This window comes from Streptomyces gossypii (assembly GCF_025165795.1).
Taxonomy (GTDB): Bacteria; Actinomycetota; Actinomycetes; order Streptomycetales; family Streptomycetaceae; genus Streptomyces; species Streptomyces gossypii.
On record NZ_JAJAGO010000002.1, the window covers coordinates 1 to 224,340 of the forward strand.

General features: G+C 70.5%; 212 protein-coding genes, 2 tRNA genes and 5 pseudogenes (1 of these 219 only partly in view). 78 read left to right on the forward strand and 141 right to left on the reverse strand.

Going from position 1 to position 224,340, the window contains the following annotated elements; all coding sequences use genetic code 11:
- On the forward strand, positions 1-1,235 hold a 1,235-nt coding region (yicI, locus tag LHJ74_RS03425), incomplete at its 5' end, for an alpha-xylosidase (protein WP_260215975.1).
- Between the two features lie 80 nt (positions 1,236-1,315).
- On the opposite strand, the gene LHJ74_RS03430 is transcribed toward yicI, so the two are convergent.
- Entirely contained in the window at positions 1,316-2,221 is a 906-nt protein-coding gene (locus LHJ74_RS03430; protein ID WP_260215976.1) for a S1 family peptidase, read from the reverse strand.
- 238 nt (positions 2,222-2,459) lie between these two features.
- On the opposite strand from LHJ74_RS03430, the gene LHJ74_RS03435 reads away from it, so the two are divergent.
- Positions 2,460-3,911 (forward strand): helix-turn-helix domain-containing protein, encoded by a 1,452-nt coding sequence (locus LHJ74_RS03435; RefSeq protein ID WP_260215977.1) that lies wholly within the window; start codon positions 2,460-2,462, stop codon positions 3,909-3,911.
- A 75-nt stretch (positions 3,912-3,986) separates the two neighbouring features.
- Here LHJ74_RS03435 and LHJ74_RS03440 read toward each other — a convergent pair whose 3' ends face one another.
- The 8 genes from LHJ74_RS03440 to LHJ74_RS03475 form a co-directional block, all read right to left on the reverse strand.
- The gene (locus LHJ74_RS03440; protein WP_260215978.1) at positions 3,987-5,204 is read right to left on the reverse strand and encodes a cytochrome P450 family protein; all 1,218 of its coding nucleotides are present in this window, start codon (positions 5,202-5,204) and stop codon (positions 3,987-3,989) included.
- 2 nt (positions 5,205-5,206) lie between these two features.
- Positions 5,207-6,454, reverse strand: a complete 1,248-nt coding sequence (locus tag LHJ74_RS03445) for a cytochrome P450 family protein (protein WP_260215979.1) — start codon at positions 6,452-6,454, stop codon at positions 5,207-5,209.
- Entirely contained in the window at positions 6,451-7,050 is a 600-nt protein-coding gene (locus LHJ74_RS03450; protein WP_260215981.1) for a GTP-binding protein, read from the reverse strand. Before LHJ74_RS03450 ends, LHJ74_RS03445 begins: the two co-directional genes overlap by 4 nt.
- Positions 7,031-7,357 (reverse strand): DUF742 domain-containing protein, encoded by a 327-nt coding sequence (locus tag LHJ74_RS03455; RefSeq protein WP_260215982.1) that lies wholly within the window; start codon positions 7,355-7,357, stop codon positions 7,031-7,033. The genes LHJ74_RS03450 and LHJ74_RS03455 overlap by 20 nt, the downstream gene beginning before the upstream one ends.
- Before the next feature lie 26 nt (positions 7,358-7,383).
- A complete protein-coding gene (locus LHJ74_RS03460; protein WP_260215983.1) occupies positions 7,384-7,815 on the reverse strand; it encodes a roadblock/LC7 domain-containing protein in 432 nt (143 codons plus the stop codon).
- The gene (locus LHJ74_RS03465) at positions 7,808-9,166 is read right to left on the reverse strand and encodes a histidine kinase (protein WP_260215984.1); all 1,359 of its coding nucleotides are present in this window, start codon (positions 9,164-9,166) and stop codon (positions 7,808-7,810) included. Before LHJ74_RS03465 ends, LHJ74_RS03460 begins: the two co-directional genes overlap by 8 nt.
- A gap of 660 nt (positions 9,167-9,826) precedes the next feature.
- Entirely contained in the window at positions 9,827-10,951 is a 1,125-nt protein-coding gene (locus LHJ74_RS03470; protein WP_260215985.1) for a hypothetical protein, read from the reverse strand.
- Positions 10,948-11,529: a PadR family transcriptional regulator gene (locus LHJ74_RS03475; protein WP_260215986.1), complete on the reverse strand. Its 582-nt coding sequence runs from the start codon at positions 11,527-11,529 to the stop codon at positions 10,948-10,950. The genes LHJ74_RS03470 and LHJ74_RS03475 overlap by 4 nt, the downstream gene beginning before the upstream one ends.
- A 79-nt stretch (positions 11,530-11,608) precedes the next feature.
- Here LHJ74_RS03475 and LHJ74_RS03480 point away from each other — a divergent pair, with 79 nt between their 5' ends.
- Positions 11,609-13,033 carry an MATE family efflux transporter gene (locus LHJ74_RS03480; protein ID WP_260215987.1) on the forward strand — a complete coding sequence of 475 codons (1,425 nt, stop codon included), beginning with the start codon at positions 11,609-11,611 and terminating at the stop codon, positions 13,031-13,033.
- 311 nt (positions 13,034-13,344) lie between these two features.
- Here LHJ74_RS03480 and LHJ74_RS03485 read toward each other — a convergent pair whose 3' ends face one another.
- On the reverse strand, positions 13,345-14,523 hold the full coding sequence (locus LHJ74_RS03485; protein ID WP_260215988.1) for a tryptophan dimethylallyltransferase family protein: 1,179 nt from the start codon (positions 14,521-14,523) through the stop codon (positions 13,345-13,347).
- 465 nt (positions 14,524-14,988) lie between these two features.
- Between LHJ74_RS03485 and LHJ74_RS03490 the strand changes: the two genes are divergently transcribed.
- The 3 genes from LHJ74_RS03490 to LHJ74_RS03500 are packed head-to-tail and all read left to right on the forward strand — an operon-like array spanning position 14,989 to position 23,998.
- A complete protein-coding gene (locus LHJ74_RS03490; protein WP_260215989.1) occupies positions 14,989-22,563 on the forward strand; it encodes a non-ribosomal peptide synthetase in 7,575 nt (2,524 codons plus the stop codon).
- Between the two features lie 11 nt (positions 22,564-22,574).
- Positions 22,575-22,805: an MbtH family protein gene (locus LHJ74_RS03495; RefSeq protein ID WP_260215991.1), complete on the forward strand. Its 231-nt coding sequence runs from the start codon at positions 22,575-22,577 to the stop codon at positions 22,803-22,805.
- Positions 22,802-23,998: a cytochrome P450 gene (locus LHJ74_RS03500; protein ID WP_260215993.1), complete on the forward strand. Its 1,197-nt coding sequence runs from the start codon at positions 22,802-22,804 to the stop codon at positions 23,996-23,998. The genes LHJ74_RS03495 and LHJ74_RS03500 overlap by 4 nt, the downstream gene beginning before the upstream one ends.
- A gap of 74 nt (positions 23,999-24,072) precedes the next feature.
- On the opposite strand, the gene LHJ74_RS03505 is transcribed toward LHJ74_RS03500, so the two are convergent.
- The 3 genes from LHJ74_RS03505 to LHJ74_RS03515 form a co-directional block, all read right to left on the reverse strand.
- Positions 24,073-25,089 (reverse strand): aldo/keto reductase family protein, encoded by a 1,017-nt coding sequence (locus LHJ74_RS03505; RefSeq protein WP_260215994.1) that lies wholly within the window; start codon positions 25,087-25,089, stop codon positions 24,073-24,075.
- 192 nt (positions 25,090-25,281) lie between these two features.
- Complete coding sequence (locus LHJ74_RS03510) at positions 25,282-27,867, reverse strand: FtsX-like permease family protein (protein WP_260215995.1); 2,586 nt, start codon at positions 27,865-27,867, stop codon at positions 25,282-25,284.
- Entirely contained in the window at positions 27,867-28,658 is a 792-nt protein-coding gene (locus LHJ74_RS03515) for an ABC transporter ATP-binding protein (RefSeq protein WP_375546668.1), read from the reverse strand. Before LHJ74_RS03515 ends, LHJ74_RS03510 begins: the two co-directional genes overlap by 1 nt.
- Positions 28,659-29,001: 343 nt before the next feature.
- On the opposite strand from LHJ74_RS03515, the gene LHJ74_RS03520 reads away from it, so the two are divergent.
- Positions 29,002-29,574 (forward strand): dihydrofolate reductase family protein, encoded by a 573-nt coding sequence (locus LHJ74_RS03520; protein WP_260215996.1) that lies wholly within the window; start codon positions 29,002-29,004, stop codon positions 29,572-29,574.
- 103 nt (positions 29,575-29,677) lie between these two features.
- Here the strand turns inward: LHJ74_RS03520 and LHJ74_RS03525 are convergent, their stop codons facing one another.
- Positions 29,678-31,279 (reverse strand): N-acetylmuramoyl-L-alanine amidase, encoded by a 1,602-nt coding sequence (locus LHJ74_RS03525; protein ID WP_260215997.1) that lies wholly within the window; start codon positions 31,277-31,279, stop codon positions 29,678-29,680.
- 238 nt (positions 31,280-31,517) lie between these two features.
- Here LHJ74_RS03525 and metG point away from each other — a divergent pair, with 238 nt between their 5' ends.
- Complete coding sequence (metG, locus tag LHJ74_RS03530; RefSeq protein WP_260215998.1) at positions 31,518-33,185, forward strand: methionine--tRNA ligase; 1,668 nt, start codon at positions 31,518-31,520, stop codon at positions 33,183-33,185.
- 105 nt (positions 33,186-33,290) lie between these two features.
- Here metG and LHJ74_RS03535 read toward each other — a convergent pair whose 3' ends face one another.
- The 4 genes from LHJ74_RS03535 to LHJ74_RS03550 form a co-directional block, all read right to left on the reverse strand.
- Positions 33,291-33,629, reverse strand: coding sequence for a MerR family transcriptional regulator (locus LHJ74_RS03535; protein WP_260215999.1), 339 nt, complete (start codon positions 33,627-33,629; stop codon positions 33,291-33,293).
- 793 nt (positions 33,630-34,422) lie between these two features.
- Positions 34,423-36,117, reverse strand: a complete 1,695-nt coding sequence (locus LHJ74_RS03540) for an ATP-binding cassette domain-containing protein (protein ID WP_260216000.1) — start codon at positions 36,115-36,117, stop codon at positions 34,423-34,425.
- 331 nt (positions 36,118-36,448) lie between these two features.
- Entirely contained in the window at positions 36,449-36,892 is a 444-nt protein-coding gene (locus LHJ74_RS03545; RefSeq protein ID WP_260216002.1) for a nucleoside deaminase, read from the reverse strand.
- Positions 36,889-37,773 carry a TIGR03619 family F420-dependent LLM class oxidoreductase gene (locus tag LHJ74_RS03550; RefSeq protein ID WP_260216003.1) on the reverse strand — a complete coding sequence of 295 codons (885 nt, stop codon included), beginning with the start codon at positions 37,771-37,773 and terminating at the stop codon, positions 36,889-36,891. Before LHJ74_RS03550 ends, LHJ74_RS03545 begins: the two co-directional genes overlap by 4 nt.
- Positions 37,774-37,867: 94 nt before the next feature.
- On the opposite strand from LHJ74_RS03550, the gene LHJ74_RS03555 reads away from it, so the two are divergent.
- Positions 37,868-38,341, forward strand: coding sequence for an Lrp/AsnC family transcriptional regulator (locus tag LHJ74_RS03555; protein WP_260216005.1), 474 nt, complete (start codon positions 37,868-37,870; stop codon positions 38,339-38,341).
- Positions 38,342-38,347: 6 nt separating this feature from the next.
- Here LHJ74_RS03555 and LHJ74_RS03560 read toward each other — a convergent pair whose 3' ends face one another.
- Entirely contained in the window at positions 38,348-38,479 is a 132-nt protein-coding gene (locus LHJ74_RS03560; protein ID WP_260216007.1) for a DUF397 domain-containing protein, read from the reverse strand.
- A complete protein-coding gene (locus LHJ74_RS03565) occupies positions 38,442-39,392 on the reverse strand; it encodes a helix-turn-helix domain-containing protein (RefSeq protein WP_260216008.1) in 951 nt (316 codons plus the stop codon). Before LHJ74_RS03565 ends, LHJ74_RS03560 begins: the two co-directional genes overlap by 38 nt.
- Before the next feature lie 163 nt (positions 39,393-39,555).
- Here LHJ74_RS03565 and LHJ74_RS03570 point away from each other — a divergent pair, with 163 nt between their 5' ends.
- From LHJ74_RS03570 to LHJ74_RS03580, 3 genes are read left to right on the forward strand one after another with little or no spacing between them, the layout of a single operon-like run.
- Positions 39,556-39,870: a hypothetical protein gene (locus LHJ74_RS03570; protein ID WP_260216009.1), complete on the forward strand. Its 315-nt coding sequence runs from the start codon at positions 39,556-39,558 to the stop codon at positions 39,868-39,870.
- Positions 39,867-40,247, forward strand: coding sequence for a hypothetical protein (locus LHJ74_RS03575; RefSeq protein WP_260216010.1), 381 nt, complete (start codon positions 39,867-39,869; stop codon positions 40,245-40,247). The genes LHJ74_RS03570 and LHJ74_RS03575 overlap by 4 nt, the downstream gene beginning before the upstream one ends.
- Before the next feature lie 7 nt (positions 40,248-40,254).
- Positions 40,255-40,383 carry a hypothetical protein gene (locus LHJ74_RS03580; RefSeq protein ID WP_260216011.1) on the forward strand — a complete coding sequence of 43 codons (129 nt, stop codon included), beginning with the start codon at positions 40,255-40,257 and terminating at the stop codon, positions 40,381-40,383.
- Positions 40,384-40,410: 27 nt separating this feature from the next.
- Here the strand turns inward: LHJ74_RS03580 and LHJ74_RS03585 are convergent, their stop codons facing one another.
- On the reverse strand, positions 40,411-40,794 hold the full coding sequence (locus LHJ74_RS03585) for an MmcQ/YjbR family DNA-binding protein (RefSeq protein WP_260216012.1): 384 nt from the start codon (positions 40,792-40,794) through the stop codon (positions 40,411-40,413).
- A gap of 238 nt (positions 40,795-41,032) precedes the next feature.
- Complete coding sequence (locus LHJ74_RS03590; protein ID WP_260216013.1) at positions 41,033-41,614, reverse strand: TetR/AcrR family transcriptional regulator; 582 nt, start codon at positions 41,612-41,614, stop codon at positions 41,033-41,035.
- Positions 41,615-41,796: 182 nt separating this feature from the next.
- Between LHJ74_RS03590 and LHJ74_RS03595 the strand changes: the two genes are divergently transcribed.
- Positions 41,797-42,405, forward strand: coding sequence for a dihydrofolate reductase family protein (locus tag LHJ74_RS03595; protein ID WP_260216015.1), 609 nt, complete (start codon positions 41,797-41,799; stop codon positions 42,403-42,405).
- A gap of 131 nt (positions 42,406-42,536) precedes the next feature.
- Here the strand turns inward: LHJ74_RS03595 and LHJ74_RS03600 are convergent, their stop codons facing one another.
- Entirely contained in the window at positions 42,537-43,868 is a 1,332-nt protein-coding gene (locus LHJ74_RS03600; protein WP_260216016.1) for a cytochrome P450, read from the reverse strand.
- A gap of 254 nt (positions 43,869-44,122) precedes the next feature.
- Here LHJ74_RS03600 and LHJ74_RS03605 point away from each other — a divergent pair, with 254 nt between their 5' ends.
- The 4 genes from LHJ74_RS03605 (at position 44,123) to LHJ74_RS03620 (ending at position 46,170) form a co-directional block, all read left to right on the forward strand.
- The gene (locus tag LHJ74_RS03605; RefSeq protein WP_260216017.1) at positions 44,123-44,491 is read left to right on the forward strand and encodes a Tat pathway signal sequence domain protein; all 369 of its coding nucleotides are present in this window, start codon (positions 44,123-44,125) and stop codon (positions 44,489-44,491) included.
- Complete coding sequence (locus LHJ74_RS03610) at positions 44,488-45,114, forward strand: class F sortase (RefSeq protein ID WP_260216018.1); 627 nt, start codon at positions 44,488-44,490, stop codon at positions 45,112-45,114. The genes LHJ74_RS03605 and LHJ74_RS03610 overlap by 4 nt, the downstream gene beginning before the upstream one ends.
- Before the next feature lie 86 nt (positions 45,115-45,200).
- The gene (locus tag LHJ74_RS03615; protein ID WP_260216019.1) at positions 45,201-45,692 is read left to right on the forward strand and encodes an RNA polymerase sigma factor; all 492 of its coding nucleotides are present in this window, start codon (positions 45,201-45,203) and stop codon (positions 45,690-45,692) included.
- Positions 45,676-46,170, forward strand: coding sequence for a hypothetical protein (locus tag LHJ74_RS03620; protein WP_260216020.1), 495 nt, complete (start codon positions 45,676-45,678; stop codon positions 46,168-46,170). Before LHJ74_RS03615 ends, LHJ74_RS03620 begins: the two co-directional genes overlap by 17 nt.
- Positions 46,171-46,237: 67 nt before the next feature.
- Here the strand turns inward: LHJ74_RS03620 and LHJ74_RS03625 are convergent, their stop codons facing one another.
- The 6 genes from LHJ74_RS03625 to LHJ74_RS03650 form a co-directional block, all read right to left on the reverse strand.
- Positions 46,238-46,561, reverse strand: coding sequence for a TfoX/Sxy family protein (locus LHJ74_RS03625; protein WP_260216021.1), 324 nt, complete (start codon positions 46,559-46,561; stop codon positions 46,238-46,240).
- 22 nt (positions 46,562-46,583) lie between these two features.
- Positions 46,584-46,721, reverse strand: coding sequence for a hypothetical protein (locus LHJ74_RS03630; protein ID WP_260216022.1), 138 nt, complete (start codon positions 46,719-46,721; stop codon positions 46,584-46,586).
- 42 nt (positions 46,722-46,763) lie between these two features.
- Positions 46,764-47,522 (reverse strand): SDR family NAD(P)-dependent oxidoreductase, encoded by a 759-nt coding sequence (locus LHJ74_RS03635; RefSeq protein WP_260216023.1) that lies wholly within the window; start codon positions 47,520-47,522, stop codon positions 46,764-46,766.
- Positions 47,523-47,594: 72 nt separating this feature from the next.
- The gene (locus LHJ74_RS03640) at positions 47,595-48,455 is read right to left on the reverse strand and encodes a helix-turn-helix transcriptional regulator (RefSeq protein WP_260216024.1); all 861 of its coding nucleotides are present in this window, start codon (positions 48,453-48,455) and stop codon (positions 47,595-47,597) included.
- 98 nt (positions 48,456-48,553) lie between these two features.
- Positions 48,554-49,021, reverse strand: coding sequence for an organic hydroperoxide resistance protein (locus LHJ74_RS03645; RefSeq protein ID WP_260216025.1), 468 nt, complete (start codon positions 49,019-49,021; stop codon positions 48,554-48,556).
- A 65-nt stretch (positions 49,022-49,086) separates the two neighbouring features.
- Positions 49,087-50,046 carry an NAD-dependent epimerase/dehydratase family protein gene (locus tag LHJ74_RS03650; protein ID WP_260216026.1) on the reverse strand — a complete coding sequence of 320 codons (960 nt, stop codon included), beginning with the start codon at positions 50,044-50,046 and terminating at the stop codon, positions 49,087-49,089.
- 193 nt (positions 50,047-50,239) lie between these two features.
- On the opposite strand from LHJ74_RS03650, the gene LHJ74_RS03655 reads away from it, so the two are divergent.
- Positions 50,240-51,004, forward strand: coding sequence for a TetR/AcrR family transcriptional regulator (locus tag LHJ74_RS03655; RefSeq protein WP_260216027.1), 765 nt, complete (start codon positions 50,240-50,242; stop codon positions 51,002-51,004).
- An 86-nt stretch (positions 51,005-51,090) separates the two neighbouring features.
- Here LHJ74_RS03655 and aspS read toward each other — a convergent pair whose 3' ends face one another.
- Positions 51,091-52,965, reverse strand: coding sequence for an aspartate--tRNA ligase (gene aspS, locus LHJ74_RS03660; RefSeq protein ID WP_260216530.1), 1,875 nt, complete (start codon positions 52,963-52,965; stop codon positions 51,091-51,093).
- Positions 52,966-53,186: 221 nt separating this feature from the next.
- On the opposite strand from aspS, the gene LHJ74_RS03665 reads away from it, so the two are divergent.
- Positions 53,187-55,685: an ATP-binding SpoIIE family protein phosphatase gene (locus tag LHJ74_RS03665; protein WP_260216028.1), complete on the forward strand. Its 2,499-nt coding sequence runs from the start codon at positions 53,187-53,189 to the stop codon at positions 55,683-55,685.
- Between the two features lie 157 nt (positions 55,686-55,842).
- Here LHJ74_RS03665 and LHJ74_RS03670 read toward each other — a convergent pair whose 3' ends face one another.
- Positions 55,843-56,802, reverse strand: coding sequence for a pirin family protein (locus tag LHJ74_RS03670; protein WP_260216029.1), 960 nt, complete (start codon positions 56,800-56,802; stop codon positions 55,843-55,845).
- Between the two features lie 281 nt (positions 56,803-57,083).
- Positions 57,084-57,614, reverse strand: coding sequence for an SseB family protein (locus tag LHJ74_RS03675; protein WP_260216030.1), 531 nt, complete (start codon positions 57,612-57,614; stop codon positions 57,084-57,086).
- Positions 57,615-57,729: 115 nt separating this feature from the next.
- Between LHJ74_RS03675 and LHJ74_RS03680 the strand changes: the two genes are divergently transcribed.
- The 3 genes from LHJ74_RS03680 to LHJ74_RS03690 all read left to right on the forward strand — a co-directional run bounded on the left by LHJ74_RS03680 (position 57,730) and on the right by LHJ74_RS03690 (position 61,523).
- Entirely contained in the window at positions 57,730-59,562 is a 1,833-nt protein-coding gene (locus LHJ74_RS03680) for an acyl-CoA dehydrogenase (RefSeq protein ID WP_260216531.1), read from the forward strand.
- A 252-nt stretch (positions 59,563-59,814) separates the two neighbouring features.
- Complete coding sequence (locus LHJ74_RS03685; protein WP_260216031.1) at positions 59,815-61,140, forward strand: M18 family aminopeptidase; 1,326 nt, start codon at positions 59,815-59,817, stop codon at positions 61,138-61,140.
- A 155-nt stretch (positions 61,141-61,295) separates the two neighbouring features.
- Complete coding sequence (locus LHJ74_RS03690) at positions 61,296-61,523, forward strand: hypothetical protein (RefSeq protein ID WP_260216032.1); 228 nt, start codon at positions 61,296-61,298, stop codon at positions 61,521-61,523.
- A 95-nt stretch (positions 61,524-61,618) separates the two neighbouring features.
- Here LHJ74_RS03690 and LHJ74_RS03695 read toward each other — a convergent pair whose 3' ends face one another.
- On the reverse strand, positions 61,619-63,484 hold the full coding sequence (locus LHJ74_RS03695; RefSeq protein ID WP_260216033.1) for an NHL domain-containing thioredoxin family protein: 1,866 nt from the start codon (positions 63,482-63,484) through the stop codon (positions 61,619-61,621).
- Positions 63,485-63,772: 288 nt separating this feature from the next.
- Positions 63,773-64,264, reverse strand: a complete 492-nt coding sequence (locus LHJ74_RS03700) for an RrF2 family transcriptional regulator (RefSeq protein WP_260216034.1) — start codon at positions 64,262-64,264, stop codon at positions 63,773-63,775.
- A gap of 130 nt (positions 64,265-64,394) precedes the next feature.
- Between LHJ74_RS03700 and LHJ74_RS03705 the strand changes: the two genes are divergently transcribed.
- The gene (locus LHJ74_RS03705) at positions 64,395-65,147 is read left to right on the forward strand and encodes an SDR family oxidoreductase (protein WP_260216035.1); all 753 of its coding nucleotides are present in this window, start codon (positions 64,395-64,397) and stop codon (positions 65,145-65,147) included.
- Between the two features lie 74 nt (positions 65,148-65,221).
- Positions 65,222-65,734 (forward strand): LURP-one-related/scramblase family protein, encoded by a 513-nt coding sequence (locus LHJ74_RS03710; RefSeq protein ID WP_260216036.1) that lies wholly within the window; start codon positions 65,222-65,224, stop codon positions 65,732-65,734.
- Positions 65,735-65,788: 54 nt separating this feature from the next.
- Here the strand turns inward: LHJ74_RS03710 and LHJ74_RS03715 are convergent, their stop codons facing one another.
- Positions 65,789-66,571: a carbon-nitrogen family hydrolase gene (locus LHJ74_RS03715; protein ID WP_260216532.1), complete on the reverse strand. Its 783-nt coding sequence runs from the start codon at positions 66,569-66,571 to the stop codon at positions 65,789-65,791.
- A 158-nt stretch (positions 66,572-66,729) separates the two neighbouring features.
- Here LHJ74_RS03715 and LHJ74_RS03720 point away from each other — a divergent pair, with 158 nt between their 5' ends.
- Positions 66,730-67,560 carry a maleylpyruvate isomerase family mycothiol-dependent enzyme gene (locus LHJ74_RS03720; RefSeq protein ID WP_260216038.1) on the forward strand — a complete coding sequence of 277 codons (831 nt, stop codon included), beginning with the start codon at positions 66,730-66,732 and terminating at the stop codon, positions 67,558-67,560.
- Positions 67,561-68,111: 551 nt separating this feature from the next.
- Here the strand turns inward: LHJ74_RS03720 and LHJ74_RS03725 are convergent.
- The 5 genes from LHJ74_RS03725 to pdhA (LHJ74_RS03745) all read right to left on the reverse strand — a co-directional run bounded on the left by LHJ74_RS03725 (position 68,112) and on the right by pdhA (LHJ74_RS03745) (position 74,244).
- The gene (locus tag LHJ74_RS03725) at positions 68,112-69,350 is read right to left on the reverse strand and encodes an MFS transporter (RefSeq protein ID WP_260216533.1); all 1,239 of its coding nucleotides are present in this window, start codon (positions 69,348-69,350) and stop codon (positions 68,112-68,114) included.
- A gap of 155 nt (positions 69,351-69,505) precedes the next feature.
- A complete protein-coding gene (locus LHJ74_RS03730) occupies positions 69,506-70,234 on the reverse strand; it encodes a GntR family transcriptional regulator (protein ID WP_260216039.1) in 729 nt (242 codons plus the stop codon).
- Positions 70,235-70,427: 193 nt separating this feature from the next.
- Positions 70,428-71,960: a dihydrolipoamide acetyltransferase family protein gene (locus LHJ74_RS03735; protein ID WP_260216040.1), complete on the reverse strand. Its 1,533-nt coding sequence runs from the start codon at positions 71,958-71,960 to the stop codon at positions 70,428-70,430.
- Between the two features lie 20 nt (positions 71,961-71,980).
- Positions 71,981-72,946: an alpha-ketoacid dehydrogenase subunit beta gene (locus tag LHJ74_RS03740; protein ID WP_260216534.1), complete on the reverse strand. Its 966-nt coding sequence runs from the start codon at positions 72,944-72,946 to the stop codon at positions 71,981-71,983.
- A 77-nt stretch (positions 72,947-73,023) separates the two neighbouring features.
- Positions 73,024-74,244 (reverse strand): pyruvate dehydrogenase (acetyl-transferring) E1 component subunit alpha, encoded by a 1,221-nt coding sequence (gene pdhA / locus LHJ74_RS03745; RefSeq protein WP_260216042.1) that lies wholly within the window; start codon positions 74,242-74,244, stop codon positions 73,024-73,026.
- Positions 74,245-74,634: 390 nt separating this feature from the next.
- On the opposite strand from pdhA (LHJ74_RS03745), the gene LHJ74_RS03750 reads away from it, so the two are divergent.
- Positions 74,635-75,345 carry a response regulator gene (locus tag LHJ74_RS03750; RefSeq protein ID WP_260216043.1) on the forward strand — a complete coding sequence of 237 codons (711 nt, stop codon included), beginning with the start codon at positions 74,635-74,637 and terminating at the stop codon, positions 75,343-75,345.
- A gap of 22 nt (positions 75,346-75,367) precedes the next feature.
- Here the strand turns inward: LHJ74_RS03750 and LHJ74_RS03755 are convergent, their stop codons facing one another.
- The 3 genes from LHJ74_RS03755 to LHJ74_RS03765 form a co-directional block, all read right to left on the reverse strand.
- The gene (locus LHJ74_RS03755; protein ID WP_260216044.1) at positions 75,368-75,877 is read right to left on the reverse strand and encodes a pyridoxamine 5'-phosphate oxidase family protein; all 510 of its coding nucleotides are present in this window, start codon (positions 75,875-75,877) and stop codon (positions 75,368-75,370) included.
- Positions 75,878-76,017: 140 nt separating this feature from the next.
- A complete protein-coding gene (locus tag LHJ74_RS03760) occupies positions 76,018-77,124 on the reverse strand; it encodes a phosphotransferase (RefSeq protein ID WP_260216045.1) in 1,107 nt (368 codons plus the stop codon).
- 130 nt (positions 77,125-77,254) lie between these two features.
- Positions 77,255-78,976 carry a protein kinase domain-containing protein gene (locus LHJ74_RS03765; RefSeq protein ID WP_260216046.1) on the reverse strand — a complete coding sequence of 574 codons (1,722 nt, stop codon included), beginning with the start codon at positions 78,974-78,976 and terminating at the stop codon, positions 77,255-77,257.
- 523 nt (positions 78,977-79,499) lie between these two features.
- Here LHJ74_RS03765 and LHJ74_RS03770 point away from each other — a divergent pair.
- The gene (locus LHJ74_RS03770) at positions 79,500-81,221 is read left to right on the forward strand and encodes a protein kinase domain-containing protein (RefSeq protein ID WP_260216047.1); all 1,722 of its coding nucleotides are present in this window, start codon (positions 79,500-79,502) and stop codon (positions 81,219-81,221) included.
- A gap of 137 nt (positions 81,222-81,358) precedes the next feature.
- Here LHJ74_RS03770 and LHJ74_RS03775 read toward each other — a convergent pair whose 3' ends face one another.
- From LHJ74_RS03775 to pdhA (LHJ74_RS03830), 12 genes are all read right to left on the reverse strand, one after another.
- Positions 81,359-81,925 (reverse strand): bacterial proteasome activator family protein, encoded by a 567-nt coding sequence (locus LHJ74_RS03775; protein ID WP_260216048.1) that lies wholly within the window; start codon positions 81,923-81,925, stop codon positions 81,359-81,361.
- Positions 81,926-82,023: 98 nt separating this feature from the next.
- On the reverse strand, positions 82,024-82,239 hold the full coding sequence (locus LHJ74_RS03780) for a hypothetical protein (protein ID WP_260216049.1): 216 nt from the start codon (positions 82,237-82,239) through the stop codon (positions 82,024-82,026).
- A 600-nt stretch (positions 82,240-82,839) separates the two neighbouring features.
- A complete protein-coding gene (locus LHJ74_RS03785; protein WP_260216050.1) occupies positions 82,840-83,817 on the reverse strand; it encodes an NAD(P)H-quinone oxidoreductase in 978 nt (325 codons plus the stop codon).
- A 107-nt stretch (positions 83,818-83,924) separates the two neighbouring features.
- Positions 83,925-84,959, reverse strand: coding sequence for a type I glyceraldehyde-3-phosphate dehydrogenase (gene gap / locus LHJ74_RS03790; protein ID WP_260216051.1), 1,035 nt, complete (start codon positions 84,957-84,959; stop codon positions 83,925-83,927).
- Between the two features lie 145 nt (positions 84,960-85,104).
- Entirely contained in the window at positions 85,105-86,061 is a 957-nt protein-coding gene (locus tag LHJ74_RS03795; RefSeq protein WP_260216052.1) for a GlxA family transcriptional regulator, read from the reverse strand.
- A 64-nt stretch (positions 86,062-86,125) separates the two neighbouring features.
- Positions 86,126-86,674 (reverse strand): hypothetical protein, encoded by a 549-nt coding sequence (locus tag LHJ74_RS03800; protein ID WP_260216053.1) that lies wholly within the window; start codon positions 86,672-86,674, stop codon positions 86,126-86,128.
- Between the two features lie 126 nt (positions 86,675-86,800).
- Positions 86,801-87,868 carry a potassium channel family protein gene (locus tag LHJ74_RS03805; RefSeq protein WP_260216054.1) on the reverse strand — a complete coding sequence of 356 codons (1,068 nt, stop codon included), beginning with the start codon at positions 87,866-87,868 and terminating at the stop codon, positions 86,801-86,803.
- 2 nt (positions 87,869-87,870) lie between these two features.
- A complete protein-coding gene (locus LHJ74_RS03810) occupies positions 87,871-89,451 on the reverse strand; it encodes a molybdopterin molybdotransferase MoeA (protein ID WP_260216535.1) in 1,581 nt (526 codons plus the stop codon).
- A gap of 344 nt (positions 89,452-89,795) precedes the next feature.
- Positions 89,796-90,749 carry a DUF6457 domain-containing protein gene (locus LHJ74_RS03815; RefSeq protein ID WP_260216055.1) on the reverse strand — a complete coding sequence of 318 codons (954 nt, stop codon included), beginning with the start codon at positions 90,747-90,749 and terminating at the stop codon, positions 89,796-89,798.
- A gap of 2 nt (positions 90,750-90,751) precedes the next feature.
- Positions 90,752-92,257: a dihydrolipoamide acetyltransferase family protein gene (locus LHJ74_RS03820; protein WP_260216056.1), complete on the reverse strand. Its 1,506-nt coding sequence runs from the start codon at positions 92,255-92,257 to the stop codon at positions 90,752-90,754.
- Positions 92,257-93,324, reverse strand: a complete 1,068-nt coding sequence (locus LHJ74_RS03825) for an alpha-ketoacid dehydrogenase subunit beta (protein WP_260216057.1) — start codon at positions 93,322-93,324, stop codon at positions 92,257-92,259. Before LHJ74_RS03825 ends, LHJ74_RS03820 begins: the two co-directional genes overlap by 1 nt.
- On the reverse strand, positions 93,321-94,544 hold the full coding sequence (pdhA, locus tag LHJ74_RS03830) for a pyruvate dehydrogenase (acetyl-transferring) E1 component subunit alpha (protein ID WP_260216059.1): 1,224 nt from the start codon (positions 94,542-94,544) through the stop codon (positions 93,321-93,323). The genes LHJ74_RS03825 and pdhA (LHJ74_RS03830) overlap by 4 nt, the downstream gene beginning before the upstream one ends.
- Before the next feature lie 206 nt (positions 94,545-94,750).
- Between pdhA (LHJ74_RS03830) and LHJ74_RS03835 the strand changes: the two genes are divergently transcribed.
- Positions 94,751-95,263, forward strand: a complete 513-nt coding sequence (locus LHJ74_RS03835; RefSeq protein WP_260216060.1) for an Lrp/AsnC family transcriptional regulator — start codon at positions 94,751-94,753, stop codon at positions 95,261-95,263.
- A gap of 51 nt (positions 95,264-95,314) precedes the next feature.
- On the opposite strand, the gene LHJ74_RS03840 is transcribed toward LHJ74_RS03835, so the two are convergent.
- Both LHJ74_RS03840 and dhaM read right to left on the reverse strand, forming a co-directional pair.
- A complete protein-coding gene (locus tag LHJ74_RS03840) occupies positions 95,315-95,632 on the reverse strand; it encodes an HPr family phosphocarrier protein (RefSeq protein ID WP_260216061.1) in 318 nt (105 codons plus the stop codon).
- The gene (gene dhaM / locus LHJ74_RS03845; protein ID WP_260216062.1) at positions 95,616-96,008 is read right to left on the reverse strand and encodes a dihydroxyacetone kinase phosphoryl donor subunit DhaM; all 393 of its coding nucleotides are present in this window, start codon (positions 96,006-96,008) and stop codon (positions 95,616-95,618) included. The genes LHJ74_RS03840 and dhaM overlap by 17 nt, the downstream gene beginning before the upstream one ends.
- 85 nt (positions 96,009-96,093) lie before the next feature.
- Between dhaM and LHJ74_RS03850 the strand changes: the two genes are divergently transcribed.
- The 4 genes from LHJ74_RS03850 (at position 96,094) to LHJ74_RS03865 (ending at position 99,294) form a co-directional block, all read left to right on the forward strand.
- A complete protein-coding gene (locus tag LHJ74_RS03850; RefSeq protein WP_260216063.1) occupies positions 96,094-96,939 on the forward strand; it encodes an IclR family transcriptional regulator in 846 nt (281 codons plus the stop codon).
- 178 nt (positions 96,940-97,117) lie between these two features.
- Positions 97,118-98,116, forward strand: a complete 999-nt coding sequence (dhaK, locus tag LHJ74_RS03855) for a dihydroxyacetone kinase subunit DhaK (RefSeq protein ID WP_260216064.1) — start codon at positions 97,118-97,120, stop codon at positions 98,114-98,116.
- Between the two features lie 60 nt (positions 98,117-98,176).
- Positions 98,177-98,842 (forward strand): dihydroxyacetone kinase subunit DhaL, encoded by a 666-nt coding sequence (dhaL, locus tag LHJ74_RS03860; RefSeq protein WP_260216065.1) that lies wholly within the window; start codon positions 98,177-98,179, stop codon positions 98,840-98,842.
- Positions 98,843-98,910: 68 nt separating this feature from the next.
- Positions 98,911-99,294 (forward strand): tautomerase family protein, encoded by a 384-nt coding sequence (locus LHJ74_RS03865; RefSeq protein ID WP_260216066.1) that lies wholly within the window; start codon positions 98,911-98,913, stop codon positions 99,292-99,294.
- Between the two features lie 28 nt (positions 99,295-99,322).
- Here LHJ74_RS03865 and LHJ74_RS03870 read toward each other — a convergent pair whose 3' ends face one another.
- On the reverse strand, positions 99,323-100,381 hold the full coding sequence (locus LHJ74_RS03870; protein ID WP_311203246.1) for a methyltransferase: 1,059 nt from the start codon (positions 100,379-100,381) through the stop codon (positions 99,323-99,325).
- A gap of 168 nt (positions 100,382-100,549) precedes the next feature.
- Here LHJ74_RS03870 and LHJ74_RS03875 point away from each other — a divergent pair, with 168 nt between their 5' ends.
- Complete coding sequence (locus LHJ74_RS03875; protein WP_260216067.1) at positions 100,550-101,344, forward strand: DUF4097 family beta strand repeat-containing protein; 795 nt, start codon at positions 100,550-100,552, stop codon at positions 101,342-101,344.
- A 30-nt stretch (positions 101,345-101,374) separates the two neighbouring features.
- On the opposite strand, the gene LHJ74_RS03880 is transcribed toward LHJ74_RS03875, so the two are convergent.
- Positions 101,375-101,728 (reverse strand): winged helix-turn-helix transcriptional regulator, encoded by a 354-nt coding sequence (locus LHJ74_RS03880; RefSeq protein WP_311203247.1) that lies wholly within the window; start codon positions 101,726-101,728, stop codon positions 101,375-101,377.
- Positions 101,729-101,884: 156 nt separating this feature from the next.
- On the opposite strand from LHJ74_RS03880, the gene LHJ74_RS03885 reads away from it, so the two are divergent.
- Positions 101,885-102,802 (forward strand): NAD(P)-dependent oxidoreductase, encoded by a 918-nt coding sequence (locus tag LHJ74_RS03885; RefSeq protein WP_260216068.1) that lies wholly within the window; start codon positions 101,885-101,887, stop codon positions 102,800-102,802.
- On the opposite strand, the gene LHJ74_RS03890 is transcribed toward LHJ74_RS03885, so the two are convergent.
- Both LHJ74_RS03890 and LHJ74_RS03895 read right to left on the reverse strand, forming a co-directional pair.
- The gene (locus LHJ74_RS03890) at positions 102,778-103,269 is read right to left on the reverse strand and encodes a GNAT family N-acetyltransferase (RefSeq protein WP_260216069.1); all 492 of its coding nucleotides are present in this window, start codon (positions 103,267-103,269) and stop codon (positions 102,778-102,780) included. The genes LHJ74_RS03885 and LHJ74_RS03890 overlap by 25 nt on opposite strands.
- 31 nt (positions 103,270-103,300) lie before the next feature.
- Positions 103,301-103,969 carry an HD domain-containing protein gene (locus LHJ74_RS03895; RefSeq protein WP_260216070.1) on the reverse strand — a complete coding sequence of 223 codons (669 nt, stop codon included), beginning with the start codon at positions 103,967-103,969 and terminating at the stop codon, positions 103,301-103,303.
- Between the two features lie 187 nt (positions 103,970-104,156).
- Here LHJ74_RS03895 and LHJ74_RS03900 point away from each other — a divergent pair, with 187 nt between their 5' ends.
- Together LHJ74_RS03900 and LHJ74_RS03905 are read left to right on the forward strand one after the other, a co-directional pair.
- Positions 104,157-104,954, forward strand: coding sequence for a hypothetical protein (locus tag LHJ74_RS03900; RefSeq protein ID WP_260216071.1), 798 nt, complete (start codon positions 104,157-104,159; stop codon positions 104,952-104,954).
- Positions 104,955-105,071: 117 nt separating this feature from the next.
- Entirely contained in the window at positions 105,072-105,968 is an 897-nt protein-coding gene (locus LHJ74_RS03905) for a hypothetical protein (RefSeq protein ID WP_260216072.1), read from the forward strand.
- A gap of 232 nt (positions 105,969-106,200) precedes the next feature.
- Here the strand turns inward: LHJ74_RS03905 and LHJ74_RS03915 are convergent, their stop codons facing one another.
- Complete coding sequence (locus LHJ74_RS03915) at positions 106,201-106,527, reverse strand: branched-chain amino acid transport AzlD family protein (protein WP_260216073.1); 327 nt, start codon at positions 106,525-106,527, stop codon at positions 106,201-106,203.
- Positions 106,524-107,306, reverse strand: coding sequence for an AzlC family ABC transporter permease (locus tag LHJ74_RS03920; RefSeq protein ID WP_260216074.1), 783 nt, complete (start codon positions 107,304-107,306; stop codon positions 106,524-106,526). The genes LHJ74_RS03915 and LHJ74_RS03920 overlap by 4 nt, the downstream gene beginning before the upstream one ends.
- A gap of 75 nt (positions 107,307-107,381) precedes the next feature.
- Here LHJ74_RS03920 and LHJ74_RS03925 point away from each other — a divergent pair, with 75 nt between their 5' ends.
- Positions 107,382-107,966: a helix-turn-helix domain-containing protein gene (locus LHJ74_RS03925; protein ID WP_260216075.1), complete on the forward strand. Its 585-nt coding sequence runs from the start codon at positions 107,382-107,384 to the stop codon at positions 107,964-107,966.
- Positions 107,967-108,049: 83 nt separating this feature from the next.
- Here the strand turns inward: LHJ74_RS03925 and LHJ74_RS03930 are convergent, their stop codons facing one another.
- On the reverse strand, positions 108,050-108,340 hold the full coding sequence (locus LHJ74_RS03930; RefSeq protein ID WP_260216076.1) for a putative quinol monooxygenase: 291 nt from the start codon (positions 108,338-108,340) through the stop codon (positions 108,050-108,052).
- Between the two features lie 159 nt (positions 108,341-108,499).
- On the opposite strand from LHJ74_RS03930, the gene LHJ74_RS03935 reads away from it, so the two are divergent.
- Positions 108,500-109,483 carry a helix-turn-helix transcriptional regulator gene (locus LHJ74_RS03935; protein WP_260216077.1) on the forward strand — a complete coding sequence of 328 codons (984 nt, stop codon included), beginning with the start codon at positions 108,500-108,502 and terminating at the stop codon, positions 109,481-109,483.
- Here LHJ74_RS03935 and LHJ74_RS03940 read toward each other — a convergent pair.
- Entirely contained in the window at positions 109,451-110,191 is a 741-nt protein-coding gene (locus LHJ74_RS03940) for a DUF6881 domain-containing protein (protein ID WP_260216078.1), read from the reverse strand. The two genes, LHJ74_RS03935 and LHJ74_RS03940, sit on opposite strands and share 33 nt — an antisense overlap.
- A 187-nt stretch (positions 110,192-110,378) precedes the next feature.
- On the opposite strand from LHJ74_RS03940, the gene LHJ74_RS03945 reads away from it, so the two are divergent.
- Positions 110,379-111,182 (forward strand): alpha/beta fold hydrolase, encoded by an 804-nt coding sequence (locus LHJ74_RS03945; RefSeq protein WP_260216079.1) that lies wholly within the window; start codon positions 110,379-110,381, stop codon positions 111,180-111,182.
- Between the two features lie 38 nt (positions 111,183-111,220).
- On the opposite strand, the gene LHJ74_RS03950 is transcribed toward LHJ74_RS03945, so the two are convergent.
- Together LHJ74_RS03950 and LHJ74_RS03955 are read right to left on the reverse strand one after the other, a co-directional pair.
- Positions 111,221-111,670: a winged helix DNA-binding protein gene (locus LHJ74_RS03950; protein WP_260216080.1), complete on the reverse strand. Its 450-nt coding sequence runs from the start codon at positions 111,668-111,670 to the stop codon at positions 111,221-111,223.
- Positions 111,671-111,912: 242 nt separating this feature from the next.
- Positions 111,913-112,620 carry a TetR/AcrR family transcriptional regulator C-terminal domain-containing protein gene (locus LHJ74_RS03955; RefSeq protein WP_260216081.1) on the reverse strand — a complete coding sequence of 236 codons (708 nt, stop codon included), beginning with the start codon at positions 112,618-112,620 and terminating at the stop codon, positions 111,913-111,915.
- A gap of 148 nt (positions 112,621-112,768) precedes the next feature.
- On the opposite strand from LHJ74_RS03955, the gene LHJ74_RS03960 reads away from it, so the two are divergent.
- Positions 112,769-114,301 carry an MFS transporter gene (locus LHJ74_RS03960; RefSeq protein WP_260216082.1) on the forward strand — a complete coding sequence of 511 codons (1,533 nt, stop codon included), beginning with the start codon at positions 112,769-112,771 and terminating at the stop codon, positions 114,299-114,301.
- A gap of 35 nt (positions 114,302-114,336) precedes the next feature.
- Here the strand turns inward: LHJ74_RS03960 and LHJ74_RS03965 are convergent, their stop codons facing one another.
- The gene (locus LHJ74_RS03965; protein WP_311203248.1) at positions 114,337-114,849 is read right to left on the reverse strand and encodes an ATP-binding protein; all 513 of its coding nucleotides are present in this window, start codon (positions 114,847-114,849) and stop codon (positions 114,337-114,339) included.
- Between the two features lie 268 nt (positions 114,850-115,117).
- Between LHJ74_RS03965 and LHJ74_RS03970 the strand changes: the two genes are divergently transcribed.
- Both LHJ74_RS03970 and LHJ74_RS03975 read left to right on the forward strand, forming a co-directional pair.
- Positions 115,118-115,969, forward strand: coding sequence for a helix-turn-helix domain-containing protein (locus tag LHJ74_RS03970; protein ID WP_260216083.1), 852 nt, complete (start codon positions 115,118-115,120; stop codon positions 115,967-115,969).
- Positions 115,970-115,978: 9 nt separating this feature from the next.
- The gene (locus LHJ74_RS03975) at positions 115,979-116,161 is read left to right on the forward strand and encodes a DUF397 domain-containing protein (RefSeq protein ID WP_260216084.1); all 183 of its coding nucleotides are present in this window, start codon (positions 115,979-115,981) and stop codon (positions 116,159-116,161) included.
- Positions 116,162-116,165: 4 nt separating this feature from the next.
- Here the strand turns inward: LHJ74_RS03975 and LHJ74_RS03980 are convergent, their stop codons facing one another.
- The 6 genes and pseudogenes from LHJ74_RS03980 to LHJ74_RS04005 all read right to left on the reverse strand — a co-directional run bounded on the left by LHJ74_RS03980 (position 116,166) and on the right by LHJ74_RS04005 (position 119,942).
- Positions 116,166-116,342, reverse strand: a complete 177-nt coding sequence (locus LHJ74_RS03980) for a hypothetical protein (protein WP_260216085.1) — start codon at positions 116,340-116,342, stop codon at positions 116,166-116,168.
- 200 nt (positions 116,343-116,542) lie between these two features.
- Positions 116,543-117,361 carry a class I SAM-dependent methyltransferase gene (locus LHJ74_RS03985; protein WP_260216087.1) on the reverse strand — a complete coding sequence of 273 codons (819 nt, stop codon included), beginning with the start codon at positions 117,359-117,361 and terminating at the stop codon, positions 116,543-116,545.
- A gap of 70 nt (positions 117,362-117,431) precedes the next feature.
- Positions 117,432-117,977 (reverse strand): YciI family protein, encoded by a 546-nt coding sequence (locus LHJ74_RS03990; RefSeq protein ID WP_260216088.1) that lies wholly within the window; start codon positions 117,975-117,977, stop codon positions 117,432-117,434.
- A gap of 101 nt (positions 117,978-118,078) precedes the next feature.
- Positions 118,079-118,492: pseudogene (locus tag LHJ74_RS03995) on the reverse strand (SMI1/KNR4 family protein); the annotation flags it as partial.
- Between the two features lie 316 nt (positions 118,493-118,808).
- Positions 118,809-119,240 (reverse strand): hypothetical protein, encoded by a 432-nt coding sequence (locus tag LHJ74_RS04000; protein WP_260216089.1) that lies wholly within the window; start codon positions 119,238-119,240, stop codon positions 118,809-118,811.
- Positions 119,241-119,300: 60 nt separating this feature from the next.
- Complete coding sequence (locus LHJ74_RS04005) at positions 119,301-119,942, reverse strand: TetR/AcrR family transcriptional regulator (RefSeq protein ID WP_260216090.1); 642 nt, start codon at positions 119,940-119,942, stop codon at positions 119,301-119,303.
- 138 nt (positions 119,943-120,080) lie between these two features.
- Here LHJ74_RS04005 and LHJ74_RS04010 point away from each other — a divergent pair, with 138 nt between their 5' ends.
- The 3 genes from LHJ74_RS04010 to LHJ74_RS04020 all read left to right on the forward strand — a co-directional run bounded on the left by LHJ74_RS04010 (position 120,081) and on the right by LHJ74_RS04020 (position 122,130).
- On the forward strand, positions 120,081-120,815 hold the full coding sequence (locus tag LHJ74_RS04010) for an SDR family NAD(P)-dependent oxidoreductase (protein WP_260216091.1): 735 nt from the start codon (positions 120,081-120,083) through the stop codon (positions 120,813-120,815).
- A gap of 119 nt (positions 120,816-120,934) precedes the next feature.
- The gene (locus tag LHJ74_RS04015) at positions 120,935-121,558 is read left to right on the forward strand and encodes an NADPH-dependent F420 reductase (protein WP_260216092.1); all 624 of its coding nucleotides are present in this window, start codon (positions 120,935-120,937) and stop codon (positions 121,556-121,558) included.
- Positions 121,559-121,668: 110 nt separating this feature from the next.
- The gene (locus tag LHJ74_RS04020; protein WP_260216093.1) at positions 121,669-122,130 is read left to right on the forward strand and encodes an LLM class oxidoreductase; all 462 of its coding nucleotides are present in this window, start codon (positions 121,669-121,671) and stop codon (positions 122,128-122,130) included.
- A 560-nt stretch (positions 122,131-122,690) separates the two neighbouring features.
- Here the strand turns inward: LHJ74_RS04020 and LHJ74_RS04025 are convergent.
- The gene (locus LHJ74_RS04025) at positions 122,691-123,182 is read right to left on the reverse strand and encodes a hypothetical protein (protein ID WP_260216094.1); all 492 of its coding nucleotides are present in this window, start codon (positions 123,180-123,182) and stop codon (positions 122,691-122,693) included.
- Between the two features lie 151 nt (positions 123,183-123,333).
- On the reverse strand, positions 123,334-123,936 hold the full coding sequence (locus LHJ74_RS04030) for a TetR/AcrR family transcriptional regulator (RefSeq protein ID WP_260216095.1): 603 nt from the start codon (positions 123,934-123,936) through the stop codon (positions 123,334-123,336).
- A 275-nt stretch (positions 123,937-124,211) separates the two neighbouring features.
- On the opposite strand from LHJ74_RS04030, the gene paaN reads away from it, so the two are divergent.
- Positions 124,212-125,933, forward strand: coding sequence for a phenylacetic acid degradation protein PaaN (gene paaN / locus LHJ74_RS04035; RefSeq protein ID WP_260216096.1), 1,722 nt, complete (start codon positions 124,212-124,214; stop codon positions 125,931-125,933).
- A gap of 55 nt (positions 125,934-125,988) precedes the next feature.
- Here paaN and LHJ74_RS04040 read toward each other — a convergent pair whose 3' ends face one another.
- From LHJ74_RS04040 to LHJ74_RS04055, 4 genes are all read right to left on the reverse strand, one after another.
- A complete protein-coding gene (locus tag LHJ74_RS04040) occupies positions 125,989-126,819 on the reverse strand; it encodes a TrmH family RNA methyltransferase (RefSeq protein ID WP_375546655.1) in 831 nt (276 codons plus the stop codon).
- Between the two features lie 70 nt (positions 126,820-126,889).
- Positions 126,890-127,150, reverse strand: a complete 261-nt coding sequence (locus tag LHJ74_RS04045) for a hypothetical protein (RefSeq protein WP_260216097.1) — start codon at positions 127,148-127,150, stop codon at positions 126,890-126,892.
- Positions 127,151-127,186: 36 nt separating this feature from the next.
- Entirely contained in the window at positions 127,187-128,629 is a 1,443-nt protein-coding gene (locus tag LHJ74_RS04050) for an HTTM domain-containing protein (protein WP_375546669.1), read from the reverse strand.
- 233 nt (positions 128,630-128,862) lie between these two features.
- On the reverse strand, positions 128,863-129,519 hold the full coding sequence (locus tag LHJ74_RS04055) for a DUF5819 family protein (protein WP_260216099.1): 657 nt from the start codon (positions 129,517-129,519) through the stop codon (positions 128,863-128,865).
- Positions 129,520-129,836: 317 nt separating this feature from the next.
- Between LHJ74_RS04055 and paaA the strand changes: the two genes are divergently transcribed.
- From paaA to LHJ74_RS04080, 5 genes are read left to right on the forward strand one after another with little or no spacing between them, the layout of a single operon-like run.
- A complete protein-coding gene (paaA, locus tag LHJ74_RS04060) occupies positions 129,837-130,802 on the forward strand; it encodes a 1,2-phenylacetyl-CoA epoxidase subunit PaaA (protein WP_260216540.1) in 966 nt (321 codons plus the stop codon).
- Entirely contained in the window at positions 130,799-131,083 is a 285-nt protein-coding gene (gene paaB / locus LHJ74_RS04065; protein WP_260216100.1) for a 1,2-phenylacetyl-CoA epoxidase subunit PaaB, read from the forward strand. The genes paaA and paaB overlap by 4 nt, the downstream gene beginning before the upstream one ends.
- On the forward strand, positions 131,080-131,784 hold the full coding sequence (paaC, locus tag LHJ74_RS04070; protein WP_260216101.1) for a 1,2-phenylacetyl-CoA epoxidase subunit PaaC: 705 nt from the start codon (positions 131,080-131,082) through the stop codon (positions 131,782-131,784). The genes paaB and paaC overlap by 4 nt, the downstream gene beginning before the upstream one ends.
- 2 nt (positions 131,785-131,786) lie before the next feature.
- Positions 131,787-132,413, forward strand: coding sequence for a 1,2-phenylacetyl-CoA epoxidase subunit PaaD (paaD, locus tag LHJ74_RS04075; RefSeq protein ID WP_260216103.1), 627 nt, complete (start codon positions 131,787-131,789; stop codon positions 132,411-132,413).
- Between the two features lie 2 nt (positions 132,414-132,415).
- On the forward strand, positions 132,416-133,474 hold the full coding sequence (locus LHJ74_RS04080; protein ID WP_260216104.1) for a 2Fe-2S iron-sulfur cluster-binding protein: 1,059 nt from the start codon (positions 132,416-132,418) through the stop codon (positions 133,472-133,474).
- A gap of 21 nt (positions 133,475-133,495) precedes the next feature.
- Here the strand turns inward: LHJ74_RS04080 and LHJ74_RS04085 are convergent, their stop codons facing one another.
- From LHJ74_RS04085 to LHJ74_RS04100, 4 genes are all read right to left on the reverse strand, one after another.
- Complete coding sequence (locus tag LHJ74_RS04085) at positions 133,496-133,855, reverse strand: rhodanese-like domain-containing protein (RefSeq protein ID WP_260216541.1); 360 nt, start codon at positions 133,853-133,855, stop codon at positions 133,496-133,498.
- 84 nt (positions 133,856-133,939) lie between these two features.
- Positions 133,940-134,842, reverse strand: a complete 903-nt coding sequence (locus LHJ74_RS04090; protein WP_260216105.1) for a J domain-containing protein — start codon at positions 134,840-134,842, stop codon at positions 133,940-133,942.
- 24 nt (positions 134,843-134,866) lie between these two features.
- Complete coding sequence (locus tag LHJ74_RS04095) at positions 134,867-136,297, reverse strand: DUF2252 domain-containing protein (protein WP_375546656.1); 1,431 nt, start codon at positions 136,295-136,297, stop codon at positions 134,867-134,869.
- A 128-nt stretch (positions 136,298-136,425) separates the two neighbouring features.
- Complete coding sequence (locus LHJ74_RS04100; RefSeq protein ID WP_260216106.1) at positions 136,426-136,824, reverse strand: winged helix-turn-helix transcriptional regulator; 399 nt, start codon at positions 136,822-136,824, stop codon at positions 136,426-136,428.
- A gap of 115 nt (positions 136,825-136,939) precedes the next feature.
- Between LHJ74_RS04100 and LHJ74_RS04105 the strand changes: the two genes are divergently transcribed.
- Positions 136,940-137,590, forward strand: coding sequence for an FMN-dependent NADH-azoreductase (locus LHJ74_RS04105; RefSeq protein WP_260216108.1), 651 nt, complete (start codon positions 136,940-136,942; stop codon positions 137,588-137,590).
- 140 nt (positions 137,591-137,730) lie between these two features.
- Here the strand turns inward: LHJ74_RS04105 and LHJ74_RS04110 are convergent, their stop codons facing one another.
- The 8 genes from LHJ74_RS04110 to LHJ74_RS04145 form a co-directional block, all read right to left on the reverse strand.
- Positions 137,731-139,179 (reverse strand): alanine/glycine:cation symporter family protein, encoded by a 1,449-nt coding sequence (locus tag LHJ74_RS04110; protein WP_260216109.1) that lies wholly within the window; start codon positions 139,177-139,179, stop codon positions 137,731-137,733.
- 192 nt (positions 139,180-139,371) lie between these two features.
- On the reverse strand, positions 139,372-140,223 hold the full coding sequence (locus LHJ74_RS04115) for a TVP38/TMEM64 family protein (protein ID WP_260216110.1): 852 nt from the start codon (positions 140,221-140,223) through the stop codon (positions 139,372-139,374).
- 16 nt (positions 140,224-140,239) lie between these two features.
- Positions 140,240-141,106, reverse strand: a complete 867-nt coding sequence (locus LHJ74_RS04120) for a class I SAM-dependent methyltransferase (protein WP_260216111.1) — start codon at positions 141,104-141,106, stop codon at positions 140,240-140,242.
- 124 nt (positions 141,107-141,230) lie between these two features.
- The gene (locus tag LHJ74_RS04125; RefSeq protein WP_260216112.1) at positions 141,231-142,445 is read right to left on the reverse strand and encodes a Rossmann-fold NAD(P)-binding domain-containing protein; all 1,215 of its coding nucleotides are present in this window, start codon (positions 142,443-142,445) and stop codon (positions 141,231-141,233) included.
- 57 nt (positions 142,446-142,502) lie between these two features.
- Entirely contained in the window at positions 142,503-144,212 is a 1,710-nt protein-coding gene (locus LHJ74_RS04130; protein ID WP_260216113.1) for a radical SAM protein, read from the reverse strand.
- 42 nt (positions 144,213-144,254) lie between these two features.
- Positions 144,255-145,037 carry a TIGR04283 family arsenosugar biosynthesis glycosyltransferase gene (locus LHJ74_RS04135; RefSeq protein WP_260216114.1) on the reverse strand — a complete coding sequence of 261 codons (783 nt, stop codon included), beginning with the start codon at positions 145,035-145,037 and terminating at the stop codon, positions 144,255-144,257.
- Positions 145,038-145,055: 18 nt separating this feature from the next.
- On the reverse strand, positions 145,056-145,844 hold the full coding sequence (locus LHJ74_RS04140) for an MTAP family purine nucleoside phosphorylase (RefSeq protein WP_260216115.1): 789 nt from the start codon (positions 145,842-145,844) through the stop codon (positions 145,056-145,058).
- A gap of 148 nt (positions 145,845-145,992) precedes the next feature.
- Entirely contained in the window at positions 145,993-147,468 is a 1,476-nt protein-coding gene (locus tag LHJ74_RS04145) for a dihydrolipoyl dehydrogenase family protein (RefSeq protein WP_260216116.1), read from the reverse strand.
- A gap of 137 nt (positions 147,469-147,605) precedes the next feature.
- Between LHJ74_RS04145 and LHJ74_RS04150 the strand changes: the two genes are divergently transcribed.
- Entirely contained in the window at positions 147,606-148,679 is a 1,074-nt protein-coding gene (locus LHJ74_RS04150) for a methyltransferase domain-containing protein (RefSeq protein WP_260216117.1), read from the forward strand.
- Between the two features lie 260 nt (positions 148,680-148,939).
- On the opposite strand, the gene LHJ74_RS04155 is transcribed toward LHJ74_RS04150, so the two are convergent.
- Positions 148,940-149,023, reverse strand: a tRNA-Leu gene (locus LHJ74_RS04155).
- A 375-nt stretch (positions 149,024-149,398) separates the two neighbouring features.
- On the opposite strand from LHJ74_RS04155, the gene LHJ74_RS04160 reads away from it, so the two are divergent.
- The 6 genes from LHJ74_RS04160 (at position 149,399) to pknB (ending at position 157,710) form a co-directional block, all read left to right on the forward strand.
- Positions 149,399-150,265 (forward strand): FHA domain-containing protein, encoded by an 867-nt coding sequence (locus LHJ74_RS04160; protein WP_260216118.1) that lies wholly within the window; start codon positions 149,399-149,401, stop codon positions 150,263-150,265.
- A gap of 10 nt (positions 150,266-150,275) precedes the next feature.
- Positions 150,276-150,785, forward strand: coding sequence for an FHA domain-containing protein FhaB/FipA (locus LHJ74_RS04165; protein ID WP_260216119.1), 510 nt, complete (start codon positions 150,276-150,278; stop codon positions 150,783-150,785).
- A 42-nt stretch (positions 150,786-150,827) separates the two neighbouring features.
- On the forward strand, positions 150,828-152,420 hold the full coding sequence (locus LHJ74_RS04170; RefSeq protein WP_375546670.1) for a Stp1/IreP family PP2C-type Ser/Thr phosphatase: 1,593 nt from the start codon (positions 150,828-150,830) through the stop codon (positions 152,418-152,420).
- A gap of 16 nt (positions 152,421-152,436) precedes the next feature.
- On the forward strand, positions 152,437-153,852 hold the full coding sequence (locus tag LHJ74_RS04175; protein WP_260216120.1) for an FtsW/RodA/SpoVE family cell cycle protein: 1,416 nt from the start codon (positions 152,437-152,439) through the stop codon (positions 153,850-153,852).
- The gene (locus tag LHJ74_RS04180; RefSeq protein WP_260216121.1) at positions 153,849-155,324 is read left to right on the forward strand and encodes a peptidoglycan D,D-transpeptidase FtsI family protein; all 1,476 of its coding nucleotides are present in this window, start codon (positions 153,849-153,851) and stop codon (positions 155,322-155,324) included. The genes LHJ74_RS04175 and LHJ74_RS04180 overlap by 4 nt, the downstream gene beginning before the upstream one ends.
- Before the next feature lie 355 nt (positions 155,325-155,679).
- A complete protein-coding gene (gene pknB, locus LHJ74_RS04185; protein WP_260216123.1) occupies positions 155,680-157,710 on the forward strand; it encodes a Stk1 family PASTA domain-containing Ser/Thr kinase in 2,031 nt (676 codons plus the stop codon).
- A gap of 152 nt (positions 157,711-157,862) precedes the next feature.
- Here pknB and LHJ74_RS04190 read toward each other — a convergent pair whose 3' ends face one another.
- The 5 genes from LHJ74_RS04190 to LHJ74_RS04210 all read right to left on the reverse strand — a co-directional run bounded on the left by LHJ74_RS04190 (position 157,863) and on the right by LHJ74_RS04210 (position 162,121).
- On the reverse strand, positions 157,863-158,528 hold the full coding sequence (locus LHJ74_RS04190; protein WP_375546671.1) for a class E sortase: 666 nt from the start codon (positions 158,526-158,528) through the stop codon (positions 157,863-157,865).
- Between the two features lie 284 nt (positions 158,529-158,812).
- Positions 158,813-160,414: a class E sortase gene (locus LHJ74_RS04195; RefSeq protein ID WP_260216127.1), complete on the reverse strand. Its 1,602-nt coding sequence runs from the start codon at positions 160,412-160,414 to the stop codon at positions 158,813-158,815.
- The gene (locus LHJ74_RS04200) at positions 160,411-161,043 is read right to left on the reverse strand and encodes an aminodeoxychorismate/anthranilate synthase component II (protein WP_260216128.1); all 633 of its coding nucleotides are present in this window, start codon (positions 161,041-161,043) and stop codon (positions 160,411-160,413) included. The genes LHJ74_RS04195 and LHJ74_RS04200 overlap by 4 nt, the downstream gene beginning before the upstream one ends.
- The gene (locus LHJ74_RS04205) at positions 161,043-161,222 is read right to left on the reverse strand and encodes a hypothetical protein (RefSeq protein WP_260216129.1); all 180 of its coding nucleotides are present in this window, start codon (positions 161,220-161,222) and stop codon (positions 161,043-161,045) included. The genes LHJ74_RS04200 and LHJ74_RS04205 overlap by 1 nt, the downstream gene beginning before the upstream one ends.
- 161 nt (positions 161,223-161,383) lie before the next feature.
- A complete protein-coding gene (locus tag LHJ74_RS04210) occupies positions 161,384-162,121 on the reverse strand; it encodes a DUF881 domain-containing protein (RefSeq protein WP_260216130.1) in 738 nt (245 codons plus the stop codon).
- Positions 162,122-162,226: 105 nt separating this feature from the next.
- On the opposite strand from LHJ74_RS04210, the gene crgA reads away from it, so the two are divergent.
- Complete coding sequence (gene crgA, locus LHJ74_RS04215) at positions 162,227-162,484, forward strand: cell division protein CrgA (protein ID WP_260216131.1); 258 nt, start codon at positions 162,227-162,229, stop codon at positions 162,482-162,484.
- 355 nt (positions 162,485-162,839) lie between these two features.
- Here crgA and LHJ74_RS04220 read toward each other — a convergent pair whose 3' ends face one another.
- The gene (locus LHJ74_RS04220) at positions 162,840-163,712 is read right to left on the reverse strand and encodes a rhomboid family intramembrane serine protease (RefSeq protein ID WP_260216132.1); all 873 of its coding nucleotides are present in this window, start codon (positions 163,710-163,712) and stop codon (positions 162,840-162,842) included.
- Between the two features lie 112 nt (positions 163,713-163,824).
- A complete protein-coding gene (locus tag LHJ74_RS04225) occupies positions 163,825-164,352 on the reverse strand; it encodes a peptidylprolyl isomerase (RefSeq protein ID WP_260216134.1) in 528 nt (175 codons plus the stop codon).
- 224 nt (positions 164,353-164,576) lie between these two features.
- Between LHJ74_RS04225 and LHJ74_RS04230 the strand changes: the two genes are divergently transcribed.
- Positions 164,577-165,377: a DUF5324 family protein gene (locus tag LHJ74_RS04230; protein ID WP_260216135.1), complete on the forward strand. Its 801-nt coding sequence runs from the start codon at positions 164,577-164,579 to the stop codon at positions 165,375-165,377.
- A gap of 45 nt (positions 165,378-165,422) precedes the next feature.
- On the opposite strand, the gene LHJ74_RS04235 is transcribed toward LHJ74_RS04230, so the two are convergent.
- The 16 genes from LHJ74_RS04235 to LHJ74_RS04310 all read right to left on the reverse strand — a co-directional run bounded on the left by LHJ74_RS04235 (position 165,423) and on the right by LHJ74_RS04310 (position 185,880).
- Positions 165,423-167,759 (reverse strand): serine/threonine-protein kinase, encoded by a 2,337-nt coding sequence (locus tag LHJ74_RS04235; RefSeq protein ID WP_260216136.1) that lies wholly within the window; start codon positions 167,757-167,759, stop codon positions 165,423-165,425.
- A 115-nt stretch (positions 167,760-167,874) separates the two neighbouring features.
- Positions 167,875-169,011 carry an aminotransferase class I/II-fold pyridoxal phosphate-dependent enzyme gene (locus LHJ74_RS04240; RefSeq protein ID WP_260216137.1) on the reverse strand — a complete coding sequence of 379 codons (1,137 nt, stop codon included), beginning with the start codon at positions 169,009-169,011 and terminating at the stop codon, positions 167,875-167,877.
- 98 nt (positions 169,012-169,109) lie between these two features.
- The gene (locus LHJ74_RS04245) at positions 169,110-169,700 is read right to left on the reverse strand and encodes a flavin reductase family protein (RefSeq protein WP_260216138.1); all 591 of its coding nucleotides are present in this window, start codon (positions 169,698-169,700) and stop codon (positions 169,110-169,112) included.
- Positions 169,697-171,289 (reverse strand): tryptophan halogenase family protein, encoded by a 1,593-nt coding sequence (locus LHJ74_RS04250; protein ID WP_311203250.1) that lies wholly within the window; start codon positions 171,287-171,289, stop codon positions 169,697-169,699. Before LHJ74_RS04250 ends, LHJ74_RS04245 begins: the two co-directional genes overlap by 4 nt.
- Positions 171,290-171,495: 206 nt before the next feature.
- Positions 171,496-172,902: an FAD-binding oxidoreductase gene (locus LHJ74_RS04255; RefSeq protein ID WP_260216139.1), complete on the reverse strand. Its 1,407-nt coding sequence runs from the start codon at positions 172,900-172,902 to the stop codon at positions 171,496-171,498.
- A gap of 79 nt (positions 172,903-172,981) precedes the next feature.
- Positions 172,982-173,671 carry an MPN domain-containing protein gene (locus LHJ74_RS04260; RefSeq protein ID WP_260216140.1) on the reverse strand — a complete coding sequence of 230 codons (690 nt, stop codon included), beginning with the start codon at positions 173,669-173,671 and terminating at the stop codon, positions 172,982-172,984.
- Between the two features lie 58 nt (positions 173,672-173,729).
- Entirely contained in the window at positions 173,730-174,482 is a 753-nt protein-coding gene (locus LHJ74_RS04265) for an SDR family oxidoreductase (RefSeq protein WP_260216141.1), read from the reverse strand.
- Complete coding sequence (locus tag LHJ74_RS04270; RefSeq protein WP_260216142.1) at positions 174,479-175,177, reverse strand: DUF6875 domain-containing protein; 699 nt, start codon at positions 175,175-175,177, stop codon at positions 174,479-174,481. Before LHJ74_RS04270 ends, LHJ74_RS04265 begins: the two co-directional genes overlap by 4 nt.
- 90 nt (positions 175,178-175,267) lie before the next feature.
- Positions 175,268-176,458, reverse strand: coding sequence for a cytochrome P450 (locus LHJ74_RS04275; RefSeq protein ID WP_260216144.1), 1,191 nt, complete (start codon positions 176,456-176,458; stop codon positions 175,268-175,270).
- A gap of 5 nt (positions 176,459-176,463) precedes the next feature.
- On the reverse strand, positions 176,464-176,919 hold the full coding sequence (locus LHJ74_RS04280; protein WP_260216145.1) for a PPC domain-containing DNA-binding protein: 456 nt from the start codon (positions 176,917-176,919) through the stop codon (positions 176,464-176,466).
- A gap of 58 nt (positions 176,920-176,977) precedes the next feature.
- Positions 176,978-178,795, reverse strand: a complete 1,818-nt coding sequence (gene asnB / locus LHJ74_RS04285; protein WP_260216146.1) for an asparagine synthase (glutamine-hydrolyzing) — start codon at positions 178,793-178,795, stop codon at positions 176,978-176,980.
- A 932-nt stretch (positions 178,796-179,727) separates the two neighbouring features.
- Positions 179,728-181,338, reverse strand: coding sequence for a glycoside hydrolase family 13 protein (locus LHJ74_RS04290; protein WP_260216147.1), 1,611 nt, complete (start codon positions 181,336-181,338; stop codon positions 179,728-179,730).
- 119 nt (positions 181,339-181,457) lie between these two features.
- Positions 181,458-182,342 (reverse strand): carbohydrate ABC transporter permease, encoded by an 885-nt coding sequence (locus tag LHJ74_RS04295; protein WP_260216148.1) that lies wholly within the window; start codon positions 182,340-182,342, stop codon positions 181,458-181,460.
- Positions 182,339-183,328, reverse strand: a complete 990-nt coding sequence (locus tag LHJ74_RS04300) for a carbohydrate ABC transporter permease (protein ID WP_260216149.1) — start codon at positions 183,326-183,328, stop codon at positions 182,339-182,341. Before LHJ74_RS04300 ends, LHJ74_RS04295 begins: the two co-directional genes overlap by 4 nt.
- A gap of 7 nt (positions 183,329-183,335) precedes the next feature.
- Positions 183,336-184,700, reverse strand: a complete 1,365-nt coding sequence (locus tag LHJ74_RS04305) for an ABC transporter substrate-binding protein (RefSeq protein WP_260216150.1) — start codon at positions 184,698-184,700, stop codon at positions 183,336-183,338.
- A gap of 160 nt (positions 184,701-184,860) precedes the next feature.
- Positions 184,861-185,880, reverse strand: a complete 1,020-nt coding sequence (locus LHJ74_RS04310) for a LacI family DNA-binding transcriptional regulator (RefSeq protein ID WP_260216152.1) — start codon at positions 185,878-185,880, stop codon at positions 184,861-184,863.
- A gap of 325 nt (positions 185,881-186,205) precedes the next feature.
- On the opposite strand from LHJ74_RS04310, the pseudogene LHJ74_RS04315 reads away from it, so the two are divergent.
- Positions 186,206-186,483: pseudogene (locus LHJ74_RS04315) on the forward strand (hypothetical protein); the annotation flags it as partial.
- Between the two features lie 76 nt (positions 186,484-186,559).
- Here the strand turns inward: LHJ74_RS04315 and LHJ74_RS04320 are convergent.
- The 4 genes from LHJ74_RS04320 to LHJ74_RS04330 form a co-directional block, all read right to left on the reverse strand.
- Positions 186,560-189,529 (reverse strand): CARDB domain-containing protein, encoded by a 2,970-nt coding sequence (locus tag LHJ74_RS04320; protein WP_260216153.1) that lies wholly within the window; start codon positions 189,527-189,529, stop codon positions 186,560-186,562.
- A gap of 298 nt (positions 189,530-189,827) precedes the next feature.
- Positions 189,828-190,112, reverse strand: a complete 285-nt coding sequence (locus LHJ74_RS04325) for a GHMP family kinase ATP-binding protein (protein ID WP_311203251.1) — start codon at positions 190,110-190,112, stop codon at positions 189,828-189,830.
- Between the two features lie 68 nt (positions 190,113-190,180).
- Positions 190,181-190,258, reverse strand: coding sequence for a 50S ribosomal protein bL37 (locus tag LHJ74_RS34600; RefSeq protein WP_511262216.1), 78 nt, complete (start codon positions 190,256-190,258; stop codon positions 190,181-190,183).
- 181 nt (positions 190,259-190,439) lie between these two features.
- Positions 190,440-190,844, reverse strand: coding sequence for a PGPGW domain-containing protein (locus LHJ74_RS04330; protein ID WP_260216155.1), 405 nt, complete (start codon positions 190,842-190,844; stop codon positions 190,440-190,442).
- Positions 190,845-191,081: 237 nt separating this feature from the next.
- Between LHJ74_RS04330 and LHJ74_RS04335 the strand changes: the two genes are divergently transcribed.
- Together LHJ74_RS04335 and LHJ74_RS04340 are read left to right on the forward strand one after the other, a co-directional pair.
- Positions 191,082-191,228, forward strand: a complete 147-nt coding sequence (locus LHJ74_RS04335) for a hypothetical protein (RefSeq protein ID WP_260216156.1) — start codon at positions 191,082-191,084, stop codon at positions 191,226-191,228.
- A gap of 145 nt (positions 191,229-191,373) precedes the next feature.
- Complete coding sequence (locus LHJ74_RS04340; protein WP_260216157.1) at positions 191,374-192,306, forward strand: class I SAM-dependent methyltransferase; 933 nt, start codon at positions 191,374-191,376, stop codon at positions 192,304-192,306.
- Between the two features lie 371 nt (positions 192,307-192,677).
- Here LHJ74_RS04340 and LHJ74_RS04345 read toward each other — a convergent pair.
- Positions 192,678-192,821: pseudogene (locus tag LHJ74_RS04345) on the reverse strand (twin-arginine translocase TatA/TatE family subunit); the annotation flags it as partial.
- Between the two features lie 154 nt (positions 192,822-192,975).
- Between LHJ74_RS04345 and LHJ74_RS34335 the strand changes: the two are divergent.
- A pseudogene (locus LHJ74_RS34335) lies at positions 192,976-193,275 on the forward strand (hypothetical protein); the annotation flags it as partial.
- Positions 193,276-193,295: 20 nt separating this feature from the next.
- On the opposite strand, the gene LHJ74_RS04350 reads toward LHJ74_RS34335, so the two are convergent.
- Positions 193,296-193,877 (reverse strand): TerD family protein, encoded by a 582-nt coding sequence (locus LHJ74_RS04350; RefSeq protein WP_260216159.1) that lies wholly within the window; start codon positions 193,875-193,877, stop codon positions 193,296-193,298.
- A 295-nt stretch (positions 193,878-194,172) separates the two neighbouring features.
- Between LHJ74_RS04350 and LHJ74_RS04355 the strand changes: the two genes are divergently transcribed.
- Both LHJ74_RS04355 and LHJ74_RS04360 read left to right on the forward strand, forming a co-directional pair.
- Entirely contained in the window at positions 194,173-194,580 is a 408-nt protein-coding gene (locus LHJ74_RS04355) for a BlaI/MecI/CopY family transcriptional regulator (RefSeq protein WP_260216160.1), read from the forward strand.
- A gap of 2 nt (positions 194,581-194,582) precedes the next feature.
- Positions 194,583-195,515: a M56 family metallopeptidase gene (locus LHJ74_RS04360; RefSeq protein ID WP_260216161.1), complete on the forward strand. Its 933-nt coding sequence runs from the start codon at positions 194,583-194,585 to the stop codon at positions 195,513-195,515.
- Positions 195,516-195,583: 68 nt separating this feature from the next.
- On the opposite strand, the gene LHJ74_RS04365 is transcribed toward LHJ74_RS04360, so the two are convergent.
- Together LHJ74_RS04365 and LHJ74_RS04370 are read right to left on the reverse strand one after the other, a co-directional pair.
- Complete coding sequence (locus LHJ74_RS04365; protein WP_260216164.1) at positions 195,584-196,633, reverse strand: sporulation protein; 1,050 nt, start codon at positions 196,631-196,633, stop codon at positions 195,584-195,586.
- A gap of 96 nt (positions 196,634-196,729) precedes the next feature.
- Positions 196,730-196,951 carry a hypothetical protein gene (locus tag LHJ74_RS04370; RefSeq protein ID WP_260216165.1) on the reverse strand — a complete coding sequence of 74 codons (222 nt, stop codon included), beginning with the start codon at positions 196,949-196,951 and terminating at the stop codon, positions 196,730-196,732.
- A 432-nt stretch (positions 196,952-197,383) separates the two neighbouring features.
- On the opposite strand from LHJ74_RS04370, the gene LHJ74_RS04375 reads away from it, so the two are divergent.
- Positions 197,384-198,718 carry a hemolysin family protein gene (locus tag LHJ74_RS04375; protein ID WP_260216166.1) on the forward strand — a complete coding sequence of 445 codons (1,335 nt, stop codon included), beginning with the start codon at positions 197,384-197,386 and terminating at the stop codon, positions 198,716-198,718.
- On the forward strand, positions 198,715-199,731 hold the full coding sequence (locus LHJ74_RS04380) for a hemolysin family protein (RefSeq protein ID WP_260216167.1): 1,017 nt from the start codon (positions 198,715-198,717) through the stop codon (positions 199,729-199,731). The genes LHJ74_RS04375 and LHJ74_RS04380 overlap by 4 nt, the downstream gene beginning before the upstream one ends.
- A 100-nt stretch (positions 199,732-199,831) precedes the next feature.
- On the opposite strand, the gene vanX is transcribed toward LHJ74_RS04380, so the two are convergent.
- From vanX to vanH, 3 genes are read right to left on the reverse strand one after another with little or no spacing between them, the layout of a single operon-like run.
- On the reverse strand, positions 199,832-200,476 hold the full coding sequence (vanX, locus tag LHJ74_RS04385; RefSeq protein WP_260216168.1) for a D-Ala-D-Ala dipeptidase VanX: 645 nt from the start codon (positions 200,474-200,476) through the stop codon (positions 199,832-199,834).
- Between the two features lie 14 nt (positions 200,477-200,490).
- Positions 200,491-201,537 (reverse strand): D-alanine--(R)-lactate ligase, encoded by a 1,047-nt coding sequence (gene vanA / locus LHJ74_RS04390; RefSeq protein ID WP_260216169.1) that lies wholly within the window; start codon positions 201,535-201,537, stop codon positions 200,491-200,493.
- Positions 201,530-202,507 (reverse strand): D-lactate dehydrogenase VanH, encoded by a 978-nt coding sequence (vanH, locus tag LHJ74_RS04395; protein ID WP_311203252.1) that lies wholly within the window; start codon positions 202,505-202,507, stop codon positions 201,530-201,532. Before vanH ends, vanA begins: the two co-directional genes overlap by 8 nt.
- A 106-nt stretch (positions 202,508-202,613) precedes the next feature.
- On the opposite strand from vanH, the gene LHJ74_RS04400 reads away from it, so the two are divergent.
- Entirely contained in the window at positions 202,614-203,957 is a 1,344-nt protein-coding gene (locus tag LHJ74_RS04400) for a UDP-N-acetylmuramoyl-tripeptide--D-alanyl-D-alanine ligase (RefSeq protein WP_260216171.1), read from the forward strand.
- A gap of 28 nt (positions 203,958-203,985) precedes the next feature.
- On the opposite strand, the gene LHJ74_RS04405 is transcribed toward LHJ74_RS04400, so the two are convergent.
- Both LHJ74_RS04405 and LHJ74_RS04410 read right to left on the reverse strand, forming a co-directional pair.
- Positions 203,986-205,143, reverse strand: a complete 1,158-nt coding sequence (locus tag LHJ74_RS04405) for a lipid II:glycine glycyltransferase FemX (protein ID WP_260216172.1) — start codon at positions 205,141-205,143, stop codon at positions 203,986-203,988.
- Between the two features lie 90 nt (positions 205,144-205,233).
- A pseudogene (locus LHJ74_RS04410) lies at positions 205,234-205,415 on the reverse strand (hypothetical protein); the annotation flags it as partial.
- Between the two features lie 460 nt (positions 205,416-205,875).
- Here LHJ74_RS04410 and LHJ74_RS04420 point away from each other — a divergent pair.
- Together LHJ74_RS04420 and LHJ74_RS04425 are read left to right on the forward strand one after the other, a co-directional pair.
- The gene (locus tag LHJ74_RS04420) at positions 205,876-206,571 is read left to right on the forward strand and encodes a response regulator transcription factor (protein WP_260216173.1); all 696 of its coding nucleotides are present in this window, start codon (positions 205,876-205,878) and stop codon (positions 206,569-206,571) included.
- Complete coding sequence (locus LHJ74_RS04425; RefSeq protein WP_375546657.1) at positions 206,549-207,634, forward strand: sensor histidine kinase; 1,086 nt, start codon at positions 206,549-206,551, stop codon at positions 207,632-207,634. The genes LHJ74_RS04420 and LHJ74_RS04425 overlap by 23 nt, the downstream gene beginning before the upstream one ends.
- A 606-nt stretch (positions 207,635-208,240) precedes the next feature.
- Here the strand turns inward: LHJ74_RS04425 and LHJ74_RS04435 are convergent.
- Positions 208,241-208,313 (reverse strand) — tRNA-Ala (locus LHJ74_RS04435).
- Positions 208,314-208,445: 132 nt separating this feature from the next.
- Between LHJ74_RS04435 and LHJ74_RS04440 the strand changes: the two genes are divergently transcribed.
- A complete protein-coding gene (locus LHJ74_RS04440) occupies positions 208,446-208,997 on the forward strand; it encodes a ParB/RepB/Spo0J family partition protein (protein ID WP_260216175.1) in 552 nt (183 codons plus the stop codon).
- Positions 208,998-210,548, forward strand: coding sequence for a serine/threonine-protein kinase (locus LHJ74_RS04445; RefSeq protein ID WP_260216176.1), 1,551 nt, complete (start codon positions 208,998-209,000; stop codon positions 210,546-210,548).
- A 42-nt stretch (positions 210,549-210,590) separates the two neighbouring features.
- Here LHJ74_RS04445 and LHJ74_RS04450 read toward each other — a convergent pair whose 3' ends face one another.
- From LHJ74_RS04450 to LHJ74_RS04480, 7 genes are all read right to left on the reverse strand, one after another.
- A complete protein-coding gene (locus tag LHJ74_RS04450) occupies positions 210,591-211,991 on the reverse strand; it encodes a hypothetical protein (RefSeq protein WP_260216178.1) in 1,401 nt (466 codons plus the stop codon).
- Positions 211,988-214,027 carry a vWA domain-containing protein gene (locus tag LHJ74_RS04455; protein ID WP_260216179.1) on the reverse strand — a complete coding sequence of 680 codons (2,040 nt, stop codon included), beginning with the start codon at positions 214,025-214,027 and terminating at the stop codon, positions 211,988-211,990. Before LHJ74_RS04455 ends, LHJ74_RS04450 begins: the two co-directional genes overlap by 4 nt.
- A gap of 194 nt (positions 214,028-214,221) precedes the next feature.
- A complete protein-coding gene (locus tag LHJ74_RS04460) occupies positions 214,222-214,356 on the reverse strand; it encodes a DLW-39 family protein (RefSeq protein WP_003958712.1) in 135 nt (44 codons plus the stop codon).
- A gap of 957 nt (positions 214,357-215,313) precedes the next feature.
- Positions 215,314-215,553: a hypothetical protein gene (locus tag LHJ74_RS04465; RefSeq protein WP_311203253.1), complete on the reverse strand. Its 240-nt coding sequence runs from the start codon at positions 215,551-215,553 to the stop codon at positions 215,314-215,316.
- 173 nt (positions 215,554-215,726) lie between these two features.
- Entirely contained in the window at positions 215,727-216,164 is a 438-nt protein-coding gene (locus tag LHJ74_RS04470; RefSeq protein WP_260216181.1) for a hypothetical protein, read from the reverse strand.
- On the reverse strand, positions 216,161-216,382 hold the full coding sequence (locus tag LHJ74_RS04475; RefSeq protein WP_260216182.1) for a hypothetical protein: 222 nt from the start codon (positions 216,380-216,382) through the stop codon (positions 216,161-216,163). Before LHJ74_RS04475 ends, LHJ74_RS04470 begins: the two co-directional genes overlap by 4 nt.
- A gap of 464 nt (positions 216,383-216,846) precedes the next feature.
- The gene (locus tag LHJ74_RS04480; protein WP_260216183.1) at positions 216,847-217,134 is read right to left on the reverse strand and encodes a hypothetical protein; all 288 of its coding nucleotides are present in this window, start codon (positions 217,132-217,134) and stop codon (positions 216,847-216,849) included.
- Between the two features lie 78 nt (positions 217,135-217,212).
- Here LHJ74_RS04480 and LHJ74_RS04485 point away from each other — a divergent pair, with 78 nt between their 5' ends.
- Both LHJ74_RS04485 and LHJ74_RS04490 read left to right on the forward strand, forming a co-directional pair.
- Entirely contained in the window at positions 217,213-217,980 is a 768-nt protein-coding gene (locus tag LHJ74_RS04485; RefSeq protein ID WP_260216184.1) for a GntR family transcriptional regulator, read from the forward strand.
- Positions 217,981-218,161: 181 nt separating this feature from the next.
- Complete coding sequence (locus LHJ74_RS04490; RefSeq protein ID WP_260216185.1) at positions 218,162-218,998, forward strand: TIGR02391 family protein; 837 nt, start codon at positions 218,162-218,164, stop codon at positions 218,996-218,998.
- A 36-nt stretch (positions 218,999-219,034) separates the two neighbouring features.
- Here LHJ74_RS04490 and LHJ74_RS34115 read toward each other — a convergent pair whose 3' ends face one another.
- From LHJ74_RS34115 to LHJ74_RS04505, 4 genes are all read right to left on the reverse strand, one after another.
- Positions 219,035-219,505 carry a deaminase gene (locus LHJ74_RS34115; RefSeq protein WP_311203254.1) on the reverse strand — a complete coding sequence of 157 codons (471 nt, stop codon included), beginning with the start codon at positions 219,503-219,505 and terminating at the stop codon, positions 219,035-219,037.
- The gene (locus LHJ74_RS34120) at positions 219,502-220,185 is read right to left on the reverse strand and encodes a RibD family protein (RefSeq protein ID WP_311203255.1); all 684 of its coding nucleotides are present in this window, start codon (positions 220,183-220,185) and stop codon (positions 219,502-219,504) included. The genes LHJ74_RS34115 and LHJ74_RS34120 overlap by 4 nt, the downstream gene beginning before the upstream one ends.
- Positions 220,186-220,221: 36 nt before the next feature.
- Entirely contained in the window at positions 220,222-221,634 is a 1,413-nt protein-coding gene (locus LHJ74_RS04500; RefSeq protein ID WP_260216186.1) for a helix-turn-helix domain-containing protein, read from the reverse strand.
- Positions 221,635-221,832: 198 nt separating this feature from the next.
- Positions 221,833-222,192, reverse strand: a complete 360-nt coding sequence (locus tag LHJ74_RS04505; protein ID WP_260216187.1) for a GntR family transcriptional regulator — start codon at positions 222,190-222,192, stop codon at positions 221,833-221,835.
- Positions 222,193-222,596: 404 nt separating this feature from the next.
- Here LHJ74_RS04505 and LHJ74_RS04510 point away from each other — a divergent pair, with 404 nt between their 5' ends.
- A complete protein-coding gene (locus LHJ74_RS04510; RefSeq protein ID WP_260216188.1) occupies positions 222,597-222,911 on the forward strand; it encodes a hypothetical protein in 315 nt (104 codons plus the stop codon).
- Between the two features lie 199 nt (positions 222,912-223,110).
- Positions 223,111-224,340, forward strand: the 5' portion of a protein-coding gene (locus tag LHJ74_RS04515) for a hypothetical protein (protein ID WP_260216189.1). It continues 27 nt past the right edge of the window; the window shows 1,230 of its 1,257 coding nt (coding positions 1-1,230); the start codon lies at positions 223,111-223,113; its stop codon lies off the right edge, out of view.

The following is a 224,340-nucleotide window of genomic DNA, read 5'->3' on the forward strand; positions in this document are numbered from 1 at the left end:
TCAACCCCTACATCGCCCAGAAGTCACCCCTGTTCGCCGAAGCAGCACAGGCCGGATACCTGCTCCGCACACCGGAGGGCGACATCTGGCAGTGGGATCTGTGGCAGGCGGGCATGGGCCTGGTCGATTTCACCAACCCGGACGCGTGCGCCTGGTACCAGGGCAAGCTGAAAGTCCTGCTGGACCAGGGCGTCGACGCGTTCAAAACCGACTTCGGGGAGCGGGTGCCCACCGAGGTGGTGTGGCATGACGGCTCGGACCCGCAGCGGATGCACAACTACTACACCCACCTCTACAACCAGGCCGTCTTCGAGGTCCTGGAGACCGAGCGGGGTGCGGGTGAGGCGGTCCTCTTCGCCCGCTCGGCGACCGCAGGGGGGCAGCAGTACCCGGTCCACTGGGGCGGGGACTGCTTCTCCTCCTTCGAGGCGATGGCCGAGTCCCTGCGCGGCGGCCTGTCCCTGTCCCTGTCAGGGTTCGGGTTCTGGAGTCATGACATCGGCGGGTTCGAGGGCACCCCTGATCCGGAGGTCTTCACCCGCTGGCTGGCCTTCGGGCTCCTCTCCTCCCACAGCCGCCTGCACGGCTCCTCCTCCTACCGGGTCCCGTGGAACTTCGGCGACCAGGCCGTGGAGGTAGCGGCCCGGTACACGCGGCTCAAGCACCGCCTGATGCCCTACCTCTACACAGCCGCCGCCCAGGCCCAGACCTCTGGTGTGCCGCTGATGCGGCCGATGCTGCTGGAATTCCCCGACGATCCGGGCTGCCGGACCCTGGACCGCCAGTACATGCTGGGCCCCGACCTGCTGGTCGCTCCGGTCTTCACCCACTCCGGGCAGGTCGACTACTACCTGCCGGAGGGTACCTGGACGCATCTGCTGACCGGCCAGCGCGCCACCGGCCCGGCCTGGCGCAGTGAGACCCACGCCCTGGAGAGCCTGCCCCTGTTCGTCCGCGCCGGAGCCGTCCTCACCCTCGGTGCTGATGACCAGCGTCCCGACGGTGACTGGCTCCGGGAACCCACCCTGCTGGTCTATCCCACCGACTCCCCCGACTACAGCGCGCGGGTGACCATCCCCGACCACACCGGCGCCCCGGCCGCGACCTACCGTGTTCACCGCGAAGGCGACACCCTGCATGTCTCCACGCAGGACACGGACCTGCCCTTCCACGTCCGGCTACCCGACGGCACCACCACCACCGGCACCCACCACACCACCCTCCCCCTCACCTGACGCCGGACAAGCCGCTGGTCCGTGAGGAGTGCCCTCCTCACGGACCAGCGGTGTGCGGGGTGGAACGGGTGGAGCGTGGATCAGTAGACGCTCACGCCGTACGCGTTGAGCGCCTCCGTGATCGGCTGGAAGAACGTCGTGCCGCCGAAGGTGCAGTTGCCGCTGCCGCCGGAGGTCAGGCCGACGGCCCGGTTGCCGGAGCGGAGCGAGCCGCCGCTGTCGCCGGGCTCGGCGCAGACGTTGGTGCGGATCATGCCGTAGACGACGTCGCCGCCGCCGTAGTTGACGGTGGCGTTCAGGGCGGTCACAGAACCGCTGTGAGTGCCGGTGGTGCTGCCGTGACGGGTGACGGACATGCCCACGCTGGCGTTGACCGCGCTGGTGATGTCCGTGCCGCCTGCCGTACCGGGGTGGCTGACGTTGCCGTCATAGCGCACGATGCCGTAGTCGTTGGTGGGGAAGCTCGACCCGACGGTCGGGCCGATGAGGGTGGTGCGGCTGGAGTTCGCGTACCAGTTGCCGCCGCCGTCGGTGCAGTGCCCGGCGGTGATCATGTAGTACGTGCTGCCGCTGCGGACGTTGAAGCCCGCCGAACAGCGGGAGCCACCCTTGTAGATGGCGTCGCCGCCCTGCAGGTACTTCTGGAAGGTGCCGGAGGTCCGCTCGATCTTAAGGGCGCCTGCCGTGCCGCCGGCCTCCTTCTTTATCTGGGCTATCTCGGCCTTGGAGACGCGGCTGTCGACGGTGACGACGACCTTGCCGGTCTTGGCGTCGGTGTGCCATGCGGTGCCGGCGACGTCGGCGTCGAGCACTGCGCTGCTCGCCTGGGAGAGCTGCGCCTTGCTGGGCTTGCCGGAGTCGGCAGGTGCGCTGCTGGCGTTGGCTGCCGAGACGGTGACTGCTGCCGTGACCACGAGTCCGGCGGCTATGGCGGTCAGCCGGGCACGCCTTGTCGGTCCACCATGGGGGGTGCTGCGCTTGGCCACTTCTTCCTCCTGTGGGAGATGCGGGGCCTTCGGGGGTGTGGGCCCCTGCGCCGCGAGCGAACGATCATGTTCATGACTTTCACTCGGGGCGACCGAACAATTACACTCAAGGTCATGGCGCGTCAACGCGCTGAGCTGCCAGGACGGCGAGTTGTCAAATCCAGGCAAGCGAGCAACTGATGGCACACGGCAGCCTCGGGCAAAGATTCGGTCCACCGGACACACCTGCGAGGGAGCATTGTCGTTCCACAGAGACCCGACCCCGTACGCGCGTTCCTGGGCCGTCTTCGGCCAGCGACTACGCGCCTCCCGTCGAAAACGCGGGCTGACCCAACGCCAGTTGGGCACCCTGCTGGGATACGACCACAGCCTGATCAGCCGTTGGGAGCGAGGGAAACGTGAGCCGCTCGGGGACGCGGTGCAGCGTCTGGACGAAGTGCTGGAGACCGGCGGCGTCCTGGCCTCCGTCCTGGACGAGGCGCTGACCGACCGCCCGAACGGCCACACCGGCGGCCACACCGGCGGCCACACCGGCGGCCACACCGCCTCCTTCGTCTCCTCCCCCTCCTACCTCTCCTCCGGCTCCTACCCCTCCGCCGGCTCCGGCCCCTCCTTCTCCCCCTCCGTACCGCAGCAGATCCTGTTCTCGCCCATGCCCGCCGACACCAGCGCCGTGGCAGGCGAGCTGGCCGAGTCGCACAACTGGCCCAGCCGCCTGCCCAACGCGGAGCTGACCTGCCCCCTGCACGGAGGCGCCCGCTGCCCCGTCCCCGACTTCACGTACGTCTTCGCCGCCCTGGCCCGCTGCCCGGAGACCTTCCCCCACCGGCAGGACGCGGACCTGATCCACGGCCTCACCGCCCTGCTCGAATGCCTGGTGGTGCGGAACCGCACGGAGTTGGCCCAAAGTGACAACGCATGGGTCGAACGCGTCCTGCGCATGGTGGTGGGCTGGGCGGAGCAGGTGAACGCCTCGGGCCACCCGCCCACCAGCCAACTGAGCCTGAGCGCTCACTACGCCATGCTGGCAGGACGCCTGCGACGCCAGTGCGGACAGAACGCCGCCGCCATGGCCTGGTTCACCCATGGCATGCGCTGGGCGGAAGCCTGCGGCAACGTCGTCGTCCGGGCCAGTCTGCTCGGCGAACTCTCCATGCTCGCCCGCGCGGAGCACGACGTGCCCTCCACGCTCTCCTACGCCCGGGTGCTGAGCGCGCTGACGCCGGACCGGGGCTGGACCCGCACCCTCTCCCACCTCTACCAGGCGCGCGGGCACGCCCTGACCGGCGACCACGGCGAGTGCACGGAACAACTGTCCCTGGCCCGCCGCCAGTTCGAGATCCTCGGCCCACGGGACCGGGAGGAGTCACCCTGTCTGGACGGAAGCGCGGGCCTGATGCTCCTGGAGGCCACCGCCGCCGGGGCGCTGCGGGACCTCGCGGTCTCCACCGGCGACCGGTCGGTCGCCCGCCAGGCGGTGGCGGCCACCCACACCGCGCTGGAGCATCTTCCGGAGGGCATGCTCCCCTCCCGCCTCCTGCTCACCCTGCGGCTGGCCGACAGCTACGCCTGCGCGGGAGACCGCGACGCCGCCCGGGAGGCCGCCTCCCCGTCACTCCGCTCGGCTTCCCTGACCACCAGGGCCCTGATCACCCAGGAACTGGACGGCCTGCGCCTCCGCCTGGGCTGACCGGTCCGTGGCCGCGGCTGTGGCCGTGCCGGTCGGCTGCGGCCCCCGGCACGGCCACGGAGAGGACCGCCGGCGTCAGCGGTCGGCGGGAGCGGTCACCCGCACGGGCAGGGTTTCGTAGCCGTGTGCGATGAAGGACGGCTGGGGCTGATGCTGTCCGGCGAGGTGGATGTCGGGAAAGGTCTCGAAGAGCGCGGGCAGGGCGATGCGGGCTTCCAGCTTGGCCAGGGCGGCGCCGAGGCAGTAGTGCATGCCGTAGCCGAAGGCGAGATGGCTCTTGTCCGCGCGGTCGAGATCAAAGGTCTCCGGCCGCTCATGGACCGCCGGGTCACGGCCGTGGGCGCCGAACCCCATGAGGAGGGGGGACCCGCCGGGTATGGTGACGCCTTCGCCGAGGTCTATGTCGGCCGTGGTGAACCGCATGGGGATGTGCATGATCGGCGGGTGGAGGCGCAGGGTCTCCTCGATCACGTCGTCCCAGCGCTCCGGGTGGGCCAGCACTCGGCGCAGCTGTCCTTCGTTGCTGAGCAGTTCGTAGGTCGCGTGGCCGATGAGGGAGACGGCGGTCTCGGAGCCCGCGCCGATCATCAGGATGAGGGTGGAGACCAGTTCCTCCTCGCTGAGCCGGTCGCCGTCCTCCTCCTGGGCGGCCAGCAGCAGACTGGTCATGTCCTCGCCCGGGTGCCAGCGCTTGGTGGCGATCAGCTTGCCCATCGCGGCATACAGCCGGTCCCGCGTGTCGGCGGCCTGCTCGCGGTCGGCGGTGGTGTCGAGCACGGCGTCGATCACGCTGAGCATGGCGGGGCGCTGCTCGTCGGGGACGCCGAAGAGGCCGGCGATCAGCTGGGTGGGCACCGGATAGGCATAGGCGTTCCGCAGGTCGAATATCTCGCCGGGCTCGTACCGGCCTATCGCCGTGAGAAGGTCGGCGACTATCTGTTCTATGGCGGGCCGCATCGCCTCGATGCGGCGGGGGCTGAACGCACGGCCGATGAGCTTCTTCAGCCGGGCGTGGTCGCCCCCGTCCGCGGTCAGCATCGACCGTACGTCCACCCAGCTGGTCAGCCAGGGGTAGTAGCCGGGCTCGTAGCCGGGCCAGGCGGTGCGGGCGTCCTTGGCCACGTCCGGATGGGTGAGCAGTTTCTTGATGACGTCACCGCGGGTGACGGACCAGACGGTGAGGCCGTCGGGGACGCCGACGGGCACGGCGGGGGCGGCGGCGCGTAATTCGGCGGCCTGGGTGTGGATCCGGTGGCCGGTGGAGTCCAGAGTGATCGGGGCGTAGGTGGTCACATTCATCTCCATGCGGGTGTGTTCGCGGAAGGGGATGTGCCGTTCTCCGGCTTGGGTCGGAATTTCACGGGCAGGGTGACGGGGCACTGGTGGAAGGGCCCGTGCCGATGGGTGATCTGGTCGTCGGGAATGGTCAGCTCCATGTCCCACAGCCGGTCGAGGATCGTCTCGATTCCGGTCTGGGCGATGGTGGTGGCCTGGCTGACGGCAGGACAGCGGTGCGGACCGGCGCTCCACGCCAGGTGGGCGCGGCTCTCGTAGCCGAGGTCCGGGGGGAGTTCGGGGTCCGTGTTCGCGGCGGCGTGGGAGATCATCACGGGGACACCCGCGGGGATCGGGCAGCCGTGCAGCGTGGTGTCCTCACGGGCGAAGTGCACGGAGAAGTTGGCCATCGGGCTCTTCGTCCACAGCGCCTTCTCCAGGGCGCGGCGCACGGTGAGCGTGCCGGAGGCCAGGTTGCCGGCGTAGGCGTCGTCCCTCAGCAGCAGGCGCAAAGCCCAGCCCATCCAGGCGGCGGTGGGGATGGTGCCCGCGCCGACGGTGGTGAAGAGCTGGTAGACGACCTCCTCCTCGTCGAGGCGGGCGGGGTGGCCGAGCATCCAGGAGGTGAAGTCCTGCCCGGGCTGCTGCCGCTTGAGGCCCGCGAGCTCGCCGAGCAGGGCGGCCAGGTCGGCGGCGGCCTGACCGGCCTCGGGGCCGGCGTTGATCACGCCCTGGCAGGCCAGCACCAGGCGGGCGGAGAACTCGTCGGGGCAGCCGAGCAGTTCGGCGAACACGTACAACGGCAGGGTGTCGGCGAAGTCGCTCATCACGTCGGCCCGGCCGCGGGCGGCGACACGGGAGATGAGGGTCTGGGCGCTGCGGCGGGTGATCTCACGCAGCTGGTGGCCGCTGACGCGGGCGAGGCAGTCGTCCATGGACCAGCGCAGCCGGGCGTGCCGCTCGCCCTCGGCGTAGAGGGCGTTCGGCCGGAACTCCATCAGGCCGCGGACGGGACTGTCCTCGGGCACCTTCCCCTCGTTCAACGCCCGCCAGCGCCGGGCGTCCTTGGAGTAGGTGCCGGTGTCGTTGAGCAGGTCGCGGGCGGCCCGGTAGCGGGTGACGACGAGGGCGTGGACGTCGGGGGCGATCTCCGCCCAGCCGACCGGGCCCGCGGCACGCAACTGGCGGTAGGCGTCCTCGGGGCGGGCGGCGAAGCCTGGTCCGTGCAGTATCGGGCAGCCCGTCGCGGAAAGGGGCGGCTCGGTCATGTGGCGGGCTCCAGACGGGGGCGGGAGAGAAGGTGGGAGACGAGCGCGATCAGCGGCGCCTTGGCCGATTCGCGTCTGCGCACGTCGCAGATCACCAGCGGTGTGTCCGGATGCAGGTCCAGGGCGGTGCGCAGCTCGGACTCGCTGTAACGCGGCGAGCCCGCGAAGTGGTTGACCGCGATCACGTAGGCCAGACCGGCCTCCTCCATGCGCGCCATCGCGTCCCAGGACTCCGTGATGCGCTTGGTGTCCACGAGGATCACCCCGCCGAGCGCACCCTCCATGAGCCCTTCGATGAGCGAGGCGAAGCGGGGCTGGCCGGGGGCTCCGAACAGGTACAGCACGATGTCGTCGGTAAGGGTGATGCGGCCGAAGTCCATCGCCACCGTGGTGGTGTCCTTGCCGTCCAGCCCGTTCAGATCGTCGACCAGCTCGCCGGCGCGTGTCATCTGCTCTTCCGTGGAGGCCGGCCGGATCTCGGAGACCGAGTGGACGAACGTGGTCTTACCCACGGCGAAAGGGCCGAGCACGACGAGCTTCACCGAGGTGGTGACGCCGGGCGCGAGGTACTGGCCGTCAGAGTTTGTGGAGTCCATCCAAGACCCTCTCCAGGAATTCCCTGTCGTATTGCTGAAAGGCGGGAACGGGGTTGCGGCTTATGAGGTGGCCGCTGTCGACGAGTGAGGCGACCAGCACCTTCGTGACGGCACCGGGCAGTTGCAGGTCCGCGCTGACGTCGGCGATGGAGAGCGCGCCGGGCAGGCAGTGCTCCATCACCCGGCGCGCGTGTGCGCTGAGTCCGTGCAACGGCCGGTCGCGGTCGGCGATCAGGAGAGTCGCCAAGTCCAGGCTGTGGCGGGAGGGTGCGGCCTGGCCCCCGGTCGGGGTGTAGGGCCGCACCATCCCGATGCGCCTGCGGCCTCGGGGGGTCACGAGGCCGGGGGCGCGGTCCGCTCCCGGGCGGACAGCGCGGAGCGGAGGCCGTTGATCGCCTTGATGGTGGCGGCCGAGGCGACGGCGACCTCGGGGCTGGTCATCTCCGCGTTGAGGGAGACGGCGAGCGCGGAGCGTTCACCGGAGGAGAAGACGAGGATGCAGCCGTCGGGCAGGTCGAAGATCGCCTTGCGCGGCCTCGTCCCCTCAGCGTCCGCGAACTCGCTGATGCCCATCCCGATGGAGAACACGCCGGAGGCGTTCGCCGCGGTCCGCTCGGCCACCGCCCGCTCCAGCCCGGTGGAGGCGGCCAGCACCAGGCCCTCGGAGCTGAGCAGGAGGGCGTGCAGCACCCCCTTCTCCTCCTTGAGGCGGTTCAGGACCCAGGTCATGTCGACGGTGTCGGCGGTGGGCTGCTGCTCAGTCACGGAGCTGGTCTCCTTCGATGGTCGTGCGTTCGTTCTCGCTGTCGCTGATGTGCGCCGCCAGGCGGGCGAAACCCTGCTGGAACGCCTCCGCGTCCTCCTGGGGCGGCGGCGCGTCCTTCGAGACGGGCGCGGGCGAGGCGGGCTTGGGTTCGCGACGCCGACGCTGCGGCAGGGCGGGGCTGTCTCCGGCCGAAGTGGGGGGCTGCTGCTGCGGGAAGAGGTCAGCGCTGAGGGCGGCGCTGTCGCCGACGCTGAGGCCGCTGCCGTCCATGCTCTGGCGCTCGGCCTTCTTCTCCTCGTCTGTCGGGCCCTGCCCCAGGAGTTCTCTCGGGATCCGCAGCACGGCGCGCACGCCTCCGTAGGGCGAGGTGGAGCTGACGTCCGCGTGGAAGCCGTATTCGGCGCCGAGGGAGCCGATGACGGGAAAGCCGAGGTGGAGGGTGTCCGGGAGGTTCGTGACATCCAGCAGGTCGTTCCGCGACAGCAGCCGGGCTGCCTCTTCGCGCTGGTAGACGTTCATGCTCAGGCCGCTGTCGTCGACGAGGACGCAGTAGCCGGTCTGCGTCTGCTGCACTTCCACCGAGACCTTGCCGTCCGAGTACGCGGTGGCGTTCGACAGCAGCTCGGTGAGCGCCATGGTGACCGGTTCGACGCAGCGGCCCTCCACGTACACCTCACCGGAGGCGGGTTCGTAGATGTACTCGACGCGCAGATAGGCGTCGATGCGGCCCCGTGCGGACTCGACGATCTCGCGGAAGGTGCAGTCGGCGCGCTGCAGGCCGGGCCACGAGCCGGTCAGCACACGGGTGCGCTGCAGGGTGTGCAGGGAGCGGGTGACCAGATGGTCGACGTTCATCAGGCTCTGGTGGTAGGTCGTGCCCTCGGGAAACTGGTCCATCTCCTCCAGGACCTTCATCTGGCACCGGACGAGGAAGGTCTGTGCCTCGTCGATGACGTCCCGGACAGCCGCGCGGGAGGCCAGGCCGATTCCGTCGCGGGATACGGAAACCGCCTCTTCGCACAGCCTGAGCAGTGTCTCGTGGCATTCGGCTGCCGAGGTCCCCCGCAACTCCTGGGCGGCGGCCGGGCCGGGCACCTCCACACCCCGGTGCCCGCGGGCCACGGCATCGACCAGGGCAGGGAAGCGGACCTTGGCCAGGTGGCGTGTCTCCGCCTCCAGTGCACGGAACCGCTCGCGGGCGACGGCGAGTTCCTCGGTGAGTGCCTTCTCACGCGGCAGGTGGTGGCGGCGCAGCCGCCGCTTGGCGCGGGTCTGCACCACCAGGGCCGCGGTGGAGCCGGCGAATCCGCTGGCCAGCAGCGTGGCCGTGGTCACCAGGGGGTCGATCATCACATTCCTCGGGCTCGTGCTGGGCAGGGAGGGCAACCCGACGTCGGGGGCGTGCGCTCATCGGGGCGAGGCAAGGAAGAGGCGGCCGGGGGCCGCCGGGACTGCGGGGACCGCCGGGGCTGCGGGGACCGCCGGGGCTGCGGGGCCGCCGGGGCTGCCGGCTCAGGCGGAGACGGGCAGACCGTGGGACCGCCGGTAGGGCAGGCGTTGGCGCATCGACAGCCGTGGGAGTCAACTTCTCAGCCCCGTGGACCGGGCTTGGCGGCGCGGTCGGAGGGCGTAGGGCGTGTTGCGGAAGCCCCCTGTGTCCGGGAGGGCAGAGGGGACCGCTGGTCTCTCTGAGGCGTAACCCTCAGCCGGATACCGCCCCGGACTGGCAGGGCGGTGCCGCGCGAGGTGCGTTCACACGAGGCGGGTTCAGCGGCCTCGAGGAGCTGTTGCGTGATGACGTGGTGGGTGTGAGGGGCGTACCGGGCCTCACTGCGCCGGATGCTGTCGAGCAGCCGTGTGGCGCTTCCGGTGCACTTCTTCCGGAGCAGGGCCTGTAATTCACGATGCTGCTGGAGGCCCCCGGCTAACCCCACCTGTGCCATCGTCTTCACCCGCCACACGCTAATACGATCCGTGACGGAGGGTCAACTGCGTGTTCGGGCAGGGTAGTCAGGCTCCGTCTCCCCGGAAGGCCGGATACAGCGGGAGCGGGCCCGCCTGCCAGTCCGTATGGGCCAGCGCGAGGAGGCGGCGCATCGCATCCGTGAAGGCCGGGAGGCCGGGCAGGGTGCTCGCCGCCTCCCAGCGGTGCCGCAGGAGTTCACGGCCGGTGGGGACGGGGCGGCGGGTCGGGTGCATCAGCTTCTCCTCCCGTACCGCGTGGGGGAGGAGGTGGACCGTGGCGCTGAGGGTCCAGGCGGCGACCGCATCGCGCATCCCGGCCTCCCACACCGCGTCCTGTCGCAACTCCGGGTACACCGCGACGACTTCGGCACGGTAGGTCTGCTCGATCTCCTCCGCCAGGCCGTCCGGCAGCCGGAAGACGCACCAGCAGCTGGAGAACGGCATCCGGCAGTACGCGGCGGTCAGGAAGACCGACTGGAAGCAGGCACCCTCGAAGTCGATCAGGCGGAGCCCGTCCGCGGTGAGCAGGTTGTTGTCGGGGCAGGTGTCGCCCGGCGTGAAGACCGGGCGGTGGTGCCCCGACGTCAGACCAGCGGTCACCCAGCCGAGTTCGACGCGGAGCGGGTCGGCCGGCTGGGCGTCCAGCTTGGCGTCCAGCGGCGGCAGGGTGATACCGGCTTCGGTGAGCCGTGCGGGGAACGCGTCGGCGTCCTCCGCGATCCAGGGGCCGCCGCCCTCGCCTCCGCTTGCGCCGTAGCGGGCGAAGAGCCGGGCGAGGTCGCCGCGTCGGCCGACCGAGGCCGCGGCCAACCGGCCGAGGCCGCGGGCCAAGGCGAGCAGGCCCGCCGTTGCCGTCCTGGGGTCGTCACCGAGCAGCACATCGGCGAGTGTCGGCGCGTCACCCAGATCCGCCATCACCACCATCGCCAAGTCCTCGTCCACTGCCAGCAGTTCCGGCCCGGCAAGTCGGAGAGAGAGCCCGGCCGCCTCCGCCGCGAACGACCGCCGCCCCTCGTCATCCTCACCGAAAGCCTTGACGACGACGGTGCGCCCCGCGTCCGTACGACAGCGCAGCACGGTCGTACGCCGGCCGCCGACCAGCTCGACCGGGTCGCAGAGGGTGGCGGTGTCCAGCAGCCGGGCGGCGGCGCGCAGCAGGGGGCCGCTCATGCGGGGTGCTCCGCCGTGCCGCCGGTGGGCCCGCGCAGTTCCGCGAGGGTCTGTGCGATCCAGTCGCGCTCCGCCCGGTGGGCCTCCCGGGCCATGATCAGCATGCCGCGCCGGTAGCGGTCGGACTCGTCCTTGATCCGCACCAGCTCGCCGCTGGTACCGGCGCCCGTACCTGCTCCGGCACGGCGGAAGAAGCTCGCGGGCTCGTCCAGGAAGTCCAGCCGCCGCTGGAGCAGCGCCGCCTGCTCGGCCCGGTCCGGCAGCTGGCTCAGGAAGGCGAGCAGCGTGAAGAAGGAGGCGCTGTTGCTGATCTCGCCTTGCTTCGGCTCCCGCAGGCGCCGCAGCAGTTCGGCCCGTCCGTGCCCGGTGAGCCGCAGGACCTGCCGGGTGGGTGCCCCGGCGCCGGGCTCCGGGTGGCGCTCCAGGTGCCCCGCCTCGCGCAGCCGGTTGAGGGCCGGGTAGAGGGCACCGTCGCTGACGGGGCGGGTGTGCCCCATCAGGTCGGAGATGCGGCGGCGCAGCTCGTAGGCGTGCAGGGGGCGTTCGGCGAGGAAGCCGAGGACGGCGAGGGCGAGCACCACGGCAGGATACCTCTATTCGAGTAACTCTAATCGAGGTAGTCTCGCGACGAGCAGACATGGAGGGGGGAAAGCTGTCATGGGCAGCGCATCAGAGCAGAGTGGAGCCGGACCAGGGCCGGTGCGGCGGCGGCTGCTCGGTCTGGCGGCGCCGGTCTATCTGGAACTCCTCTCCGGCGTGGTGGCCGGAATCGTCGACACCCTGTGGGTGTCCCGGCTGGGCGTGGCGGCGGTCGGCGCGGTCGCCGTCGCCACGACGCTGGAGAACGTCCTGCTGGGCGTGATCCTGCTGGCGAACATCGGCACCACCGTCGTGCTCGCCGAACGGCTCGGCCGCGACCCGTCCGCGCACGTGCTCCCCGTCGTACGGGCCGCAGGTGTGCTGTGGCTGGTCATCACACCCGTCGTCGCGGTCGGCGGCCTCCTCGGCCGGGAGCGGATCGCCGCACTGTTCACAGGCGGGAACGGTGAAGTCTTCCGGCTCACCGTGGAGTTCCTCGCGGTCTCCTTTCCCGGGATCGCCGTCTTCTTCGCCCAGAACGTCGTGGACGGCGTCTTCAAGGGCGCGGGCGACACCCGCACCCCCATGCGGACGGCGATGCTGGCCAACTCGCTGATCCTGCTGCTCGATCCGCTGCTGATCTACGGGTTCGCGGGTCTGCCCCCGCTGGGCGTCCAGGGCGCGGCACTGGGCACGGTGCTGGGCCGCGCCGTCGCGTTCACCGTCAGCGTGCTGCTGCTGAGACGCCTGCTGCGGGGCCTGCGGCAGGCACCGCGCACACCGCACGTGCCGTCCCCCAGCACAACGAGCCGCCCCGGCCCGCTGAACGGCACGCGTGCCGCACTGCGTCGCGTACTGGCCGTCGGGCTCCCCGCCTCCGGCGACTTCATCCTGCGCATGGGAATCGCCGTCGCGCTGGTCGGTGTCGTCGCCCGGTTCGGCGAGGCGCCGCTCGCCGCGTACGGGATCGGGACGAAGGTCATCCTCTTCGCCACCATGGCCTTCTACGCCGTACGCCAGGCCGCGAGCATCCTGCTGGCCCGCACCGGGAGTGCGGTGCCGGGCGCCGGCGCGGTCATCGGACGGCAGGCACTGCTGATCGCCTCCGTCCTCGCGGTCGGAGCGGGCACGGCACTCCTGCTCGGCGGCGGACCACTGCTGCGCGCCTTCTCCAGCGACCCGGAGGTGATCGGCGAGGGCCGGGTCCTGCTGAGGTTCCTCGCCCTCTACCTGGTCGCACTGGCGGGTGTGGTGAGCCTCGGCGGCGTGTTCATGGGCGGCGGCCTCGCGGGCGCGATGTTCCGGATCACGCTCTCCGGCGCGGCCGTGCAGATACCCCTCGCCTACGGCCTCAGCGCGCTCCCCGTCCTGGGCGTCCGGGGCGTCTGGCTCTCCATGGTGCTCGGCACGGCATCCCAGTACGCCCTCTCCTTCTCCCTCTTCCGCCGCCACTTCCCCGGAGCCCCGGAACCAGCCCGGCGCACCCGCGCCCGCGCCCGGTAGCGCTTCATGAGTGCGGTGAGCGTGGGGGGGGGGGGGGGCCGGGGGGGGGGGGGCAGCCCCCGCCCCGAACACAACCCCCCCCCCCCCCCCGCTTTTTTTGGGGGGGGTGGGGGGGGTTTTTTCGGGCTCGGGTGGGCCTTAAACCCGCCACGCTCGAAAACCACCACCCCGACACCCCGCACAGCGGACGCCGGGCAGCAGGCCACGGACGCGCTGGCGGCGGACCGTACGGACTCAACGCCGGAACGCCGGAACGCCGGAACGCCGGAACGCCGGAACGCCGGAACGGGAGAACGGGGAACTCGGGGCGCTCAGTCGGCCGGGAGGTAGGTGCCCGGTGCGAGGTAGACGGAGAACCTCGGGGAGTCGCCGCCGCGGTAGGACATGAAGTTCTGGGTCTGTGACTGTGCCAGCGGCCGGTCGGCGAGGGCATCGAGGACGCGGGCGTACGGCGCGGGGTCGATCCCCTCGCCGCTCAGAAAGGCCGCCACACGGTCGCGGGCGGCCGCATCATGGCTGTGGACCGGGATCATCGGGATGTACGCGGCCGCGCTGGGAAGGTCTCGTCCGGCGCGGAAGGTGAAGGTGGTGACGGGTGGTTTCCGCTTCCACTCGGCGGAATCATGACGGCCGTTGATCTGCCGCAGCGCCCGCGCGAACGAGCCCGGGACATGGCCGCTTGCCACGGCCGCTTTGGCGTCGATTTCCTCGGCGGACACGCCGGAGTGTGCGAGGTAGACCTGCACCCGCAGCGCTTCGCCGTCGACCAGGTCCAGAGCGATGAACACGGGTTCGTGCTCAGGGCCGTAGGCGCCACCCAGGTGCTCGGTCAGCGCGCGCCAGGGGCGTGTCAGCCCCAGACGGGTCAGGGCTTCCTCCGTCCGGGCGGCGGCCTCTGCCCGGCCCGAGATCGCGGGGTTGAGGAAGACCTTGTACTGGGGGTGTGCCCCCTGGCGCCAGGCCACAGCGTGGCCCCCGGCGGAGAACCCTTGCGGTTCGTCGGCCGTGAAGAGGTCCTCGATCCGCAGGTAGTCGCCGATCGAGACCCCGGGCCTCTCAGCAAGGCGCCGAGTGAGGGTCATGCCGTCCTCCATGCGTGCCCGGACGTCACCGCGCGGGGACTCCAGGGACATCCGGACCTGCGGCTCGCCGGCCTCCCAGGCGATGGACAGCTCGCACGGCATACCGTCGATGGAAACCCAGCAGGCACGTTCGGGGGGCGTACCGACCGGGAGTTCACCCCAGGGTGCGGTCAACTCCCGCAGCAGCTCCAGGATCGAGGAGCGGGTCTCGCCGGTGAGACCGAGGCTCTGGCAGGCACGCCACACCCGGTCGCAGGCGACTTCCGCATAGCTGTCGGCAGGCGAATACCGCGGGGAGTCGAACCGCATGGGGCGTCCGACCATCTCGGCGACGACCCCGGAGTCGGACGTGAACAGTTCCGCCTGAGACGGCTGTCGAGGGTCGGAATCGAGGTCTACGGCATCCATGGTGGCTCCCTGTGTCCTACTTCGCCGCAAGCGGGCAAGCATGCGCGCGAGGTCTTCCCCTCGCAGCGCGGAGTATGACGAGGCTCTGCCTGACAGTTCCCACGAAGCACCTTTCAGGAGTTTGTTCAGGCCAATCTCCTGGTCGCACACCTGAGGGATGACCGTACGACCGTGCCCGGCGATCCGGTGCCGCAGTCGGCGCACACCCTGACGGCCCCTCCAAAGGCGACCGCACCTGCAAATCAGGGCCCGGACCCGAAGCCCGGCACACCGCCCGGCCGGATGCGAGAACGGCTGAATTGCTCCGCCACGCCGGCATGCACGGCCACGTACTGCGACATGATCGATACACACCGTATGAATAACGTGCTCACCAAACGACATGAGTGTGCCCTTCCCTGTGCGGCCGACCGACGTGTCTCGGCACCGCCCTTCTCCGGGAAGCCCGCACAGAGGAGTTGACGCGTGTCCGCACAGCATCACCCCGCGCTCCCCGTGACGCTCCCGGAAGCCTTCGCGCGACAGGCTGAGCTGACTCCCGAGGCGACCGCACTGATGTGCGCGGCCAAGGAAGAACCGGCCCTCACGTACCGGGAACTCGACGCCCGTGCCGACCGCCTGGCCCGGCGGCTGGCCACGGAGGGGGTCGGGCCGGGCTCCACCGTGGCGGTCCTGATGGAACGCTCTGCCCAGCTTGTGGTGTCTCTGCTCGCCATCGTCAAGTCCGGTGGCTGCTATGTGCCGTTGGACTCACGGCAACCCGCCTCCCGGCTGCAGTGGGTACTCCAGCAGACCGGAGCCCGGCTGATCCTGACGGACGGATCCGGTCCCCAGGCCGAGTTCGGCGCTGGGCTAGGCCCCGGGCCAGGACCTCTCGGGGTCCTGCCGGTGCCCCTCGGCCCTTCGGACGGGCGCGCAGGGCCGGCAGCTCCCGGCGTCCCTGCCGAACCGCGGCAGCTCGCCTACGTGATGTTCACCTCCGGCTCCACCGGTACGCCCAAGGGCGTGGCAGTGACCCATGAGAACGTCGTGGGGCTGGCACAGGACCAGGCATGGCGCACCGGTGCCCACGAGCGGGTCCTGCTGCACTCGCCACATGCCTTCGACGCGTTCACCTACGAACTGTGGGTGCCGCTGCTGTGCGGCGGCACGGTCGTGGTCGCGCCCCCGGGCGAACTGGACGCCCCCGGCGTCGCCTCGGCGGTCTCGGACGCGGGAGTCACCGGGTTGTGGGTGACCGCCGGGCTGTTCTCCGTGCTGGCGGAGGAGGACCCGCGGTGCTTTCGCGGCGCGCGCGAGGTGTGGACCGGCGGTGACGCGGTCTCCCCCACGGCTGTCCGGCGAGTCCTGCGGGCCTGCCCGGGGACGGTGGTCGTCAACGGCTACGGGCCGACGGAGTCGACGACGTTCGCCACCTGCCACCGGATCGCCGAACCCGGTGGCCCGCGCACCGTGGTTCCCATCGGCACCGCCATGTCAGGCATGCGCACCGAGGTTCTCGACCGTCAGTTGCGCCCGGTGCCGCCAGGTGAGGTCGGGGAGCTGTATGTCGGCGGCTCGGGACTGGCCCGTGGTTACTGGAACAGCCCGTCGCTGACCGCGGACCGGTTCGTCGCCGACCCGCTGGGAAAGCCCGGAGCTCGGCTCTTCAGGACCGGTGACCTGGTGCGCGGCGGTTCGGATGGGCTGCTGGAGTTCGTGGGCCGCAGCGACGACCAGGTGAAGATCCGCGGCTTCCGTGCCGAGCCGGGCGAGGTGGAGGCCGTCCTCACGGAGCACCCGGGTGTCGCCCAGGCCGCGGTCGTGGCCAGGGCGGACCAAGCGGGTCACAAGCGGCTCGTCGGGTATGTCGTCCCCGCCGAGGAGACCGGGCCACAGGAGCAGCGCACCGCGGCGCAGGCGGATGCGGTGAGCGAGTGGCAGGGCATCTACGACTCGCTCTACAGCGAAGTCGCGCGGGCGCACTTCGGCGAGGACTTCTCCGGCTGGGACAGCAGCTACGACGGGCGGCCCATCCCGCCGGAGCAGATGCGGGAGTGGTGCGACGCGACCGTGGAGCGGATCCGCGAGCTCCACCCACGTCGGGTCCTGGAGATCGGTGTGGGGACCGGGTTGCTGATGTCCCGGCTGGCTCCGCAGTGTGACGCCTACTGGGGGACGGACCTGTCAGGCCAGGCCATTGAGGCGCTGACCCGACTGGTACGCCAGGACGCCTCCCTCGCGGGCCGGGTCGAGCTGAGCGCCCGTGCGGCCGACGACATCAGCGGCCTGCCCGTCGGCTTCTTCGACACCGTCGTCATCAACTCCGTCACCCAGTACTTCCCCGACGCCCACTACCTCGTGGACGTCCTGGCCAAGGCCGTCGAACTGCTCCTCCCCGGCGGGTCGGTCTTCGTCGGGGACGTACGCAACCTGCGCCTGCTGCGCCCCTTCCACACCGATGTCCAGCTGCGCCGCCCGGACCTGCCGTCGAGCCCCGGCGCGCTGCGCGCGGCCGTCGAGCACGCCATGATCCGGGAGAAGGAACTCCTGGTCGATCCGGCGTTCTTCACCGAACTGGCGGCTGCCGTCCCCGGCATCGGCGGCAGCGAGGTGCGGGTGAAACGAGGACGGTACGTCAACGAGCTGACCCGCTACCGCTACGACGCCGTCCTGCGGAAGGCCGTACGGGGAGCCGGGCCCGGCCTTCCTGCGGATGAGCTGCTGACCGTCGACGAGGTTCTGCCCGTGGAGGAGCTGCGGTGGGGCCGGGACGTGTCGGACCTGGAAGCGCTGGCAGACCGCCTCGACGCCGGACGGCCCGTCGACATCCGGGTGACCGGCATGCCCGACAGCCGGCTCGCGCCCGTCACCGCGGCGCTGCGGGCTTCTGAGGGTGGCACGGGCCGACTCCGCTCGCTGGGCGGTCAGGACGACGCCGAGAGCCTTGCGCTTGAGCAGCTGCACGATCTTGCCGCCGGGCTGGGCCTCCGGGCCTCCGCCATCTGGTCCGCCACCGCTGACGACGCCCTGGACGTCGTGGTGACCTGCCGCCCGCCCGGCACGCCCGGCGGCGGCGCTCCGGGGCCGACCGGTAGGGCACTGAGCTCGCTGGTCAACGCCCCCGCGACCGTGCGCAACACCGGCGCCCTGGTTTCCTCGGTCCGCGCCTTCCTGCGTGAGCGGCTGCCCGAGTACCTGGTACCGGACGCCACGGTGGTGCTGGAGGCACTGCCACTGACACCGCACGGCAAGGTGGACCGGCACCGGCTGCCGGAGCCCGGCATCGGCTCCGCCGAGGACGGACGGCCGCCGCGCAACCCTCTCGAAGAACTGCTGTGCCAGCTGTTCGCCGACATCCTGGGCGTGTCCGGGGTCACCATCGACGACAGCTTCTTCGCCCTCGGCGGGCACTCCCTTTCGGCCACGCGTCTCAGCTCCCGGCTGCGCTCGGTGCTCGGCCTGGAGGTGCCGGTGCGCAGCGTCTTCGAAGCACCGACCGTCGCCGGTCTGGCCGAGGTCGTGCACCAGGCGTCGGCAGGCGACCGGCCGCCGCTCCTGCCGGTGGAGCGCCCCGAGGAGGTACCGCTGTCCTTCGCGCAGCACCGCCTGTGGTTTCTCGACCGGCTCCAGGGGCCGGGCGCGGCGTACAACGTCCCGCTTGTGCTGGAGCTGGAGGGCGAGTTGGACCGGGCGGCTCTCGAAGCCGGGCTGGGCGACGTGCTGGAGCGCCACGAGAGCCTGCGGACGGTCTTTCCCGAGACAGGCGGTGTGCCGAGGCAGCTCGTCCTGGACGGCGCCGCCGCACGGCCGCCGCTGGACACCAGCACGGTGGCGCCCGCAGAACTGGACGCCGCGGTGGCCGCGGCGGTGCGCCGCCCCTTCGACCTGGCGAGCGAGATCCCGGTCCGGGCCCATCTGTTCACCACGGCCCCGACCCGCCATGTCCTGGCGCTGACGGTACATCACATCGCCTGCGACGGATGGTCGCTGGCGCCGCTGTGGCAGGACCTCGCCACCGCCTACACCGCGCGCCGTGCCGGTGGGACAACAGCTTCCGAAGTCCCCAGCCCAGCGCCCCTGCCGGTCCAGTACACGGACTACACCCTGTGGCAGCGGCGTTTCCTGGGCGACGAAAACGACTCCCGCAGCCCGGCCGCCCGTCAGATCGCCTACTGGACCGGTGCCCTGACCGGCCTGCCCGAGTGTGCTGAACTCCCCCTGGACCGCCCCCGTCCGCAGTCCTCCTCCCACCGCGGCGACACGCTGCACTTCACGGTGGACGCGGATCTGCACCGGCGGATCGCGGACCTGGCAGGGCAGTGCGGGGCGAGCCCCTTCATGGTGGTGCACGCCACGCTCGCCGCCTTGCTGACCAAGCTGGGCGCGGGCCACGACATCGCGATCGGTACCCCGGTCGCGGGGCGCACGGACCATGCCCTGGACGGTCTTGTGGGGTTCTTCGTCAACACTCTGGTGCTGCGCACCGACACCTCGGGAAACCCCGCCTTCCGTAGCCTGCTGGCCCGGGTACGGGAGACCGACCTGGCCGCGTACGCCCATCAGGACATACCGTTCGAGCGACTGGTGGACGCCCTCGCCCCGGCGCGTGGGACGGCATACCATCCCCTGTTCCAGGTGATGCTCGCCCTCCAGAACGCTCCGCAGGGTACGCCGGAGCTTCCAGGGCTGACCGTCGGTGAGCGCGCGGTGAGCACCGGCGCCTGCCGGTTCGACCTTTCGCTGAGCCTGCGGGAGCGCCAGGGCGCCGACCAGCGCCCGCAGGGTATGGACGGAGTGGCGGAGTACAGCACCGACCTGTTCGACCGGGAGAGTGTCGAGCGGCTCGTCCAGCGGTTCCTGCGTTTCCTCGACGCGGTCACCGCCGAGCCCGGGCAGCGGATCGGCGTGCTCGACGCGGTCCTTCCCGACGAGCGGGGGAGGCTGCTGCGGCAGAGTAGCGGCAGCCTGCGGGACGTACCGCGGCTGCCCCTGCCCGATCTGTTCGAGGCGCAGGTCAAGCGGACGCCCGAGGCGACGGCGCTGCTCTTCGACGACGGTGCGGGGCCCGTGCGGAAGGTGACCTATCGGCAGCTGAACACCCGGGCGAACCAGCTCGCCCGGTACCTCCTCGGCTGCGGGATCGGCCCCGAGCAGTACGTGGCCATCGCGCTGCCCCGTACGGTCGACTCGGTCGTCGCCACCCTCGCCGTGCTGAAAGCGGGAGGCGCCTATCTGCCGCTGGACGCGAACCACCCCGCGCCACGGCTCCGGTTCATGCTCGAGGACGTCCGCCCCGCACTGCTGCTGACCGGCTCCGGCACCTCGCTGAGGGATGTACCCGGCACCCCCGGCATGCGCCACGTCGTCCTGGACCGGGCCGAGACCCGGCACGCAGTCGGCCAGTGCCAGGAGACGGACGTGGCCGACGGCGAGCGGGTGCGCCCGCTCATGGTCGCGAGCCCCGCGTACGCCATCTACACCTCCGGGTCCACCGGCCACCCCAAGGGCGTCGTGGTGACCCACTCGGGATTCTCCGGTGTCGTCGAGGCGCAGCTGCGGCGGTTCGGGGTGACGCCGTCGAGCCGGATCCTCCAGTTCGCCTCCCACAGCTTCGACGGGGCCGTGTGGGAACTGTGCGGCGGGCTGCTGACCGGGGCCACGCTGGTGATGGCACCGGCGGAACTCACCGCGCCCGGCCCCGGCCTGGCCGCCCTCGTCGAGCGGCTCGCCGTGACCCACGCGACGCTGCCCCCGGCCGCGCTGACCGTGATGGAGCCCGCTGAGCTGACCTCTCTGTCCTCGCTGATCGTCTCGGGTGAGGCGTCGTCAGGGGAGACCGTCCGCCGCTGGTCGGCCGGACGCCGTTTCATCAACGGTTACGGGCCGACCGAGACCACCGTGTGCGCCACTCTCAGCTCCCCGCTCTCCGGCGGCGGTACGCCCCCGATCGGTACGCCCACGGTGGGCGCCGGGACGTACGTCCTCGACCGCGATCTGCGCCTCGTGCCGCCGGGGATCCCGGGAGAGCTGCACGTCTCCGGGGCCGGTCTCGCCCGCGGCTATCTGCACCGGCCGGGGCTGACGGCCGACCGGTTCGTGGCCGACCCGTACGGCGCTCCCGGCTCCCGGATGTACCGCACGGGCGACATCGTCCGCTGGAACAGCGGGGGAGAACTGGAGTACATAGGCCGCGCCGACGGGCAGGTCAAGGTGCGTGGTTTCCGGATCGAGCCAGGCGAGGTCGAGGCGGTCCTGAACGCCCGACCGGACGTGGCACAGGCTGTGGTCGTACCCCGCAAGGACGGCCGCGGTGCCACCTGCCTCACCGGATACGCCGTGCCCGCCGGTCACTCGGCGGACCTGAACGGTCTGGAGCTGCGGTCCCATCTGGCCGGTCTGCTGCCCGACTACATGGTTCCAGCCTCGGTTACGGTGCTGGACACGCTGCCGGTCACCGCATCGGGCAAGGTGGACCGGGCCGCGCTCCCGGCACCGGACTTCGGGACGCTGTCGAGCGGCCGGGCACCGCGCAATCCGCGCGAGCGCATTCTCTGCGAGCTGTACGCCGAGGTTCTGAACCTCCCGCAGGTCACCGTCGACGACAGCTTTTTCGACCTGGGCGGGCATTCCCTGCTCGTGACGCGGCTGATCAGCGGGATCCGCCGCCGCCTCGGGGTGGAGCTGCCCGTCCGCACGCTCTTCGAACGGCAGTCCGTGGCCTCGCTGCTGGAGGCGGTCGACGGGGTGAACACGTCGGCGGACACGTCGGCGAACACGTCGGTGGACCTGGGTGCGGCGGACGGATCCGCATGCCGTCCGGCACCGGTCGACCTCGCGGCGGAGGCCGTGCTCGACCCGCGGATCACGGTCGGGCCCTCCTGCCGGGAGCGGCGCCCGGGCGAGGCGGCGGACCAGGAGAACATCCTGCTGACAGGCGCGACGGGCTTCCTCGGTTCCTTCCTCCTGCGCGAACTCCTCGACCGTACGCACGCCGACATCCACTGTCTGGTCCGGGCCGGCGACGCCGAGCAGGCAGCCAGGCGCATCCGTCGAAGCCTGGTGGAGTACGGGCTGTGGAACGCGAGCACCCGCAGCCGGATCGTGCCCGTACCCGGCGATCTGGAAAAGCCACTGCTCGGCCTCTCCCCAGAGCGGTTCAACGCCCTGGCGGACCTTACTGACGTCGTCTACCACAACGGCGCGCGGGTCAACGCGGTCGAACCGTACGCCCGCCTGAGGGCGGCCAACGTGTCCGGCACCCAGGAGGTGCTGCGGCTGGCGGCCCGCTCAGTCCCGGTACCGGTCCACTACATCTCCACGGCCGCCGTGTCGGTGGGCAGCGACGAGGGCTTCGAGAACCTCGGCGCCGTGCCCGAATCCCGCCTGGTACGACCGGAGTCGGTCATGCCGGGCGGCTACACGGCCAGCAAGTGGGCCGCGGAGCAACTCGTCTGGGCCGCGGCCGAGCGCGGGCTCCCGATCAGCGTGTACCGCTTCGGCCGGGTGAGCGGGCACACCGTCAGCGGGGCCGGTTCCTCCAGGGACGTGCTCTGGCAGCTCGTGCGCGCCATGCTCGTCATCGGGGCCGCGCCGCACTCCCCCGGTCGACACGACCCGCCCCCCGTTGTCGACCTGATCCCTGTGGACCACGCCGTGGCCGCCCTCGTTCATCTCTCCCGCCGCCGCGGCAGCCTCGGCCTGGCGCACCATCTCACGTGCCCCGACCCCCTCCCCTTCGACACGGTCCTCGGGCATCTGCGCGCGTACGGCTACCGCTTGGAACCCATGGGCGTCGAGGAATGGACCCGGACCCTGCGTCGGCTGGCGGACGTCGAAGCGGCCCGTGCGAGGGGCGCGGGGCTGCTGGACGCCGCCGTGCTCCTCACCGACACCCTGCCCGCACTCTCCCGCCTCGGGCAGATCCGCCTCGACCGGACCAACACCCTGACCGGGCTGGCGGACTCGGGCCACGCGTTCCCCTCCTTGGACGGTGCGCTGATCCGTACGTACGCCGACTACTTCGTCGCCTCCGGCTTCTTCCCACCGCCCACCCGCTGAAAGGTCACGTCATGAGCAACCCCTGGGACGACACCGAGAGCACCTTCTCGGTGCTGGTCAACGACGAGGGACAGCACTCCTTGTGGCCGTCCTTCACCACGGTTCCGGCGGGGTGGGCCGCAGTCCACGGCCCTGCCTCTCACGAGGAGTGCCTCTCCTACGTCGAGGAGAACTGGACCGACATGCGGCCCAAGAGCCTCGTCGAGCACTACAACCGGTTCTCGGAGGTGCGGTCCGCATGAGCGATCAGCAAGCCCCCCGCAGCTACCCCTTCAGCGAAGCGGCCGCCCTGGACGTTGATCCGCTGTACGCAGAGCTGCGGCGAGAAGATCCCGTCCTCCGGGTCGGCTGCCCCTTCGGTGAAGACGCCTGGCTGGTCACCCGGCACGCAGACATGAAGACTGCCCTGGGGGACCCCCGGTTCAGCCGTGCGAAGGCAGCGGAGCACGACGAGTCCCGCCTCACTCCCCTGCCCATCCACACCAGCATCCTGGGCATGGACTCGCCCGACCACACCCGGTTACGCCGGCTCCTGGCCAAGGTCTTCACCGTTCGCCGTGTCGAGCTGCTGCGTCCCCGGATCGAGGGGGAGGCACACCGGCTGATCGACGGACTGGTGGCCCAGGGGCCACCGGCTGATCTCATGGAAGGACTCGCCGTTCCCTTCGCCGGCACGGTCGTCTGCGATCTGCTCGGCGTCCCATTCGAGGACCGCGAGCAGTTCCGCGGCTGGCTGGACGCCTTCTCCGCCACGACCGTGATGACGGAGGAGGAGATCGAGGCGGACACCGAGCGGCTGCACGGATACATCGCGCAGCTGATGGTCAGCCGCCGTGAGCAGCCGCAGGACGACCTGATCAGTGCCATGGTCAAGGCCAGCGATGAGGAGGACAAACTCTCCGAGAAGGAACTGGTGGAGCTGGCGAGCGTCCTGTTGATCGCGGGGCACGAGACGGTCTCGGCACAGCTCATCGACTCCCTCTACGCCCTGTTCACCCACCCCGAGCAGCTCGAACTGCTCAAGCGCCGACCCGAGTTGATGCCGAGAGCGATCGAGGAACTGCTGCGCTACGTGCCCCTCATCTCCCATGTCACCTTCGCGCGCTACGCCACCGAGGACATCGAACTGAGCGGAACGCTGATCCGAGCGGGCGAGTCCGTACTTCCCGCCATTCCCTCGGCCAACCGCGACGAATCGGTGTTCGAGAACGCGGACCTGTTCGACCTCACCCGAAAGCACAATCCCCACCTGGGGTTCGGGTACGGAATCCACCGCTGTCTTGGTGCGCCGTTGGCCCGGCTGGAGATACAGGCAGCGCTGGAGGCGCTTTTCGCCCGGCTGCCCGACATGCGGTGCGCCGTTCCCCTGAATTCGCTGGAATGGAAGGACGGCATGCAGGTACGAAGCCTGCTGCGGCTGCCGATCATCTGGTGAATCCGACCGGAGAATGCGGCTGGTGAGCTCCCCGCGGACGTGTCATACGTCTGCGGGGAGGCCCGCTCGCAGCGTCAGGCGAGCCGCCAGCCGGGGGACGGGGGACTGCTCTCGACCGTGACCGCCGGGTCACGGTTGACCACCGGGCCGAGGACGCTGTCGATCCGGTCCATGACCTCGCCCTCCAGTCTGATGCCGACTGCCTTGACGTTGTCGGTGATCTGCTCGGGCCGGGAGGCGCCGAGCACGGCAGCACAGACATTGGGGTTCTGGAGTACCCAGGCAAGCGAGAGTTGAGCGGCCGTCAGGCCGCCTTCGGCGGCGATCGGCCCGAGCTGCCGCACACGGCTGAGGACATCGTCCGTCAACCATGCGGCCAGTTCCGCCGAGCCGTCGTTCGCGTCCGTCGCCCGGGAACCCTCCGGCCACGTCCCACCCGGCAGGTACTTGCCGGTCAGCACGCCTTGGGCCAGTGGCGACCAGACGATCTGTCCGACACCCAACTCCTCGCAGGCCGGAATCACCTCGGCCTCGGGCACCCGCCACAGGGCCGAGTACTGCGGCTGGTTGGACACCAGAGGGATCTTGAGCTCCCGGGCGAGAGAGTGCCCCTGCCTGATCTGGTCCGCCGTCCACTCGGAGACGCCGATGTAGTGCGCCTTACCGGAGTGCACCACGTCTGCCAGCGCCTCCATGGTCTCCTCCAGCGGGGTGGAGAGGTCGAACCGGTGTGCCTGGTAGACATCCACGTGGTCCGTTCCCAGTCGGCGCAGGGAATTGGCGATCGACTCCCTGATGTGCTTGCGCGAGAGCCCCATATCGTTGCGTCCTGGGCCGACGGGCGCGAAGACCTTGGTGAGAATCTCCAGACCCTCCCGGCGCTCTCCCTTCAGCGCCCGGCCGAGGGATTCCTCCGCGTGGGCGTCCGCGTAGACATCGGCGGTGTCGAAGGTGGTGATTCCGGCGTCAAGTGCGGCCCGCACGCAGGCGATTTCTGTCTCCTCGCCTCCTGGTGAACTCCGGGTGAGCCAGTTGCCGAACGCAAGCTGACTGACGATCAAACCGCTGCGTCCCAGATGGCGAAATTCCATGACCCCAAATTATCAACGGACTTGGGATGAGCTGCCGATATCCGAGAATCCGGATTATCCCCAGCCCACGGAAGCGGGGGGGGGGCGGCCCCCCCGCGCGCGGGCGGGGCCGGGGCCCGGCGGGGCCCCCCGCCCCCCCCCCCGCGGGGGCCCGGGGCCCCCCCCCGCTTCCGGGCCGACCGGCCCCGACGGTCAGTCCGTGTTGGCCAGGGCCGCGCGGGCCGGGGGCTCGCGGAGGGCGGCCCAGGTCGGGAGGAGTGTCGCGGCCAGTGCGAGCGTCGCCGCCGTGCCGACGACCGCGCCGAAGATCCACAGGGGCCCGGACGGCACCCAGCTCTCCGAGGCCGCGACGCTGAACGGGATCAGCGAGGTGGACGCGGCCACCGCGCCCAGCGCCACGCCCATCGCGGTGGCGAGCAGCGCCTCCAGCGTCATCATCCGCAGCACCTGGGCCACGGAAGCTCCGGAGAGCCGCTGCAGTCCGAACTCCCGGCGCCGGTTGCGGGTGGCCATCACCAGCGAGTTGACGACGGAGATCGCCGTGTAGCCCACGATCAGGCCGACCATCAGGTAGTTGATCCACGCCTGGGTTCGCGCGTCCTCCGCGTTCGCCGCCTCGAGCGCCTCGCGCCCCGCGACCGCCACGCCCGGCCGCTCCTCGGCCAGCCCGGCCAGCGCGGCGGTCGCGTCCACGCCGGGCCGGGCGGTCACGAGGAGTTGCTCCGGCAGGCCCTCGGTGGTGTGCCGGGCGAGCAGCGAGGCCGGGGTGAGCGCGCTCTCGTAACCGGCCCGGCCCTCGAAGAGCGCCACCACCCGCACCGTTTCGGTGCCCCGGTCGCCGAGGCGCAGCCGGAGCGTGTCGCCGAGGCCCACGCCCGCGTCGTCCGCCCGCGACTCGGGCAGTGCGATCGCCCCGCCGCGCAGCTTGTCCAGGGTGCCGGAGGTGACGGTGACCGCCGTCGTCTCCGTGACGCCGTCGGCGCTGACCCCCTGGAGCGGCAGCCCGTCCTCGTCCTGCCCGGAGCTGCCCTTGCCCTCGATGAATCCGGTGCTGGTCACATACGCTCCGGCGGCCTTGATGCCGTCGGTCGCGCGGACCGCCTCGAGCAGGTCCGGGCCCACGCCGCCCGCCGCCGAGGTGACCACGGCGTCGGCGCGCAGATTCTCCTTGAACGCCGCCTCACTGGCCGCTACCTGGGTGGTCTGCAGGTAGAGCTGCCCGGTGGCGATGCCGGAGGCCAGCATGATCGGGGTGACGACGGCGGCCAGCCGTACGGTGCGTGCCCGGCAGTTGAGTACGGCCATCTCGCCGCCCACCCCGCTCAGTGCCCGCACCGGACCGGACAGCAGTACGGTCATCATCTTGGTCAGGCCGGGGCCGAGGAGGGCGAGGCCGACCGCGGCGGCCATCACGGTGGGGCCCGCGGTGCTGGCGGCGATGGGTCCGTCGAACACCAGCACGGTGACGATCATGAGGGCTGTCGCACCGGCCAGGAAGAGGATCGCCAGGATCAGGCGCACCGGGTGCAGCCAGCGCTGTTGCAGTGCGGCCTCGGCCAGCGCCTCGGTGGGCCGGGCGCGGACCGCGCGGCGCGCACCGATCCAGCCGCCGAGCAGCGCGGTGATCAGCAGCGCGCCGCCCGCCGCGACCGCCGGTATCCAGCCGAGGCTGTACTCGACGACGTCCTCGACCAGGCCGCCGTCGACCAGCCGCTCGAACAGCCAGCGGCTCACCACCGGACCGGCGAACCATCCGGCCACCGCCGCCAGCACCGTCACCATCAGCGTCTCGCCGAGCAGCATCCGGCGCAGCTGCCGGGGAGTGCCGCCGACCGCCCGCATCAGGGCGAACTCCCGCTGCCGCTGCTGGACGGAGAGCGCGATCGTGGACGAGACGACGAAGATGGCGACCGTGGTGGCCAGCCCGCCGAAGACGGCCGCCAGCACGATCAGGTCCTCCTTGCCGGTGAGCACGTCGGGATGCTCGACGGCGCCCCGGTCGTCGCCGGTCAGCACCTTGACGGGCGCGTCGCCGGCCGCCTTCGCGATCGCCGACTTCAGGGCGCCGATGTCCTGGCCCCGTGCGGCGGTGACGGCGATGTCGGTGACCACGCCGCCCGCGAGGGCGTCGGCGCGCTTGTCGGAGAAGAAGACCGTGCGCTGCGGCACGGTGTCGCCGCCCGGAGCGGGGTCGGCGACGCCGGTGACGGTGTACGTGGCGGAGTCGCCGCGCGCCGCGATCCGTACGGTGTCGCCGGTCTCCAGCCCGGCCGTGCGGGCGGTGCGCGCGTCCAGCACCACCTCGTCGGCACGCTCGGGGGCACGGCCGGACTCCTGGCCGCCGGGCGTCATCTCGTACGGGGTCATGGACGCCGACTGCCAGCCGTGGCCCCGTACTTCGGTACGGTCACCGGACTCGCCACGGTCGCCGGACTCGCCGCCCAGCAGCACAGCGTCGAACGTACGCTCGGCGACGGCCTCGCCCACGCCGTCGACGCCGCGCACCGCTGCGAGCAGCGCGCCGTCCAGCGGCACCCGCTCCTCCAGCACGGCGTTCTCCGCGTTGTCCGCCGAGAGGCCGGGCACCGAGAGGGAACGGTCCCCGGTGACCAGCACGTCGGCTCTGGCCAGCCGTTCGGGCGGCGCGTTGTTCCGTACACCCGTCTCCAGCAGTCCGCCGCAGGCCATCACGATGGTGACGCCGAAGAAGAGGGCGAGGAAGGTCGCCACGAAGGCGCCCATCCGGAAGCGCAGGGTGCGCCCGGCGAGTACCAGCATCAGCGCACACCCCCCTTCGCACCGTCGGCGCCCTTGGCGGTGGCCTGGGCGACGGTCATCCGCTCGGCGACGGCGTCGGCGGTCGGCGCCCTCAGCTCGTCCACGAGACGGCCGTCGGCGAGGAAGATGACGCGGTCCGCGTACGAGGCGGCCACCGGATCGTGGGTGACCATGACGATGGTCTGGCCCGCGTCCCGCACCGTCTCGCGGAGCAGCCCGAGCACCTCGGCGGCGGTACGGGTGTCCAGCGCGCCGGTCGGCTCGTCCGCGAAGAGCACGGCGGGGCGGACGACCAGCGCCCGCGCGACGGCGACCCGCTGCTGCTGGCCGCCGGACAGCTCGGCGGGGCGGTGCCCGGCCCGCTCGGTGAGGCCGACCTGCGCGATGACCTCGGCGATCCGGTCCCTCTTCGCCCGCTTGCCCGCGAACTTCAGCGGCAGCGTGATGTTCTGCGCGGCGGTCAGCGCGGGCAGCAGGTTGAAGCTCTGGAAGATGAAGCCGATCCGCTCCCGGCGCAGCTTGGTCAGCGCCGTCTCACGCAGGGCGCCCAACTCCTGCCCCTCCAGCGTCACCGACCCGCTGGTGGGCCGGTCGAGTCCGGCCGCGCACTGGAGCAGCGTCGACTTGCCGGAGCCTGAGGGGCCCATCACGGCCGTGAAGCTGCCGGGGGCGAAGCCGATGGAGACCCCGTCGAGCGCGGCGACGGACGCGGCCCGGCCGCTCTTGCCGTAGACCTTGCGGACGTCGTCCAGCCGTACCGTCCACCTGCCGTCCCCGGCCCGGTGCGCCAGGGGAAACCCCAAGTCGTCGTACGTATGCTGGCTGGTCACGGCTGCCTCCGCGCTCTCGGCCCCGGTGTGTTCCGGTGCTCTGGGCTGTCCTCCATGACGCTATGGAGAACGGGGCGCCGGGCCCATGGCAGTACCCGGCCTCCTGAGGTGGCGCCAGCACCACCCCTGCTTACCCCAGGCACCCCCAGGAAACCGTCAACCGGCCGGTGGACGCCATGCCCGGCCCGCCGCATGCCGATGATTTTCTCCGCGGTCCGGAGTCAGTACGGATGAGAACGATCAGCACACACAGATCAGCACACAGAGATCACGACACACAGATCACGACACACGGAGACCTCAGATGCGCAATCTGATCAGCACAGCCTTCGTCTCGCTGGACGGCGTCGTGGAGGCCCCGGGCGGCGAGCCGGGCTACCGGAACTCCGGCTGGACCTTCAAGGACGTCGAGTTCCTCCCGGAGGCGTACGAGATCAAGGGGAAGGAGCAGCAGGAGGCCACCGCGTTGATGATGGGCCGGGTCAGCTACGAGGCGTTCAGCCCCGTCTGGCCGGCCATGGAGGAGTTCACCGACTACAAGGCCATGCCGAAGTATGTCGTCTCCACCACCCTCGGCGAGGACGGTCTGGTCTCGAACTGGGGTGAGATCACACTCCTGCGCTCGCTCGACGAGGTCGCCGCGCTGAAGGAGACCGAAGGCGGCCCGATCATCGTCCACGGCAGTGCCGCGCTCAACCGGAGCCTCTCCGACGCCGGCCTGATAGACCGCTACCACCTGCTCGTCTTCCCGCTGCTGCTCGGCGCGGGCAAGCGGCTGTTCAGCGACACGGACAAGGACGCCCAGAAGCTGAAGCTGGTGGAGCACGAGGCTTACGCCAACGGCATGCAGAAGAACGTCTTCGACGTCGTCCGCTGACGCGAAGCGACTCGCCGGGAGCACGTCGGACGCTCCCGGCCGCCGCTCCGCGCCGCGCCGTGACGGAGCAGAGCAGAGCAGAACAGAACAGAACAGGACGGGACTACTTGCCTGCCTGCAGCGCCGTCCAGGACGCGTTGCCCACGATGCCGTCGACGTCCAGCTTGCGACTGGTCTGGTAGTCGCGGACCGCCTGCTCCGTGTTCGGCCCGAAGGCGCCGTCGGCGTCGACGGTGCGGCCCAGCGCGGCCGTGAGCGCGCGTTGCAGCCGCTCCACGCCCGCACCGCTGTCACCGTTGCGCAGCACCGGCTTCGTACCGGCTGAGAGCAGCGCCGTCCAGGTCCTCTTCCCGACCGTGCCGTCGGCGGTCAGTCCCCGGGCGCGCTGGAAGGAGGTGACGGCGGCGGTGGTCTTGGGCCCGAAGTCGCCGTCCACGGTGCCCGCGTCGAAGCCTCCCTGGTTGAGGAGGTACTGCGCGGCGTTGACCTGCGCGCCCGAGGAACCCTCCCGGAGGGTGTCGTAGGACGCGAAGCTCAGCTCGGGCGCGGTGTCGCTGGAGCCCCCGACGAGCTGCATGTAGTAATCCCAGTCCCAGTTCGAGCCCGGGTCGGTGTGGTCGTTGCCCGGCACCTCGCTGTGCCCGACGACATGGGCGCGGTCCTTGGGGATGCCGTACTCCTCGCACAGGTGGCTGGTCAGGGCCGCCGAGGAGCGGTACATCGCGTCGGTGAACCAGGAGGGGTTGTCGACGTAGCCCTCGTGTTCGATGCCCACCGAGTACGCGTTGCCGGAGCGTGCGTGCCAGGCGGTGTCGCGGTCCCGCACCATCTGGGTGATGTCACCGTCCGAGGAACGTACGAGGTAGTGGGCGCTGACGTCCGAGGAGGGGTTCTGGAACCAGCTGATGCTCCCGGCGTACGACCCCTGGGTGACGTGGACGACCACCGCGCTGATCGGCGAGGAGCGGCCGGAGGAGTAGTTGGACGAGTCGGCCGGGACCCAGTGGGCGTCCGGGTAGTCGCTGCTCCGGGTCTTCGCTTCGGCGGGGCCGGATCCGTCCAGTGAGGGGACGTCGGCGTACTTGCCGCGCTCGGGGGCCAGGTCCGGTGCCTCGGCCGTGACCCGCTCGCCGCCGGGCACCCGGGTCTCGATCCCCTGGTCGAGCAGGCGGTAGACGGTGTCCGCGTAGAGCCGGGCGGTGGAGTCGTCGCGGGCGCCGCCGTATGCGGCGACCGCGGGGTACCAGGCGGCCGGGTCTCGGCGCTCGGCGCGGTCCAGGCCGATGTCGTCGGCGTATGCGCGCAGTACGGCGGCTCCGCCGTGGATGTTGGCGGCCGTGTCCTGCTTCAGCTCCGCCGCCCCTTCGCCGGTCAGCTCCTCGGCCCGTTCCAGGGTGTGGTGGTGGGGGTTGCTGACCAGGTGCATCACGCCGTAGCCGTTGGCGTGACTGGGTTTGCCGCCGTGGCTGTCGAGGCGCGTCTCCCCGTAGCCGACGGCGACCAGCAGGTCGCGGGGGACCTGGTACTCCTCGGCGGCCTGGGAGAACGCCCGGTTCACCGGTGCGGACGGGCCGGGGCCGGCGGGTCCGGCCGGTCCTGCGGGCGCGGCGCCGGCCGGCTGGACCGTGGCGAGCAGGGCCGCGACGGCTACACCGCCGAGGGCGGTGCTCCGCAGCCGCCGCCAGAGTGCTGGTCGTCTGGACAAGGTGACCTCCTGTGGGGAGCCTCAGCCGATGCAGGCATGAGCGTGAACATGATGCGGGCATGACAAGATCACTCGTACACAGCAAGGAACCAGCAAGGAGGTGCCCCCACTGTGTAATGAGAATGGTGGTGCGCGCTACGCGCGTCAACCAGGCGGCACGGGCTGCTCCGGGTGGTTTTGTGATCACGGAGTGTCAGGGGGGCGAGCCGGGCCCGTGCCGACCGTTAGGATTTCGGCCATGGCGGCCACTGGAACTGAGCAGACGGAACAGGCGGAGCAGACTGAGCGTGCGGAGCAGGCGGAGGGCCGGGCGTACTACGTCTCGACCCCCATCTACTACGTGAACGACGCTCCCCACCTGGGCCACGCCTATACGACCGTCGCGGGCGACGTGCTCACACGCTGGCACCGCCAGCGTGGCGAGAAGGTGTGGTACCTCACCGGCACCGACGAGCACGGGCAGAAGATCATGCGCACCGCCGAGGCCAACGGGGTCACCCCGCAGGCGTGGTGCGACCGGCTCGTCGAGGAGGCGTGGAAGCCCCTCTGGGAGCACCTGGACATCGCGAACGACGACTTCATCCGCACGACCGAGGCACGGCACACCGCCCGCGTGCAGGAGTTCGTCCAGGACCTCTACGACAAGGGCGAGATCTACCAGGGCGGTTACGAGGGTCCGTACTGCGTGGGCTGCGAGGAGTACAAGACCTCCGGCGAACTGCTGCCCGGCGAAGGCGAGTTCGAGGGCCAGCTGCTCTGCCCGATCCACAAGAAGCCGGTGGAGATGCTCAAGGAGGAGAACTACTTCTTCAAGCTCTCCGAGTACGGCGCCAGGCTGCTGGAGCACTACGAGCGCAACCCCGGTTTCATCCAGCCCGAGTCCGCGCGCAACGAGGTGATGAGCTTCGTACGGCAGGGCCTCGAGGACCTCTCCATCTCCCGGTCGACCTTCGACTGGGGCGTGAAGGTCCCCTGGGACGACAAGCACGTCATCTACGTCTGGATCGACGCGCTGCTCAACTACGCGACCGCCGTGGGCTACGGCGCCGACCAGAAGAAGTTCGCGGAGACCTGGCCCGCCGACGTCCACCTGGTCGGCAAGGACATCCTCCGCTTCCACGCGGTGATCTGGCCCGCGATGCTGATGGCGAACGGGCTGCCGCTGCCCGGGAAGATCGCCGCCAACGGCTGGCTGATGGTCGGCGGCGAGAAGATGTCGAAATCCAACCTGACCGGTATCTCCCCGCAGCAGCTCACCGAGCACTTCGGCGTCGACGCGTACCGCTGGTACTTCCTGCGCGCCATCGCCTTCGGCCAGGACGGCTCCTTCTCCTGGGAGGACTTCACCGCCCGCTACACCAGCGAACTGGCAAACGACTTCGGCAACCTCGCCTCCCGGGTCGCCGCGATGGTCGGCAAGTACTTCGACGGCAAGCTGCCCGCCGCCGGCTCCGGCACGGCGGGTGAGGCGGGTGCCGCCGAACAGGCCGTCGCGGACGGCCTGACGCGGGCGGTCGCGGAGGCCGACCGGCGGATCGGCGAGGAGCTGGACTTCGCCGGAGGCATCGCGGCGGTCTTCGACTTCATCAAGCAGGTGAACGGCTATCTGACCGAGCAGGCGCCCTGGAAGGTCGCCAAGGACACCTCCGAGGAGGCGCAGACCCGGCTCGCGGCGATCCTCTACACCGCCGCCGAATCGCTCCGCGCCTGCGCGGTGCTGCTCAATCCCGTCATGCCGGAAACCTCCGGCAAGCTGTGGGCCTCGCTGGGCGCGGAGCCCGCCCTCGGCGCGCTCGCCGACCAGCGCGTCCAGGACACGGGCCGCTGGGGCCAGCTCCCGGCGGGCGTCACGGTCACCAAGGGCGCGGTCCTCTTCCCCCGCCTGGAGGAGCCGAAGACCAGCTGACCGGAGACCTGGTGAAGACAGTGTTGCCCGGGACGCTGAAGCGTTCCGGGCAACGTGCGTGAGCGGCAGCGACGAAGCTGCCGGGAAAGCCGCAGGTCCGCCGTCTCAGGATGCGGCCGTCGGGTTCGCCGATCCGGCGGCGCGGCGGTGTTCGGCGTTGATGCGCTGTGCTTCTTCGAGCTGGTCCTCGAGGATGACGATGCGGCAGGCGGCCTCGATGGGGGTGCCCTGGTCGACGAGTTCCCGGGCGCGGGCCGCGATGCGCAGCTGGTAGCGGGAGAAGCGGCGATGGCCGCCCTCGGAGCGCAGCGGGGTGATCAGGCGGGCTTCGCCGATAGCGCGGAGGAAGCCCTGGGTGGTGCCGAGCATCTCGGCGGCGCGGCCCATCGTGTAGGCGGGGTAGTCGTCGTCATCGAGACGTCCGAACGAGTCGTCTGCTGTCATTGCACCTCTCTGTGGAACGCGTTGAGGGGCCCTGATGCCATTTGGCACCAGGGCCCCGAAGGAACTGCTACACCATCTGCCGACCCTGGTACTGCGTCGGCCTTCTGTTTCCGCAGACCCGACCAAGATGCTGTCGGGGGTACGGGGATCGCGGTTGCTTGACCGGAGACCACCTCACTATCGATGTCCTGCGGTACCCGGGCTCAGTGATTCCGCCCGGGCGATCCTGATGGCGCTCAACTCCTCCGTTCTTCCCTCTTGATCAACTACTTACCAACGGGGGACTGCGTACTGCTGGTACTACTGATACTGCGAACTGCAGGTGGCCTGTGACAGCGCCACTCTTCGGCAGCCAGCCCCGTCGCCCATCGTGCGTCTGCTCTGGCTTGGAACCCCACTGCCGAACTTCCCGGTGCGCGCGTCCGCAGCCGACGCCTTCACCGAGGTGCTGCTCACTGACTTTGCTGCTGGTACTGAGAACTGCACTTGCGGGTACTGCCACCTGCGGTACTGCTCTTGGCGGCCCCTGATCACTGCGGGCCACCCAGTGCGGTCGCCAGTCCCGTCGCCTTCCTGCAACAAGCATGGCTTCGGTACTCCACCACCGCACCGTCCTGCGCACTGCAACTGCGTGTACTGCTGCCCGGCAGTTCGTCTCTGCCGGGCCTTGCTGATCTCGGCTACAAGAGAAACCATACCCACACCACCGCCCGATGTCTACTCCCGCCGTCATAGCTTTCCGCGTGTCCGACGGTGGGGTAATCGGACCCTGGCGGGTTAAGCGTCCCGCCGCTCAGCGCGGCTCCGGGACCGTCGCGAACAGTTCGCACGCCTCGTCCGGCGTCAGTTCGCGCAGCTCCTCCGCGACGAGCACCCACCGCGTGATGCCGACCGACTCCAGGAACGCCAGGTCGTGACCGGCGATCAGGAGCGCACCCTCGTACGACCGGAGCGCGCTCGTCAGCTGCCGCACGCTCGCCAGGTCGAGGTTGTTCGTCGGCTCGTCCAGCAGCAGCAGTTGCGGGGCCGGTGCGGCCAGCATCATCGCCGCGAGGGCGGCACGGAAGCGTTCCCCGCCGGAGAGCGTGCCCGCCCGCTGTTCCGCCCGCGCCCCCTTGAAGAGGAAGCGCGCCAGCTGGGCGCGGATGTGCTGCTCGGTGACCCCGGGGGCCAGCCGGGCGACGTTCGCCGCGACGCTCAGCTCCTCGTCCAGCACGTCGAGCCGCTGCGGCAGGAACCGCAGCGGCACATGGGCCTCGGCCGTGCCGGACAGCGGCGCCAGCTCCCCGGTGAGGGTGCGCAGCAGCGTGGTCTTGCCCGCGCCGTTGCGCCCGACGAGGGCGATCCGCTCGGGCCCCCGCACCTGGAGATCAGCTCCGCTCTCGCCCCCGCGCAGCGTGCCGAAGCGGGGCCGCACGTCGTGCAGGCTGAGGACTGTGCGGCCCGCGGGCACCGCCGTGCCGGGCAGGCTCACACGGATCTCCGCGTCGTCACGGATGGCGTCCGCCGCCTCCTCGCGGCGTTCGCGCGCCTCGCTGAGCCGGTCCTCGTGCAGGTTGCGGAGCTTGTCCCCCGACACCTGCGCCGCACGCTTGCGCTCACCCGCGACGATCCTGGGCGCCCGGCGCTGCGCGTCCAGCTTCTTGCTCTGCCGCTGGCGGCGCGCCACCTTCGTCCGGGTCTCCTCCAGCTCGCGCTTCTGCCGACGCACGTCCGCCTCGGCGGCCCGCAGCGTCCGCCCGGCCGCCTCCTGCTCGGTGGCCAGCGCCTCCTGGTAGGCGGACCAGCCGCCTCCGTACCAGCTCACCGAGCCGGAGCGCAGTTCGGCGATGCGGTCCACGCGCTCCAGCAGTTCACGGTCGTGGCTGACCACGACCAGGACGCCGGAGCGCCAGGAGTCCACGGCCTCGTAGAGCCTGCGGCGCGCGAACACGTCAAGATTGTTCGTCGGTTCGTCCAGCAGGAGGACGTCCGGACGTTCCAGCAGCAGCGCGGCCAGGCGGAGCAGTACGGTCTCGCCGCCGGACATCCGGCCCACCGTGCGGTCCAGTCCGAGCTCGCCGAGCCCGAGCGAGCCCAGAGTCGCCAGGGCCCGTTCCTCGACGTCCCAGTCGTCGCCGACCGTCTCGAAGTGCTCCTCGCGCACGTCCCCGGCCTCGATGGCGCGCAGCGCGCAGCGCCGCCCGGCGATGCCGAGCGCCTCGTCGACGCGCAGGTCCGTATCCAGGGTGAGGTTCTGCGGCAGATAGGCGAGGCTGCCGCCGACGGTCACCGAGCCCCGGGCGGGGCGCAGCCGTCCGGCCAGCAGCCGCAGCAGTGTGGACTTCCCGGTGCCGTTGGCGCCGACGAGACCGGTCCGGCCGCGCCCGACGCTGAGCGACAGTCCGTCGAAGACGGCCGTGCCGTCCGGCCACCGGAAGGCCAGGGCGGAGGCGGTGAGCGAAGCGCCGGGTGTGGTCGCTGCCGTGGGCGGGATGGGTGTCGCCATGGGGTTCTCGCAGTTCTCGCAGCCGCAAACGCGGTGGACGGGGGGCTTCGTCTGCGAGCACCACGCGGCGAGGAACCGGACCGGAAGACCGGAGGACGGCTCAGTGCACCGAGGTCGCATCCACGCGAGGTCACGGGCGCCGGAGAGGGCGCTACGGCGTGACGGGCGTACGGCAGCGAGTAGCTGGAGCGTACGGCGCGGTGATCGCGAACCTCAGATGCGCAACGTCCACCTCAATCGGAGACAACAGAGCCACCCTCACGGTAGCGACCGAACCGCCGGGTCCGCAACGCCGTTCCCCCCACTGGCGGCACGGCCGTCGGCCGGACCGTCAGCGGTAGTAGCCCTCCACCACGGCCCGTACCTCGTCGAGCAGCGCGGGACCGTCCTGCGGTACGGGAGGCTGGCCGCTGTCCGGCCGGATGTCCAGAAGCTGCTCGTTGGAGAGGGCGAACACCACCCGCCGCAGCCCGGCCCGCTGGATGGCCGCCTCGCACATCCCGCACGGCTGGCAGCTGGTGTACATCGTGGTTTCCGCCGCCGCGGCCGCGTCCAGCTCCCTCGCGGCCCATCGCGCCAGCTTCAGCTCCGGGTGCGCGGTGATGTCCCTGTCGGTGAGAGTCGTGTTGTACTCCTCGGCCAGGACCGTCCCGTCCGGCCCCGACAGCAGCGATCCGAATGGCGGGTTGCCTACCGCCCGCCCCTCGGCAGCGAGCTCGATGGCCCGCCGGAGGAGGGTGTGATCCTGGTTGCGGTCGTCGTCGGATGTGCTCATGACTGCTCCCTTGCTGTGCTGCCGGGTGGGCTGAGGTGCGCGGCGACCGTGGCGAGTGCCTGCCAGCCCGCCTGCGGGTGGCAGGTCTCACGGGGGTCGCCGTCGTACGGGTCGAGGATGACGGACTCGGCACCCAGCAGCCGCAGTTGGTCGAGATCGTCCATGATCTGGTCGATCGTGCCCTCTCCGGCGAGCCGTTGCGGTCCGCTGACCGGTGCGTCGGTGAGTCTGAGGGCGATCCGCGGCGCCAGGGCGGGCACGGGCACGTGCTGCTCGTCCGCGAGCACCTTCAGCCTGACGGCGGCCTCGCGCAGCCACGGCACGGTGCGGCGCAGCGGATGCCACGCGTCCCCGAACCGCACGGCCCGGCGCAGCCCCGCGTCGCTGTTCCCGCCGACCCACACCGGAATCCTTTGGCTCCCGTCTCCCTTCCCGCTTCCGTACGAGGCGGTGTCCGCCCATGCCGCACGGATGTCCCGCAGGTGGTCGTCGGTCAGCCGTCCCCGCTGCTCGTACGGAATCCCGAGCGCGGCGAACTCCTGCCGTGCCCAGCCCACCCCCACGCCGAGAACCAGTCGGCCGCCGCTGAGCTGATCCAGGTTGGCCGCCATCCGGGCGGTGAGCAGCGGGTGCCGGTAGGGGACGATGAGGACCGTCGTGCCCAGCTGGACCCGGGTGGTGATCCCGGCCAGCCAGGACAGCGTGGTGAAGGGCTCGTAGAAGGGCGCCGGATACTGCTCGGCGACATCGGGCGTGATGGCTATGTGGTCCGAGACCATCAACAGGTCGAAACCCAGGCCCTCGACCATCTGGGCCCAGCTGCGCAGGGCTCCCGGGTCGGTGCCGGGGCCGAAATTGAGTACGTTGACTCCGATTTTCACGCTCCTGAGCCTAGCCAGGCCGCACCGGCCTCTTGAAGGGATTCCTGCCTGTCCGCTGGGCCTTCGACCGTGCATTCACCGGTAATATGAGCGGATGACCGAGAGTCTCGACGCGACGGACTGGGCGATCCTGGCCGAGGTCCAACGGGAGGGCCGGATCGCGTTCACGGAGCTGGCCCGGCTGGTGAACCTGAGTCCGTCGGCGACGACGGAGCGGGTGCGGCGACTGGAGACGGCCGGGGTGATCACCGGGTACCGGGCGGAGGTGGACCTGGAGCGGGCCGGATATCCGGTGCTGGCGGTGGTCCGGCTGAAGTATCCGGGGCCGGGCACCAGGCACGAACCGTTGCGCCGGCTGCTCGGCGAGCGCCCGGAGATCCTGGAGTGCCTCCGCACCACCGGTGACGACTGCTACGTCCTGAAGGTGGCGGCCACGTCGATGGCCCACCTGGAGGAAATGGTCGACACGCTGGCCCAGTTCGGCAGCACGACGACCAACCTCGTCCTCAGCCGCCCGCTCCCCTTCCGCGGCCCGCAAGTACCCGAGGCTCCCACCCGGGCGCACTGACGCCACTCAGCCGGGCAAGTCCCCGGCCTTGGCGGCGGTGACGAAGGAGGACCACGCGGCGGTCCCGAAGACGAGCGCCGGGCCGTGCGGGTTCTTGCTGTCACGGACGGGGACGACGCCGGGGATACCGGAGGCCACCTCGATGCAGTTGCCTCCGTTGTCGCCGCTGTAGCTGCTCTTGACCCACGTTGCCGAGCTGAGATCGCGCCTCTTCATGCTGCTCGTACCCTTCCCTCACTTCGCTGATCAGAGCGGCAGACTCCCCGGCTGACAGAGCGTCTGCCCGGAGCACATCATAGGTCTGGCTATGGCTGCCGTAGACGGCTGGATCGTCGCTGAAATGGCCCCGGTCCAGGGATTCCGAGTAGACCCATTCGTGCCCGTCGGGCAGCTTGATCAGCGACATCGAGGTGTTGGGGGGTACGAGGCCGAGGAGGTCGGCCGGGGTGACCTGGACGCGGATGTTTGGGCGCTGCCCCACGGACAGCAGATGTGCACACTGGCCCCGCATGACGGCCGGGCTCCCCACCGCGTTACGCAGACAGCTCTCGTCCAAGACAACGAGGTACAACGGCCCGTCCGGCGCGAGGAAGCGTTGCTGACGGCTCAGACGCGCTCGCACGCGCTCCTCGACCTCTTCTTCCCTCTTGTGGCGGCGGGAGAACAGTGCCCAGGCGTAGTCCTCGGTCTGCAACAGACCTGGCATGACCTGCGTTTGGTACTCACGCAGCGCGACCGCTTCGGCGTCCATCGCGGCGCGGCGTTCGAACCAGTCGGGGTGCTCCACCTCGGGGTACCAGTCGATGCGCGACCACAGGCGCAGCAATACCCCGCCCGTGCCCAGCAGTTCGTCACACGCCTTGGCGAAGGTGTCCTGCGGCACACGGCTGCCCGCCTCGACGCGCGCCACGTGCGAGCGGTCGCACGGGATCTTGCGCGCCAGGGCTTCCTGAGTGAGGGCTGCCGCCTCCCGGTGATGTCTCAGCACCTCGCCGAACACGGCGGCGGTGGTGGTGACCGCTGCTCCCCCTGTGGCGTTGCCTCGGCTCACCGCGTCCCCCTTCGTGACAGTCGGCCAGTGGCACGCGTTCAGCGTTGTGCCCGTACCTCTCTCTGGGCAACGCTGGATGCACCCACCGTAACGGGCCGCGCAGCCGACTGCGACCCGTTCCCGAATGAGCGCGCGCGTCACGCACAAGACTGGAGTTGACGACATGGCCCATGCGATCGCGAGGCTGTTCGTGCCGCTGTTGCGGCTTCTGCTGCCCCCTGCGGGGCAGCATCGCTGCCCCGCCGAGCCGCCTCCGGCCGCGTTGCCGTTCGCCCCGCCGACCGCGCCTCGGCCGCTCATGCCTGCGCCGGTACTGCTGCGAGGAGAGGACAGTGCCCTCGTGCGCCCCTACGTCCTCACGCCCGAAGAACGCCAGGAAGCGCGTCAGCAGCAGGTGCGGCGACGGGTGTTGTGGCTGGCCGTGCACGGCGTCGACGCCGGGCCGCGTTGGATCCACGGCATGGAGGTGACCGCGTGAGGAGCTACGACCGGACCACCGCTCCCGCACCCGGCCTGCGGCTGCTGCCGTGGGAGGACGGCACCGGCAAACCGTGCTTCCTCAGCTCGGACGGTCCCGGAGGCACCCTGTGGCAGCTCGCGGACGAGATCGAGGCCGACCAACTACGCGACGGCGCCTGCGTACTCACGGGCGCACGGGCCGTACTGGAGGACCACAAGGCCGGGGAGTACGCACTGCGGCATGCGCTGCGAGCGACGACGCACTCCCTGCGCGCCGTACTACGCGTCGCCGACAGCCGCGGCGCACGCCTGCCCGGCCCGGACCACGACCACAACCACGACCACGGAGACGACGACCACGACGGGCAGTGGCCTCCCGCTGGAGCCGTCCGGTGACTCGGACATGCCTCGCTACCCGGTGGACCGGCGCGTCCAGCAGGCAGAGGCCGACGCCTGGACCGAGGCGGACCGCGAAGCGTTCACGCGCAGGCTCGCCGAGCGCATCCGTGCCGAACAGGCACGGGACAGCTGACGCGCGGGCCAGGCTCCGGTGGCCCGGTCACGTGTCATGCCCCGCCCCGCCGGCGCTCAGGTGGGGCCATGCCTCCAGGAGTCTGGGCGGGGCAGCCTGCTGCCAGGAGTCCACGAGGATGTCGCGCAGCTCGTCCCCGTTCTCCAGCACGGCGAGCCGGACCCGGACCCACGCCGAGCTGAACTCGTGCGGCGGTACCCAGAACTTCTCCGGCTCAGCCTTGATCAGCTCCTCCCGCTCCAGCCGCGGGCAGCGCACCGCGAACGACGTCTCATCGTCCGGCATCGTCACGAACATCTTCCCGGCCACCCGGAAGGTGGGCATGGCCCAGGCCACCACCTCCTTGGTCTCCGGGAGGGAGAGCGAGATACGCCGTACGTCCTCGGGGCCGGGCCGCTGCTGATCAGTCACCCGTTCATCGTAGGCAGCACCACTGACAGCGGCCCGGCACGCCTTCCTCCACTCCGCTGATACAGGCTCGACGTCACGGACCCGGACCAACACGGGCCACGACCACCACGCACGACAGGGGGAAAGTAGCGCCGGCAAGGCCCACAGCGGCGCGGTGACACGAGCCGCTGGCGCGGCGGGCGTGCGGGCCAGGCGTCGCGGGCCAGGCGGGACTTTCGAAACACGCCCCAGGAGCGTTCTAAGGAGCGGCCGGTGGCAGGGTGCGTGCCACCAGCTCGGTGAGCAGGTCGTCGAAAGGGTGAGGGGAGAGCAGCTCGGGCACTGTGAGGTCGTCGACGATCAAGCCGAGCATGGCGAGGTAGAGCAGCACCACGGTGGTGCGGTCACCGGGCAGGCCGGCGTCGAGGTGCCAGCCGATGTTGTCCTCGAGTATCGCGCTGAAGGTACGGGCCAGGTCGGCCTGCAGCTCGGGGCGCCGGGTGGCTTCCAGGCGCAATTCCAGCATGGCCAGATGGCTGCTGCGGTCGGCGCGCATCCGGCCGACGAGCTGGTGCAGCAGGGTGACCACCAGTTGGCGTGAGGGTGGCGCCTCCATGGTGGAGGCCAGTTCAGCCGGGTCGGGGGTGAGGCGCTCGTGGGTGCGGGCCAGGATCTGGCGCAGCAACTCGGCACGGTTGGAGAAGTAGTTGGACGCGGTGCCGCCGGGGACGCCGGCTTGCGTGTCGACCGCCCGCAGCGTCAGGCCGCGTGATCCCTCGCGGGCGAGGACTTCGATGGCGGCGTCGAGCAGGGCGGTCCGGCGCGCTGGGTTCTGTCGCAAGGAACGTCTCCGTAGAAAGCCATTGACACCACTGCAAGTACAGTACTACGTTCAAACCACTGTAAGTAAAGTACATTGACCGCAGGACCTGTCTCGGAACCATCGGCACCCAAGCTGCGCTCGGCGCCCCGGCCCGTCCGCTGCCACCCGACTTCGATCGGCCCACCGAAAGAGTTACCCGTATGCGCAAGTTGACCTACTGCATCGCCAGCTCACTCGACGGCTTCATCTCAGCCCCTGACGGCAGCGACCCCACGGGCCCGGACGGCTTCTGGCCGATCGGAGAGGACTACGTGGCCCACCTCGCCGCCGTCTACCCGGAGATCCTGCCCGCCCCGGCCAGGGCCGCGCTCGGCGTCACGGCGGAGGGCACCCACTTCGACACCGCGCTGGAGGGCCGCCGGACGTACCAGAACGGGCTGGATGCCGGGATCACCGACGCCTACCCGCACCTGCGGCACCTGGTCTTCTCCCGCACGCTGACCGAGAGCCCCGACCCTCGCGTGGAGCTGGTCGGCACCGACCCCGTGGCGAAGGTACGTGAGCTCAAGCAGGAGGAGGGCAAGGGCATCTGGCTGATGGGCGGCGGCAAGCTGGCCGCGGCGCTGTACGGCGAGATCGACGCACTCATCATCAAGCTCGCCCCGCTCACCCTCGGCTCCGGCACTCCGCTGTTCGCCCCGTTGGCCGGCTTCGACCCCGTCCAGTACGAGCTGACCGACAGCACGGTCCTGAAGAGCGGCACCGCCCTCCTCAGCTACACGAGAACCGCTGGGAGCGTGTCCCAGTAGTCGGCGACCCGCTTGCGGTTCGCGACCGGTCCCATCGATCACGGCCAGCGGGCCCCTTGCCCGCTACGCCTGCCGCACGAACGGGTGCAGCTATGACATCGGGGGGCCTTGTGGGTCAGCGGGTCAGCGGGTCAGCGGCGCGGCGGCACCAAGGCTGCGGGGGTGGGGCCGTCGGGGCGCACGGTGATGCCGTACACCGCCTTCGCGGGGGTGGAGGAGAAGGCCAGGGTGTGGTCCGGCAGCAGGTGTTCGAGCAGGACCGTCGACTCGCGGAGCGCGAACTGCACGCCGAGGCAGGCCCGGGGGCCGATACCGAAGGGGAAGTAGGCGCCCGGGTGCGTGGGCCGGCCGTTCGGGGTGAGGAAGCGCCCGGGGTCGAAGTGCTCCGGGTCTGCCCACAGTTCGGGATCGCGGTGCGTGAGGTAGGGGCAGACCAGGAGGTCGGTGCCCGCCTCTACGGCGTAGCCGCCAAGGGTGTCGTCCTCGGCGGCGTGCCGGGGCAGGATCCAGGCGGACGGATACAGCCGGAGCGTCTCGTGGACAAGAGCCTGGACGGCCTGCCGCCGTTGCGCTGAGCCTTCGCCGCCGGCGGCGAGAGCCTGCTCGCGGGCGGCCGGGTACGTGTCGAGGAGCAGGTAGAGCCAGGTCAGGGTGGTGGCGGTGGTCTCGTGCCCGGCCACGAGCAGCGTGACCAGCTCGTCGCGGATCAGCCGGTCGGTGTACTCGGGATGCTCGGCGGCGGCCTCGACCAGGACGTGCAGCAGGCCCGGACCGTCGGGCCCGGCCGCGCCGCTGCGGGCGGCCTCGATGGCGTGCCGGGCGACCGCGTCGATCCGGGCGAGGTCGGCGGCAACGGCCTCCTGGGCGTCGGTGACATCTGCGGGCAGAGTCGGAAGGGCGGTCGCCACTGCCTGCACGGCGGCCAGTTCGCGCTCGGTCCCGTCATCGAGGGGGTGCCCGGTGAGAGCGCGCCAGATGGCGTCCAGGGCGAAGTGGCGCATCTCCCGCCCGACATCGAAGGTCTGCCCGGTGCGGGCGTACTCGCCCCAGCGCTCGGCGGTGGTACGGGCAGCCCCGGTGATCCGCTGTTCGTAGCGCTGCATTCCCGTACCGGTGAACTGGGACTGCAACAAGCGGCGTTGCCGCTTCCACGCCGCACCGGTGGCGGAGAGAACGCCGTCGCCGATCAGCACGCGGGCGCGGTGGGAGCGCTTGACGTACCGCTCCGGATGCCGGGCGAGTACGTGCTGGACCGCCTGCGGATCGGTGACGAGTACGGTCGGGGCCGGCCCGAGACGGAACGCGGCGACGCCGCCGAACCGCTCGCGCACCTGGGACAGCAGCTCGACCAGTTCGCCTCCCCCCGCACGCCACCGCTCCACGAGCTCAGGCTCAACTTCGGGGACCGGCCGCCCCGTTCCGGAAACGTACGGAAGGGAACCGTGACTGGCTTCGGTGTCCATGCTTCTTCTCCTGGTCAACCGCCGGGCCTGGCACCGTAAGAGAGCGCTACCACCACGGACTGTACGGGAGCGTGGCACATCGACGAACGAGATGGCCGCTCCCATGTCACAGCACCTCAGGGGATGTGACCGGAGGGTCTGACGGCTTTGCCGTCTCTTTACAACGGGTTCTGCTGCTGCCTCGTCTCTCCTCTCGATCCGCAACCCAGCCCGCAGAGCAAGAACGCGGGCGAACCGACGAAAGAGAGCGATTCATGCGCCGAACCATCCTCAGCGCCATGGCACTCGCGTGCACCGCCGTACTCGCGGCCACTGCGCCCGCGTTCGCCGACGAGGGCCCGTCACCGGCTCCGAGCGTCACAGAGACCACCCCCCAGGGCCCGTCCCCGGCTCCCACCGACGCACCGAGCAAGGCACCGGCCAAGGCACCGGCCAAGGCACCGGCCTCGGCACCGAGCGAGGTCCCCGTCGTACCGAGCGGAGCGCCCGACACTGGTGCGGAGCCGGAGTCGGAGCAGTCCGCAACCGGGGGCGGGGTGATCGGCGGGAGTGCTCTCGCGGTGTTCGCCGTCGGCGGCGCGGCGGTCTATCTCGTACGTCGCCGGCGGGCGACCGGGGCATGACCTTGCCCTCCAGGCGCGCGTTCGCCACTGCGGCGATGGCCTCGCTGCTCGTGAGCTGCGGCGGACACGGAGCCGGCCAGGACACGGACACGGCCGAACGCCCCCGGAGCACGCCACCGCCTTCGCGGCCCTCGGCGGAGACGGGCGGTCCGGCGGAGGCCCTCAAGCGTTCGGTCCCGGTGGGCATACGGATCCCGGCCATCGGAGTCGACACCCCGGTCATGCAGCTGGGGCTGGCCGCCGACGGCACGGTGGAGGTGCCGCCGATCGCGGCGGACGACCGTGCGGGCTGGTACCGGCACTCCCCGACTCCGGGTCAGACCGGCCCGTCGGTGATCCTCGGCCATGTCACGGTCGGCGCTTACGGGGAAGGGGTCTTCCGTCACCTCGCGCGGCTGCGGCGGGGCGAGCGGATCGTGGCGCGCCTGGAGAACGGCAAGGCGGCGGTGTTCACCGTCAGCACTGTGCGGACGGTCGCCCAGGCGGATTTCCCGACGGACGAGGTCTACGGGAACGTGGGCCGTCCGGAGCTGCGGCTCATCACGTGCGGCGGCCCCCACACCAGTGACGGATACCGCGACAGCGTAATCGTCTTCGCCGCACTGAGCTCGGCGAGCCCCTGACCCGCCATCCGGATCCCGGGCCGACGGACCGTACGCCGACGGCCCGGGTTCCTTCCCCACGAGTGCCCTCACGACCATGGAGAGCGTTGAAACGGTCCCGCGAGGAGGCAGCGTCCGAGCTGTTCGCCGCCCTCTACCCGAGCCTCGCCGGCTGGTGCCGCCGTCTGGTCGACGACGACGAGACGGCCCATGAGATCGCCGCGGAGGCGTTCACCCGGCTCTGGGCCCGCTGGACATCCGTGGCGAAGCCCCGCGGCTTCCTCTACGTCACCGCGGCCAACCTCGTCCGGGACCACTGGCGCAAGCTGGAACGCGAACGCAGAGCCGTACACCGTGCCACCACCGAGGCCGCAGTCCGTCCGCAGACCGAACAGGCCGACCCGTCGGTACGCCTGCTCGTGCAGTCGCTCCCCGAACGGCTGCGCGTCCCGATCCTGCTGCACTACTACGCTGACATGCCGATCCGGGAGGTGTCCCTGCTGACCGGACGCAAGGAGGGAACGATCAAGGCCGACCTCCACGCGGCCCGCGAACTGCTCCGCGCCCACCTGAGGAGAAGTCTTGATCACACACTCTGACGACGGTCCGGACTTCGACCCCGACGACCCCCTCACCGTCATCCTGCGGCCCACCTCCGACTACCTCGGCCCACCCCCCGGCCAGTACGAAGCGATCCGCCACGGTGCGGCCCGCCGCCGACGTCGCCGCGCCGCGATCGGGGTCGGCCTGTCGTGCGCCGTCGCCGCCCTCATCGCGCTGCCGCTCCACCTGGCGACGCCCGAGACACCCGCGCCCCCGACGGCCCCTCTCACCCCGCCGCCCGCGAGCAGTCCATCAGCTCCGAGCGGTCCATCGGCCGCGCCCACCCCGTCGGCACCCGAGCCCGTCAGTCCCCGCCCCTCCGAGAGGAGCCCGGCCGACAACCCCGGCATCCCGCCCAGCCCGGCCGCCTCCACCCCCAGCGCGCCGTCGATGGCACCGACCTCGCAGCCCTCCGGTCCACCTGCGCTTCAGGACGGGGCCGACGCCGCACCCGAAAGCGGCACCCGGCCGTAGGACACGACCTGTGCTGCGGCCTGCCCACCGGGGGCGCTGCGGCGTGGTGGTGCGGAGGCCAGCCCGGTCATTCGGGCGGCAGTGTCGCGGTGTACGTCCGCGCCGTCTTGATCCAGTGGTCCAGTGCGGTGCCGTCGAGGGTCTCCCCGGCGGCGCGCACCCAGCCGCGCATCGTCCGCGTGCCCATCACGGCGGGACGCACGCCCGGGCGGGCGAGTGCGTCCTTCGTGCCTTCGGGGCCGACCCGTACCAGCAGATCGTCGCCGCTCACCGCGACCGCGAGGTTCCCGTGAACGAGAAAGGACAGCCCGCCGAACATCTTCCTCTCGGCGACGGCCTCGCCGCCCAGCCGCTCACGCACTCGCTCCGCCAGCGTGTCGTCGTATGCCATGCACAGCAGCCTACGACTCCGCTCAGGGGTTGGGCCTGCGGACGACTCCCTCCGTGATCCGGCCCCCCGTCAACGGAATCTCCAGCTGCTGCTCCATGCGCGTCAGCTCCAGCTCCGCAGGGCGGTCGACGAGAACGAGTCCGTTGTGGTCGATGTGCACGGGCCCGTAGTCATGGAACGCGTCCTCGGGCGTGTGCGTGAGTCAGGTGGCCGGGATCGAGCCGACGAGGCCGCCGTCCACGATCAGGTCCTGGCCCGTGATGTACGACGCGTCGTCCGAGGCAAGGAAGGCCACGGCTGCCGCGACCTCGTCGGAGTGTCCGAGGGCGCCGAGGGGTATCCCGGCGGAGACACGGGCCTCGGCCTCCGCGTCGGGGTGGACGTCCCGGTACATCGCCGTGTCGATATAGCCGGGGCTCACCGAGTTGACCCGGATGCCGCGCGGAGCGAGATCGGCCCCCAGGGTGCGGGCCAGGTTGTGTACGGCGGCCTTGCTGGCGGCGTAGAGGGAGGCGCCGGACATGCCGCGGTGCAGGGTCCAGGAGGCGTTGATGACGACGGAGCCGCCGTCCCGCAGCAGCGGCAGCGCCTTCTGGATGGTGAAGAAGACGCCCTTGAAGTTGACGTCGACCACGTGGTCGAAGTCCGCTTCGGTGATCTCGTTGCCGGGCTTGAAGGCCCCGACTCCGGCGTTGGCGAAGACCGCGTCGAGCCGGCCGCGCCAGGTCTCGATACGCCGCATCAGCTGGTCGAGGTCAGCAGGGGACGCCACGTCGGAGCGGACGGCGAGGATCCGATCCGGCTCGGCGCCGAGCTCGGCCACTGCGGCGGCGAGGCGCGTCTCGTGGCGGCCGGTGATGACGACGTACGCGCCCTCGTCGAGGAGCCTTCGGGCGGCGGAGAGACCCATTCCGCTGGTGCCGCCGGTGATCAGGACCGTCTTGTTCGTGAATCGCTTCATGGGAACGATCCTGGGGCGGTGCGCCCGGACGCGGCAGTGTCGGTCGAGCCTGGGTCTGCCACCACCAGCCTCTCAGGCCCCGACCGGCTCCGGCTCTGCCATCAGGTCGGTGAGCCGGGCCTCGGTTCCGGTTCCGGGCGCGGGCGTGTGCAGCAGGAGGCGGTGTCCCGGCAGGTCGGGCAGCGGCAGGCTGGTGTACTCGAAGACCAGGTCACCGGCCTCGGGGTGGTTGATCGCCTTCTTGTCCTGCCAGGCGCCCCCGATCGGATGTTCCGCCCAGATCTCGGCGAACGCGGGGCTCACGGCGCACATGTCGGCGGCGAGCCGGCCGAACTCCGGGTCGTCCGGATAGCGTGCGGCATCCGCCCTGAACTTCCCGACGATCCCCCGTGCCGCGTCCGCCCAGTGGAGCACGGCCGCCTGGTAGCGCGCGCTGGTGAAGAAGGTCACCAGGCAGTTGTGGTCTCCCGACCCGTAGCCGAACACCCGCCGGGCGGCGGTGTTGAGCGCGACCAGGTTCCAGTGCTGGTCGATGACGTAGGCCGGCTTGGGCAGCCAGCCGTCGACGATCCGGCGCAGCTCCGGGGAGATCCTGCGTTCGGCGGGCTGTGCCTGCGGCGGGTTGAGCCCGGCGAGGAGGTAGAGGTGCTCGCGTTCGTCCCCGTCCAGGCGCAGGACGCGGGCGATGGCCTCGAGGACGTCGGCGGACACGTTGATCTCCCGCCCCTGTTCCAGCCAGGTGTACCAGGACACGCCCACCCCGGCGAGTACCGCGACCTCCTCGCGGCGCAGGCCGGGAGCGCGCCTGCTGCTGCCTCCGGAGGGCATGCCGATGTCTTCGGGGGTCAGCCGGGACCGGCGCGAGCGCAGGAATTCACGGATCTCGGAGCTGCGACGCTGCCGGGCCTCGGCGGGAAGCCGGGTGATGTCCATGACCGCAGGATAAGTGGCCTGCTTACACGCCCGGGTACGAACAGCAGGGCCAAAGATCGCGGCCCCCTGGCCGCATACGGGAATCCGCCGCGTTCGGCTCACTGCGGCGGACTGGCGTCCTCCGCCGCCACCGCAGGTCGCAGCGGGGTGGTGGTGTGGAGGGCGACGTGCATGGTGTCGCGTACGGCGCGGGAGTACGGGCAGCGCTGGTGGGCGTCGTGGGTCAGCCGCTCGGCCGTCTCCTGGTCCAGCGCGGGGAGCACGACGTGGACTTCGGCGGTGAGGAGGAAGCCGTCCGGGTCCTTGCCGAGGGCGACACGGGCCGTGACGGTGTCGCCCCGGAGCCGAATGCGGCCCTGGCGCGCGGCCAGGCGCAGGGCGCTGTGGAAGCAGGCCGCATAGCCTGCGGCGAACAGCTGCTCGGGGTTGGTCGCCCCGCCCGCGCCGCCGAGTTCGGCGGGGGCCGCCAGCGGGAGGTCCAGCATGCCGTCCAAGGAGCGGACGGTGCCGTCGCGTCCGTCTCCGGCGGAGACGGCTTCGGTGGTGTAGAGGGTCTGCACGGTCATTGCCAGGCTCCGCTTCCGGTGGTGGTTCAGGAGGAGTGGTCGGGAGGAGTGGTCAGGAGCTGCGGTCAGGCGGCGCGGGAGGTGTGGCCGGCCTCGGCCCGGCGGAACCAGTCCGTCGTGGTGCGCAGCGCCTCGGCCATCGGGGTGGCGTGCAGGCCGAAGGTCTGGGTGAAGGCGCTGTCGTCCATCACGAACGGTTCGGTGTGCCAGTAGAAGAGCTCGGCGTACTCGGCCATGAACGCCGCGTCGAAGGGCCCGTACGGCACGGGCTCCGGGACCACGTGGGTGTGCACGGGGCGGCCGGTCAGTTCGGCGATCAGCCCGTGCACCTGCCGGGTGGTCAGGGCCGGGGCCACCGGCAGGTGCCACAGCCTGCCCCAGGCCTCCGGGCGCTCCCCGAGCGTGGCCAGGCCGGTCGCGACGTCCGGGAGGTAGCTGTAGCTGTGCGGCAGGTCGGGGTCGCCGAAGGCGGGCACCGGCTCACCGCGCAGTGCGTTCGGGAAGGTGGTGGCGCCCAGGGATGACACGAACGTCCAGGGGCCGAAGAAGTCCGCGGCCATGCCGAGCGCCACGCGTACGTCCCCCCGCTGGTGGGCGGCCAGGTAGCGCTCGGTGAGCTCGGCCCGGATGCGGCCCTTGCCGGAGGTCGCGGCGAACGGCGTCTGCTCGGTCATGGGCACGCCGCCGGTCGGCCCGTAGAGGCTGAGGGTGTCGACGACGACGAGCGGCGTCCCGGTGGGGCCGAGGGCCGTCAGCAGGGACTGCTGGATCAGCGGCAGTACCTGCACCTGCTGCTCGTAGGGCACATGCGTGCAGTTGTAGACGGCGGCCGCGCCGTCGGTGACCTGGCGCAGCTGGTGCGGGTCGGTGACGTCGGCGGTGACGAGGGTGGCGCCGGACGGCAGGTCGGCGCGGCCGGAACGGTTGACGCTGCGGACCTGGTGGCCTCGGGAGAGCAGCTCCCCGGCGAGGGTGCGCCCGGCCGGGCCGGTGCCGAGGACGACGTGCGGTCGCTGGTCGCTCATGGTGGGCTCCTTCGCTGTGGTCACCGACCGTGTGCGACTGCGGCCACGGGGTGGCCGTAGTCGCACACGAAGGTGAGTTTTCATCTATCGCTTAAGTTATACCCTCTAACTTGAGATAGAGTAAGACACGCAAGTGTGAGAGCTGTCAAGCGGCAGCGTTCCAGGGCCCCTTGCCAGAAGGAGCAGGTTCGCCATGGCAGACCAAGCGGGCACCCCGCGCGCCCGATACCGGGAGCACAACCGCGCGGAGATCAAACGCATCGCCTTGGAGCAGCTCGCCGAGCGGGGGCCCTCCGCGCTCTCGCTCTCCGCGATCGCCAAGCGGATGGGCTTCTCCGGCCCCGCCCTCTACCGGTACTTCGCGAGCCGCGACGAGCTGCTGACGGAGCTGATCACCGCCGCGTACGGGGACCTGGCGGGGCGGATCACCGAGACCGCGGACGCCGTCCTGTGGTGCGCCCCACGCGAACGGCTGCGGATCCTCGCCGACGCCTTCCGGCAGTGGGCGGTCGCCGAGCCGCACCGCTACCAACTGCTGGCCGGGACGCCCGTGCCCGGCTATTCGGCGCCGCCGCACACCGTGGCAGCGGCGCGGGAGGTGCTGGGGCCGTTCCTCGCCGTCTTCCACCGGCTCCAGCAGGACGGCCCCAGCCCTCGGTACGAGGGGCCGGACCGCCAGTTCCAGCAGTGGATCGGCGCGGACCGGGCCGCCCGCGACTGGGTACGGCACCGCACGACGACGGCCGGCGGAGGCGGCAGCGGCAACAGCGGCGGCGAGGGCGGCGACGGCGAGCCGGACCCCGCACGGCAGGCGGCGGCGCTGCGGGCCACCGTCACCGCGTGGACCAGGATGCACGGCCTGGTGAGCCTGGAACTCCAGGGCAGTTTCCATGGCATGTCCTTCGACCCGGCTTTGCTCTACGCAGCCGAGATCGACGCCCTGGCCGACCAGGCGTAACCCGTCCGGGCGGGCGCACGCACGCGCCCCCCGGTGCCCCGCTGGAGGGGCGCCCGGGGGGCGCGTCGTCGAAGAGCCTGCCGGGATCAGCCCGCGGCGGGGCCCTCGGCCGGGGAAGGAGCTGCCGGGGACGCGGCGTCGGACGCGGCGTTCGACGCGGCGCCCGAGGCCGCGGTGCTGCCCTCGGCGGACTGCTTCACCTGCGGGGGCTTGCGCAGCGACAGGTGGAGCTCCCGGAGACGCGACTCGTCGACCTCCGACGGCGCGCCCATCAGCAAGTCCTGCGCGTTGCCGTTGAGCGGGAAGGCGATCGTCTCGCGGATGTTCGGCTCGTCCGCGAGCAGCATGACGATGCGGTCGACGCCCGGGGCGATGCCGCCGTGCGGCGGGGCGCCGAAGCGGAATGCGCGGAGCATGCCGCCGAATTCGCGCTCGACCTCGTCGTGCGTGTAGCCCGCGATGCCGAACGCCTCGAACATGATCTCCGGTTCGTGGTTCCGGATGGCTCCCGAGGAGAGCTCGACGCCATTGCACACGATGTCGTACTGCCAGGCCAGGACGTCCAGCGGGTCCTTGGTGCGGAGTGCTTCGAGACCGCCCTGCGGCATCGAGAACGGGTTGTGGGAGAACTCGATCTTCCCCGTCTCCTCGTCCTTCTCGAACATCGGGAAGTCCACGATCCAGCAGAAGCGGAAGACGTCGTCCACGAAGTGCCCGGTCCGGCGGGCCGCCTCGACACGCACCGCACTCATGATCTTGGAGACCTCGTCGAACTCACCCGCGCCGAAGAACACCGAGGTGCCCGGCTTGGCGTTCAGCGCCGAGAGCAGCGCGGAGACGTCCGCCTCGCTGAGGAACTTGGCGATGGGGCCGGTCAGCTTCGCGTCGTCGCCGACCCGCACCCAGGCGAGGCCCTTCGCGCCGTGCTCCTGCGCGAACTCACCCATCTGGTCGAAGAACTTGCGCGACTGGCCGGCGGTGTCCGGCACCGCCAGGGCGCGTACGTGCTTGTCCGCGAACGCCTTGAAGCCACTGCCCGCGAAGATCTGCGAGACGTCGACGAGCTCCAGCTCGGCGCGCAGATCCGGCTTGTCGGTGCCGTACTTGACGATCGCCTCGCGGAAGGGGATGCGCGGGAAGGGCGAGGTGACGTGACGGCCGCGGCCGAACTCCTCGAAGACGTCGTTCATCACCTTCTCGATGACCTGGAAGACGTCCTCCTGCTCGACGAAGCTCATTTCGACATCGAGCTGGTAGAACTCGCCGGGCGAGCGGTCCGCCCGCGCGTCCTCGTCGCGGAAGCAGGGGGCGATCTGGAAGTAGCGGTCGAAGCCCGCGATCATCAGCAGCTGCTTGAACTGCTGCGGCGCCTGCGGCAGCGCGTAGAAGCGGCCGGCGTGCAGCCGGGAGGGCACCAGGAAGTCGCGGGCGCCCTCCGGCGAGGTGGCGGAGAGGATCGGCGTCGCCATCTCGTTGAAACCGAGGCCGGTCATCCGGCGGCGGAGCGAGGAGATCACCGAGGAGCGCAGCATGATGTTGCGGTGCATGCGCTCGCGGCGCAGGTCGAGGAAGCGGTATTCGAGGCGCCGCTCCTCGTTCACGCCGTCGTCCGCGTTGATCGTGAACGGGATCTGCTCGGCGGCGCCGAGCACCTCGACCTCGCCGACCTCGATCTCGATGTCGCCGGTGGGCAGCTCCGGGTTGACGTTCGAAGCGCCGCGAGCGACGACCTGGCCGTCGATCCGGACGACGCTCTCCTTGGACAGCGCGGTCAGCCGCTCGTTCACCGCGGTCTGCTCGGGCCGGATGACGAGCTGCACGATGCCGTGGTGGTCGCGCAGATCGATGAAGAGGATGCCGCCCAGGTTCCGACGATTGTGCAGCCAGCCGCTCAGCCGGACGTCGCGGCCGACGTCGCTGGCACGAAGCTCGCCGCAGGTGTGGGACCGGTACCGATGCATCATTCATCCAAGTCGTCGGGCGCGGGGTCTCGGGTGGGGCCGCCGGGGGGCGGTCCGGAGTTCCTCAGGTTACCGTCCCCGCCCGCACTCACTCGCCTGGATAACGGCAGCCCTCCCCCCGGGGGACAGGGACGGCCACCACGCGCGCGGCTCCGCAGCCGTACGCGGGCGGGTGTGCCCACGGCGGCAGGCATCCCTCAATAGATGGTTAAAGTAGGGCAATGCACACGGAGGAGGTACTGGCGGCCGTGGGCACCGGCCTCTGGCAGTGGGAGAACGCGACCGGCACGGTGACCCTCGACAAGGGCGCGGCCCATCTGCTGAGTGTGCCCTGGGAGCCACGCGGCAGAGGCACGGACACAGGCACGGACACAGGCACGGACACCGTCGCCGTCAGCGAGGCCACGGTCCGCTCCCGGGTCCATGTCGTCGACTTCGTGGAGCTCCAGGGCGTCGTCACCCGCGCCGTCGCGGAACGCAGCCTGGCTGAGGCGGTGGTGCGCGTCGTCACCGACGACGGCTCGGTCGTACGGACGGTACGACTGCGGCTTCGTCCCCTCTCCGGCCGTCCGGACCGGGGGCCGGGCCGGGACGCCGCCGCCACGGCCCCCGGCGCCGCGTCAGGAGCAGGGGCCGCCGCGCACGACCCGCTGCTGACCGGCACCCGCGAGGCGCCGCACTTCCATCTGATCGGCGTGATCTCCGAGGTGCCGCATCCGCCGCCCGGCGCGCAGGACACCCAGCACCCGCAGGACAGCCAGAGCGTCCAGGGTCTCCACGCGGGCGGTGAGCAGCGGCCCCAGAACGCCCACGACACCGCCGCGCGCGCGGTCCACCCCGGCTGGGCCGGCGTCTCGGGCGACCGGCGGCGCTCCCGCGAGGCGTTCCTGCTGGACGCCGGGCGCGCACTGGCCGAGGCCCAGTCCACCGCCGAGGTGCTGCGGGTGGCGGCGGCGCTGGCCATGCCCGGTTTCACCCCCGCCGGGCTCGCCGTGTTCGGCGTGGACGGCGACCGGCTCACCGTCATCGGCCACCACGGATACGCTCCCGGCGACGAGGTCCCCTTCCGGGACATGTCACTGGATACGCACTATCCGGCCGCGCAGGTGGTGCGCACGGGCCGAGCCGTCTATCTGCCCGCACCGGACGACTACCGCCGCCGCTTCCCCAGCACCTGGCCGCTCATCGCGGGCTTCGAACGCCACTCCTGGGCATATCTTCCGCTGACCGTCGCGGGCCGCACCATCGGCGCCTGGATGGCGTCCTTCTCCTACCCCGTCTCCTTCACTCCGGACGAGCGCTCGGTGCTCTCCACCGTCGCCCGGATGCTGGCCCAGGCGCTCTCCCGCGCGTATCTGCACGAGACGGAGCGGGAGCTGACCGACGGCCTCCAGCAGTCCATGCTGCCCGCCCGCAACCCCGGCATCGAAGGCATGGAGGTCGCCGCCCGCTATGTGCCGACCGGCGGCGGACTCCAGATCGGCGGCGACTGGTACGACGTGATCCCGCTGCCCTCCGGCCGTTCGGCGGTCATCATCGGCGATGTGCAGGGGCATGACGTAAGGGCCGCCGGGATCATGTCGCAGCTGCGGATCGCGCTGCGCGCGTACGCGACGGAAGGGCACCATCCGGACGGGGTGCTCTCCCGCGCCTCCCTCTTCCTGGACGGCCTGAACGCCGAAGTGGCGGAGGGCGACGCACGCTTCGCCACCTGCCTCTACATGGAGGCCGATCCGCACACCGGCGTCCTGGACATCGCCCGCGCCGGACACCCCGACCTGGCCGTCCGGATGCCCGACGGCACCACGCTCGTCCGCCAGACGGACGGCGGTATGCCGCTCGGCGTCGATCCGGACGCGGACTACCCCACCAGCAGGCTGGTGCTCCAGCCCGGCGAGACGATGCTGCTCTGCACGGACGGCCTGATCGAGACCGGCGGGCACGACCTGGACACCGGCTGGGCCCGGCTGCGCGACGTCTGCGCGGCACACCCCGCCCCGGCGGAGGACACAGCGGAGTACGGCGAGGGCGGCCCGCCGGAGGGGGACGGCACCCCTCTCCACGCGTACGGGCTGGAGGCCCTGGCCGACGCTCTGGTCCAAGCCGTGCACGGGCCGCCCTCGCACCACCGGAGGGGACCGCTGGTCGACCGCCGCGAGGACGACATCGCGCTGCTGCTGCTCCGCCGTCTGCCCGGCGCGGGCGCCGGGGGAGCGGCGGGCGAGCCGCGAGCCCCCGTCCGCCGTACGGTCCTGGCCATCGCGCAGGCCGAGCCCCACCGCATCGCGGAGGGACGCCACCAGCTGAAGACCCTGCTGCACGACTGGCAGGACGCCGACCAGGCGGACGGCGCAGTGCTCATACTGTCCGAGATGCTGACGAACGTCCTGATGCACACGGACGGCGACGCCCTGATGGTCGTCGAGATCAACGGCGGGCCGGGCCCCCGGATGCTCCGGGTCGAGGTCCGCGACAACAGCGATGAGCTGCCGCACCGGCGCAGCCCGGGAGAGCTGGCGTCCTCGGGACGCGGGCTGCTGCTGCTGGAATCACTCGCGGAGATGTGGGGGGTGGACCCGCAGGGCGACGGCAAATGCATCTGGTTCGAGATACGGGAGTCCACCAATAACACCGGGCGGCGGAACGGAGACTCGCCGGACGGCGGCGGCCCCGAGGAGGAAGGGCCGCCGCTCGTGGACGTGCCCGCGCCGGGCGGCTGAGGAAGAGGCGCCGGAGCGCGGCATCCCGCCGGGGGGATGGGGGCGCCGCGCTCCGGCTGAGGGCGGGTAGGAGGGGGGATCCCACCCGCCCGGTCAGGGGGCTTTTCCGGGCCCGCTCGCTCGGCCCTTGTTGTCCGGGCCCGCGAGGGGCCCGCCGCTACTCCCGCGTCGCGGGAATTCGCCCGAGACGGCCGGCCTGGAAGTCCTCGAAGGCCTGGGCCAGCTCTGCATGGCTGTTCATGACGAACGGTCCGTGGTGTGCCATTGGTTCCCGGATGGGCCGGCCGCCCAGCAGCATGACGTCGAGTCCCTGCGTGTGCGCGTCCTGTGAGACGTCCGCCCGGAGTGTGAGGGTGTCCCCGGTGCCGAACACCGCGGTCTGGCCCAGAACGGCGGGGCGGCGGTCCGTACCGGCGGTGCCCCGTCCGGACAACACGTAGGCGAGGGCATTGTAGTCCTTGCGCCACGGGAGGGTGATCTCCGCGCCGGGTGAGAGCGAGGCATGGACCATGGTCATCGGCGTGTGGGTGACGCCGGGCCCCTGGTGGCCGTCCAGGTCGCCGGCGATCAGCCGCAGCAGCGCGCCGCCGTCCGGGGTGGTGAGCAGTCTTACCTGGCCGCCGGCGATGTCCTGGTAGCGCGGTGCGGTCATCTTGTCCTTGGCCGGGAGGTTCACCCACAGCTGGACGCCGTGGAAGAGGCCGCCGCTGACCACCAACTCCTCCGGCGGCGCCTCTATGTGGAGCAGGCCGGAACCGGCGGTCATCCACTGGGTGTCACCGTCGTTGAGGACACCGCCGCCGCCCTCGGAGTCCTGGTGGACGAAGCTGCCGTCCATCAGATAGGTGACGGTCTCGAAGCCGCGGTGCGGATGCCACGGGGTGCCCTTCGGCTCGCCGGGCGCGTACTCCACCTCGCCCATCTGATCCATCATGATGAACGGGTCCAGATGCCGGTAGTCGATCCCCGCGAGGGTCCGGCGGACCGGGAACCCCTCACCCTCGAAACCGGTGGGCGCGGTGCTCACCGCGAGCACCGGGCGCTGAACGGCGGTCTCGGGAGCAGGCGCCGCCACGCGGGGGAGCGTGAGCGGATTCTCCACGGTGATCGCAGGCATGTAGAACCTCCTCGTGAGGAGATCAGGCTAGTTCAATGTTGAACGGGATGCCACGACGCCTTGAACGGGCCGGGCCGCGGCCCGGCGGCGCGGGGGGCCGATGTGACGCGGCGGCGAGACGTGGTGACCGTGGCGGATACCGGTGCCGCCAGCGGGAGGGGCGGCAACGGGAGGGGCGGCGGAGGCGCCGGTGAATGTGATACTGAACACACCGAATTGCCGCGGCGGCCTCCCCGCCCGGCCACGAGCAGGCCCGACCGGGCCTCCCTGCCGGACCGGCGTCAGCCGTACATGCGGCGCATCGCGAAGTCGACCATCTCCTCGACCGCCTTCGCGTCGAACACCACCCGGTGGTCGCCCTCCATGTCGAGCACGAAGCCGTACCCGGAGGGCAGCAGGTCCAGCACCTCGGCTCCGGTGATCACGAAGTACTTGGACTCCTTGCCCGCGTAGCGCCGCAGCTCCTTGAGCGAGGTGAACATCGGGATGACCGGCTGCTGGGTGTTGTGCAGCGCCAGGAAGCCAGGGGTGTCGCCGCGCGGGCAGTAGACCCGCGAGCCGGAGAAGATCCCCTGGAAGTCCTCGCCCCCCATGGTGCCGGTGGTGAAGCCGCGCACGGCCTCCGCGAGGGACGGCGGCGACGGCTCCGGGTAGAGCGGCTGCTGTCCGTACGGAGGAGGCTGCGGCTGTTGCTGCTGTTGTTGCTGCTGCTGGCCCGCGTACTGCTGGTGGGCGTACTGCTGCCCGGCGTGCGGCTGCCCGTTGTGCGGATGGCCCTGCCCGGTGGGCGCGCTCTGGTCGTAGCCGTACATGCGGGCAAGAGTAACGAGTCACACATGGGTGGTGAGGGGTTGCTTCTTATTACCGACGGGTAGCATCATGATTGAATACTTGCCGGTACGAACGAGTCATTACGGAGCCGTCGCCATGGGGCACTACAAGTCGAATCTCCGCGACATCGAGTTCAACCTCTTCGAGGTGCTCGGGCGCGACACCGTGTACGGCACCGGACCGTTCGCGGAGATGGACGTCGATACCGCCCGCAGCGTCCTCTCGGAGATCGCTCGGCTCGCCGAGAACGAACTGGCCGCCTCCTACGAGGACGGCGACCGCAACCCGCCGGTCTTCGACCCGGAGACGAACACCGCGCCCGTCCCCGCCTCCTTCAAGAAGAGCTACCAGGCGTACATGGACGCCGAGTGGTGGCGGCTGGGCGTCCCGGAGGCGATCGGCGGCACCACGGCGCCGCGCTCGCTCCTGTGGGGTTTCGCAGAGGCGATCCTCGGCGCCAACCCGGCCGTGTGGATGTACGCCTCCGGCCCTGCCTTCGCCGGCGTGCTCTACGACGAGGCGACCGAGGAGCAGCGCAGGATCGCCCAGCTGATGACGGAGAAGCAGTGGGGCTCCACCATGGTGCTGACCGAGCCGGACGCCGGTTCGGACGTCGGCGCGGGCCGCAGCCGCGCCGTCCAGCAGGACGACGGCTCCTGGCACATCGAGGGCGTCAAGCGCTTCATCACCTCCGGCGAGCACGACCTCTCGGAGAACATCGTCCACTTCGTGCTCGCCCGCCCCGAGGGCCACGGCCCGGGCACCAAGGGCCTGAGCCTCTTCATCGTGCCGAAGTACGACTTCGACTGGGAGACCGGCGAGCTCGGTGAGCGCAACGGCGCCTATGCCACCAACGTCGAGCACAAGATGGGCCTGAAGGTCTCCAACACCTGCGAGATGACCTTCGGCGCAGACGCCGACCGGCCCGCGAAGGGCTGGCTGCTGGGCGAGAAGCATGACGGCATCCGCCAGATGTTCAAGATCATCGAGTTCGCCCGGATGATGGTCGGCACGAAGGCGATCGCCACCCTCTCCACCGGCTACCTGAGCGCTCTCGAATACGCGAAGGACCGCGTGCAGGGCGCCGACCTGGCGGAGTTCACCGACAAGTCCGCGCCGCGCGTCCCCATCACCCACCACCCCGACGTGCGCCGCTCACTGCTCACGCAGAAGGCGTACGCCGAGGGCATGCGCGCCCTCGTCCTCTACACCGCGAGCGTGCAGGACGAGATCCTGGTCAAGGAGCACGCGGGCGAGGACAACTCGGCGGAGCAGCGCCTCAACGACCTGCTGCTGCCGATCGTGAAGGGCTACGGCTCGGAGAAGTCCTACGAGCAGCTGGCCCAGTCCCTCCAGACCTTCGGCGGCTCCGGCTATCTGCAGGAGTACCCGGTCGAGCAGTACATCCGGGACTCCAAGATCGACACGCTCTACGAGGGCACCACCGCGATCCAGGGCCAGGACTTCTTCTTCCGCAAGGTCGTACGCGACCAGGGCCAGGCGCTCACCTCGCTGTCCGAGGAGATCAAGAAGTTCCTGGCCGAAGCGGCGGGCGGCGAGGCCCTCGCCGACTCCCGCGACCAGCTCGCGCGGGCCGCCGCCGATCTGGAGGCGATCGTCGGCGCGATGCTGACCGACCTGGCCGCCACGGAGAAGGACGTCAAGTCCATCTACAAGGTCGGGCTGAACACCACCCGCTTCCTGATGGCCTCCGGTGACGTCGTCATCGGCTACCTGCTGCTGCGCGGCGCGGCCGTCGCGGCGGGCAAGCTGGCGGGCGCGTCCGCGAAGGACCGGCCGTTCTACGAGGGCAAGATCGCCGCGGCGAAGTTCTTCGCGGCGAACGTGCTGCCGGGCCTGGCCGTCCAGCGCGGCATGGCCGAGGCGGTCGACCTCTCGGTGATGGAGCTGGACGAGTCGGCCTTCTGAGCGGGGCGGGCGCAGCCGCCCGCACACGCACCGACAGCCCGACGGCCCCGCCCCCGGTCGGGGGGAGCGGGGCCGTCGGGGTTTGACCTCCGGTCGGCCCCCGGAGGACGTGCCGCCACCTCACGATGCCGTAGGCGGTGCGGTCCACCGGAGCGGGATCCGGGTACGCACGTCTCCCGCTGTCACAGCCCGAGGGACCCCGAGCCGCAGTGGGGCGAAGGCCTGCGGCGAGCGCGTTCGTATGCTGGACCGATGAGCCACACCAACCGCTTCGCCGGCGGACACACCGACGACCTGATGTCCTTCCTCGCCGACTCCCCCACCCCGTACCACGCGGTGGCCAGTGCCGCGAGGATGCTGGAGAAGGCCGGTTTCCGGCGCGTCGAGGAGACCGACGCCTGGGACGCGGCGGCAGGCGGCAGGTACCTGCTGCGCGGCGGAGCGCTGGTGGCCTGGTACGTCCCCGAGGGTGCGGAGCCCGCCACGCCGTACCGCATCGTGGGAGCCCACACCGACTCCCCCAACCTGCGCGTCAAGCCCCTCCCCGACACCGGGGCAGGCGGCTGGCGGCAGATCGCCGTCGAGATCTACGGCGGCACGCTGCTGAACACCTGGCTCGACCGGGACCTCGGAGTCGCCGGACGGCTCTCCCTGCGGGACGGCACGACCCGGCTGGTCAGCGTGGACCGGCCGCTGCTGCGCGTACCCCAGCTGGCGATCCACCTGGACCGGCAGGTCAACGACGGTCTGAAGCTGGACCGGCAGCAGCACATGACCCCCATCTGGGGGCTCGGCACCCCGGCCGAGGGCGACCTCATCCGCTTCCTGATCGCGGAGGGCGGGCTCGGCACGACGGGCGGGATCGACGCGCAGGGCGGCATCTCCTACGAGGACGTCACCGGCTGGGACTTGATGGTGCACAGCGTCGAACCCCCCGCCTACCTGGGCCGGGAGCGCGAACTGATGGCCGGGCCCCGGCTGGACAACCTGGTCTCCGTACACGCCGGAGCGGCGGCCCTGGTCGCCGCCTCCGAGGACCGGGAGCTGCGCCACATCCCCGTACTCGCCGCGTTCGACCACGAGGAGAACGGCAGCCAGTCCGACACCGGCGCGGACGGCCCGCTGCTGGGCAGCGTGCTGGAGCGCTCCGTCTTCGCACGGGGCGGCGGCTACGAGGACCGGGCACGGGCGTACGCGGGCACCGTCTGCCTCTCCTCCGACACCGGCCACGCCGTGCACCCCAACTACACCGAGCGCCACGACCCCGGCCACCGCCCGATGCCGAACGGCGGCCCCATCCTCAAGCTCAACGTCAACCAGCGCTACGCCACCGACGGCACGGGCCGCTCCATCTTCGCCGCGGCCTGCGAGAAGGCGGAGGTGCCGTGGCAGCACTTCGTCTCCAACAACGGCATCCCGTGCGGCACCACGATCGGCCCCATCACCGCCGCCCGGCACGGCATCACGACGGTCGACATCGGCATCGCGATCCTCTCCATGCACTCGGCCCGCGAACTGTGCGGATCCGCCGACCCCCACCTCCTGGCCAGCGCCCTGACGGCGTTCCTGACGGACTGACGGGTCGACTGGCCGACTGGCCGACTGGCCGCCACCTGCCCACAGCCCGGCCGCCGACTGAACCACCGTCGGCGGCCGGACGGCTGATTGCGTGTCATCGAGCGGGGTACCCGGGAGGCACACGCCCCGTAAGCAACCGAACGGAGGTAGCTTCCATGGGCATCATCATCTGCATCGGGATGCTCGCAGTCGGTGCGATTCTCAGTCTGGCGGTCGACGTGGAAACCAGCGGCGTCAACCTGGACGTGGCAGGGCTGATCCTGATGGCGGTCGGCCTGCTCGGCCTCTCCGCCTACGTCAGCATCTTCAAGCGGCGCCAGATGCAGCCGCCGAGCCCTGCCGCCCCGGTGGTCGAAGAGGCCAACCGGCACCACTGGGAGTGAGCCCAGGCCCTCGCGCCGGGCGGCATGTCCAGCGCGGGGGGCAGTGGCGGGCGGCCGTTCTTCACGCCGGCCGTCTCATACGCCCGGTCGTCCTCTTACGCCCGGTCGTCCATGCCCGCCAGGACCAGAGGGAGGCGGGTTCTTCCCGAGGGAGTGATACGGAGCGGGAAGCCCCAGTCCTGCTGGTGCATGTGGCAGGCCGGGTAGGGGTTCGCCGGGTCGTCGTCGCAGGAGGCGGCCGTCGCGGAGACGTGGAGTACGCCCTCCGTAGCGCCGTCCGCCAGCAGGAGCTCGCGGGTGAGGTCGGTGCCGGAGCCCGCGCCGCCGGCGAGGAGTCCGGGCGGGGTGGCGCTGACGAGGAGCCGGGTGGAGGGGCCGTAGCGGGTGTCGAGCTTCTGCCCGGCCGGGGCCTGGAAGACCACGTCCAGCCGCAGCCGGCCGGGGGCGACCTCGGTGGCCGCCCGCTGCGTGCGGTGCGCCACCGGCTCGACCCGTACGGTCTCCTCCGGCAGCCGGAGCCGCGTCAGCCGGTGCCGCCCCGACTCGACGACCACCAGGTCGGAGCTCTCGGTGAGGACCGCCGCGGACGGCTCCCGCAGATCCGTGGCGAGGGTGCTCACCTCGCCGGTGGCGGGCGCGTAGCGGCGCAGCGCGTGGTTGTAGGTGTCCGCGATGGCCACCGAGCCGTCCGGCAGGGCGGTGACGCCCAACGGGTGCTGGAGCAGCGCCTGTCCGGCGGGGCCGTCGCGGTGGCCGAAGTCGAAGAGGCCGGTGCCGACGGCCGTGCGGACGGTGAACGTGGCGGCGTCACCGGCGCCGCCGCTGGTGCCGTCGCTGGTGCCGTCGCGTTCGATCCAGCGCAGGGCGGAGGTCTCGGAGTCGGCGATCCACAGCCGGTCCCCGGCCCCGCTCACCGCCAGCCCGGAGGGCTGGGCGAACCACGCCTCGGCGGCCGGGCCGTCCACCAGCCCTTCGTTGGTGGTACCCGCCGCGACCGCCACGGTGCCGTCGGCCGGGTCGTACGCCCACAGCTGGTGCACGCCGGCCATCGCGATCCACAGCTTGCCGGCGAACCATGCGACGTCCCAGGGCGAGGAGAGCGCCACCTCGCGCCCCGTGCCGCTCGTCGGCGCGCCCTGCCACCACTGCCTGCCTGTCCCGGCGAGGGTGCTGACCGCGCCGCTCGCCGGGTCGCAGACGCGCAGCGCGTGGTTCACCGTGTCGGCGACCACCACCGTGCCGTCCGGGAGCAGCGCGAGGCCCTGCGGTTCGCTGAAGCGGGCATGCTCGGGCGGCCCGTCGACGAACCCGCGCACGCCGGCACCGATGCGGCGTACGACGGTCTCGCCGTCGGCCGCCAGTTCGACCAGCTGGTGGCGGGTGGTGTCGGAGACCAGGTAGTGCCCGCTGTCGGGCAGCCGCAGCGCCTTGCCGGGAAAGCGCAGGTCGCCGGGGGCGGGCTCCGGCGGTACGTACGGGCCGTCGCCGCGTCGCAGCGTGCCCTTCGCCGCGTGTTCGGCCTCCAGCTCCGCGACCAGGGTCTCGATCGCGTGCGCGTGGCCCTCGCCCGCGTGCTGCGCGACGACGTACCCCTCGGGGTCGATCACGACGAGGGTCGGCCAGGCGCGTACGGCGTACTGCTTCCAGGTCGCCAGCTCCGGATCGTCCAGCACGGGATGGTGCACGCCATAGCGCTCGACCGCGTCCACGACGGCCTGCGGCTCGGCCTCGTGTGCGAACTTCGGCGAGTGCACACCGATGATCACCATGGTGTCGCGGTGCTTCTCCTCCAGCTCGCGCAGCTCGTCGAGGACATGCAGGCAGTTGACGCAGCAGAAGGTCCAGAAGTCCAGGACGACGATCCGGCCTCGCAGCCCGGCGAGGGAGAGGTCCCTTCCACCGGTGTTCAGCCAGGCTCGTCCCCGCAGCTCAGGAGCGCGTACGCGCGGTCGCTTGCTCATGGCGTCAAGGGTGCCACTACACCCGGACGCTCCACGACGACGCCGGCCATACGCCGCAGCGGACTCGGGGCGGTTCAGTCCGCATCCGTGGCGTCAGGGTCGGCGACGAAAGTGCTCCGGCGGCCGTGCGACCGGCCCCGGAGCGTGGCCAACGCTTTGAGGAGCGTCGACGTGTCGAAGCTTATCCCTACTCGGCAACTGTCTGCTCCCACCCGCGGGCGCCCACCGTGCCGCCGTCAGTGATCCTGGGCTGCCGACGGAACGACCATGCGGAGCTGCGGATCCTGGTCATTCCGTCGGCTGATCGAGATTTGTCCCCGCCAGGCGCGTCCGGGTGCGGGACGGCACCGACGCGGACAGGGTGGCGAGGATGTCGCCGAGCGAGACTTCGGCGAGGCTGCGCCGCCACGCCTCGTGTGCTTCGGCCATCTTCACGGCGATGACGCAGGTGCGCCTGCACTCCTCGGGGGGCAGCGCGCCCTGCCCGTGCTGCCGGATCTCCCGGCACTCATAAGGCGAGGCAGCGCCGTCGACCGCCTCGACGATGTGCAGGAGCGTGATCTCCGAAGGCTGCCGCCCGAGCCGGAACCCGCCCCGCGGGCCCGTCGTCGCGACGAGCACTCCGGCCTTGACCAGCGTCTGCAGCTGCTTCGCGAGGTAAGCCGCAGGCAGGTCGTAGTACCGCGCAAGCTGTGCCGCCGACGCGGTGGCTCCCGCCTCGAGCTGCGCCAGCGTCGTGGCGCAGTGCAACAGCCATTCGGTGCTCACAGGCAGCTTCATGGCACGAGTCTATCCAAGCCTCGCTGGATCTAGGATATTGCGGATCTCTTTAGTCCGAGATAGCTTCCCAGCAGGGCAAGGGGGCACAGCCAAGCTGCCAAGCAGCCAAGAGAGATCAGGAGAGGTCACCATGCGGAACATGCGGATCGCGGTTGCCGGAGCAACGGGGAACATAGGAGCACTCACCGTCGCCGCGCTGGAACGGGCCGGACACGACGTCGTGCGCATCAGTCGCTCGCTCGGCGTGGACCTGTCGACCGGTGAGGGCCTGGACGCCGCGCTGACCGGCGTCGAGGCCGTCATCGACACCACCAACTGCACGGCCACCGACCCGGTGGAGACGGTGGCGTACTTCGGCACCGCCACGCGGCACCTGCTCGCCGCCGAGGAGCGGGCGGGCGTCCGTCACCATGTGCTGCTCTCCATCGCCGGGGCCGGTCGCGTCGAGGGCAACGCGCACTACGTCGGCAAGCGGGAGCAGGAGCGACTCGTGGCCGCGGGCCCGGTGCCGTGGACGATCGTTCCGGCCACGCAGTTCCACGACTTCGGCGCGATGGTGGCGAGCTGGACCGAACAGGACGGCGTCGCCACGATCGCGCCGCTGCTGGTGCAGCCGATCGCACCCTCGGACGTGGCAGACGTCCTCGCCGAGCTCGCGACGGGCAAGCCGCAGGGCCGGTACGCCGATGTCGGCGGACCCGGGCCGCAGGACCTGGTGGACATGGCCCGGCGCACCCTTCAGGCGCGCGGCCAGGCGGTGAAGCTCGTACCGACATGGTCGGGGCTGTTCGGCCCAGAGATGGCCGGCGACGTGCTGCTGCCCGGCGAGGGCGCCCGCATCGCGCCGACAACCTTCGAGGAGTGGCTCACGGAGCAGCGGTAGGCCGCCGGATGCCTCGTCGCCTTACTGGCGGGCCGCGCGGTGAGGATCGGCCGGTCCGGGGGAAGGGCTGGCGCATGAGATATCTGGTGCGGGAACGCGTGTTCGGTGCGGGTGACGACTTCTGGGTGGAGGACGAGAACGGAGAGCGGGCCTTCCTCATCGACGGAAAGGCGCTGCGGCTCCGGGAGACGTTCGAGCTCAAGGACCGGGAGGGCAACATCCTCGCCGTCATCCGGAAGAAGGCCGTCAGCCTCCGCGACACGATGCGCGTCGAGCGGGACGGCGAGGTGATGGTGACCGTACGGGAGAAGCGCTTCACGCCGATGCGCACCGTCTACCGCGCCGAGTTGGCGACGGGCGAGGAGCTGGAGATCCGGGGCGACCTGATCGGCAAGGAGTACGACATCGAGTACCAGGGCGAGCGGCTGGCCCGCATCTCGCGCAAGTGGTTCCGGGTACAGGACACGTACGCCGTGCAGGTCGAGCGGGACGACTCCGATCCGGTGGTGCTGATCGCGGTGGCGGTGTGCGTCGACCGCCTGGTGGAACGGGCGGAGGAGGGCGACCGCGGGCACCAGCCCGGCTGAGCACCCCCAGCTGAGCTGCCGGCCAGCCCTCCCCTGCTGGGCCTGCACGGAGCTTCAGAGCACGCGGTCCTTCAGCACCGGGAAGGACTCCCGCACCTCCGCCACCTGCCCCAGATCGATCTCGGCGCTCACCACTCGCTCCTCCGCGTCCGGCGCCTCCGCGACCACCTCACCCCACGGGTCGATGACGGCGCTCCGCCCGGCCTGCGGCACGTCCGCGTGAGACCCGGCGGTGCAGCACGCCAGCATGTAGCACTGGCTCTCCACCGCACGCGCCCGCGCGAGCAGTGACCAGTGCTCCGCGCGCCGGGCGGGCCAGCCCGCCGGGACCACCAGCGCCTGTGCGCCCGCGTCGACAAGCGCGCGGAACAACTCCGGGAAGCGCAGGTCATAGCAGGTGGCCAGGCCCAGCTTGCCCGCCGGGAACGCGACGGTGGCAGGCTCCGTACCGGCCGACATCAGCGCCGCCTCGCCCCGGTCGAAGCCGAAGCGGTGGATCTTGCGGTAGAGGGCGGCGAGCGCGCCGTCGGGGGAGAAAACGAGCGAGGTGTTGAACAGCTCACCGCCCGGGGCCCGCTCGACGACGGAGCCCGCGTGCAGCCACACCCCGGCGTCACGCGCCGCCCCCGCCATGGCCGCCGTTGTCGGCCCGTCCGGGGCGACCGGCTCGGCCACCGCCGGGAAGTCGTCGAAGGCGAAGGCGCCGACCGTCCACAGCTCCGGCAGGACGACCAGATCCGCACCGGCCTGGTCGCGTACGAGCGAAGCCGCACGAGACCTGCGGGAATCCACCGGCTCGTCCTGGTCCACCCGCATCTGCAACAGCGTCACATTGATCAGCGAAGGGGCCGAAGAAGCGCGCACCGTACCACCGTCCATGCAGTCGAGGGGGCCGAAGGGGCATAGCATCGTCATCGAAAGCGCTGCCGAGGCACCCACGTGCAGCGTAACTTGAGAGCACCCGCCCGCGAACGACCGTACTGCCGAGGGGTCCCGTGTCCGACCACCCAAGCCTTCAGCCATACGCCGATGCCTGGACGCAGTCCATCGAAGCGATATCCGAGCTGGTCAAGCCGCTCGCCGAGGCCGAGTGGAACCGCGCGACGGACTGCCCCGGATGGTCGGTCCGGGATGTCGTCTCCCATGTCATCGGGATCGAGTGCGAGTTGCTGGGCGACCCACGCCCCATCCACACCCTCCCCCGCGACATCTACCACGTGGTGGACGAGACCAGCCGCCACATGGAGGTGCAGGTCGACGTCCGTCGGCACCACACCGGCCCCGAGATGACCGGCGAGCTGGAATACACGATCATCCGCCGCTCGCGCCAGCTGCGGAACGAGAAGCGCAAGCCGGACGCCGAAGTACGGCACGTGCTGCCCGGCCTCCCGCCGGTGACCCTGGAACGGCAACTCCTGCTGCGGGCCTTCGACGTGTGGGTCCACGAACAGGACATCCGGCGCGCACTGCGCCAGCCCGGCAACCTGGACTCGGCCGCCGCCCTGATCACCCGGGACGTACTGGTCGACGGACTGCCGCGAGTCGTCGCCAAGAAGGCGGGAGCACCGGCGGATTCCGCCGTGGTCATCGACGTGAGCGGCCCCGTCGAATTCATGCGGACGGTGCGCGTCGACAAGGACGGCAGGGGCTCGGTGAACGGCAGCCCGTCGCTCGGCCCGGCGGCGACGCTGTCGATGGGCTGGGAGACGTACGTACGGCTTGCGTGTGGGCGGGCGCGGGCGGAGGCGGTGGCGGGGGACGTCAAGGCCGAGGGGGACGCGGAGCTGGCGACGGCGATCCTGAACGCGTTTGCGGTGACGCCGTAGGCGTCTGGGCTGACGCCCACCCGCCCGCCCTTTTGGGGCACGGCCCCGGAGCCCCGAGCCGTCCCGGACCGGCCGGCGCCGGTGCCGCGCGCTCGCTCGCTGCCCTCTTCGGGCCCGAGCACCACGCCCTCGCTCGCTGCCCTCTTCGGGCCCGAGCACCACGCCTCGCTGGCGTGACCGACACCGCCGGGCTCCCCAGCGGGTACCGACCGCCGCCGCGGCGAAAGAGGCTGCTGCCGTACGCACCTCTGCACGCACGGACGCAGCGCCCGGCTGGCCGACAGTTGCTCACCGCCGTCGCGCGGCCTCCCGCCCACAACCGGCGACCGCCCCGACGGGCCCCCTCGCAGGGGCCGACCACCATCGCGGCGCACAGGGTTCGCGACCGTGCATACCCCGGCCCAACCCGGTACGGGCACCGCCGGACCACCCGGCGGGGGCTGAACGCCGTCGCGGCGGAGAGAAGGGGAGCGGCCCCCGGCAAGGGCGCAAGGACGCAACGGCGTCGCGGAGGAAAAGGGGTGGGTGGCCGCCCGCGGGAAGAGGGGCGGTCAGACGGGGACGTGGATTGCCTTGATGGGGCTGGTGGTGAGGGTGTCCGTTTCCCGGCGGTGGGCGCGGGTGCGGAGGCGGAGGATCTGGCTGATTCCGAACGCCTCGAGGACGAAGACCGAGGCGAAGGCGATCCGGTAGTTGTCGCCCGTCAGGTCCAGCAGGACGCCGATGGCGAGCAGCGTGGTCATGGAGGCGGTGAAGCCGCCCATGTTGACGATCCCGGAGGCCGTACCCTGCCGCTCCGGCGGGTTGGCCGGGCGGGCGAAGTCGAAGCCGATCATGGAGGCCGGGCCGCAGGCGCCGAGGACCACGCAGAGCATGACGAGCAGCCAGGACGGCGCCTGCCCCGGCCAGGACAGCACGGTGCCCCACATCAGGGCCGTGGCGGCGATGGTGCCCAGGACCAGCGGCATCCGCATCGAGTGCTGTCGTGCGATCAGCTGCCCGTAGGTGAGGCCGATCGCCATGTTGGCGAGCACGACGAGGGTGAGCAGCTCGCCCGCGTGGCTCCGGCTGAGGCCCTGCGCGTCCACCAGGAACGGCATGCCCCACAGCAGCAGGAAGACCATCGCCGGAAACTGCGTGGTGAAGTGCACCCACAACCCGAGCCGGGTGCCTGGCTCGCGCCAGGCGTCGGATATCTGGCGGCGCACGTAGTCGCGGCCCAGGTGCGCTGCGGGCTGCGGTTCGTGGCCCTTGGGGTGGTCCTTGAGGAAGAGCAGCACCAGCGCCAGTACGAGCACGCCGCCCACCGCGCTGCCCGCGAAGGTCGGTGTCCAGCCCAGTGAGTTGAGCACCCGGGCCAGCACCAGCGTGGTGACCAGGTTGCCCGCCATGCCGACCAGCCCGGCGAGCTGTGCGACCAGCGGGCCGCGCCGGGCCGGGAACCATCTGCCGCCCAGCCGCAGCACGCTGATGAACGTCATCGCGTCGCCGCAGCCGAGCAGTGCGCGGGAGGCCAGCGCCATGGAGTACGACTCGGACAGCGCGAAGCCGAACTGCCCGAGGGTGAAGAGCACGACGCCGAGGGTGAGGACCTTCTTGGTGCCCCAGCGGTCCACCAGCAGGCCGACGGGGATCTGCATCCCGGCGTAGACGAGCAGCTGCAGGAGGGAGAAGGTGGAGAGGGCGGAGGCGTTGACGTCGAAGCGCTCGGCGGCGTCGATTCCGGCGACGCCCAGGCTGGTGCGGTAGGTGACGGCGACGAAGTAGACCGCGACGCCGATGCCCCACATGGCGACGGCACGGCCGCCGCCGAGGGCGGACTCCCCGCCGGAGCTGCCGGGACTGCCGGAGCTGTCAGACCTGTCGGAGCCGCGGGAGTTGCCGTGGCCGCGGGAGCCGCCGGACGCGTTCGCGCTGCCGGGCGTACGGGAGCCGTGGGAACGCCTCACCGCACGTCACCGTGGATGAGGTGCCGCACCCTGCCGACGTGACGGCGCACCGCTTCGGCTGCCGCCTCGGCGTCGCCGGCCCGGATGGTCTCCAGGATCTCGGCGTGCTCGGGGACGTTCTTGGCGACGCGGTCGGGGTGTGCGTGCATCACGGCCACACCCATCCGCAGCTGCCGGTCGCGCAGCTGGTCGTAGAGCCGGACAAGGATGGCGTTCCCCGTGCCGCGGACGATCTCCGCGTGGAAGCAGCGGTCGCTGACGGCCGCCGCCGCCAGCTCGCCGGATTCGGCTTCCCTGCCCTGCTGGGCGAGCAGCTCTTCGAGGCGCCCGATCAGCCCGGCGGGCGTGGCGGACGCCGCCTTCCGCACCGCGTGCTCCTCGACCAGCAGGCGGGTCTCGACGACGTCCCTGATCTCCTGGGCCGATACGGGCAGCACCAGGGCGCCCTTCTTCGGGTAGAGCTTGAGGAGCCCCTCCCCTTCCAGGCGGAGCAGCGCCTCCCGCACCGGCGTACGGGACACGCCGACGGCCTCGGCGAGCTCACCCTCGGTGAGCAGCATGCCGCCCTCGTACCGGCGGTCGAGCACGGACTGCTTCACGTGCGCGTAGACCCGCTCCGCCGCCGGAAGGGGCTTCGCGGACTCGGAGGCGGAGGTTGATCCGGCCGAAGCGGATCCGTCGGAGAGGGACACAGCAGAGAGGGACACGGCGGCGGCGGCAGGCATGGACACATCTTAGATACAACAGGTATGCGTACGAAAGCCGGTCCACCATACGGACGGGCGGCATGAGAGCGCCCCGTACGCGGGAAGCCCCGGCGCCCACCGCCGTGAACAGGCGGATGAAGGGCGGGGACCGTCCCGCGTACGGGGCGTCCGGCAGCTCGGGCAGCCCCGGGCTGTACGGGCCGTGCGGCCGTCAGGCCCAGGTGATCAGGCGCCTCGGCTGCTCCAGTACGGCGGCCACGTCGGCCAGCACCTTGGATCCCAGCGCTCCGTCGACGACCCGGTGGTCGAAGGAGAGCGCCAGCGTGGTGACCTTCCTCGGCTTCACCTTGCCCTTGTGCACCCAGGGCTGGTCCTTGACCTGCCCGAAGGCCAGGATCGCGGACTCGCCCGGGTTGAGGATCGGCGTACCGGTGTCGACTCCGAAGACGCCGACGTTGGTGATCGTCACCGTGCCGCCCTGCATGGCCGCCGGGGTGGTCTTGCCCTCCCGCGCCGTGCCGACCAGCTCGCCGAGTGCCGAGGCCAGCTCGGGGAGCGTCTTGGCGCCCGCGTCCTTGATGTTCGGGACGATCAGGCCCCGGGGGGTCGCGGCGGCGATGCCCAGGTTGACGTAACCCTTCTGGACGATCTCCTGGTTCTCCTCGTCCCAGGAGGCGTTGACCTCCGGGTTCCGCCGGATGGCGACGAGGAGGGCACGGGCGACCAGGAGCAGCGGGTTCACCCGCTGTCCCGCCATGTCCGGGTCCTCCTTGAGCTCCTGCACGAGCTTCATCGTGCGGGTGACGTCGACCGTCACGAACTCGGTGACGTGCGGCGCGGTGAACGCGCTGCTCACCATCGCGGCGGCGGTCGCCTTCCGTACGCCCTTGACGGGGATACGGATCTCGCGCGCCGCCTCCCCGCCGGGCGCGGCCTGCGGGGCGGGCCCGGCGGCCGGGGTGGTGACCGGCGCCTCCTGCGGCGCGGGCGCGGTGGTCGGCGTGCTCACGGCGGTGGCTGCCGCGTGCACGTCGTCCCGGGTGATGATGCCGTCCTGGCCGGTGGGGGTGACCGAGGCCAGGTCGATGCCCAGGTCCTTGGCCAGCTTGCGGACCGGGGGCTTGGCCAGTGGCCGGCCGCCCGTACCCGCAGCGGTGCCGGGAGCACCCTGGGCGCCCGGGGCGCCCGGGGCGCCCGGGGCGGAAGCCGGTGCCGCCGGAGCCGCGGCTCCGTTCGAGGCCGCCTGCCCGTTCAGCTCTCCCTGGAGCGCCGCCTGTGCCTCGTTGGGGGACCGGCCGGTGCCGGGCTGCGGCTTGCGCGGACGGCGCTTGGTGGAGCTGGTGCTCACGCCGTAGCCGACAAGCACCGGCTGGCGCGCACCGCCCTGGCCGCCCTCGTCGCCCTCGGCCCCGGCAGCGCCCTCGGGGCTCTGGGGCGCCCCGGTCGTCTCCGGGCCCGCCGCCTCCGGCCCGGCCGAGGGGTCGGTGTCGACGGTGATGATCACCGTGCCGACGTCGACCGTCGTGCCCTCCTCGAAGCGCAGCTCGTGCACCTTGCCGTCGAAGGGGATGGGCAGCTCGACGGCCGCCTTCGCCGTCTCGACCTCGCAGACGACCTGGCCGTCCGTCACCGCGTCCCCGGGCTGCACCGACCAGGAGAGGATCTCGGCTTCGGTCAGTCCCTCGCCCACATCGGGCATCTTGAACTCACGGATACGGGTCGAAGTACTCGTCGTACTCGTCATTGTCACGACTCTCCCGATCCTCAGTACGCCAGCGCGCGGTCGACGGAGTCGAGCACCCGGTCCAGCCCCGGCAGGTACTCGTCCTCCAGCCGGGCCGGCGGGTAGGGCGAGTGGAAGCCTCCGACGCGCAGCACCGGCGCCTCCAGGTGGTAGAAGCAGCGCTCCGTGATCCGGGCGGCGACCTCCGAGCCCGTGCCCAGGAAGACCGGTGCCTCGTGCACCACCACGAGCCTGCCCGTCTTCTCCACCGACTTCTGGAGGGTGTCGAAGTCGATCGGCGACATGGAACGCATGTCGACGACCTCGAGGGACTTGCCCTCCTCCTGCGACGCGGCCGCGGCCTCCAGGCAGGTCTTCACCATCGGCCCGTATGCGGCCAGCGTGAGGTCCGTGCCCGTGCGAGCCACCCGCGCGGTGTGCAGGGGGCCGGGGATGGCGGCGGTGTCCACCTCGCTCTTGTCCCAGTAGCGGCGCTTCGGCTCGAAGAAGATCACCGGGTCGTCGCTCTCGATGGCCTGCTGCATCATCCAGTAGGCGTCCGAGGAGTTGGAGGGCGAGACGCACTTCAGCCCCGCGACATGGGCGAACAGCGCCTCCGGCGACTCGCTGTGGTGCTCGACCGCGCCGATGCCGCCCGCGTACGGGATGCGGATGACGACGGGCACCCGGATCTTGCCCAGCGCCCGCGCGTGCATCTTGGCGAGCTGCGTGACGATCTGGTCGTACGCGGGGAAGACGAAGCCGTCGAACTGGATTTCGACGACCGGCCGGTAACCGCGCAGGGCGAGACCGATGGCGGTGCCGACGATGCCGGACTCGGCGAGCGGCGTGTCGATTACCCGCTCCTCCCCGAAGTCCTTCTGCAGCCCGTCCGTGATCCGGAAGACGCCGCCGAGCTTGCCGACGTCCTCACCCATGATCAGGACCTTGGGGTCGTCCTCCATCGCCTTGCGCAGCGACTGGTTGAGCGCCTTCGCGATCGGCATCTTGCTGACCGTGCTCGCGGCTGCGCTCGCGGTGTTACCGGTGGCCGTGCCTGTCCCGGTGGCTGTGGCTGCCATGGTCACTTGACCTCCTGCGCGGCGCTGCCGCCCTCGTGCTCGGGCCCGGTGGCGAACGACGCGAGATACTCCGCGTACTGCGCCCGCTCCTCGTCGACGAGCGCGTGCCCGTCGGCGTAGACGTTCTCGAAGATCGCCATGGAGTCCGGATCGGGCATGGCGCGTACTGCTTCGCGCACCCGCTTGGCGAGCGCGTCGCTCTCCTCCTCGATGGCGGCGAGGAACGTGTCGTCCGCCAGCTTCTCCTTTTCGAGGAGTCTGCGCAGCCGCAGGATCGGGTCCTTGGCCTCCCACGCCTCGCGCTCCTCGTCCCGCCGGTACTTCGTCGGGTCGTCCGAGGTGGTGTGCGCGCCCATGCGGTAGGTGAACGCCTCGATGAGCATCGGGCCCTGGCCGGACCGGGCCCGCTCGGTGGCGGCCTTGGTCACCGCCAGGCAGGCGAGCACGTCGTTGCCGTCGACCCGCACGCCGGGGAAGCCGTAGCCCGCGGCGCGCTGGTAGAGCGGCACCCGCGACTGGCGCTCGGCGGGCTCGGAGATCGCCCACTGGTTGTTCTGGCAGAAGAACACGACCGGCGCGTTGTAGACGGCGGAGAAGGTGAACGCCTCGGCGACGTCGCCCTGGCTGCTCGCGCCGTCGCCGAAGTAGGCGATCACGGCGGAGTCGGCGCCGTCCTTCATGACGCCCATCGCGTACCCGGTCGCGTGCAGCGTCTGGGAGCCGATGACGATCGTGTAGAGATGGAAGTTGTTGCTGTTCGGATCCCAGCCGCCGTTGTTCACGCCGCGGAACATGCCGAGCAGATTCGTCGGGTCGACCCCACGGCACCAGGCGACGCCGTGCTCGCGATAGGTGGGGAAGACGTAGTCCTCGTCGTTCAACGCCCGGGCGGAGCCGATCTGCGCCGCTTCCTGGCCCAGCAGCGAGGCCCACAGGCCCAGCTCGCCCTGCCGCTGGAGGGCAGTCGCCTCGGCGTCGAAGCGCCGGGTGAGCACCATGTCCCGGTACAGCCCGCGCAACTCCTCGGGAGTCGGGTCGATTGCGTAGTCCGGGTGCTCGACCCGCTCGCCGTCGGGCGTCAGCAGCTGTACGAGCTGCGGCTCGGCGGGCGTGCTCGCAGCGGTCTGGGCGGTCTTCTTCTTCCTGGTCGCGCTCGCGCGCTTCCCGGTGCCGCCGCTGCGGCGCGTCGCGCTGCTGCGCGCGGCAGTGCCTTCCACGGTCACGTGTGCTCCTCCGTCTGTCCGGCCCCCGGGGTCTCCGGGTGGCCAGTGCGGCTCGCCCGGTACCAGTACGGCGCACGGGGTTGGGTGCGACGCGGACGGAACCGAGCGGTGACTAGGGCCTTTGGTCTGGATCTTGCTGGGCTGTCCAGCCGAATCCAAACAAAGACCCAGGCGTCTCCGTCGGGGCCCGCTAAGGACAAGTTACCCAGCACTTCGCAACTGCGCGAAGGGGTCCTGACCTGCGATTTTGCTTGGAAATCCAAGCAAATCGAGCAGAGTGCAAAACGTCGCTGGTCACAGCCTCGCAAGCCGACGGGACCATCGCACGTTATCCCGAGCCCTGGGAAAACGGGAAGAGCGGAGAGAGGACCAGTATGTGAGACTGAGTCCGTGCACCAACAAGGAAATATCACCGTTTTCCTGGTCGACGATCACGAGGTGGTCCGGCGGGGAGTGCACGACCTGCTCGCCACGGAGCCGGACATCGAGGTGGTCGGCGAGGCAGGCACGGCCGCCGAGGCACTCGCCCGCATTCCGGCCGCCCGGCCCGATGTGGCCGTGCTCGACGTACGGCTGCCGGACGGCAGCGGGGTCGAGGTCTGCCGCGAGATCCGGTCGCGGTCCGAGCACGTCCGGTGCCTGATGCTCACCTCCTTCGCGGACGACGAGGCCCTCTTCGACGCGATCATGGCCGGGGCCTCCGGCTACGTGCTCAAGGCGATCCGGGGCACCGAGCTGCTCACCGCCGTACGGGACGTGGCGGCGGGCAGATCGCTGCTGGACCCGGAGGCGACCCACCGGGTCCTGGAGCGGCTGCGGGAGGGCGCAGGGGCCCGTCCGGACGACCGGTCAGGTGAACGGTCAGGTGAGCGGTCAGGTGTGCGGCCGGACGACCCGCTGGCCGGGCTCACCGACCAGGAGCGGAAGATCCTGGATCTGATCGGCGAGGGGCTGACCAACCGCGCGATCGGCGAGCGGCTGCAGCTGGCGGAGAAGACGATCAAGAACTACGTCTCCGGCCTGCTCGCCAAGCTGAGCATGTCCCGCCGCTCCCAGGCGGCGGCGTACGTGGCCCGGCTGCGGGCCGAGGAAGAGCGCTGACCAGGCGGGGACCGCTGACCGCTCAGAAGCTCCAGCGGGTCTGGCTGAACGTGCTGCCCTTGCCGAACCCGAAGGCCGTACGCGGCGCGACCTCGAACACCAGGGCCTTTCCGGCGCCGTGCCGGAAGTGCCCGTCCTCCACGTCGAAGTGCCAGGCGCTGCCGTACTTCGCCTCCCACGCCGCCGCCAGCTCCCGCAGCCGCGCGTCGTCGGCGACCCGCACGGCCTCGCCCTCCACCACCACGTCGCAGCCCTCGCTCCAGGCGTTGGTGCCGGTGGTGAGCACCACCTGGGGGTTCGCGGCGAGATTCCGGGCCTTGCGCTCGCCGGGCCCGGTGCAGAAGTGGAGTGCGCCGTCCCGCCACACCGCGATCAGCGGGGTGACATGGGGGCGGCCGTCGGGGCGCACCGTCGAGATCCAGAACAGCTCGGCTTCCCGGAGGATCGCTTCTGCCTGCGACCAGGGAGCGGCGACCGCCGCCTCGTCGCTGTAGTCGGTGCCGAGCCGGGTCTGCGGTTCCATGGTGGTCATCTCGGGCTCTCCTTCCGTCCCCGGCCAGGTGCGGGGTACGAAAGGGCAGACTCCGGACCGGGGCGGAACTCATCGGTGGACGAGCCATGGCGTCACCACATCACCGCGTCACCGCGTCACCGCGTCACCGCGTCACCGCGTCAGCCGCAGAAGGCGTCCCGCACCGCCTCGTACTGCCTGGTCCACCACACCACCAGGGCCGCCGCCGCCGCGAACTGCGGATCCGCGCGGCCGTCCCGCAGTTCGTAACGCCAGCGCAGCATCCAGAAGTCGTTGAGCCGTTCCCACCACACCCGGTGCACCGCCGCGCTCAGCTCTCCGGGCGAGGCGGTGGCACAGACCCGGTACGCACGCGCGTACGACCGCACCTTGGCCAGATCCATCGTGCCGTCCGGCCGTACGAAGAAGATCGCCGCTCCGCGCACCGCCTCCTCCGCGCGTGGCTGCACCGCCAGCCGGTCCCAGTCGACGAGGGCGACCGGCTCGCTGGGCCCGCCGGGCACCGTGTCGCGGTAGAGGAGGTTCAGCGGGTGGAAGTCGCCGTGCACCCATCCGGCGACGGGCGCGGCCCCCGGGTGCGGGCGGCAGCCGGCGTAGCGGCGCAGCATCCGGCGGCGTTCCAGCAGCCGGTGCTCGGCCAGTTCGTCGAAGCCGTCCCTGGCCCGCCGGTCCCGTACGCGGGCCAGCAGGCCGTCGATCACGGTCTCGGTCTCGTCGGGGTCGGCGGACGCCAGGCCGTCCCCGACCGCGCTGCCAGCCGCGCCGCCGCCGGCTGTGCCGCCGTAGGGGCCCGAGGTGGCGGCGGGGGTCGCGGGCGCGGGGGGCAGGACCTGTTGCAGCCGGGTGTGGACCTGGCCGAGCAGGCTGCCGAGCCGGTGGCACTGGCCGCCGGTCAGTTGGTCCCCGTGCCAGTGACGGCCCTCGATCCACGGGTGGAGCGCGTAGCAGCGCCTGCCCACGACGGTGACCGTATGGCCGTCCGGTGCGGCGACCGGCGGCACGACGGGGAGGCCGAGCGCGCCGAGCCGGGCGGTGGCCCGGTGCTGTGCCTCCAGCGGGCCCGGATCGGCCGGGTCGGTGTCCAGATGGTGCTTGAGGAAGAAGTGGCCACGGGTGGTCGCGAGCCGGTAGCCGCGGTTGAGCAGACCAAGGGAGATCGGCTCGCAGGAGAGTGGCTCTCCCGCGCGGTACCGGGTGAGCACCGTGCTCAGTGTGTGCGCGGGGAGGCGCGGGGGTGACGGCTGCACGAGCCGCATCGTAAACGACTCCGGGCGACCGTACGGTGGCACGCTGTGACTGTGATATAGGCACCAACCAGTCGCAGGGCGGGGTGAGTTCGGAAGAACTCACCCCGCCCTGCGAGCAGGCACCAAATCGTCAGTCGCCGCTGGTCACCGTCGTGGCCTGGCCCGCTTCGCCGCTGGCGCCGGGGTCACCGGCGCCACCCGGGTCACCGGCACCGCCGTCGTCACCGGCACCGCCGTCGTCCTCGCCGCCGTTACCGCCCTGGACCTCTCCCGCGCCCCCGTCGTCCTCGCCGCCCGGGTCCGTGCCGCCGACGTCCGTGCCCGGGTCGGTGTCCCCGCCGCCGGGTGTACCGCTGCCCTCGGTGCCGCCGCCGGGGTCACTCTCGCTCGGCGGGCCGGTGGGGGTGTTGTCCGTCGGATAGCCGCCGTCGTCGTCGGGCGGGGGCTGGGTGGTGGGATCGGCCGGAGGCGTCCAGTCGTCCTCGGTGCCGCCGGTCGCGGTGCCCGGGTCCTCGGTCTCGCTGGGCGGGTCCGAGGGCTTCTTGGACGTTTCCCTGTCCTTGGGCTCGCTGCTGCTGGTCTCGGGAACCGGGTCCGTCTTTCCGCCGTCGTCACTGCCGGCGTTGAGCGCGAAGAAGATTCCGCCGCCGATGGCGAGCACCACCAGGAACGCGATCAGCGCGTACTTGAGGCCGCCGCCCCCGCCCTGGCCGCCGCCGCCCCGCGAGCCGCCGTCGAAGCCGCCGTCGTCCCGGTCCGGGCGGCCCATCAGCAGCGGCGGGCCGAGCTGTGAGGTCTCGCCGTGCTGCGCGTGGCCCTGCGGACCGATGCCGGGCGTGCCCATGGCGGGGGTGGTGCCGCTGCCGGGACCGGCCGGGCCGGTGTTCCAGAGGCCGCCGGTGTGTCCGCCCTGCTCCTGGAGCATGCGCAGGGCGTACTGCACGAGGCCGCGCATCTCCTCGGCGCTCTGGAAGCGGTCGTCCGGGTCCTTGGCCAGCGAGCGCATCACCAGCCCGTCCAGCTCCGGCGGCACGCCGTCGGAGACCTCGGACGGGGGCACCGCGATGTCCTGGACGTGCTGGTAGACGACCGACAGCGGGGTCTCGCCGGTGAACGGCGGACGCAGCGCGAGCAGTTCGTACAGCAGGCAGCCGGTGGCGTAGAGGTCGGAGCGGGTGTCGACCGTCTTGCCCAGTGCCTGCTCGGGGGAGAGGTACTGCGGCGTGCCCATGACCATGCCGGTCTGGGTCATGGTGTTCGAGGCGCCGTGCAGGGCACGGGCGATGCCGAAGTCCATCACCTTGACCGCGCCGGCCTCGGTGATGATGACGTTGGCGGGCTTGATGTCCCGGTGCACGATGCCGTGCTGGTGGCTGTAGGCCAGCGCCTCCAGCACCCCGGAGACGATGATGAGTGCCTGCTCGGCGGGCGGTGAGTCCGTGGCCATCAGCAGTTCGCGGATGGTGTGGCCCTCGACCAGCTCCATCACGATGTACGGCGTGATGTTGCCGCCGATGAACTCCTCGCCGGAGTCGTAGACGGCGACGACCGCGTGGTGGTTGAGCCCGGCGACCGACTGCGCCTCACGGGTGAAACGGGCCTTGGAGACCGGGTCCTCTGCGAGGTCGGACCGCAGCAGCTTGACGGCGACAGTGCGCCCGAGCCGTACGTCCTCCGCCCCGAAGACCTCGGCCATGCCGCCTCGGCCGAGGCGGTGCGTCAGCCGGTACCGGCCGTCGCCGACCAGTCCGCCATTACCCCACATCTCCGGCGAATCGGGCATGGAACCGCCCAAGGACCCGCCCGTCGCGTCGGGCTCCGAAGGGCCCCCAGCGGCTTGCGTCTGTGCCATCAGTCCTCGCCGTCGATCGGTCCGCGGGTTGTGCGGTTGGGTAGGCTGTCCCCCGCTGGAGGCTACCGCCTCGTGATGGGTGCCGAGACCGGGGCGGAAGGCTCATCCAACCGGGTACGGCATCCCGCTGGCAAGTTCACCGCAGCCTCACCAGAGCACCCAACGGCCCCGTCACCAGGGCACGGAGGTGGCGGGCACAGCCGTTCGCGCACCGCCCGTTCCGGCAGTCCGTTCCGTGCCGCTTCCGCACCGGAAGGGTGAGACTTGTGTCTCTTCCATGTGGGCACACGATGCGCATCCGGTTACGGAACGGGCAACGAGCTTGACGTGTCGGAGCCCTCGGGCAGACTTGGGCACGTATCAGGGATCACTGGATCAGGATCGCGAGCACCGATCGCGTACACAGATCGTCCGCTGGATCCGCAGCCTGGGTCCGCCGCTGGACCCAGCGGGGGTCCGCCGGACCATTGGGCAGCCAGACACACATGCGCCGGTACAGCGCCGCCAAGGGGGAAGCAGTCAGATGAGCGACGACGGCGCACAGGGAGCCGCGCAGTATCTGGGCCGTACGGTCGGCAGGGGCAGGTTCCAGCTCCAGAGCCTGCTCGGCGCGGGAGGCATGGCCTCGGTGTACCTGGCGTACGACTCGGTCCTCGACCGTCAGGTCGCGGTCAAGACCCTGCACACGGAGCTGGGCCGCGAGGCGTCCTTCCGGGAGCGCTTCCGCCGCGAGGCGCAGTCGGTCGCCAAGCTGACGCACACCAACATCGTCTCCGTCTACGACTCCGGCGAGGACGAGATCGACGGCTCGATGGTGCCGTACATCGTCATGGAGTACGTCGAGGGCAAGCCACTGCGCACCGTGCTCGACGAGGACGTCGCGCAGTTCGGGGCGATGCCGGCCGACAAGGCGCTGAAGATCACCAGCGATGTGCTGGCCGCGCTGGAGGTCAGCCACGAGATGGGGCTGGTCCACCGCGACATCAAGCCGGGCAACGTCATGGTGACGAAGCGCGGCGTCGTCAAGGTGATGGACTTCGGCATCGCGCGCGCCATGCAGTCCGGCGTGACCTCCATGACGCAGACGGGCATGGTCGTCGGCACTCCGCAGTACCTCTCGCCCGAGCAGGCGCTCGGCCGCGGCGTGGACGCCCGCTCCGACCTGTACTCGGTGGGCATCATGCTCTTCGAGCTGATGACCGGGCGGCTGCCGTTCGACGCCGACTCCCCGCTGGCCATCGCCTACGCGCATGTGCAGGAAGAGCCGGTCGCGCCGTCGACGATCAACCAGGTGGTGCCCCCCGCCGTCGACGCGCTCGTCGCCCGCACCCTGAAGAAGAACCCGAACGAACGGTTCCCCTCCGCCGAGGCGATGCGCGACGAGTGCTCCCGGATCAGCGGCTCCGGCACCGCCTCGGGGGCGGCGCCGATCATCATCAGCGGCGGCCCGGCCGCCAGCGGAGCGGGCCTCGGCCAGTCCGTCTTCCCGCCCGTCAGCGACACCGGCACCCCGCCGCCGCCCGGCGTGCAGCAGCCGTACCAGCCCCAGCAGTACGGCGGCTACGGCCCGTCCACGCCGCCGCCCACCCCGGCGTACGGGCAGCAGGGGTACCCGACCCCGGCCCCGACGCCGTACGGACAGCAGCAGCACGGCGGCGGCGCGCAGACCCCGCCGCCGTACACGATGTCGCCCGCCGGGGCGCCGGGCGGCTCGCACGGCGGCGGCGGGAAGAACAACACGCCGATGCTGATAGGCGTCGCGGTGGTGGCCGTCGCGGTGGTCATCGCCGTGATCGTCGTCATGTCGACGAACAGCGGCGGGGGCGGCGAACCCGAGGCCGACGACAAGCCGACGTCCTCCTCCACGGAATCGGTCGAGCCCGGGGGCACGGGCGGTGACACCGGCGACACGGGTGACACCGGCACGAGCAGTGAGCCCACCGAGGACGAGCAGTTCAAGGACGAGGACAAGACGAAGACCATCGACAGCACCGAGTGCACCGAGGCCAGGGACCACTACAGCGACAAGGGCAAGCTGTACGTCCCGGAGTTCACGTACAAGAACCTCTCCTCGGTCAAGGAGTGCATCCGCAAGGCGGGCTGGAAGCTGGGCGAGGTCACCGAGGAAGACGAGAACGTCTGGGGCAAGAACATGGTCCTGGAGCAGACCCCGGACAGTCTCGACGGCTTCGACCCCGAGAGCGACAAGATCGACCTGACCGTCTCGACCGGCCAGCCGGGCTGAGCACACGACTGACTCCGCTGCTGCACGCACGTGGCCCCGGCACCCTCTCGGGTGTGCCGGGGCCACGTGCGTGTGCGGGTTGCTGTGGGCGGTACGGGCTCAGAGCGTCGGGCTGAGAGCTGGCTCAGGGGACGGGCTCAGAGGTACGGGCCACCGGAGCGGGCGTGCCCCTGCTCACCCATGTCCGGCATGTCGTCCGGCAGCGAACCGGGCGGCAGCGCCCTGCGCATCTGCTCCAGCTGCGCACGGGCCGCCATCTGCTGGGCGAACAACGCCGTCTGGATGCCGTGGAACAACCCTTCCAGCCATCCGACCAGCTGGGCCTGCGCGATGCGCAGTTCGGCCTCCGTGGGCACGCCCTCGTCCGTGAAGGGCAGGGAGAGGCGCTCCAGCTCCTCGATCAGCTCCGGCGCGAGACCGTCCTCCAGCTCCTTGACGGAGCTGGAGTGGATCTCCTTGAGGCGCACCCGGCTCGCCTCGTCCAGCGGGGCGGCCTTCACCTCTTCCAGCAGTTGCTTGATCATGCTGCCGATCCGCATCACCTTCGCGGGCTGTTCGACCATCTCCGTCACGGGGACCTCAGCCTGCTCGTCGGCTTCTCCCTCGCCGCCCTTGGTGGCAGCACTACCGAGAGCCATCCCATCCGGGCCGACGACCAAGACGTGTGGACTCTCCTGCGACCGTTCCTTGTTCGGCTGTGTCATACCCCTATTCTGCCTTCCTGCCCCTCGCAACGCCGCGCTCAGGGCACTCGCGGGCCGCCGGCGGCCGGGGCGGCGCAGGCGGAACAGCCCGGTGCCGCTCAGGAGCGGCGCAGGCGCAGCGCCAGGAAGGCCAGGCCGAGACCGAGCGAGGCCAGACCCGCCCCCAGCGGCAGCACGGGCAGGATCTGCCCCGTGCTGCCCGGCACCGGATCCACCTCACCGGCCTCCCCGGCGTCACCGAACGCCTGCCCGGGACCACGCCCCCGCTCCGACTGCGCCAGCGTCCGCCCCGGCTCCGCCGGAGTGGACGCCACGGGCGCCGGGCTCCACGGCTCCGCCCCCGCCGCGTGCTCGCGACGAGCGGGGCCGCCGGAACGGCGCGCCTGCTGTGCGTGCCCTGCGTGATCAGGGCGCTCGGCATCATCAGGGCGCTCTGCCTGATCAGGGCGCTCTGCCTGATCAGAACGTTCTGCGTGCTCCGCCTGCCCCGATGCCCGCGCCGACGGCTTCGCGGCGGGTGCCGCCTCATGGCCTGCCGGGCGCCCCATGGCAGCCCCACCGGGCCGCAGCGGCGCCGGCAGGGAGGGGAGCGCGCCCGGCGACTCCCACCACACCACGGCTCCGTGCGCGCTCCGCGTCTCCGCCGCGCGACCGCCCCCGGAGGGCCGGTCCGCCGGACCGGCGGCTCCCGAGGGCACCGCCGGGAGCATGCCCACGGCAGCACAACTCAGCAGGGTTACCCCGGCGACCGCAGCGCACCGATGGCGACGAGGGTTACCCATTGCTGTTCCCTCCCGTGCCGGACCCGTTCAACGGCGTAACCAGCGTCACACAGTTACCCGAATGCGGCATCTCGGACACCGGTCGGCACGAGCAGAGGCCGGGACGGGGGCGGGGGCGGGGACGGGGGCCCGTCAGAGCGTCAGCACGACCTTGCCGACATGGGTACTCTCATCCAGCACCCGGTGCGCCTGCCCCGCCTCCCGCATCGGCAGCGTACGGTCCACCACCGGACGCACCCGCCCGTCCGACAGCAGCGGCCAGACGTGTTCGCGTACGGCCGCGACGATCGCCGCCTTCTCGTCGGCCGGACGCGCCCGCAGCGAAGTCGCCGTCACCGCACCCCGCTTGGCCAGCAGCGCCCCCAGGTTCAGTTCGCCCTTGGTGCCGCCCTGCATGCCGATGACGGCCAGCCGCCCGTTGACGGCGAGCGCCCGCACATTGGGCTCCAGATACTTGGCGCCCATGAGATCGAGGATGACGTCCGCGCCGTGGCCGTCCGTCGCCGCGCGAAGCTCCGCCACGAAGTCCTGCTCGCGGTAGTTGATCAGGATGTCGGCGCCCAGCTCCGCGCACCGCTCCAACTTCTCCGCGCTGCCCGCCGTGACGGCGACCCGCGCGCCGACCGCCTTCGCCAGCTGTACGGCCATCGTGCCGACGCCGCTGGAGCCGCCGTGCACCAACACCGTCTCGCCGGGACGCAGATGGGCGATCATGAAGACGTTCGACCAGACCGTGCACGTCACCTCCGGCAGCGCCGCCGCCTCCGGGAGGGAGACGCCACCCGGCACCGGAAGCAGCTGACCGACGGGCACGGCGACCATCGAGGCGTACCCGCCGCCGGAGAGCAGCGCGCACACCTCGTCGCCGACCGCCCAGTTGCTCACCCCCGGTCCGAGCGCGACGATCCGCCCCGCGCACTCCAGTCCGGGATAGGGCGAGGCGCCGGGCGGCGGGTCGTAGAAGCCCTGCCGCTGGAGGAGATCGGCCCGGTTGACGGCACTCGCCGCCACCTCGACCAGAACTTCGCCGTCACTCGGCACAGGGTCGGGAACCTCCGCCCACACCAGGGCTTCTGGTCCCCCCGGTTCGGGGATCGTGATCGCATACATGCCGCCGACGCTACGCCTGGAAACGCCGGCGGTGGCAACACCTCACAGAGCCTGTAGGGCGCGTCGGCTGCCGGGGCCGACGGAATCGGTCGACGCTGCGGCCATGATCAGCCCCGAAGCGTGGTCGAAGCGTCGACCGATCCGCGAGGCGTGGCCAGGAGCTCGAGCGTGTCGATCACGCGGTTCGAGAAACCCCACTCGTTGTCGTACCAGGCGACCACCTTGACGTGGCGGCCGTCGACGCGGGTGAGAGCCGAGTCGAAGATCGCCGAGGCGGGGTTGCCCGTGATGTCGGAAGACACGAGCGGGTCGTCCGAGTATTCGAGGACGCCCGCGAGCGGCCCCTCCGCTGCGGCGCGGTACGCCGCCAGCACGTCGTCACGCGTCACGTCGCGCCCGACGGTCGCGTTGAGTTCGACGATCGAGCCCACCGGCACCGGCACCCGGATCGAGTCGCCCGACAACTTGCCCTCGAGGTTCGGCAGCACGAGGCCGATCGCCTTGGCGGCGCCCGTCGTGGTCGGCACGATGTTGACAGCGGCGGCGCGGGCGCGGCGCGCGTCGCGGTGCGGACCATCCTGCAGGTTCTGCTCCTGCGTGTAGGCGTGCACCGTCGTCATGAAGCCGTGCTCGACAGCGGCGAGCTCGTCGAGCACCGCGGCCAGCGGCGCGAGCGCGTTGGTCGTGCACGAGGCGTTCGAAATGATCGTGTGCACGTCCGGGTCGTACGCGCCGGTGTTGACCCCGAACGCGAGCGTGACGTCGGCGCCGTCCGAGGGCGCACCGATCAGTACCTTCTTCGCGCCCGCGTCGAGGTGGGCACGGGCGGCCGTCGCCGACGTGAAGCGGCCGGTCGCCTCCAGCACGAGGTCGACGCCGAGCTCGGCCCACGGCAGCCGGGCCGGTTCGCGTTCGGCGAGCACCGTGATGCGACGGCCGTCGACGACGAGGGCGTCCCCGTCGGCGGTCACCGGCCGGCCGAGGCGGCCCGCCGTCGTGTCGTAGGCGAGCAGCCGCGCGAGGGTGGCGGGCTCCGTGAGGTCGTTGACGGCGACGATCTCGAGGTCGCTGCCGCGTTCGAGCAGGGCGCGCAGCACGTTGCGTCCGATGCGGCCGAATCCGTTGATGGCGATGCGAGTCATGGTGGTGTCCCTTCGGTTCACCCCCAGGTTCGCGCGCGGCATCCGGCCGTGGCAGCGGAGAGAACGCCACGGTTCGAAAGGATCGCGCCACGGGGTGCGGGGGCCCGTGGGGCCCCGGGCGAGGTGCGGGGCGGTCAGCCGCCCGCTACTCGCCCTGGGCGAAGGTGCGCCGGTATTCGCTCGGCGTGGTGGCGAGGATGCGCTGGAAGTGCAGCCGCAGATTCGCGCCCGTGCCGAGGCCGACATCGGCGGCGATCTGCTCGACGCTCCGCTCCGAACGCTCGAGCAGCTCACGGGCCGCGTCGACGCGGGCGCGCATGACCCACTGCATCGGCGTGTACCCGGTCTCCTTGACGAAGCGGCGCGAGAACGTGCGCGGCGACACGGCCGCATGCCGGGCGAGCAGCTCCAGGGTCAGGGGCTCGCCGAGCCGGTAAAGCGCCCACTCGCGCGTGGCCGCGAACCGCTCGCCGAGCGGCTCGGGCACGCTGCGCGGCACGTACTGCGCCTGACCGCCGCTGCGGTAGGGGGCCGCGACCAGGCGCCGGGCCGCGTGGTTCGACGCGGCCACCCCGAGGTCGCCGCGCAGAATGTGCAGGCACAGGTCGATGCCCGAGGCCGCGCCGGCCGACGTCAGCACGCTGCCCTCGTCGACGAACAGCACGTTCTCGTCGACCTGAACGCGCGGATGCCTCGCCGCGAGCGCACGCGCGTAGTGCCAGTGCGTCGTGGCGCGCCTGCCGTCGAGCAAGCCCGTCGCGGCGAGCGCGAAGGCGCCCGTCGAGATGGCGGCGAGCCTCGCACCCCGCTCATGTGCGGCGACCAGCGCGTCGACGACGGCCTGCGGCGGATCGTCGCGGTCAGGGAACCGGTAGCCGGGGATGAAGACGATGTCGGCCCACGCCAGCGCGTCGAGGCCGTGGGACACGTGGTACGACAGGCCGTCGCCGCCGGTCACCAGGCCGGGTGCCGCCCCGCACACCCACATCTCGTACGGCATGCTCGCGCGGGTCGTGAACACCTGTGCGGGGATGCCGACATCGAGCGGCTTCGCACCTTCGAGCACAAGGACGGCGACGCGATGCGGGCGGGAGGCTGGCACGGCGAACAGGGTACGTCGGCCCTCCGGGCTCCGGGCTCCGGGCTCCGGGCTCCGGGCTCCGGGCCTAACCGGAGACGAGGCGGAGGATCGCGGTGCCGTCCGCGCCGGAGAGGAGGTGCACCCCGACGGTGCCCTTCTCCTTCGCCGGTGGCTCGCCCGCCGGGCCGCAGCTGCCGCTGCTGCCGCCCTGGTAGATGGTGGCCGTGCAGCCCGTACCCGGACCGCTGGTCTCGGAACTGGTCTCGCTGCCGTTGTTCTTGGTGCCCAGGGTGACCTTGTAGCCGATCTCGTCCTTCCCGACCTTGGTCAGGGCGAGCTTGGCAGGGCCCTCGAAGACGTCCAGATTGATCGTCACCGGTTTGGACACCGCGATCTCGCAGTTCCCGTCCGTGCAGGCGGCGGTGTCGGTGCCGTCCGCGGCCGTCGGGGCGGGTGACGACTTCGGCTTCGGCTTCGGTGAGGCGTCGGCGCTGCCGGAGGCGGCGGGCTTGGCGTCGTCACCGGAGTCGTCGTCCGAATCACCGCAACCGGCCGCAGCCAGCACGGTGAGCGCCGCCAGCAGAGCACCGGCCGCCGCCCGTCGTGTACGTCCCGCCGTCGTCAAGTTCGGCATGGAGAAGGGCCCTTCGCGCACGTCTTTAGAGCTCGGGGGTCGAGCTTAGCGAGCGGAGCCCGAGGGAGGTACCGCGCGCACCTGTTCGCCGTGTACCGAACCGCAGACCCCAGAGCCTGGGACGGCCTACCCCGAGGCCGTTCTGGGGGAGGGGGTGGAGCGGTGGATGACAACGACGCGGTCGGTCAGTTCGAGCCGGGCCGCCTCCGGGTCGTCGAAGCCCAGCAGGCGGTGGCCCCGTACGACCGTGACCACCAGGTCCGCGCACTCGCGCGGTGAACCGCCCGCCTCCGCCTTGGTCACCGGACGTTCACTGAGGCTGAGGCCGGTGCCCTGCTGGATGAGGTCTTCCATGACCGAGCTGGCGTTCGGGCTGAGGACGGAGAGGCCCAGCAGGCGCCCCGCAGCGCTGGAGCTCATGATGACCGCGTCGGCGCCGGACTGCCGGAGCAGCGGCGCGTTCTCCTCCTCCCGCACGGCCGCGACGATCCGCAGCTGCTGCTTGAGCTGCCGGGCCGTCAGGATCACCAGCACGGCGGTGTCGTCGCGCTGCGGAGCGACCACGATCTGCTTGGCCCGCTGCACCTCCGCCCGCACCAGCACCTCGCTCCGGGTCGCGTCGCCCACCACCCCGGCGTAACCCTGCTCGGTCGCCGCCTTGATCACATGGTGGCTCGGATCGATCAGCACAAGCCGGTCTTTGGGCGTACCCGTGGTCAGCAGCGTCTGCGCCGCGGACCGGCCCTTGGTGCCGAATCCGACGATGACGGTGTGATCGCGCAAGGCGGACCTCCAGCGCCCCTGGCGCCACTGCTCGCGGGTGCGCTCGGTGAGGACTTCGAGCGTGGTGCCGACGAGGATGATCAGGAACAGGACACGGAGCGGCGTGATGAGCAGGATGTTGACGAGGCGGGCACCGTCACTGACCGGGGCGATGTCGCCGTAACCGGTGGTGGAGAGGGTGACGGTCGTGTAGTAGAGGGCGTCGATGAAGCCGACCGTGCCGTCGTCGCTGTCGGAGTAGTCCTCGCGGTCCAGATAGACGAGCAGCACCGTCGCCCACAGCACGGCGAACGCCGCCAGCAGCCGCCGCCCGACCTGCCGCATCGGGCCGACACTGGGGCGCGGCAGCAGGATGTTCTGATCGGCGGAATCCCGCCGGGACTTCCCCGACTCCTTGCGCGACTTGGGCACGATCACCAGGGCAGTTCCAGAAGCTGTACGGGCGTGCCACTGGGCGCGCCACCGGGCGGGACGACGGCGAGATGGGTCGCCACCGCGATACCGCGAAGCATGGCAGGCCCGGCGTAGCGCAGCGGGACCGCCCCGGCCGAGTCGGCGGCGTGCGTCACCGGCACCAGCCGGGTGTCGCGGGGATGCCCCTGCACCTCCTCCGTCAGCCGCGCATGTACGGGCGGGGGCGCGGGGCGGCCCGAACGGCTGCGGATGAGCGGGGCAGCGAGCGTGACCAGCCCGGACACGGCGGCCAGCGGGTTGCCGGGCAGGCCGATCAGATGCCGTGCGGCGTTGGCGGCACCGACGGCACCGACGGCACCGGCGCGACCGGCGAGCGTGGCGAGCAGCATCGGGTGACCGGGGCGCACCCGCACCCCGCCGACGAGCACCCGCGCGCCGACACGGCGGAGGGTGGGGTGGACGTGATCCGCCGGGCCGTGGGCCGTGCCGCCCGTGGTGACCACCAGGTCGGCGGTGGTGGTCGCGACCGCCTCGTGCAGCGCCTCGGCGTCATCGCCGAGGCGTCGCGTGACGAGGACGTCGGCGCCCAGCGCCTCCAGCCACGGTCCGACCAGCGGGCCGAGCGCGTCCCTGATCCGGTCGCCCCGCGGCAGCCCCCGGTGCAGCAGTTCCTCGCCGAGCACGAGCACCTCGACGCGCGGGCGCGGGGTGACGGTCAGCTGGTCGTACCCGGCCGCCGCCGCCAGCCCGAGCACGGCGGGAGTGACCGGCGTACCGGGGGTGAGCAGTTGGTCGCCGGAGCGGCACTCCTGGCCGCGCGGGCGGATGTCGGCACCGTGGGCGGCGGTGTGCTGAGGGGCGGCATCGGTGAGCCGCAGCCGGGTGCCGCCGTCCTCGCGGGCGTGCTCCCGGCGGACCACGGCGGTCGCGCCGTACGGGATGCGGGCACCCGTGGCGATCCGGACGGCGCTCCCGTCGGACAGCGGTGCGGGTTCGGCCTGACCGGCGAGGATGCCGTGGGCGGCGGGGCTCAGACGCCAGGGACCGGGGCCGGAGACGGCCCAGCCGTCCATGGCCGAGGTGTCGAACGACGGCAGATCCGTCAGGGCCTCCACCGGCGCGGCCAGCACATGATGCAGCGCCCGGTCCAGCGGCAGCGTACGGGGCGGCGCGGCGGTCACCGTACGAGCGGCGACGCGGCGCGCCTCACCCCAGCGGACGGGCTCCGGCGCGGCCGGCTCCGCACCCCGCGCGCCTCCGCCGGCCCGGCCGGGGGGCGGCGGCGGGGCGCCCGCACCAGGTGTGTCGGGGCGGCTGCCCCGAGAGGGCCTGGACGGCTCCGCGCCGTCTTGGCCAGCGCCAGTGCCAGCGCCAGTGCCAGCGCCAGCGCCGGTGGTACCGGCAGCCGGGGAGGGCCGCCTCGGTGCGCCTTTGGCCGGGGCGGGGCGGCTGGCACCTGCGCGACGGGACGGCTCCGTGCCGCCACGGCCAGTGGCGGGGCCGTCGGCGCGGCGGGCAGGGCCGTCGCCTTCGGCGGCCGAGGCCGCCGCCGCACCTCCACGACGCCGCTCGGACGGCACCCACGGCGCGGCGAAGACATCGCCTGACGCAGCTGCGCTGTTCTGGTTCGCCTCGCCCCGGCGTGCGGACTGTGGCGGTGGGGGCGCGGCGGGCGAGCCGCGCGGGGCCCCGGCGGGCGGTGGCGGGGCGTCCGCACCGGCGGCGGGGCGGCTGGGACCCGAGCGGCGGCGCGGCTCCGCGCCACCCGTGGCTCCGGCAGACCGCCCGGAGGGCGGCGACGTGCCCGTGGTGAGCCAGTCGGGGAGGAGGCCGTCGTCTTCGGGGCCGGGTGCGGCGGAGCGTGCGGCGCCCGGTCGGGCGCCGTTGGCGAGGGCGACGGCCTCGTCGATTTCGTCCGGGCCGCTCATGCCGTTCCCGGCCCCGATTGCGCGTCGCCGGGTGTTCCTGGTTCGGCCTCTGCCGCCCACCGGTTCGCCAGCTCGGCGGCCCGGCGGGCGATCTCCGCGACGTCCTGCACCGATCCGCCGCGCTGCGCGGCGGCGTACCCGACCAGGAACGTGGTCAGTGGTGCGGCGGGCCGGGCCACGCCGTGCGCCGCGTCGCGCGCGAGGTCGAGCAGCAGGGCGGTGTCGACGTCGAGGTCGATACCCAGTTCGGTCTTGACTGCGGCAGTCCATTCGTCCAGCACGTTGCCATGCTCCCTGATGCGGGCCCGGGCCGTGGCAAGGTCGTCCCAGGTGTCGCAGTCGAGTGCGTCGGGCGAGGTGATGCGGCGCAGCTCCAAGCCGGGCAGCAGCAGGCCCAGCGGGAGGTTGGCGAGGGTGCCGTATTCGGTCCGCAGCAGGGCCAGTTCGCGGCGGAGCGACTCCGCGCGGTACGCCGCCACCAGCGGCTGGTCGCGGCCGTCGTTGACCACGGTGCCGTCCGCCGACTTCACGTCCAGCAGTTCTCGTACAGTCGCGGGCCGCAGGAACGGCAGGTCGGCGGAGAGCACCAGTACGGTCTCCCGCGCCGTCTTCCGCAGGCCCGCGTCCAGCGCGGCGAGCGGGCCGCCGCCCGGCGGGTCCTCCCGGACCCAGGTGACGGGCCGGTAGGTGGCGCGGCGGGGGCCGACCACCACGGTCGCCGTCGCGTCGGCACAGGCGGCGAGCGTGCGGTCGAGGAGGGAGCGGGCTCCGACGGTGAGGGCGGGCTTGTCCGCCCCGCCGAGCCTGCGCGCGCCCCCGCCCGCGACGACGACCGCGTCGTACGGCGGGGCGGCACCGTACGGAGCGGCCGCGTCGTACGGCGCGCCGCCGTGCGGGCCGGGGTCGGGAGGCGTGGCATCGTGCGGGTGGTCGGCCGGGTAAGGGGTCACGCTCAGAGCGTACGGAGCAGCACCGCCGGTTGTTCCACGCAGTCCGCGACGTGGCGGAGGAACCCGCCCGCCGTACCTCCGTCGCACACCCGGTGGTCGAAGGTCAGGGACAGCTGGACGACGCTGCGCACGGCCAGTTCGCCGCCCACCGCCCACGGCCGTTCGACGATCCGGCCGACGCCGAGCATCGCCGCCTCGGGATGGTTGATGATCGGCGTGGAGCCGTCGACACCGAAGACGCCGTAGTTGTTGAGGGTGAAGGTGCCGCCGGTGATCTCGGAGGGGGAGAGCGCGCCGCCACGGACGGATTCGGTGAGCCGGGCGATCTCGGCGGAGAGCTGTTCGGCGCTGCGGGTGTGGGCATCGCGGACGACGGGGACGACGAGCCCGCGCTCCGTCTGCGCCGCGAAGCCCAGATGCACCGCGTCGAACCGCACGATTTCCCGGGCCTCGGTGTCGACGGTGGAGTTCAGGTCGGGGAAGCGCGCGAGCCCGTCCGTGCAGATCCGGGCCAGCAGCGCGAGCAGGGAGATTCTGGGCCGGTCGGCGGCACTGGCGGCGCCCGGTGGCGCGTTCATCGCGCGGCGCGCGGCCAGCAGTTCGGTGGCGTCGGCGTCGACCCAGCAGGTGGCGTCGGGGATTTCCCGGTGGCTGCGCGACAGCTTGTCGGCCACCGCACCACGCAGGCCGCGCAACGGTATGCGGGTGCCCTGGGTCTCGGAAGTGGCCGCGGCGCGGCCGGCGGTGGGTGGTGCGGGTGTCGCGGGGGCGGTGGTGGCTGCCGCGCCGGTGCGCTCGGCCCGTACCTCCCGCACCGCGCGCTCCACGTCAGCCCGCAGCACCAGGCCGTCGGGGCCGGAGCCGGAGACGGTGCTCAGGTCGATGCCGTGCTCGCGCGCCACCCGGCGCACGAGGGGCGAGATGCAGGCGACGGGCTGGTTTCCGGCGCCGTTCCGGTCCTCGTGGGGGGCGGCTCCGCCCGTGGCCTCGCCGCCGACGGCGCGCGACGGCGTACGGGCCGCCGCCGCGTCCGCCCGCGCGCCCGTGGTGGCGCCGCGCACCGGCCGTCGCCGCCGCGCCGAGGGGGCGCGGGTGCCGTAGCCGACGAGCACATTGCCGGAACCGTCGTCCCCGGACTGTTCGGGGGGCGGAGCTGAGGAGGAAGCGGGGGGCGGGGACGGGGCAGGCGCAGGGCCGGGCGCCGGCTCTGGACCAGACACGGGGGCAGACTCAGGCGCGCCCGCTCCCCCGGCCTCCGCCGGGGCGCCCACAGCCACCGCCACCAGCGCCGCGCCGACGGGGATCTCGTCGCCCTCCTCGCCGTAGCGCGCGGTGACGACACCGGCATGCGGACACGGCACATCCACCAGCGCCTTCGCCGTCTCGACCTCGACGACCGCCTGATCGACAGCGACCATGTCACCGACAGCGACCATCCACCGTACGATCGTGGCCTCTGTCAGGCCCTCCCCCAGATCGGGGAGCGTGAACTCGCGGACTTCCGCCATCAGTTACCGCCGCCTTCCGTCCCGCCGCCGTCCGCCGCCGCCGTCCAGTCGCTCTCCCACTGCAGCCGCGCCACCGCGTCCAGTACGCGTTCCACGCCTGGCAGGTGGTGCCGCTCCAGCATCGGCGGCGGGTACGGGATGTCGAATCCCGCGACGCGCAGCACAGGTGCCTCAAGGTAGTGGAAGCAGCGCTCGCTGACCCTGGCCGCGACCTCGCCGCCCGGCCCGCCGAAGCCCGGCGACTCGTGCACGATCACGGCGCGCCCTGTCCGCCGCACCGACGACACCACCGTCTCCTCGTCGAACGGCACCAGCGACCGCAGGTCGACGACCTCCAGTTCCCAGCCCTCCTCGCGGGCCGCCTCCGCCGCCGCCAGGCACACCGGCACGGACGGCCCGTAAGTGATCAGTGTCGCGGACCTGCCCGGCCGGCGCACCACCGCACGGCCGATTCCGGGCACCTGCTCCGGGGAGTCGGGCGACCAGTCGGCCTTGCCCCAGTAGAGCCGCTTGGGCTCCATGAACACCACGGGGTCGTCGGAGGCGATGGCCGCGCGCAGCAGCCCGTACGCGTCGGCGACGGTGGCGGGGGTGACGACGTGCAGGCCGGGCGTCGCCATGTAGTACGCCTCGGAGGAGTCGCTGTGGTGCTCCACGCCGCCGATGCCCCCGCCGTACGGGACCCGCACGGTGATCGGCATGGGCAGCGCGCCGTGCGTACGGTTCCGCATCCGGGAGACGTGCGAGACCAGTTGTTCGAAGGAGGGGTAGGCGAAGGCGTCGAACTGCATCTCGACGACCGGCCGCAGTCCGTACATCGCCATGCCCACGGCGGCGCCCAGGATCCCGGCCTCGGCGAGCGGGGTGTCGGTGCAGCGGTCCTCGCCGAACTCCTTGGCCAGCCCGTCCGTGACGCGGAAGACGCCGCCGAGCGTGCCGACATCCTCACCCAGCACGTGCACGGTGGGGTCGGCCGCCATCGCGTCGCGCATGGCGCGGTTCAGGGCCTGCGCCATGGTTGCGGGCTTGCGGGCGGCGGCGGGAGCGCGGGTGGCGGGGGCGCTCATCGGGTGGCCCCCTCGGCGCCGTGGGCGCCTTCCGTCCGGGCACCGTCGTGCTGATCACCGTCGTGCTGAGCACCGTCCTGCCGGGCCGCCTCGTCCGCCGCCAGTTCCTCGGCCAGCTCCTCCGCCAGCCGGGTCCGCTGCTCGGCCAGCTGCACGGTCTCCTCCGCGTACACCTGCGCGAAGAGGTCGTCCGGGCGCAGTTCCGGGTCCTGGTTCATGCGTGCACGCAGTCCGGCCGCCAGCTCCTCCGCACCCGCCGCCGCCTCCCGTACGCCCGCGTCGTCCAGCAGTCCCCGGGAGCGCAGTTCACGTTCCATCAGGGCGATCGGGTCGTGTGCCCGCCATGCCTGCACCTCGTCGTCGGTGCGGTAGCGGGTGGCGTCGTCGGCGTTGGTGTGCGCCTCGACGCGGTAGGTCACCGCCTCGACCAGCGTCGGCCCGCCGCCCCGGCGTGCGCGCCGCACCGCCTCCTGGAGCACCTGGTGCACGGCCGCCGCGTCGTTGCCGTCCACCAGGCGTCCCGGCATGCCGTAGCCGACGGCCTTGTGCGCGAGGGACGGCGCGGCGCTCTGCTTGGCGAGCGGGACGGAGATCGCGAAGCCGTTGTTCTGCACCAGGAAGACGACCGGAATCCGCCATACGGCCGCGAAGTTGAGCGCCTCGTGGAAGTCGCCCTCGCTCGTCCCGCCGTCGCCCACCAGTGCGAGCGCGACCACGTCGTCCCCCTTGAGCCGGGCGGCGTGCGCCAGGCCCACCGCGTGCGGGAGCTGGGTGGCGAGCGGGGTGCAGAGGGGGGCGACGCGGGTGGCACGCGGGTCGTAGCCGCTGTGCCAGTCGCCGCGCAGCAGCGACAGCACCTCGACCGGGTCGAGGCCGCGGGCGACGGCGGCGAGGGTGTCCCGGTAGCTGGGGAAGAGCCAGTCGCGCTCCTCCAGGACGAGTGCGGCGGCGACCTGGGCCGCCTCCTGGCCGGTGGAGGAGGGGTAGACGGCGAGTCTGCCCTGCTTGGTGAGCGCGGTTGCCTGCTCGTTGTAGCGGCGGCCGCGCACCAGCTCGCGGTAGAGCCTGGTCAGCAGCGCGGGGTCGAGCCCGGCGGCTGCGTCGGTCCCCAGCATGCGGTGGGGCTCGGCGTCCGGCAGCAGCGGGGCGGGGTCCAGCTGCGGGCGCCAGCCGGGGGGCGGGGATAGATGGTAGGCACCGGGCTGCTCAAGGACCGTCATGGTGAGCACCTCCTCCGTACGGGGTCGTCGGCACGGAGCGGACGGAGTGCGCCCCGCCCACAGGGCAGACGAAAGCGTGGCTGGCTTCCCTACCGATTGTTCGGTCGACAGCACACTTTGGCTACACGCAGGCCCACGCTGTGGACAAACTGCCCAGTACCCCGGGGATCGGGTGCAAGAAGTCCACGACGGGGCAGCCTGACCCCATGCCGGACGAACAAATGGCCAGCCCGCCCGCGGCGGGGTCCTCCCCCGACGACACCCGTCCCCCGGTCCGCCCCCTCGACTCCATCGACCGCGAGATCCTGCGCCTGCTCAGCATCGACGGCCGTGCGTCGATACGGTCCGTGGCCGAAGAGGTACACGTCTCCCGCGCCAACGCCTACGCACGGATCAACCGCATGATCGAGGACGGCGTGATCCGGGGCTTCAGCGCCCGGATCGACCAGGAGCGCGCGGGGCACGGCACCTCCGCCTACATCACCCTGAAGATCGTCCAGGACTCCTGGCGCTCGGTGCGGGAGCGGCTCCGGCAACTGCCCGGCGCCGCGCACATGGCGCTGGTGGGCGCCGACTTCGACGTCCTGCTCCTCGTACACACCGCCGACAACCGTTCGCTGCGCGATCTGGTCCTCACCCGCATCCAGGCGATCCCCGAGGTGCTGAGCACCCGCACCCTGCTGGTCTTCGAGGAGACGGACCTCGGCCCGGACGCATGAAGGCGTGCAGGGCGTGCAGGGTGCGAAAGAGGGGACGAGGTGCCCGGCGGTCTATTCGGCCGCGTGCAGGACCTCGGCCAGGGCGGTGACGGCCTCCGCCGCGTCCGGGCCCTCGGCGCGTACGACAACGCTGGTGCCCGAGGTGGCGCCCAGGCTCATCAGGCCGAGGACGCCGCGGGGGTTGACGGTGCGGTCGCCGTACACCAGCTCGAGTGTGCTGGTGAAACGCCCTGCGGCCTGGGCCAGCTGGCCCGCCGGTCGGGCGTGCAGATGGGCGGGGAGGACGACGGTGGTTTCCTCCCTGGGCCCCGGAACCTGGGCCGGGGCTGCGGCGTCAGCACCTGCTGGGATGTCAGAGCTTGGGGACATTGCGGGACTCCTTGGCGGCGTGGACGACGGTCTCCAGGTCGGCACCCGTGGCGGCGGTGACCACTGCGGCGATGGTCCCCTCCACGAAGGGCGCGTCGACGATCCGCACGTCCGGGCTGGGATGGTCTTCCAGGACCGCGCGGGTGGTGAGCACGGAGCTGCCGAGGTCCGGGAGCACCACGACCCCCGCCCCTTGGTCGGCCTGCCGGATGGCCGCGAGGACGAGGGCGTAGCTGGTGCCGATGCGCCCGTCCTCGGTACCGCCCGCGGTGGCCAGGGGGACGGTGTCCGAGCCGATCTGCTCCGCCAGGCTGCGCAGGCCGAAGGCGAGATCGGCGCTGTGGGACACGAGTACGATGCCGACTGAACTGGTCATGAACGGGGATAGTAGATTCCGGAACGCCGTTCAGCAATACCGAATACCAAATCCGGAATCCCACAGCAGATTGTGAGGGGTCTCCATGGTGCAGGCGGTGCGGCGAGCCGCGCGGATCCTCCGGGAGCTGGCGACCAGCGGGCCCCGGCTGGGCGTGACGGAGCTGGCCGACCGTATGGGCGTGGCCAAGCCGACCGCCCACGCGCTGCTGCGCACGCTGGAGGCCGAAGGTCTGGTGGTGCAGGACCGGGAGAGCAGCAAATACCAGCTCGGGCCCGACCTGGTGCAGCTGGGCAACGCCTACCTGGACACCCAGGAGCTGCGCACCCGCTCGGTGACCTGGGCGGACCTGCTCGCGACCCGGACGGGCGAAGCGGTGTGGGTGGCGGTCCTGAACGGAGAGCAGATCCTCGTCGTGCACCACGCCTTCCGCCCCGAGGGCGCGGTGCAGATCCTCGAGGTGGGGGCGAGCATCCCGTGGAGCACCTGCGCCCTGGGCAAGGCGGTCGTGGCGTTCGCCCCGGAGGAGGACCGGACGCGTCTGCTGGGCGGACAGCTCGCCGTGCTCACCGGCGCGAGCATCACCGACCCGGCGGCGCTCGCGGAGCAGTTGGAGCGGGTGGCGGGGACGGGTTACGCGGTGGAGGAGCAGGAGTCGGCGCTCGGTGACGCGGGGATCGCGGCGCCGGTCTTCGACCGCTCCGGAGCGGTGGCGGGCGCGATCGGCATCGTGGGCCCGGTGGAACGCCTGCTCGCCGCGCCGGGCACGGGTGACATCGCGGGCACGGGCAACGGCGGTGGTGCGGGCAACGGCGGTGGTGCGGTGCGGCAGGAGCTGGCGGTCGCCGTACGGGAGACCGCGCGCAGCCTCTCCCGTGACCTGGGTGCCCCGCGTGGCACACCCGTGCCCGTACGGCGCGACGGGCCCTGAGGGTCCGTCGGGCGGCCCGCCGCGACCACGGAAGCAGCGCACCTCTTGACAGTCACGAAACATCCACTTAACTTCCGAACAACGTTCATTCATGGCGAACGAATAGTTGGCTGATGTCGGGATGTTCGTTGTTCGCAGTCCGTGTTCGCAGGTCCGTCGTCTCCCAGGGAGCCGGTTCGTGAAGAAGCTCATCAACTCGCCCGAGACTCTCCTGGAGGACGCGCTCGCCGGTATGGCTGCCGCCCATCCCGGCCTGCGCGTCAACGCGGGGGCGCGGGTGATCACCCGTAGCAGCGGCAAGTCCCCCGGCAAGGTCGCCGTGATCTCCGGCGGGGGATCGGGGCACGAGCCGCTGCACGGCGGCTTCGTCGGGCTCGGCATGCTGGACGCCGCCTGTCCCGGCGAGGTGTTCACCTCACCGGTGCCGGATCAGGTGCTTGCCGCCGCCCGCGCCGCCGACACCGGCGCCGGCGTGCTGCTGGTGGTGAAGAACTACACCGGTGACGTCCTCAACTTCCAGGTGGCCGCCGAGCTGGCCGAGGACGAGGGCATCACCGTGGAGACCGTCCTCGTCAACGACGACGTCGCCGTCGAGGACTCCACCCACACGGCGGGCCGGCGGGGCACCGGCGCCACCCTCTTCGTCGAGAAGATCGCGGGAGCGCTGGCCGAGCAGGGCGCGGACCTCGCCACGGTCGCGAAGACCGCCCGTGAGGTGAACTCCGCCTCGCGCTCCTTCGCCGTCGCGCTGACCTCCTGCACCACCCCGGCGGCCGGACGGCCCGGCTTCGAGCTGCCCGAGGACGAGATCGAGGTCGGCGTCGGCATCCACGGCGAGCCGGGGCGCCGCCGCGAGCGCATCCGTCCTGCCAAGGAGATCGTCGCGGACGCGCTGGACGCGATCCTCACCGACCAGCCGCTCTCCGCCGACGACGAGACGATCGTGCTCGTCAACGGTCTGGGCGGCACCCCGCTGCTGGAGCTGTACGTCGTCTACAACGAGGTGGCCACCGCGCTGGCGGACCGCGGCATCCGGATCGCCCGGCGTCTTGTCGGCAACTACGTCACCAGCCTCGACATGGCCGGGGTTTCGCTCACCCTTTGCAGGGCCGATGCGGCCATGCTGGCCTTGTGGGACGCCCCCGTGGACACGCCCGCCCTGCACTGGGGCGGCTGACCCCCGTACGCAACCCGTCCCGCACCCCCGCAAGACACCCCGCCACATGAAGGAGATCCGGTGGACATCGCCCTCGCCCGCACCTGGGTGCAGGCCATCGCCGCGGCCGTCGACGCCCAGAAGGACCAGCTCACCCAGCTCGATTCCGCCATCGGCGACGCCGATCACGGAGCGAACATGCAGCGCGGCTTCGTCGCCGCCACGGCAGCGCTCGCCGAGCAGGAGCCGGCCGGACCGGGCGACGTACTGGTCAAGACGGGCAGCACGCTGATCTCCAGCGTCGGCGGCGCCTCCGGCCCGCTCTACGGCAGTGTCTTCCGCGCCATCGGCAAGACCCTGGCCGGAGCCGGAGCCGGTAGCGAGCCCGCGGCCGACGCCCGGCGGTTCGCCGACGCGCTCTCCGCCGGGCTGGAGAGCCTCCAGCGGCTGGGGGCGGCGGCGGTCGGCGACAAGACGATGGTCGACGCGTACGTTCCCGCGCTGGAGGCGTTCCAGCAGGCCGCCGAGGGTGCGGGGGACGGCGGGAAGGCCGGCGACTTCGCCGCGGCCGCCCGCGCCGCCGCCGAGGCGGCGGAGGAGGGTATGCGGGCCACCACCCCGCTCCAGGCCCGCAAGGGCCGCGCCTCCTACCTGGGCACACGCAGCGTCGGCCACCAGGACCCCGGCGCCACCTCCACGGCCCTGATCTTCCGCGCCCTCGCGGACGTCACAGCAGCCGTCCGGTAACCACCGGGCCACCGGGGGGTGGTCCGGTGGCCCCACTCGGGCCTGCGGCGAAGCGCTAGCCTGCACCGATGACGCGCACGAACGAATCTCCGATGAACCGGGTCACCGTCGCCTACTCCGACGTACTGGCCGAAGTGTTCGACCGGCAGCGCTTAGCGCTCGCGCTGCACCCCGCCCTCGCGACCGTCAAGAGGGTGCGGGCGGAGGAGACCGTCACCCGCTTCCAGCGGATCGACGAACCGGTGGTGGTCGGGGACCGCACGGACTGCGCGGTCGTCCAGGTGGAGATCGCCACGGGCGTCGTGGTCTCGGAACCGCAGCGCAACCGGCTGGCTCAGACCGTGGTCGAGCAGGTCATGGCGCATCTCGGCGCGACGGACGCCCCGGTGCACATCGCGGTCGAGGTCGTGGCCCACAACCACTGGGGCAGGGCGGAGAGCTGGCGGCCGTGACCCAAGGCGGCGCGCCCCGGAGCGTATGTCAGGCGTCCGGGTCGGCGACCGGCATCTCGATGATCGAGAGCGGCCCCGCCGGATGTACGGCGGCCACCCGGAGCCCGGCCTGCGCGGCGAGCGCGGTGAGCGCGGAGACGCCCCGTTCCCGGCCGCCGAAGTAGGCGAGCATCCGCAGATCCATCGCCGTGCTGGGGGATTCGCCGCCCGCGCCCGTCTTCTCGATGACGAACACCGAGCCGCCGCCCGTACGCGCCGCTTCCGCGCAGCGGCGCAGGATGGTGACCGCCGCACGGTCATCCCAGTCGTGCAGGATCGCCGACAGGAGATAGCCGCCGGAGCCCGTAGTCGTCAGCGGGTCGAAGAAGCTGCCCGCCACCGCGTCGCCCCGGTCCGCCAGCCCGGCGGCCCGCAGGGTCTCGCGTGCTGCGGCGGCCGTGGCGGGCTGCTCAAGGACGGTGCCGTGCAGCGTCGGGCAGGCGGTGAGCAGCGCCGCGAGCAGCGTGCCGTTTCCGCCGCCGACGTCCGTCACATGGCCCAGTGACCCCCAGTCGTAGGCCGGGACGACGGTAAGCGCCCACTCGGCGGCGTCGAGGCCCATCTGCGCGTCGTAGGAGGCGGTACGGTCCGGGTCGGCCCGCAGGTCGTCCCAGAAGGGGAGGCCGAACTGCACCGCGTACGCGCCCTCGCCCGTCCGTACGCTGTGCAGCAGCTGGACGAAGCAGAGTTCGGCGTGGCCGATGGCCGTCTCCAGGTCCAACTGTGCCCGGAGTGCGGACGGGTGGTCGTCGCACAGCGCCTCGCCGCGCGGCGTCAGCTCGTACGCCACGACACGCTCGGCGTCCTCGCAGCCCCCCTCATCCTCTTCGCCCTCACGGGTGAGCACCCCGGCGGTGACCAGGTGCTCCATGAGCCGGGCCAGCGCGCTCGGGTCGGCGCCCACCTCTTCGGCAAGTGCGGGCGCGGTGGTCAGCCCCTGCTCGATATGGTCGGCGAGATGCAGCGTGGCCGCGACCCGCAGCGCCATCGGCGTCACCAGATCGGACATCGCGGCCACTTCGGTAGCCCGTACGTTCCCGCCGTCCACGACACGACCCTTCGCTGATTCAACGGTTCTGCCCTCGGATGCGACAGCCTGTCGCTCCCCGGCCCCACCGGCAACCCGGCCCGCTCGTGGCGTGCGGGGGCTTTCCCCACCGTGGAGCCGGTGGCCTGCCGGATTCCGGGGACGCCGCCCGCTTCCTAGGTTGAGGGCATGAAGAAGACGACAGCCGCGGGAGCGCTGGCCCTGGGCCTGACCATGATCACCGGCGCCGCCCTGTCGGGGTGCTCGACCGAGGAGGTCAGCGACGGGAAGGCGGAGCACCGCAGCTTCGCGTTCACCGGCAAGCGGCTGACGGTGGACTCGGGCGACAGCAAGGTGGAGGTCGTCCCCGTCCGCACCGGCGGGAAGGGCGGGAAGGCCGGGAGCGAGCGGAAGGCCGAGGTCACCCGCTGGTTCAAGGCGTCCAAGGTGAAGGGGACGGCGAAGGTCAGCTGGACGATGGAGGGGAACACCCTCCGGCTGAAGACCACCTGCTCCGGCATCATCGTGGACTGCGAAACCCGCCACCGGATCGAGGTGCCCGACGACACGGCCGTGACGGTGCGTTCCCGGGACGGAAACGTCGTCGCGAACGGCTTCCGCGCCGAGCTGTCGATCCGTACGACCGACGGGAACGTCAATGTCAGCGACGCGCGCGCCCCGCTCACCATCCGGACCACCGACGGGAACGTACGGGCCGAGCGCCTGCGCTCGCCGTCCGTCTCGGCCGACACCCGGGACGGCTATCTCATCCTGGGCTTCAGCCGTCCGCCCTCGTCCGTCCGCACCGGGAGCCACGACGGCAGTACGACCGTGACCGCGCCGCGCACCCCGTACGACATCAGCACGAACGCCAAGGACGGCTCGGTGAAGGTGTCGCTGCCCCGGGACAAGGCAAGTGACCGGGCCATCGACGCGAGCTCCCACGACGGGGACATCACCCTGCGGGCCTCCGAAGCCTCGTGACGCTCGGCCATCCAGGGGGTTCAGGGGATCTCAGGGAGCCGGGCGGTCCCTTTCGAGGGAGGCATCGGTGATGCGCCGCATGTTCGCCTCGCCCCACTCGCCGAGCGGGACGAGCGAGGCCATCAGCGAGCGCCCGAAGTCCGTCAGGGAGTACTCCACCTTGGGCGGGACTTCGTGGTAGCTCTCGCGGTGCACCAGACCGGACGCCTGCAACTCGCGGAGCTGGAGTATCAGTACCCGCTCGCTGATCCCCTGCACCGACCGCCGCAGCTCGCCGAAGCGGCACGGCCCGTCCTGGAGATCCCAGAGGATCAGCGCCTTCCACTTGCCGCCCATGACATCGAGGGCGGCGTCCAGCCCGCAGGTGTACGGCCGCTTCTTCACCGGGGCTCCTTGGTCGGCGGCAGACTCACGAACAAAAATGTCAGTACCCGATAAAATTGTAGGTACTTGAGCAAAGGTCTGTGAAGGACACAGCATGGTCGGGGCCGGTGCTCTTCTGCGCCGCCGCCCGGCAACCCCTGTGGACTGGAGCAGAAGATGGCCGAAGAAATCCCCGACCGCACACCGGTGACCCTGATCGGACTGGGCAGCATGGGCTCGGCCCTGGCCGAGGCGTTCACCGAAGCCGGTCACCCGACGACCGTGTGGAACCGCACCGCAGAAAAAGCCGCGCCGCTCGTCGCCGGCGGTGCCGTCCACGCGGAGGCGGTCGAGGACGCGATCGCCGCGAGCCCGCTGATCATCGCCTGCCTGTCGACGTACGAGGCAACGCGCGAGGCCCTGGCACCCGGCGCGGCCGGGCTGGCGGGGCGGTCGCTGATCACCGTGAACAGCGGAACCCCGTCCGGTGCGCGCGAGATGGCCGCCTGGGCCGACGGGCACGGCGCCCGCTTCCTGGACGGAGCGGTGAAGAACGTCCCGCAGGCGGTCGGGAAGCCGGACACGCTGCTCTACTACAGCGGCGACAAGGCGGTGTTCGACGAGCACGAGACGACGCTGCGGGTGCTGGGCGGCGACACCGTCCATCTCGGGGAAGACGCCGACCTGGCGGCGCTCTACGAGTCGGCCGTGGGCGGCACGCTGCTGCCCGCCCTCCTCGGCTTCTTCCAGGGCAGCGCCCTGGTCACCTCGCGGGGGCTGCCCGCGAGCAGCCTGGTGCGGTACAGCGTCAAGTGGCTGGAGATGATCGCCTCCATCCTTCCGCACCTGGCGGAGGAGATCGACAGCGGCGACTACACCCGAGGGGCCTCCTCCGTCGGCCTCTTCCACGACGCCATCCCCTACGAGGCGGAACTCGCCGAGGAGGCGGACATCGACATCGCCTGGCACCAGCCCCAGCACGAACTGCTGCGGCGCGCCGTCGCCGAAGGGCACCGGGAGCACAGCATCTCGGCGCTGGTGGAGGTGCTGTGGAAGCCGCAGCCGCTCGGTCAGGGGTCCTCCGGGGCGGCATAGCAGCGCACGGTGACCGTCTGGGCGGGCCCCCACTCCTGCTCGACGGTGGCCAGCAGGGCCCAGCCCAGGTGCTCGTACAGGGCGGCGGCCGAGGTGTCGGAGGCCACCACGTCCAGCACCGGATGCAGGCCCAGCGCCCGCGCCTCCCGTACGGCACGCGCCATCAGCAGCGCGCCGATGCCGTGCCCCCGTGCGGCGGGGGCGACGAACAGGCGGCTGACCACGGCCGTGCCCTCCACGGCGACGCCCTCGCGCTTGCTCCACAGGGCCGCCGCCACATCGCCCTCCTCGCTGCGGGCCAGCCCGACATGGCCGACCACCCGCCCGTCCAGCTCCGCCACCCAGGCGGCCAGCAGGGCGGACTGGTCGAGCCAGCCGGCGGGCTCCTCCGGCCAGTTGACCGGATAGCCGTCCCGCTCATGTATCCCGGCGAGCACCTGGACGCAGACGTCCAGGTCAGGCGGCACGCGCCGCCGTACGCGGCACTGGGGCAGCCCCTTAAGCACTCGGGCCCTCCGTCGTCTCACCGGAGCGCGACCAGCCGCGTGCCTCTCCCTCGTCGATGAGCTGCCGCCCCGCCCGCCACAGCGGCGTGGAGGCGTCCCCGATCACCGCCTTGCGGGCGCGTACGTCCTCGGCGGTGACCCCTGGCGTGCGCCAGGTGCCGCCGCGCGCCATCCAGTTGAGCAGCAGCGGCTGGAGCCGGTCCATCGCCTTGGCGAAGCGGGCCTCGGGTGTGCGGCGCGCCTCGAACTCGTCCCACAGCGCCCTCACCCACCGGGCCTGGTCCTCGGGCAGCAGGGCGAACAGCCGCTCGGCGGCAGCCACTTCACGCTCCTCCTGGTCCGCCCCCGCGTCACTGTCGTAGAGCGGGGTGTCACCCGCGTAGATCTCCACCAGATCGTGGACGAGGACGAGTTGGACGGTGTGCCCGGTGTCGATGGGCTCATCGGAGTACTCCGCGAGGATCAGCACCATCATGGCGAGATGCCACGAATGCTCCGCGTCGTTCTCGCGCCGCTCGACGGCGACCAGCGGAGAACGGCGCAGGACCGCCTTCAAGGCGTCCACCTCCACCAGGAAGGTGAACTGTTCGCGCAGCCTTGCGTCCAGGGTGTCCGGGAACGGGGTCACGTCCGCCAGCGGTCCGGTTTGATCGTCAGCCATGGCGACATCGTGGCATGCGCGGGTACCCGACGCGCCGGGGTTTTCTGCCGACCGCTGGAGGCTGCGGGCCCCCTGGTGACACCTGGTAGTAACTGGAAGAGTACGTACAGTGCGTTCGTGCGTTGACCAGCCGTTCGAGCGTGCCGACTACTGTGTGACCGGCACCGCCGACCGACGAGGGGGACCTATGTCCGCACCGCCGCCGCCGAGTTCCGGCGGATACGGGCCTCCTCACCCGGAGCCGCCGCCCGGGGCTCCCGCCGTGCCGCCGCCGGGCTCGTACGCCCAGAGCCCGTACGCCCAGGACCCGTACCCGGCGGGCCGGGCCGGGCGGGCGCCTGCGGGCGGCTCCGGCCGGGTCGCGGCGCTCGCCGTCTCGGTCGGGGTGCTGGCGCTGACCATGGTGGCCTGGATCGTCTGGCAGGCGTACGACGGCGATCCCGGCCGTGACCAGACGGGAAGCGCGGCGGCGCCGGAGACGGTGTACGTCCTCACGCTGCCCGAGACGTTACTGGACCAGGAGTACTCCCTCGCCCGGGACTTGTCCGAGAGCGTGGCGCAGTCCATCCCGCAGGACACCGAGTTCGGCCGGCAGCTGGAGTCCACGGCAGGGGTCTACGCGGCGTCGTCCGGTGCCGACGAGTTCGTCTACCAGGGGCTCACCTCGAGACTGACCGACCCCGCCTACCCCCGCTACGGGATTCTGGACAACATGGGGGACGACCCCGGCATCGAGATAGCCGTCCCCCGGCAGACGTTCACGAGCGGCGACCGGGGGGACATCGTGTGCGAGGTGCAGGTCAAAATCTCGCGGGGCAAGACGGAGACCCTCCCCAGCTGTTCCTGGACGGACCGCCACACGCAGGGCATCGTGATGGACAGCAGCCCGGCCACCACCACAGCGGACCCGGCGGCCGTCGACCTCGCCGCGCTCGCCGTGAAGGTGGCCCTGATCCGGGACGAGGTGCGGGTGCCCGCCGCCTGAGAAGCTGCTGTCCTGCCCCGGTCGGGGGGCCGTGCCCGGCCGGGCGGACCGCGACGGGCGCGACACACGGCCGTTTCCTTCAAGACCGCGCCGCCTCCCCGCTCGCACACTGGGCACATGAACGATGCCGTGCGGGAAGCCGCCTCCGCCTTCATGACCACCCACGCCCGACTCCTGGACCGTCGCCGCTTCGAACTGCTGTGGGGACGCGTCGAGCCCGCCTCCGTCATCGCGGCCCTGGACGCCTACCGCAACCCCGACGGCGGCTACGGCTGGGCACTGGAGCCGGACCTGCGGGCTCGCGGCAGCCAGCCGGTCGCCGCGCTGCACGCCTTCGAGCCGCTGGAGGAGTGCGGCCCGACGGCCTTCCCGCAGGCGGCCGAGCTGTGCGACTGGCTGGAAACCGTCACTCGTCAGGACGGCGGCGTGCCGTTCGCGCTGCCGGTGGAGGGCTCCGACGCGGCGGGAACGGCGCCGTTCTGGGCGGCGGCCGATCCCGGTACCGCCTCGCTCCAGATGACCTCCCAACTGGCCGCCATCGCCCACCGCGTAGCCGGTCACGACCCGGCCGTACGGGAGCACCCGTGGCTGGCGAGGTCCAGCGGCTACTGCCGCCGGGAGATCGCCGCGCTGACCGCACCGCCGCACGCCATCGCGTTCCGCTTCATCCTGGACTTCCTGGACACCGTCCACGACGTCTACGCCTGGGCACCGGGCGAACTGGCCCGGCTCGCCGCGTTCCTGCCGGCGGACGGCACGATGCCCGTCGAAGGCGGCGCGGAGGGCGAGGCGATGCGCTTGCTGGACTTCTCCCCGCGCCCCGGCCGCCCGCTGCGGAGGCTGCTGTCCGCCGACGCGGTGGAAGCCGAGCTGGACCAGCTGGCGGCCGGTCAAGGGGACGACGGGGGCTGGACCATCGACTTCCTCGCCCGCTCCCCCGCCGCCGCGCTGGAGTGGCGCGGCTACACCACCGTCCACGCGCTGGCGGTCCTGCGCGCCCACGGGCGCGTGTAGGGCGGCCTCTTCCTCGGCCACCGGCGAGGGGGCAGACGTATGGCCAGGAGCGTGGTTCCCGGAGCAGGCGGACGGGGCGGACGCCGGGCGGTGACGGAAGCGCGCGGGCGCGGGCATGAAGTCACCGCCGTGGTGCGCGATCCCGCCCGGCCCCCCGATCTCGCGGACGGCGGGGGAGGGGGAGCGGGCGCGTCCTGGCGGGCGACGTCACCTGATCGTCGTGGGTCCCGCGCTACCGGACGCCCAGCAGCCGCAGGAGCGCGGTCGTCGCGGCGGCTGCCAGGACGACGACGATGAACGGCAGCCGCCGCCAGGCCAGTACCCCGCCCACGGCCACCCCGGCCGGGCGGGCGTACCCGGCGAGCTCGTGCCCCTCGTACAGCGCGGTGGTGGCAATGACGGCGGCGAGGAGTACGAGGGCGGACATCGTCATCAGCTGCTCCGTGCGTTCCGGGACGCTGACCCGGTCCCGCAGCAGCGGACCGGCGAACCGGAACGCGAACGTCCCCGCTGCCAGGACCAGCACGGCGATGACCAGTACGACAGTGCTCCCGTTCATCGGGCCTCCTCCTTGGGCTCTTCCCGCTCTTCCCGCTCTTCCCGCTCCTCCCGCTCCTCCCGTTCCTCTGGCTCCTCCCGCACGCCCGCCTTCCGCACGCCCGCGCCGGGCCGCCGTACGAGTCCGATCAGTGCGAGGAGCGCCAGCAGTACGGGCAGCCCGGCGGGCAGGAAGGGTGTGGCCACGAGCGCGATCGCGGCCCCGGCAAGCGCCGTGCCCCCGCTCCGCGCGTCCCGCAGCTGGGGGAGCACCAGGGCCAGCAGCACCGCCGGGAACATCGCGTCCAGGCCGAAGGAGTCGGTGTCTCCGATCACCGTGCCGAGCAGCGCGCCCGCGAGGGCACCCAGCGGCCAGCAGATCAGGATGCCCAGGCCGCACGCCCAGAACGCCGCCCGGCTGCGCTCCGCGTCCCGCTGGCCGAGCGCGAAGACGAGCGACTCGTCGTTGAGCACATGGCTGCCGAGAACCCGCCGCCAACCGCGCCCGACCACTTCGCTGACCGCCAGTCCGAACGGCAGGTGCCGCGCGTTGACCAGCAGCCCCGCCACGGTGGCCGCGACCGGGCTGCCGCCCGCCGCCACGATCCCGATGAAGAGGATCTCGGAGGCTCCGGCCAGCACGAGCACGGCCAGCAGCACGGGCAGCCAGACGCCGAACCCCATCCCGACGCTGATCGCGCCGTACGACATGGCGACGACACCGTCGGCCAGGCATACGAGCGTGATGTTCCTTCGCAGAGCGGGATCCAGAGCGCGAAGGGTTCGCCATATCGAACGCATGCCTTCTAGACTGAACGAAAGAAGCGCGTTCGACAAGACGAACGCACCGACTGATATGACGAACGGAGGGTGCCCATGGCCCCGGAGACCGGTGAAGAACCCGCCCGCCGCAACGGTGCCCCGCTCGCCGCCATCGCCGCGTCCCTCCAGCTGGAGCGCCGTCGCGCCGGACTGTCACTCGCCGAGGTGGCGCGGCGCGCGGGCATCGCGAAGTCGACCCTCTCCCAGCTGGAATCCGGCTCCGGCAACCCGAGCGTCGAGACGCTGTGGGCGCTCAGCGTGACGCTCAGCGTGCCCTTCGCGCGGCTGGTCGAGCCGCCGCGCCCGGCGGTGCAGGTGATCCGCGCAGGGGAGGGCCCAGCCTTAGCCTCCGAGCGCTCCGACTACCTGGCCACCGTGCTCTCCACCGCACCGCCGAACACCCGCCGGGACCTCTACCGCGTCGTCGCCGAGCCCGGCACCCCACGCGAGTCCGAACCGCACATGCCCGGCGTCGTCGAACACGTCGTCCTCAGCACCGGCCGCGCCCTCGTCGGGCTCATCACCGACCCCGTCGAACTCCACCCGGGCGACTACACCTCCTACCCCGGCGACCTCCCGCACCTCTTCAAGGCGCTGGAGCCCCACACGGTCGCGATCCTCGTCTCCGAGCACGTCTGAGCGGGTTGGGTTCTGCCGCCCGGAAGCGCCGTGGCATCCCCGACCGCCACGGCGCTCCCGCCCCCGTTCCCCCTGCGCCCGCGCTACGGCGCGGTCACCAGCCTCCGTATGGTCATCGGTTCGGCGAGCGTGCGGTCCAGCACCGCCCGTACATGCTGGAAATGCGGCGTCGTGAAGTGTTCGGCGAGTGCTTCCGGACCGGTCCACTCCTCGATGACCGCCATGCGGGCCGGGTGGTTGGGATCGGCGTAGGGCCGGTACGAGAGGCAGCCGGGCTCCTCCAGCGACGGTTCGATCATCGCCTCCAGGGCGGTGCGGATGCGATCCTCCTGGCCCGGTGCGGCCAGGCAGTGGGCGATCACGGTAAGAGTCATGCGGGCGGCGCTCCTCGTCTGCGGCAGGTGGCACCGCCTACCCTGTCCACCCGGCGGCCCACGGCCCAGAGCCCGCCGACGCCTGGGCTGCCGCTGCCTGGGCATGGCCTGACCAGGCTGAGGCCCCCACGGCTCGCCCGTGCGGTGGATACTCCTCCTATGGCACTGGACCGGCGCACCGAACTGGGTGAGTTCCTCAGATCACGGCGGGCCCGGCTGCGGCCCGAGGAACTGGGGCTTCCGCACTACGGCGGCCGCCGCCGCGTCCCCGGCCTGCGCCGGGAGGAACTGGCGCAGCTGGCGGGAGTGAGCGTGGACCACTACGTGCGGCTGGAGCAGGGCCGCACCCTGCACTTCTCCGAAGCCGTACTGGACGCGGTTTCCCGCGCGCTGCGCCTGGACGCGGTCGAACGGGACCACCTCTACCGGCTCGCCCGCCCCTGGCCCGCGCCCGAGACCACCGCACCCTCCGCCACGCCACCACCGCCCGCACCACAGCAGGCCCCGCCGCAGCAAACACCGGCCCGGCAGACGCAACCCCAGCAGGTGCGGCCGGGACTGCGGCGGCTGCTGGACTCCGCAGCCGACGTACCGGCGTACATCGTCGGCCGGAACACCGACGTCCTCGCCTGGAACCGCCTGGCGGCCGCCCTGATCACGGACTTCGGCGCGCTGCCGCCGGAGGGACGCAACCTCGCCCGCCTGGTCTTCCTGGACGAGGGCATGCGCAGCCTGTACGCCGACTGGCGCGGCAAGGCGAGCGACGTCGCCGCCTACCTGCGCCTGGACGCGACCCGTCACCCCGACGACCCGCACACCACCGGCCTGCTGGACGAACTGAGCACGCACAGCCCTGAGTTCCGCGAGGCCTGGGCGCAGCACCGGCTCAAGGACAAGACCCACGGGCGGTACGTCTACCGGCATCCGGTCGTCGGCGAACTGGACCTCGGCTTCGAGACCCTGCGCCTCCCGGACGACCCGGACCAGGCCCTGATCGCCCACACGGTCGAGGAGAACTCCCCGTCCGAGACGGCCCTGCGCGTCCTGTCGGCCTGGGCCCAGGAATCGCTGCCGGTCACCGCGAACAGTGCAGCCTCAGCCCTCCCAGCCTCAGCCCTCCCAACCTCGGCCGCCCTCCCGTAGGGCCCGGCCCCACACCCGGCGGAACTCCCCGCACGCGATCACATCCGCCGTGAACTCCTCCTGCGCCCTGACCTCCTCGATGGACCCGACGGGTATCTCACCGAGCCCGGCCCCGCCGTACGCCCCGTACTGATCGGCCCAGGCGAGGCGCCCGTCCCGGAACTCCTCGACCTTGCGGGCCTCGTAGCCGTCCGGACCGATCTCGCTGTAGAGGACCGTGGGCTCGTCCTCGAAGTCGTGATGCCACCGGACCTTCCAGCACTCCATGATCAACTCATGTGAGGCCGCCGCCGGATCGGCGAGCGTCGCCAGCAGGTGGTCCAGATACCGGCGGGACCGCCGCGACCAGTCGTCGCACGGAGTCTTCGCGAGCAGCCGTACGGGCCACAGCAACTCCGGGTCCGGGCAGCTCGTCTCCACCAGCGCGACCAGCGCGGTCAGTTGGCCCTCCCGGCACTCCGCGTCCTTCTCGTCCAGGACGGCGAGGGCCGCGTTCATGGCGAGCAGCTGAGCGTCCCGCGCGGAGAACGACGCGGCGGCGTCCCTCACCTCGTCACAGGCGGCCACCCGCTCCTGCGGGTCGGGTGACACCAGCCTCCCGACACGCCTCAACACCTCCATGCGACCCCGGTACGCATCCTCCGTGACGCTCTCCGTGACGCCGTCCGTCATCCCGTCCGCCATCCCGTCCCCCACCGGCTCCACCACCCCGTCCGCGCCTCACCGTGCCTGCCTGTACCTGACCGTGGCTGCCTGTGCCCGACCGCGAACGGACCGTACCGCCGTGGGCGCCACCTGCGCCACGGAAAAGGGACGGGCACGCCCCACTCATCGCCTGACACGATGGCGCGGGGGAGGCGCCCCCACGCCACACCGCCCCGAAAGGCCGATCCCGATGCTGCCCGTCGAAACCTTCATCCAGCTGGGCGACCGCCGCTTCGCCTACCGCGACTTCGGCGGCCCCGGCCCGCCCGTACTCGCCCTGCACGGCCACTTCGGCCGGAGCCGGATCTTCGCACCGCTGGCCACCGCGCTGGACGGGCACTACCGCGTCGTCGCGCTCGACCTGCGGGGCCACGGACTCTCCGACCACGGCGGCGACTTCACCCCCGAGGCGTACGTCCGCGACGCCGCCGAGCTGCTGCGCACGCTCGACCTGGCACCAGCCGCCGTCCTCGGGCACTCCATGGGCGGCGCGATCGCCTACCTGCTCGCCGCACACCACCCCGAGCTGGTCTCCGCCCTCCTCGTGGCCGACATGACCGTCCTCAACGTCGAACCCGAGACGTATCCCGTGCTCGACGTCTCCCGCTGGCCCCGCCGTACGGCCACCCGCGAGGAACTGGCCGCCGCCATCGAGGCGCACGGCATCCCGGACGCGGGCTACTTCATGGAGAGCGCCGCCGAGTTCGCCGACGGCTGGGGTCTCCTCTTCGACACCGACGAGATGATGGCCTCGCAACGGGCCCTGACCGGCGACTTCTCCGCCGCCTGGGCCGCCTCCTCACAGCCCGCGCTGCTGCTGCGCGGCGCCGACAGCTTCCTCCTCACCCCCGGCACGGCCCGCCGCATGGCGGACGACCGCGCGCACACCGAGCTCGTCGAAATCCCCCGTTCCGGCCACTGGCTCTACGCGGACGCCCCCACCGCCTTCGCCCAAGCCGTCCGCACCTTCCTCGATCGCACCCACGGCTCCTAAGGCCTGTCGTGTGGATGCTTGACGCCGCCACACGGACCTCACACCGCGTCGCGCCCCTCCATCAGGTCGGCCTCGACGTTGGCCGCCATCACCGAGAGCACGCGGACGGTCTCGCCGTACTGCTCGGCGCTCAACCCGGCGGTCACGGCGGCACGCATCCGCCCGATCCGTACCTCGGCCTCCGCATGGGCGGCACGTCCGCTGCCGGTCAGGGTGAGCGCCTCCCCCGCGCCACCGTCGAAGTCCACCCAACCCCGCGCCCGCAGCCCTTCGTCCCCCTCCAGCACCTCTTCGAGGTCCACCTCGCCCTCCGCCCAGAAAGGCGCGAGCGCCTGCCGGAGGTCATCGCGGGTACGCGGGCCGCCGTCGAGGCTGTGCAGCACCTGCCAGTCGCGGCGGCCCAGCCCGAGGTCCGCGAGGGTGACGTCGAACTGCTTCTCCAGCAGGCCGTGAAGATGCTTGAGCCAGTACCCGATCGGCTTGGACATGTCCGTCCCTCCCACTCCCATTCCCACTTACGCTTCCACTCCCACTTACGCTTCCACTCCCACTCCCACTTACGCTTCCACTCCCGCGCCCCTCACGGAACACGCGGCGCCGCACCGATCATGTGCTCCCGCCCCCGCTCACCGGGCGGAGCCGCTCGCTGACCGGACCGGTCGACGGAAAGAACGGTTCCACCGCCGTTCCACGTCCAAAGCGTCGACCGATGAAGATCACCATCACCCCGCTACCGCGCCCGGTCCAGCTGCGCCTGGAGCCCGTCGAGCAGGTAGTCCAGGCCGGTGGCGAAGCTGCCGTCCCAGTCGTCGTCGTAGAGGTAGCCCCGGGCGGCCAGGGTCGGGTAACGGTCGCGGTTGCCCTGCAACTGTTCCTGGCCCAACCGGCGTTCCTCCGGGGTGATGTGCAGGGCCGTCTCGGACGCCGCCGAACCCATCACGTGGTTGTAGAGCGCCCAGGTCGCCGCGGAGAGGCCCTTGCCGGTGAATCCGGCGCGCACCAGCGTGGCCTGCAGGGCCTCCATCCCGGCCAGGAAGTGGGGGCCGATCGTCGGCCGCCGCCGTGCCGGGACGGCGGCGGCCCAGGGGTGCCGCAGCAGCGCGGCCCGCCAGACGGAGAGCACCGCGCAGGCGTCTTCGCGCCAGTGGGACGGCTCTCCCGCCACCGGGGGCACCTCACCGAAGATCGCGTCGACGGCGAGATCGATCACGTCGTCCTTCGTTTCGACGTGCCAGTAGAGCGACGGGGCGACGATGGCGAGCCGCTCGGCGAGCCGCCGCATGGTGAGCCGCTCGATCCCCTCCTCGTCGAGGAGTGCCACGGCCGCCTCGACGATGCGCTCACGCGTCAGCGGTGGCTCGCCACTCCGCGAGGTCCGGCGCGACCGCAGCCAGACGCTCCGTACACCGCCGGCACTCGCTCTGCCCTCGCTGCCCATCACACCCCATCCGAACTGCTGACCGTCCTGCCCGGTCGGGCCAGTGTAGTACGTTGTTCGGCGTCCCTAACGTCGTTAGGGACGCCCATACGTCGTTAGCCAACGCCGTCGGGCAGAGACACGCAGGCGTCAGACAGGTGGCGGATCGATGGAGAACAACGCGCAGGGAGCCGTCTTCGGACGGCGGTTGTGGACGCTGCTGGCGGTGAGCGCGGCCCAGCTCCTCGTCGTACTGGACGGGACGATCGTGAACATCGCGCTGCCCTCCGCGCAGAGCGCGCTCGGCATGTCCGACGCGAGCAGGCAGTGGGCGATCACCGCGTACGCGCTGGCCTTCGGCGGACTGCTGCTGATCGGCGGCCGGGTCAGCAGCGCGCTCGGGCACCGGCGCACCTTCCTCATCGGGCTGGTCGGCTTCGCCGCCTCGTCCGCGCTGGGCGGCGCCGCCGTGAACCCGGAAATGCTCTTCGGGGCCCGGGCACTTCAGGGCGTGTTCGCCGCCGCGCTCGCGCCCGCCGGACTGTCGTTGCTGACCACCACGTTCACCGAAACGCGCGAACGCGGCCGCGCCTTCGGCGTGTTCGCCGCCGTCGGTGCGGCGGGGTCAGCACTCGGCCTGGTCGCGGGCGGCCTGCTGACCGAATACGCGAGCTGGCGCTGGTGCCTGTACATCAACGTCCCCGTCGCGCTGCTCGCCGTACTCGGCACCACGTTCGTGCCCCGCGACCAGCCGGTACGGGACGCCGGCCGGCTCGACGTGCCGGGCGCGCTGCTCAGCGCATCGGGCTTCGCGGCGGTGGTCTACGGCATCAACGAGGCCGAACCGCTGGGGTGGAGCTCGGCGAAGGTGCTGGCCCTGCTGGGCGGCGGGGTCCTGCTGCTGGCCGCGTTCGCCGCCGTCGAGGTACGGGCGCCCCGCCCGCTGCTGCCGATGCGCGTGCTCCTGCACCGTGCCCGCGCGGGGGCGTTCGTCTCGATCACGCTGATGTTCGTGGCGATGTTCGGCTTCTACCTGTTCATGAGCTACTACACGCAGACGATCCTCGGCTATTCGCCCGTCCAGGCCGGCCTGACGCTGATCATCAACGCCCTGGCCGCGCTGCTCGGCTCCACCCTCATCGCCGGGAAGCTGCACGGTCGCGTCCCGCCCGTCGCACTGATCGTGCCGGGCCTGCTCGCCGCGGCGGCCGGGATGCTCATCCTCACCCGCCTGACGCCGGACAGCTCGCACGTCCTGCCGCTCTACCTGGTGCCCGCGCTGGTACTCACCGGGCTCGGCCTCGGCTGCGTCATGCCTCCGACCGCCATCCTGGCCACCGCGGACATGCGCGGGCACGACATCGGAGCCGCTTCGGCCGCCTACAACGCCTCCCAGCAACTGGGCGCCGCCCTCGGCACCGCACTGCTCAACACCCTCGCCGCCAGCGCCACCGCGTCCTATCTGGCCACGCACCGGCAGGCCACGCCGGACGCGGCCTCCGTACACGGCTACACGACCGCACTCACGGTCGCCTTCGCCATCCTCCTCGCCGCGGCCTGCCTCACGGCGGCGCTGACGATGACCCGCGGGCGACGGGCCCGGACACCGGCGGCCCAGGCACCTCACTCCGACCAGGCGGAGGCGGAAGCGGAAGCGGCGGCGGAGGCGGAGGACGGCAAGCGCCCCGCACCCCGCCCGTAACCGCAGGACGTCATGGATTCGGACTTCGTGGCGGATTACGGCCACTGAGTGGCCGTAATCCGCCACGAAACCGGACCAGCACCCGCCCCACCCCCGCCCGACGCGGAGATCCCCCAGAGCACCCGGCCCGCACCCGTACCCGTGCTGAGCTCGCACCAGGTGTACTTGCCGCGCGCCCCGCTGAGCCCGTCGCCGAGGGGGAACCACCCCCACTTGTCGGCGTACACCGTGACCAGCAGCAGCCCCCGGCCGCCCTCCCGCTCATTGTCGGGAGCGGCTGCCCGGGGCGGTTGCGGGTCGGTGTCCCACACCCCGAGCCGCAGCGTGCCCCCCGTACGGCGCAGACGCAGCGACGCCGGCCCCGCCGAGTACAGATACGCGTTGGTCAGCAGCTCGGACGCCAGCAGCACGGCCGTGTCCAGGAGTTGGGGCAGGTCGTTGCGTACGAGGACGGCGTGCAGAGTCGAGCGCGCGATGCCGATCGCGCGGGCGTCGTGGGGTACGTACAGCGTGTAGGCCCAGCGTTCGGTGGAAGCGTCGGCGTCCATGGGGATCTCCGGAGTCGCAGCGATGGGATTCGGCCGACGCGACTACGGCGCCTCGCGGTGGCGACACCGCGCCTGACCGGCCGGAGGAACGGCAGGACGGCAGGATGCGCTTCCGGCTTACGGGCACTCACACGGTGAGCGGCACATCACAGACGGTAGGGCACTATGATGCGACGGCGCAAGATAGCGCCGCAGGGTTCACGCCTGCCTCATCTGGACCCGCGCCGCTGTGCACGCGAGACTTTCCACACCGCGGAAGAGGGGACACATGCCGCCCAGAGCCCAACCCACCGCTCGACAGGAACGGCTGGGCACCGAGCTGCGCAAACTACGGGAAGCGGCAGGCATGACCGCCAGGGAGGCCGCAACGCTCCTGGGCACCAGCCCGATGCAGATGAGCCACATGGAGACGGGCCGCGCGGGCATCAGCGAACCGCGGCTGCGCAGTCTGGCCGCGCACTACGCCTGCCCGGACAGCGCCTTCGTGGACGCCCTCGCCTCCATGGCAACCGACCGCACCCGCGGCTGGTGGGAGGAGTACCGGGGCATCCTGCCGCCCAGCTTCCTGGACCTGGCCGAACTGGAGCACCACGCGGCCTACCTGCGCAGCGTGGACATCGCGCACATCCCCGGGCTGTTCCAGACAGAGGCCTACGCCGCTGCCGTGTTCTCCTACACCGTCCCGGAACTGCCGCCGGACGACCTTGCCGCGTGGGTCTCGCACCGGATGCGCAGACGCAGTGTGCTCGCACAGCGCGCCGCCGTCACTCATGACGCTCTGATCCACGAAGCGGCACTGCGCATCAAGGTGAGTGACAGGAAAGTCGCGCAGCAGCAACTGCGCCAGCTCCTCACCCTGTCGGAATCCGACCATGTCACCGTCCGCGTCATCCCGTTCGCCGCTGACGGCTTCGCCGGAGCCGGCTGCACGATGCTCCATGCGGGCGGGGTCATGCCCAGGCTCGACACCGTGCAGCGCGACACCCCCCATGGGAGCGGATTCGTCGACGCCGAACCGCAGCTCGCCCGCTGTCGAGCGCTCTATCTCCGGGTGCGGGACGCCTCGCTCGGACCAGTCCGGTCACAGGATTTCATCCACCGCATCGCGCAAGAACTCTGAGGGGCTCCCATGCAGACCACTTGGCAGAAGTCGACCTACTCCGGCGGCGCCGAAGGCAACTCCTGTCTGGAGCTGGCGCTTTCCGGCGAGGGCATGGCCATAGCCCTCCGGGAGAGCGACGCACCGGACGAAATCCTCGTCACCACTCCCGCCACGCTCGCCCGGCTCATACGGCAGCTGAAGGCGAACTGACGGCTCACTTCTCAAACAGCGCTCGGGCCTTCGTGAACGCCTCGACCAATTCCGCCTCACCGATATAGGGCGGCTTCGGCTTCGGCCGGTACAGGGAAATCGGCTCGGCCAGCGCGTAAAACACCTCCGTCCCAAAGAACTCCTCCACCAGCATGCTCTCCACCCGGCCCAGCAGCTTCATCGACCGATTCTCGCCGGACACATACAAGTCGATCAGATAAACAAGCGTAGCGTTCGCACTCACAGAACCACCCCACGGGTTGGCAGCCGAATTTCCGTAGATCACCCGACAACCACGGTATCCCAGCCCGTCCAGCCCACCAGCCCGCAGGTGCACCGGCCCACAGGCCGACCCCCACGGCCCTCACCGCCGTGCGTCGCTCAGCGGGCTCGGGCGAGGAAAAGGTCACTCATGTGGTGCATGTCGATGCCGCCGCCGCGTGCGTCGAGCAGGCGGCCGGTGTCGGCAAGGGCCAGATCGCGACGGTCCTCGGGCAGGACGCGATAGGCGGAGACCGAGGCGAGATGCGCCAGGTAGCGGTCCGTGTCGTAGCGGAGGGCCTGGCGGAAGCGGACCGACCGCAGGTCGGTGAAGCGCCCGTCCCGTCGGCACTCGGCCTCCGGCCAGCCTTCCCGCAGGCCACAACTGCCCGGCGCGTCACCGTAGGCGGAGGCCAGTTCGCCATGCGGTGAGGTGATGACACCGTGCCGGTGGTCGATCTCGGCGAGTTCGGCGTGCAACTCGGCGTCCAGGACGCCGAGCGGGTTCCAGAACAGCGCCAGCGCACCGCCGGGTTCCAGTGCCGCGTGGGCCAGGCCCCATCGCCGGTCCGGAGCCATCCAGTGCCAGGACGTGGCAGCGAAGAGCAGCCCGAAGCGCCGCCGCCCCGGCTCCCACTCCTCGAAGCCGCAGACCTCTATCCGCACCTCGGGGCAGGCAGCAGTGTTGCGGCGCAGCACCTCGGCCATGCGGGGATCGGGCTCGACGCACACCAACGGCACACCGTGCGCGGCGAAAAGCAGCGTGGCCTTGCCGGTACCGGCTCCCACCTCCACCGCCGCACGGTCTCCCAGCGCCGCATAGCCCAGCACCTCCGCCACCATGGCGTCGGCGTACCCAGGTCGAGCGGCGTCGTACATCTCCGCCACCTCGCCGAAGACCTTGCCGCGCACGGTGTCGGTCTGCGCCTCTGAGGCCACGCCGTTCCCCGATCCCTGATCGACTGGCGGTCACCTTACCGACGGGCGGGTGGGCGACGCCTCGGGTTTCTCACTCGCGCCCGCCGAACTGCCAGTTGTGCACTTCGATCTCGGCGTACCGCTCCGGGGTGAGGACGGCGCGGGCCGTAGCCGGGTCCGGCGCCCGCACCAGTGCCGCCGTACCCAGCCAGGTGGCGCCGTCGTCGGACAGCAGCGGCCCGTACGCGATCAACTCGTCCTGGCCGGAGGGCGCGAGGTCGGCGGCCTGGCCCGCGCCGAGTCCGAGCACCAGGTAGCGGCTGCCATCGGTCGGGCCACCGGGGAAGTCCCACATGGTGCGCCCCAAGGTGTTGCGCCAGCGGCGCAGCATCACATCGCGGTACACGCCGGCCTGGTAGCCGGGCTCCCCGAAGGCGAACGTGCGGGCGGCGGCGGCATCTGGCAAGTCGAGGATGTGCACGCTGCCGGTCGCCACCTCGCGGTCGCCGTCCATGGTCGGGCCACGGGCGATCATCTCCGCCCCGTACCCGTCCATGTAGGACAAGTGCTCCTCCAACAGCTCCTCTCGCAGCGCCAGGGAACCGGACCGGTCACGGTGATAGCAGAAGAACTCCATGTCCCACAGTCTTCCTCACCAGCGGGACGAGCCATGAAGGGCTTCGCTGCTGGCCCTCACCGCTCACGGTACGAAACACCCACGTTCGACCCCCGGGTTCCTCACAGCGCGTCCGCAACCTGGGTCAGGTAGGCGGCGAACGACGGCCAGACCCCCGGCACATGCTCAAACGCCTCGGCGTAGGTGCCGACCTGGCCGTACCCCTCCCCGGGGGCACAGTCGGCGAACAGCCCGTAGAGCCCGTCCGGATCCGTGACGATGAACGGCAAGTACCGCCCCTGCGGGTTTTCCCCGCGCTGGTACTCGGACCAGTACCTCATTTTGCCAAGGGGCCCGATGCCGCCGTCAGGCAAGAGGTACCCGCCCCACTGCTCTTCCCGAGTCGGCAGCGGAACGCCGTGGGTGGGCCAGTCGAATCCGGCAGCGGGGCCGGTGCCGTCGTGGAGCCGATAGAACGCCCGGAGATCAGGCGGGATCACCAGGTCGAGTTCCCGCTCGACAGCCCGGACCTCCTCCTCGGCCGCCGGCGCCGGAAGACGCCGGTACTTGTGGGGCTCGTTCTCCTTGAGTCAGCCTTCGATCCTGTGCCAAGCGCCGAGGGCCTGCTCGACCCGTATCTGCTCATCGATCACGCCCGCACCCTAGCGACGGGGTACGACACCCCACGACGCCGAACTCCCCTTCTGGCCCCTTCGCCGAAGTCACCATTTGCTCGACCGCATCGACGTCACCGCGGCCACATGCGACCAGCGACAGCAGCGTCTGACGGTCGTGGAAATTCACCCGGAGGCGCGAGCGCAAGCGGTGTGCCCCCTGCGGGCTCCTGTGTTGCTACTCGCCAACGTCTTCCCGTGCAGAGCTCCCGAGGCCGTGTCCACGAATACCGTGCAGAGAAAAGATCGCATCGCGCTGCTGGGATACTGTTGCCACTTTCGAAAGAGGCGCCGGATCCAAAATGTAGACGGTCTCTTCATGAACAGTCCGGGTTGAAGGGTCGAATGTGTATGCCTCCCTTCCATCTGTCATCTGCAACAGCATGCCACTGCTGGTGACGTCCAGCCTTGCCCCTTGACAGCACAGCAGCAACCCTTCGCTTTCCAGGCTTCTCCGCAGATCCATCAAACACGAGAAAAGATCACCCGCCTGGTGTTTTTCGTCGGGGAGTCCAGCCCTCTTCAGAGTGAGCTCATGAGGATCCCGGCCAGTGATGGCCACGAAAACCTCTTCGAGTATTCCCGACATATTCGCCGCTATGAGATTCATCAAGGCACCCCCAGCGCCGAAAACGACACCTATTCCCGTTTGCACGACAAGCTACGGCCGTCATTGGCCTCGCACCGGAACGGGAGCAGGCCCGGCAGTTCCGCAGTCATCGCTGGGCTGCCGAGGAGGTGACGCGGGGATGGCGTTGTCGATGAGGACGGCGGCGATGGCGGCGGCGGTGGGGAAGGAATCGCTGTTGAGGACTCGGGTGCGGGCCGAGGCGCCGTCGATGAGCAGCGCCAGTTGTTCACCGAGTTGTTCGGGGTGGGTGGCGCCGGCTTCGCGGGCGGCCTCGGTGAGCCGCGCGGCGATGGCGGTCTTGTAGTCGCGTGCGTACTGGGATGCGGAGTGTTGGGGGTCGTGCAGTTCGACGGCCGCCGCGATGTAGGGGCACAGGGGCGTGGACGCGGGCATCTCGAAGGCGGCGAGGAGCCGTTCGCGGGGTGTGAGGTCGGTGCGCTCGAACACTCCGGGCATGACGTCGGGATCGAATCGGCGCAGGTATTCGGCGACGAGCTCGTCCTTGTTGGTGAAGTGCTGGTAGGCCGTGCGCTTGGACACCTGGGCCACGGCGCAGAGTTGGTCCATGCCGGTGCGGTTGATCCCCTGCTCGCGGAACAGCTGCTGCGACGCGCCGAGGATGCGCTCGCGAGCGCCCCGGCCGCGGCGCTGGCCCAGGGGGCCCTTCTCCAACTCCGTCATACCTCCAGTATACACCGTTCGGTACCGACCGGTGTACGTAGCTTGCGCTCCGATCAGCCAACGGATACGTTACGTACACAGCCTGGTGTATGTAAGAACCGGACTGCTTCGGATACCCATCAATTCAACGGAGTGATCATGGGAAAGCTCGATGGCAAGGTAGCGGTGATCACCGGCGGATCCACCGGCATGGCACTGGCCGGCGCCAAGCTGTTCGTCGAGGAAGGAGCGCACGTCTTCATCCAGGCCCGGCGGCAGGAAGCACTGGACGACGCCGTCAAGCTGATCGGCCGCAACGTCACCGCCGTCCAGGGTGACGCGGCCGACCTGGACGACCTGGACCGCTTGTACGAGACCGTCAAGCGGGAAAAAGGCTCGATCGACGTGCTGTGGGCCAGCGCCGGGATGGGCGAACCCGGCGTCCTCGGCGAGATCACCGAGGAACAGTTCCACCGCGCCTTCTCGCTCAACGCGCGCGGCACCCTGTTCACCGTGCAGAAGGCACTGCCGCTGATCAACGACAACGGCTCGATCTTCATGACCGGATCCAACGCCTCTCTCGGCGCCTTCCCCGGCTGGAGCCTCTACGCGGGAAGCAAAGCCGTCCAGCAGGCATGGGCCCGCGTCTGGCTCAACGAACTGCGCGACCGCAAGATCCGGGTCAACGTCCTGACCCCCGGCCAGGTCGGCACCGCCAAACAGGAAGAACTTTTCGACGAGGCAACCAGGGCCGCATTCGAGTCCCTCATCCCCCGCGGAAAGATGGGCCGCCCCGAAGAGATCGCCTCCGTCGCCCTGTTCCTCGCCTCCGACGACTCCAGCTACGTCAACGGCCTGGAACTGGTCGCCGACGGCGGCACCACCGCCATCTGAACCACACACCGGGAATTCCGCGGGCGCACCCCATTGGCGCGGGCGCCGAATTCGCGTGCAGTCCATGATTCGTGGACGAGACAGAGCGGCACCTTGAGAACAGGAAGAGAGCACACCTCATGAGCAGCATCACCCTCATTGGTACGGGAAACATGGCCCGCACCATCGGTACGCTCGCGGTGGCGGGCGGCAACACCGTCGAGGTCATGGGACGCGATCAGTCCAAGGCCGATGACCTGGCGAAGGCTCTGGGCGGCGGCGCGACGACCGGCAAGTGGGGCGCCGTCCCGGCTGGGGACATCGTCATCACGGCCCTGTTGTACGACGGTGTCGTTCCGGTCGTCGCCGAGTACGGAGACGCCCTCGCGGGCAAGGTCATCGTCGACATCAGCAACCCCTTCAACGCCACGTTCGACGGACTCGCCCACAGCGAGGAGACCTCGATCGCGCAGGAAGTCGCCAAGGTGGCCCCGGCCGGCGCCAGCGTGGTGAAGGCGTTCAACACCATCTTCCGTAATGTCCTGGAGAAGGGCCGACCCGACGTCTTCCTCGCGGGCGACAGCGCGCAGGCAAAGGCAGCCGTGGCGGCATTCATCGAGAGCCTCGGGCTGCGCCCGCTGGACGTCGGCGGCCTGAAAATGGCGCACTGGCTGGAGGGAGTGGGCGTGGTCACGGTGGGCCTCGCCGGCAACGGGGTTGGCCACTGGGACTTCGCCCTCGGCGCCAACGAACTTACCGGCTGAGCTCCCGAGGCGGGGCTGGGGTGGATGAAGCAGGGGTACGACATCGCCCGCAACGCGGACTGGCACCGGCGCGGCAAAATGCTCGATGACATCCTGGCGTTCCTGCACGCGTGGTGGACGACCAACCCCGTGTCCCGGGCAGCGAGTTCTTCACCTCGCCACCGGTCCACGCCGACCTACGCCCGGCCCTGGCCGGGCGGCCACCCATCTGGATCGGCGGGGCCAGCGAGGCCGCGATGCGCCGGGGCGGCCGCAGCGGGGTCGGCTGGCTCGGGTTCGACGGGCTGCCGACCGCCGCGTCGATCAACGGTCGGGACGAGGGCTCCGATCGCCGGTGGTCGATCGCGCGCCGAGCGGCGCAGGACGCCGGCCGCGATCCCGACGCGCTGAAGACGGCCATGCGGACCAATACTCGAGCCGGGCACGTCCATCGGCTCGCTCGCGGACAAATCGCATCGCGCTACTCGGACATAGTTCCACGTGCGAAAGAGGCGCCAGATCCAACGGGTTTCTACATGTCCAGCTTCCGATTTGTGACACTGAGAGACCACATCAAGGCGTGCATCAGTTGATTCTTTTCCCTTTTTTTCAATTTCATGAAGGAATGAACTGGGACATCCAATCTACTCGGCTCGACTATCAAGACAGACGAGACATCTCGACCGATTGAAAATTCGAGAATACTACAGATTCAGCTATCTTCCGGCGTAGGTTCAGGAAGAATGGGCATGAGAACATATCGGGAATCAAGCTCTCCCAGCTGAACAGTTCTCGCCTGCCTACTGAATCCACGCGACCTGGCTTCTTGAATCAGATCGGCCAAACCTTTCGTATCCACGCATCGAATCTCCGAAGGAACCAGCGCCCAATATGTCGAAGTCAAATTTTCTTCAAAAATATTAACACACCTCCATGTCACCCTTACCACAATCCATCAGGGGCCCGTATCAGCACTTCAGAGTCTGGTTTTATCCCCGGATGAGCAGGGTCGTTCATTCTTCGGAGAGCCTCTGCAATTCGATGGTTTCCCTGGATCATGATTCCTTCCCCCGCTGTCGCAACTGCGCCCAACTCATCTGGGTCATTTATTGCCTCCAAGAGCTTGTTGCTGATGTTCAGGTCGCCGCCGCCGTCACTCAACGGGGTCTCCCCTCGGGGTCGGTGTCGGGAGGGTCCGTTCGGGAGGGTCGGTGTCGAGGGCGCAGGAGTCGGGGACGATGCCGCGGGCCGGGGGCAGCAGCATCGAGGCGTCCCGGTCGGCGACGTCGATGGCGACGCCCGTGGGGCCGTCGAGGGAGGGGATGACGGAGTCGAGGAGGCGGGCGCCGAGGACGGACACGTAGTCGCCGGGAACGGCCGGTGCGCCCGGGCCGGAGGGTGCGGCGGGATCGACGGGATCGGCCGGTGTGGCGGGGGCGGCGGCCGGGGCGAGGCCCTGGAGGAAGCGGGAGAGGCTGGCCTCGCCGGTGAAGGCGTAGATCCAGCGGATGCCGCCGTACTCCGCCGACATCAGGCCGTCGTCCAGGAGCGGCACCAGGACCGCCGCGCGGCGGAACTCCCCTACCAGGACCGCTGGTTCGCCTACGCCCGCGCGGCGCGCGGCTATCTCGTCCGGCAGTTCCATTCCCCGCCCCCGGGCACGAAGCGGCGACTCCCCGTCGCCGACTCGTCCAACCCTACGAGGCGCGTTCGAACGACTACCATCCGTAGGGGTGACTGTTGCGCATGTCACTCACGCAGTGTGTGGACGTCATGCGGGTGTGTGACCGGGCGCGTTACCGCTCGGGCGTGGTGCGCAGGCCCGCGAAGGCGGTGCGGACCACCGCTTCGGCGACCTCGTCCTTCGTGTGCCCGCCGTGACCGGAGCGGTCCGGGCGGTACCACTCGACGAGAGAGTTGATCATTCCGAAGAGCAGCCTGGTCGCCAGCCGCGGGTCCACATCCGTGCGCAGATCGCCCTCGGCGGCGGCCTGCTTCAGCAGCGCCGCGACCTGCTGGTCGAATTCGCGGCGGCGCGCCATGGCCCAGCGTTCGGTGTCCGTGTTCCCCCGTACGCGCAGCAGCAGGGTGACGTACGGCAGGTCGGCCATCAGCACCTCGGCCGTGCGGCGGGTGACGTGTTCGAGCCGGTCGACGGCGCGGCCCCGCAGGGCGGCCGGTTCCTCCAGGAGGGCGAACAGTTCGTCCAGCGCGCGGGATATCGCCCGGCGCAGCAGCTCTTCCTTGCCGGTCACATGGTGGTAGATGGACGACTTGGAGATGCCCGCGGCACGGGAGAGGTGCTCCATGGAGGTGCCGTCGTACCCGCGCTCGTTGAAGACCCGCACGGCTACCGCGAGGAGGGTGTCGGGGGTGTAGGTGTCGCGCTTCGCGGGCATGGCGGAGATGCTAGTGCTTCGCCGCACAGGTCCTGCGACGGTGCGGCGCCTGCGCGGCGAAGCACTGGCCGCCGTCGGCGGCACGGCTTCTCCGGAGTAGCCGCGGCTTCCGGAGTCGGCTGGATTCCCGGAGTTACCGGGACTCTCGGGCGTTCCGGGCTTCTGGGAGTGTGCCGTCACTGTGTCTGGCCCCTCTTGCACCGACCGATCGTTCGGTAGCAGTATCTGAACCATACCGCTCATCAGCCCTCCAGCTCGACGAGGAGTTGGTCTTCGTGACCGCCGCACCCGCCGGATCCCCGGGATCCCCCGTCACCAGCCCGGTGCAGTTGCTCGAGAGGCACCGCGCGACCCTTGACCACGCCCTGGAGGCGATTCGCAGCCGCGAGTACTGGTCGCCGCACCCCGAGCACCCCAAGGCGTACGGCGAGGGCGGCTCGCTCAGCGCCGGGCAGGGCAAGGAGGCGTTCGACGCACTGCGCGGGAGGCGCTTCGAAGTGGAGGGGCAGCCCGGTACGGACGGCTGGGCGGCGACCGAGGCGTCTCCGTACGGCATCGCGATGGGCATCGAATACCCGCACCCCGACATCTACGCGCTGCTGCCCGCGATGCGGCTGGCGATGCCCGCCTGGCGGGAGGCCGGTCCGGAGACGCGGGCGGCGGTGTGCCTGGAGATCCTGGCGCGGATCAGCGCCCGTACGCACGAGTTCGCACACGCGGTCATGCACACCAGCGGGCAGGCGTTCATGATGGCGTTCCAGGCGGGCGGCCCGCATGCGCAGGACCGCGGCATGGAGGCGGTCGCGTACGCGTACGTGGAGCAGGTGCGCACCCCCGACACCGCCGAGTGGTCGAAGCCGCAGGGCAAGCGCGACCCGATCAATCTCACCAAGCACTTCACGGCCGTCGGCCGCGGCATCTCCCTGCTGGTCGGCTGCAACACCTTCCCCACCTGGAACGGCTACCCCGGCTTCTTCGCCTCGCTGGCCACCGGCAACCCGGTACTTGTCAAGCCCCATCCGCGCGCGGTGCTGCCGCTGGCGCTGACCGTTCGCATCGCCCGCGAGGTGCTGCGCGAGGCGGGCTTCGACCCGAATCTGGTCGCGCTGGCGGCCGAGCAGGAGGGTGAGGGCATCGCCCGGGAGCTGGCGATGCGGTCCGAGATCCGCCTCATCGACTACACCGGCTCCTCCGCCTTCGGCGACTGGCTGGAAGCCAACGCCCCGCAGGCGCAGGTCTTCACCGAGAAGTCCGGAGTCAACACCGTCGTCATCGACTCGACCGGCGACTACCAGGGGATGCTGGGCAATCTCGCCTTCTCGCTGTCCCTCTACAGCGGCCAGATGTGCACGACGCCGCAGAATCTGCTGCTGCCGCGCGGCGGCATCGAGACGGACGAGGGCGACAAGTCGTACGACGAGGTGGTGGACGATCTGGCGGCGGCGGTCGGCAAGCTGCTCGGGGACGACGCGCGGGCGAACGCGCTGCTCGGCGCCATCGTCAACCCGCAGGTGGGGGAGCGCATCGACGCCGCCGGCGCGCTGGGCGAGGTCGCGCTGCCCTCCCGCTCGGTGGACAACCCGGACTTCCCGGGCGCGACGGTCCGTACGCCCGTGATCGTCAAGCTGGACGCGGCGAAGCCCGAGGCGGAGTCGGGGTACATGACGGAGTGCTTCGGGCCGGTGTCCTTCGCGGTGGCCGTCGACTCGACGGAGGACGCGGTGACGCTGCTGCGGCGCACGATCCGGGAGAAGGGGGCGATGACGGTCGCCGGGTACACCACCTCGCCCGACGTGGAGCGGCTGATCGAGAACGCCTGTCTGGACGAGTGCGCGCAGCTCTCGCTCAATCTGACCGGAGGGGTGTACGTCAACCAGACGGCGGCGTTCTCGGACTTCCACGGGTCGGGCGGCAATCCGGCGGCGAACGCGGCGCTGTGCGACGGGGCGTTCGTCGCGAACCGCTTCCGGACGGTGGAGGTACGGCGCCCTGCCTGAGTGCGGCCGGAAGCGGTACGGGGCGCGGGTGTCAGTGCTGGCGTCAGTGCGGGCGTCATTCCGGGCGCTGGGCCATCCAGTGGTAGAGGGTCATCGCGACGCTGGTGGCCAGGTTGTAGCTGGAGACCTGCGGGCGCATCGGCAGGGCCACGAGCTGGTCCGCCCGTGCCCGCAGCTCGGGTGAGAGCCCGCTGCGTTCCGAGCCGAAGACGAGCAGCGCCTCGTCGGGGAGAGTGAGCGTGCGCAGGTCCGCGCCCGCCGGGTCGAGCGCGTACGTGGGCCCTGCGGGCAGCTCGGCGGGCAGGCGGCGTTCGACGGCGGTGGCGAAGTGGAGGCCCGCGCTGGCGCGCACGACGGCGGGGTGCCAGGGGTCGACGGTGCCGGTGGTGAGCACTCCCGCCGCCCCGCATCCGGCCGCGAGGCGGATCACGGCGCCGATGTTGCCCAGGTGACGGGGGTTGTCGAGGACGATCAGCGGGGCGGTGCGAGGCGTACGAGCGCCGGGCTGTTCGCCGGGTACGGGCGCGCGGTGGCCGCTGCCCCGTACGGCGAGTGCGGCGACGCCGGTCGGGTGCGGGCGCGGCAGCAGCTCCCGCAGGGTCTCCGGCGGGACCTGCCGGAGCATTCCGTCGAGCCTTCCGGCCAGGTCGGGAGCGAGCTCGGCGGCGAGCGCGAGTGCGGCCGTCCGGTCCTGGGCCAGCGCGAGGGGGATCTCGGCGCCGAAGCGCAGCGCGTGCTTCAGGGCGTGGAAGCCGTCCAGCAGCACGGCTTCCGGGGCGAGTTCACGCCAGCGGCGTACGGCAGGGTGCGGGTCGGGCTCACCGCCCGGCGGGGCACCACCCCGGTCCGGAGCCGGGGCGTCCGGGCGGCCTCGCTGATCGTTCACCGGGTCAGCCTACGGCGCCACCGCCCCGGGACGGGCTGAGCCGGGGCCGGGCCGGGGCCGGGGCCGGGAATCAGCGCTGCTGGGAGGCCTCCACGGCCTGGAGCACCGAGAAACCCAGGGCCAGGACGCCGGTGATCAGCAGTATCAGTGCGACCCCGGTCGTCTTGCCCAGCAGCGGCGCCGCTGCCACCAGTGCCAGCGTGCCGAGTGCTCCGGACAGCACGGCGAAGAGGGTGTGCCGCCTCTTGTCGGCGTTCCGCTCCCCCTGCCCGTTCCGCTCGCGCCGCTCGTTCCGCTGGGTCCTGCCGCTCTTTCCGTGCTTGCGAGCCATTGCGTCCCCCGTGGTCGTTGCCGCCCACGGAGCAAGCTAGCGGGGAAGTGTCACTGTCGTGTCTGCGTCACGCTGCCGTTCGGTCTGTCCGTCCTGCACCGGCTGTCCCGGCTGTCCCGGCTGCTCTGCCTGTCCGGTGCGCCGGGCCTGTCCCGGCACCCGGCCCCCGCCCTGCGCGGTCGCTCCCGTGGCGCCGCCGAAGGCGCGGCGCAGTCTGGCGGTGAGCCCGGCGGAGCGGGCGCCCATCCAGAGCAGCGCGGCGGTGGGGAGGAAGACCGCGTCCGCCGCGATCATGGCGAGCGAGAAGATCGGCAGCCCGAGCAGGACAGCGATGCTGAGGTGTTCGGCGATCATGACGGCGAGCAGGATGTTCTTCACCTTGCGGTTGAAGAGGGTGAAGGGGAAGGCGACCTGCACCATCACCGTCAGGTAGGTCATGACCATGATGATCAGCCCGTTGCCTGCGAACACGTCGTTCAGCTCGGGCCAGGGCGCGAAATAGTCGAGCTTCATCGGGTAGTACGCGGCGGTGCCGTCCTGCCAGCGCGAACCCTGGATCTTGTACCAGCCGGCCGTCGAGTAGATCAGGCAGACCTCGAACATGATCACGACGAGGGTGGCGTTGTGTACGAGGTTCGCGATGACGTCCAGGACCGTCCGCGGCTCGCCGGGGGCGAAGCGGTTCGCGGCCCACCAGAGCGCGGCCACCAGCCACAGGCCCCAGTAGATCAGCGCCCAGCCGCCGGACAGCCCCGGCCCCAGGGTGACGACGACGAGCGCGGCACCGCACACCGCCCACAGCACCATGCCCACCAGGTCACGCTCGGCGGCCCCGCCGCCGCCCGCACCACGGGCCGCCGTACGGGCGGCGCGGCGCGCGTCCAGGGACCACACCTGCGCGCAGCGGGTGAGCACCAGATAGATCGCCATCAGATGGATGACGTTGTCGCTGCCGTCGCCCATGAAGATGCTGCGGTTCTGCAGCGAGAGGACGCCGATCATGAAGAGGACCGACATCGTGCGGGTCCGCCAGCCGATCATCAGGGCGACGCTGGAGAGGACCGCGAGCAGATAGACGCTCTCGAACCAGGCGTTGCTCTGGCTCCACATCAGCACCGAGAAGGCGTTGTTGTTCGCGATCAGTTCCTCGGCGAGATGCCAGCTCCACGGGCTGTCGGGGCCGTACAGCTCCTGCCGGTTCGGCCATTCGCGGAGCAGGAAGATGAGCCAGGCACCGGCGAAGCCGATCCGGACGATCGCTGCCTGGTACGGGCCCAGGGCGCGACCGGTGACATGGGCGAAGGCGGTGTTGAGGGAGGCGTCGAGCCGGGTGCGCCAGCGGGGCTTCGGCGCGGTGGCGGGCTCGGCGGGAACCGGCGCGGGGCGTGCGGCGGGAACGGGAGGGGCGGATACCGGAGCGGGCGCCGGAGTGCGGACCGGCGCAGGCGGGGGTATGGAGCCCGCGGCCGCCGGCTCCACCTCAGCGGGCCCGGCGTCTGCGGGCCCGGCGTCGCCACCCGCGTCGGCGGGCGCGTCGGCGGAGGCCCGCTCAGCGGTCTCGGCCGGGGAGGTGGTCCCGGCGTCCCCGGCGCCCGCCCGCTCGTCGTCGTCCCCACGCGCGTCCTCGACGCCGTGGTCCTCCCCGGCGGGGCGGTCTCGCGAGGTCGGCAGGTCGGCCCACTTCGGGCGGCGCGGCGGCTCGTCGTGCTCGCTCACTGTTCCCCCTGCAGGTCCGTCTTGGTGATCGCCCACCAGGGCAGCACCCAGTACTCGGTCTTGGTGTCGATCCGCTCCTCGCTCCACTTCGGCGCCGCCACCCGGGTGACCGCGGAGCGGAGCTGGATGCGGTCGACGGTGCCGCCGTTGAGCTCCGGACCGAAGCGGCGCATCACGATCCGCTTCACGTACTTCTCGGACAGCTCGCCGCGGTAGCCGGAGGGCTTCCCCTCGTCGTCGTGGTAGTCGTTGTAGAAGCTCCAGGCCCGGCGCAGTTCGTTCTGCGCGACATGGCTGGGGAAGGGGTTGCCGCGGATGTTCTCGGTGTCCATCGCGGTGAGGTCGACCCAGCCGGTCTTCGCACTCGAGCCGTCGTCCTTGGTGACCATGGCGCGGGCGTGCACGCTGATGTTCTGCTGGAGCGGGTTGGGGGCGAACAGCTTCCAGTTCTGTTCGAACTCCGGATAGATGTAGTCGTCGATGACCGACTCATGTTCCTTGCTGAGCGTGTTGCTGGGCGCGACGTGCAGAAAGACCATCGCCCCGTGCACGGCGAGCGCGACCGCGACGACTGCCATCGCCACCGCCACGGTGATCCGCCCGGGCAGCGACAGTGCGGAGACGCCGCCCCGCCGTTCCTCGTCAGGCTCCATGTCCTCCCCGTTCCCTCCGTCTTTACCGCCCCCCAGAGGTTAGACCGTCCGGGGGATGGCGGGAGCGACGGTCTGACGACCCGGGTGCGTCACCGTCCGGTGGTCTTGACACCGTGTGTCGCCGCGGCTCACCATTGAACCGAACGATCGGTCGGTTGGCTGGAGCCAAGGAGCCTCGTATGACGACGGTGGTGCCGGGAAAAGGCCCAGGACAGGGGCCGGGGCAAGGGCCGGGGCAAGGGCCGGACGCGTCCGGGGCCGCAGACCGGGCAGCGGTCCGGGTGACTGACCGCGCGGCGGACCGGCCGGCAGGCGGCCTGGCGGAACGCGGTACGGACGGCGAGCCGGGCCCGGAGACGTACGAGTCGGCGTTCGACGCCGCCGTCGCCGCCGACGAGCGCATCGAGCCGCGTGACTGGATGCCCGACGCCTATCGCGCCACCCTCGTCCGCCAGATCGCCCAGCACGCGCACTCCGAGATCATCGGCATGATGCCCGAGGCCAACTGGCTCAGCCGCGCCCCCTCGCTGCGCCGCAAGGCGATACTGATGGCCAAGGTGCAGGACGAGGCGGGCCACGGGCTGTATCTCTACGGCGCCGCCGAGACTCTGGGCACCGGCCGCGACGAACTGCTGGACAAACTGCACAGCGGCCGTCAGAAGTACTCCTCGATCTTCAACTACCCCACCCTCACCTGGGCCGATGTCGGCGCCATCGGCTGGCTGGTGGACGGCGCAGCGATCACCAACCAGGTGCCGCTGTGCCGCTGCTCCTACGGACCGTACGCCCGCGCCATGGTCCGTATCTGCAAGGAGGAGTCCTTCCACCAGCGGCAGGGATACGAACTGCTGCTCGTGCTGAGCCGCGGCACCGACGCGCAGCACGCGATGGCGCAGGACGCGATCGACCGCTGGTGGTGGCCCTCGCTGATGATGTTCGGGCCCCCGGACGACGAGTCGGCGCACAGCGCCCAGTCCATGGCCTGGAAGATCAAGCGCCACTCGAACGACGAGCTCCGGCAGCGCTTCGTGGACATCTGCGTGCCGCAGGCCGAAGCGCTCGGCCTCACCCTCCCCGACCCGGACCTGCGGTGGAACGAGGAGGCCGGGCACTGGGACTTCGGGGCGATCGACTGGGGCGAGTTCAAGGCGGTGCTCAAGGGCAACGGGCCCTGCAACGAGCAGCGCATCAGCCAGCGCCGCAGGGCGCACGAGGACGGCGCGTGGGTGCGTGACGCGGCGGCGGCGCACGCCCGCAAGCGGCAGGAGGCGGCTTCCCGATGAGCAGTGACTGGCCCCTGTGGGAGGTCTTCGTACGCAGCAGGCGCGGGCTGTCCCATACACACGCCGGAAGCCTGCACGCCCCGGACGCGGAGCTGGCGCTGCGCAACGCGCGCGACCTCTACACCCGCCGTTCCGAGGGCATATCCATCTGGGTGGTGCCCTCCAGCGCCGTCACCGCCTCCTCGCCCGACGAGAAGGACCCCTTCTTCGAGCCCGCCGCCGACAAGCCCTACCGGCATCCCACCTTCTACGAAGTCCCGGAGGGGGTGAAGAACCTGTGACCAGCACCGTGGCCGACCGCCCCGAGCTGGCTCTGGCCGACGACGCGCTCATCCTCTCCCACCGGCTGGGTCAATGGGCCGGGCACGCCCCCGTGCTGGAGGAGGAGGTCGCCCTGGCGAACATCGCGCTCGACCTGCTGGGCCAGGCCCGCGCGCTCTACTCCGAGCTGGGCGACGAGGACGAGCTGGCGTATCTGCGCGAGGAGCGCGCCTTCCGCAACTGCCAGCTGGTCGAGCAGCCGAACGGCGACTTCGCGGTCACCCTCGTGCGGCAGCTGTTCTTCTCCAGCTGGCAGGAGCTGCTCTACGGACAGCTCACCTCGATGCCGCTCGCGGTGAAGGCGGTCAAGGAGGTCGTCTACCACCGCGACCACGCGGAGCAGTGGACGCTGCGGCTGGGCGACGGCACCGACGAGAGCCACCGCCGCGCGCAGCACGCGGTGGACACCCTGTGGCGGTACACCGGCGAACTCTTCCAGCCGCTCCCCGGGCTGGACGTCTGCTGGGACGCGATGCGCAGCGGCTGGGAGAAGCGCGTCACCGGCATCCTGGACCGGGCCACGCTCACCGTCCCCGACGGGCCGCAGCACGGCGGCTGGGCGGCGGGCGCGGGGCGGCAGGGCCTGCACACCGAGCCGTTCGGGCCGATGCTCGCCGAGATGCAGCATCTGCACCGCAGCCATCCGGGGGCAGCGTGGTGACCATGGCCGAGACACGGACCCAGCAGGCCCAGCAGGCCCAGCAGGCGGAACAGGCCCAGCGGACCCAGCAGGCCGAGCGGCTGGGCAGGCTGCGCGAGCTGGCGGGCGCGGTGCCCGATCCGGAGCTGCCGTTCGTCTCACTCGCCGAGCTGGGCGTGCTGCGCGACGTGCGGGAGGCCGGAGAAGGAGGCGTGGAGGTCGAGCTGACCCCCACCTACACCGGCTGCCCGGCCATCGAATCCATGGCCACCGACGTCGAGCGGGTGCTGCGCGAGCACGGCGTCCCCCACGTCACCGTCCGTACGGTGCTCACGCCGCCGTGGTCCACCGACGACATCAGCGCCGAGGGCAGCCGCAAGCTGGCCGAGGCGGGCATCGCACCACCGCGCGCCACGGGCACCGGGCCCGTGACGGTGGGCCTGGGGCCCACCCGTACCGCAGGGGACGGCCCGGAGGCGCATGCGGGCCCGGCGGCAGAGACGGCGGGACCGGAGCCGGAGCCGGTCCGCTGCCCGCTATGCGGCTCGGCAGCGACCACACTGCTCAGCCGCTTCTCCTCCACCGCCTGCAAGGCACTGCGCCGCTGCGAGTCCTGCCGCGAGCCGTTCGACCACTTCAAGGAGCTGTGACGATGTTCCACCCGCTCCGGGTGAGCGCGGTCGACCGGCTCACCGACGACGCCGTAGCCGTCACCCTCGCGGTGCCGCCCGAGCTGCGCTCGGCCTACGGCTACGCCCCCGGCCAGCATGTCGCGCTGCGCCGCGGCGGCGAGCGCCCGGGCGCGGTACGGCGTACGTACTCGCTGTGCGCGCCCGCCTCCGAGACGCCCGAGACGCTGCGGATCGGCGTCCGCCGCATCGAGGGCGGTGACTTCTCCACCTACGCGCTCAAGGAGCTGGCGGTCGGCGACACCGTCGACGTGCTGCCGCCGACCGGGCGGTTCCAGCTGGAGCCGCGCCCCGGCCGGTTCGCCGCGATCGTGGGCGGCAGCGGCATCACTCCGGTGCTCTCCATCGCCGCCAGCCTGCTCGGCAGCGAACCCGAGGCCCGTTTCTGTCTGATCCGCAGTGACCGGTCGGTCGCGTCGGCGATGTTCCTGGAGGAGGTCGCCGACCTCAAGGACCGCTGGCCGGAACGCTTCCAGCTGGTGCACGTGCTCTCCCGGGAGGAGCAGCAGGCGGGCCTGCCGTCGGGCCGGCTGGACGAGGAGCGGCTCGGCGGACTGCTGCCCGCGCTGCTCACCGCCGAGGGCGTGCGGGAGATCGACGGCTGGTATCTCTGCGGCCCGCTGGGGCTGGTCGAGGGCGCGGTCACCGCACTGCGCGGGCTGGGCGTGCCCCGGTCCCGGATTCACCAGGAGATCTTCCACGCGGAGGAGGCCGCGGCCGTACGCGCCCCGGTGGAGACCCCGGACTCGGCAACGGTCACGGCCACCCTGGACGGCCGCAGCGGCAGCTGGCCGGTGGACGACGGCGAGACGGTGCTGGAGACCGTCCTGCGCAATCGCGGAGACGCGCCGTACGCCTGCAAGGGCGGGGTGTGCGGCACCTGCCGGGTGCGGCTGCGCTCCGGCGAGGTGCGGATGGACCGGAACTTCGCGCTGGAGCCGGAGGAGCTGGACGACGGCTATGTGCTGGCCTGCCAGTCCCACCCGGTGACCCGTAACGTCGAGGTGGACTTCGACGCCTAGGGTCACTCGGCCGCGCGGATGTCACTTCACGTATGCCCCGCCGGTCTCGGCGCTTCCCTCGCTGCCGTTCACCACGGGGCGGCCGGCGGCCTGCCAGGCGAGCATGCCGCCGTCGACGTTCACCGCGTCCATGCCCTGCTGGATCAGATACTGCGCCACCTGGGCCGAACGGCCACCGACCCGGCACACCACGAAGATCCGCTCGCCCTCGTCGGCCCGCTCGGTCAGCTCACCGATGCGGCCGACGAAGTCGCTCATCGGAATGTGCAGCGCGTCCGCCGCGTGCCCGGCGGCCCACTCGTCGTCCTCCCGGACGTCCAACAACAGCCCGTCGGCGGGCACCTTCGCGGCCTCGACCTGGGGCAACTGACCGAACTGCATTCCAAGAGCCTCTCTCACCAGCTGGTTTCTCCTACGACCCGATGCCCGGCAGCGAGCGCGCTCCCGGCTCCGCCCGGCATCCGGCTACTGGGCGCCCGGTGTCTCGCTTTCCGGTGCGTCTTCCGCGGCCGGAGTAGCCGGAGCAGCCGGAGCAGCCGGAGCAGCCGAGGCGTGCAGCTCGGCGAGCCGCGACTCCCGCTCGGAGACCTGCCCGAGCAATTGCTCGGCGATCTCCTCCAGCAGGGCGTCCGGGTCGTCGGGAGCCATCCGCAGCATCGCGCCGATGGCGCTGCCCTCCAGCTCCTCGACCGCCGCGGCCAGCATCTCCTTGCGCTGCGCCAGCCACTCCAGCCGGAGGTACAGCTCCTCGTTCCGGCTCGGGGGCGGCTGGGCGGGCACCGGACCCGCCGCCCACTCCTCCGCCAGCTGCCGCAGCGCGTCCGTGTCCCCGCTCGTGTACGCCTTGTTGACCCGGACCATGAAAGCCTCGCGCCGCTCCCGCTCCGCGTCGTCCCGCGCGAGGTCGGGGTGCACCTTGCGGACCAGCTCGCGGTAGGCCCTGCGGGCCTCCTCGCCGGGACGTACCCGGGAGGGCGGCTGCACCGGCTGCTCGTTGAGCATCGCCGCCGCCTCCGGCGAGAGGCCGTCGGAGTCGATCCATCCGTGGAACAGCTCCTCCACGGCGGGCATCGGCATGACGATCGCCCGCGCCTCGTCCGCCCGGCGCACGTCCTCCGGGTCCTGGGTACGAGCGGCTATGGCCTCCGCTATCTGTGCGTCCAGTTCGTCCAGCCGCGAGTACATCGGGCCGAGCCGCTGGTGATGCAGCCGGGAGAAGTTCTCCACTTCGACGCGGAAGGTCTCCACCGCGATCTCGAACTCGATCAGCGCGGTCTCGGCCGCCCGCACCGCCTTCTCGAGCCGCTCGGTACCGGCGGCGTCTGCCCTGTCCTGCTGCTCGGCCTGATCGGCTTCCGGGGTGTCCACACCGCCAGCCTACGCACGCAACGGCTAGACACCCAGCTCGGCCGCTATCCGCCCCGCCCGCACCGCCGTGACCAGCTCCGCGTGGTCCGCCTCCGCACGGTCCGCGTAGGCCACCGCGAAGTCGCGGACCGCCTCGTCCAGCTCCTCGGTCTTGCCGCAGTAGCCCGCGACCGTGCGCGGGTCGGCGGTGTGCGAGTGGGCGCGGGCCAGCAGCGCGCCGGTCATCCGCCCGTAGTCGTCCACCTGGTCGGCGGCGAGCGCGGCCGGATCCACACTGCCCTTGCGGTTACGGAACTGACGCACCTGGTACGGCCGGTTCGCCACTTCCGTCCAGCCGAGCATCGTGTCGCTGACGACCTGCATCCGCTTCTGCCCCAGCACCACCCGGCGCCCCTCGTGCTCCACGACGGGCGCCGCGAAGCCCGCCCGCGCCAGCTGCGGCGCCAGCACCGACGGCCGCGCCTCCTTCACCTGGAGTACCAGCGGCTCGCCCCGGTGATCCAGCAGCAGCACCACATACGACCGGGTGCCGACGCTGCCGGTGCCGACCACCCGGAAGGCGACATCGTGCACCGCGTACCTCCCCAGCAGCGGGAGACGGTCCTTGGACAGGGTGCCCAGATAGGAAGTCAGCGCGGCGGCGACCTGAGCCGCCTCGGCGTCCGGCACCGGGCGCAGCACCGGAGGCGCCGCCACGAAACGGCGCCCGCCCTCTCCGTCGTCCTCGGTGGCGCGGGCGGCGAAGCGGGCGCTGGTGTTGCGCCGGGCCTTCTCCGAGACGCGCTCCAGCGTGCCGAGGAGATCGCGGGCGTCGGTGTGCGAGACCAGCTCCTCGTCCGGAATTGCGTTCCACGCCTCGGCGACGGGCATCCGGGCCAGCAGCCGCATCGTCCGGCGATAGGCGCCGACGGAGTCCTGGGCCGCCGCGGCGCACTGCTCCTCGTCGGCGCCCGCCTCGCGCCCGGCCAGTACGAGGGAGGTGGCGAGCCGCTTGAGGTCCCACTCCCAGGGGCCGTGCACGGTCTCGTCGAAGTCGTTCAGATCGATGACCAGGCTGCCGCGCGCGTCGCCGTACAGGCCGAAGTTGCCCGCGTGTGCGTCGCCGCAGAGCTGGGCTCCGATTCCCGTCGCGGGGGTGCCGTGCGCCAGGTCGTACGCCATCAGGCCGGCGGTGCCGCGGAGGAACGCGAAGGGTGTCGCCGCCATCCGGCCGACCCGGATCGGGGTCAGCTCCGGCAGACGGCCGCTGTTGGACGCCTCGACCGACGCGACCGCGTCAGGGCGCTGGGGCGAGGGAGTGAACAGGGAGTGCGCGGCCCGGGGCACGGCCCCGCGCAACGCCTTGCCCGCCCGCTTGGGCGACTCCACGCCGCGCTCCCGGGCCGCGAAGCCCTCCACCTGCGGAATCCGCTCCATACGCCGCTCCATGCCGCACCCCCTCCTCGCGGACCCCATGCGGCCCGGCTCGACCGTACCCGGCCCCCGGGCACACCCGCGACCCCTGTGGATAACTCAAAGAATCCGCAGGTCAGTGCGTATGGATGGGTGAGAGGACGGCCGGGGGACGCGGGTCGGAGCGGCGGTCACTCCTTGAATTCGTTCGGGCAGCTCTCGGCCCCTCCGGGCAGGTGCTGCTCAGCCCACCGGGTCAGTTCGGTCATCGCGGGGCGCAGGGCAAGGCCCGCGTCGGTCAGTTCGTAGGCGACGCGCAGCGGCGGGCCGTGGTCCACCTCGCGGACGACCAGTTGGAGGGCCGCCAGTTCGGTCAGCCGGTCCGAGAGCATGCGCTCGCTGATGCCGGGCACCGCTCGGCGCAGCTCGGCGAAATGTCCCGGTCCGTTCATCAGGGAGGCGAGGATCAAGCCCGTCCACCGCTTGCCCAGCAGGTGAAAGACACGGGTGACCGACGCATCGGGCTCGGTGCACGCGATACCCGGGGGGCCGTCCGGGCCTTCCAGCGTCTCTTGCCGAAGGTCTGTCATGCCTTCAGGGTACTGGCAGACCACAAGCGGGTGCAAAAAAGTAAGTACCTGTGTTATTACTAGTGACAGGAGAAAGAGCACCCCCTTACAAAACGTATGACCAAGGAGTCCCCCCATGGCCACGCTGCTGCACCTCGACTCTTCACTGAACGGCGAGAACTCCCACTCCCGCGCCGTCACCGCCGCCTTCCGCGAGGCATGGGAGAGCGAGCACCCGGACGGCACGGTCGTCTACCGCGACCTCGCCGCCGACCCGCTGCCGCACCTGACGGCCCCGGCCTACTACGCGGGCTTCAGCGACCCGGCCGCGCACACGCCGGAGGAGCAGTCCGCGTTCGCACTGCGGAAGCAACTGCTGGAGGAGGCCGAGCAGGCCGACGCCCTGCTCATCGGAGCGCCGATGTACAACTACTCGATCGCCTCAGGGCTGAAGACCTGGCTGGACCACGTCATCGCCGTGGGCCGCACCGTCGCGAGCGAGCAGCCCACCCTCGCGGGCAAGCCCGCGACCGTCGTCACCAGCCGCGGCGGCGCCTACGGCCCCGGCACCCCGAGCGAGGGCCAGGACCACCTCCAGCCCTACCTGGAGATGATCTTGGGCGAGAAGCTCGGCCTGAAGACGGACTTCATCCTCGCCGAGCTCACCATGGCGCCCAACGTGCCCGCCATGGCGGAACTGATCCCGCTCTACGAGAAGTCCCACCAGCAGTCCCGCGCCGACGCCGAAACCCGGGGGCGCACCCTGGCCAAGCAGCTCGCCGCCTGACGGCCACGGAAGCCTTAACGGCCGGTACGGCCGGTACAGCCGGTACGGAATCCGGCCACGGACCCGCACCGCCCTGCTCGTCCCCCGCACGGGGCCGAGCAGGGCGGTGTCGTCGTGCGAGGCGGACTTCCGGCGGAGGGTCAGACCGGTTCCGCGGGCCGCACGGGTGCCTTCGGTGCCTCCCAGCACTCCACGCCCTTCAGCCCCGGCAGCCGGTCCACCGTGAACACCGGGTTCAGACCGGCGCTCCGCTGTTCCTGGTAGTCGACGAGGAGCCGGACGGCGATCGCGGACAGCGGCAGGATGGCCAGCAGGTTCACCAGCGCCATCATGCCCATGAAGACGTCCGCGAGGTTCCACACCACGCTCACCGAGCCCATCGCGCCGAGGAACACCGTCACCAGCACCAGCACCCGGTAGGACGGGAGCACCCAGCGGTTACTGGTCATGAACCCGAGGTTGGACTCCCCGTAGTAGTAGTTCCCGATCAGGGTCGAGAAGCAGAGCATGAAGACCACGACGGTCAGGACGTGCCCGGCCCAGTCGCCCAGGGTGCTCTGCAGGGCGGACTGGGTGAGGTCCGCGCCCTGGCGGCCGTCCAGCGACGGGTTGCTCGAAAGAATGATGAACGCCGTCATCGAGCAGATCAGCAGCGTGTCGAAGAAGACGCCGAGCGTCTGCACGAGGCCCTGCTTGACGGGGTGCGAGACGGCGGCGGTCGCACTGGCGTTGGGAGCCGAGCCGAGTCCGGCCTCGTTGGAGAACATCCCGCGCCGGATACCGTTCTGGATCGCCGCCCCGACCGCGCCGCCCGCCACCTCGCGTACGCCGAACGCGCCGCCGACGATGTCGAGGAAGACCCCCGGCACCTCCGAGATGTTGAGCACGACGACGGCCAGCCCGAGCACCAGGTAGAGCACGGCCATCACCGGCACCAGCAGCTGCGTCACCGAGGCGATCCGGCGCACCCCGCCGAAGATCACCAGGCCCAGCAGGACGGCGACCGCGATGCCCGCCACCGGCGCGAACCAGCTCTCCTCGCCGCCGCTGACCGAGCCGCCGGTGACCGCGACGATCGTGTTGGACTGCACGGCGTTGAAGACGAAGCCGAAGGTCAGCGTGATGATCACGGCGAACACCAGGCCCAGCCAGCGCTTTCCGAGGGCACGCTGCATGTAGTACGCCGGGCCGCCGCGGAAGGAGCCGTCCTCCCCGCGCACCTTGTAGAGCTGGGCGAGCGCCGACTCGACGAACGCGGAGGCGGCACCGACGAGGGCCATGGCCCACATCCAGAAGACCGCACCCGCGCCACCGAGGGTGATCGCGGTGGCGACACCCGCGATGTTGCCGGTACCGACGCGGGCGGCCGCGGAGATGGTGAAGGCGCCGAAGGAGGAGACGGACTTCGCGTCGTCGTCCTCGGGCCGCTTCTTCTCCGTCAGCAGGCGCAGCATCTCGGGCAGCAGCCGGAGCTGCACGCCCTTGGAACGGAGGGTGAACCAGAGTCCCGCGCCCACGACCAGTGGGATCAGAAGATAGGTCCAGAAGACGTCGTTGACGTCGACGATCACAGTGTCCAGCGTGTCCATGGAGTCCTCGTACGGCACGGCCCGGCATGCGGGGGGAGATTTCGACAGGCCTGCAGGAGGCTCACCGCAGGTTACCTGCGCCGATGGCCTTCGGAACGGAGGAAAGCGGTGCGGAAAATCACAGAATCCCAGCGCTGCCCACGGGGCGCTGCGGATCGCGCCTTCCGTTGGGGCGGCTGGGACGGCGCCCGGTCACTCCGGGGCGGCGCCGTCCGCGGCGGGGGTCTGCCCGAGGCCGGGGCCCGGCCCGGGACCGGAGCCCGGCCCGGGACCGGAGCCCGGCCCGGGACCGGAGCCCGGCCCGGTGCCGGAGCCCGGCCCGGTGCCGGAGCCCGGCCCGGGACCGGAGCCCGGCACCGGCCCCGGCTCCGGCACCGGAGCGTCGGTGGTGGTGCCCGGCCGCGCCCAGGTCCGCCGGGCGGCCCACCAGCCGCCCGCCGACAGCAGCACGAGCCCGCCCAGCGCGATCCACAGCGCGGGTGACCCGGGATCGCTGAGTGAACCGCCGACCCCCACGTACGCGAAGGTCGCCGGAAGGATGCCGAGCGCGGTCGCCGCCAGATACGGCGCGAACCGCACGCCCGTCACCCCGGCCCCGTAGTTGACCAGAGCGAACGGAAACACCGGCACCAGCCGCACCACCAGCACCGCCCAGAAGCCGCGGCGGGACAGCTGCTCGTCCAGCCGGGCGAGCCGCCCGGAGCCCGCGAACCGGGTGACCGCGCCGCGGCCCAGCCGCCGGGCGATTCCGAAGGAGAGCGCCGCGCCCGCCGTGGCCCCGGCCAGCACCGTGACGATGCCCAGCGGAATGCCGAACAGCACCCCGGCCGAGGCCGTCAGCAGCGAGCCGGGCACGAACGCCGCCTGCGCGAGGGCGTAGAAGAGCGCGAAGACCAGTGGCGCCCAGAAACCCAGCGAACCCACCCAGTCGTTCAGTTCGTCCAGGGCGTCCTCGCCGTAGGTCAACGCCCAGACACCCAGACCGGCAACCAGCGCCAGCAGAACCGCCAGGCGCAGCACGGCGACCACCGACTGCCTGTTCATCCGGACCTCCCGCCCGTCACCCGGCAGCCTCCGAGCCGCCCGCTTCCACGGCGAGGACCCGGCGCAGCGGCAGCGGCAGCGTGCGCCCCGGGCGTACCCACCGGGCGAGCGCCTGCTTCGCCGCATCCGCGCGCTCGGGGGGCAGGCCGGGCAGATACAGCCCGTCGACCAGCTGGTCGGTGTCCTCCGCCGAGGTGAGCGTGAGGGTGAACACCCGCCGTTCGTCGTGGCGCAGGCGGAACCCCGCCCGGCGCAGCACCCGCCCGACTGCGTCCCGGGCCTCCGGGTTGGGCCAGGGCTGGCCCCTCACCCCGAGCGACCGCATCACCCGCACCCAGCCCAGCGCGCGGACGGGGCCTGGTCCCCCGGTGGGTCCCAGGAGCGACCCGGGCCCCGCGCGGGCGGGCACCAGTGCCGCGAGGGTGCCGCCGGGGCGCAGCACCCGGTGGATCTCGTCGAGCACCCGGGGCAGCGGTGTCAGCACCGGCAGGCACATCGACGCGCAGACGGCGGCGACGCTTCCCGAGGCCACCGGCAGTGCGTCGGCACTGCCGCGCACCAGCGGGCCCCGCCCCAGCCGGGCGGCGGCAGCCAGCTCACCCTCGGAGGAATCCACGCCCACCCACTGGGCGTCCGGCAGCAGGGCGCGGGTGGGGGCCGATCCGCAGGCGAGGTCCAGCACCGTCCCCGTCACCGGGCGCAGCGGTTCGACAAGCCAGGCGTACGGGGAATCGGCACCCGCGCCGGCACCGCCCGCGCCGGAACCGCCCGCACCGGAGTCACCCGCACTGGTGTCGCCCGTACGGCGGAAGAAGCGTTCGGTGATTCCGGGGCGGGCGTCGTGATAGCCGGCCAGGTAGCGGCGCCAGGCCTTCTCGTCCAACGGAACAGGCTCCTCACCCTGGGCGGCCACGCACCGGGACCCGGCCCGGCGCCGTATGGCAATCGGCATCCGTACGGTACCCAGAGGAGCGGTCCGCCGCGCCACGAAGGCTGCCGGTCACCGGTCACCGCCCGCCACCGTCCGGCGCGTACGCCGCCACGACCTCGCCGACCTGCTCGTAACCGGCACGGAGCAAAAAGGTGCCCAGCCGCCCGTACGACTTGGCGCCCAGGACGAAGAAGTCCGGTTCGGGGCTGCGCAGCGTGTCCAGCCCGGCCGGCGGCTGGGCCAGGCAGTCGCCGGCCGCCGCGCCGAGCAGCGTCGCGGAGAGGTTCATCGGGGCGCCGGTCGCGTAGCACTCATGGATCTGGAGCTGACGGTAGAGGCCCGCGTCGCCCGCGTAGCCGGTCAGTGCCAGTACGTGGTCGGCGCGTACAACGCGGGGGCCCGCAGGGGTGTGGAGCGTGGCGCGCAGCCCGTCGCCCTCGGGCTGGAGCGCCTCCACCCGGGAGCCGGTCCGCACCGACACGCGGTCGTGCGCGCCCGAGGCCAGCGAGCGGGCGGCGTCGACGAGCCGGCGGCGTCCGGGCAGCGGATCGTCGGGCACCGCGCCCCAGGTGGGGTGCGGATCGCGCACGACCCACTCCAGCCGGGTGCGCGGCAGCGCGGCGAGGCCGCGGGCCGCCGTCTGGGCGGACTTACCGGCCCCGACCAGAAGTACGGTGCCCGCCCAGCGGTCGGCAGCGCCCGAGTCCGCGCCCTCCGCTTCGTCCAGCGCGGGCAGGGTGCGCACGATGCGGGGCCCCAGGGCGCGTTCGCCGGGCGCGGGGATACCGCCGTCGCCGAGCGTGTTGGGGTGCGCGTAGCTGCCGGTGCAGTCGAGTACGAGACGGGCGCGCGCGGTGTGTTCGCCGTCCGGGCCGTCGAGCAGCAGCCGGAAGGGTGCGGTGGCACGCGCCCCGGTGCCGATCTCCTCGTGCTTGAGGTACCCGGTGCGGGAGACGGCAAGGACCCGGGTGCCCAGCCTGAGGCGGCCCGCGAGGGCGGGCAGCTGGGCGACGGGGTCGAGCAGCCGGGTGACCAGCTCATGTCCGGTGGGGGTGGCGGCAGGGGGCGGCAGGGCGTTCTCCGTACCGGCGAGGGCCGCGCGCATCCTGGGGGAGATGTTCAGCTCCCAGGGGGTGAACAGGCGTACATGGCCCCAGTCCCGCACATGGTGGGCGACGGTGGTCCCGGCCTCGTACACCGTGAAGGGCAGGCCCGCCGCGGAGCAGGCGAGGGCGGCGTCGAGGCCGACGGGGCCCGCTCCGAGGATGGCGACGCCGGGGGGTTCGCTCATCGACTTCTCCCTCATGGAGATTCCCTTCGGCCAGGTTGGCTGCGTGGGCAGACGTGCTCAGATGGCGCAGTGCACGGGCCGGGGCAGGCTGCCGTCGGTCAGGCGGGCGGCGAAGAACCGCTCGGTCACCAGCTCTTTCCCCCGTTCCAGCGGGGTGCCGGGGCCCGCCAGCCGCATGTCGGGGCTGCTGCCGAGGTCGGCACCGGCCGGGTGCCAGTGCAAGCCGTCGGCGGAGACGGTGAGTTCGGGGACACTGCTGTCCTCGCCGATCTCCATGCCCTCCTCGGAGAAGCCCCGCCGCAGCATCGGCCGTACGGCGAAGTTGTCCTTTGGCAGGCCGAGTCCGGCCAGGAGTTCGCCGACGGCGGGGATCTCGGGCCCGTTGTCGGCGGTCTCGGTGAGGGCGACCCGCGGGGGCAGGCCGAGGCTGATCAGATGCCGGATGCCGTCCATGGTGCGGGCCCAGGAGCCGGCGCCCCGGTGCCGGTCGTGGGTGGCGGCGGTGGCACCGTCCAGGGAGGTCTGCAGGGTGAGCTTGCGTCCGGCCAGCTCCTCGAGCCCGGCGGCGCGACGGCCGCGCAGCAGCATGGCGTTGGTGAGGACGACGGTGGGCAGTTGGGCGCTCGCGTGGTCGAGCAGTTCGATGATGGCGGGGTGCAGGAAGGGCTCGCCGCCGGTGAGGTACAGGTCGGTGAACCCTGCGGTGACGGCCTCGTCGAGGAGTCGGTGGAAGGTGTCGACGGGCAGGGTGCGCGGTGCGGCGGTGGGGGAGGAGGCAACCGCGCAGTAGTCGCAGGCCAGGTTGCAGTGGAAGTTGGTGTAGAGCCAGAGCCTGGAAGGGAAGTACGCGGTGCCGAACAGCGGGACCACCGGCCGGTCTTCCGCCTGGGCCGCCGCGTCCTTCCCGGCGACGGGGCCCCAGCCGTCGTCCGCCGGGCGGAATCCCGTCGGCAGCGTGCTGCGGTAGAGGTGGAAGCGCCCCCGGGAGCGCTCGGCGGGCGGCAGGATCTCCAGGCAGGTCGTCCACCATCCGGTCTCGATCGTCTCCGCGAAGATTCCGGGGAGCCCGGCGGCGCGCATCGAACGGGCCTGGGCCCGCCAGTCGTAGGCAAGCGGGATCAGCTCCGCCCGCGCCGCACCGTCGTCGAGGTCGAGCACCGCGTACCAGACCTCCTGGCGCCCGTCGTTCGCCGGTTTGCCGAGCACGCCGACGTTCACCGCGAGGGTGTCGCCGATCCGGCGCTGCCAGGGGAGTCCGCTGTGGGTGCACAGGACGACGTCCGCGCCGCTGGTCTCGGCGCGGAGCCGGTGCGCTTCCTCGGGCAGCGACTCCCACCAGAAGTCGTTGAGGGCGAGGGTGGAGCCGTGCACCATGTGCACGTCCACGCCCTCGATCGTCTCCCGGCGCTCGGTGGGCAGCTTCCCCATCCAGGCGGCGAAGTCCCGGCTGGTGGTGGCGAGGGTGTGGTCGTAGACGAGCTGGGCGTACTCGTTGTCCTTGGGATCCCGGTAGCCGCAGCCGCAGTCGGTGTCGCCGCGCGCGATGGCGACGTCGTAGTTACCCGCCACGCACTCGACGGGGGTGCCGTCGAGCGCGGCGTCGCCGCTGCCGGTCAGGATCGGCCACAGGGCGTCGACCTCGGCGCCGAAGCCGCCGAGGTCGCCCAGGCAGTACAGCCGCTCACAGCCGCGGTCGCGCGCGTCCGCCACGAAGGCCCGCAACGCGTAGGGGTTGCCGTAGGGGCCGCCGCACACTGCGATCCGCATCGTGTCTCCAGGTCGTTGAGGGAAACGGGTGACTCAGAAAGCTCAGGTGCTGCGGGTGCTGCGGGTGCTGCGGGTGCTGCGGGTGCTGCGGGTGCTGCGGGTGCTAGGCGAGCTGCGGGTGCGGCGGAACCGCGGCCCCGCCGCATAGCGCCGCCGGATCCGCTCCGGGTCGACGCCCAGGAAATAGAGCAGCTTGAGGTACTGCATGAACACGATCATGCGCCAGGTCCCATGCCGTACGAGGCGCCGGGCGGAGGCCGTCGACGTCGCGGGCAGCAGGCACAGCCGCCCCCGGCGGTTCAGCCGCCGCGACATCTCCAGGTCCTCCATGATGGCCAGCGGCGGAAAGCCGCCCTGCTCCTCGAAGACCGTACGGCGGACGAACATCGCCTGGTCCCCGAAGATGTGGTGCAGCCTGCGGGCGCGGGCGTTGGAGGCGCGGGCGAGGTAGTTCAGCGCGGGCGTACGGCGGTCGAAGCGCAGGCTGAGCCCGCCACCGACCACCCGGGGGTCGGCGAGGCAGGCGCGGATCTGCCCGACCGCTGCCGGATCCACCTCCGTGTCGGCGTGCACGAACCACAGCACGTCCCCCGTGCACGCCTTGGCGCCCGCGTTCATCTGCGCGGCGCGTCCGCGCGGGGCGCGCACCACGGTGGCCCAGGGCTCGGCCAGTTCGGCCGTGCCGTCATCGCTGCCGCCGTCGACGGCGACGAGTTCGCAGTGGGGGAAGTCCCGGCCCAGCCGCCGGAGCGCCCCCTCGATGGTGGCGGCCTCGTTCAGCACGGGCACCACGATCGACACGGCGAGCACCAGGCCGTCAGGCATCGCGCCGCACCACCTGGCTCATGAACCGAAGCGGTATACGAACCCCGCCGCTTCCGCGCACTCCAGCCGCGGCAGCGCGTGCCCGGCGAGTGAGGCGAAGATTCCGGTGCTCGCCGCCATCCGCTCCAGCAGCGCCTCCACCGGCTCGGGCTCGGCCGCGACGCCGTTCGCGTAGTCCGTCACGAAGCCGACGAGCGCCATCGGCAGCTCCTTCTCGCCCGCCAGCACCACCTCCGGGCCCGCCGTCTGACTGACGGCGGTCACTCCCGCCTGCGCCAACGCCCGTATCTCACTGCGGCTGTTGAAACGCGGCCCGTCCACATGCCCGTAGGTGCCCCGCTCCAGCACCGGCGCACCGGTGTGTGCGGCGGCCTCGGTCAGCGCCCGGCGAAGCGTCCCGCTGAAGGGGGAGTCGAAGATCCAGTGGCCGCGCCCCTGCTCCCCCGGCGTGTCGTACCAGGTGCAAGGGCCGCCGTCGGGCAGCCGGTTGGCCGGGAAGTGCAGATCGTCGAAGACGATCAGGGAACCCGGCTCGGCGGCGGGATCGGCGGCGCCGCACACAGTGAGGGAGACCAGGGCCTCCACCCCGCAGTCGAGCAGCGCGGTGAGATTCGCCTTGTGCGCGACCTGGTGGGACAGCCGGTGATGCCCCTCTCCGTGCCGCGAGAGGTAGACGACCTCGGCCTCCCCGACCCGCCCCTCGGTGACCGTCACGGTGCCGTGATCCGTCGCCACCTGCCGCCGCACCTGCCCGGAGACGTGCGGCCACGCATAGCTGCCCGATCCGGTGATGACGCCTACGCGCATGCCCTTCCTCCCACGCTGCTGCCTCTCACAGTCCTGCCTTCCACACTGCTGCCTGCTGCGGTCACCGGGCTCCCCTGCGGTTGCTGACAACGCCGGTGACACGGCCTGTGCGCTGCCCTGCGCGAGCCGGCGCGGCCCCCGGTCGTCGTCACGCCCTCCCCCGCCGCCGCACCGGGTGGACGGCGCGGCGCAGCCCCAGCAGCGCGTCGGTCGCCCGCCGGACGCCCGGCGCCGCGAGACGCCGGTGGACCTCGCTGAGGGCGGTGTGCCACGGGCCGTCCGCATAGCTCGGGTAGGGGTGGACGGTCGCCGCGTAGCGCGAGGCGGTCCAGCCCAGCCGTACGGCCGCGGTGAGGTGCGCCATGGTCTCCCCGGCCCGCGGCGCCACCACCGTGGCCCCCACGATCCGGCCGCGCGGGCCCAGCACGAGCCGCGTGAAGCCGTCGGTGCGGCCCTCGGCGATCGCGCGGTCGACGCGGTCGTGCGTGACGGTGTGCACCCGTACCGCGTCGCCGTGCCGCTCCCGTGCCTGCGCGGCGGTCAGGCCCACCCGGCCGACCTCGGGGTCGGTGAACGTCACCTGCGGCACCGCGCCGTAGCCGACCGGACGCCGTACGCCCAGCAGCGCGTCGACCGCCGCGGCGGCGCCCTGCACCCCGCCGAGGTGGGTGACGGCGGACAGCCCGGTGACGTCCCCGGCCGCGTAAACCCGTGGGTTCGTACTGCGCAGCCGCCTGTCCACCCGGACGGCGCCCCGCGCGCCGAGTGCCACGCCGGCCTCCCCGCAGCCCAGTGCTGCGGTGTTGGCCCGCCGCCCGGTCACCACCAGCAGCGCGTCGTACGCCAGCGGCTCCCCGCCCGGCGAGCCGGACACCGCGCTCCCGGACACCGTGCCCCCGGTAACCGTGCCTTCGGCGACCTCGGCCGCGCGCCAGCCCGTACGCACCCGGACGCCCTCCGCCTCCAGCCGCTCCCGCACCAGTCCGGAGGCTTCCGGTTCCTCACCCGGCAGCAGCCGCTCCCGCGCCTCCACCAGCGTGACCCGGGAGCCGAGCCGGGCGAACGCCTGCCCCAGCTCGCAGCCCGTCGGGCCGCCGCCCAGCACCACCAGCCGCGCGGGCAGTTCCGTCAGGTCCCATACGGTGTCGCTGGTCAGCGGCTCGGCTTCGGCCAGGCCGGGAACGGGGGCCGGCGAGGGCGCGGAGCCAGTAGCGATCAGCGCGTACCGGAAGGTGATCTTCCGGTCGCCGGCCCGCAGAGTGCGCGGACCGGTGAAGACGGCTCCGCCGCCCACGACTTCGACACCCAGGGCGCTCAGCGACTCGGCGGAGTCGTGCGGTTCGATCGCCCCGATCGCCTCCCTGACATGCGCCATCGCCGACGCCAGGTCGGCGGGCCCGAGAGGCGCGGGCGACAGCCCCCAGCGCGCGGCGCCACGAGCCGCCTGCACCTGCCCGGCCACATGCAGCAGCGCCTTGCTGGGCACACAGCCCGTCCACAGGCAGTCCCCGCCCAGCCGGTCGCGCTCGACCAGCAGCGTGCGCGCCCCTAACCGCCCCGCCGTACGGGCAGCCGTCAGCCCCGCGCTGCCACCGCCGATCACCACCAGGTCGTACGGTCCCATCGGCCGCGTGCCGCCTTCCCTCCGGATGCGCGTGTTGTCATGCTGGCCGGTGAACGGACGCCGGTCGGCGGCGGTTCCCCGTACGCCCGGGGCCCTGGCGCCACAGGACACTCGGCGCCACTTGGAGAGGACCCGAAATGGCCATCGGCATACCCGGCACCACGGAGTCCCGCTTCGTCGAGGACACGGTCAAGGACTACTACGGCAAGGTGCTCCAGTCATCCGGCGACCTGCGGACCTCGGCCTGCTGTACGGCCGAGGCGCCCCCGCCGCACGTCGCCGCGGCACTCGCCCGCGTGCACGAGGAGGTCCAGGACCGCTTCTACGGCTGCGGCTCCCCGATCCCGCCGGCCCTGGAGGGCGCCACCGTGCTGGACTTGGGCTGCGGCAGCGGACGCGACTGCTACGTCCTCTCCCAACTGGTCGGCGAGCAGGGCCAGGTCATCGGCGTGGACATGACGGAAGAGCAGCTGGCCGTGGCCGTACGCCACCAGGACTGGCACGCGGAGCGCTTCGGGCACGCCAACGTCCGCTTCCAGCAGGGGTATATCGAGGATCTGCGCGGCGCCGGGATCGAGGACGCCTCGGTGGACCTGGTCGTCTCCAACTGCGTGCTCAACCTGTCCCCGGACAAGCCCCGGGTCTTCCAGGAGATCTTCCGGGCGCTCAAGCCCGGCGGCGAGCTCTACTTCTCCGACATCTTCGCCGACCGCCGCCTCCCGGCCTCCCTGCGCGAAGACCCCCTGCTGCTCGGCGAATGCCTGGGCGGCGCCCTCTACACCGAGGACTTCCGCCGCCTGCTGGCGGACTCCGGCTGCGCGGACGTCCGCACGGTCTCCAGCACGCCGGTGACCCTCAGCGACCCGGAGGTGGCACAGCGGGCCGGATTCGCCACCTTCACCTCCCGCACCGTACGGGCATTCAAGCTCCCGCTGGAGGACCGCTGCGAGGACTACGGCCAGCTCGCCGTCTACCGGGGCACACTGCCGGAGCACCCGCACGCCTTCGACCTGGACGACCACCACCGCTTCCCGGCCGGCAAACCCGCCCTGGTCTGCGGCAACACCGCCGACATGCTCGCCGCCACCCGCTACGCGAAGCACTTCGCCCTGACGGGCGACAAGACGACCCACCACGGCCTCTTCCCCTGCGCCACCCCGGGCCGGCTCCCGGCGGCAGGCCCGACGGCCACGGGAGCCGCCTGCTGCTGAGGGTGCGGCTCCGCGGGCCTCGGGGCTGCCCCGCCCTCGCGAGAAGGGCCGACCAGGACCTCTCAGCACCTCACGGGTGTGCCGAGAGGTTCCCCACAGTGGCGGTCACGGGCGCCTCGCACCGATCGCGCGCAGGCACGCGGCCCTCCACGACAGGCCAGAACAGGCCAGAACAGAGCAGATCAGGCCAGGCCAGGCCAGAGCAAGCCAAACAGAGCAGGCTCTGACCAGAAACACTGGTCAGAGCCTGATGATCTCTGTGCGCGAGGGGGGAGTTGAACCCCCACGCCCTTTCGGGCACTGGAACCTGAATCCAGCGCGTCTGCCTATTCCGCCACCCGCGCATGGGTGCTCCCCCAGAAACTGGGGAAGAACGCTTGTCAGCCGGTGCCTGCTCGAGGCCGGGCGCCTGCCGACATCGAGAAGATTAGCACGCTGCTCCGGGTGCCTTCACCTCCATATCGGCACGCCCCCGGCACGCACTGGGGGACACTGGGACCAGGAACGGGAAGGGGCACCGGCTGGGCCCCCGCGATCCATGCAAGGGTGTGAGGGGTGACACTCGAGGGCGGGGGCGCTCCGGGGAACCACCCGTTCCGCCCGTGCGTGGATACGATCAGTAGGACCGGTCGGTACCGGCAGTGCGGCATGTCCGCGTTCGGCCACACTGGAGCGGAAGGGCCGCACCGGAACGGCAGTCATCTGGAAGGAGGTGCACCGTGGGAGTTCTGAAGCGTTTCGAGCAACGGCTCGAAGGTCTCGTCAACGGCACCTTCGCCAAGGTGTTCAAGTCCGAGGTGCAGCCCGTCGAGATCGCCGGTGCCCTGCAGCGCGAGTGTGACAACAACGCCACGATCTGGAACCGCGAGCGGACCGTCGTCCCCAACGACTTCATCGTCGAGCTGAGCACCCCCGACTACGAGCGCCTCAGCCCCTACTCGGGCCAGCTCGGCGACGAGCTCTCCAGCATGGTGCGCGACTACGCGAAGCAGCAGCGCTACACCTTCATGGGCCCCGTCAAGGTGCACCTGGAGAAGGCCGAGGATCTCGACACCGGCCTCTACCGGGTGCGCAGCCGCACCCTCGCCTCCAGCACCTCCCAGGTGCAGCCCGGCGGCCCCGGCGCGGGCCCCGCGGCAGGAGGCCCCACCGGCGCGGGCGCCCCGCCCGGCCCGTCCGCACCGCCCGGCGCCGGACCGGGGAGCCCCCCGCGGCCCGCCGGCGCCCCGCCCCCCATGCCCCCTTCGGCGCCGTCCGCGGCCCCCTCGTACGCCCCCGGTGCGAGCGGTCCGCTGCCGCGTGCCGAAACCCGGCGCTGGATCGAGATCAACGGCAACCGCCACCAGATCTCCGGCGCCACCCTCGTTCTGGGCCGCAGCACCGAGGCCGACGTACGCGTCGACGACCCCGGAGTGTCCCGCCGGCACTGTGAGATCCGTGCCGGAAATCCCTCCTCGATCCAGGATCTGGGATCGACCAACGGCATCGTGGTGGACGGACAGCACACCACTCGCGCTACGCTCCGCGACGGCTCACGCATCGCCGTGGGCAGCACCACGATCATTTACCGGCAAGCCGAAGGGTGAAGCGGGGGCAATGTCAGAGCTGACCCTGACGGTCATGCGGTTGGGTTTTCTCGCCGTACTGTGGCTGTTCGTCATCGTCGCGGTCCAGGTCATTCGGAGTGACCTGTTCGGCACCCGGGTGACCCAGCGCGCCGCGCGGCGCAACGACGCCCGGCCACCGCGCCAGCAGCAACCGCAGCAGGCGCCGCAGCAGCAGTCCGGCCGCCGCAACCGCGGCGGCCGCGGAGCTCCCACCAAGCTGGTGGTCTCCGAAGGTTCGCTCACCGGCACGACCGTCGCGCTCCAGGGCCAGACGATCAGCCTGGGCCGCGCCCATGACTCCACGATCGTGCTGGACGACGACTACGCGTCGAGCAGGCATGCCAGGATCTACCCGGACCGGGACGGTCAGTGGATCGTCGAGGACCTCGGGTCCACGAACGGCACCTACCTCGACCGGACCAGACTCACCACACCGACGCCGATTCCGCCCGGAGCGCCGATCCGTATCGGCAAGACGGTCATCGAGCTGCGGAAATAGACAGGCCGAAGAGATGACGACCGGAGGGTGGGCACCGTGCGGATGTACCCGGAGCCGACGGGCGAGGTGCGCATGAGTCTGTCGCTGCGCTTTGCCGCCGGATCGCACGACGGCATGATCCGCGAGCACAACGAGGACTCCGGCTATGCCGGTCCGCGACTGCTCGCTGTCGCCGACGGGATGGGCGGCCAGGCCGCCGGTGAGGTCGCCAGTTCGGAGGTGATCTCCACCATCGTGCAGCTGGACGAGGACATTCCCGGTTCCGACCTGCTGACCGCGCTCGGCAACGCCGTGCAGCGCGCCAACGACCAGTTGCGCGTGATGGTCGAGGAGGACCCCCAGCTGGAGGGCATGGGCACCACGCTCACCGCCCTGCTGTGGACGGGAGCGCGCCTCGGCCTCGTGCATGTGGGCGACTCCCGCGCCTACCTGCTGCGCGACGGCCAGCTGAGCCAGATCACCCAGGACCACACCTGGGTGCAACGGCTGGTCGACGAGGGCCGGATCACCGAGGAGGAGGCCACCACCCACCCGCAGCGCTCGCTGCTGATGCGCGCGCTGGGCAGTGGCGACCACGTCGAACCGGACCTCTCCATCCGGGAGGTGCGGGCCGGAGACCGCTATCTGCTGTGCTCCGACGGCCTCTCCGGCGTCGTCTCACACCAGACGATGGAGGAGACCCTCGCCAGCTACCAGGGCCCGCACGAGACCGTGCAGGATCTGATCCAGCTCGCCCTGCGCGGCGGCGGCCCCGACAACATCACCTGCATCATCGCCGACGTCCTCGACGTCGACGGCAACGACACCCTCGCCGAGCAGCTCAACGACACCCCGGTGATCGTGGGCGCCGTCGCGGAGAACCAGCACCAGCTCGGCGGTGACGCGCAGACACCCGCGTCCCGCGCGGCCGAACTGGGCCGCCAGGTACCGCCGCAGCCCTCCGGGGGCACACCGCCCGCGGAAGGCTTCGGCCCGCCCGGCAGCGGCGCCGGCCCCGCCTCGCCGCCCCCGCCCGCCGGTTCGTTCGGCGCCTACGACGGCAGCGGGGACGGCGGCGACTACGCCGCCAAGCCCGGTGGCGGGCGCGGGAAGTGGGTGAAGCGGTCGCTGCTGATCGCGCTGGCGCTCGCGGTCGTCGGCGGCGGTCTCTACGGCGGCTACCGGTGGACGCAGACGCAGTACTACGTCGGCGCCAAGGACGACGACCACGTCGCCCTGTACCAGGGCATCAGCCAGGAGCTGGCCGGGATCAGCCTGAGCGAGGTCGACGAGGACCACCCCGCGATCGAACTCAAGTACCTGCCCTTCTACCAGCGCGAGCAGGTCGAGGACACCATCGCCTACGACAGCCTCGACCAGGCGCGGGAGAAGATCGACGAACTCCGCGCCCAGGCCGACGTCTGCAAGGACGTCGCGACCGCCGACAAGCAGGACAAACAGGAGAAGCAGGAGAAGCCCGCGGATGGCGGGGGCGGTCAGGACAAGGCGGGCGAGAACGGCGGCGCCGGTGCCGGCGACAAGGCCTCCCTGCGCACCGACAACGCCACCAGCAAGAGTTCCGGCACTCCGACTCCAGGCCCCCGGCTCTCGGAGGAACAGCGCGAGGAGCTCGCCAAGCAGTGCACCGCACCGTAGGGGGGCCGCAGCTCAGATGAGCAGTAATCTCAACGTCAACACCGGCAGCAACACCACGGTCTCCCCCGGGGGCCTGCCGAGCCGCCGCAACACCGAGCTGGCGATGCTCATCTTCGCGGTGCTCATCCCGGTGTTCGCCTACGCCAACGTGGGGCTCGCCAAGGAGGGCGAACTCCCCGCGGGCATGCTGGGTTACGGCCTCGGCCTCGGCCTTCTCGCCGGCGTCGGCCATCTGGTCGTACGCCGCTGGGCGCCGTACGCCGATCCCTTGATGCTGCCCATCGCCACCCTGCTCAACGGCCTCGGTCTGGTGCTGATCTGGCGCCTCGACCAGGAGCCGAGCATCACCACACCGGAACTCGGCGGCGCGATGGCGCCCGGCCAGCTGATGTGGTCGACGCTCGGCGTGGCGCTCTTCCTCGGCGTGCTCATCTTCCTCAAGGACCACCGCGTCCTGCAGCGCTTCACCTATATCTCCATGGTCGTGGCGCTGGTCCTGCTGATCCTGCCGATCTTCTTCCCGGCCCGGAACGGCGCCCGCATCTGGATCACCCTGCCGGGCATCGGCTCGCTTCAGCCCGGCGAGTTCGCGAAGATCATCATCGCGATCTTCTTCGCGGGCTACCTGATGGTCAAGCGGGACGCCCTCGCGCTCGCGAGCCGCCGCTTCATGGGCCTCTACCTGCCCCGCGGCCGTGACCTGGGTCCGATCCTGGCCATCTGGGGACTCAGCCTGATGATCCTCGTCTTCGAGACCGACCTGGGCACCTCGCTGCTGTTCTTCGGCCTCTTCGTGATCATGCTGTACGTGGCCACCGAGCGGACCAGCTGGGTCGTCTTCGGCCTCCTGCTGAGCTCCGCCGGTGCCGTCGCCGTCGCCTCGACGACGAGCCATGTGGAAGACCGCGTCAACAACTGGCTCGACCCGCTCGCCCACGCCTCCAACGACGGCGTCACCGAGACCGCCCAGGCCATGTTCTCCTTCGGCTCCGGCGGCATGCTCGGCTCCGGCCTGGGTCAGGGCCTCTCCCGGCTGATCGGCGGCATCGCCCCCAAGAGCGACTACATCCTCGCCACCGTCGGCGAGGAGCTGGGCCTGGCCGGCCTGATGGCGATCCTGGTGCTCTACGGGCTGCTCGTCGAGCGCGGCATGCGCACCGCCCTGGCCGCGCGCGACCCCTTCGGCAAACTGCTGGCCGTCGGCCTGTCGGGCGCCTTCGCACTCCAGGTCTTCGTCGTCGCGGGCGGTGTCACCGGCCTCATCCCGCTCACCGGCATGACGATGCCCTTCCTCGCACAGGGCGGCTCCTCGGTGATCGCCAACTGGGCGCTTATCGCCATCCTGCTGCGCATCAGCGACACTGCCCGCAGACCGGCTCCCGCCCCGGCACCTTCCCCTGACGCCGAGATGACCCAGGTGGTCCGACCGTGAACAAGCCACTCCGCAGGGTAGCGATCTTCTGCGGCCTGCTCGTCCTCGCGCTGCTGGTACGCGTCAACTGGGTCCAGTTCGTGCAGGCCGACGAACTGGCCAACCATGAGGACAACCGCCGCGTCAAGATCGACCGCTACGCCCAGCCGCGCGGCAACATCCTCACCAGCGACGGCAAGTCGATCACCGGGTCCAAAGAGACCGGCGGCACCGACTTCAAGTACAAGCGCACGTTCAAGGACGGCAAGCTGTGGGCCCCGGTCACCGGGTACGCCTCCCAGGCGTTCGGCGCCTCCCAGCTGGAGAAGCTCTACGACGGAATCCTCACCGGCGACGACGACCGGCTGTTCTTCAACCGCACCATCGACATGCTCACCGGCAAGCCGCAGAAGGGCGGCAACGTCGTCACCACGCTGAACTCGAAGGCGCAGAAGGCCGCTTTCGAAGGGCTGGGCGACAAGAAGGGCGCCGTCGCCGCGATCGACCCGCAGACCGGCGCCGTCCTCGCCCTCGCCACCACGCCCTCCTACGACCCGTCCAGCTTCGCCGGAAGCAGCGACGAGGACGCGGAGGCGTGGGCGGCGCTCCAGAAGAAGGAGAACCCGGACGAGCCGATGCTCAACCGGGCGCTGCGCCAGACCTATCCGCCCGGCTCCACGTACAAGCTGGTCACGGCGGCGGCGGCGCTGGAGAGCGGGGACTACAGCCTCGACGGCAAGACCGACTCGCCCGACCCGTACCAACTGCCGCAGACCACCGGCGACCCCCTGGGCAACGACGGTAACCACCCGGGGTGCAAGGACGGTTCGATCCGGGTCGCTCTGCAGTGGTCCTGCAACACGGTCTTCGCCAAGATCAGCGACGACCTAGGCAACGAAAAGATGCAGGAGATGTCCCAGAAGTTCGGCTACGGCGAGGACAAGCTGGACATCCCCGTCCGCGCCGCGGAGAGCGTCTACCCGGAGGACAACCGCCCGCAGAACGCCATGGCGGGCATCGGTCAGGCCAGCAACCGCGCCACCCCGCTCCAGGTGGCCATGTTCGCCTCCGCCATCGCCAACGACGGCAAGCTGATGAAGCCGTACATGGTCGACAAGCTGGTCGCTCCCAACCTCAACGTCGTCGAGCAGACGAACCCCGAGGAAATGGGCCAACCGGTCTCCCCGGAGAACGCGCAGAAGCTCCAGGAGGCCATGGAGACGGTCGTCGAGAAGGGCACCGGAAAGACGGCTCAGATTCCCAACGTCAAGGTCGGCGGAAAGACCGGTACCGCTCAGCACGGTGAGAACAACAGCAAGAACCCGTACGCCTGGTTCGTCTCCTACGCCAAGGGCGAAGACGGTTCGTCCCCGGTGGCGGTCGCCGTCGTGATCGAGAGTTCGAGCACCGCCCGTGACGAGATCGCGGGCAGCAAGCTCGCAGCCCCGGTCGCGAAGGGTGTCATGGAAGCGATCCTCGAGGAGAAGAAGTGAGAGGGACGGACGGGACGGGCGCCGGTCGCCGCGCCGACGTGAGACACGGCACAGCGAGCGCACCGCCCCGGTGACCGGGGTCACTCCGACCCCGCACGGCACGTCACTCGGGCCGGGTACCGTAACGACTTGGTGCACGATAGCCAGTGGACAAGCGAGCGGCGTCATGCGGCTTCGGGATCCAGGGCGGAGGAGGAAGGCGACGCGGAGCGTCGTTGACCGACGAGAACGCAGGAGACGGAGTCGCATGACGCCGGGAGCCCGCTGGCTATCGTGTACCGAGTCGTAAGCCGAGCAGCACACCGCCGGGCCGCACGCCAGGTGCGGCCCGGACGTACGGAGAGGGCTGGAGACTATGGAAGAGCCGCGTCGCCTCGGCGGCCGGTACGAGCTGGGCTCGGTGCTCGGCCGTGGTGGCATGGCCGAGGTGTACCTCGCTCATGACACGCGTCTGGGCCGCACCGTCGCGGTGAAGACGCTCCGGGTCGACCTCGCGCGCGACCCGTCGTTCCAAGCCCGTTTCCGCCGCGAAGCCCAGTCCGCGGCCTCGCTCAACCATCCGGCGATCGTCGCGGTCTACGACACCGGCGAGGACTACGTCGACCAGGTCTCCATCCCCTACATCGTGATGGAGTACGTCGACGGCTCCACCCTCCGTGAGCTGCTCCACTCCGGCCGCAAGCTGCTGCCGGAGCGGTCGATGGAAATGTGCGTCGGCATTCTGCAGGCGCTCGAGTACTCGCACCGCAACGGCATCGTCCACCGCGACATCAAGCCCGCGAACGTCATGCTCACGCGCGGCAGCCAGGTCAAGGTCATGGACTTCGGCATCGCGCGCGCCATGGGCGACTCCGGCATGACCATGACGCAGACCTCCTCCGTCATCGGCACCGCCCAGTACCTCTCGCCCGAGCAGGCGAAGGGCGAGTCGGTGGACGCCCGCTCCGACCTCTACTCCACCGGCTGCCTGCTCTACGAACTCCTCACCGTCCGGCCCCCGTTCATCGGCGACTCGCCGGTCGCGGTGGCCTATCAGCACGTACGGGAGGAGCCGCAGGCGCCCAGCTCCTTCGACCCCGAGATCACGCCCGAGATGGACGCGATCGTCCTCAAGGCACTCGTCAAGGACCCGGACTACCGCTACCAGAGCGCCGACGAGATGCGCGCCGACATCGAGGCATGCCTCGACGGCCAGCCCGTCGCCGCGGCTGCGGGGATGGGCGCCGCGGCCTACGGCGGCTACCCGGAGGACACCCCGACCACAGCACTGCGCGCCCAGGATCAGCACACCTCGATGCTGCCGCCCGTCCGCAACGACGACGGCGGGATGTACGACGACGACCCGCGCGGCGGCCGGCGCCGGGAGCCGCGGAAGAGTCACACCTCGACGATCCTGCTCGTCATCGCGCTGGTCTTCGTCCTGGTCGGCGCGATCTTCATCGGGCAGGCGCTGTTCAGCAGCAACGAGAAGGACACGGGCAGCGTGCCGGTGCCCGAACTCGCCGGCCAGTCCTACGCCGACGCGCAGCAACTCGCCGACAACGGCGGCTTCGAGGTCCAGAAGGGCCAGAGCAAGTACTGCAAGCAGAAGAAGGACACGATCTGCTCCAGTGATCCGGCGGCGGGCACCGAGATCGAGAAGGGCGAGACGGTCAGCCTGACGATGTCCAAGGGCGCCGCGCCCGTCGAGATCCCGGACGTCGAGGGCGACAACTACGAGGGCGCCAAGCAGGAGCTGGAGGACAAGGGCTTCAAGGTCAAGCAGACGACCGTGGAGTCCGAGCAGGCCCAGGGCACCGTCATCACCCAGTCTCCGGACGCCGGCGAGAAGGCCAAGCGCGGCTCCAACGTCACCCTCACCGTGGCGACGCAGACCCAGACCACCGTGCCCGACGTCGTCGGCCAGAACTACGACGCGGCCAAGACCCAGCTGGAATCGCTCGGGTTCACCGTGGTCAAGGTCGAGCAGGAGGACCCGGACAGCCCGGCCAACGAGGTCCTCGCCCAGACCCCGGCACCGTCTTCCAAGGCGGGGGACGGCAGCCAGGTCACCCTGACCGTCGCCAAGGCCCCGGCCGAACAGCCCGCCACCGTCCCGGACGTCACCAATCAGCTGGTGAAGGACGCACGCGGCGCGCTGGAGGGCGCGGGCTTCAAGGTGGAGGTCACCGGCGCTCCGGACGAGAACAACGCCACCGTCATGACCACCAACCCGCCCGCCAACACCCAGCTCAAGAAGGGCGACAAGGTGACCATCTACGCCCGCCCCGGCAAGCCGGGTGACGACGGGGGTGGCCCCGGTGGCGGCGGCGGGCCGGGCGGTGGCGACGGCGGCCCCGGCGGCGACGGCGGCTTCCTCGAAGGCATGCGCGGCGACCGCGACTGAGCCGCACGGCGAAGAGCGGCGGCGCCTCCCGCGCGGTGCGGGAGGCGCCGCCGTTTCGTGCGCCCTGCAGGTGGTTGCCCCGCCGGGGGACCAGGGGCCTCAATCACCCATGCTGGTGGCGCAGAGGGGGCCGGACGTTCGCGGCGCCGCGGTCAGCGGATCTCCTTGGGCAGGGTGCGCTCCGCGTCGACGGACTCGGTGCGGACCAGTTCACCCCACACGATGTAGCGGTGCTTGGAGGTGTAGACGGGCGTGCAGGTGGTGAGCGTGATGTAGCGCCCGGCCTCCTTCTTGCCCGAGACCTCCGGGATCTCCTTCAGCACGTCGACGTTGTACTTCGAGGTCTTCGGCAGCGTCTTGTAGACCTTGTAGACGTACCAGGTGTTCTTCGTCTCGAAGACGACCGGGTCGCCCTTCTCTATCTTGTCGATGTCGTGGAACTTCGCGCCGTGGCCGTCGCGATGGGCGGCGAGAGCGAAGTTGCCCGACTGGTCCCAGGGCAGCGCCGACTTGACCGGCTTCGTGTAGTAGCCCGCGGTGCCGTGGTTCAGCTCCTTGGTCGCGGTTCCCTTGGTGACGAGGATGTCGTCGTCCGACATGGACGGCACGCGCAGAAAGCCGATGCCCTCCTTGAGGGCCCGTTCCCCCGGGCCTTCGGAACCCCCGCGGTCCCGTGCCCAGTTGTCGCGCACCTTCTCGCTCTTGCGGTCCGCTTCCCGGTTGGCGACCACGTTCGTCCACCACAGCGAGTAGACGACGAACAGGGCGAGGATGACCCCGGCGGTGATCAGCAGTTCGCCGAAGCCGCTGACGATCACGGCGAGCGTGCCGCGCGTACGGCTGGTACGGCGGGGTGGGGTGGCGGCGGGCGCGTCCGTCTCGGGCTCTGACTCGGGCTCTGACTCGGGCTCTGACTCGGGCTTCGGCTCTGGGTCTGACTCGGGCTCCGTTGTCGCCGCGCTCCCCGGTATCTCCGCGGTGTCCGCGGCCTCTTCCGCGGGTGTGTCCTTCTGCGGATCCGGGGTGGCCGAAGGCTCGCCGTCCTCGACGTCCCGCCCGTGCTCTGCCACCGTCTACGCCCCGTCTCCCGCGCTGCCACCGACTACCCGACGAGAGCGTCCGGCTTGCCCTTGCTCCGCGGACGCTCCTCGACCATTTTGCCCCAGACGATGAGACGGTACTTCGAGGTGAACTCGGGAGTGCAGGTCGTCAGCGTCACGTATCGCCCGGGCTTGGTGAAACCGGACTGCGGCGGGACCGGCTGGACCACCGTCGTGTTCGACGGCGAGGTCGACGGCAGGCGGCTGTGCATCTTGTACGTGTAGTAGGTGTCCGCCGTCTCCACGATGATCACGTCACCGTCCACCAGTTTGTTGATGTAGCGGAAGGGTTCCCCATGGGTGTTGCGGTGCCCGGCGACGGAGAAGTTTCCCTTCTTGTCCCACGGCATCGCCGTCTTGAGCCCGGACTTCGCGTCGTAGTGGCCGACCATGCCCTTGTCCAGGACCGACTGCTTGTCCACTCCCTCCGCGACCGGGACCCGGATGTCCAGCTTCGGGATGTACATGATCGCGAAGCCCTCGCCCGCCTCGAACTTGCCCGGCTTCCGCTCCGGGCTCTGCTTCCAGCGGTCCTCCAGATCGTCGACCGCCTTGCCCGCCGCCTGGTGCGCCAGGACGTTCGTCCACCACAGCTGGTAGGCCACGAACAGCAGCATCAGCACGCCGAACGTGATGAACACCTCACCGATGAAGCGGCTGAGGATGACGGCCGGACCGTCCTTCGCCGCGCGGGCGGCCCGGCGCGCCTCCAGTCGTGTGCCCGCGCGCGGCGGCGGGGCGGCCGGGGCCGTGCTCTTGCGGCTCCGGCCCTTCGTCGTGGCGGCCTTGCGCCGCGCGGCCCTGCCCAGCTCGGCGCCCTCGGGGCGCCGCAGCCCGACGGTGCTGTCCCGCTCGTCCTCCTCGGCACGGGAAGCGGCGGAGCGAGCGCGGGGGCGCGCGGGGGCCGGTGGCTGCGGGGCCGGTTCGGGGACCGGGCCCTGCTGGAGATTCAGTTCCGCCAGCGGGAGGGCGGCCGTCTCGGACACGTCACCGTGTGAGGCGGGGAGGTCGCTGCCCCACTCCACCCGGGGCGTCATGGGCCCGGCGGCCGGATCGGGGGGCGCCGCCCAGTGCGACGCGGCGGGGTTGACGGGTTCCGGGGCCGGAGCCGGAGCCGGGGCGGGGGCGGGCTCGACGGGTTCCGTGTACGGCTCGGTGTACGGCGCTGTGTAGGGCTCGTAGTACGAGGCGGTGTCGGGGGGCCACCCCGTCTCCGCGACGCCGCTGTGCTGCGTCTGGGGCCGCTGTGGCTCCTGGGCCGGCCGGAACCACGGCGAGCTGTGCGCCGTAACCGGCGTCATCGGCGCACCCGCAACCTCCGCCGTGTCGACCGGCCCCGTATCTCCGGGCTCCGGTCCGGGCAGCCTGCCCGGCAGCGGATCGGTCAGCGGGTCGGCGAGCGCGTCCACCGCCGCCTCGTAGGCGCCCGGCTGCGCGTACGGGTCCGGCGGCGCGTAAGGGTCCGCGACGTACTGGTCGGCACCGTACGGGTCACCGCTGTACCGCTCGCCGCCGTGCTGCTCACCAGACGGGTCACCCTCGTACGGGTCGCCGCCGTACGGGTCGCCCCCCGCGCCTCCGTGCCCCGGGCGCACCGAGGTCACGTGCCGACGACCGGGGCCAGCCCTGCGGACCGCTCCACCGCGCCCGCGTCCCCGCACTCCGCCAGCCAGTTGGCGAGCATCCGGTGCCCCCACTCCGTCAGCACCGACTCGGGGTGGAACTGCACGCCCTCCACCGCCAGCTCGCGGTGCCGCAGTCCCATCACGACGCCCGACTCCGTCCAGGCCGTGACCGGCAGTTCGTCCGGAATCGTCTCCTCGCGCACTCCGAGGGAGTGGTAGCGGGTGGCGGTGAAGGGGGAGGGCAGCCCGGCGAAGACCCCGGCGCCCTCGTGGTGCATCGGCGAGGTCTTGCCGTGCAGCAGTTCCGGAGCGCGGCCGACGACCGCGCCGTAGGCCACAGCGATGGACTGCATGCCGAGGCACACCCCGAAGAGCGGCACCCCGCTGCCCGCACAGTGCCGCACCATGTCGACGCACACGCCCGCCTGCTCGGGCGCACCGGGGCCGGGCGAGAGGAGGACGCCGTCGAAGCCGTCCTCCGCGTGCTCCGTGAGCACCTCGTCGTTCCGTACGACCTCACACTCAGCGCCCAGTTGGTACAGGTACTGGACGAGGTTGAAGACGAAGCTGTCGTAGTTGTCGACGACCAGGATCCGTGTGGCGCCCATCAGCCCACTCCGCTCTCGCCGCCGTCGTCGACCGTCACATCGTTGAACGGGAGCAGTGGCTCCGCCCATGGGAAGACGTACTGGAACAGCACGTACACCACGCCGAGTGCCAGCACGAGAGAGAGCAGCGCCCGCACGTAGGCGTTGCCCGGCAGGTGCCGCCAGATCCAGCCGTACATCCTCTGATGCCGTCCTTCCGTCCACGCGCCGCCGCGGCGCGACCAGCGTCCACCAGAGTAACGGCCTACCTCGCGCCGGGGAGTCGATCAGCGACTGCCGTCAGCGCATCGGGGGACGGCTCACCTTCGCGGGCGACGGCGCCGCGGACGGTCGCCGCGGTTCACCCGGCGGGGGTGGCGTGCTGGAGTTCGACCGTGCCGGAGTAGCCGGGCAGCGTCATCGCGTCATGACCCTCGACCTTCCAGCCGAGCCCGTACGCCTCGACGTACTGCATGTAGTTCTGGATGGTGGGGGAGCCGTCGACGGCCTTGCGGAGGCGGTCGGGGTCACCGACGGCGGTGACCTTGTAGGGCGGTGAGTAGACCTGGCCCTGGAGGATCAGGGTGTTGCCGACGCAGCGGACGGCGCTGGTGCTGATCAGCCGCTGGTCCATCACCCTGATGCCCTCGGCGCCGCCCTGCCACAGGGCGTTGACGACGGCCTGGAGGTCCTGCTGGTGGATCACCAGGTCGTTGGGGTGCGGTTCGGGGACGTCGGGGACGAGGGCGGTGGCGTCCGGCGGGGCATCGCTCAGGGTGACGGTGAGGGCCTCACCGGAGACCTCCGTCGTGCCGGCGGAGCGCTTGAGCTTCTGCCGCGCGCGCTCCTCCTCCTTGGTGCTGCCGCCGTCACGTTCGGCCAGGGAGTCGACGGTCGCGCGCAGATCGGCGGCGGAGGATTCCAGCTTGCCGTTCTTCTTGCTCCGCTCCCGGATAAGGTCGGACAGGCGGAGCATGGAGTCGTCCGTACGGATGTTCGTGCCCTGTGAGGTGTCGAAGCTGATCCAGAAGAGCAGTCCGGCGAGTGCGAAGATACCGACTGTGGCCAGCCGGGCAGGTCGGATGCGAAAATTGGACACCGTACCCCTGTCTCCCTCAGCCCCTGATTAGCACTACGCTAACGGACCACCGTTCCAACGATTCACCCGCGCGGTCACGAAGCGCATCGACAGGAGAGTTTCCTCGTGCCGAAGTCACGGATCCGCAAGAAGGAAGATTTCACGCCGCCGGCGGCGAAGACCACGAAGCTCGACATGGGCGGTGGGGGGCGCCGCTGGGTCGCCCCGCTCATGCTGGCACTGTTCGGCATCGGCCTGGCGTGGATCGTCGTCTTCTACGTGACGGACAGCAGCCTGCCCGTCGATGCCCTGGGGAACTGGAACATCGTCGTCGGCTTCGGCTTCATCGCGGGTGGGTTCGTCGTCTCCACCCAGTGGAAGTAGCGGTCCGCCAAGCCCACCCCTGGAGTTATCCACAGGTTGATCCACACCCTTGGAAAACTCAGAAGATCTGTGGATAACTCAACTGGTGTTGACGCCGGTGTGACCGGTGTGGGCTCGCTCGGCAGGCCGCGTCCCCCGATCTTGCAGGGGAAACGTACCTCTGAGCGAATCCGGAGGTCGCTTCCACACTTCATGCACAAGATCCGACGCATGCTGTGGACAACTCGGCGGAACGGGCCCTCGGCCCGGCTCCACGGGCCCGTTCCCACCCGATTGCCCAGCCGGGAGCCGGGCCGGATTGATCGGTTGGTCAGGTCGTCAGATAGTCAGGCTGCGGTCAGCCGGGGACAGCGAGTCAGCCGGTCAGAGCCAGCGTGCGCAGCACGCACACCGCCACGATCACCAGCAGCGCCGCCCCGCAGGTGCCGTACTGCACCAGCGCCCGCCGCTCACGCGGCGCGTGCACCAGCGCGTACGCGATCACCGCGCCGAAGGCGAGGCCGCCGATGTGCGCCTCCCAGGCGATGTCGGACCAGGTGAAAGTGAACACCAGGTTGACAACCAGCAGCACCAGGATCGGCCGCATGTCGTACTGGAGTCGGCGCATCAGCACCGCCGTGGCACCGAACAGGCCGAAGATCGCACCGGACGCGCCGAGCGAGGGCGCCGCCGGATCGGCGATGAGATACGTCAGAGCGCTGCCGCCGAGCGCGGACAGCAGATACAGCGCCAGGAACCGGGCCCGCCCGAGGGCGGCCTCCAGGGGCGGCCCCAGGAACCACAGCCCCAGCATGTTCATGCCGATGTGCCAGATCTCCTGGTGCAGGAAGGCAGAGGTCAGCAGGCGGTACCACTGCCCCTCGGCGACACCCTCGGTCGGCAGGTAGAAGCTGTCGTGCGGCCACTGGCCGATCATCACCAGATCCGCCGTGAGCCGGTCGCCCGCCGTCTGCACCGCGATGAACAGCGCCACGTTGAGCGCCAGCAGCACCTTGGTGACCAGCCGGGCATCGGCCGCGACCGAACCGCCCGCGAGCGTGCGCGGCTGGCTCGCCCGGGGATGCTGCCCGGTGCCGGCCCCGGTCCTGACGCACTCCGGGCACTGGAAACCGACGGACGCCGTGATCATGCACTCCGGGCAGATGGGCCGCTCACAGCGCGTGCAGCTTATGCCCGTCTCGCGATCCGGGTGCCGGTAGCAGACGGCCACCGACTCATCCTGCTCCATGGACTTCCCCTTCAGCCTGATCCGCCCCACCTGACCGTATGCCCGTATGACGGTTCTACGGCCGAGTGGGGCGGATCAGTTCCCGGATTACCGGGGAGGGCTCAGAGTCTGTCTAGCGGCGCTCGATGACGACCGACTCGATAACGACGTCGTTGACCGGACGGTCGGTACGCGGGTTGGTCTTGGCGCCGCCGATGGCGTCGACGACCTTCTTGCCCGCCTCGGTGGTGACCTCACCGAAGATGGTGTGCTTGCCCGTCAGCCACGCGGTGGGCGCCACCGTGATGAAGAACTGCGAGCCGTTGGTGCCCGGCCCGGCGTTCGCCATGGCCAGCAGGTACGGACGGTCGAAGGCGAGATCCGGGTGGAACTCGTCCCCGAACTCATACCCCGGGCCGCCGGTGCCGTTGCCCAGCGGGTCGCCCGCCTGGAGCATGAAACCGCTGATCACCCGGTGGAAGATGGTGCCGTCGTACAGCCTGGCATTCGTCTTCTGGCCCGTCTCCGGGTTGGTCCACTCCCGAGAGCCCTCGGCGAGCTCAATGAAGTTCTTGACCGTTTTCGGGGCATGATTGGCGAAGAGCTGCACCTCGATGTCGCCTTGGTTGGTCTTCAGGGTGGCGTAAAGCTGCTCAGCCACGATCTACCTTCCATCAGTGTGCGTTGACTCGCCCGAGTCTCCCACGGACAGCCGGGAGGACCGTTCCGCCGTGACCCGGATGCCCCCTCTCACATGCCGGGCACCCGCCCGCCGGGCATGATCTGCGCTACGAGTGGAACGCGAGACATGTGTCTTCTCGGAGGAACGCCCTCCGAATCGTCCGAACCGTCCGGATCCCGGACACGACCGAGGAGGAGGAATCCGTGACCCGCATTGACAGCGCACGCGCCGCGGCCGACAGCGCCAGGGAGAGTGTGCGGCATGCCGCCGAGGCAGCGGCGCCCTACGCGGAGACGGCCAGGGGCACCGCCTCGCACTACGCCCAAGAGGCGGGCGCCCGGCTGGGTCCCAAGGTGTCCACGGCGGCCCGGCACGCCCGCTGCTCGGCCCGCGAGGGCTACAGCACGCATGTCTCGCCGCGCCTGATCAAGGCCCGCGAAGCGCTGCCCCCCGAGCTGGACCAGTCCGCCACCCGCGCCGCCCGCAGCACCCGCAAGGCGGCACGGCAGGCCGCCGACTACACGCTGCCGCGGGTGGAGAGCGCCCTCACGGAGGCGCGTACGGCGGCAGGTCCGGCGCGGGACGAGGCACGGGCGCGCAGTGCCGCCGCCCTGGCGGCGCTGCGGGGCGAGGTGAGCCCCAGCGAGATCGAGAAGCTGGTGCGCCACCGGGAGCGCCGTGCGCGCCGGGGCAAGCTGATGCGGCGGCTCGGGCTGGCCGGGCTGGTGGCGGGCGGCGCGTACGCGGCCTGGCGCTGGTGGGACCAGCAGGCGAACCCGGACTGGCTGGTGGAGCCGCCTCCCGCGACGGAGGTCGGTGGGCGGTCGGCGTTCAGCTCCGTGGACGGCTCGGGCCCGGAGGACGAGGTGAAGCAGGCCGAGGTGGGGCCGGAGGCGGCGGAGTCGGCTGCGCCGGAGTCGGAGGCGAAGGCCAAGGGGAAGTCCGAGGGCAAGTCCGAGGGCAAGTCCGAGGCGGAGCGGCGCCGGGGCGACGAGCCGCGCTGACCGGGCGCGCAAGGGCAGGAAGCAGCAGAGGTCAGGGAGCAGAGGTCAGAGCGTCACCGCGTAGAGCGAGTAATCCTCCTTCAGGCCGCGGTGGCCTCTGACACTGCAGTAGACGGCGCCGTCGGCGATGACCGGTGTCGAGAGCAGGGCCGCCTTGGGCTTGTCCTTGTCCGACCCGGTCACCGCCTCGGTCTGGTACGCCCAGCGCTGCTTGCCGGTGGCCGCGTCGACGGCGTACAGAAGGCCGTCGCCGCCCGCCACGCAGACGGTGCCCTCGGCGACGACCGGCTCCGGCGCCTTGCCCTGGGTGGGGAGGGTCCAGCGCTGCTTGCCCGTGGCGGCGTCGACCGCGTACAGCTTGCCCTCCACGTCGCAGGTGAAGACGGTGCTTTCGGTGACAGCCGGAGACGACGCCCACCCGGCCCTGGTGGAGAAGATCCAGCGCTGCCTGCCCGTGGCCGCGTCAAGCGCGTACAGGTTGCCGCCGTTGTCGGCGAGGTGGACGGTGTCGCCCGCGACCTTGGCCGTCGACCGCACGGACTCCCTGGTGGGGAAGGCCCAGCGCCGCTTTCCGGTGCCGGTGTCGAGCGCGTGCAGTCTGCCGCCGCTGGTGCCCAGGTAGACGGTGCCGCGCACGACCGCCGGGGGCGCCGGCGGCAGCCAGTCGCGGTCGGGGAAGGGGACGGCCCAGCGCTGCTCTCCGGTGGCGCCGTCCAGGGCGTGCAGGTCGGCCTCCCCGCTGCCCGCATAGACGGTGCCTCCGGCGGCGGTCAGCGAGGGCGCCGTCTTGTCGCTCTTGGTACGGAAGGTCCAGCGCTGCTTGCCGGTGGCGGCGTCGAGGGCGTACACGACGCCGTCGTAGGCGCCGACGTAGACGAGGCCGTCCGCCGCGGCCAGCGACTCGACCGCTTCCTTCACGGGGAAGGCTCCGCGTTCCTCACCGGTGGCAGGGTCGAGCGCGTAGACGGTGTGCGGCACACCGCCTCCGACGTGGAGGGTGCCGTCGACGAGTTCCGCGTTGGTGGTCACGACGAAGCCCGGGAGGGACCACCGCTGCGTACCGCTCTTCCGGGAGCGGGTGGCGGGACCGTCGCCGCTCGAGTCACCGCCCGAGTCGGCGCCGTTGCCACCGAGGAGCTGGAAGCCGGTGTAGCCGACACCGGCTGTGGCCAGTCCCGCCAGGCTGAGGAGTGCCCGCCTGCGGGTCCGTCCGGGCGGCGGGACGTCCGGGGGAATCGCGGGCGACGACGGCGACGAGGCGGGTGGCGCCGGGGCCGGAGACGCGAGGGCGGTCGGAGGGTGGACCGGTGCCGGAGGCCGCGCCGGGCCGACCGGCTCGCTCGTCCGCGTGGGCGAGTGCGGCGCGGCCGGGTCGCCGCCGCCCCCGGCTCCGGCCCCGACACGGCGGTGTTCCTGGAGCGCCTCGGCCACCGGCTGCGGGAGCCAGCTGTGCCCGGAAAGGAACCGGGGGCCCTCCTGCGCTCCCTCCCGGAAGGCGCCGTCGAACTCCTCGACCAGGCTCGCAACGGCGGGACGCTGCCCCGGTTCCTTGGCCAGACACCTGGCCACCACCGCGCCCAGGACCGGGGGCAGGGCACGCAGATCAGGCTGCTCATGGACGATGCGGTAGTTCAGGGCCTGGGCCGCACCGGCGCCGAACGGGCCGGAACCGGTGGCCGCGAAAGCCAGTACCGCCCCCAGCGAGAACACATCGCTCGCCGGACGGACCGGCTCACCGCTCGCGAGCTGCTCGGGGGACATGAAGCCGGGGGTACCGACCACCGTGCCGGACTGGGTGAGCGCGCTCATCTCGGCCGCGGCCGAGATACCGAAGTCGATGACCCGTGGACCGTCCGGTGCCAGCAGCACGTTCGAGGGCTTCAGGTCCCGGTGGATCACCCCGGCGTCATGGATTGCCTCCAGCGCCTCGGCCAGCCCCGCGCCCAGCGCCAGGACGCTCGCCTCGGGCCACCGTCCGTGTGCCGCCACCGCGTCGCCCAGGTGCATCCCGGGCACGTACTCCGTGGCCAGCCATGCCGGGGTGCCCTGCGGGTCGGCATCGACAACCGTGGCGGTGAAGAATCCGGTGACCCGGCGGGCCGTCGCCACCTCGCGGGTGAACCGCTGCCGGAAGGCGGCGTCTTCGGCGAGTTCCTCGCGCACGACCTTGACCGCCAGGGCGCGGCCTCCGGGCGAACGGCCCAGAAACACCCGGCCCATGCCGCCTGCGCCCAGCCGGGCCACGATCCGGTACTTGCCTATCCGGCGCGGATCCCCCGCCTCCAGTGCCGTGAACACTGAGAACTCCGCCACGCCGCCCCCGCTCAAGCCGCTCCACACGTCACGGACCATCGCCGCAGCACGCACGATACCCATGGACATGGCTTGATCAAGTGCCCCGCACGACAGGCCCGTTCGCCCGGACCGGGCCGGGTCCGCCCCTCGTCGGCCCGGCCCTTTGCCTGCTGCCCCCACCCCACTCGGGCGTCTCCGCGGCCTATACGGGCGCCTCCGCTGACACCGGCTCAGTCGCAGACTGGGGCACGGTTTCGGAGACGAACGACCGTGCTGCCAGGAGTACGCGCCGGTGGGTCTCCTGGGTCCCCACCGAAATCCGCACCCCGTCACCGGAGTAGGACCTCACCCGTACTCCGGCCCGCAGCGCCGCCGCGGCGAAGCGGTCGGAGGATTCGCCGAGGGGCAGCCAGACGAAGTTCCCCGACGAGGCCGTGGGCGTCAGACCCTGCGCCCCGAGGTCGCGCTCGAGGTCCGCACGCAAGCGCCTCACCAGCGCCAGCCGTTCGGCCAGTTCCTTCTCCTGCGCCATGGAGACGACGGCCGCCCGCTCCCCGGCCTGGGTGACGGAGAAGGGGATCACCGTCTTGCGTGCGCGCCGGGCGATCTCGGACGAGGCGAACGCGTAGCCGACCCGCAGGCCCGCCAGCCCGTACGCCTTGGAGAAGGTGCGGAGCAGCACGACGCCCGGGTAGGAGCGGATCAGTTCGAGATCGTGCGGATCGTCCTCCTCGTCGAACTCCATGTACGCCTGGTCGAGGATGGTGACCACATGCGGCGGGAGGCGCTCCAGGAACCAGCTCAGGTCGCTCCGGGCGATGCGGCGTCCCGTGGGGTTGTGCGGAGAGCACAGGATGACCGCGCGCGTACGCGGGTTGACCTGCGCCAGCAGCCCCGCCAGGTCGTGCTCGCCCGTCGAGGTGAGCGGCACCGCGACCCCCGTGGCACCGGTGACGGCTATCAGCAGCGGATAGGCGTCGAACCCCGGCCAGGCGTAGAGCACTTCGTCGCCCTTGCCGGCGAGGACGAGCAGCAGCTGTGCCAGTACGCCGCCGCTGCCCGGTCCCACCACGGTCTCTTCGCGGGCGGCACCGAAGTGCCGGGCCAGGTTGGTGCTCAGGAAGCGGGCGGCGGGGTCCGGATAGAGGTTGACCTGAAGGTTGGTCTCCCGCAGCGACTCCGCAACGGTCGGCAGCGGGGGGAGCATGAGTTCGTTGTTCGACAGGTCCAGTATCTCTTCGGTGTTCGCATGTTCCGTCGCCTCCGTGGCGCGGTAGGCGGAGAACTTGTCGAGTTCGGAGGCCCCGAAGGGCGGTGGGCTCGCATGACTCGTTGCCATCGGTTTCCTTCCGGGTGGTGCACGGGTCCGTGCGGCCGTCGGTTGCCCTTCGGGCAGCGTGACGGCCGCACGGCTCAGGCCGGGGTCCGGCAGCGGGGTCAGGTCCTGGCGGCGGGTTCCGGCCCCGGACCGCTCGCGTACGGCGGTCCCTGCCACCCGCCGGGCCCTGCTCTCCCGGACCGCCGCTGCTCGGCCGCCTCCTGACCCGGCCAGGCGACGAAGCGGCGCAGCCCGTAGAGCAGCGGCGTGCCGTCGACCTGCGAGATCCGGTCCACCTCACCGAAGACGACGGTGTGGTCGCCCACCCTCCGGGCGCCGCTGACCTCGCACTCCGCGACGGCGAACGCGTCGTGGACCAGCCAGGGCAGCCCGGACCACGACGGTTTCCAGTCCACCCAGGAGAACCGGTCCGGATGCGGACCGGAGAACACCTCGGCGGCGCCCCGCCCGCCGTCGTGCAGGAGGTTCACGGCGAAGCGGCGATGGGAGGTGACCGCCTCCAGCGTGGCGCTGCCGGTGCGCAGGCACACCAGCAGGGTGGGCGGGGAGAGGGTGGCGCTGGTCATCGATGAGCAGGTCATCCCCTGCGGCCTGCCCGCGACGTCCAGGCTGGTGACCACCGCGATGCCGGTGGGAAAGGCGCTCATCAGGTCGCGGTAGCTCTGCTGCTCTCGCGTCCCGTCGTTCATGAGACACCGTGCAACTGGCGCAGCAGGTCGTACGTCGAGGGCAGCGAGGCGACCATGTCCTCCCGCTTGCGCTTGATGTCGGCGAAGAGCTGCTCGGCCTCGGCGCTCGACTGCGGCTTGTAGGCGAGTACGGGCAGCGGGTGGCGCGGCAGCATGCCCATTCCGGCGAAGATGCAGTAGTAGCTGCCGTTCGTCCAGAAGTTGCGGAACTCGGCCTCGAAGTTGCCGTAGTACGTGTTCTCGTCGGTCGTCGGCAGGTTGACCGGCAGCCCCGCGCGGTAGGTCGCGACCTTGTCCTTGATGCTCTCGGCGAGCGTCAGCTCCTTGTTCGCCTGCCAGAACGGCGTGTCCACCCGCGGCGAGAAGTAGTAGTGCGCCTGGAGGAAGTCGCGGGTCTCGTCGAACATCTCCTCGATCTCCCGGTTGAACCGGTCGACGATCACCTTGTCGAAGGTCTTGTCGGGGAAGTGCTTGGCCAGCATGTGGATGGCCGAGTAGATGAAGTAGATGCCGGTGGACTCCAGGGGCTCCACGAAGCACGAGGACAGGCCGACGCTCACGCAGTTGCGCACCCAGGCCCTGCGGTTGCGCCCGACCCGGAAGCGGACGTGGTTGAACTGGGTGTTGTCCGGGTCGAGCCCCCACAGCCGGGCGAAGTCCAGGGTCGCCTGGTCCTGGCTGGTGAAGTCCCTGGAGTAGACGTAGCCGCTGCCGAACCTGTTCAGCAGCGGGATCTTCCACGTCCACCCGGAGGGCATGGCGATCGAGGAGGTGTAGGGCTCGACACCGTTCGTCTCGTCGTCGTGCGGCACGGAGGTGGCCACCGCGCTGTTGCACAGCAGGTGGTCGCTCATGTCGATGAACGGCTCCTCCATCGCCTTGTTGATCAGCAGCCCGCGGAAGCCGGAGCAGTCGATGAACAGGTCGCCCTTGAGCAGCTGTCCCGACTTGGTGCGCAGGGCCGAGATGAAGCCCCGTTCGTCGGTGAGTACCTCGGTCATCTCGTCCTGCACGTGCTCCGCCGCCTGCTTCTTGACCGCGAAGTCACGCAGGAACCCGGCCACCAGGTGGGCGTCGAAGTGCCAGGCGTAGTTGGCCGCCCGCTTCATGTCGAGCCAGCGGGGGGCCTTCTTCGCGTTCATGATCGCGGTTTCGGGGAAACACGCCTCGTCGTAGGCCTCGTCCGTCTCGCCCCGCAGCTTCTTGGCCGCCCAGTAGTGGGAGAGGGGTATCTGGTCGGCGGACGCGAGCAGGCCGAAGGGGTGGTGGAAGGTGTCCGGACGGCCGTTGACGGTGCGCGGTACGGGGCTGCCCTCGCCGGGCGTGCTCCAGTTGACGAACTTCACCGCCATCTTGAAGCTCGCGTTGCACTCGCGCATCCACTCCTCCTCGGGGATGCCGAGATAGTCGAAGAAGGCGCGCTGGAGGTTGGGGACGGTGGCTTCCCCCACGCCGATCCGCGGGATCGCCGGCGACTCCAGGACCACGATCTTCACCGTGTTCTGCAGCGCCTTGCCGAGGTAGGCCGCGGCCATCCAGCCCGCGGTGCCTCCGCCCAGGATCACGACTGTCTTGATGCGAGTGTCCACGTTGACTCCTCTGGAGATTCGAGCGAGATGTTCTTCGGTCGATCGCGGTGGCTCACGTGCGGCGGCCTGCGACACCGGGCGTCGGGCTCGGACGCGGACTCGGGCGGCAGGCGTCGGTTGTCGGGGTTCGGGTGTGGGATGCGGGTGCCAGCGCGGTGCCAGGCGCGGTGACAGGCGCGGTGACAGGCGCGGTGACAGGCGCAGCGTCAGGCCGAGAGCAGGCCCTTGGTGCGCAGTTCGGAGATGACCGGTTCGGTCAGACCCGCGGCACGCGCTTCCGGCAGGGTCAGGGACGCCGGGATGCTCTGCTCGAAGGAGAAGAGGTCCGCGGGGTCGTACCTGCGCTTGACCTCCATCAGTCTGGGGAGGTTGTCGCCGTAGTAGGCGTGCAGCCAGTTGTCCAGATCGCGGTCCGGGCTGTTGACGTAGGCGCCGCCGGTCATGAAGCAGTCCATCTCCTCGCGGGTGCCGGCCAGCCAGTCGAGGTGCTCGCTGTCGTTCTCCGCGCCGTGCCAGTGGCCCAGGTACTCGACGCACAGGGACGCGTCTCGGTGTGCGAACGCCGACTGGTCCGCCGGTACGCTGCCGAGCACGGCGCCGCCGAGGCCGTAGAACCCGGTCTTCACCCCGGCGGGCGCGTCCCGGTGCCGTCGTTCCAGCACCTTCAGCGCGGGCGCGTCGAGCGGTCCGGCGGAGAGCGCGGGTACGAACTTGGCCCTGATCGAGGGCACTTGTTCACTGAACAGCCCCACGCTTTCCATGAAGGGCATCGTGCGGAGGGAGGTGTCGCGCGGCGGATGCCTGTCGGTCAACGGCTGGAGGATCGACTTCAGTTCGTCGGCCGATCCCTCGAAGAGTCCGGTCGTCAGGACCGTCCCGGCCGAGCGCGGGAAGAGGTTGAACCGGGAGTTGACCCGCGAGTCGGCGAGCAGTATCCACTGCTGCCACGCGTCGAGGACCGAGATTCCCCCCTCCCAGTCCCATTCCAGCCTGTAGAGGGTCACCTCCGAGACGGGCTTCATCTCGAAGGTGTACGAGGTGGCGATCCCGTAGTTGCCGCCTCCCCCGCCCCGGCAGGCCCAGAGCAGGTCCGGATGGCTCTCGTCGTCGACCCGGAGCGATTCGCCCTGCGCGTCGACGACGGTGAGCCCGACCAGGCTGTCGATGAGCAGACCGCGGGAGCGCACCAGCATGCCGATCCCGCCGCCCAGCACGTGCCCGCCGATCCGGATGTCGGGGCACACCCCTGCCGGGATGGTGCCGCCGACCGACCACAGGGACTCGTACAGCTCACCGAGCAGGACGCCGGGGCTGATGACGGCCCGTGTCCGGTCGTCGTTCACCGCGACGCCGCCGAGTTTCGACAGGTCGATGATGATGCCGTCGTCGACCGTGCAGAAGCCCTCACTGTTGTGCCCGCCGGAGCGGATGCGGAAGGGGACGCCGTGTTCCCGTACGTAGCCCACCGCGGCTGCCGTCTCAGCGGTGTTCCGCGGGTACATGACCGCGCGGGGACGGCAGTCGAAGCGGTCGTTCCAGATGTGCCGCGCCCGCTCGTAACCCGGATCGGACGGTACGACCACAGGACCGACGTTCTGAGGGTAATCTGCCATGCTTCCTCCACTCTCTGACGCCGCACCGGACAGCCGCAGCCGGACAGCCGCAGCCGCGGAATGCCGGGGCGGGCGTCCCTCACGCGGCTCCGTTGTGTCCCTGTGCGAAGAACCTGATGGTCATCTCCCTGGCCCGCGCCGACGGGTCCTCGGAGCCGGGCGGGCGCCAGGCGGCGTAGGTGTGCGTGATGCCGTCGCCCCGGCTCTCCAGGTAGCAGATGATGTTGAGCGGCCATCCGGCGTTGCGGAAGAGGTATTCGTCCATGCGGCTCGGCCGCTCGCTCAGGCTGTCCGTGCCGCGCTCGTGCGCCGGGCCGATGCGGTGCCAGTCGGGGTGCATATGGACCGACCCGAGCATCTCCAGGCCGGCGTTCTCGAACTCGCGGACTATCTTCAGGAGTTCGCGGGAGTCGCACCAGAAGCCGCGCTCCCCGTCGTCGTACTGCTTGCCGAACTGGGGGACGATGTTCTCCCTGAACTCCTCCAACGGCACGGCCTCGACGGCCCGTACGTTGGTCGCGAACGCGATCTGCTTCACCACCAGCGCGTCGTCCTCCAGCACGCCCCCCAGCAACCCGAAGCTGTTGGGGCGGTGAAGCGGCGAGTCGACCGCGGTGACCGACTCCAGACCGAGGCGGTACTCCGCTATCGCGTCCTCGACGAAGGGGGCGAAGGTCTCCGCGTCGGCGACCACCACCTCGATGTCGTCGAAGCCGCCGGTGGTGGTGGGGGCGGCAGTGGTTTCCTGCGGAATCCTGCTGTCCAGCACTGTGGTTCTCCTCTCACGGGGTCGGTGATACGGCTCGCCGGCGGGATCGGGCCGGGCCCTAGACGATCCCTCCGTTGGCGTGGAGGACCTGCCCGTTGATCCAGCCGCCCGGCTCGCTGAGCAGGAAGGTCACCACCGCGGCGATGTCGTCCGGCCGCCCGATCCTGCCGAGCGGAATCTGCTTGGCCAGGGCCTCGACGGCCTCCGGCGGCCTGCCCCGCAGGAACAGCTCGGTGCCGGTGGGCCCCGGGGCGACGGCGTTGACGGTGATCTCCCGGCCCGCCAGCTCCTTGGCCAGCTGCCGGGTCAGCACCTCGACCGCCGCCTTGGAGGCGTTGTAGACGGCCTGACCCGGCATTCCCAGTGCCAGTGCGGAGCTGGAGAAGGTGACGATGCGACCGCCCGCCCGCACCCGTGTCGAGGCGGCCCGCAGCATCAGGAAGGTGCCGCGGAAGTTGACGTCCACCACCCGCCGGAAGCTCTCGTCATCGGTCTCGGCCAGCGGCCCGCGCTGCGAGGCGTGCGCTCCCGCGCAGACGACGACGTCGTCCACACCGCCGTACCTCTGCTCCGCCTCGGCGAACAGCCTCCCGACCGCGTCCGGCTCGGCGATGTCGGCGCGTACCGCCTTCGCGCGACCCCTCCCCGCTTCGCCGATCTCGGCGGCCAGCTTGTCGGCGGTGCCGGAGTCCTGCGCGAAGCCGATGACCACATCGGTGCCGCCGGCGGCCAGTTCGCGGGAGATCTCCGCTCCGATCCCCCGGCTGCCACCCGCCACGATCGCGACCCTTCGTCGCGCCGGGGCGGTCACTTCTCCGTCTCCGTACGTACGCGCAGCTCGCCCACGGCGGCCCGGCCCCGCTCGGACCAGGGTGTCTCCTCGCCGTCCTCGAACCGCTGCCCGTACGACTCGAGGAAGCGGATGCGGTCGGGGACGGGATCGTCCACGCGGTTCAGGAAGGGCAGATCGGAGTCGACCATGTGCCTGATCGCGAGCAGCGGAACGGGGCTGCGCAGCGGCCGGAAGTCCGGGTTGTGGAGCCCGCCCTGCTCGCTGCGCGGGTGGAACTTGCCGATCATCAGACCTGATTCGACGAACTCCGCCTTGAGCCTGCGGTGCGTCTCGTCCACCGCTTCGGCCGCGTCCTCCTCCTTCACGTCGGGGAGGATGATCAGGATCGCCTTGTCGATGGCCTCCGGTCCGGACACCGGTTCGGTGCGGAGGAAGACCTCCCGGAACCGGCTGATGATCCGGTCGATCTCCGCCTCTGAGCGGTTCTTCGTGCGGAGCACCACGAAGGAGACCTGGTTCGAGGAAAGGGCGCGGGGGATGAACGGGCAGACCGAGCCGCCGCGGCCGAGTTCGGCGTGCGGGCGGGCGAGAAACTCGTCGCACCAGTCGGTGATGGATTCGATGACCGGCAGATCCCTTGCCATCCGTGCCAGTTCCTGCGACCGGTAGACCGCGGGCATTCCGTCCGCGTCCATGTCCTCGGCAGGGCTCACTGCCCCTGCGGTATCCGGGCTTTCTGCCGTGTCCGGGATTTCTACGGACTTCAGTCTTTCTGCGCTACTCACGTTGCTCTTACCTCCGGATCACCAAGTAAGCGGGAGCTCTGCGATCGCATGGGTCATCATGTCCGGCTTCCAGACGATTTCCTCCGCGGGAACCGCCAGGCGCAGGTTCGGGAAGGTGCGGACCAGCACGTCGTACGCCTCCTGGAGCTGCACGCGGGCGAGATGTCCGCCGATGCAGTAGTGCGGACCCTTTCCGAAGGCGATATGCGCGTTGTCGGTCCGGTGTATATCGAATACCTCAGGGTCCGTGAACTGCTTGGAATCGGCATGGGCCGACGAGATCAGCGGCATGACGCCCTCGCCCCGGCGCACCGTCCCGGACGGGAGCTCGACGTCCTCCGTGGCGACCCGGAGGAAGCCCACATCGGCGGGGAAGTCGTACCGGAGCGTCTCCTCGACGGCGGCGGGGACCAGCCTCGGGTCAGCCACGAGTTCCGCGTACTGCTCGGGGTGGCGGAGCAGCGTGAACACGCCGCGCCCGATCGACGTCATCGTGGTCTCGTGCCCGGCGAGCAGGAGTGAGCGGGCGGTGTCGCACAGCTCCGCACCGCTCAGCCGGTCGCCGTCCTCGCTCGCCTCGATCATGGTGTCGAGCAGGTCCGTGCCCGGTTCGCGGCCGTGCCGCTCGATGAGTGCGAGCAGGTAGGCGAAGAACTCCTCGCGCCCCTCGACCCGCTCCTGGGCCATGTCGGGCGTGATGCTCATCGCCACGTACGACCAGTGCCGGAACTTGTCGAGATCGCTGTCGGCGACCCCGAGTATGCCCGCGATCACCCTCATCGGCAGCGGTTCGGCGAGTGCCGCCATCAGGTCGACGGGCCGCGGGGAGGCGAGCATGCCGTCGACGAGTTCCTGGACGATCTCCCGGACGCGCGGCCGCAGCTTCTCGATGTTGCGCACGGTGAACGCACGGCTCAGCAGCTTGCGGACCCGCGAATGCCGGGGCGGGTCCATGTTGATGAGCGTGTCGCGGTCGTCGGACATGTCCGCGCCGGACTGCAGCCGGGGGCAGCCCGGCTTGCTCAGGTCACGGCTGAACCGCGGGTCGGTCAAGACGGCCTCGACGTCCAAGAAGCGCACCGCGAGCCGTACCTCGTCACCGCTGGGCAGGGTGACCTGCCCGAGCGGGTCGGCCTCGCGGCGCCAGGTGCAGCTCTGCGGGACTCTGCCGAGCGGCTCTTCCGGAAAGGGAAAGAATTCAGCGGACATGGCGGTCAGCTTTCGAAGGTGAGAAGTGGTACGTCGTACAGTTCGGTGTGCACCGGGCGGCGCATTTCCGGGCCGGTGACCTCGATGATGAGCATCTCGGTGAGATACTGGACGGTCGCCGAGATGAGATGGCTCGAATAGGCGGCGGCCGAGAGCTGCTTCAACCCGACCGTGACGTGGATGTGCGGCACGATCGTCTTGCGGTCCGGGTCATAGGAGAAGGTGCCGCAGCCCACCGCCTCGACCTTCTCCAGATATACCGGGGTGCGCACGGGCGCTTCCGGGTCGTCGACGCGGTCGCAGGTCCCCGCGAGCTCGGTCTCGGCGAAAGCCGCGAGAAACATCGGGATGTACCCCTGCCGGACATCGTTGTCACGGCAGAAGTCGGAAAGAGTCTGGAAGAAGTCCTCCTTGTGGTCGAAGTTGAGTCCGAAAGAACGTCCGGTCTTCAGCTCGCTCATACGCATGCGTAGGCCACTCCGATCTGATGGATGGGTGTGCGGGCGGATCGCGCCGGTGTCAGACGTCGACGCGGAGTTCCTGGTCTTCCAGCCAGGCGTTCAGGTCCAGCACCATCTCCAGGCTGATGCGCGTCACCGTCGAGGAGGTGTCCTCGGCCGGCGCCCGCAGCAGCTTCCGTACGGCCTCCTGGTCCAGCAGCGGCAGCACCGGAGCCTCCCCGCCCGCGACCAGTTCGGTCAGCGCACCGCGCAGGGCCTGCCCGTAGGCGGGGTCCTGGGTGGCCGGGTAGGGGCTCTTGCGCCGCTCCAGGACCGACGAGGGCAGCAGGTCCGAGACGGCGGCGCGCAGCAGGCTCTTCTCCCGCCCGTCGAAACTCTTGAACGACCAGGGGGTGTTGAAGACGTACTCGACGAGCCGGTGATCGCAGAAAGGCACCCGCACCTCCAGGCCGTGCGCCATGCTCAGCCGGTCCTTGCGGTCGAGCAGCATGCTCACGAACCGGGTGAGGTGCAGGTAGGAGATCTCCCGCATCCGGCGCTCGGTGGCGCTCGCGTCCGGCAGGTACGGCACCTCGGCAAGCGCCTCGCCGTACCGGTCGCGTTCGTAGGAGAGCACGTCGAGCTGCTTGCGCAGCGCCGGGTCGAAGAGGTCCTCGGGCCGCTGCTTCTGCATCATCACGACGAGCCAGGGGAACGTCGGAGCCGCTACCGCCGCGGGGAGGTGGAACCAGGCGTATCCGCCGAAGACCTCGTCCGCCGACTCACCTGAGAGAGCGACCGTCGAGTGCCCCTGGATGGAACGGAACAGCATGTACAGCGAGCTGTTCATGTCCCCGCTGAACTGCGGATACTCCCAGGCGCGCAGCACGTCCGAGCGCAGCCGCGGGTCGGTGAGTTCCTTGGTGTCGAGCAGCAGGTCGGTGTGGTCGGGGCGCAGATGGGCCACCACGTCCCGTGCGTACGGGCCGTCGGGGCTGCCGCGCATCTCGTCCGGCTGGAAGTGGTCCGCGTAGCCGTCGAAGTCGACTGCGAAGGAGCGGATGTCGCCGTGCTTCATCGCCAGGGCCGTGAGCGCGCTCGAATCGAGGCCGCCCGAGAGCAGGCTGCACAGTGGCACGTCGGCCACCAGCTGCCGTTCCACGATGTCCTCGAGGAGGTCGCGCACCGTGTGGATCGTCGTGGCGAGGTCGTCGGGGTGTTCGCGGGCCTGCAGGGACCAGTACCGGCGGGTGCTCAGGCCCTGCCGCCGGACCTTCAGCAGGTGTCCGGCCGGTACCTCGTGCATGCCCTTGTAGACCGAGGTCCCCGGCGTCTGGGTGATGGTGAAGATCTCCCGCAGGCCGTCGGCGTCCACCGCCCGGTCGGCGCGCGGATGGGCCAGGATCGCCTTCGGCTCGGACCCGAACAGCACTCCGCCGTCCGGCAGCGGGTAGTAGAAGAGCGGCTTGACACCCATCCTGTCGCGTACGAGCAGGAGTTCCTCGCGCCGGGAGTCCCACAGCGCGAACGCGTAGATGCCGTTCAGCCTGGTGACGAAGCCCTCGCCCCACTCCAGGTAGGCGCGGAGCACGACCTCGGTGTCGCTGTGGCTGCGGAAGTGATGGCCCTTGGCCTCTAACTGGGCGCGTAACTCCCGGAAGTTGTAGACCTCACCGCTGTAGGTGAGCACGGCCGCGTCCTCGGCTGCCATGGGCTGCCGGCCACCCTCGATGTCGATGACCGCCAGCCGCCGGTGTCCCAGACCCACATGCCGGTCCAGCCAGACCCCGACGCCGTCGGGCCCGCGCAGGGCCATGGTCTCGGTCATGGCGGTCACGGTGGCGCGTTCCCTGGTGAGGTCCCGGTCGAAATCTACCCAGCCTGCGATTCCGCACATACGTCTTCCCAATCTGATTTCGCTCGGCCCGAGTTGTCCGGCGCGTTTCACCCAGGCCGCGGCTGAGCGGGCATGCCGAATGCATCGGCAGGGTGAGGGACACGCACCGGGAAGAATCGGAATGAGGGCTATGGGGGTTGGCAGCTCTTGGGTTCGGCATCTTCACGGTTTTGTTCGTTGCAATGGCCAACGAGATCGGATACGCGGGTGATCCGTCTGACGTGAACACCGACCGCAACCGGGCTAAGGGTCGCTTGGTCGCCCGGTGAAGGGACGGTGCCCTGCTGGTCCAGGCTCCGGTGGGCCTGTCACGATGGCGAGCGGGCAGGTACGGAGCGCGCCGGATTCGTGTGTACAGAAGGCGGGGAGAACGCACGCCGCGATGATCCGCGACCTGCGGGCTTGCATTTCGCTGTGCGATGCGGCAATTGGCTGGCGTCAGCCCGCCGTGCAAATAGGGGCTGCCGCTCCGTGCGAAAGGCCGGCGAGTCACCGGCCGAGGTGCTCATCAACTGTCATACACAGACATGCGGCCAGAACCTTTTGTCGATCCCCCGTGGTCCCGGTGATTGGGACGTTAGCAGGATGAGAGTTCCGGCGCCGTCGCACGTATCACTTCCGGCCCACTGAGAGCCCGTTCGGGCGGTCCGCCACGAACCGTTCGGGCAGTGATGCCCCCGTACGGGGAGATTTCTGGGCAGCTCGTCACCAGAGTGATCCCCCTGGGCACGGCACCGCGCAGGCGCCGTGTCAGCGGTTCCTCCCCTTCCCGGGCCCGTTGGGGCATTGTTGCGCAGCCGTCACCTCGGGCAGGAAACGGATGGGCGAAACACGCCACCGGGCTCCTGTGAGATGGCCGAGTAGCACTCATGTTCCCGCCAGGAAGCCGGTGGGCCGGGCCGGAAACCGGCCCGGCCCGGCCCACCGTGGGGTCAGGCCCGCAGCCATACCGCGGTGTCCCGCGGCAGCAGACCCTCTTTGTCCAGCGGGCCGCTCGTGAGCAGCAGGCTGGTGTGCGAGGGGAGTTCAGCGGGCAGCTCGCTGAGATTGACCACGCAGACGAGACCGTCGGTGCGGGTGAAGGAGAGCACACCTCGGTCGGCCGGCAGCCAGCGCATCGGCCCGTCGCCGAAGCCCGGCTCGGTGCGGCGCAGGCGCAGGGCCTCACGGTAGAGAGTGAGCATCGAATCCGGGTCGCCGCTCTGGAGGTTCGCGGCATAGGAGGTCCAGCCGGCCGGCTGCGGCAGCCAGGGACGGGCCTCCTCACTGCCGAAGCCCGCGTGCGGGGCCGCGTCGTTCCATGGCAGTGGCACCCGGCAGCCGTCCCGGCCCGGATCGCTGCCGCCTGAGCGGAAGTGCATGGCGTCCTGGATCCGGTCGAGCGGGATCTCCGCCTCGGGGAGGCCCAGCTCCTCCCCCTGGTAGAGGTAGACCGAGCCGGGAAGCGCCAGGGTGAGCAGGGCGGCGGCACGGGCACGCCGGGTGCCGAGCTCCAGATCGGTCGGGACGCCGTACGCCTTGGTGGCGAAGGCGAAGCTGGTGTCGGTGCGGCCGTAGCGGGTGACCGTGCGGGTCACGTCGTGGTTGCACAGCACCCAGGTGGCGGGGGCACCGACCGGCGCGTGGTCGGCGAGTGTCGTGTCGATGGAGGTGCGCAGCTCGGCCGCGTCCCAGCTGCAGCCCATGAAATGGAAGTTGAACGCCGTGTGCAGCTCGTCGGGGCGCAGGTAGCGGGCGAAGCGCTCGGAGTCCGGCAGCCACACCTCGCCCACGAAGACGGCGCCGTAGGCGTCCGCGACCGACCGCCAGGAGCGGTAGATCTCGTGCAGTTCGTCGCGGTCAAGGTAGGGGTGCGGGTCGCGGCCCTCCACGAAGTCGGGCAGCTCGGGATCCTTGGCCGGCAGGGCCGCGGAGTCGATGCGTACCCCCTCGACGCCCCGCTCGAACCAGAATCTCAGCACGTCCTCGTGCTCCTGACGTACCTCTGGATGCGCCCAGTTGAGGTCCGGCTGCTCGGGCGCGAAGAGGTGCAGATACCACTCGCCGTCGGCGACCCTGGTCCAGGCGGAGGCTGAGGCGGCGAACTGCGAGGCCCAGTCGTTGGGGGGCAGCTCGCCGTGACCGCCTCTGCCGGGGCGGAAGTGGAAGCGCTGCCGCTCGGGGCTGCCGGGGCCTGCCGCCAGGGCTGCCTGGAACCAGACGTGCTGGTCGGAGACATGGTTGGGGACGATGTCGATGAGGGAGCGGATGCCGAGCGTCCGCGCCTCGGCGATCAGCTTCTCGGCCTCCGCGACGGTGCCGAAGGCCGGGTCGATGATGCGGTAGTCGGCGACATCGTAGCCGCCGTCGATCATCGGCGACAGGTACCAGGGGTTGAACCAGAGTGCGTCGACGCCGAGTTCGGCCAGGTAGGGCAGTCCGGCGCGTACGCCCGCCAGATCGCCGGTGCCGTCGCCGTCGCCGTCCGCGAAGCTGCGTACATACACCTGGTAGATGACGGCCGAACGCCACCATTCGTCGGCGGCATGCTGGCTGCCTTCCATAGGGCGGTTTCCTTTCGGAGGCATGGGATGCGGGCAGGGTGGAACCGTGCCGGGGCATGAGGGAGCGGGGCCGGGCACGAGGGAGCGGGGCCGGACCGGCCGTGGCAGCGGTTGCGGGCTCAGCCCTTGGTGCTGCCGGCGCTGATTCCGGCGATGATGTGCCGCTGGAAGATCAGGAACATCGTGACCATCGGGATGCTGGCGATCACCATCGAGGCGATCACGACGGTCAGCGAGACGTTCTGCGACAGCTGCACCAGGGCCACGCTGATCGGCTGCTTCTCCGTGTCGGAGAAGACCATCAGCGGCCAGAGGAAGTCCTGCCAGACGGCGACGAGGGCGAAGATCGAGACCACGCCGAGCACCGGCCGGGACATCGGCAGGACGATCGACCAGAGGGTGCGCAGCCTTCCGGCGCCGTCGATCTCGGCCGCCTCCAGGATGTCCCGTGGGATCTGGTCGAAGAAGCGTTTGAGGAGATAGAGGTTGAAGGCGTTGGCGACGGCGGGCAGCCAGATCGCCATGGGGTCGTTGAGCAGGCTGACGTGGATCAGCGGCAGATCGGCGACGGTCAGGTACTTCGGTACGACGAGCGCCTGAGCCGGCACCATCAGGGTGGCCAGGATGCCACCGAGGATGATCTTCCCGAAGGCGGGCTTGAGCTTGGAGAGCGCGTACGCCGCCGCCGTACAGAAGACGAGCTGCAGGACCCACGCACCTGCGGCCTGCACCACCGTGTTCCACAGATGGGTGGGCAGCTCCATGACGTCCCAGGCCTCGGTGTAGCCGCTGAACTGCCACTCGTCCGGGACCAGGGTGGGCGGCGTCCGCGTCACTTCGTCCGGCGACTTCATCGCGCCGGAGACCATCCAGTAGACGGGGAACAGGAAGGCGAGCGCGAACAGCAGCACCACACCCGTGAAGACGGACCAGTAGATGACCTTGCCGCGGCGGCGGGCGAGGGTGAACGGGGAGACCAGGGTGCGGACGGCCGGGCTGCTCATGAGGTCTCCTCCGGGGAGCGCGTGAGCCGCAGATAGAGGGCGGAGAAGGCGCTGAGCAGGACGAGGAGCATGACGCTGAGGGCGCAGGCACCGCCGAAGTCGTTGTAGAGGAAGGCGTACTTGTAGATCAGGTAGAGGACGGTGACGGTCGAACTCTCCGGTCCGCCACCGGTGATCACGAAGGGTTCGGTGAAGACCTGCATCGTCGCGATGATCTGCAGGAGCATCAGCATCAGGATGATGAAGCGGGTCTGCGGGATGGTGATGTGCCGCACCCGCTGCCAGAGGCCGGCGCCGTCCAGCTCGGCGGCCTCGTACAGCTCGCCGGGGATCCCCTGCAGCGCGGCCAGGTAGATCAGGACCGTGCCGCCCATGTTGGCCCAGGTGGCCACGATGACGAGGGAGACCAGTGCGGTGTCGGCGCCGTTCGTCCAGTTCGAGGTCGGCAGGTGCACGAACCGCAGCGCCTCGTTGGCAAGACCCGTCCCGGGGTCGTAGAACCATTTCCAGAGCAGGGCGCTGACCACCGGCGGGATCATCACCGGCAGATAGACGACGACCCTGAAGAACGCCCTCGCATGCCGCAGTTCGTTCAGGACCAGGGCCATCACGAACGGGATGGCGAAGCCGATGACCAGGGCGAGCAGGGTGAAGGTGAGGGTGTTGCGCCAGGCCGCGCCGAACTCGGGGTCCTGGAAGACGCGGGTGAAGTTGTCGGTGCCCACCCACTGGGGATCGGAGCCCGGGGTGTACTTCTGGAAGGAGATGATCACCGCGCGGATCGCCGGATACCAGGAGAAGAGGGCGAAGCACAGCAGCCCGCCGATCAGGAATCCGTACGCTCTCGACTGATCGGCCAGCCGGCGGCGCAGCTTGCTTCCGGGGCGGCGGCCCGCCGGTCCCTTCTCCACCGGGGAGGACGGGGAGGACGCGTCGGCGGCGGACCGCTCGGGTGCCGGAAGCACCTGCTTTGATCCGGTCTTCATCGCCGTTTCAGCCCCGGGCCAGGATTCCGTCGATCTTCCCGGAGGCGTCGCCGAGAAGCTTGTCGATGTCGGCGTCCTTCTTGGTGAGGACCGAGGAGACCGCAGCGTCGAGGACCGAGTAGATCTGCTGGGCCTTCGGCGGCTCGATCTTCAGCTCCAGCTCGGTGTTGCCCTCCAGGAACGACTCGTAGTTCCTGACCGGGACGTTGGCGTACTTCTTCTTCAGCTCCTGGTCCTTGGCGTCGGTCGGCCCCGTGAAGAGGCGGGGCTCGGGCAGACCGACCGGCGAGTCCTTCCCGGCGGCACGCTCGTAGTCGTTCATGAAGCCCTGGCCCGGAGTGAGGAAGGTCCACTCCAGCCACTTCAGGCCGGCCTTGATCTGCTCGGGTGTCGCCTTCTTGTTGAACATGTAGCCGTCGCCACCGATCAGCGTGCCCTTGCCGCCGGGCATCGGGGCGAGGGCCAGGTCCTTGTAGTCGCCGCCCTTCTCCTTGACGAGAATCGGGATGTTGTCCGGGGCCGCCAGGTACATGCCGAGCTTGCCGGTGCCCATCATCTGCTGGGCGTCGTTGATGACCAGCAGCTGCTTGTCGCCCATGGAGTCGTCCTCCCAGCGCATGTCCTTGAGGTTCTGCAGGACAGCTCTGGCCTCGGGGGTCTCGACGGTGGACTTCTTGCCGTCCTCGCTCACCAGGTCGCCGCCCTGCGAGTACAGCTCGGCGGTGAAGTGCCAGCCGCCCTGGTTCTGCGCGCTGTAGTCGGCGTATCCGACGGTTCCGTCACCGAGCCCGGCGATCTTCTTGGCTGCCGCGCGGACCTCTTCCCAGGTGGCCGGGGGCTTGTCGGGATCGAGTCCGGCCTTCTCGAAGAGCGCCCTGTTGTAGACGAGGCCCATCGAGTAGTTGGTGCGCGGTACTCCGTAGACCTTGCCGTCGATCGTGTAGATGTCGCGGATCTGCTGCTGTACGTCCTGGAAGCTCTTCATCTCCTTGACGTACGAGGTGATGTCCGCCGCCTGGTTGATGTCCACCACGTGCTTGGCGTCGGTGTAGTACGTGTAGAAGACATCTTCCATCTGGCCGCCGGCGAGCTTGGCGTCGAAGGTCTTGGGGTCCTGGCACGGGAAGGCGTCGTGCGGGACGACGTCGATGTCCGGGTTCGCCTTCTCGAAGGCCTTGATGTCGGCCTCGAAGAACGACCGGTCGGTCTTTGCGCTCTTGGGCGGCATGCAGTTCACGGTGATGCGGGTCTTGCCGTCCGCCGTGGAGTCGTCGGCGGAGCTGCATGCCGCGAGCACGGTGAGCGCGACGGCGGAGGCTGCGGTGGCGGTGAAAGTGCGGCGAGCCGCCGGGCGAAGGCCAGAACTTCTCATGGGTGGACCCCTCTGAGGCAGGAGTGCGGGAAGCCCACAGCTGCACGCTGTGTGACGCGCCACACTCAACCACCAACGACGGATCCCCGCAATATGTCGTGCTCCTCTTGTAAATATTCGACAGGGCGTTGGTTCTACTCGCCGACTTCGCTGCGCGGGGCTAGGCGGCGTGGCCGCGCGGAGCCTGGCCGGTGGATCCGCGGACCACCAGCTCGGGCTCGAAGAGCAGCTCTTCGAGCGGGACCACGCCGCCCTGGATCTGTGCGCTCAGGAGTTCGACGGCGGCCCGGCCCATCGCCTCGATCGGCTGCCGCACGGTGGTGAGCGGGGGTTCGGTGCAGTTCATGAACGCCGAGTCGTCATAGCCCACCACCGAGATGTCACGCGGGACGTCGAGTCCCTTGCGGCGGGCGGCGCGTACGGCGCCGAGTGCGATGGGGTCGCTGGCGCAGACGATCCCGGTCACGCCGCGCTCGATGAGCCGGGTCGCGGCGGCCTGGCCGCCCTCGAGCGAGAACATCGCCCGCACGACACGCTCCTCGGGCAGCTCGAGCCCGGACGCCGCTGCGGCCTGACGGGCCATGTCCAGCTTGCGCTGTGAAGGCATGTGGTCGGCGGGACCGAGCACCAGGCCGATGCGCTCATGGCCGAGGGAGGCGAGATGACGCCAGGCCTGTTCGACGGCGACCGCGTCGTCGCAGGAGACGCAGGGGAAGCCGAGGTGATCGATTGCCGCGTTGACGAGGACCACGGGGATCCTGCGGTCGGCGAGCTGCTTGTAGTGGTCGTGCGGGGCGTCCGCCTGTGCGTACAGGCCGCCGGCGAACACCACCCCGGAGACCTGCTGCTGGAGCAGCAGCTCCACATAGTCCGCCTCGGAGACGCCGCCCTTGGTCTGGGTGCACAGCACCGGGGTGAGGCCCTGCTGGGCCAGGGCTCCGCCGATCACTTCGGCGAATGCGGGGAAGATGGGGTTCTGCAGTTCGGGCAGGACCAGGCCGACCAGCCGCGCCCGCTCTCCGCGCAGCTGCGTGGGGCGCTCATAGCCGAGCACGTCCAGGGCGGTCAGCACGGACTGCCGGGTGGACTCGGAGACCCCCGGTTTGCCGTTGAGCACCCGGCTGACCGTGGCCTCGCTGACCCCGACCTTTTTGGCAACCTGAGCAAGTCGTCGCGTCATGTACGCAAGACTAGCGCAAGGCTTGCAAATTGCTTACTGCCCTAGTCGGGTCCGACTGCAAGAAGGCGTGAATTCGTCGTGAACTTGCAGCGATTCGCCCTGAACGCCAATGACCAGTGAATGCGGCAGCGGATGCCGGACCCCGGAACCAACGTGGTCAGCAGCTCGTTTTTTGCGGATTCACGCCGCCCCCTTGCACATCTTACTCTCGCACGGACTGTAGACCTCTCTACAAGTCTCCGGGATTCTCGCACAGCTGACTGCAAAAAATGTGCACCTGACCATATCCGGCTCTCCGACGGGGAGTCGGCACAGCGCCGACACGGACCGGACGACCATCACCAACGGCTCCACGGACAACCTCGTCTCCAACAACGAGGCGCGGGCCACCGGCGACGACAGCTTCGCGCTCTTCTCGGCGATCGACGCCCGCTACCCGATGAACGGCTTCCGGCCCGGACCGACCAGCCTTGAGGACATCACCGTCGAACGGGCGGGGGCACCTTCTGGAAGGGGCGCACCTTCCCCGGTATCCGGGCGTTCTCCGCGTCCAAAGCCTTCCGGGGAATCCGGGTGAACGCCGTCGACATCATCGACCCGACTTGAACTGGACGATGCCGCCCGGGCGTGGTCCCGGGCGGCATCGCCTCTGCGCCTCTCCGCCTCTCGGCCTTTGGAGCTAGTCGGCCGCCGCCTTGGCACCCCCTCCGTTGATCACGAACTGCGAGCCGGGCTCGACAAGGATGTCCCCGTCGGCCGAGTCGGTGATCGTCACGTTCTCGAGCGTCGCACTGCCACGGGCTCCGCCCATGGCGAGGATGCCGGAGCCGTTGTTGGACTTGGAGATTTTCACGTCCGTGATCTTCACGTCCGGCATGGCGCCGCCGCCGGTCTTGAACTGAATGCCGTCGTACGTCGAGTCATGGATGTCGGTGTCGCGGATCGTGACACCGGGGATGTCCGGACCCTGCGCGAACAGCGTGATGGCGCCGAACTCCTGGTCCTCGTTCCAGAAGGCGCCGCCCGTGCGGTAGAGGCCGTTGTTCGCGATCAGCGTCTGCCCGGAGAAGGGCAGCGGGTCGTGATCCGTCGCGAGCATGATGCCGGGGTAGTTCATCGTGTCGGAGATCAGGTTGTTCTCGATCTTGTTGCCGTACCCCCCGTACACCGCGATGCCGTTGGCGCGCCAGGGCAGCTGGACCGTGTTGTTGCGGAAGGTGTTGTCGTGGCCGACGTCCACCGAGGGGTCCTTCACGTACTTGTTGGCCCAGACCGCCAGCGCGTCGTCCCCGGTGTTGCGGAAGGAGGAGTTGAACACCGTGGAATTGCGGGTGCCGTTGGAGAAGTTCACGCCGTCCGCATAGGTGTTGCGGATCCGCATGCCGCTGAACTCCACGTTGTCGCCCGGTCCCCACAGTTCAGGGATGTTGCTGTAGTCGCGGCCGACCCACGCGGCCACGTTGGCGTGCTCGATCCACACGTTGTTGATCTTGGTGTCCTTGCCGAACCGGCCGTTGAGGCCGACCCCGCCCTCGTGGTTGCCGTCCCCGCCACGGATGGTGCCCGAGCCGAAGATGGCGAGGTCGGAGATCTTGGTGTTGTCGTCGATGTCGAAGCCGAAGTTGCCCTCGTGCGGATGGTTGATGCCGCCCGCCTCGTGCGGCGGGGTCAGCGTGTAGAGCTGGGAGTGCCACATGCCCGCGCCGCGGATCGTGACGTCACGGATGCCCACCTGATTGAACTGGCCCCGGTTCTCTGGGTCGTCGGTGAGGATCTTCTGCTCCTGCCGCCACTGTCCGGCCGGGATCCACACGCACTCGATGTCGCCGTTCTGGTCGGCGGTCACGGCCCGCTGGATCGCGCCGGTGTCGTCGGTCCCGTCGTTCGGGGTCGCCCCGTACTCGGTTATCGAGGTGCATGCGGCAGGCTTGCTCGCCGCCGGTGCCACCTGCTCCAGATCGACGAGATCGACGATGTAGTAGGCGGCGGAGTCGTCGGCGTCACGCTGCAGCCGGAACTCGGTGCCCGGCGGGTACGTCTGCGCGAGCAGCGCGTGCGACTCGTCGAAGAGCCGCCGTGCGTCGCCGCCCGGGGTGTTGGTCAAGCCCTCCGGACTGTCGGTGCTGCCGTAGAGCCAGCTGTGCTTGGAGGAGAGGGTCAGCTTCTGTGCGAACTCACCGTCGGCGTAGAGACTGAGTGTTGCCTCGCTGCCTCCGCCGCCCGGTGCGTCCGGGATGGAGTTGCGTACGACGATGGAATTGGACGCGCTGGTCGAGGTGAACTCCACGAACTGACCCGTGGAGCTGAGGCGTACCGACTCACGCCCCGAGGACTCGGTGGCGAAGTTGGTGTGGCCGAAGGTGCGCTCGGCATCGGACTCGAGGAGCGTGCCCTCGTACTCGCCGTCCTCCGCCTCGTATTCGACATAGGGCACGGCCGCCCCGCGTCCGACCACGACGGAGCGCGCGAACACGTTGTTGTCCTCGTTCGTCTCCTTCACGCTGTCGGTGGCGTCGGCGCTCGCGGTGAGCGTGGCGCCACCGCTGGTCGCGGTCCAGCTGCCGCCGATGTCGACGGTCGCCGTCCCTTGGGCGGGGATCGCCGGAGCGGTGCCGTTCAGGGTGGCGCTGCCCACCGTCAGACGTGTCACCGAGCCGGCGTCCACCGCGCTGGTCCCGCGGTTGTGGACCTTCACGGCGAACCTGACCTCCGCGCCGACTGCCGGGTTGGCCGGGTCGGAGCTGATGCCGGTGACCTCGAGATCGGGGCCCGGGCTCTGGCCGACTTTCAGTTTCGCGTCGGCGGTGCGGCTGTTGTTGCTGTCGTCCCGCTCGGGAATCGTGTCCGTCGGGTCGACGGCCGCGGAGACGGTGTAACTTCCCTGTGCCCGCTTGCCGATGGCGACCGGCACGGTCGCCGACTCACCGGCGCCGAGCGCGGCCACCGGAGCGCTGCCCGCGACCGTGCCGTCCAGGCTGACGTTCGCCGTCGTCGCGGCCGCGGCCGCCGAGCCGGTGTTGCGCACGGTGGCGTTCACCGTTACCTCGTCGGTCTCCGTGGGCTGTGCGGGGTCCCAGGCAAGATCGGTGAGGGTCAGGTCCGGATTGGCCGCCGGGGTGCCGAGCACCTGGAACTCCGCGACCTGGCCGCCGTACCCGGAGCTGTTGCCGGAGATCTTCAGCTGTACGTCGGCGTAGCTCCCGGTGACCGGGATGGTCACGGTGTTCTGGTTCCCCGAGGGGCTGAAGGTGTAGTCGGCACGCGCTTTCACCGAGGTGAGGCTCTCGCCGGACTGCTCGCGCCCGAGTACCTCGATGCTCTGCGTGCGCGCCGACCAGGCCGGGTCGGGGTTGAGCTTGACAACCACCGACTGGAGATCGGCGTTGGCGCCGAGCTTCACCGTCAGCGTCGACGGATGGCCGCTCGCCTCCCAGTAGGTGCTGGTGCTGTCGTCGTTGGCGTTCGTGGCGAAGTAGTTCTGCGTCGACGAAGACGCTTCGATCGGCTTGTCCAGCGCCAGATTCGCCGCCTCGGCTTCGGGTGGCCGGGCGGCGGCTGTGCCGGAGGTCAGGGGCATGAGCCCGAGGGACAGCAATGCGGTGCTGAGCGCGGCGGTGATGAGCCGACGGCGGTGTTTCTTCCCTCTCATGGCGTCCTCTGTCTCATGGGGCTGAGGAGTGGGGCCTGGCAATTGCGTGAACTGACTACCGACTTTGAGTAAAATCGTCGCTCTTTTGCGGTGCCAGTACCACACATTTACCACGGGTCACGGGGTTGTCAACGCTTCGCACATGACGGCCACCTGCCGCCGCACAACACGGCAGGTCAGCATCCTCAGTCGGACCCGGCGGCGGCACCCGGCGGGGCCGTGCCCACGAGCACCAAGAAAGAGCCCCCGACGCCGCGTTTCCGCAGGGCGGGGGTCAGCTGGCAAGCGGGGCCGAAGCTCAGGTACTCCGGCAGGAGCACCGGCGGCGAGTGCGTGGACACCGATGGCCGTGCGCCACGTTCTCGGCTGTCTGCACCGAATCGAAGACCGTGCTCTCCTCGACTTCACGGCCGAACAGATCGGCGAGGGCGCGGACTACCGCACGCGCGCACGCCGCGCTGGAGCCGAGCCCACGGCTGGGCGGGATCGCACAGTCGATGACCGCGTCGAGGTGCGGGCTGACGTGCGGGCTGACGTCCACGGGCGTTGCGGCCCGCCGGGCTCGAGGGCGGCCGGTGCGCACGGGGCCGCCCGGTGAAGCCGGTCGGACCCGGGCCGACCCAGGTCCGACCGGTGGTACGGGCCGTCCGCTCAGGACTGCGGCCGACGACCGTGGTTGGCCGCGTTCTTGCGGCGGGCCTTCTTCTTGCGACGCCGCTTCGATGGCATGTCGCCTCCTCTCGACGGTGATGACCGCCCTACTTCTACCACTTCACAGCAGTTTCACGCTTGCCGAGGGTGCACCCTTGCCGAGCGCGGAACCGCACCGTCGCACAAGGCTCTCCGGGGGGAAGTCCCTCGCCCTCCCCGGCCCGGTCCCTGGGTCCGCTACCCGGCCCGGTCCGGCGGGTCAGGGCACGCGACGAGGGTGATGGTGGCGGTAGCTCCACACAAGCAGGGCGACCAGCAGAAATCCGGAGAGGATCAGCCCCGAGCCGGTGCTCCAGCCGGCCAGCGGCAGCTCCGGCACCAGCCCCCACACCACCCCGGCGGCAACCAGTGCGGCGGCCACGCACGCCGAGCCCACGAGGCGCCATCTCAAGGACACGCTCTCCTCGGCAGCCCGCATGGCCCGGGCCCGTACGGGGCCGACATACCGCTCCACCGCGGGGAACTCCCGGGCGAGCACCACCAGCCCCGCCAGCACCAGCAGCAGGCCGGGCCCGGGGAGGACCAGCAGCGCGGCACCGATCGCCAGCAGCACGACACCGGCCGTCAGCACCAGCAGCCGCTTGACCGACCGGGTCACTGCCATGTGCGGGCCTCCTGTCATTGCCGTGACATGCGGGCTCACGGTAATCCAGGCACCAGCGGGGGAGCGGCTGCCGCTCCCGGCGGGGCCCGCGCCGGCCGCCGGGCGTCCGCCGTCCGAGTCACCGGCGGGCCCCGGTGCCTCCGCCCGGAGATTCCTGGCTCCGCTCGGGGTTCCGGCCGACCGGCGAGGTCCGCCCTCGGTTACCGTGGAGGTCGCCGCTTCAGGAGGTGGACCACCGTGTCCGGTCTGATCAACAGGATCAAGGAGTTCAGTCGGAGCCCACAGGGGCGGAAAGCTGTCGACTCCGCCCGGCGGGCGGCTGCCGACCCCAGGAAGCGCGCGCAGGCCATGCGGCTGCTGCGGCGGCTGCGCGGTCGGCACTGACCCGCTCCCCCGCCCGGCGACCTCCGCCCCGCCCCCGCTCCAACTCGCGGTCCCGGCCCCGCCGGAGGCGAACTCTTGGCGTCGAGTAGGCGAACCCCTGCCCTTTTGGTATGCAGCGGGCGAATCATCTGCTGGGCTGCCGGGCATGCCCTCTCTCGGCTCCACTGCCGCAGGCCGCAAGGCGCTGCGACCGATCATCCGATACCTGGACCGCCACATCGAGCGCGTCGTTCGCAAATCGAACGCCGACGAGGTCAAGGAGCTGCACTCGCGGCTCGACACGATGTCCGAAGAGCTCCAGGAGGCCCGGGTGTCCCGCTACACCCTGGAGCTGCTGTTCGGCAAGGAGGGGCGGCCCTCGCCCCGGATGCCGACCAAGGGGTCCATCGACACCCTGGTCAAGGAGGTGGAGGCCGCGACGGGGGAGCGGAACGCCCGCCCGTACGTCGCCGCGGCCTTCCGGACGCTGGCCGAGGTGGAAATGCGCGGCGTCGGCCGGATCGCCGGCGGAACGCCCAACATCCTCGGCAAGCTCGTCACCCCCCAGCTGCTCGGCCCGCCGAACGCCGACGTACTGGAGATCGGCACCCTGTACGGCCTGTTCTCCTCCGCGCTCGCCCGGCAGTTCTCGCGCAGCGGGCAGCGCTGCTCGCTGACCATCGTGGACCCGCTGGCCGAGGTGCAGCTCCAGCCCGGCACCGACAACCCCAAGGACCCCTCGGGCTCGCCGGTCAGCGAGGCTGTCGTCCGGGCGAACCTGGAACTCGCCGGGGTACCGCCGGAGCGGGTCCGCCTGCACCAGGGCTTCTCCGGCGACCCGGCTATCCGCCAGGCGGTGTCCGACCGCTCGTACGGCGTGGTCGTCGTGGACGGTGACCACTCGGCCGAGGGCGTGCGCGCCGACCTGGAGTGGGTCGAGGGGATCATCGCACCCGGGGGCGTGGTGATCGTCGACGACTACGGAGACCGCACCTGGCCGGGGGTGAAGCTGGCGGCGGACGAGTACCTCACCGCGGAGACCCGGTTGGAGCTGGTGGGGGCCGTGTCCACGAGCGCCTTCCTGCGGGCCAAGGCATGAGCGCGAAGCCGCTCCAGGTGCGCGTGGACGGCTGACGCGGCGGGCGGCGTCGCTTTGGGTCGCGTCGCAGCTGAGCGGTGTCTCCGCGACCGCTTCAACGAGACCACCTGTTTCCGTCCTGCTCGATCCCGCTGCCCCGACGCGGTGTGCCCACCAGTGGGCATACCGCCAGGAGCCGTTGCGGGGGCAATTCGAGACGACCACTTGAGGCACTTCTCACCAGCAGTATTCCAGAGGCTGACGAAGCCGAGGGGCCCGGTCTCCGACTCCCGCCGCCCGCATGCCCACCCAATCGCATGCGGGCGGCGGGTTCATTTCCCTCGCGGCAAACAGTCCGCTCGCGGTCGACCGCGACGACAAAGGGCGCGTCATTCGTCCCTTTTCAACGCCTTCTTCTCGCTCTTGAGGATCCGCGCCGCCTTGCCTGCCGAACGCGTGAGCTCTGGCAGTTTCTTGATTGCGAGGACGACGACGACCACGAGGAGGATCAGGGCCAGTTCACCGAAACCGAACATCAGGTCAGCTCTCTCCTCGGAAGGCGCGGCGAGCCGACGACGCACCGGAATCTACAGCGATGTAGAAGTATCCCTGGGAGTGGGAGGACTCAACAAGCCCGCATTCCAGCCCGGTTGACCGGAAACAGTGCGCCGCACGGAGGAACAGAACAGGATGACGGACCGCACGGCCGGTGTGGTTCCCACCCGCGAGATCCTGGCGCGGACGTGCCGCGGGGTCACGGAAGCGCGCTGGTTCGCCGTCACCGTCTTCACACTGATCCTCGCCAACGCCGCCTTACTCGGAGTCCAGACGTACTCGGGGCAGGCCGAGGACTGGCAGCGCTGGTTACGCGTCGCCGAGCACACCTGCGTCGCCGCCTACGGTATCGGCGACGCGGTCCGTGCGGGCCTGGAGATCTCCCGCTGGACCATCCTCTACTACGCCTCCTACGTCCTTCTCGCTTCCTTCGTCAGAGCTCTGCCCAAGAGGGCCTACAGGTGGCTGGCGATAGTAGGCATCAGGTCCTGGAAGGTGCGGCCATTGGCCGGTTCTCCCATAGCGGACATGTGCCAGGTACCGCCGGAGCGGTGGACCTTGGCCATGATCTGGGCGGTGTAGGCGCCGCCGCCGGAGAGGGTGTAGCGAGCCAGCTCCTGACCGGTGTTCTCATCGATGAGACGGCAGAAGGCGTTCTCCACCTCGGCGAAGGTCTGGCCGGTGAAGGAGTTGACGGTGAAGACGATCTGCTCGACGTGGACGGGCACACGCGACAGGTCCACAAGAATCGACTCGTCGTCGCCGCCTTGCCCGGCACCGCCGACGAGGTTGTCGCCGGTGTGGCGGACCGAACCGTCGTCGCTGACCAGGTGCTGGAAGAAGACGACATCGACCGCCTTGCCCTCGGCGAAGAGCACCGCCGAGGCGTCGAGATCGATCTCGCGGGCCCTGAGCTTGGCAAGGAAGCCCTTGCGGGGTGCGGCCTGCCAGCCCAGCCCCATGCGTACGACGCTGAGCCCCGGCCCTCCGGTCTTCTCCAGGCTGATCTGCTGGCCCTTGGTCAGCGTGACTCCCACCGGTTTTCCTCCTGGCATTGGGGGCGGGCCGGAGAGTACCGGCCGAGTAACACACCGGCATGACCCATGTGTATCTACATCACTGTAGAGGACGCGAGCGGGGGTCGTAACCGGCGACGGAGGAACCGAATCAACCCACGCTCGATCAGGGCCTGACACCACCTGGCGTGGGCCCGGGCAAGAGTGGCGGCATTGGTCGGCCAAGGCGTCGTTGACGGGGCAGGACCGGCCGCACGCTTGAGTACGATGAACCACCCGCAGCAGCACGCGGGCCAGGAGGCAGGAGGCTGACGGCATGACGGACCAGAACAAAGGTGGTGCCGATCAGCATCCCCGGCGGCGCGGACAGGGCGAGCTGGAGGGACAGGTGCTGGCCGTTTTGCGCCAGGCCCCCAAGGCGGTCACCGCGGCCTGGGTCCAGGACCGGCTGAGCGGCGATCTCGCGTACACCACGGTGATGACCATCCTGACCCGGCTGCACGCCAAGGATGCGGTCGCCCGCCAGCGGGTCGGCCGGTCCTTCGAATGGACGCCAGTCGCCGACGAGGCCGGGCTCGCAGCCCTGCGTATGCGGCGGGTGCTGGATGCCGAGACGGACCGGGGGGCGGTCCTGGCGAGCTTCGTGACCGTACTCTCGCCGACGGATGAGAGGCTGCTGCGCGACCTGCTCGTCCAAGCCCCCGGTGAGGAGGAAGACCGGTAGTCATGGGGGTCTTCGTCTTCCTCCCGCTGGTACTGCCCCTGACGGCCTGGCCGATCGCCCGCCTTGCCGAACAGCGCCTGCATCCCAAGGCAGCGACCTGGCTGCTGACCGGCGTTACCGCTGTGTTCGCGGTGTGCAGCACTCTCTGCCTGGCGCTGCTGATGGTGGTCGGCACCGCACAGTTGCCCGGTAACCCGCTGCCCGACGGCTGGTCGGACCCGGAGGTCCGTGAGGCGGTGCCCTATGAGGAGGTCGCGGGCAGGGCCGCCATCCCCGCCCTGATCGCGGTGCTCGCGGCGTGCACCTGCGCGGCTTGGCAGCACCATCGGGTACGCCGCCGGGCCGCGAACGCTCTTGCGGGACTGCCCGCCACGTCGGTGGCGGTGCTGCCCGACCCGACGCCCTACGCGTACGCGCTCCCCGGCAGGCGGGACCGGATCGTGGTCACGACCGGAATGCTGGCCGGGCTCAAACCGTCCGAGCGGCGCGCCCTGTTCGCCCATGAACGCGTGCATCTGGCCCGCCGCCACCACCGGTTCCTGCTCACCGTGCAGCTCGCGGCGCGAGCCAACCCGTTCCTGCGGCCGCTGCGGACCGCCGTCGCCTACACCGCTGAGCGGTGGGCGGACGAGGAGGCGGCCGCCGCTGTCGGCAGCCGGCACACCATGGCACGGGCGATCGGCAAGTCGGCACTGCTCTCCCGGGGTGCGCCGCTCGCCACGCTCGCGCACTTCGCCGCCGCAGCGGGGCCGGTGCCGCGCCGGGTTGCCGCCCTGCTGGGACCGGCTCCTGCGGGAGCGAACTGGCCGCCGGTCTTCACCACGGTCGGTCTGGCCACCTGGGGAGCCGCGGCCGGCACCACCGTCTCAGCGCTGTCCTCCGCGAACTCGACCGTCACGCTGATCCTCATCCTGCGCGCGGCCACCCCTATGTAGCCGGAGCGGCAGGCATTGAGGAGGGCTGCCGCCGAGGCAGCAGCACCCCGGGGCGGGGCACAGGCTCCTTACCCCTCGTCTTCTTCTTCGTCGTCGCCTTCGAAGAAGTCACCGACCTCGTCGACAGCTTCTGCCGCGACCATGCCGCCGACCACACCGACGGCGAGGCCCGCCGCACCGGCTGCGACCACGGTGCCCATTCCCGGACCGGACCGGTGCCCGTGACCGTCGCCGTGCTCATCCTTGTGGGTGTGGCTGCTGTGGGCGCCGTGGGGATCGCCGTGCCCGTCGTATCCGCCGGGGTGCGAACCGCCGTGCCCGTACGAGCCATGCGGCTCACGGGAGGCGTGGTTCTCGACCAGCTGGCGGATCCAGCCATCGACTTCGGCGTGCCAGTTGAGCTGCTCGACACCGTCGTGGCTGACGGTGTAGCGGGTCACGGCGTCGTGGCCCTCGGTGAAGAGACCGCCACGCTTGTCGGCCTCCAAGACCACGTCCAGCCCTCCCGGGCCGGCGAGGAAGGTCACCTCGATCTCGTTGATCCGGTGCGCGTACTGCGCAGAAGGGGAGAGCTCGATCTCCTGGTAGAAGGGCAGCTGCTGTCCGGTACCCCCGATGTGTCCCAGCTCCAGGTCTGCGGACCTGAAGCCGAAGCCGAGCTGCCCGAGCGCTTCGAGGATGGCCTCCTGGGCGGGCAGCGGGTGCACGGACAGGGGGTCGAGGTCGCCCTTGTCCTTCGCGCCCGCGACCGCCAGTCCGGTACGTACCCCGAGCAGGATGCCCAGGGGCTGCCCGTACAGCTCGGTGACCGGGGTCTCCCACGGCAGCATCACGCTGAAGGGCACGCTGTGCAGCTCACCGGCGGCGAGGCGGAAGTTCCCGCCCACGCTGAACCGGTCGAAGACGACCGCGCCCTCGGATTCCCCGCCATCGTGCTCTGCCTCGACGCGGGCCACGAGCTCCAGGGTGAGGTGATCGATCGTGAAGTCGGTGTCACCGCCCTTGAGATTCACCTCCCCGCTCAAGGTGCCGCCGGGCAGCACACCACCCTGGGCAAGGACCGTGTCCACCGTGGGGCCACCCACACCGAGCGAGCCAAGCAACCGCCTGAACACCATCGTGGCGTTCCCTCCTTCATATGTGCGTGGGGGTTCCTTCCACCGCTGACCGGTGGGCTCCATGGAGGCGGAGCCCACCAGCAGACGGGGCGAGGACTACTTGGCGGAGGCGTCCAGCGAGGCCAGTGCCCGCGCCCAGCGCGCGTACTTCAACTCGGCCAGGTCGGCGACCGTCTTGACGCCGAACGCCTCCTGAAGGAGCTCACCGTCCCGGTCCGAGACTCCCTTCAGCGCCGCCACCGGCGCGGCGAGGATCTCCGGCAGACTCTTGTCCGCCCACGCCTTGTCCAGCATCTTGTCCAGGTCGATTGAAGCCACGACAGCCCTCCCAGGGAAACGACGGATGGATAGTCCAGGCGACTCGCTGCTCCGGCGATCCGGTGCCCTGCTCAATGCGGCGACCCCTCCCGGCTGCCGTCGCCCGCACCGCGCCAGGAACATCCGAGCCGTCCCTCACGTTCTCTACACGCATGTAGAAGCATAGGGGTGGCGTGCCCCGCCCGGGCGGCATCCCGGCGGCTCGCCGGCGGAACGTCCGAAAAGCGCCCCGCCAGGCGGGGCAAGATCGCCCCCCAAGGGACTTTGCCGGTCCTTTACCATCTATCCGGGGCGCCGCCGCCTCACCGACCTGCCCAGGATCCACCGACCCGATGAGCCGAGAAGGAGCACCAGACCCGCGATGGGTGAACCTCCCAGTCCCAGCCGTGCCCTACCCAGTCATCCGCAGAGCAGTGGAGCGGGGGTGGCACGGTGACCGAAATCCTGCTGCTGCTCCTGGCCCTGGCGCTCACGCTGGCGTGTGCGGTGTTCGTCGCTGCCGAGTTCTCGCTGACCACGATCGAGCGCGGTGAGCTGGAATCCGCCGCCCAAGCGGGCGAGCCCGGTGCCGAGGGCGCTTTGAAGGCCGTACGCAAGCTGACCTTCCAGCTGTCCGGTGCCCAGCTGGGCATCACGGTGACCTCGCTGGTGATCGGCATGCTCGCCGAGCCCTCGCTCGCCGTTCTGCTGCGCGGCCCGCTTGAAGCCGTCGGCCTTCCCTCCGGGGCCGTCTCCACTCTCGCGACAGTCCTGGGCGTCGGCGTCTCGACGGTGGTGCTGATGGTGGTCGGTGAGCTGGTGCCAAAGAACTGGGCGATCTCCAACCCGCTGGCCGTGGCCAAGGTCGTGGCAGGCCCGCAGCGCGGATTCACGGCCGCGTTCGCACCGCTGATCCGGCACCTGAACAACACCGCGAACCGTCTGGTGCGCCGCATCGGTCTGGAACCACAGGAAGAGCTCGCCTCGGCGCGGACCCCGGAGGAGCTGGTCGCCCTGGCCCGGCACTCCGCACGCGAGGGGGCGATAGAGGCCGACTCGGCCGAGCTGTTCGTGAAGACCCTGCACCTGGGTGAGCTGACCGCCGAGAACGTCATGACCCCCCGTGTGGACGTCCAGGCACTTGAGGCCCATGCCACCGCCGCGGACACGGCGAACCTCACCCTGGCCACCGGCCTGTCCCTCTTTCCTGTCTACCGCGACAGCCTGGATCAGGTCATCGGCACCGTCCACATCCGCGACGTCCTCGCCCTGGAAGAGGACGAGCGGACCGACACGGCGGTCACGGACCTTGTCACCGAAGCACTGCTGGTGCCGCACTCACTGCCGGTCGACAAGATCCTTCGCCAGTTGCGCCAGGCGCGCACCATGGCCGTGGTCGTCGACGAATACGGCGGGACCGCAGGCGTCGCCACGGTGGAGGACATCGTCGAAGAGGTGGTCGGCGAGGTCCGCGACGAACACGACCCGCAGGAGGAGCTGGACCTGATGCCCGTGGCGCCGGCTGCCGACGGGCGGCCGACGTGGGAGGCGGACGGCAGTGTCCGCCTGGACCAGCTCAGCGAAATCGGCTTCGAGGCCCCGCCGGGCCCGTACGAGACCCTGGCCGGACTGGTCGCGACCCGCCTGGAGCGCATCCCGGCCGTGACCGACCGGGTCCACGTGGACGGATGGCAGCTGGCCGTGCTCCACATCGAGCACCACCGGGCCGACCGGCTCCACCTCACCGCCCCGACCGCCGATCAGACCGACAGGCAGGACGCCCGATGACCACGCTCCAGCTGCTGATCGGCGCGCTCACCCTGATCACCAACGCGTTCTTCGTAGGCGCCGAGTTCGCCCTGATCTCGGTACGCCGCAGCCAGATCGAACCGGCCGCGCATAAGGGCAACCGGCGTGCGAAGACCACCCTGTGGGGCGTGAAGCACCTGTCCGCGGTGATGGCCACCGCACAGCTCGGCATCACCGTCTCCTCCCTCGTGCTGGGCGCGGTCGCCGAACCGGCCATCGCCCACCTGCTGGAGCCGCCGTTCCACGCGGTCGGCGTGCCTGATGCCCTGATCCACCCGATCGCCTTCGTGGTCGCACTCACGGCGGCGACGTATCTCCACATGCTGATCGGCGAGATGGTGCCGAAGAACATCGCGCTCGCTGCCCCCGCACCGACCGCGCTGCTGCTCGGTCCGCCGCTCGTCGCCCTCACCCGCGCCCTCAAGCCCGCGATCTTCGGCATCAACGCCTTCGCCAACGCCCTGCTGCGGCTGCTGAAGGTCGACCCGAAGGACGAAATCGCCTCCGTCTTCACCGACGACGAACTCGCCCGCCTGGTCAAGGACTCCAGCGAGGCCGGACTGCTCGACGCCGAGGACGGCGAACGCCTCCAAGACGCCCTGGAACTGGGGACTCGCCCGGTGGGTGAGGTGATGGTGCCGGTGAGCAGGACGGTCACAGTGGATCACCACATCACCTCGCAGCAACTGGAGCGTGCCGCTGTCGCCTCGGGCTTCTCCCGGCTGCCGGTCACCGGTCCCGGCAAGGAGGTGCTGGGCTACCTCCACATCAAGGACGCCCTGGGGGTCGCCGACCGTACCCAGCCGTTCCCGCCCAGCGCCCTTCACCCGGTCATCAAGGTCGAGATCGACACCCCGCTCGACGACACCATGACCGCCATGCGCGCCGCCGGCACCCACCTGGCCGCCGTCACCGGCAAGAAGGCAACCGTCATCGGCTTCGTGACCATGGAAGACGTCCTGGGAGAACTGGTCGGCCCCACACCCACCTGACCAGGTTGTACGGCGCGATCGCGATTCGAATCCTCCTGCGTAGCCCTGCCGACTTCGAGCGCTGCGTAGACGGCGACGCCGGGGTACGCCGCCGGGCGTCTCACCCACGCGAGGGGGAGGAGGTGATGGGGAAATCGAAGTAGGTGTCCGGATACGGTTCGTCGGCCAGCGTGTAATGCCACCACTCGCAGTCGTATGCGATGAGACCGCAGGCCTCCATGAGGGTACGGAGGTGCCGGCGGTTTCTCGCTTCGGCTTGCGTGATCCCTTGTGCTCCGTGGTGGGAGAGGGCATCCATCAGGTCATGGCCACCGCCCATGGGGACGATCTCCCGGGAAGCGAGGTCGTAGAGCGTGAGGTCGACGGTGCTGCCCCGGCTGTGACCCGACTTGGCGGCGACGTATCCCTGCTCGAACATCTCGGCCCGGCCGATGTTCGGATGGTGCCGTGCCTTCGTGCGGCCGTCTTCCGGCTGCTGTGACCAGCGCACGAAGCAGTCGACGGCGCGCTGCGGGCGGTAACCGTCCCAGAGAAGCAGGCCGAAGCCCTGGGTTTCGGCCCGCTCGCGCGCTCGTTCCAGGGCTTCGCACAGCGCCCTCGTGCCGACGATCCGATTGGCCAGGTACCCGTCCACGGGTTTGCCGGTAAAGTTGTCCCATGTGGCGTACTTGGCGTCCCAGCGCATTCCGGCTGTTCCGGCTGTTCCGGCTGGAAGCTCGTCGATGAAGACGAAGTCGTCCTTCATCGGCCTTTCCCCCTTCACCGGCTCTTTCCCGTCAAGGCCAAGGACAGGATCCGGTCGAGGACTTCGCCGAGCGGCACTCCTGCGGCCGCCATCATGCGCGGGTAGCGGCTGTACGACGTCATGCCGGGGAAGGTGTTCACCTCGTTGAGGACCACTGCTCCGTCCTCCTTGAGGAACATGTCCACCCGTGCGAGACCGCTGCACCCCAGGGCGCGGTATACGGCCATGGCCGTCTCCTGGGCGGTCAGGCGCGATTCCGCCGGAATATCGGCGGGAACGATCGCCGTCGAGTTGTCGGAACCGTTCTCCGGTGCGTCCTCCTGATGGATCCGGAAGAAACCGTGGGAGAGCGCGATCCGGTCCACTTCGCCCGCCATCAGGTCGAGTTCGTTGCCCAGGACGGCGCATCCGATCTCGCTGCCGACGACGGCCTCCTCGATCAGCACCTTCGCGTCGTACTGCCGTGCGGTCTCCACCGCGCTCTGCAGTTCCTCTGCCCGGGGCACCTTGGTGACCCCGAAGGACGAGCCCGAACGCGCCGGCTTCACGAACACCGGATAGGTGAGTTGCTCGGGGTCGATGTCCTGGTCGGCCGCGACCGTCCAGAAATTCGGCGTGGCGATTCCCGCGCTTCTGGCGACGACGTAGGCGAGGGATTTGTCCATGCACAGGGCGGAACTCTGCACATCGCAGCCCACGTAGGGGATGCCGGAGAGCTCAAGGAGCCCTTGCATCGCACCGTCCTCGCCGCGCTTGCCGTGCAGCACGGGCAGCACGACGTCGAGGGGGATCGTCTCGTACCGCTCCTGCCCCTGTTGCTTGACGAGCAGTCCGTGCACGGTGCTGTCCGGTGACAGTGCGGCCGGACGGCAGTTGCTGTTCTCCCACTCCGCATCGGGGCCCTCGCAGAGCTTCCAGGCGCCGTCCTTCGTGATACCGATGTAGAACGGTTCGTACTTCTCGGCGTCGAGGTTCCGGGCAACCTCTTGCGCGGACTTGACGGAAATGGGGTGCTCTTCGGAGCATCCGCCGAAGACGATGCCGACCTTCAACTTATCCATGCTGGCTCCCGTTTTCGAATTTCAGGCAGTTGGTGAGGGAGTTTTCGACCGTGTCCCGCAGCGCGTGGTCCGTGTAGTAGGCGGTGTGCGGGCTGATGAGCACATTCGGCAGCTCTTGCAGCCGCAGCAGTGACTTGCTTTCCACCGGCCTCCTACGGCAGTCGGCGTAGAAGATTCCTTCCTCGCCCTCGACGACATCCAGTGCCGCGCCGCCGAGCCTGCCGCTTTCCAGTGCCGACACCAGGGCCTCGGTGTCGATGAGCGCCCCACGTCCGGTATTGACGACGAGTGCACCCTGTTTCATCTGCTCGATACGCTGCCGATCCAGCAGGTGATACGTGTCCGGGGTGAGCGGCGCGTGGAGCGTGACCATGTCGCTCTGCTGCAGCAACTCGTCGAGAGAGACGTATTCGGCAGGGGCCTTGGGGTGATTGTCGTGGGCGAGTATTCGGCAGCCGAAGCCCCGCAGCCTGTCCACGACCGCGGTGCCGATGCGGCCTGTGCCGATCACACCCACGGTCAGATCGCGCAGTTCCCTGCCGCGCACTTCGTTCAGCCGGTAGTCGTGCACATCCGCGCTCCGGACGATGGATTTCGCGTCTCGCACCGCCATCAGCATCTGCATCAGCGTGAAGTCGGCCACGCTGTCCGGCGAGTAGCTGACGTTTCCCACGGTGATTCCGACGCTGTCCGCGTATTCCACATCGATGTGGTTGCACCCGATGCTCCGCGTGGACATGTACGTCACGCCGGCCCGGCCCAGCGCGAGGAGAGCAGAATTGGCGATGGAGGTCTTGTGGCCGACGCTGATGGATCGACTTCCGGATGCCAGGTCGGCATTCGCTTCGGATACCGGTGCGTCCGTGATGACCGGCGTCACACCGAAGCGAGGCGCCAACTCTCGGAACAAGGCGGCCTCATCCGGGCCGCACCCATAGACGGTGATGCAGGACGGTTCGCTGTACGTCATGTCTCCAGTCAAGGCGGCATGGTGTTGCCGGAACATATGTAGTTTTCGATATGCCGCCGATACACCGCGGCACATTGACTGGAGGCATGACCTACAAGGAACCAGCGTGATCCCCCTCAGCCTCGGCGAGATCGCCGAAGTCGTCGGCGGGACGGTCGAGGGCGACAGCTCCGCGACAGTGACCGCGCCGGCCGTGCTCGACGGGCGGCAGGCCGAGCCGGGCAGCCTCTTCGTCGCCTTCGCCGGCGAGCGCGTCGACGGCCACGTCTACGTTGGCCAAGCGGGCCGGGCCGGCGCGGTGGCCGTGCTCGGCTCCCGGCCCACGCCGCTGCCCACCGTCGTCGTCCAGGACGCCCAGGCCGCGCTGCAGTTGCTCGCCGCCCACGTCGCGGCCCGGCTGCGCGACGGGCTGACCGTGGTCGGGGTGACCGGCTCCCAGGGCAAGACCGGCACCAAGGACCTGCTGGCGGCCGTGCTGTCGAGCGCCGGGCCGACCATCGCCACAATCGGCTCGCTCAACAACGAGCTCGGTGTGCCGCTCACCATGCTGCGCGCGGACGCAGCCACCCGTTTCCTCGTCCTGGAGATGGGCGCCCGCCATGTCGGCGACATCGCCGAGCTCACCAGCCTGGTCGCGCCCGACATCGGCGTCGTCCTCAACGTCGGACAGGCCCACCTCGGCGAGTTCGGGTCGCGCGCGGCCATCGCCGAGACCAAGGGCGAGCTGGTACGAGGGCTCGCGCCCGGCGGCACCGCCGTCCTCAACGCCGATGATTCCCTCGTGGACACGATGCGTGCGCTCGCCGACGGCTCCGTGCTGACCTTCGGCCGGGCGGAGCACGCCGACGTACGGGTGCTCGGTCTGGACCTCGACCGGCTCGGCCGGCCGTCCTGCACACTGCGGACAACCAACGCCTGCGCACCCGTCGCACTGCCGCACGTGGGCGCCCACCAGGCGCTCAACGCGTCGGCCGCCGCTGCTGCCGGACTGGCGGCCGGAGTACCCCTCGACCTGGCCGCGGCGGCGCTGGCCACCGCCTCCCTGTCGCAGTGGCGCATGGAGCGGCGCGTCCTCGCCGGTGGCGCGACACTGCTCAACGACACCTACAACGCCAACCCCGACTCCACCCGCGCCGCCCTGGACGCGCTGGCGGCGATCGAGGGCGGGCGCCGCATCGCCGTACTCGGCGAGATGCTCGAACTCGGCGACGACAGTGCGGCCGAGCACCGTGCTGTCGGGGCGTACGCCGCCGCCCGGGCCGACGTGGTGGTCGCGGTCGGCGAGGCCGCCCGAGCGATCGCCGACGGCGCGGGCGAGCGCGCGGTGATGCTGGCCGACAACGACGCGGCCGTCGACTGGCTGCGCGGCCGCCTCGTCGCCGGCGATGTGGTGCTGGTCAAGGCCTCCCGCGGGGCGTTCCTCGACGAGGTCGCCGCCGCGCTCGCGTAGCCGGTCAGGCCGAAGGCCACCTTGAGGCTCAGCGCCCCCGCCGCCACATGTGGAGGTTGAAGGCCCGGTAGACCATCGGCCGCAGCGGCAGGTCCCACTCGCCGACGTACCGCACCGCCTGGCCGCCGGTGCCGACTTTGAACCGGACCAGGCCGACGTGCGGGTCGTCGGCGTCGAGGGTGGGGGTGATGCCGCGCAGGTCGTAGACGTCGCAGTCGGCCGCGAGCGAGTGGCGGATCATTGCCCACTGGCAGGCGTTGGAGCCGCGGACCTCGCGCTTCTCGGTGGAGGAGGCACCGTAGGCGTACACCGCGTGGGCTCCGGCGCGGACCAGGATGGTGGCGGCGACCAAGTCGCCCTGGTGGTGGGCCAGGTAGAGCTTGATCCGCTCGGGGTCCTCGGCGCTCAGTGCCGCGAACATGGTCTCGAAGTAGCGCAGCGGCCGGGGTGTGAAGCGGTCGCGCTCGGCGGTGTGGACGTAGAGGTCGTGAAACGCTTTCAGGTCTTCCGGACCCCCGTCGCCGACCGTGACCTCGACGCCCTCCTTGGCCGCCTTCTTGATGTTGCGGCGCCACTGCTGGTTCATGCCCCTGAGCAGCTCGTCCCCGGTCCTGCCTGCCAGCGGGACCTCGTACTTGAACTGCGGATGCCCGACCCCGAACCCGTCCTGCGGGTTCTGCGGCAGCCATCCCGCGTCCTTGAGCCTGCTGCTCACGCGGGCGCCGACCGGGTCGCCCCACTGTCCTGGCAGATCGGTCAGCCGCCGGATGCCCGGATCGGCGATGCCCTCCTTGACCTGGGCGGCGCTCCACGTGTCCGTGACCACCGGCGGGCCGAGCCGGATCGCGAACGCGCCGTGCGCCTTGAGATACGCCGCCAGCGGATTGAGCCACGCACCGATCTCGCCGCTCCAGTCGATGACCGGGCCCTCGGGCAGATACGCCAGCGTGAAGCGGTCCAGCCGCGGCACCGGGCGGTGCAGGACGAGCCCGGCACCGACCAGGCGCCGGCCGTCGAACCAGCCGAGGGACTCGCTGCGCCACTCGGTCTTGACGCGGCCCCACGCCGGGGTCTGCAGAAAGCTGACCGACCGCTGGGCCCGCACGAACGCCAAATGCCCGGCGGCGCTGATCGGCCTGACGACCGGATTCCCGGCTGCTGCTCGTACTGGTTCGCTGTAGGACATGCCACCAGTCAAGGCGGCGGGGTGTTACCCGGGTGTATGCAGTTCTCGATACGCCGACGATATGCCGCCACCCGGCGGCTCACGCGGCGTTCACCAGCTGATTCCGGCCGCCACCGGCAGGTGGTGACTGCCCGTGGCCGGCAGCAGCCACGCGCTCGTCGGCTCCGCGCCTCTAACCAGGACCTGGTCGATCCGCGCCACCGGGAACGATCGTCGATGGTGCCGTTGAAGTCACCGAGCACCAGCACCCGCTCGCTGCGCTCGACGGCGACCCGACCGTGCCCTGCACGGTGTGGTGCGGAGACGTCGTCGGCCAGCCGCTGTTGACGTAGGAAGTGGCGCCACTGTTCGCGGCATCCGGCGCAGCTTGGCGGAGGGCCTTCAGCAGATCCGGATCAAGCTTGGCCACGGCCGGACACGCGTCATCGAAGACCGTCACTCCGTCGGGGACGGCACCATCGGCCTCACTGGCGGCACCACCGAGCCCACCGCGAGGCGTAGCCGAGGACTTCGACGTCTGATGGCCGAGAACCGCGGCGAACCCCGCCATAACACCTACCACGGCCATGACGGCTATCAGGCCGCTGACAATCAGCCAGCGAACCCGCCGGGTCATTGTTCGTACTGAGGGCTGGGTTCGTGACATACCGCGAGTGAAATCAACCGAGTGTTGCCAGCACGTAGGCGATTTTCGATACGAGGACGATATGTGGCGGCTCGTATCCTTGCTGCATGCGTGTGTTGATTGTCGAGGACGAGCCCTTTATGGCCGAAGCGATTCGCGATGGCCTGCGTCTGGAGGCGATCGCAGCCGATATCGCCGGTGACGGTGACACCGCTCTGGAGCTGCTGAGCATCAACGCCTACGACATCGCCGTCCTCGACCGCGATATCCCAGGACCTTCCGGCGACGAGGTCGCCAGACACATCGTCGCCTCAGGCGGCGGCATGCCCGTCCTCATGCTCACCGCCGCCGACCGTCTCGACGACAAGGCATCCGGGTTCGAACTCGGCGCCGACGACTACCTCACGAAGCCCTTCGAACTCCTGGAGCTCGTGCTCAGGCTCAGGGCCCTCGACCGCCGGCGCGCCCACAACCGGCCTCCCGTACGAGAGATCGCGGGCCTGCGCCTCGACCCGTTCCGCCGCGAGGTCTACCGTGACAACCGCTACATTGCGCTCACCCGCAAACAGTTCGCGGTCCTTGAAGTGCTCGTCGCCTCCGAAGGCGGTGTCGTCAGCGCCGAAGAGCTTCTGGAGCGGGCGTGGGACGAGAATGCCGATCCGTTCACCAACGCCGTGCGCATCACGGTCTCCGCCCTGCGCAAACGCCTCGGTGAACCCTGGATCATCGCCACAGCGCCGGGCGTCGGCTACCGCATCGACACACCAACCGTCACCGGGCATGGGGGTGGTGACCGTGCATAGGCGGCACGGATTGAGCGTCCGCCGCAAACTCACCCTCAGCTACGCCGGATTCCTCATGGTCGCCGGCGTCCTGCTGCTCGCGGCGGTGTGGGTGTTCCTCCTGCGAAGCTACCCATCGGGCATGCTGATCCGCTCCGTCCTCCTGCGGGGCTTCGGCCCAGCGGTAGGCGCAATACTGGCATTCCTACTGGTATTCGGCCTCCTGGGAGGATGGATCCTCGCCGGCCGCATGCTCGCCCCGCTGGCTCAGATCACCAACGCCACGCGCATGGCCACGAACGGATCGCTCTCTCATCGAATCCGGCTACCGGGCCACAAAGATGAGTTCCGCGACCTCGCCGACGCCTTCGACACCATGATCGCGCGACTCGAAGCACACGTCGCCGAACAGCAGAGATTCGCAGCCAACGCATCTCACGAGCTGCGCACCCCGCTGTCGGTTTCGAAGTCACTGCTCGACGTGGCCCGCGCCGATCCGAACCGCGCCACCGACCCACTCATCGACCGCCTCCACACCGTCAACACCCGAGCCATCGACCTCACTGAAGCATTGCTCCTGCTCAGTCGCGCCGGCCAGCGCTCCTTCACCCGCGAACACGTTGACTTGTCCCTCATGGCGGAAGAAGCCACCGAAACACTCCTCCCCCTCGCGGAAAAGCGCGGCGTCATCCTCGAGACCGACGGCGAAATCGCCCCCACGATCGGATCGCCGACGCTCCTGCTGCAGCTGACCACGAACCTCGTACAGAACGCGATCGTCCACAACCTGCCGGGCCGGGGCACCGTCTGGGTCCACACCGACGTCTGCCCCAAGACCGCGGTGCTCACTGTCGAGAACACCGGCGAGCAGCTCACTCCACAGCTGGTCGCGACCCTCACCGAACCCTTCCAGCGCGGCACCGAGCGCATCCACGCCGACCAGGCTGGCGCCGGCCTGGGCCTGGCCATCGTCAAGACCATCACCGATGCACACGACGGAACCCTCACGCTTACCCCTCGCTCTGCCGGCGGGCTCCGCATCACTGTGGAACTACCCGCGCCGGCCCCGCACACCGACAGGTAGCGAGTCAGGGATTCGGCTTCGACTCCGACACCACTGAAGCGGATGGGATGCTCGTGACCAGCGCTGCCCCGTCAGGTACGCGCCGCCGCCGTGGTCACGGGCTATCCGGTGCGGCCGGAGATTCTCACCGGCAACGCGGTCAAGGCCGTCACCGCCTCGGGCCTGAGCGGTTTCGACCGACGGCTCCCCGCCCGGTACGTCACGGGCGGCGCACGGCGCAGTTGCCGCGTCAGGCGCAGGCCCGCTACCACCGGTCAGGGTATATCGGCGGCGAGCTGCCAGATGTACTCGCCCTGGCCGACGTCGTCGTCTCAGGCAGCGGGGCGGGCACGCTCGCAGACGCCGGACCCTCGCCGATGTTGTATGTCGTCTCGAACATACCCCCGGTTTCGACAGACGAGTAGAAAATCCGACAGTCCAGATCCGCCACCCCCTCGCCGCCTTCGGCCAGCCATGAAACCTGGGGGATCAGCGGGGGAGCAACGAGCTCCGCAAACCCCCAAGAAATCGGGACCTCTGGGGCACATGTCAGCACCACCGTGCTGACATGTCAGCACACAAAACCCCTCCGACCCGCGTTTCTGCAGGTCGGAGGGGCTATACGGGTGGAGCCTAGGAGAGTCGAACTCCTGACATCCGCCATGCAAAGACGGCGCTCTACCAACTGAGCTAAGGCCCCGCTGCCGACCAGAGTACCGGGTCCGGGGGATGAATTCCGACCGGGTATCGCCCTGCGACCATCACCCTCCGTAGGATGCTCCGCAACTTCGCGCCAGCGAAGCGACACCGGGGAGTCCAGGGGAGAGACGTGATGGACGCAGCACAGCAGGAAGCCGCCGCCAAGGCGCAGGAACTGCAAAGTCAGTGGTACGGAGAGCCGCTCGGGACGTTGTTCCGCCGGCTGATCGACGATCTCGGGCTCAACCAGGCCCGGTTGGCGACCGTGCTCGGTCTGTCGGCACCGATGCTGTCGCAGTTGATGAGCGGCCAGCGGGCCAAGATCGGAAACCCGGCGGTCGTCCAGCGGGTACAGGCGCTCCAGGATCTGTCGGCGGACGTCGCACGCGGCGATGTGAGCGCCGCCGACGCCACCCAGCGAATGGACGAGATCCGGCGCACAGCAGGAGGAAGTGTGCTGAACCACACATCGCAGACCTCCTCCTCCGGCGCCACGCAGACCCCGGTGAAGCGGGTGGTCCGGGAGATCCAGTCGCTGCTGAGGTCGGTCTCCGACGCCGGGGACATCCTGGAGGCGTCCGCCGCGCTGGCGCCCACCCATCCGGAGCTGGCAGAGTTCCTGAAGGTGTACGGCGCGGGCCGTACCTCTGACGCGGTGAAGCACTACGAGGAGCACCAAAGCTGAATGGGTGAGATCTTCGCGGGTCGCTACGAACTGGCGGACCCTATCGGGCGCGGTGGTGTGGGCGAGGTCTGGCGCGCCTGGGACCACCGGCGCAAGCGCTACGTGGCGGCCAAGGTGCTGCAGCAGCGCGACGCCCATACGCTGCTCCGCTTCGTACGGGAGCAGGCGCTGCGCATCGACCACCCGCACGTTCTCGCCCCCGCCAGCTGGGCGGCCGACGACGACAAGGTGCTCTTCACGATGGACCTGGTGAGCGGCGGCTCGCTGGCCCACCTGATCGGCGACTACGGCCCGTTGCCTCCCTCGTTCGTGTGCACCCTGCTGGACCAGCTGCTGTCCGGGCTCAACGCGGTGCACGCCGAGGAGGTGGTGCACCGCGACATCAAGCCCGCCAACATCCTGCTGGAGCCGACGGGTACGGGCCGCCCACATGTGCGGCTGTCGGATTTCGGCATCTCCATGCGCAAGGGCGAGCCCCGGCTGACCGACACCAACTACGTGGTGGGTACGCCCGGTTACTTCTCACCGGAGCAGATGCGCGGCGCCGAACCGGACTTCACGGCGGATCTGTACGCGGTGGGCCTTGTCGGGCTCTATCTGCTCACCGGGCAGAAACCCGACTCACTGGGCATGGTGGAGCGGTACGAGAACGGCGGTGGCGTGCCGAGCGCGCCGGAGCGGGTCCCGGAGCCGCTGTGGCAGGTGCTGGGCACGCTGCTGCAGCCGGACCCGCAGGCCAGGTTCCGTACGGCGACGGGGGCGCGCAAGGCGCTCGCAGGGGCCGCGGAGATGCTGGTCCTCGAGGGGACCCTGGAGCGGGAGATCGTGGAGGTCTTCGAGCATCTGGGGCCGCTGCCGGAGGGGTTCGGGCCCGACGGGCCTGCCGGGCGTGAGAAGCCGCAGACGGACGCCGTGGGCGGCGCGGGCGCTGTCCCCGGGGCTACGGGGGTCCCCGTCGCCCCAGCCGCCTCTGAGGCCGCTCAGGGCTCTGGTGTTTCTGATGTCTCTGATGTCTCTGGTGCCTCTGCGGCCGCTGCTGGAGCCCCGGGCGCTGCCGGGGGCAGCGGTACGGGCACAGCCGGCGGCACGGGCACCGGCGCCGCGGGCGCAGCGGAGGCCTCCGGAACGGACGGCTTCCCGCTGGCACCGCCGCTGAGCGGTACGGGCAGCGCGACCGGCGGACAGCCGCAGTCGCCGCCCCCGCACCCGCAACAGGCACACCAGGCACACCAGGCACCGGCGTATCCCCAGCCGGCATCCACACCCAGCGGCACCTTCGGCCTGGTACCAGGCGGCCCGCCCGTCGCCCAGCCCTTCGGTCCGCCCTCGGCGGAACCTGACACCCCTCCCACACCGACCCAGCCCTACACGACGTACGCGGGGCAGCAGCAGCCGTCCGGCACTGTTCCGCCGCCTCCGCCTCCGCCGCCTCCGGCCACCGCGCAGGGGCCCGTACGGCGGCCCGGACCGTCCCCGAAGGTGGCGGTCACGGTGCTGATCGCCGCCCTGCTGTGTTTCGCCGTGGGGATCTGGGCGCTTCTCGCGGGCTGAGTCACCGGTGGGCCGGGCCCACCGGCCCGGCCCACCGTCTGACTATCCCCAGCCCTGCGGCGGCTGCTGCCCCGGGTACTGCTGCGGATACTGCTGTGTCCCGTACGGGCCCGGCGCGCCGGCCGGGTAGGGCACCGCGTCGGCGGGCGCCGCGCGCCGCCGGGCGGTGAGCGTCCAGACGCCGAGGACGAGCAGAAGCACGGTCCCGGCGCCGATCCCGCCGTAGGCGAGCAGGTTCAGGCCGTCGTCACCGCTCTCCTTCGCCTCGTCGGCGGTCACGCCGTCCGTGGCCTGTTCCTTGTCTTCGTCGGTGACGCCGAAGCCCGCCTCGGCGGCGTCGCCCTCGTAGGACGGCCCCTCCTCGGCCTTGCCGGTGACGCTGGTGCGCAGGGTGACCGGCACCGAGCCCTTGACGAAATCGCCCAGTTCGGCCTTCGCGTGCACCGCAACGTAGTACCAGCCGGCGACGCCGGTCTGGGAGGCGGCGCCGTCATACGAGTAGCGGTTCACGTAGTCGACGGGGGCCGCAGCGAACGGCACCGCGGCCGGATCGTCGGCCTGGTACATGGCACCCTCACCGCCGACGTAGCCGCGCGCCGGGTTGTAGACGTCGACGCGCACACCGCCGCTCGCGTAGGCGTTCTCGTCGCTGGTCTGGGCGGTGCCGAACTCGGCGCTCAGCATGAGCCGCTGGCCCCAGTCGACGGGCACCCGGTAGAAGCGGGTCTCGCCGGGCCTGAGGCGGTCCTTCCAGACCCCCTCGTCCATTCCGACGGCGTCGTTGAAGCCGGTGCCGCCCTTGATCTTCTCCGGCTCGCCGGTCGGCGGGTCGGGTGCCGCGGTCGGCAGGTTCCCGGTCTCGGGCGGGGTGGTGGGGACGGTGCCCTTGACCGGGGGCTCCTGCATGAAGCGCAGTTCGACCGGCCACACGCTGGGGTCGGAGGTGTTCTCGCTCTCGCGCTCGACGGAGAAGTTGTAGACCCCGGCGTCCTGGCAGCCGTCGTCCGGTTTGATGACCCGGCCCGCGTTGGCGGCGAGCGGCCGTGCCGTGCCGTCGGCGCCGAAGGTGACTTCCTCGTTCGAGCATCCGGTGCCGTCGGTGTCCTCCAGGACCACGGAGATCCCGTCGCCGAAGGCGACCTTGCTGCCCGTCCGCGGCTGGGCGACGGCGGAGAGCCAAGCGCTGGACTTCGCGTCCAGTTCGACGCTGTAGTACTTCTTCTCGCCGGGGGCGAGTGTGTCGGTGTAGACGCCGCCCTTGGCGAGCCGTGGGCCGTCGGCGCTGCTGGCGGTGCCCTTGCGGGGCTTCGCGTCGTCGGCCGTGCGGTACGGGGGCAGATCACCTGGTTCCGCGCTCGCGGTGCCCGGCAGCGCCAGCACGGCGCACAGCGCTGCCGCGAGGGCGAGGGCCTGCCCCGGGGTTCCCGTCGTCCGCCGCTTCACCACGCGCCTCCCGTTGTCGATCCCGGTCCTGAGCCCGGTCCTGAAGCCGGCCCCGATCCCGCGGCCGGTCCGTTGTTCCCGCGCCGTGCCCGTGCGTAGGCGAAGGCGAGGCCGGCCAGCAGTGCGATGCCCGTGCCGCCCGCGACCGCGGCGACGACCGGGCCGGTCCATCCTGCACTGTCGTCGTCGGCGCCCGTCGCGGCGGTCCCCTCGTCGCCGCCACCGTCCTCACCGGCGCCGCCGTCACCGCCTCCGTCGCCCTGCTTACCGTCCGCGGCCTTCACCGGCGCGTTGTGCTGCGGTCCGGTCTTCTCCCGGCCCTTCACGTCGACGCGCAGGACGACACCGATTGCGGTGTTCTCGGCGATCTCGACGGCGTCGGCGCCGAGGGTGACGGCGATGTAGTAGTCGCCGTCGCGGTGTACGGGGGTGACGCTTCCCGCGATCTCGTACCGGTTGGTCCAGGAGACCGGGACGCTGCCGAGCGAGACGGCGGTCGGCTCACCGGTGTACAGCTTCTGCTGGGTGAACTCGCTGCTGCTGAGCGGAGCGCGGCTGGGGGAGTACGCGGCGGTGCGTACGAAGGAGAACTCGCCGGCGCCGTCGTCCAGGGTCGGCTCGTTGGCGAACTCCGCGTCGTAGCGGAGCTGCTGACCCCACCCGACCGGCACCTTGTACCAACGGGTCTGGGCGGGCAGCAGTTTGTCGCGGTAGACGCCCTTGCCGATTTCCTTCGCGTCGTTGAAGCCGGTGCCCCCCTCGATGTCCTCGGGCGCGCCGGTGGGCAGTTCGGCCTCCTTGCCACCCGCTCCGTACTCGGGCTGCGACTGGGCGGGTGTGACGCCCTTCTTCAGCGGCTCCTCGACGCTGTGGCGCAGTTCCAGCGGCCAGCGGCCCTGGTCCGAGGATGCCTCGCTGTGCCGGGTTACCGAGAAGCGGTACGTGCCCGCCTCGTCGCATCCGGCGCCGCCGTCCTCGGAGGGGATACGGGAGGCGGCGGCGGGCAGTGGGAAGGCGCCCTCGTCCTGTCCGAAGCGGGCACGGTCCTGGCCACAGGTGGGCGTGTACTCGCCGGGGCCGGTCAGCTTGACCTCCAGGCCGTCCAGGCTCCCCACCGGAACTCCCGGCTGCGGCACCGCCGTTGCCGAGAATCCGGCGGTGGAGGCGCTGTCCAGCGGTGCGGAGTACCAGCGGGTCTCACCCGGTCCGATGGTGTCCAGGTACTGGCCGGGGGCGATCTCCTCGGCCTGGTCGGCGGCGTCGCCGCCGGTGATCTGCTCGCCCTCGAAGCGGTAGCCGTCGGCGGACAGCTGTGCGGCGCGCTGGAGTTGGCGGGCGAGCGCCTTGGCGTCCGGGGCGTCGTAGTAGGAGCCGTGGCCGGCCTCGGCGATGCACTGGAGTTCCTTGCGCGCCTTGCCGCCGACCTGGAAGCCGATGGCGTCGATGCGCAGGTCGATGCCCTGCCCGCCGAGCTGTGCGGCGACCTCGCACGGTTCGGGGGTGCCGCAGGTGTCCTCGCCGTCGGAGACCAGCAGGATGCTGCGGCGGCCGATGGCTCCGTCGGGGGTCTTCGGGAGGTCCTCCCCCGCTTTGCGCAGGGACAGGCCGATGGGCGTGTCGCCCTTGGGCTCCACCTCGGCGACCGCCTGCTTGATGCCCTCGCGGTCGAGTGCCTCCACGGGCTTGGCCAGCCGGGTGTCGTCGCAGCCGCGCGCCTTGTCGGCGCCGTACACGCGCAGTCCGGTCGGGTAGCCGTCCGGGAGGCTGTCGACGACGGTGCCGACGGCCTTGCGGGCGGCGGCGATCCGGGTGCTGCCCGCTCCGTCGCCGTCGGCCATGGAGCCGGAGGAGTCCAGCACCATCACCATCGAGCTGTCGCCGTCCGCCGCGTCGCCGTCCGACTTGTTGTCATCCGCAACGACTGACCGGGCCGCTGTTGTCTGCGGCAGCGCCGCCCCCGGCGCCCCCAGGGCGGCCAACAGGGCGATTGCCCCGCTAACAACGGCGCTCACCCGCATCGTCTGGTGTCGTGCCATGGCCCACGTCCCCCTCGCACAAACTGCTTCGAAGCTTTGCTCAGCACCGTATTTCTTTGCATGAGCACACTTCAAGGGTGGCGGTGTCACGGTCACGCAACACATGACGAGGCCCCGACCGCCTCACGCGATCAGGGCCCCGCACGGACCTGCTGTGACTGCTGCGACTCTCTGACCGCTGTGCGTCCGGAGAGTCACACACCCGAACCCGCGGGCACGGAGTCGGTCGCCTCCGTCCACAGATCCTGCTCGGCGCGATCCGCCTGGATCTGGCGGTACACGAGGAGCCCGCCGATGGCGGCCAGTGCGACCAGGAGAAGCTTCTTCACCGCGCTACCTCGTCCTTCATAGACTCATGGACCATCTGCGGCCCGATGATACCCAACCACATGTACGCACGAGCCGAATGGCCCACACCGCTGCGACGGCGGCCACGGCGCGGCCCATGCCAAAGGCCCCCGGCGGATCGCCGGGGGCCTTCGCACGCTGGTGGGGCTAAGAGGACTTGAACCTCTGGCCTCATCCTTATCAGGTCGATCACGGCAGTTCTGTGGCCTCGCAGAACCGCTCCCGATCCGCGCTGGCCAACCGCCGAGGTTCAGCGTTGATCGAGATGGGTCGCGCCCGTTGGTGTCAAGAACTGATGTCAGAAGGACTGCGCCGTTTGACAGATTCAAGTCAGCCCACTGCGGAACCGCTGCTGTCGGCCGGACGCCGTGACCATCGGTGCCATCGACCGGTCAGAGCCCGGTTGCACGCCATGAGGAGAGCAAGGCACAGCACTAGCAAGGCCAGCCCCTTGAACAGCTCAACGCTCAAGCCACGATGATCTACGACAAGCAGGCCGCAGGCTAGAAAGAGAAGCACGAAAGCCAAGGCAAGAACCCTCGCGAAGAACACAAACAGGGGACGCATTCCTTGCATGCTCACCTCTCTGTTCGACTCAGATGCGGACCCTAGCAGCCGGGCTACTTGCTGGGCACGGCCTCCCACATCGGCCCACCCACGTCTCTCGTCGCACGCCACGATGAGCTTGCACATGCGCGCAGCGCCCCTCCCACCAGGACCAGCGGCCGACTCCAGATAATCCCGTCAACTGCGCATTGCCCGCCCCCGGCGGCACAGTGGTGTCAGTGCGGCCGAGGGCGAGTGGCTCCGGTCAGGCGATCGCTAGGCAGCGGCCCGCGGGCCGCCGGTGCGTATGGCGTCCAGCAGCATGTGGTGCTCGTACGGTTCGCCGTGGCAGTAGGCGAACCGTTCGGCGAAGAGGGAGCCGAGGTGCGTGGTCAGGCGGCTGTCGCCCGCGTCGAGCAGGAGCCGATGAAATACGCGGTCGGTGTCGGCTGACGCCGGAAGGACAGTCCACCGCAGAAGGGACTCACGTCCCGGTCCAGCAGCGACCATGAGCTGTACGGGGCGACGACCGTACCGAAATTCGGGGCGGCCTGGATCATGCCTTTGCCCGCCAGGGCTCGTACCGCTTCCCGGAAGATCGTGCGCGAGAGGCCGAGCTCTTCTCCGATCACGACCCCGCTCAGTACATACCCCGGCCCGTACCTGACGCAGCGTGCGCCGAGTTGCTGGACAAGCTGATCACTTTGCTGCGCAATGCTGTTCTCCGGTCGTTGCTGTCGAAGAGGCCATGAGGGTCATGAAGAGAACGATGTGGTCTGCGGCCGTCATCGGGGGCGGGCTGGGCTTACAAGGGCCGCAGGCGCGAGCAAGAGCGACGGTCGCTCTCCCGATACGCCTCCTTTGCTGGGTGGGAGACCGCGGGTTCCTTGTCGCTGGGATGGGCGCGGGAGAAGTACTCGATCTCCCCGTCGTCGTGCTCGGTCAGCCGGGCACCCCTGCTGTCGGCGATCCGCAGGACGTCCGCGAGGGCGGTGGCGGTGGCCGTGAGGATCAGGCGGAGCGACTGCTTGCTCACCCTGTGATCGCTCAGTGCTGCGAGGGCGCACTTGAGGATCTCGTCACCTTCGCTCAGCCGTGCTTCCTCGGCCCTGTCCGCGAGCTGGGAGAGCATGCCGTCGCTTCGGTCCGTGCTGAGGTAGCAGGGTTTGCCGGTGTCGCTTTCCCAGGGCAGCAGGCGCAGCCCCGCCCCGGGGCGGGGAGTGTCGTCTCGGATGTAGCTCACGATCGGCCCCACCCCTCAGCGGTGCGCAGGACCGTCAGCGTGGTGGTGGGGGCGATGGTCAGTATGTCGCCACTGGCGAACTTGATCCGCTTGGCCCCTCCCGGCACGTGCTGGAGGTCCTGAACACACATGGACTGGCCGCCGACCCGGATCTCGTCTCCGGTCCGGACCGTGCTGGCCATCACGTCGATAGCGACTTGTCTCGGACTGCGTGCCATCACTGACTCCTTGCGGTGCTGCGCCGGACTGATGTGACCGGGGTGGCGGCCGGTGGGCGATGGCACGGGCAGTCGCATGCCTCGTAGGTCACGGGGATACCCACGGGCTGTTTGGGGTGCGCGTGACGGCACTCGGCGTGGCTCCCGAGTACGCACTCGGGGGACCGGTAGCTCACGTGTACTCACCGCCCCAGGGCTCCGCTCCCAGGTGCAGGCAGACGAGCAGTGGACGTTGAGGGACGTGGTCCAACAACAGAGCAGCTTCATGAGCCAGCACGTACGGGCGGACAAGGGTGCTGTCGTCCATGAACGGCGGCGGTGTCCGCCGGCGCGGTGCGGCGAGGGGGGAGTTGGCGTGCTCGCTGACCGGCGAAGTTGCGCGTGCGGTCGACCGGTGGTGTCCGGATGCGGGAAAGAGCCAACGCACCATGCGTTCCACGGCTCTGATGAGGTGCTTGGTCACGTCATTCAGCTCCCTGCTGAGGGCGTTCGTCGCGGGGATCCGGGCGGGGGCTCGGAACCTCGGTGAAGATGACGGCCCACGCGGCAGCGCCTTGGCCGTCGGCGCTGAGCCCGAACTCGTCGCCTTGCTCCAGTGCGGCTAAGAGGGCGCCCCACGCCACCGATGCCGGTGAGGCAGGCGGTTCGACCTCGATGCGGATGTGGTCGGGGTGGCGTCGTAGCCGAGGTTCGAAGCCAGCGGTGGTGAGGCACGCAGCGATGGACCGTGCGCGGATCATGGATTTGGGCATGGCGTTCCTCCGCCACCAGGTGCTCACGTGGAGTGAATCTAGTTAACTAGATTAGGGCTAGTGGACTAGATTTTCCACATGGCTGCTCAACCGCCCTACCTCCGCATCGCTGACCTGTTCCGACAGCGCATCGCCAACGGCGAGTGGTCGCCCGGAGATCGCCTCGACTCCCGCGCACGACTGGCCGCCGAATACGGGACTGGTGAGAACGTCATCCGACGGGCGCAAGAACTGCTCATCTCCCAGGGCCTCTTGGAGGGCCGGGCGGGCTCGGGCACCTACGTCGCCGAGCCGCGCCAGCGGATGCGCATGGTGCGCTCACTGAGCCGCGAACGCCGTGACGGTTCACCGTTCCGCGCGGACATGGCCGACCTCGGCCGCACCGGCACGTGGGAACACCACACCGATGCCAAGGTGACACCGCCGCCCGAGATCGCCGCTCGCCTCGGCCTCGCGGAGGGCGAACTCTGCGTTCGTACCCGCTATGAATTCCTGACCGAGAGCAGGCCCGTGCAGCTCTCGACCAGTTGGGAGCCGTACGCCCTCACCAGCGGCACGATCGTGGTCCTGCCGGAGGGCGGGCCGCTCGCGGGGCGTGGCGTTGTGGAACGGATGGCGGAAATCGGCATCGAGATCAGTCACGCCGTCGAGCAGCCGGAGCCCGGACAGGCAACGGCCGAGGAGGCACAGCTCCTCGGCGTCCAACGCGGCTCCCTGGTCACCCGCATCCAGCGCACGTACTACGGGTGCGACGGACGCCCCGTCGAAACGGCCGACATCGTCGTCCCCGCCGCACACTGCGAGATCGTCTACGAGGTGCAGATCAGTGCCGGGGAATACTCCTGACACGGTCTCGGCTCAGTTCTTTGCACCCACCTCACGTGCTGGTCCCGTTCAAGGGTTGCGAACCGACCAGCGGCCGTTCCCTTCTGCCGCAAGTCGTACACGTGGCGTGTTCCCCGTACTACGATACGTGGTACGACTGGGCCAATGATGGCGCACCTTGAAGCAGGGAGAACACGGCAGAATGGTGCGACGAGACTTCTCCGCCAACGCCTTGATTCCGCACGGTCATCACCAGGACTGGGATCTAATCGAGGAAATCTTGCAGGAAATCGAGCGAGTCACCAGTCAGTGGGTGCATGCCGAGACTGAAATCTCCGTGGATGGGGTGAATAGTCTATACGGTAGGTACAGCTCGGTAATTGACGCAAAGATTGACCTGGGTGACGATCAGCGAGATGTCACGGAAGTTCATATCTTACGTACCGATCGGGACAGTGACTCGGATTCGACTATATATGTGACGCTCGCTAAGAGTCAGCGTGATACGTCATGGGTCTTGGTCTCTGGCCCAAAGAAAAAGGTTTGCGATGATCTCGCCCGCAGCCTTCAGTCGTTCATCCTGCAATTAATCAAGCACCCCCAGGCAAAAGAGGGAACCGCTCGGGTGCAAGGTGGCCTAGAGGTTCGCCTCCAGCACTTGCATCCCATAATCAAGCAGGGGGCACTGACGCGTCTCATAAATGGGCATGGCGACGAAGCCGTGGAAGAGGCGTGCAAGAGCATTGGGGCCAGGGTTCGGAAAATGAGCGGGTTGGATGAGGATGGTGCTTCCCTGATCGGAAAAGCGTTCGGGAAGAATGCATATATCGCCATCAACCCCGGTACGACGACATCAGGAGTCAGCGAGCAAGAAGGCTACATGTACTTGGGTATGGCTCTCTATCGAGCCGCGCGTAATCCTCGTGCCCACAGGCCATCTGATCCGAACTTCGACATTGATGAAGTTATAGAGTGGCTTTCCGTTGCCAGCGCTTTACATCGAGCAATCGACAGATCTACCGTTAGGCGGTCGGCATAGCGGAAGAGATTTCAATCGCCAGAATTAAGGTAGGGGCTATTCTTTCGGCGTGCCCTTGCCGAGCAGATGACTGTTAGTCAAGGTGGCCTCTTCTGCTAGATGCAAGAGCTCATCGACTCGTACGCCTGACGCCTTCATCGTGGCAACTCCCGCAGTGCCAATTACGAAGAGATCCGGCTCGCGCCAGGCGATGACCACGCGTGGAATGCCCGCCTTCAGGATGAGTTGAGTGCAGGTCAGAGGGCGGGACTTACGCTTGGCACAAGGTTCCAGGGTGCTATAAATCGTGGCCGAGGAGAGGCGGGGGTCGTCCGCCGTGAGCTTCGCGAGTGCGGATTCTTCTGCGTGGACATGTGTGTCCGTCTCGCGTGAGTAACCGTTCGCGATCTCCTCGCCTGCTGCGTCCACGATGACGGCGCCGACGGAGAACGCGGTCTCGCTCGGCGGGCAGCGGCGCGACAGCTCGATTGCGCGTCGCATCCACGCCTCGTCTTCGCTCTGGCTCATGTGTCGCTCTCTTGTTTGGGAAGGTAACGCATGAAAACGACGTCCCCGATGGCGCGTGCTTCGGCCAACTGCATCCGCCGACCGGACGACCAGGGATAGTTGGAGGGGTGGAGGAAGCGCGGAGCGTCGGATTCGCCGACGACCAGTGGCGCGACGGCGAGATGAATCTCGTCCACGAGTCCTCGCGAGAGGAACGCCGTGTGGACATGGCCGCCGCCCTCGACCATGAGCCGCCCGATTCCCCGCTTCCCCAAGTCGTCTAGCAGCGCGCCGAAGTCGAGTTCAGAGCCGGTCGACACGACGTCGGCGAGGCCGGCCAGGCGCTCCCGCAGCTTCGCTGCTGAGGGGTCGGTCGTGTACGCGACCTTCTCGCCACCGTGGTGCCAGAACTTCAGCTCCGGGTCCAGATCGCCGCTCCCGGACACAGTCACCTTCAGCGGATACGCGGGCTTCCCGTTCGCCTCGCGGGCCGCTCGCCGCTCCTCGCTGTTCACGAGCAGCCTCGGATTGTCGGCCCGCATGGTCCCGGCGCCGATGAGGATCGCGTCGGACTCCGCACGTACTTGGTCGACACGGTCGAAGTCCGCACTGTTGCTCAGGAGCAGGCGGGATGGGCTGGTGTCGTCGATGTAGCCGTCTATCGAGGTCGCAACGCTGAGTAGAACATAGGGGCGCGGCACTGCGGATCTCCTTGCCAGAGCGATATGGGCAGAGCTTCATGCCTGCTTGAGAACAGCGTCTCTCATGGCGTCCTGAAACTCATTCACGGTAATCACGCTATGCCACTTGCCCAGGTCCTCATCGAGGCGGGCGAGCTCTCGTGTGATGCGGCTCGAACCCGTCTCCACACCGATCTGGAGAGCCTGCAACCCGGCTGTCCCGGCCTGTTCGGCCTCCCCCGCTCCTGCGAGTGCGACCGCCTGGCGGGCGAGGTAGACCCCTCGGTCCCGGTGGAATCCGGCGGGAAGATCGGTGATCGCGCGGCCGAAGCCTTCGATCGCGGCTTTGTGGTCGCCGAGAGCGCTGAGGCTATGTGCTCGGTGCACCTCGATATACGCGGAGTCGAGCCACACGCCCCACGGAGAAGCTGGATTCGGGTCCAGCGCCTGGTAGAGATCGTGGGCGTGGTCGTAGGCCCGTTTACAGGCGTCGGTGTCCCCGCGCAGCGCATGACCGTGTGCACCGAAAGTCGCCGCCACGGCGGCCAGCCGACTACCCGGCTCGGCCCGGTCCTCCGCTGCCTCGGCCACGTCCAGGGCCTCAATCGCGTCGTGCATGTCACCGGCCAACTGGCTTCGTCGGACGAGGATGTACGTCGTCAGCTCCGGGTCACCGGAGAGGTGCGAGAGTTCCAGCCCTTCACGCGTCCAGTGCTGCGCGGCGCGGAAGTTCCCGGCGTCCTGGTGGAACCACCCGGCGAGCTCCGCGTACTGGGTCTGGAGCTGGACGAGCTGTTGCCGGTCCGTCCCGCGTAGTTCCCGGCGCAGGGACTTCATTGCGGCCATCTGCCGCTCGACAATCGGAATGCTCTGGTACGGGCCGAACAGGTTGTCGTTGTCGATCAGGACTCGGCGGGTGGCCTTCAGGTGCTCAATAGGGTTCAAGGCGGGCAGCGTCCCAGAGGTCGGCGAGGCGGCGGCAGCGGACGCATCACTGAATGCGGCTGCCGCCGCTGCCGTACCGAGGGTGCCGAGCAGGGCGCGGCGCGATATCGACACGAAGATGATCCTTCCGTCGTCGGTTCGGGCGGGGACGGAAATCCCCTCCGACGACGGTGCCTCAATACCTGTTTCGTCATCCAGGGGCACATGGTCGCTGGACACATGAGGCCCCGGATGGGACACATGGACAGATGAGGCAGGGCGAGGCTGAGCCGTCTCGTGAAGGCGCCGGTACTTGCGGACCAGGGTTCCCTCAGCCCTTAACGCGTGGTCGTAAGCACTGATCAGGTCGGCGGAAGCGGCCTGGTCACCTCGCTCGGCCCGCGCCATGTAGCTGGGACTGAAGTTGATCCGCGTCCCCAACTTGCTCAGCGACAGACCACGATGCGTGCGCCAGTCCCGCATCTCGGCGCCGAGATAGTGATCCGGCCCCGCGTGTGGTGTCAAAATCCTGGGCTTCTGCCCCACGCCTGACCTCCCGGTGTGTCCTACGTGACCAACTCAGCGGAACCACATGGACCGTCTTCTGATCCACCGTCGATCGCCGTACAACAGATGCACAGGCCGCAATCAGCCTATCGACGCTGAGTGCTCGCCGCAGCGACTCGGACAGGAGAGGAGTGAGCGATGACGAAGAATGAGGCGAGGCAGGGGGAGGTGACGATGCTACGAGTCGGTACCGTCAGCCAGGTGCTTTTCGAGGGACTGCACCCGCTCGGCCAACTCCACGAACTGAGCTTTGAGTTCAGCGAAATCCTCCGCTGTCACGGGGGTGGTGGTCGGGCCCGTGGGAGCGTCCGGGTCCGGGACGAAGCTCCCGCGCCCGGTGGTGAAGATCCATCCCTCGTTCCGCAACACCCCCAGCGACTTCTGCACAGTCGCCGACACGAAGCCCGACCGCTCGGACAGCTCCCGTACGGAAGGAAGCTTCTGACCGGGCCCGATGGCAGCGCTTCTGATCTGTTCGCGCAGGTCATCAGCTAGTTGCTCGAAGGGCGCCCTGGGGTCGTTCTCAGCTCTCGTCACACCTTCGAGCGTACCCGCGCCTGACACGTCCTAGCACGGTTCGTGAGCTAGCAGGCTTGCGAATTGATACGTGATGCTACAAGCTACTACGTATCAACAAACCATCGCCCGGAGGGCCCCGTGAAACGGGTCCGAAGGAAGCGACTGCTTCTTGAGAACTCAACAGTGTGTTGAAGCCGAGTGATTTTGGTCCGCGATGCCGCCTGTGCTGGGGCGTCGCGGTCCATGACCACTCGTCTGCGACGAGTCGTCGCGCCGTCCGGCCGGACGGCGCCCCAGGGGCCGCGTCCGCGTCTGACGCGGACACCAGCCCGGCAGCGGGCCACGACCAACCGACCACCACCTTGCCCGTGGCCCGCTGCCCCCTTCTTCCACTCCCGACCAGGACACAGGAGCTCCGAGACATGACCATGAAAGCCTTCATCGGCCAGCACGAGATCGTCACCGACGACGACGCCCTTGAACTCATGCTGGGCACGCCGCTGGACTTGTGGCTCGGCCCCGCTGAGGAGACCGGCGAGGAGCGCGCGGCCCGGCTGGACGCGGCCCGCGACATCCTCACCGAGGACCCGGAGCTGACCGAGCGGGTCAGGCGTGCGGTGCTGCTGGCGCTCGCGAACCTCTCGGCGGAGCTGCTGCACGCCACGTGGTTCAACCAGTACACCGCGCACCGTGCCGGTCGCATTCACGCTGGCGCTCCGGCTCAGGAAGCGGCATGAGCGCCAGCTACCGGTGTGAGGCCGCGCACCCCGAGGACCCCACCGGGTGCGAGGGACCGCCCGACGTGGTCCGCGTGACCGACTCGCGGGGCGGCATGGCGTGGGCCTGTGTGCATCACGGGGCGCGGATGTACGCCTCGCTTCACCGGGCGCGTGTCTACCCCGAGCCCGGTCAGGTCTGCGCCGCCCGCTGGGCTGTGTGTGGCCCGACTCCGACCCCAGCGAGCACGAGGGACGGCTCATCCTGTGGGTGGGAGACAAGGACCTCTCCAAGACCGGGGCGGTCAAGTGGACGCTCACTCACGCCGAGCGGCACGACATCTTCCAGCAGATCCCCTTCGGCGTCGATCCGCGCGGCCGTGCGCAGTCGGTGCCGATGATCCAGCACAACGTGCTGCTGGGCTCGCTCCCCGGGCAAGGGAAGACCTCAGCGGTGCGGGTGCTGGCCTGTGGCGCCGCCCTGGACCCGAGCGTGGAACTGTGGCTGCACGAGAACAAGGGCACCGGCGACCTGGACGCGTTGGAGACCTGCTCACACCGCTTCGTCTCCGGCATCGATGACGACTCCATCGCCTACGCCGCCAACTCCCTGAAGCTGCTGCGCAAAGAGGTGATGCGCCGTGCGGCGGCCATCAAGAAGCTGCCGCGCGACCTGTGCCCGGACAAGCGGGTCACCCGCACCATCGCCGACAAGCGTTCGCTGAAGCTGTGGCCGCTGCTCGGAGTCTTCGACGAGTGCCAGAACGTCTTCGCTCACCCCAAGCACGGCAAGCAGGCCGGGGAGGACGCGGAGTTCATCATCAAGGTCGGCCGCGCCCTGGGCGTGATCCTCATCCTGGCCACGCAGCGCCCGGACAAGGATTCCCTGCCCACCGGGATCAGCGGCAACGTCTCCATCCGGTTCTGCCTCAAGGTCGCGGGCCAGGTGGAGAACGACATGATTCTCGGCACGAGCGCGTACAAGAACGGCATCCGCGCCACGATCTTCCGTCCTGAGATCGACGCAGGAAACGGCTACCTGTCAGGCGCCACCGCCACCCCCAGCGTGGTTCGTGTCGCCTACCTCAACAGCCACGCCACCGAGAAGATCGCTGAACGGGCCCGCAAGCTGCGCCGGGCGGCGGGCACCCTGTCCGGGCATGCCCTGGGCGAGGAAGCCGAGGGCGAGACCGGCCCCGGATACGACCTGCTCGCCGACATCCTCTCCGTAATCCACGACGACGAAGAGCGGATCTGGAACGAGCGGATCGCCATCCGCCTCGCCGAACTGCGCCCCACCGTCTACGCCGGGTGGAAGGGCGAGGTGGTCACCGCCGCGCTCAAGCCCCACGGCATCAAGGCGCGGGACGTAGCCGGGATGACCGAGAGCGGAGACCGCACCACCCGGCGCGGCATCGTCCGCGAGCACATCATCACCGCGATGACGGAA

Bases quoted from the DNA above. Each gene is read 5' to 3' on its own strand.
- LHJ74_RS03655 (WP_260216027.1), top strand. From the start codon at position 50,240: ATGGCAGACCAAGCGGGCACCCCGCGCGCCCGATACCGGGAGCACAAC.
- dhaM (WP_260216062.1), bottom strand. From the start codon at position 96,008: ATGACCAGTTCAGTCGGCATCGTACTCGTGTCCCACAGCGCCGATCTC.
- LHJ74_RS04105 (WP_260216108.1), top strand. From the start codon at position 136,940: ATGGCCACGCTGCTGCACCTCGACTCTTCACTGAACGGCGAGAACTCC.
- LHJ74_RS03900 (WP_260216071.1), top strand. From the start codon at position 104,157: ATGTCCGCACCGCCGCCGCCGAGTTCCGGCGGATACGGGCCTCCTCAC.
- LHJ74_RS03570 (WP_260216009.1), top strand. From the start codon at position 39,556: ATGGCCCATGCGATCGCGAGGCTGTTCGTGCCGCTGTTGCGGCTTCTG.
- LHJ74_RS03930 (WP_260216076.1), bottom strand. From the start codon at position 108,340: ATGACTCTTACCGTGATCGCCCACTGCCTGGCCGCACCGGGCCAGGAG.
- pknB (WP_260216123.1), top strand. From the start codon at position 155,680: ATGGAAGAGCCGCGTCGCCTCGGCGGCCGGTACGAGCTGGGCTCGGTG.
- LHJ74_RS04140 (WP_260216115.1), bottom strand. From the start codon at position 145,844: ATGCGCGTAGGCGTCATCACCGGATCGGGCAGCTATGCGTGGCCGCAC.
- LHJ74_RS03785 (WP_260216050.1), bottom strand. From the start codon at position 83,817: ATGTATGCGATCACGATCCCCGAACCGGGGGGACCAGAAGCCCTGGTG.
- LHJ74_RS03850 (WP_260216063.1), top strand. From the start codon at position 96,094: ATGGTGCAGGCGGTGCGGCGAGCCGCGCGGATCCTCCGGGAGCTGGCG.
- LHJ74_RS03610 (WP_260216018.1), top strand. From the start codon at position 44,488: ATGACCTTGCCCTCCAGGCGCGCGTTCGCCACTGCGGCGATGGCCTCG.
- LHJ74_RS34600 (WP_511262216.1), bottom strand. From the start codon at position 190,258: ATGCCATCGAAGCGGCGTCGCAAGAAGAAGGCCCGCCGCAAGAACGCG.
- LHJ74_RS04365 (WP_260216164.1), bottom strand. From the start codon at position 196,633: ATGGTGTTCAGGCGGTTGCTTGGCTCGCTCGGTGTGGGTGGCCCCACG.
- LHJ74_RS03505 (WP_260215994.1), bottom strand. From the start codon at position 25,089: ATGGAATTTCGCCATCTGGGACGCAGCGGTTTGATCGTCAGTCAGCTT.
- LHJ74_RS04380 (WP_260216167.1), top strand. From the start codon at position 198,715: ATGACCACGCTCCAGCTGCTGATCGGCGCGCTCACCCTGATCACCAAC.
- LHJ74_RS03740 (WP_260216534.1), bottom strand. From the start codon at position 72,946: ATGCCGATCGCGAAGGCGCTCAACCAGTCGCTGCGCAAGGCGATGGAG.
- LHJ74_RS03645 (WP_260216025.1), bottom strand. From the start codon at position 49,021: ATGACCGTGCAGACCCTCTACACCACCGAAGCCGTCTCCGCCGGAGAC.
- LHJ74_RS03540 (WP_260216000.1), bottom strand. From the start codon at position 36,117: ATGGCGACACCCATCCCGCCCACGGCAGCGACCACACCCGGCGCTTCG.
- LHJ74_RS03825 (WP_260216057.1), bottom strand. From the start codon at position 93,324: ATGAGCGCCCCCGCCACCCGCGCTCCCGCCGCCGCCCGCAAGCCCGCA.
- LHJ74_RS04480 (WP_260216183.1), bottom strand. From the start codon at position 217,134: ATGCCCAAATCCATGATCCGCGCACGGTCCATCGCTGCGTGCCTCACC.
- gap (WP_260216051.1), bottom strand. From the start codon at position 84,959: ATGACTCGCATCGCCATCAACGGATTCGGCCGCATCGGACGCAACGTG.
- LHJ74_RS03735 (WP_260216040.1), bottom strand. From the start codon at position 71,960: ATGACGAGTACGACGAGTACTTCGACCCGTATCCGTGAGTTCAAGATG.
- LHJ74_RS04455 (WP_260216179.1), bottom strand. From the start codon at position 214,027: ATGGCACGACACCAGACGATGCGGGTGAGCGCCGTTGTTAGCGGGGCA.
- LHJ74_RS03520 (WP_260215996.1), top strand. From the start codon at position 29,002: ATGCGCAATCTGATCAGCACAGCCTTCGTCTCGCTGGACGGCGTCGTG.
- LHJ74_RS03885 (WP_260216068.1), top strand. From the start codon at position 101,885: ATGGCCGAAGAAATCCCCGACCGCACACCGGTGACCCTGATCGGACTG.
- LHJ74_RS03470 (WP_260215985.1), bottom strand. From the start codon at position 10,951: ATGAGCGGCCCCCTGCTGCGCGCCGCCGCCCGGCTGCTGGACACCGCC.
- LHJ74_RS04085 (WP_260216541.1), bottom strand. From the start codon at position 133,855: ATGCAGTTCGGTCAGTTGCCCCAGGTCGAGGCCGCGAAGGTGCCCGCC.
- LHJ74_RS03875 (WP_260216067.1), top strand. From the start codon at position 100,550: ATGAAGAAGACGACAGCCGCGGGAGCGCTGGCCCTGGGCCTGACCATG.
- LHJ74_RS04320 (WP_260216153.1), bottom strand. From the start codon at position 189,529: ATGAGAGGGAAGAAACACCGCCGTCGGCTCATCACCGCCGCGCTCAGC.
- LHJ74_RS04095 (WP_375546656.1), bottom strand. From the start codon at position 136,297: ATGGGGTCCGCGAGGAGGGGGTGCGGCATGGAGCGGCGTATGGAGCGG.
- LHJ74_RS03965 (WP_311203248.1), bottom strand. From the start codon at position 114,849: ATGGACGCCGACGCTTCCACCGAACGCTGGGCCTACACGCTGTACGTA.
- LHJ74_RS03710 (WP_260216036.1), top strand. From the start codon at position 65,222: ATGAGATATCTGGTGCGGGAACGCGTGTTCGGTGCGGGTGACGACTTC.
- LHJ74_RS03955 (WP_260216081.1), bottom strand. From the start codon at position 112,620: ATGGGCAGCGAGGGCAGAGCGAGTGCCGGCGGTGTACGGAGCGTCTGG.
- paaD (WP_260216103.1), top strand. From the start codon at position 131,787: ATGGCCGAGACACGGACCCAGCAGGCCCAGCAGGCCCAGCAGGCGGAA.
- LHJ74_RS04255 (WP_260216139.1), bottom strand. From the start codon at position 172,902: ATGGCAGATTACCCTCAGAACGTCGGTCCTGTGGTCGTACCGTCCGAT.
- LHJ74_RS04220 (WP_260216132.1), bottom strand. From the start codon at position 163,712: ATGGAGCAGGATGAGTCGGTGGCCGTCTGCTACCGGCACCCGGATCGC.
- LHJ74_RS04130 (WP_260216113.1), bottom strand. From the start codon at position 144,212: ATGCGGATCGCAGTGTGCGGCGGCCCCTACGGCAACCCCTACGCGTTG.
- LHJ74_RS04280 (WP_260216145.1), bottom strand. From the start codon at position 176,919: ATGAGCGAGCTGAAGACCGGACGTTCTTTCGGACTCAACTTCGACCAC.
- LHJ74_RS03755 (WP_260216044.1), bottom strand. From the start codon at position 75,877: ATGACCACCATGGAACCGCAGACCCGGCTCGGCACCGACTACAGCGAC.
- LHJ74_RS03535 (WP_260215999.1), bottom strand. From the start codon at position 33,629: ATGACAGCAGACGACTCGTTCGGACGTCTCGATGACGACGACTACCCC.
- LHJ74_RS04295 (WP_260216148.1), bottom strand. From the start codon at position 182,342: ATGAGCAGCCCGGCCGTCCGCACCCTGGTCTCCCCGTTCACCCTCGCC.
- LHJ74_RS03765 (WP_260216046.1), bottom strand. From the start codon at position 78,976: ATGGCACAGACGCAAGCCGCTGGGGGCCCTTCGGAGCCCGACGCGACG.
- vanH (WP_311203252.1), bottom strand. From the start codon at position 202,507: ATGACGTACAGCGAACCGTCCTGCATCACCGTCTATGGGTGCGGCCCG.
- LHJ74_RS03600 (WP_260216016.1), bottom strand. From the start codon at position 43,868: ATGGACACCGAAGCCAGTCACGGTTCCCTTCCGTACGTTTCCGGAACG.
- LHJ74_RS03695 (WP_260216033.1), bottom strand. From the start codon at position 63,484: ATGAGCAAGCGACCGCGCGTACGCGCTCCTGAGCTGCGGGGACGAGCC.
- LHJ74_RS03605 (WP_260216017.1), top strand. From the start codon at position 44,123: ATGCGCCGAACCATCCTCAGCGCCATGGCACTCGCGTGCACCGCCGTA.
- LHJ74_RS04330 (WP_260216155.1), bottom strand. From the start codon at position 190,844: ATGGCAGTGACCCGGTCGGTCAAGCGGCTGCTGGTGCTGACGGCCGGT.
- LHJ74_RS03465 (WP_260215984.1), bottom strand. From the start codon at position 9,166: ATGATCGACCCCCTGGTGACCACGGCCACGCTGCTGGCCAGCGGATTC.
- LHJ74_RS03640 (WP_260216024.1), bottom strand. From the start codon at position 48,455: ATGGACATCACCCGGCTTCCCGCCGAGGCCCGGCAGCGTCGCAGCTCC.
- aspS (WP_260216530.1), bottom strand. From the start codon at position 52,965: ATGCATCGGTACCGGTCCCACACCTGCGGCGAGCTTCGTGCCAGCGAC.
- LHJ74_RS03730 (WP_260216039.1), bottom strand. From the start codon at position 70,234: ATGCCTGCCGCCGCCGCCGTGTCCCTCTCTGCTGTGTCCCTCTCCGAC.
- LHJ74_RS34115 (WP_311203254.1), bottom strand. From the start codon at position 219,505: ATGAGCCAGAGCGAAGACGAGGCGTGGATGCGACGCGCAATCGAGCTG.
- LHJ74_RS03905 (WP_260216072.1), top strand. From the start codon at position 105,072: ATGAACGATGCCGTGCGGGAAGCCGCCTCCGCCTTCATGACCACCCAC.
- LHJ74_RS03865 (WP_260216066.1), top strand. From the start codon at position 98,911: ATGACGCGCACGAACGAATCTCCGATGAACCGGGTCACCGTCGCCTAC.
- LHJ74_RS04245 (WP_260216138.1), bottom strand. From the start codon at position 169,700: ATGAACGACGGGACGCGAGAGCAGCAGAGCTACCGCGACCTGATGAGC.
- LHJ74_RS03950 (WP_260216080.1), bottom strand. From the start codon at position 111,670: ATGTCCAAGCCGATCGGGTACTGGCTCAAGCATCTTCACGGCCTGCTG.
- LHJ74_RS03480 (WP_260215987.1), top strand. From the start codon at position 11,609: ATGGGCAGCGCATCAGAGCAGAGTGGAGCCGGACCAGGGCCGGTGCGG.
- LHJ74_RS03945 (WP_260216079.1), top strand. From the start codon at position 110,379: ATGCTGCCCGTCGAAACCTTCATCCAGCTGGGCGACCGCCGCTTCGCC.
- LHJ74_RS04115 (WP_260216110.1), bottom strand. From the start codon at position 140,223: ATGAACAGGCAGTCGGTGGTCGCCGTGCTGCGCCTGGCGGTTCTGCTG.
- LHJ74_RS04030 (WP_260216095.1), bottom strand. From the start codon at position 123,936: ATGCCCGCGAAGCGCGACACCTACACCCCCGACACCCTCCTCGCGGTA.
- LHJ74_RS04055 (WP_260216099.1), bottom strand. From the start codon at position 129,519: ATGGAGCCTGACGAGGAACGGCGGGGCGGCGTCTCCGCACTGTCGCTG.
- LHJ74_RS04200 (WP_260216128.1), bottom strand. From the start codon at position 161,043: ATGGGCGCCACACGGATCCTGGTCGTCGACAACTACGACAGCTTCGTC.
- LHJ74_RS04010 (WP_260216091.1), top strand. From the start codon at position 120,081: ATGGGAAAGCTCGATGGCAAGGTAGCGGTGATCACCGGCGGATCCACC.
- LHJ74_RS03980 (WP_260216085.1), bottom strand. From the start codon at position 116,342: ATGAAGCTGCTGGGCCGGGTGGAGAGCATGCTGGTGGAGGAGTTCTTT.
- LHJ74_RS03895 (WP_260216070.1), bottom strand. From the start codon at position 103,969: ATGGCTGACGATCAAACCGGACCGCTGGCGGACGTGACCCCGTTCCCG.
- LHJ74_RS03665 (WP_260216028.1), top strand. From the start codon at position 53,187: ATGCACACGGAGGAGGTACTGGCGGCCGTGGGCACCGGCCTCTGGCAG.
- LHJ74_RS03775 (WP_260216048.1), bottom strand. From the start codon at position 81,925: ATGACACAGCCGAACAAGGAACGGTCGCAGGAGAGTCCACACGTCTTG.
- LHJ74_RS03675 (WP_260216030.1), bottom strand. From the start codon at position 57,614: ATGTACGGCTACGACCAGAGCGCGCCCACCGGGCAGGGCCATCCGCAC.
- LHJ74_RS03970 (WP_260216083.1), top strand. From the start codon at position 115,118: ATGCCGCCCAGAGCCCAACCCACCGCTCGACAGGAACGGCTGGGCACC.
- LHJ74_RS04100 (WP_260216106.1), bottom strand. From the start codon at position 136,824: ATGACAGACCTTCGGCAAGAGACGCTGGAAGGCCCGGACGGCCCCCCG.
- LHJ74_RS03635 (WP_260216023.1), bottom strand. From the start codon at position 47,522: ATGAAGCGATTCACGAACAAGACGGTCCTGATCACCGGCGGCACCAGC.
- LHJ74_RS04475 (WP_260216182.1), bottom strand. From the start codon at position 216,382: ATGGCACGCAGTCCGAGACAAGTCGCTATCGACGTGATGGCCAGCACG.
- LHJ74_RS04420 (WP_260216173.1), top strand. From the start codon at position 205,876: ATGCGTGTGTTGATTGTCGAGGACGAGCCCTTTATGGCCGAAGCGATT.
- LHJ74_RS03450 (WP_260215981.1), bottom strand. From the start codon at position 7,050: ATGGACTCCACAAACTCTGACGGCCAGTACCTCGCGCCCGGCGTCACC.
- LHJ74_RS04135 (WP_260216114.1), bottom strand. From the start codon at position 145,037: ATGCCTGACGGCCTGGTGCTCGCCGTGTCGATCGTGGTGCCCGTGCTG.
- LHJ74_RS04205 (WP_260216129.1), bottom strand. From the start codon at position 161,222: ATGTACGGCTGGATCTGGCGGCACCTGCCGGGCAACGCCTACGTGCGG.
- LHJ74_RS03580 (WP_260216011.1), top strand. From the start codon at position 40,255: ATGCCTCGCTACCCGGTGGACCGGCGCGTCCAGCAGGCAGAGGCCGAC.
- LHJ74_RS03700 (WP_260216034.1), bottom strand. From the start codon at position 64,264: ATGAAGCTGCCTGTGAGCACCGAATGGCTGTTGCACTGCGCCACGACG.
- LHJ74_RS04110 (WP_260216109.1), bottom strand. From the start codon at position 139,179: ATGGACACGCTGGACACTGTGATCGTCGACGTCAACGACGTCTTCTGG.
- LHJ74_RS03500 (WP_260215993.1), top strand. From the start codon at position 22,802: ATGAGCGATCAGCAAGCCCCCCGCAGCTACCCCTTCAGCGAAGCGGCC.
- LHJ74_RS04300 (WP_260216149.1), bottom strand. From the start codon at position 183,328: ATGAAGACCGGATCAAAGCAGGTGCTTCCGGCACCCGAGCGGTCCGCC.
- LHJ74_RS04405 (WP_260216172.1), bottom strand. From the start codon at position 205,143: ATGTCCTACAGCGAACCAGTACGAGCAGCAGCCGGGAATCCGGTCGTC.
- LHJ74_RS03545 (WP_260216002.1), bottom strand. From the start codon at position 36,892: ATGAGCACATCCGACGACGACCGCAACCAGGATCACACCCTCCTCCGG.
- LHJ74_RS03975 (WP_260216084.1), top strand. From the start codon at position 115,979: ATGCAGACCACTTGGCAGAAGTCGACCTACTCCGGCGGCGCCGAAGGC.
- LHJ74_RS03835 (WP_260216060.1), top strand. From the start codon at position 94,751: ATGCCGGACGAACAAATGGCCAGCCCGCCCGCGGCGGGGTCCTCCCCC.
- LHJ74_RS03725 (WP_260216533.1), bottom strand. From the start codon at position 69,350: ATGTGGGGCATCGGCGTCGCGGTCTACTTCGTCGCCGTCACCTACCGC.
- LHJ74_RS03485 (WP_260215988.1), bottom strand. From the start codon at position 14,523: ATGGATGCCGTAGACCTCGATTCCGACCCTCGACAGCCGTCTCAGGCG.
- LHJ74_RS04125 (WP_260216112.1), bottom strand. From the start codon at position 142,445: ATGAGCGAACCCCCCGGCGTCGCCATCCTCGGAGCGGGCCCCGTCGGC.
- LHJ74_RS04170 (WP_375546670.1), top strand. From the start codon at position 150,828: ATGTACCCGGAGCCGACGGGCGAGGTGCGCATGAGTCTGTCGCTGCGC.
- LHJ74_RS04340 (WP_260216157.1), top strand. From the start codon at position 191,374: ATGCCCTCTCTCGGCTCCACTGCCGCAGGCCGCAAGGCGCTGCGACCG.
- LHJ74_RS03445 (WP_260215979.1), bottom strand. From the start codon at position 6,454: ATGACCGAGCCGCCCCTTTCCGCGACGGGCTGCCCGATACTGCACGGA.
- paaB (WP_260216100.1), top strand. From the start codon at position 130,799: ATGAGCAGTGACTGGCCCCTGTGGGAGGTCTTCGTACGCAGCAGGCGC.
- LHJ74_RS04310 (WP_260216152.1), bottom strand. From the start codon at position 185,880: ATGACGCGACGACTTGCTCAGGTTGCCAAAAAGGTCGGGGTCAGCGAG.
- LHJ74_RS03455 (WP_260215982.1), bottom strand. From the start codon at position 7,357: ATGGTGCGGCCCTACACCCCGACCGGGGGCCAGGCCGCACCCTCCCGC.
- LHJ74_RS03625 (WP_260216021.1), bottom strand. From the start codon at position 46,561: ATGGCATACGACGACACGCTGGCGGAGCGAGTGCGTGAGCGGCTGGGC.
- LHJ74_RS03915 (WP_260216073.1), bottom strand. From the start codon at position 106,527: ATGAACGGGAGCACTGTCGTACTGGTCATCGCCGTGCTGGTCCTGGCA.
- LHJ74_RS03960 (WP_260216082.1), top strand. From the start codon at position 112,769: ATGGAGAACAACGCGCAGGGAGCCGTCTTCGGACGGCGGTTGTGGACG.
- pdhA (WP_260216059.1), bottom strand. From the start codon at position 94,544: ATGACGGTCCTTGAGCAGCCCGGTGCCTACCATCTATCCCCGCCCCCC.
- LHJ74_RS03595 (WP_260216015.1), top strand. From the start codon at position 41,797: ATGCGCAAGTTGACCTACTGCATCGCCAGCTCACTCGACGGCTTCATC.
- LHJ74_RS04045 (WP_260216097.1), bottom strand. From the start codon at position 127,150: ATGGCTCGCAAGCACGGAAAGAGCGGCAGGACCCAGCGGAACGAGCGG.
- LHJ74_RS03680 (WP_260216531.1), top strand. From the start codon at position 57,730: ATGGGGCACTACAAGTCGAATCTCCGCGACATCGAGTTCAACCTCTTC.
- LHJ74_RS03685 (WP_260216031.1), top strand. From the start codon at position 59,815: ATGAGCCACACCAACCGCTTCGCCGGCGGACACACCGACGACCTGATG.
- LHJ74_RS04510 (WP_260216188.1), top strand. From the start codon at position 222,597: ATGACCATGAAAGCCTTCATCGGCCAGCACGAGATCGTCACCGACGAC.
- asnB (WP_260216146.1), bottom strand. From the start codon at position 178,795: ATGTGCGGAATCGCAGGCTGGGTAGATTTCGACCGGGACCTCACCAGG.
- vanA (WP_260216169.1), bottom strand. From the start codon at position 201,537: ATGGATAAGTTGAAGGTCGGCATCGTCTTCGGCGGATGCTCCGAAGAG.
- LHJ74_RS04445 (WP_260216176.1), top strand. From the start codon at position 208,998: ATGGGTGAGATCTTCGCGGGTCGCTACGAACTGGCGGACCCTATCGGG.
- LHJ74_RS03770 (WP_260216047.1), top strand. From the start codon at position 79,500: ATGAGCGACGACGGCGCACAGGGAGCCGCGCAGTATCTGGGCCGTACG.
- LHJ74_RS04005 (WP_260216090.1), bottom strand. From the start codon at position 119,942: ATGACGGAGTTGGAGAAGGGCCCCCTGGGCCAGCGCCGCGGCCGGGGC.
- LHJ74_RS03840 (WP_260216061.1), bottom strand. From the start codon at position 95,632: ATGTCCCCAAGCTCTGACATCCCAGCAGGTGCTGACGCCGCAGCCCCG.
- LHJ74_RS03670 (WP_260216029.1), bottom strand. From the start codon at position 56,802: ATGCCTGCGATCACCGTGGAGAATCCGCTCACGCTCCCCCGCGTGGCG.
- LHJ74_RS04025 (WP_260216094.1), bottom strand. From the start codon at position 123,182: ATGGAACTGCCGGACGAGATAGCCGCGCGCCGCGCGGGCGTAGGCGAA.
- LHJ74_RS03935 (WP_260216077.1), top strand. From the start codon at position 108,500: ATGGCACTGGACCGGCGCACCGAACTGGGTGAGTTCCTCAGATCACGG.
- LHJ74_RS04150 (WP_260216117.1), top strand. From the start codon at position 147,606: ATGGCCATCGGCATACCCGGCACCACGGAGTCCCGCTTCGTCGAGGAC.
- LHJ74_RS04360 (WP_260216161.1), top strand. From the start codon at position 194,583: ATGGGGGTCTTCGTCTTCCTCCCGCTGGTACTGCCCCTGACGGCCTGG.
- LHJ74_RS03820 (WP_260216056.1), bottom strand. From the start codon at position 92,257: ATGGCGGAAGTCCGCGAGTTCACGCTCCCCGATCTGGGGGAGGGCCTG.
- LHJ74_RS03555 (WP_260216005.1), top strand. From the start codon at position 37,868: ATGACCGAGAGTCTCGACGCGACGGACTGGGCGATCCTGGCCGAGGTC.
- LHJ74_RS04235 (WP_260216136.1), bottom strand. From the start codon at position 167,759: ATGTCCATGGGTATCGTGCGTGCTGCGGCGATGGTCCGTGACGTGTGG.
- LHJ74_RS04290 (WP_260216147.1), bottom strand. From the start codon at position 181,338: ATGGAAGGCAGCCAGCATGCCGCCGACGAATGGTGGCGTTCGGCCGTC.
- LHJ74_RS04305 (WP_260216150.1), bottom strand. From the start codon at position 184,700: ATGAGAAGTTCTGGCCTTCGCCCGGCGGCTCGCCGCACTTTCACCGCC.
- LHJ74_RS04485 (WP_260216184.1), top strand. From the start codon at position 217,213: ATGGCTGCTCAACCGCCCTACCTCCGCATCGCTGACCTGTTCCGACAG.
- LHJ74_RS04015 (WP_260216092.1), top strand. From the start codon at position 120,935: ATGAGCAGCATCACCCTCATTGGTACGGGAAACATGGCCCGCACCATC.
- LHJ74_RS03690 (WP_260216032.1), top strand. From the start codon at position 61,296: ATGGGCATCATCATCTGCATCGGGATGCTCGCAGTCGGTGCGATTCTC.
- LHJ74_RS03990 (WP_260216088.1), bottom strand. From the start codon at position 117,977: ATGGAGTTCTTCTGCTATCACCGTGACCGGTCCGGTTCCCTGGCGCTG.
- LHJ74_RS04440 (WP_260216175.1), top strand. From the start codon at position 208,446: ATGGACGCAGCACAGCAGGAAGCCGCCGCCAAGGCGCAGGAACTGCAA.
- LHJ74_RS04490 (WP_260216185.1), top strand. From the start codon at position 218,162: ATGGTGCGACGAGACTTCTCCGCCAACGCCTTGATTCCGCACGGTCAT.
- LHJ74_RS04355 (WP_260216160.1), top strand. From the start codon at position 194,173: ATGACGGACCAGAACAAAGGTGGTGCCGATCAGCATCCCCGGCGGCGC.
- LHJ74_RS04240 (WP_260216137.1), bottom strand. From the start codon at position 169,011: ATGGCAACGAGTCATGCGAGCCCACCGCCCTTCGGGGCCTCCGAACTC.
- LHJ74_RS04080 (WP_260216104.1), top strand. From the start codon at position 132,416: ATGTTCCACCCGCTCCGGGTGAGCGCGGTCGACCGGCTCACCGACGAC.
- LHJ74_RS03650 (WP_260216026.1), bottom strand. From the start codon at position 50,046: ATGAGCGACCAGCGACCGCACGTCGTCCTCGGCACCGGCCCGGCCGGG.
- LHJ74_RS04175 (WP_260216120.1), top strand. From the start codon at position 152,437: ATGAGCAGTAATCTCAACGTCAACACCGGCAGCAACACCACGGTCTCC.
- LHJ74_RS04425 (WP_375546657.1), top strand. From the start codon at position 206,549: ATGGGGGTGGTGACCGTGCATAGGCGGCACGGATTGAGCGTCCGCCGC.
- metG (WP_260215998.1), top strand. From the start codon at position 31,518: ATGGCGGCCACTGGAACTGAGCAGACGGAACAGGCGGAGCAGACTGAG.
- LHJ74_RS04145 (WP_260216116.1), bottom strand. From the start codon at position 147,468: ATGGGACCGTACGACCTGGTGGTGATCGGCGGTGGCAGCGCGGGGCTG.
- LHJ74_RS03920 (WP_260216074.1), bottom strand. From the start codon at position 107,306: ATGCGTTCGATATGGCGAACCCTTCGCGCTCTGGATCCCGCTCTGCGA.
- LHJ74_RS03925 (WP_260216075.1), top strand. From the start codon at position 107,382: ATGGCCCCGGAGACCGGTGAAGAACCCGCCCGCCGCAACGGTGCCCCG.
- LHJ74_RS03495 (WP_260215991.1), top strand. From the start codon at position 22,575: ATGAGCAACCCCTGGGACGACACCGAGAGCACCTTCTCGGTGCTGGTC.
- LHJ74_RS04000 (WP_260216089.1), bottom strand. From the start codon at position 119,240: ATGAATCTCATAGCGGCGAATATGTCGGGAATACTCGAAGAGGTTTTC.
- LHJ74_RS03800 (WP_260216053.1), bottom strand. From the start codon at position 86,674: ATGCCGAACTTGACGACGGCGGGACGTACACGACGGGCGGCGGCCGGT.
- LHJ74_RS04275 (WP_260216144.1), bottom strand. From the start codon at position 176,458: ATGTCCGCTGAATTCTTTCCCTTTCCGGAAGAGCCGCTCGGCAGAGTC.
- vanX (WP_260216168.1), bottom strand. From the start codon at position 200,476: ATGAAGGACGACTTCGTCTTCATCGACGAGCTTCCAGCCGGAACAGCC.
- LHJ74_RS03510 (WP_260215995.1), bottom strand. From the start codon at position 27,867: ATGCTGGTACTCGCCGGGCGCACCCTGCGCTTCCGGATGGGCGCCTTC.
- LHJ74_RS04165 (WP_260216119.1), top strand. From the start codon at position 150,276: ATGTCAGAGCTGACCCTGACGGTCATGCGGTTGGGTTTTCTCGCCGTA.
- LHJ74_RS03705 (WP_260216035.1), top strand. From the start codon at position 64,395: ATGCGGAACATGCGGATCGCGGTTGCCGGAGCAACGGGGAACATAGGA.